The organism is Pseudomonas sp. LBUM1645 (genome assembly GCF_059716185.1).
On the sequence record NZ_CP166811.1, the window covers coordinates 4,545,763 to 4,773,739 of the forward strand.

Below are 227,977 nucleotides of genomic sequence, written 5' to 3' on the forward strand. Positions count from 1 at the left end.
ACCTGGAACTGCAGCAAGGACGACTTCATCACGCGTCACCTGAGCAAGCCGTATCGACAGGCGTATGAACAACTGCTCCCGCAGTTGCTGGTCAGCGAACGTCGCATTGAGTTTCTGGATGTGATCAAGAGCTATCCGGTGCGACGTGGGGTCTGAGAGGACCTTCCAGCGTGACCACGAGCCGCGTGAATGCTGCTAAACAGCGAGGGCGCAAGCGCCCTCGCTACCCGCCTGGCTACTACCCAGGCTTGTGGTTATCCAGTACGCGATTGACCGCTAACTCCCCCAACATGATCACCCGTTGCAGCACCAGCATCGTTTGCCGTCGTGGGCCGTCCGTTAAGTCGGTGAGATCGTTGACTATGGCGCTGGCTGCTGCCAACGATTCGCAGGCCTCGACAAGCAACGTTTCGTCATCCACCGCTGCGTCGATGGTGAAAATGGTGCTGGGCTTGCGGGGCGGTATCTGCGTTTTCGACGCCCCGGGGTTGAGGTAGAAGCTGAGTGCGCGGTCGGCCGCCTCTTTCATTTTCTTGGGGTCAAGATCAAGAAAGGCGTCGTAGGGTAACGGAACGGTATTCGGGGGGTTGGGCGTTACCTTGAACATAGTTAGAACTCCTTATGCCGTGAATAAAGAGCCAACCAACCTCGCTACCAAACGAAGGGTGGTGGCCATACGCAGGTTGGTAGACCGGGACATAAGGAAACCGGCGCACCCGAAGGTGCCCTGCGCATGACCACCATAATGCCGAGACGAAAAAAACGCCGCGAATGGTGATGCTGTGCACTCCTTACATCCGGGCTACCAAACCCGATCGCTGTTTTTCAGCGACGGGGAAACGATAAGGCCCAGTACCAAGGCGCACAAGCCGGCGGATTCTGGCGCACGCGTAGGTAACGACGCAAGGCGTTGTAGCCGTTAGGACGTAACAGCGGGTGTCTTTAAACGCGTACGTTAAACGCATGAAAGCGTTCAGAAAATTGAGGAAACGTCTGACGTTTTTTTGGGGTTGGTTGTCGGAAGCGAGAGGTTTAGTGTGGTTGCTCCCATCAGGTAGAGATATGGGGCCACGTGGTGCTTGGCAGGGTGCACTTCATCTTGACACCCACGACAGCGAGCCACATACCGATGAGATTGCTAGGTATTGATCCCGGAGGTCACTATGAGCGCCGAACTTTCCCCCATCGTTTCAGAGTTTGAAACCGAAGAGCAGGCCGCCAGCTACGACCGTTGGTTCCGTGCCAAAGTGCAGGCGTCGCTCGATGATCCACGCCCGAATGTCCCGCACGATCAGGTAATAGCTGATATGCGATCCCTTATCGAAACCAAGCGCAATAAGCGCAATGCTGGTTGAGTGACGGCGCCGAAGCGCGGGCTGAACTGTGGCAAATCATTGATTATATTGGCGACCGCCACCTTGTAGCGGCGAGCGAGCTGTACCAAGCCATCGAGGCTGCTACCTCAGCCCTTCTGCAACATCCCTACCTTTATCGATTTGGTCGTGTACCCGGTACGCGGGAAATTGTTGTGCACCCCAATTACTTGGTGGTCTACCGGGTGACGGATCGAATCAAGATCGTGACCGTTTTGCATGCCAGGCAGGAATACCCCTGACTCCCAATCAGGGCTGGTTGCTATGGTCTGTGCAAAAATTTTCCAAGAATCGAGGTCGCGTCCGACATTTTTTTTGGGAGTGTTGCGGTGTGGCCGCACCTTAAGCAAACAGTGAACCCATCTTTCCATCCCCGCTAAGCTGGCCAAAGGAACGTGACCGTCCGTTAGACTGCGCTGGAATGCGCCGCAACCTCCATGGGATGATCGCCCCCCACCGCGAGACCGACCATCCCCTGGAGTTTTTGAATGTCATTGTTGAGTAAAAAAACCGTTGTCCTGTTGCTGACGGCGGTTGCCAGTCTGGGAGCGCTGAATGCGCAGGCCGCCAAGGCCACTGCCGGCGATACCGCGCCCGCACAGAAAGTCTCGATGCTCGGCGGCAAGTTCACGTTCACCCTGCCCAAAGGTTTCATCGCCAACCCGCTGCCTGCCGGCGACGCGGCCGCCGGTACCGCCGGGGCAACGGGCACCATGTATACCAATCAGGCGACTAAAACCGTAGTGATCGCCGCTGAAAACACTATCCCCGGCGGCCTCAACGTCAAAGACAACGACGGTCAGTTCCTCGACTCCGCGGCGTCCGACTTCGCCACCGAACAAGCCACGGCGCTGCCGGACTTCACCAAGCTCAGCGAAAAAAGCCTGACTCAGAAAGGCACCGGCCTGGGGCTGCGGCAGATTGACAGCACCGCCACCCAGGGCGGCGGCAAAACCCTCGACACCACAGTGATGGCCGCGTCCAACACGCGCATGGCGATCGTTCAGGTAATTTCCCGCCTCAGTGACAATGCTGGCCACGAGACGCTGGTCAAGCAGATCGTCACCGGCAAGTGAGCATCAGGGATTGAGGCGCTGCAACCAGGCGCTCAAGTCCTGCATCTCGGTGGCAGTGATGCTGTGACCGACGCCAGGGTAGGCATGAAATTCAGGCTTGAGTGACAGGCTTTGCAACAGGCTGTCGGCGTCCGTGCCGTCAATGTACGGAAGGCGTTTGTCCGCAGTGCCATGACCGATGAAAATCGCCAGCTTCTGGCGCTTTTCATCCGGTTTCAGTTCGGACTGGAGCACCGGCAAAATCCGCCCGCTCAACGCCGCGATCCCGCCCACCGCCTCGGGATGACGCAGGGCCACCTCGTAGGACATGATCGCGCCCTGGCTGAAACCCACCAGGAACACCTTTTTCGGTTCGGTGTGATATTTCTTCGCCGCTTGTGCGACGAAATCCTGCAGCACCTGACCGCTGGTCTTCAGATCATCGGTCTCACCGTCGTAGGCCGCGTTGCCCTTCTCGCGAAACCACTTGTAACTACCCTCCTCCATCACTATCGGTGCGCGTACCGACAGGTAGTTGTATGACGCGGGCAATTCATCCTTGATGTCGAACAGGTCCTCCTCGTTACTGCCAAAACCGTGGATGAAAATCACCAGGGGCTGATTGCGCGATTCGGGGTTGGCCTGCTCCAGGTACTTGAGCGGCAGATCGGTTTGCAGCGGGGTTTGAGCGTGGACGGCGGCGGACGCCAGGAGTGTCAGCAGAGCGAAAAACTTCAACATAAACCTTCCTTCACAGAGCGCAGGATTCGGGGCAGAGCCTAACACTGTGAAGCTTGCCGGGGGATTATGGGTGTTGCTGATGCCGCCATCGCGAGCAAGCTCGCTCCCACAGGGGAATGCATTTCAAATGTGGGAGCGAGCTTGCTCGCGATGAGGCCCTATGACGCTACGAAGATTCCTCGGTTAATCGTTGATGAGTTTCCCGACCCGAATCGGCTCGCGCCCCGCGACTTTCGCCTGCCATGTACCGGGCTGGGTGTAGCGCCCGCGATCAATCGCAAACAACACGCCACTGGTCCCGGCGCGAACCGTGGTAACTCGATCATTCAGCGGATCGACCACCTCAAACAGCGCATCCCCCTTCTCCACCCACTCACCCGAATCGCGCAGAAAACTGACGACCCCGTGATGCGGCGCGAACAAGTATTGGGTGCCTTCGAACGGCATGCCTTCACAGCATTCGCTCGGGGCCGCAGGCCAAGTGCCTTTGATGAAACCCTGCTCGGCGAGGAACCCGAGAATCGCCTCGCAATTGGCCTGAGCCTGATCGACTCGCGTATCACCCATGCTGCCCAGTTCCAGCGTCGTCGCAAGATTGGCCGGCGGAATCGCGGCCTCAGGGAAAGCCCTTGCCAGACGCAACCACGGCGTTGAACACGACTCATCGAATGAGCTGCCGCCGGAATCTTCACAGAGCAACGCCACCCCAGCCTTCAAACGCGCCGCCAGGGATTGCCACTGCGGCCAGTGTTGCGGCAAGGCATACAGATGAATCGCCGCGTCGAAATCACAATGCAGATCGAGGGTGATATCGGCATCACAGGCGTGGCGCAGCAGCAAGCGGTGCATGGCTTCAAGCTGCGAGGCCGGTGCCGCCAAATCGTCGAGTACCTGGCCCATGGTCTGGCGAATCAGCGCAATGTTGGCAGCCGCATCACTGCCCAAGCGATCACCGATCAACTCGGCCACCGGTGCGCTGAGTTCGACGAAGGAGCGGTTGAAGTTCTTGCCGCTACCCAGCTCGAAGCGGCCCATGTGGCTGCCTTGCAGGTGTTGATCGAGGCCGATGGGATTGGCCACCGGAACCAGTTCGATCACGCCCTGCAACTGGCCCTGGGTTTCGAGTTCGGCCAGGCGCTTTTTCAGTTCCCACGCCGTGCGCATGCCCGGCAGTTCATCCGCGTGCAGGCTGGCCTGGATGTAGACCTTGCGAGTGCCCGCGCCAAAACGAAACACGCTGAGGGTGCGCTCGGTGCCCAGGTGACTCCAGGGCAGTGAATGATCGATGCGTTGCATGGAAACTCCTGTTGGCTCTGATCGCCGTTCTTCTGTAGGAGCTGCCGCAGGCTGCGATCTTTTGATTCTGCTTTTAAGACAAGATCAAAAGATCGCAGCCTGCGGCAGCTCCTACATGGGATGTATGTCGCAGGATAAATCACATAAAAAAAGTGGCAACCGCGTCAACGGTTGCCACTTTTTTGAACGGCGTGATTACTGGCCGTAAACGTCAAAGTCGAAGTACTTGTCTTGCACTTGCTTGTACTTGCCGTTGGCGCGAATTTCGGTGATGGCTTTGTTGAATTTGTCCGCCAGCTCGGTATCGCCCTTGCGCACAGCAATACCGGCGCCGCCGCCGAAGTACTTGGCGTCTTCGTAGGTCGGGCCGACGAAAGCGAAGCCTTTACCGGCGTCGGTTTTCAGGAAACCGTCGTCCAGGTTGACCGAGTCGGCCAGCATCGCGTCGAGACGACCGGCGACCATGTCCAGGTTGGCTTCCTGCTGCGAGCCGTAGCGAACCAGGTTGATCCCGGCCGGCACCAGCACTTCAGTAGCGAAGCGGTCGTGAGTACTGGCGCGCAGCACACCGACTTTCTTGCCTTTGAGTTCGGTCAGCGGGTCCTTGATGTCGGTGCCTTCCTTCATCACGAAGCGTGCCGGGGTGTGGTAGTACTTGATGGTGAAGTCGACGTTCTTTTTGCGATCGTCGGTGATGGTCATGGACGACAGGATCGCGTCGATTTTCTTGACCTTCAGGGCCGGGATCAGGCCGTCGAACTCTTGCTCGACCCAGGTGCACTTCACTTTCATCTGCTCGCACAGCGCGTCGCCGATGTCCACGTCGAAGCCGGTGAGTTTGCCGTCAGAGGTTTTCATCGAGAATGGCGGGTAACCGGCTTCGATACCGAGGCGGATCGGCTTGGCGTCTTCGGCCACAGCCGTCAGGGACAACATCGACAGTGCCAGGGCACCGAACATCACTAGCTTCTTCATTTATAACTCCTGTGTGCGGAGGCTTTTATTGGCAGCTTTCGGTAGGTGAAGACCGAAGTGGCCGGCAGTCTAGAGCGGCTCAAGGAGGGTCAATTGTGTTTAAGCGACAAATACTTATATAAAAGTGGCCGGCGGATTCAAGTCCCTTGAAGCGTGCGCCAAGCCGGTGCAAAGACTGTAGGACAAGCCTTTTTTTCAGACAAAACCTACAAGCAAAAACTACAAGAGAGCCCTTATGCCTGCGTTGAACCTGATCCAGCATCACCCCGCCGAAGGTCCCGGTGCCATTGCCGCGTGGGCGGCATCCCGAGGTTTGACCCTGAACGTGTTTCGCGCCGACCTCGGCCAGTTGCCGCCAGTCAGTGCAGCCCCCGTGATCCTGTTGGGCGGGCCTTATGAATCCAACGGCGGGCCGGCCTGGCTGGAAGCTGAACGCCAGTGGTTGGCGGGCAGTCTGGATCAAAGCGCGGCGGTGTTTGCGATTTGCCTGGGGGCGCAGTTACTGGCGCTGAGTCTGGGCGGGAAGGTGCGGCGGATGGATCGGACCGAAACCGGTTGGACGCCCGTGACCTTTGTCGATGGCCAGACGTTGCAGGTGCTGGAATGGCACGAAGACGCCATCGACCTGCCGCCAAACGCACAGCTGCTGGCCAGCAGTGATCAGTGCGAACAGCAGATGTATTGCGTCGGGCCGACGCGGGTGGGTTTACAGTTTCATCCGGAGTGGACGGCTGAATCGGTGGCAACGCTCAATGAACACTTTGCCGACGAGTCACCGCTGCCCCGGGGTCAACAGGAGAGCGCCGCCTATGCAGCCGTGTTCGAGTGGTTGCAGGCGACGCTGGATGGGTGGTGGGCATCCGTTTAACAGATCGCAGCCTCGTTTCACTCGACAGCTCCTACAGGGGATCGCGTAGAACTGTAGGAGCTGTCGAGTGAAACGAGGCTGCGATCTTTTCGAATACATCAACATTCGCAACCGATCACGGTGCTGGCAGGCCGTTGCACCGCAACACTCAACTCAAACCCTTCATCCAGCCACCCGGTCACCCCGCCGATCATTTCCTTGACCGGGTAACCCAGCGCCGCCAGTTTCACAGCAGCCTTGTTGGCACCGTTGCAGTGGGGCCCGGCGCAATACACCACGAACACGCTGGTTTTCGGGTAGGCCGCCAGACTTTCAGCGCTCAGCAGTCGCCCCGGAATATTGATCGCTTCCGGCACATGGCCACGTTCGAACGCGAGCGGGCCGCGCACGTCCACCAGGACAAAATCCACCTCGCCGGCCTGTTGGCTGCCGTGGACGTCGGAACAATCGGTTTCGAAGGTCAGACGGTTGCTGAAATGCATCAGGGCGATGGCCGATGGGGCGGCGGGAATCTCGCGGACCAGGCTGGTCATGGGCTGTACTCCAAAGTCTCGGTGGGTGTGAGAAGACTTTATCCGCCCGACGCTTGCGGCTACAGTGGCGCACAAGACACTCACCGGGAACTTTCCGCCAAATGCAGCCCACCCCTGGATTGGTCGCGATTCTGGCCTACGACGGCCTCTGTACATTCGAATTCGGCATCGCCGTGGAGATCTTCGGCCTGGCACGTCCGGAGTTCGACTTCCCTTGGTACGAGCACCGGATCGCCGCCGTGGATCAAGGCCCGATGCGCGCCATGGGTGGCATTCAGGTACTGGCCGATGGCGGCATGGAACTGCTCGAGGACGCCCGGACCATCATCATTCCCGGCTGGCGTGATCGCAACGCCCCGGTGCCTGAGGCATTGATCGCAGCCTTGCGTCAGGCCCATGCACGGGGTGCGCGGTTGTTATCGATCTGCTCGGGGGTGTTCGTGCTAGCGGCCACCGGTTTGCTCGACGGTCGCGGCGCCACCACGCACTGGCGCTACACCGCTGAGTTGGCCGAGCGTTTTCCAAACATTCTGGTGGACCCGGACGTGCTCTATGTCGATTCAGGTCAGCTGATCACCTCGGCCGGCAGCGCTGCCGGCATCGATGCCTGCCTGCATTTGGTGGCGCGGGACTTCGGTACGCAAGTGGCCAACTCGGTGGCGCGACGGCTGGTGATGTCGCCGCAACGCACCGGCGGTCAGGCGCAGTTCATTCCGACACCGGTCAGTCCTACGCCGCGTAGCGATTTGTCGCGCGTCATGCAGTGGGCACGCGAGCGTTTGCATGAACCGCTGGAGGTGCGCGAGCTGGCGAGTGAGGCGGCGATGAGTGAACGGACGTTTCTGCGCCGCTTCACTGAAGCCACCGGCATGCCGCCCAAGGCGTGGTTGCAGCATGAACGCCTGGGCCGGGCCCGGGAGCTGCTTGAGAGCACCCACCAGAACACTGACCAGATTGCCCAACGCTGTGGGTATCGCTCGGTGGAGAGTTTTCGGGTGGCGTTTCGCAGCGTGGTAGGGGTGCCGCCGTCGGTGTATCGGGAGCGGTTTGGGCGGGAGGTTAAAGCAATAATCTGAGGTGTGTTTGAGGGCCTCATCGCGAGCAAGCTCGCTCCCACAGTTGACCGAGTTGTCTGGACGGCCGCGGTCTATGTGGGAGCGGGCTTGCTCGCGAAGGCGTCAGCCCAGACACCAGTGCACTTAAGGCTTACGCAGCAGATACGTATCCATAATCCACCCATTCTCCAACCGGGCCGCCTTGCGCACCCGCTCGATCTCATCCGCCACATCCTTGAGCTTGCCGCTGATCAGGATTTCATCCGGCGTCCCCAAGTAGGCCCCCCAGTAAATCTCCGTCTCCTGGTCTGCCACCCGATGGTAGGAATCTTCTGCATCCAGCATCACCACCAGGCTGTCGGCATCGCTCACCTGCCCCGCCGCCAGCCGTCGACCCGTGGTGATTTCAATCGAGCGGCCAATGCGGTTCAGCGGCACCTTATGCTGCGCCGCCAGCGCCTGGACACTGGTGATGCCGGGGATCACTTCAAATTCGAAGACGCAGCGACCCGAAGCCAGAATCGCCTGCAATATCCGAATGGTGCTGTCGTACAACGCCGGATCGCCCCACACCAGAAAACCGGCGCACTGGTCGTCAGTCATTTCCTCGCTGATCAACCGTTCGAACGTCTGCTGTTTGGCCAGGTTCAGGTCTTCCACGCTGGCCTTGTAATCCACATCACCGCGTTCGCGCTCCGGGCTGTGGGCTTCAACGAAACGGTAGTCGCGATCGGTGATGTAGCGTTCGCAGATCTCGCGGCGCAGGTCGATCAGTTTGTCTTTGCTCTGGCCCTTGTCCATGAGGAAAAACACGTCGACGAGGTTCAGCGCTTTCACGGCTTGCATCGTGATGTAGTCGGGGTTGCCGGCGCCGATGCCGATGACCAGAAGTTTTTTCATCAACGTGTTCCCTCAGGGTCAGTGCCCAGCAAGCGTAAACGCCAGCGGCCGTTGAACCGCAACTCGATGGCCGACAGCGGTTCAACGTCGATCAGGTTGAACGCTGCGCCTTGCAGCACCTGCGTCAGCGCGGCGCGAATGACAAACGGATGGGTGATGGCAACGATGTGCCCCGGTGTGGCCTCTAGCGTTTTCAGCCAAGCGGCCACCCGCTCACCGAGTTGCGCCACCGACTCACCACCGTGGGGCGCAGCATGCGGGTCATCGAGCCAGATCTGCAGCGTTTCGGCTGCGGTTTTTTGCAGATCGTCGATCCGTACGCCTTTCCAGAGCCCGAAATCGCAATCCCTCAATGCCTCGACAATCTCTACGTCGCTGCCGAACAACTCGGCGGTTTGCCGGGTTCGCAGTTCAGGTCCACACACCAGTCGCGGCGTCCCTTTGAACTGAGCACGACGCGATCCCTTTGCCGATTGCCAATCCATTTCTATTGGCTCATTCGTAGGAAAACACGCCAATTTTTGTGCGACGGTTCGAGCGTGGCACATCAGGGTCAAACGGGTCGCCTGCACGAAGGATCACTCTGTTGATGGAAACTGAAACGGCGTGACGCCGAAAATAATTGCCCAATTGTGCCGCAAGAAGCGCGATCCAGGGCGTTTCGTTTGATCCGGCCATCCAGGTTCGAAAACTCAATACACCTGAAAAAATCAGCGATATCCGACACCTCTATGGGCGATGACCTACAAGCTCAGTCGACTTCCATGTAGCCCAATGCCCACGGGGTTTTCGCCCTGTTTTGGGGCTTTAAAAAACCATCGAAAAATTCACTAGACATGTTGAGTCCGCTACATAAATACTGTTTTAGCAATTTATGAAATGAAACCGACATATCCATCCAGCAGGAGCCCGGATGCCTTCTCTCAGAGACCTGATCACCGATCCCGGCCTGGACCTTACGCCGTCGGAACGCAAAGTCATCCGTGCCTTGCTGGACCAGTACCCGCGTAACGGACTGGGCCCGATGTCACGTTTGGCCGAACATGCCGGTGTCAGCGATCCCACCATCGTGCGACTGGTGAAAAAACTGGGTTTCAGCGGTTATGCCGATTTCCAGGATGCCCTGCTCAGCGACATGGACCACCGCCTCCGCTCCCCCAGCGCCCTGTTGCAACCTCGTGCTCATCTGCAGAAAGGCGACGCCTGGAGCCAATATCTGGCGCACAGCCATCGAGCGCTGGTGGACACCCATGCGCTGACCCAACCCGAAGATGTGCGGATTCTGGTGGAGTGGCTGCTCGACACCCGCCATCAGGTGCATTGCTTCGGCGGGCGCTTCAGCAGTTTTCTCGCCAGTTATTTACTCAATCACCTGCGCTTGCTGCGTCCGGGCTGTTTCGCCCTGGAAGACAACGCGCAACTGCCCGACCGATTGTTTGACGTGCAGCGTCAGGACGTGGTGCTGGTGTTCGACTATCGCCGCTACCAGTCACAGGCCCTGCGCGTGGCCAATGCGGCGAAAAGTCGCTATGCACGCGTGGTGTTGTTCACCGACATCTATGCTTCACCGTTGCGGGAAATGGCCGACCTGATTATCAGTGCCCCGGTGGAGTCGGTGTCGGCCTTCGACTCCCTCGTCCCGGCGCTGGCCCAGGTCGAGGCGCTGATAGCCTGCCTGTCCCTGCGCAGTCCGGGTCTGGCCGATCGCCTGGAAGGCATCGACGCCCTGCGGACCGACTTCGATACCCACCTGCTGGAGGATAAATAAGGATGTTTACGCTCCCCCACCGCTCGCCTCGGGATTTGCCATTCGTCACCGATCACACCGCGCTGTTGCTGGTAGATATGCAACGCGCCTGGCTTGAGCCGCAGTTCGACCCGCACCTCAACGGACCGGACGCCGAGTACTTCCTGACCCGCACCCACATGCAGGTGGTGCCCAATCAACGCCGGTTGCTCAGCGCCTTTCGCAGCGCCCGGCAAAACGTGCTGCACACGATCATCGAAAGCCTCACCGCCGATGGCCGCGACCGCTCGCTGGACCACAAACTCTCGGACATGCACTTGCCCAAGGGCAGCCCGCAAGCGCGGATCATCGACGACCTGACCCCGGCAGAAAACGAAATCGTGCTGCCCAAGACCTCGTCCGGGGTCTTCAACTCCACCAACATCGACTACGTGCTGCGCAACCTCGGGACGCGGCACCTGATCATCGCCGGCATCGTCACCGACCAGTGCGTGGACATGGCCGTGCGTGACGCCGCCGACCGCGGTTATCTGGTGACGCTGGTGGAAGATGCCTGCGCGACTTACACCCCCGAGCGGCATCAGGCCTGCCTGAATGCAATCAAGGGTTACTGCTGGATCACCGACACCCAGACTGTGCTCGGCCGGTTGCAGGAGATGCAGCCATGAGCGAGCGCCTGTTGCCACTGCCCATGACCACCCTCGTCACCACTGACCTGATCGGCGTGACGCGCGGGCGCTCCTTTCCCACGGACGAACTCGAGCACTATCAAAGGACCGGTTGTGGCTGGGTGCCGGCCAACAGTGCGCTGACCCCGCAAGACATCATCGCCTACGCCAACCCGTGGGGCGCTTATGGAGATTTGCGGCTGATGCCCGATCCGGCCAGCCGAGTGACGGTCAGTAACGGACCGGATGCTAACGCGCCGGCGCTGGATTTTATTCACAGTGATATCCGCGAAACCGATGGCCGCCCGTGGGGTGCCTGCCCGCGTACGGTGTTGCGCAATGAGGTAGAGCGTTATCGCGCCGAGTTGGGCATGCAGGTCAATGCGGCGTTCGAGCATGAATTCAACTTGAACACCGGCGACGTTGAACACCTGGCGTTTTCGCTGCAAGCCCAGCGTCAGGGTGCCGAGTTTGGCGGTTGGCTGCTCAGCGCCCTACGTGCCGGTGGCGTCGAGCCGGAAATGTTCCTGCCCGAGTACGGTAAGCATCAATACGAAATCACCTGTCGCCCTACCCTTGGGGTGGCCGCTGCCGACCGCGCGGTGAACGTGCGTGAAATCACCCGCGAGATCGCCCGGCAAATGGGCCTGGCGTTGAGCTTCGCGCCCAAGACCTCGGAGCACGCGGTGTGCAACGGCGTGCACCTGCACGTCAGCCTGCTGGACCTGGCCGGCCAACCGGTGATGTACGACGCCGGCACCACCAATGGCTTGTCGACCCTCGGCCAGCACTGGGCCGCCGGCATCCTGCATCACCTGCCCGCACTCTGTGCGTTTACCGCGCCGACGCCGGTGTCCTACGAGCGTTTGCAGCCTCATCACTGGAGCGCGTCCTATGCGTGCCTCGGGCAACGCAACCGCGAAGCGGCGCTGCGAATCTGTCCGACGACAAGCCTGGGCGGCAAATCGGTGGCATCGCAATACAACCTGGAATTTCGTGCCATGGACGCCACGTCCTCACCACACCTGGCCATGGCCGCGGTGCTGATTGCCGGTCGGCTGGGCATCGAGCAACGCCTGGCCTTGAACGCAATCACCGATGAAGTCCCCGACTCCCTGAACGAAGAGCAACGCCAGGCGCGCGGCATCGTCGCCCTGCCCGCGTCCCTTGCCCAGGCCCTGGACTGCCTGCGCAACAGCGAGGCACTGATTGAAGCCCTGCCGAGCGCGTTGCTGGACACCTACTTCGCCCTTAAAACCGAGGAACTGACGCTGACGGAACAGCTGTCGTCCGCCGAACGCTGTGAACACTATGCGCGCCTGTACTGAATCTGCTGAGCTCGGTCTATACACCGAGCCCGCGTACACCCTGAGCCGGGAAGACTCCGGCCACCCGTTGATTCTGGTGTGCGAGCACGCCAGCCGTTTTATGCCGGCCGGGTTAAATGACCTGGGCCTGAGTCACGAAGCGGCCCGCGAGCACATCGCCTGGGACATCGGCGCCCTGGCGCTGGCCGAGGGTTTGTCCCGAGCATTGGGCGCAACCCTGTTGGCGGCCAATTATTCGCGGCTGTTGGTCGACCTCAACCGACCGCGCCAAGCCCCGGACAGCATTCCGGCGCAGAGCGAAATTTATCAGGTACCAGGAAATCGGGATCTGGACGAAGCCACCCGCGAGTACCGTCGGCAATCTTTGTTCGAGCCGTTTCACTCGCGTCTGACAGACTTGATCGACGAACGTGTCGCTCAAGGACGACCGGTGCGGGTGGTGGGGATTCACAGCTTCACGCCGGTCTATCACGGCCAGCCCCGCGTGCTTGAAGTTGGCGTGTTGTATAGAAAGGCCAAGGAATATGCCCAGCGCTTGATCGATGGCTTGAGTCAGCATCCATTGAAGGTTGCCGGTAATGAGCCGTACAAAATCAACCCGCTGGGCGACATGACCGTGCCGGTCCACGGCGATGCACGAGGGCTGGAATCGGTGTTGATCGAGGTGCGCAACGACCTGCTGCGTACGCCTGAAGACATCAATCGCTTTACCGAATACCTGGCGCCGTTGTTGTAAAGGAATCGCTTCAAACTCGCAGCTTGTAGCTGCGTTCATATCAAGGAGAACGGCTTCATGGAAATAGAAGAATTCGGCTACAAGCAAGAGTTGAAACGCAGCCTGTCGCTGACCGACCTGGTGGTGTACGGGATGATCTTCATGATCCCCATCGCACCGTTTGGTGTTTATGGCTACGTCAACGCAGAGGCACCGGGGCTGGTACCGCTGGCCTACATCATCGGCATGGTGGCGATGCTCTTCACTGCCCTGAGTTACGGCAGCATGGCTCGGGCCTTTCCGATTGCCGGTTCGGTTTATTCCTACGCGCAACGCGGCCTGAACCAGCACGTAGGGTTTATCGCCGGTTGGTTGATGCTCCTCGATTACCTGCTGATTCCGCCGCTGCTGTATGTGTACGCGGCCATGGCCCTGAATCATTTGTACCCGGACATTCCGAAGGTCGGTTTCATCCTGGCCTTCCTGGTCAGCGCGACCTTCGTCAACTTGCGGGGCATCACCTTCACCGCGCGGATGAACATCATCTTTCTGCTGGCGCAACTGGTGGTGCTGGGGATCTTCCTGTTCTACGCCTGGAACGCGCTCCACAGCGGCGGCGGTAACGGTCAGCTGACCCTGGCGCCGTTGTACAACCCCGAGACATTCAACTTCGCCCTGCTGATGCAAGCGGTGTCGATTGCGGTGCTGTCTTTCCTCGGTTTCGATGCGATTTCCACCCTCGCCGAAGAGATCAAGGGTGACCCGGGCCGCAGCGTCGGCAAGGCCGCGCTGATCACGCTGGTGGTCATGGGCGTGATCTTCGTCGTGCAGACCTGGATTGCGACAGATCTGGCGGCCGGCATGGGGTTCAAATCGGCTGACACGGCTTTTTATGAAATCGCTGAACTCGCGGCCGGCAGCTGGCTGGCAACCCTGACCGCCGTGGCGACAGCGCTGGCCTGGGGCGTTGCGGTGGCAATCACCTCTCAAGCAGCGGTGTCTCGTCTGCTGTTCGGCATGGCCCGAGACGGCAAGCTGCCAAAGGTACTGGCCAAGGTTCATCCCAAACACAACACACCGTACGTGAGCATTTATCTGGTGGCCGTGCTGTCGCTGGTGATCTGCTACCTGTTCATCAACTCGGTGGACACCCTCACCTCACTGGTGAATTTCGGCGCACTGAGCGGTTTCATGTTGCTGCACCTGACGGTCATCAACTATTACTGGCGTCGGCAAAAATCCGGACAGGTGATCCGTCACCTGATCTGCCCGGTGATTGGCTTCATCATCGTCGCGGCGATCATGTACAACATGGGCGTCGATGCACAGAAACTCGGCCTGATCTGGATTGCCCTGGGCCTGGTCTACCTGTTTGTACTCAACAAACTGGGCACCCGTGCGGTACTGCCCGACCCAAGCAACGTCTGACAAGAAAAAGAGCGGCGTCTGACAAAAATTCAGGCGACCGCCGATTGAACGCGTGGAAACCGACAGTGATAGTCAGGTTCGGTGCCAACCGCCGAGCCCTTTGATACAGGAGTGCATCCATGCTGGTCTTACGCCCAGTCGAGTTAACCGACCTGCCCCAGTTGCAGCAACTGGCGCGCGACAGTCTGGTAGGCGTCACGTCTTTGCCGGACGACACCGAATGCCTGCGCGAGAAGATTCTCGACTCCTGCGCCTCATTCGAAAAAGACGTCGAGGGTCATGGCCCGGAGAACTACTTCTTCGTGCTGGAAGATCTGACCCGAGAGCGTTTGGTGGGCTGCTCGGAGATCCTTGCCACCGCCGGTTTCAGCGAGCCGTTTTACAGTCTGCGCAACCGGCACTTCACCAGCGCCTCGCGGGAGCTGAACATCGAGCACGGCGTGCCCGCGCTGTCGTTGTGTCACGACCTCAGTGGCCATACCTTGCTGCGAGGTTTTCATATTGACGCAGCGCTGGTGCGAACACGGTTCTCTGAACTGCTGTCCCGGGCGCGGCTTTTGTTCATCGCCACCCACTCGCAACGATTTTCCGAAGCCGTCATCACCGAGATCGTCGGCTTCAGCAGCGATGAAGGGCAATCGCCGTTCTGGGATGCGGTGGGCAAGCATTTCTTCGACCTGCCCTACGCCGAGGCCGAGCGGCTTTGCGGCCTGGAAAGCCGAACCTTCCTCGCTGAACTGATGCCGCAATACCCGATCTACGTACCGATGCTACCCAAGGCGGCGCAGGACTGCATCGGCCGCATCCACCCCGATGGCCAGGAGGCTTTCGATATCCTCGAGCGCGAAGGCTTCGAAACCAACAGCTACATCGACCTGTTCGACGGCGGTCCGACGTTGTATGCGCGCACTCCCGGCATCCGCTCCATCGCCCAGAGCCAGACCGGCACGGCGAAACCGGGTGCGGCCATTGATGCCCTTGGCAGTTATCTGGTGTGCAACGATTCGCTGAAGGACTATCGCGCCATCGTCGCCGATCTGGATTACCAGGCCGGACAACCTGTGAAGTTGAGCGCCGAGATGTGCGCCGCCCTGAACGTGACCGAAGGCAGCCCGATCCGGCTGATCGCCCTGTGAGCATCACCCGGCCTCGCGCCCAACGACAGCGCCCGAGCGGGCGTGCAGAAGGAGTTGCATCATGATTGTCCGCCCGGTTCACGTCACCGACCTGCCCGCCTTGCTCAATCTGGTGCACCAGGCTGGCCCCGGCTTCACCACCCTGCCGGCCAACGAGGAACGCCTGAGTCACCGGGTGCGCTGGGCCCAACGAACCTTCGCCGAACAGGTCGAACGCGCCGATGCCGATTACCTCTTCGTACTCGAAGACGACGATCAGCAACTGGTGGGCGTCAGTGCCCTGGTGGGCGCCGTGGGGCTGCGCGAGCCCTGGTACAACTACCGGGTCGGGCTCACGGTCAGTTCATCACCGGACCTGGGTATTCAACGGCAGATCCCGACGTTGTTCCTTAACAATGAAATGACCGGCCAATCGGAGATTTGCTCACTGTTTCTGCGACCCGATCAACGCCAGGGCAGTAACGGTCGATTGCTGTCGTTGGGGCGTTTGTTGTTTGTGGCCGAGTTTCCGCACCTGTTCGGTGACAAACTCATCGCCGAACTGCGTGGCAGCGCCGACGAACATGGCTGTTCACCGTTTTGGGACAGCCTGGGCCGGCACTTCTTCAAGATGGATTTCAGCCACGCCGATCACTTGTCGGGGCTGGGCAGCAAGTCGTTCATCGCTGAACTGATGCCACGCCAACCGCTCTACACCTGCCTGCTCACCGAACAGGCCCAGGCCGTGATCGGCAAGGCGCACCCGAACACGGAACCGGCGCTGAAAATCCTCACCGCCGAAGGGTTTGCCCATAAGGGTTACATCGACATCTTCGACGCCGGCCCGGTGATCGAAGCCCCGGTCTCGAATATTCGTGCCGTGCGCGACAGCCAACCGCTGCTGCTGGCCATCGGCACGCCCGACGAGCAGGCCCCGGTGTGGCTGATCCATAACCGTCGCCTGGAAAACTGCCGCATCACCGCCGCCCAGGCCAGACAGGTGGGCAACAGCCTGATCGTCGACCGCCTCACCGCCAAACGCCTGCAACTGCAACCCGGCAACTCGGTACGCGCCGTGCCGCTGCTCAATCAACAACAGCAGTTGGTGGCGGCCTGATCTACCCGCCATTGTGGCGAGGGAGCTTGCTCCCGCTGGGCTGCGAAGCGGCCCCCCAAGCCGATACCACTTTTCTTCAGACAGTTCGCGTTCGTTGATTTTACGACTACTGCGTAGTCGAACGGGAGCAAGCTCCCTCGCCACAGGAAAGGCGCCATCTTCCCAGTGCAAAATCGTCATCATCCTTCCCCCGCTCGCGTGATAGCCTTTTGTTCCTTCGGCGTTGACACTTTTGCTCAAGCCCTTCCATTCCCATTGCAGTGGTGGAACTCATATGTCCAGGCTTTCTCATCAAGATTTGCGCCGTAACTTTCGCGAGCTGTTCGCCTCCAACGCCTGCTATCACACGGCGTCGGTCTTCGACCCGATGTCGGCCCGCATTGCCGCTGACCTGGGTTTTGAAGTGGGGATCCTGGGCGGTTCGGTCGCATCGTTGCAGGTACTGGGCGCCCCCGACTTTGCCTTGATCACCCTCAGCGAGTTTGCCGAACAGGCCACTCGCATTGGCCGTGTTGCCCAATTGCCGGTCATCGCCGACGCCGACCACGGCTACGGCAACGCGCTCAACGTCATGCGCACCATCGTCGAACTCGAACGTGCCGGTGTGGCCGCCCTGACCATCGAAGACACGCTGCTGCCCGCCCAGTTCGGCCGCAAATCCACCGACCTGATCGGGGTGGCGGAAGGCGTCGGCAAGATTCGTGCGGCACTGGAAGCCCGGGTCGATTCGGAAATGGCGATCATCGCCCGCACCAACGCGGGGATCCTGCCGGTGCAGGAAGTCATCAGCCGTACCTGTCATTACCAGCAGGCCGGTGCGGATGGGATTTGCATGGTGGGCGTGCGGGACTTCGACCACCTCGAACAAATCTCCGAGCACCTGAGCGTACCGCTGATGCTGGTCACCTACGGCAACCCGTTGCTGCGCGACGACAAACGCCTGGCCGAACTGGGCGTGCGGGTCACGATTGATGGTCACGGCGCCTATTTCGCGGCGATCAAGGCGACTTACGACAGCCTGCGGGAACAACGGCAGATCTTTACCCAGGCGTCGGACTTGAGCGCTACCGAGCTGACTCATACCTATACGCAGCCTGAGGAATACATCCGTTGGGCGGAAGAGTTTATGAGCGTGAAGGAATAACCGTTCAGTGCGTTTGACGGTGTGAACCGGTCCGACGCCATCGCGAGCAAGCTCGCTCCCACAGGTGATTGCAGGTGTACACAAATCATGCATCCACAAAAAATCCCCTGTGGGAGCGAGCTTGCTCGCGATGGCGTCAGTTCAAACACCGCTAAATCGCGGTTTTGAATCCCTCCTCCCCCTGCAACGTCCGCGCCTGAACCACATCCAGCCTTCGCGCATCAGCAGATGAGCCGAACATATTGGTAGCTCCTTATTAACGAGTTCCCACGTGTTCGACCGGCCAAGATCGTCGCGGAGCGTTGTGGGGTGGTTTTGACGGCGGTATCCGGCTTGAGAAACACCCCTCACCCTAACCCTCTCCCCAGAGGGTAGAGGGGACTGACCGTGGGTTTCTTGAGGAATCCGGCGACGTGAACGACCGAGTTGAATGCGATTTTTAAGGGATTTGCTGTTGGCCGAATCCAAGTTCGACTCAATCTCTCAGGTCGCAGTAAATAGCCAAAACAACTCGGTCAGTCCCCTCTACCCCCTGGGGAGAGGGTTAGGGTGAGGGGTCGATCCAACTGACCCACCACCCCCCTCAAAACCGCACTCAATTCAATGAGCCTTAGCCAACTCCATAATCATCCGCGACAACAGATAAATCCGCGGCGCCACGCTCTCAACCTCCGCGTATTCCTCCGGCGTATGAATATTGCCGCCCACAATCCCGAACCCATCCAGCGTCGGTGTACCCACGCCCGCTGACAGGCTGGCATCCGCCGCCCCACCACTTCCCTCTTCCGTCAACTTACGGCCAATCTCCCCATAAATCCCCTGAGCCATGGCCATCAACCGATCCGATTCCGGCGTTTGCGGCATCGGCGGCAATCCGCGCTGAAGTGTGGTGGTGACTTCGGTGTCAGCAATCAGCTTGTCTTTCGATACCCGCGCCAGATCCTTCTCGATCCGGTCAAACTCCTCCGGCACCGCCGCCCGCACGTCTGCCTTGGCGGTGGCTTGATCCGGAATGACGTTGGTGCGGTCGCCGGCCTTGAGTACGGTGAAGTTGATGGTGGTTTTCTTCTCCGCGTCGCCCAGTTTGCCGAGCTGCAAAATCTGGTGCGCCGCTTCCATGGCGGCGTTGCGTCCCAGCTCTGGCGCGACACCGGCATGAGCCGCCTTGCCCTTGACCTCGACCACGGCGGTGGCACTGCCTTTGCGCCACACCACCAGGCCATCCGCCGGGCGGCCCGGTTCGAGATTGAGAGTGACGTCGTGGGCCTTGGCGGTTTTCTTGATCAGGTCGGTGGCGATGTCCGAGCCGGTTTCTTCGCTGGCGTCGAGCAGGAAGGTGATTTGCGCGTAGTCCTTGAAGTCGAGATTTTTCAGGACTTTCAACGCGTAGATCCCGGCAACAATGCCGCCCTTGTCATCCATCACGCCCGGTCCATAGGCGCGGCCGTCCTTGATGTGGAACGGACGCTCGGCGGCCGAACCTTCCTTGAAGACAGTATCCATGTGCGCCATCAGCAGGATTTTTGCCTTGCCGGTGCCTTTCAGGGTCGCGATCACATGGCTGCTTTTGTCCGGGGTATTGGGCACAAGCTCGATGGTCGCGCCGAGTTTTTTCAGTTCGTCGATGGCGATGTCGCTGACTTTCGTCAGGCCCGGTTCATAGCCGGAACCGGAGTCGATGTTCACCAAACGTTCCAGTAACTTCAGGGCTTCGCCCTTGTACTGTTCGGAATCGGCGAGGACTTGTTTGTGTGGTTCGGCGAAAACGGCGGGAGCGAAAGCGCCAAGGGCGAGGGTCAGGCCAAGGCTGGTGGCCAGCAGGGAGCGAGGGAGTTTGAACGTCATGAATCGATCCTTGTTTCGTGTCGGGGGGTGAAAAACACCCTACCTGACTACGGCGCAAGGCTCTAGACCGAATGCGACACTTGCAACGCGAAGAGCGGACGCGGAGCGTCCATGGCTGCATTCCCACGCAGGAGCGTGGGAACGATCAGGTTTCACACCGAATCGAGTAATTCGTGATGCGGTTCGCCATCGCCGCAACAGATGACGCGGTTGCGACCGGTGGCTTTGGCTTCGTAGAGCGCCTGGTCGGCGTCGTTGAGCCACCGGGTTGCGTCGGTGTGGGCCGGGTTGAAGGCGGCCAGGCCGATGCTCAGGCTGACTGTCAGCGCCGGGCTCTGCTCATAACCCAAAGTGGCGAAACGATCACGCAGGGCATCCATCGCGGCCGCGGCACTCGTAAGCGGAAGGTCCGGGAGGATCACGCAGAACTCGTCGCCACCGTAGCGCCCGGCAACATCCGCCGCGCGCAGGTTCTGCTTGAGCATTTTGCTCAACTGGCGCAGGACGATGTCCCCGGCAACGTGGCCGTAAGTGTCGTTGATGGTTTTGAAATGATCGATGTCGATCAGCGCAATCGCCCCGCCCTGCTGCTGCCGTTTGCAACGCTGGAATTCGATCTCCAGTTGATCCTTCCAGGCGCCGTGGTTCAGCAGGCCGGTGAGGCTGTCGGTGCGGCTCAGGGCCAGCAATTCACGCTTTTGTCGGCCGAGGGTGTAGGCCTGGCGGAAGCAGATCCAGCCCAATGCCAGCGGATACAAACACATCAAGGGCAAACAGGCATACATCTGCAGTTGGCTGGTTTGCGGGATGAAGGCGGGGGAGAAAATCAGCAGTCCGACACCCATCCCGAGAATCTGCGCCACGGTTCCCGCCAACAGGAAACGTAAACCGCCAATGGCCACATTGTTCATCGCCATCATGGCCAGGGTCGTCGCGCCGGGCAGCGGATTGAAGTGCATGGCTGCGACCCAGAAGCCGCCGAGAAAGGCGTCCACCAGCAGGTTGCGGTGTTCGGCGTGATAAGGCACTTGCGCGCGGCGTGCCCATTGATAAGCCAGGTGCGGCCAGAGTACGCCGTTGAGCAGCATCGCCACCCACACCCACGGTGCAGGGTTGAGTGGATACATCGCCGCGCTCACGAGCAACAACCCCAAAGCCAAACCCAGGATTCGCGATGTATAGAGCCTCCTGGCCAGTGAAAGTCCTTTTCCTCCCGTTTTTTCCATAGAGGCCTCTGCGCCACTGAACGGAACTTGAAAACACAAGGGTTTCAAGTGTGGTGAGAGTCTATCAGGGCAACGGCAAATAGCCATCACCGGCTGGCGGTCTGAATACCAAGGCATAGGCATGAGGCGAGTGCCCAATGTTTGGCTATACATGAAAGGAGGGTTCGATCAATAACGATAAAAAAGGAGGCCCATGCAAACCTTTCAAGTGTTGATCATCGGCAGCGGATTTGGCGGCCAGTGCGCGGCGATCAATTTGCTCAAGGCAGGCATCAGCGATTTTCGCCTGCTGGAACGACGTGACTTTTTCGGCGGCACCTGGTGCCAAAACACCTACCCCGGTGCCGCGGTCGACGTGCCCTCGCCGCTCTACTCGCTGTCCTTCGCGCCCTATCGCTGGACGCAAATGTTCGCCGAGCAGGCCGAACTGCATCACTACACCCAGTACGTGGTGGAGCACTTCGGCCTGCGAGACAAGGTGGAACTGCAGGCCAATGTCGAGCGCATCGAGTGGGACGACGACGGTAAACGCTGGACGGTGCATACCGCCAGCAAAGGCATGTTCCATGCGCAGTTCCTGATCAACGCCACCGGGCCGTTGAGCCAGCCCGTGATTCCACACTTCGAGGGCCAGGAGCGGTTTCAGGGTAAGACCTTTCACACCAACAACTGGGATCACACCTACGATTACCGGCGAAAACGCGTGGCCATCGTTGGCAGCGGCGCCAGCGCGGCCCAGGTGATTCCGACGATTGCCCCGGACGTCGAGCATCTGCATGTGTTCCAGCGCACACCCCACTGGGTATTGCCTCGGGGCGACCGCGCCTTTGGACCTTTCCAGCGTTGGTTGCTGGGGCTCAAACCGGCCTACAAACTGTTGCGCTGGATGATCTACTGGCTGTTCGAAACCCGAGTGATTGCCTTCAAGTATTCGAAACCAGCGATCCGCTTGGTCCAGCAACACGCCCTGCGCTTCCTCAAACGGCAAGTGCCAGATCCGGAACTAAGGCGGAAACTGACGCCCGACTACGTCATCGGCTGCAAACGGGTGATCATCTCAAGCACCCTGTACCCGGCGCTGGGTCGCAGTAACGTGAGCCTGCACAGCCGCGAGCAAGGCATCGCCGCCATCGATGAAACCGGCATCGTCACCGAGGACGGCCAACACATCGACCTGGACCTGATCGTCTGGTCCACCGGTTACGACGCCACCGACGGGGTGATTTCCTACCCGGTCACCGGCAAAAACGGCACACAACTCAAAGATTTCTGGGCCCAGTATCCGCGGGCCTACCTCGGCACCAGCCTGCCGGACTTCCCCAACCTGTTTATCGTCACCGGCCCCAACACGGGCATTGGCCACACCTCGGCGCTGTTCATCATCGAGTCTCAGATGAACTACATTCTCGATTGCATCCGCACGTTAAAAGAACACGGTTTGCGCAGCATCGAAGTACGCCCCGAAGCAGAACGTACCTACACTGAAATGATCCACCGGGAGATGGAACGCACGGTATGGAAGTCCGGGGGCTGCCACAGTTGGTATCAAAGCAAGAGCGGTCATGTGATTGCGATGTTTCCGGGGTTCAGTTTCAGCTATCACCGGTTGACCAGGGCGCTGAAACCCGCCGATCACATTCTGTCCTGATCACGTAGAAGGAAGATGCCTGATGCTTTTGTTGGTTGTCGCACTCGCAGTTTTCGTGGCCTGGAGCTGGTTGAGTTACCCGGCCATCGGTCATTGGCTCTATGACTTGAACATGTCGATAGAGGCCAAGCTGTATGGACTGCACAAAATTGTCGTGCCGATCGCCGAAATGACCGTCTCGACCTGGCAAGGCGGGCCGTACGAAGCGTCCAGCAGCGTGCTGATGCTCCACGGCTTCAGCGCCGACAAAAATATCTGGCTGCGCTTTGCCCGGCACTTTGTTGGCAACTATCGGGTGATCATCCCCGACATCGCCGGCCATGGCGAAACCGGCTTCAAGGCGGGCGGCGGCTATGACATTCCCTTGCAGGCCAAGCGGATGATCCAGTTGCTCGATGTCTGCGGCGTCGAGAAAGTCCATGTGATCGGCAACTCGATGGGCGGCTACATGGCAGCGTGGCTCGCGGCCACGTACCCGGATCGTATTGTTTCGGTGGCCCTGATCGACCCGGCAGGTGTCACCGCCCCCGAAGCCAGCGACCTGGAGCGGCATTTGGCCAAGGGCCACAACCCGTTCCTGATTCATTCACGGGAAGAATTCCAGCGCTTCTACGCCATGACCATGGCCGAACCGCCGTGGGTACCCAAAGTGGTGCTGGACGCCATCGCGCAACGCTATGAACAGCAATGCGAGGAGCTGGAAGAAATCTTCAGGGACTTGCGCGCCAGCCCGCCGATGGAGCCGAAACTGCCCGACATCAAGTGCCAGGCGCTGTTGCTGTGGGGACACAAGGACCGCTTGATCGATGTCAGCAGCGTGGCGATCTGGAGCAAAGGCATCGCCGATCTGCGAGTGGAAGTCTGGGACCACACCGGCCATATGCCGATGGTGGAACAACCGACGAACACGGCGCGGTTGTATCGGGAATTTTTGGCATCGCTGCGCTCGGAACTTCCTGTGTAGCAGCCAAACACCGCGACCCTGTAGCAGCTGCCGAGCCTGCGAGGCTGCGTTCGGCTGCGCAGCAGTCGTGAAATCAGCCACTGCGGTGTGTCAGAAGGAACGTGCATACAGGGTTTGCGACTGCTGCGCAGCCGAACGCAGCCTCGCAGGCTCGGCAGCTGCTACAAGCTGCTACAACCAGCAGTCCTTTGCAGAATGAAGTCCGTAAGATTCTTCGTTTGTCGGCGCCGCGCAAGGCTGCGATCTTTTCTCGCATCCTTTACGTCACCGCATCAGGAATTCTTTCATGAGTCACCCGAACTTCGTCAGCCCTGACCTGATCCGCCAACGCTTTTCCAAAGCGATGTCCGACATGTACCGCGAAGAAGTGCCGCTGTACGGCGCGCTGATGGAACTGGTGGAACAGACCAACCGTCACGTGCTGGACAGCGATCCACAGATCGCCCGACAGTTGAACAGCACCGGTGAAATCCAGCGCCTGGACCTGGAGCGGCATGGCGCGATCCGTGTCGGCACCGCCGATGAACTGGCCACCCTCGCCCGGCTGTTTGCAGTGATGGGCATGCAGCCGGTGGGTTATTACGACCTGACTCCGGCCGGCGTACCGGTGCACTCCACGGCTTTTCGCGCGGTGCATGAAGCGGCGTTGCAGGTCAGCCCGTTCCGGGTATTCACCTCCCTGCTGCGCCTGGAACTGATCGAAGACCTGGAACTGCGAGCGTTCGCCCAATCGGTGCTGGATAAGCGTTCGATCTTCACGCCCACTGCGCTGATGCTCATCGAACGCGCCGAAACCCAGGGCGGCCTCACCGAACAGGAGGCCCAGGACTTCGTCGAGCAGGCGCTGGAAACGTTCCGCTGGCACCACACCGCCACCGTGACCGCCGAGCAGTACCGCAAACTCAGCGCCCAGCATCGCCTGATCGCCGACGTGGTGGCGTTCACCGGCCCGCATATCAACCACCTGACGCCGCGCACCCTGGACATCGACATCGTCCAGGCGCAAATGCCTGCCCACGGCATCACCCCCAAAGCGGTGATCGAAGGCCCGCCCCGCCGTCAGTGCCCGATCCTGCTGCGCCAGACCAGTTTCAAGGCCCTGGACGAGCCTGTCTCATTCACCGATCAAGCCGAGAATCGTGGCAGCCACAGCGCCCGTTTCGGCGAGATAGAGCAACGCGGCGCCGCGCTCACCCCCAAAGGCCGGGCGCTTTACGACCGTTTGCTCAACGCTGCCCGTGATGAATTGAAAGACTTCCCCAATGAGGCCAATGCCGCACGTTACAACGCGCTGATGGCGCAGCACTTTGCAGAATTCCCTGACACCGTTGAGGGCATGCGCCAACAGGAACTGGCGTACTTTCGCTACTTCGTCACGGAAAAAGGCTTGGGAGCCGATGAGCTGAAATCGTGGTCGCTGGAGGATCTGCTCAGCGGCGGGTATTTGCGGGTTGAACCGTTGGTGTACGAAGATTTCCTGCCGGTTAGCGCTGCGGGGATTTTTCAGTCGAACCTGGGGGATGCAGCACAAACCCACTATGGCGTGCAGTCGAACCGGCAGGTGTTCGAGAAGGCGCTGGGACGATCGACGATTGATGAGTTGGCGTTGTATGCCGAGACGCAGCGGCGCTCGATCGAGGAATGTTTCGCCGCTATTACGCGATGACACGTTGAAAAGATCGCAGCCTGCGGCAGCTCCTACATGGGAACGCGAACTCCTGTAGGAGCTGCCGCAGGCTGCGATCTTTTGATCCTATTTCAGCTTCGCCAACAACGCCTCAGCGGCAGCCTCGGACGACGCCGGATTCTGACCGGTAATCAGCAAACCATCGGTGAGCACATAACTCGCCCAGTCAGCACCTTTGGAATAGACACCCCCCTTCTCCTTAAGCATGTCCTCCACCAAAAACGGCACAACCTTCGTCAGTTGCACCGCCTCTTCCTCGGAATTGGTGAAGCCCGTCACGCGCTTGCCTTTGACCAGCGGCTGGCCGTCCGCGCCCTTGACGTGACGCAACACACCCGGGGCGTGGCAGACGGCCGCGACCGGTTTGCCCGCCTGGTAAAACGCCTCGATCAGAGCGATCGAAATTTTGTCTTCGGCCAAATCCCACAGCGGGCCATGGCCGCCCGGGTAGAAAATCGCGTCGTAATCTTCAGCCCTCGCGCTGCTCAGCAGAGCGGTAGACGCCAATGCGGACTGGGCGGCGGAGTCTTTGCGAAAGCGCTCGGTGGCCGCGGTTTGCGCGTCCGGCTCGTCGCTTTTTGGGTCCAGCGGTGGTTGACCACCCTTGGGTGAGGCCAGGGTCAACTGAGCGCCCGCGTCTTTAAAGGCAAAGTACGGTGCGGCGAATTCTTCCAGCCAGAAGCCGGTTTTCTTACCCGTGTTACCCAATTGATCGTGTGACGTTAGAACCATCAGGATTTTCATGTCGTTCTCCTTGAGTTCGCAGATGTTCATTCATCTCGGCGCTGAGTTTGACCTCCAGGCTGAAGCATTCGTTGCACCTGTCACCCTAGCGGTTCTGCTACCGGTTCTCGGCAAATCAGACGATGGGTCACCGAATGATGGCTAACCGCCTTGATGCGCAAGAAGTTGCGCACTCAACGCTGCGAAAGCCCTTCCCGGATCGCTGATCGCCCGGCCTGTCAGGCGCCCCAGCCAAGTGCGCAAGAAGTTGCGCAGTACTGCGCAACTTCTTGCGCACATTCACAGGCGATCGCCGCCGAACATTCTCCGCGAGCTCTGAAAATTCTCTCAACCATCTGATTTATATAGGCTTAATCGTTTCTGGCACGGACCTTGATAACAGTCAGGCACCCACCGGGCGATACCGCCTCCCGGGCACCCTAACTTTTAGCAAGGAGCACATCCATGGCTACACCAGCGTACATGTCCGTCACTGGCGAGAAACAAGGTCTGATCACTGCCGGCGCATTTACCGCCGACTCGGTTGGCAACACCTATCAGGAAGGTCACGAAGACCAAGTCATGGTTCAGGCTTTCAGCCACGACGTGATCATCCCGCGTGACCCGCAGTCCGGCCAACCAACCGGTCAGCGCGTCCACAAGCCAGTTGTGATCACCAAGGTGTACGACAAGGCTTCGCCACTGCTGCAGGCGGCTCTGACCTCCGGCGAGCGCATGAGCGAAATCGTTATCCAGTGGTACCGCACCTCGGCTCAAGGTACCCAAGAGCACTACTACACCACCAAACTGGAAGACGCGATCATCGTCGCCATCAACAACAAAATGCACAACTGCCAGGATCCGTCGAACTCGCACTTCACTCACCTGGAAGAAGTGCAATTCACCTACCGCAAAATCACCTGGACCCACGAAGTATCCGGTACTTCGGGTTCCGATGACTGGCGTCAGCCGGTCGCCTAACTCAGGCCGACCGTCTCAAGCATCGGCCAGCTCTGCTGGTCGATGTTGTTTTCGCCCTTCCAGAATTTTCGCGTCCGCAAGCTCCCTGCACGGGTGCCGGCGAGCGCCGCTGCACTGCACGAGGAACAAGGGATGTTCGCGCCGGCCAATCAGACTCACTTTGCCCTGACCATCGAAGGTCTTTCCAGCGACTTCCAGGTTTTCTCCCTGCAAGGTCGGGAAGCCATCAGCCAGCCTTTTGTGTTTGAGGTGGAGCTGGTCAGTGAACAGCCGTCCCTGGACCTCGAGACCCTGCTGCACAAACCGGCCTTCTTGCAGCTCTCGCCTGACGGCAGCGGCATCCATGGCCAGATCTACCGCGCCGCCCAAGGTGATTCCGGCAAACGCCTGACCCGGTACGCGGTGACCCTGCGCCCGCAACTGTCTTACCTGGCGCACCGCATCAACCAACGCATCTTCCAGAACCTCACCGTGCCGAAAATCATCGGCAGCGTCCTCGAAGAGCACGGCATCCAAAGCAACGCCTATGAATTCAAAGTCGGGGCGATTTATCCGGAGCGCATCTACTGCGTTCAGTACGATGAATCGGACCTGCAGTTCATCCAGCGCCTGTGCGAGGAAGAAGGTATCCACTACCACTTTCAGCACAGCGCCACCGCCCACAAACTGGTGTTCGGCGATGACCAGACGGTGTTCCCGAAACTCGCGCCCGTGGCCTACCAGCAAGACTCCGGCATGGTCGCCAACGACCCGGTGATCAAGCGCTTCGACCTGCGCCTGGAAACCCGCACCAGCCGCACCACCCGCCGCGATTACGACTTCGAAAAACCACACTTGACGCTGGAAAGCGAAAACCGTGGCGACGCCCTGCCCGACCTCGAAGACTACGACTACCCCGGCCGCTTCATCGACCGCGAACGTGGCAAGCACCTGGCCAAACGCGCCCTCGAACGTCACCGCAGTGACTTCCAGCTCGCCGAAGGCAAAAGCGATCAGCCGTTGCTGGTCAGCGGCCACTTCCTGGCCCTGACCCAACACCCGAAAGCCAAATGGAACGATCTGTGGCTGCTGACCGAAATCCTCCACGAAGGCAAACAGCCGCAAGTGCTGGAAGAGTCAGTCACCAGCGACACCACCAAACTGAAAAACGATTTCCACCAGGGCTACCGCAACCGTTTCCAGGCCACCCCGTGGGACGTGCCGAACCGCCCGCCGCTAACACAAAAGAAACCGCGCATCCTCGGCAGCCAAAGCGCCGTGGTCACCGGGCCAAAAGGTGAAGAGATCCACTGCGACCAATACGGCCGCGTCAAAGTGCAATTCCACTGGGACCGCGAAGGCCAAGCCGACGACAAGACCAGCTGCTGGCTGCGCGTCTCCTCCGCCTGGGCCGGCGCCCACTACGGCGGCATCGCCATCCCACGCATCGGCATGGAGGTGCTCGTCACCTTCCTCGAAGGCGACCCCGACCAACCGCTGATCAGCGGCTGCCTGTACCACAAGGAAAACGTCGTCCCGTATGCCCTGCCGGCGAACAAAACCCGTAGCACCTTCAAAACCCTGAGCTCCCCCGGTGGCGGCGGTTACAACGAACTGCGCATCGAAGACAAAAAGGGCCAGGAACAAATCTTCCTGCACGCCCAACGCGACTGGGACGAAAACGTCGAGCACGACCAGAAAATCCGCGTCGGCAACGAACGCCACGACACCGTCGAGCAAAACAGCTACAGCGAATTCAAGGCCGAAGAACACCACACCGTCTACGCCGACCGCAAAGTCGAAACCCGCGCCAACGACCACCTCACCGTGGGCGTCAACCAACATATCAAGGTTGGCACTGGGCAATTCATTGAAGCGGGCCAGGAAATCCACCTGAGCAGCGGCATGAAAGTGGTGCTCGAAGCCGGCAGCGAACTGACCCTCATCGGCGGTGGTAGCTTCATCAAGATTGATGCCGGTGGTGTGACCTTGAGCGGGCCGGTGATCAACATGAACTCCGGCGGTAGTCCGGGGAATGGCACCGGCGCAGCACCTTTGCTGCCGGGGCCGTTGAAGCAGGCGGACACCGACAAGGCGGGTGAATTGCTCGTTCCTGCCCTGCGTCAGACCCTGCAACGAGCCGCCACAACGGCTCAGCCAGTCTGCGAGATCTGCCAAAAACTGGAAGCGATGAAATGATCACTGGCATCTCGCGTTATCTGCTGCTGGATGGAGCACAGATCGAAAACCTGCCGGCCCGTTTGTACAGTCTGGATGACAACCCGATTGCAGAATGGCTCTATCACGCTACGTCCTATCAAGCGGTGTTTGATGTCGGTCCAGCGCTGGTCGTCTTACGCACTCAAAGTGCACTTGAACAAGCGTTCATGGATCACTGGCAACACGATGCCGGCCTCGTCATCGAAAGCGATGCACCCATGCAGTTATTGGCGGAGCATCTGCGCAGCCTGATCCACGCACGGGTGCCCGGTGATGCGTCAATGCTGTTTCGTTACTACGACCCACGCGTCATGCGTCACTGGCTGCCAGCCCTGAGCACAGCCGAAAAAGATCACCTGATGGGGCCGGTTAGCCGCGTGCGCCTACCCGCGCGCGAAGGTCAGGAAGAACAATGGATCGTGCGCGACCACGATCAACAAAGCGCTCAGCAATATGCCGAGCGTCCCTGGCTGTATCTGGATGAGCAGCAGCTGCAACAGCTCAATCAAGGCAAACTGGACATGTTCGACCAGCAACTGCTGGAGCACGTGCGCCTCTACTTCCCTGATTGCCTGAACCAACGCACGACACAAGAACAGCAGGAATGGGCGGTGCAGTGCCGCGAAAGCGCCGCCGGTTACGGATACTCGGCGCCCAACGAAGTGGTGCGTTGGTCAGCCTTGGTAGCCGAACACGGCACGACGTTTCCACAAGCGCCCGACCATCAGATTTACCGCGAGATTATTCAACAGCCAACGCTTAACGCCACACAACGCCTGGATGCCTTGTTGGTGGAACTGCATCGACACTGCCTGTTGACTGACAAGGAGTCCTTTTCATGACCGCTCAACCACTCGATAAAAATCGCAACCTGGCCGCCGCCGATCAGGCCGCACAATGCCAGTTCGGCGACGAAGACTTGTCGAGTCCGGCAACCACCTGCCCCGCCCGTCAACCGGAAGTGTTCGTCGTTCCAACTCGCTACGCCATGGCCGAACAGGCTGCCGAACACGCTAACTTCATGCCTTCCAGTCCAACCCAAAGCCACCCGATGGCGTTGCGTCGCTTGCGTGCGGGTTACGTTTATCTGTGGCATGCCGAAGGCCCGCTAAAACGCTATGGTGTAGGAGCGGACGGCCTGCTGGTGGAGCAATCGTTGACACTACCCCACGCCGAAATCGCGACAGGCGAAAAAGCCGGCATACCTTTGAATAAGAGTACCGATGCCTGGATGCTCTATAGCGAAGTGCCATTAAGCGAAGACGCCTGCGAACGCCTGAAAAAGAATGGCGAACGGCGCAAGCGCATGCGCCAGATCGGGCTCACCGAAATAGCTAAAAGCCTTTCGGCCAAACACTGCCCGCCGCTCGCCAAAGCCCTGGAGTTGGTGGCCGAACTCATGCCTAAAGTGCGTGACCAGGCCTTGGCGCATGATTATCAGAAGAACGGTGCGACTTACCGTGAAGGCGTGAAAGAACAAGGCAAAGCCATGCACGCCGCGCCAACACAGGACAACATCAAGGCCTACTCCGCCAGCTCACAGGATTTGCGCGAGCGTGAAGATGCGGCCGGCGCACAACCGCCTGGCAAGCCGGTCGAGGAGCCGGGAACCTGGAGCGCCAGCCCTTGGGAGCTGGAACCCACCCAAGCCTGGCTCGATGCAGCCAAACAACAGTCGGCACCGCTTTATGGGGTGTTTGCTGCGCTGGATGATGATCTGGGTGTGCTGCGGGATATTAACCATGAGCAAGAATCGGTCGAAGCGCGTCATGAACAGTGGGTCGGCGATAACAACCTGCGTCTTAGCATCGGGGGGTTTGTTCGCAGCCTGATCACCGAGGACGGGGCCGAACTGGCCGGCACACTCAGCTACCGCTATAAGGATCGCGACATCACCCTTACACCCGATCAGGGTCGGGTCATGCTCGATGCACAGCATCAGCTGGATGATGAACTCAAGGCCGAAACCAAGGCCCGCCAGTACGGTGGTCAGCCTGGCAAAGCTGAAGCCACCGCGCGTGATGCGCGTATTGCCACGATCGTTGCGCCTGTGCGGGCCTTTATTCCGGCAGATTTGTACAACGAAGCCGAATACGTGGTGCGTGAATACCGTGCCGAAAAACAGGCCAACCTCGACAATAAGTTCCTCAGTGCCAAGGTGGGCCAATACATCGATCTGGAAGCGATGAACTCCTGGCTCGATACGACCGCCCCCATGCATTTTCAACAGATTGAACAACGTCATCAAACGCTGTTTACCGACAGGGAGGTGTACCTCAAGCGTTCAGGCAACGGCACCTGGTTTGTCGATTACTACGATCTGGACACTCGGCACTGGTTGACCGAACTGGCGACCGGTTGCCTGACCGCCCAATGCATTCGTGCCCAGGGCGCCGAGCAATACGCCGACTATGTGCGGGCGGCTGATGGCGGCGCACTGACGCAACTGTTCCGCGCCTGGACACCCTCGATCGATGCGGGCATTAACGACACCACCCGCCTGGGCGAGCTGATGGCGGCACTGGCGTCCGAGAATATCGCCGCGACCCATCAGGCACTTGCGCCACTGACCGCCCCGATTCTGGACGACCTCGCGACCATGGCCCGAGATGCCAATAGCCCATGGAGCATCCTGGTCAACCGTCTGGCGGCAGCCTTGTTGTTGCTCAAAGGTGACAAAACCTTCAGCAGTTCCTGGTTCGGCGTTTTCGTCACCGCTCGCCTGGGCAGCGACACGCGCTTACAAGCCGTGATAGAAGGTGGCCGACAGATCTGGAAGTTGCTGGGACAAAAAGCCGAAGGGATAAGCCAATGGGCTAGCACTACGGGAAAAGCCATTGGCAACGGCCGCGTGGCAGGCATCATAAACTCCTCTGCTGTTACCAATAGCGGAGGCGTCGTACCACTCGCGGCGTTGCTGCTGAATACGTTCAACGCGAGTAACTACTTGAACCAGGCTGGGGCCGTGGAGGGGATGGACAATCAGCGTGTGAACGATACCGCTTCCGCTTCGTTGTATGCCGCTGCTGCGTTGGTGGCGGTGATTGATAGTCAGGTGCGGAAGGGGTTGGGGAAGGAGCGATTCCTAATTCGTTCAGCTGCGGCTCCAACCCTCACCTTGTTTGGTGGGGTGATTGGTGGGTTGTCATTTGGTGCGGCCGTTAACGAATACAGGTCTTTGCAAATACAGCTGGAGAGCGCACAAACGCATATTGATCCGTGGCTGACGATGCGCCAGACCGTGGTGGCGGGACAGATCACCGCTTATGGCGCCCAGGCCCTACTGGGTGTATCTCAGACAGGCAGAGCTCTGGCCGGCCTGATCGAAGTCGAAGCCGCCATCATGCGTTATTCGTTGTGTATGGGCCCACTGAACTGGGTCATTGCGATATTGGGTGTGCTGTACCTGATCACCTGGTTTTTTCAGCAGACGCCGATGCAAAACTTCCTCAACTTCTGTTGCTGGTCAAAAGTGCGAGCGGGCAATCTTGACCCTATCGCGGCCAAGGCCCAGCAAGACGAACTCAACCTGCTTTATAGCATCCTATACACCCCCCGAGTCAGCATGGAAAGCCGCTCGGTGATGGCCAGTTCCAGTGGTCCTTCCGGGCTGACTTCCCAGAGCGCCATCAATGCCCTGACCATCGACTTGCCGGGCGCCGAACCTGGCAGTGCTTACCTTGAGCTGAGCATGGCCGGCGATCCGGTTGACACTCAAGCGTCTCGTGACCTGATCAAAAACAGCCCTTACTCCGCCTACAAAACACCGCGCCCATGGCGCGACCTGACACCTTACTGGCTCGAAACCAGCACCTGCATCTGGATACCGTTCCAGGAGGGTCAGGGCTTGCGCCTGAGTGGCGCCTTCACGCCCCTTTCGAACGTCTTCAGTACACCGCCGGGCACGCTTTCCCTTCGGTTGCGGTATCGCACGCCATTGATCGCGATGCTGGGCGGCGATCGTTTTGTCGGTGGTGCACGGGGGGTGGCCTTTACCCTGAGCGATAACGCCGGAGTGATTGCCCTGCGGGATGATCCGACACCTGAACTGGATCGTGTGCCAAGCTACCCGCTCGGCGATCAGCAACCCGAGTCGATTTACCTGCAACTCAAGGACAAGACATGAGCACGCCACCGGCAGGCACCACAAAAAAGCGGTTGTTTTCGCGCAACGATTATTTGGCGCCATTGCCCATCCCCACCGGGGAAAAGCCCTGCGATGTGCTTAACACCATCTGGCGCAAGAACGAGGTTTTTCTCGACATTGGTAATTACAGTATTGGCTCGGCGGTGATGGTGATCTGGCCGATGGTAATGCTTTTTGCGCTTCTGAATTACATCACGCCTGACCCTCTGATATGGGGGGGAGGATTAATTATCGTGGGCATCCCTATCTGGTTTGTGATCCAGGGCCTGTTCCGCGATGTCCCCTTGCCCGTGCGCTTCAATCGGCAACGCCGAGAAGTATGTGTGCCGCGAGAGAATGGCGAATATTGGCTGGTGCCCTGGGAAAGCGTCACGGCAGCAGCCACGCAACAATCCTCGGTGAGCCAAGCCGGTAAAGCCACCATGGGCTTGTTGATCATCGGCTTCGAAAACCCAGACCCGCTGGCCAAAGAAGACAACAAACATTTCTCGTTTGGTTTTAACTGTGGCGGCGGCACCACGGCCATGGCGTTGTGGGAGTGCATGCGCAGCTATATGGAGATTGGGCCGGACGCTGTGGAGGATCAGACGGCACGCTTCGATAGATCTAAAGGAATATGGGCGACCTACCTGGACGACCTTATCAAGGCTGCGAAGTTGAGAGGCTGGCTTATTACCGTTTTGTGGGAAGGCTTCTGTGGGATTTTCATTTTTAATACGCTATTGATCGACGTGCTTGAGCGCTGGAAATTGAATCCACCACCAGACCTGCTCTACCCCGACATCATCGAATGGTCCAAACCACTGCCACCCGAGCAATGGGCCAAGAGATCCCCAGAACTGGAAGAAGCCATCGCCAAGCGTGAGGCCGAATTAGCCGCGCAGACGGTTCAAGAATTAGCTTGATGGAGAGTAGCCGGACTTATAACCCAAGGACAACGCATGAGCACGCCAACGGCAGGCACCACAAAAAAACGGTTGTTTTCGCGCAATGATTATTTGGCGCCATTGCCCATCCCCACCGGGGAAAAGCCCTGCGATGTGCTTAACACCATCTGGCGCAAGAACGAGGTTTTTCTCGACATTGGTAATTACAGTATTGGCTCGGCGGTGATGGTGATCTGGCCGATGGTAATGCTTTTTGCGCTTCTGAATTACATCACGCCTGACCCTCTGATATGGGGGGGAGGATTAATTATCGTGGGCATCCCTATCTGGTTTGTGATCCAGGGCCTATTCCGCGATGTCCCCTTGCCCGTGCGCTTCAATCGGCAACGCCGAGAAGTGTGTGTGCCGCGAGAGAATGGCGAATATTGGCTGGTGCCCTGGGAAAGCGTCACGGCGGCAGCGACGCAACAGTCCTCGGTGAGCCAGGCCGGTAAAGCCACCATGGGCTTGTTGATCATCGGCTTCGAAAACCCAGACCCGCTGGCCAAAGAAGACAACAAACATTTCTCGTTTGGTTTTAACTGTGGCGGCGGCACCACGGCCATGGCGTTGTGGGAGTGCACACGTAGTTACATGGAAGTAGGACCTGACGCCGTCCCTGAGAGCCGAGTGGGTATTGCGCCGTACGAAAAAACGCAAATCGGATCGCTCATCATCGATCTGCGTAAGGGTGACCTGATAGGTGTTGTATGGGGGATATTCTGCATTACGATTTTGGGGACATATTTCGCGGAAAAGTTGCAGAACTTGAAATTGTCTTACCCGCCTGACCTGCTCTACCCCGACATCATCGAATGGTCAAAACCACTGCCCCCCGAGCAATGGGCCAAGAGATCCCCAGAACTGGAAGAAGCCATCGCCAAGCGTGAAGCCGAATTAGCCGCGCAGACGGTTCAAGAATTAGCTTGATGGAGAGTAGCCGGACTTATAACCCAAGGACAACGCATGAGCATGCCAGCGGCAGGCACCACAAAAAAACGGTTGTTTTCGCGCAATGATTATTTGGCGCCATTGCCCATCCCCACCGGGGAAAAGCCCTGCGATGTGCTTAACACCATCTGGCGCAAGAACGAGGTTTTTCTCGACATTGGTAATTACAGTATTGGCTCGGCGGTGATGGTGCTGTGGCCAATGGTGATGCTGTTTTTGGGACTGGCCTTTGCTTTTAGAAATATTTCCCCCGATCTCAGTGTGTTTACTCTTGTAGGAGGTGGAATCATTACAGGTATACCTGCGCTCTTTATTGTTCAAGGCCTATTCCGCGACGTCCCCTTGCCCGTGCGTTTCAATCGGCAACGCCGTGAGGTCTGCGTACCGCGGACGGACGGCGAGTACTGGATTGTGCCCTGGGAAAGCGTCACGGCAGCAGCCACGCAACAATCCTCGGTGAGCCAGGCCGGTAAAGCCACCATGGGCTTGTTGATCATCGGCTTCGAAAACCCAGATCCGCAGGCCAAAGAAGACAACAAACATTTCTCGTTTGGTTTTAACTGTGGCGGCGGCACCACGGCCAGGGCGTTATGGGAGTGCACACGTAGTTACATGGAAGTAGGACCTGACGCCGTCCCTGAGAGCCGAGTGGGTATTGCGCCGTACGAAAAAACGCAAATCGGATCGCTCATCATCGACCTGCGTAAGGGTGACCTGATAGGTGTTGTATGGGGGATATTCTGCATTACGATTTTGGGGACATATTTCGCGGAAAAGTTGCAGAACTTGAAATTGTCTTACCCGCCTGACCTGCTCTACCCCGACATCATCGAATGGTCAAAACCACTGCCCCCCGAGCAATGGGCCAAGAGATCCCCAGAACTGGAAGAAGCCATCGCCAAGCGTGAAGCCGAACTGGCTGTGCAGACGGCGCATTGAGTAAAAATTAAGAAGCGTAGAATTCCAGCGCTTAGAAGCCCAAGGATAAGGCATGACTTCAGCCATACCCGGCAGCCGCAAGGGACTGCTCTCACGAGAGGACTATCTGGCACCACCAGCCGTTCCGACGGGGAAAACGCCCAAGGATGCGCTTAACACCATTGGGCGCAAGAACGACGTTTGTCTTGATATTGGCGCTTACAACATCGGTTCTGCCGTCATGGTTATTTGGCCAGTACTGCTTATGAGTATTTGGTTCGTGCATCATGAGAGCACTTCCGAAGGATATTTTGGGGGGGCATTAGCGCTTTCGTTATTTATTGTTGGCATCCCCATTCTTCTAGTCTTTAAAGGCTGTGACCGACGCAGCTTACTGTCTCAGAGGTGGCTGCGCGATTGGGCGTGTCCGAAACAAAGGCGAAACAAATCGGACAGATTTATTTTCTACGCAATCACGAAAATAAATCCGCCCCCTTTTAGCGTCGTCTTAGTGTCAGATCTGATCGAACCACTTTAAATTGGACCTATATTAAGGCGGAGACTCTAAATGCATGACAACAAGTACGATCGGTTACCCCATGCGGGTGACTTTGAGAGAAAGTCAGGCACCGAGATAGTGTACTTATCTCCAAAACCAGTACCTACGGGCATGCCTCCAATTAGCGCACGCCAACTGCATCGTAACGCTAATAAAACTTTTTTGGATTTTGCTATAGGGCAAGGTAACTTTGAGTTTATGGCGAGAACCGGCATCGGCTCGATAATGCTAATCGTGATATTATTATTCTTTTTTTCAGGTTTCGCCTCTTGGATTAGAAGATCTCAAGAACCTTTTCTTAGTGCTTGGTTGAGTTTTTTCTTCAACCCCGTGCTGTGGTCAATTATTGGAGCGATCTCTTTAACGTATATTTATTTTTTCTTTCAGGCAGCTCACCAAGTATCTATTCACCCACCCATCCGTTTCAATCGAGAGCGTCGCGAAGTTGTATTTACCCCAAAAAAAGGCGACAAACCGCGCTTTGTACCTTGGGAGGATGTCATTGTTTGCGTATCGGTGGGAAAGCTCATTACTCAATATTCAGTAATGCCTGAATTTAAATTACTGATTGGCTTAAGAGATGCCAACACAGATGATGTGCTGTGGTCTGTGATCCCCAGTAGCAACTTGAGTCTTGCCGTTTCTGAGTGGGAGGCAATTCGTGTCTATATGGAGGAAGGAATGGTTTCCTTACCACCAGATCAATCAGATGAGCTTGAGGAAGGTACTGTCGATTTTTTCCATTTGTGCCGTCGCAGCTACCGTGCGGATCACTCCTTAGTACGTTACGCGTGGAGCTTTTTGACGATCCAGTTTTTCAGCGGTTGGACGTTGCCCTGCCACATCTCTGGCTGGGCCAACAACCGCCCCAAAGCCGCCTTCCCTAAAGAAGTCCTAGAGTGGTCAAAACCTCTCCCCGTCGAGCAACACGTTATGCCAAGCGAAGCGTTGCTCGAGGAGAGTTCTGAAATCCGGAAGGCCTTTGCCAAAGGACAAAACCTGCTGGATTACTTCAAGGTGAAATTTACAGAACCAACTCAAGAACCCGAGCCCACCACCTGACGAGATCTGTCCCTTGGAAAATAAATACGATCGTTTGCCTCACGCAGGCGATATCGAGAGAGAACTGGGTACTGAGACAGTCTATTTATCACCAAAACCGTTACCCACTGGAGTGCCGCCTTTCAGTGCGCGCCAACTGCACCGCTATGCCAATGAAGTTTTCTTAGACTTTGCCATTTCTCGAGGAAGTTTTGAGTTTATCGCCCGAGCAGGAATTGGGGCGGTGATGTTCCTGTTGATTTTTCTTTTTTTTACAACGGGGTTTGGCTCTTGGCTAAGAAAAGATGTAGAGCCGTTTTGGAGCAGTTGGCTGGATTTCTTTACAAGCATTGCGGTTTGGGGCTTTGTGGGAGCGCTTGCCACTCTTTACCTTTGCGTATTCTTCTTTGCAATTCGCCAAGCCAGCAATCAACCTCCCATACGCTTCAATCGCCAACGTCGGAAAGTTGTTTTTGTTCCCAAGAAGGGAATGTCCCCTCGTTATGTGCCGTGGGAAGAAGTTATCGCGAGCGTTTCAGTTAGCAAGCTGATCACTCAATATGCTGTAATCCCCGAGTTTAAACTAATGATCGGACTTCGCGACAAAAATGGCGACGTACTGTGGGTCAGTGTTCCTAGTGGAAACTTGAACCAAGCCATAGCTGAGTGGGAGGCTATACGCGTCTATATGGAAGAAGGGCCTCAAGCATTACCCATGGGGCAATCAGATGAATTCGAAGCAGGCTCAGTCGCGTATTTCCATATGTGTAGAAAAGGATACCGTTCTCATCATTCATTCCTTCGGTATGTCTGGGGATTTTTGATAATTCAGTTTTTTAGTGGCTGGACGATACCTTGTTACATCGCAGCCTGGATCAATAACCGCCCCAAAGCCGCGTTCACTAAAGAAGTACTGGAATGGTCAAGACCTCTCCCCCTCGAGCAACACGTTATGCCGAGCGAAGCGTTGCTCAAGGAGAGCGCCGAAATCCGGAAAGCCTTCGCCAAAGGGATGTTGTTCCGCGGAAAATATCAAGACTACAAGCCTGAATGAGCTGGCTCAAGAATTAAAAACTCTGGGAGTTCCTGAAGGTTATTACTCCATCGGGGTTAACAGGGATGAGCGAACCTGTATTATTTTTGATGTTGTGAAATGGATCGTTTATTATTCTGAGCGAGGACGAGTGGAAGACCTCAAAGAATTTTCGAGCTTTGCAGATGCAAAAATTGAGTTCCTAAAAAAGATCACTTAGAGTTCGCAACTACATTAAGCCCAAAATCAGCCCCCCCCATTGCCTCAACAGGGGACAACAGGGACAGATTTGGTTCCACGCAATTTTGAAAAAATAAATCTATCCCCTTTTGGTTCAAGCCAACTTGAGGACTGGGAAAAACCTCAATGAAAACCAAATTTCAGATCGCACTAGAAAACAATGAGCCCTCGGAGTTCTTTAAAGGCCAAGGACAATATTTTTCCCGAGCCCCTGACTGGGGAGATCATCTCTATATCAACAACTGGCAAGGTCTCTGCGGACACCTAAAATCTAAAGAAAGCCCAAATAAAATACTACTTGACGTATTCAGTAAATATTTAACATCGCTGCAGAACCGCTACGAAGATGCGGATTCCTTGCTGTTAAATATAAGCTGTTATTATCTAACGCGAAATGACACACCGTTCATGTCCGAATACAGCTTTGACTTAATAGCGAACCTTAGCGAAAGAAACAAAAAAACAATCGGCGAACTGTTCAGGCTTCTACGTAGAGAGTACGCCAACCAAAATGCTGGCAAGCCTGTGATTAGCCTTGACCAATTTCTGTCTGAAATAAAGACAAATGGTTGCAGTTTTGATCTAGAAAAACTTTAGCTAACATCAAGAAAAAAAGGCGAAGAAAAACCAGGATAGATTTTTTCTAAACAGAAAAATCGGGAAATAGGAGACTAGTTTATTTTCTATGTAATCACAAAAATAATCTGTCCCCTTTTTGATTGGAGAGGCGTCCGTTTGGTAATTGATTCTATCCATACTACCGATGCACCCGGTGTATCTACCATGACAGAGGTCCTAGTTAAATGACAGTTCAAGCCTACGTGAAAAAATCCGACAGCGATTTTGTTAGAGTAAAGATTCTTGATGCAAAAATAAAAGAAAAGCTTATTGGCATTGGTTTCACAAATGACATCGATCTTAATGAGTACAAAATCATCACACCAACCGATGAAAAAAAAGCCGGAGTGTTTAACCAACTAAGGAATCTTGAAGTTTATTTTTCCGATGGTAGAGAGTGGTGCCCTGCCGAGATATTTGAGTACCTAAGAGACAAGGGACTATTAATCGGAAATTTTACAATGATCAGCTGGACGGCCCCTGACAAGTATTTTATTACCACTGACAAATGACACATCAAAAAGCAAACAAAAGAAAACAAAAGAAAACAAAAGAAAACGGGGCGGATTTATTTTATATACTGATAATGCAGGCAGTCTAATCACCGTGACTCCTGGGACAATCAAATGAAACAACCGGAAAGCTTGATGGACCATACAAAACAAAGTGGACAGATTTATTTTCTACGCAATCACGAAAATAAATCTGTCCACTTTTGTAGGCTTTTCAAAAAAGAGCTTGATAACTAAGGAGCACCGCCAGTGTTTATAATCAAAACAAACCTAAAAACAAATTCATACATTGGTGGCAACCCTATACTTCCACCAGGAATAGACGCACCTAAAAGCAAAAACGGCGCCCCTTTAACTTTTTCTTTACAATTGAGTTCCCTACTACCCACAAACTCAGCGGATACACATTAAGCTTTTTCAGCGCAACAGCAGACACGGATGAAGACCTTACGATTCCACAAATGCTTAGCACCGGCCTAAAAAATGCGACCATTCCAAATGGCTTCCTAATAACATACCGAAAGCTACTCAAAGTCTACCTATTTAAAACTGAAATAACTCTAAAAACAGAGAACAATAATTCCGATATAAAACAGCAGTATCTGGAGTTTTCACCAAAAGAGGATGGAGATATATTTGGGTGGACAGGATTGCCTCCAAAATGGATACTTGAAGACGAAGCTCTATCTACTTACGAAGTGAAAACTTCGACTTTCTGCTTCAAGTAAAACGTGATCAAACTTTTGTGATCACGGATACTGCTCCTCCACAAAAAGAATTCGATATATTTTGTGGATTAAAAGATAGAAAAAAAATAAACTACTTCTTTTTCAATCAAAGTTAAGTATTTTTTTCGGTCAAACTTCAGATGCACATGAAAATAACGTCTACATTATCACTCAATGAAAAAGGAACAGGTTTATCATGTGCGCTCACAAAAGTACCCCCGTTCCCTTTTTTGCTGCTGAATGGGGCATGATTTATTCACTGCAAGGGAGCCGTATATGAAATTCGACTGGAATTCTTTTGGGATTGATCCAGGATCTTCAGTTGATTGCGATACGATTTTCCAAGTACAAAAACTACTTGGTGTAGTTTTCCCAGAATCATTTTTGAATCTAGTCACATACTCCAATGAAGCTTCTCCAGAAATATCTTCATTTTCATATGGAGATGAAGAAACCTGCATAAGCGAGTTCTTTTCTTTCTCGCCTGTTGTCACCCCGTATACCATCACATGGTATTTAGGGGCAGGAAGACCCCTTGGCCTTCCCAAAGGAATGGTCCCTATCGCAAGGGATGCAGGTGGTTACCTGGTTTGCCTGAATTTCAAAACGTTCTCAATCACTGTTGAGATTTTTGATACAAACTCGCGCAACGTTTACTTTATTGCTAATAGCTTCGATGATTTTGTTAACTTGTGGAGCGAATAGAGGGCTTTATAGTTGAGGAAACAAAGGGGGACGAAATAACGGGGGCAGATTTATTTTCCACGCAACCACGAAAATAAATCGGTCCCCTTTTATTCGCTGCGCCGATGCTCTGCCTTCAGGACTAAAACATTGAGGAAGCAAAAAATGGGCTCGAAAAAAATCGTTTCTATTTGGACGGCGAACACCGATTGGGAACCGTCTACGCTTCGAGATGTGATGAGCCCAGAGTATTCTGACGACGGAGACTTTCTTGGCTCTGAGTTCAGCAAGGCTTTCTCACTTGGTTTTGTTGACGATGACACTGTCGAAGCAGATAAAATCGAGCCAACAAACTCTCTAATAGATGCAATTTACGGGTGCTCATACGACCTTGACATCGCGTCTGACATGAAAAATAAAAATGCCCCTCTGACCGAAGCGCCTATAGACACCATAGTTGCAATCTACGACTGCTCCTTCTCGGACACCCCCAAAAACACTAAAATCAGAAATAATCTCTTTACATACCGCGGATGTTTTGAATACCAAGACTAAACTCTCAGAGGATAGAAACAAAGGGGACAGATTTATTTTTCACGCAAACACGAAAACAAATCTGTCCCCTTTTCTGTCCAGCCAATATGAAGCGCATCACGACGTAGAATATAAACGCCAGGAGAATTTACAAATGAATTTACAAGACCAAAAGCTACCAGCAACAGACGCAGACATAAAAAACTCAGAGCAACAGCTAAATATAAAATTCCCAAAAGAATTCAAAGAGTTCTACAAAATAAACAACGGAGGCCACTCGGAAGTGAATTTGTTTGAGCTTAATGGTAACGGCTATAAGATAAACGAATTCCTACCTTTGAAATATGGGGGCGACACTATCGAGTCAACCTACAAAGAGACATTCGTTGACAACTCATTAATGCCGAAAAACCTTGTTCCTTTCGCTGCTGATGCGGGAGGGGACTATTTTTGTTTCTCTATCAAAGAAAATGAATATGGCAATATTTACTTCTATGAATCCGAATACTACGGCAACCCTGTCAGATCACATGTTTTTTTAGCTAACTCGTTCTCGGAGTTCCTAGAAAAGCTTGTAGTTGATATTTAATTTAGAAAAATAGGGGACAGATTTATTTTCCACGCAATCACGAAAATAAATCTGTCCCCTTTTGGTTAGAGATGAGCATCTATATAGATGGCACGGTGGCAGCTTCCAAAACGAGACCAAAGGAAAGCCACTTAACCCACTGGTTCCTGAGGATTTTTTGAGCCATGACTAAGATAAGTATTGCTTCTGCTGCCCCCACTAGCGACCTTGAAGTTGCAAAATTCCTGCACCAACGATTTAAGATGTCGCTGATTGGCTCACAAAAAAACTCGCCATGGGCGATAAAGGTTTTTTTTACACATGTGATCTCTACGGAAATGACCATGTTCAGCGCGACAAGGATATTCGCGACTTAATTGCCTTCTTCAGTCAAAAGAATCTTCCTCTCCTGCTCTTAGAAATAGAAGATGAACAAGAGTGGGGGGATTTAGATACAGACAATCTTAGTCAGTATTCAATATCTGAAGAGGAACTGCTGAACGCTCTGGACTCATCTAAAGGGCTTTACGAGTAACTGACCCTTTCTTAGTACGTATAAGAACATCCCCTTTGGCTCTTCTACGCCAGGGATGACAAGGGCAGCGTCACGGTTACTAACGCCGACGGCAGCGAAGAGGCCTACACCCATGACGATCAGGCTCGACTGGTCGCCAAGGTCGATCCCGACGGTGCGGAACACCTCAAGGCCTACGACGACAAGGGCCGCCTGATCGCAGAGAAGGATCCACTCGGCGCCGTCACCGAATACCAGTACAACGACGCCGGCCGACTCGTCGCTGTCATTCCACCGGAAGATGCACCGACTACCTACGAGTACTACCGCGGCTTCGTCCGCGTTGTGAACCGTGGTCCGGCGACCTGGAAATACTGGCGCAACGACCAAGGCGATATCACCGAACAAATCGACCCAGACGGCAATTCGACCCATTACAGCTACGACCGTCAGGGCCGTCTGCTGGAAATCCGCCACCCCGACGGCAGCCGTCATCAGCTGGGTTGGAACAATCTCGGCCAACTGCTCGAAGAACAGCTGCCGGACGGCGGTCAGCGCAAGTACCGTTACGACGCGTTGGGGCGGCAAATCACTCGCCAGGACGAAAGCGGCGCGATCACCCAATACCAATGGGACGCGGCCAACCGCCTCGCGCAAATCACCCTGCCCGGTGGCGCAACCCGTGCATTCACCTACAACGCCTACGGCAAAGTCACCGCCGAACGTGATGAACTGGGTCGCGTCACCCGCTTCGAATACGCCGATAACCTGCACCTGGTCAGCCGCCGCATCAACCCGGATGGCAGCCAGCTGCGCTATCGCTACGACAACTCGCGCCTGCTGCTCAGCGAGATCGAAAACCAACGTGGCGAACACTACCACCTCGACTATTACCCCAATGGTCTCATCCAGCAGGAAACCGGTTTCGACGGTCGACGTACCGCTTACGAATACGACCTCAACGGCCAGTTGCTGAAGAAAACCGAGTTCGGCGACGACGGCAGTGAGCTGCTCACTGAGTACCAACGCGACACCGCTGGCCGCTTGCTGGTGAAAACCTTGGCCGATGGCGAGAAGATTCACTACAGCTATGACGCCCTCGGTCGCCTCGTGAACGTCGACGACGGCCACTGGCCCCTCGCCTACGAATACGACCTGCAAGACCGGCTGATCACCGAGCACCAGGGCTGGGGCACCCTGCGTTACGAGTACGACCAACTCGGTCAACTCAGCCACTGTCGCCTACCCGACGGCAGCAAACTCGACTACCGCCACCAATCCGACGGTCGCCTGAGCAGCATCGACCTCAATGGCTCGCGCCTGACCACGCACCAGTTCAGCGCCGGTCGCGAACAGCAGCGTCAGCAAGGCCTGCTGCTCAGCCAATACCAGTACGACGAACAAGGCCGACTGCAAGCCCACAGTGTCAGTCAACAAGACCGCAATCTGTTCCAGCGCCGCTACGCCTACGACGCCAACGGCAATCTCACCGGCATCGATGACAGCCGCAAAGGCAATCACAGCTACCACTACGACCCGCTCGACCGCCTGATCAACGTCCGTGGCACCACCCCGGAAAGCTTTGCCCACGACCCAGCGGGTAACCTCCTGGGTCAAGACGACCAGCCAACTACTAACCTGGCCAACGTAAAAGGCAACCGCCTGCTGATGCAAGGCGACCGCCATTACGACTACGACGCCTACGGCAACCAGATCCGCGAACGCCGGGGCACGGGGCAAAGGCTTGTCACCGAGTACCGTTACGATTGCCAACACCGCCTCATCGGGGTCAGCCTTCCCGGCGGTAGCGTCGCAAGCTATAAGTACGACGCCTTCGGCCGTCGAATCGCCAAAACCGTCGATGGTCAAACCACGGAATTCCTGTGGCAAGGCGAGCGCCTCATCGCCGAAAGCGCGGACAACCGCTATCGCAGCTACATCTACGAGCCGGGCACCTTCCGCCCCTTGGCGATGCACGATGGTGAAGGCCCGCTCAAAGCCGAGCCGTTCTACTACCAACTTGACCACCTCGGCACCCCGCAGGAACTCACCGACTACAGCGGCGAGATCATGTGGTCGGCGAAATACCGCGCCTACGGCAACCTCGCCACCCTCGACGTTGCTGAAATCGACAACCCTCTTCGCTTCCAGGGTCAGTACTTCGATGCGGAAACGGGCTTACATTACAACCGGCATCGCTACTACAATCCGGGCACTGGGCGGTATTTGACGCCGGATCCGATCAAGCTTGCGGGTGGGTTGAACAACTACCAGTACGTGCCTAACCCTACGGGGTGGGTGGATCCGTTGGGGTTGGACAACTGCCCAGGAGGCCCCAACTGTAAGCCTACAAGTTCGGCGGAGGATCCGGCGTCTACAGCCAAAGTAGATGAAGGGACGCCAGAGACACCAGGTAAATATACTGTAGGTCCTTATAATGAAATTAAGGGTACCGTACCGGGTCTGGATGCTCATCACGTCGGGCAAAAAGCGCTAATGAAAGAGATGATTTCTGGGTATGATCCGGCTACAGCACCGTCAATTCTCGTTCCTAAGGTAGGTCATACAATCAAAGGTCCAAATGGTATTGTCTCTCGGAGCACTGCAGGACTGGCAAATCCACGACAGGTTCTTGCACGTGATATTTTTGAACTTCGACGAGTATATAAAGATGTACCGAACAAACAACTACAAACGCTGATAAAAATGAACAAAGACTCCTACCCTGACGCGTCTTCCAAATGAGCAGCTATCAAATGAATCCGAAAGACTTTGTAATTGGGCTCAAAACGACTGTCGTAGAAGAGAATCTTTCTATTTACAAAGATCTATTTTCCAGCACCTCAATCAAAGATGTGACTGATGAGTACTGGAAGCGTGCATTAACCCTATTCAACTCATTGCCTGCCGAACAGCAAGAAGTTTTCTTTGAGGTGATTAGACAGGCAATGGTGGACACAACTTCTAATATTCTAGGGGTCATCGACGGAGTCAGCGTAATAAATGGTGAAAGTGATGAATTCTCGCTCACGTATGGTGACGATAAAAAATCACTAACAGGTGATTTGCAGAGTTTGTTTTTGGCAGAAGAAGAGAAGGCATAACATAGCTCCAGAATCATATTAGCAATGTGTTGGACCCAGCTTTAGATTGAATAGAAAGTTAATAACTCGTTCAAACAAATCTACGGCTTCACAGGGACCTGCCGCTCACTTATCGTCGCCCAGTCGGGGCTATACGGTTTAAAAAGGGGACTACAAAATTGGACAAAGGAGGCAAAGTAAATCACCCATCTGGAAGAAATAAAAACCCTGACGCACCTGTAGACAGCGAGCTATTTGACAAAGAGGTTCCTCAATGTTGGAGGGGTCGTGCAGCCAAGGTAAACAAATGATACCCAAAGGTTTAGTTAGCCTGATAGAAAGGCAGCCTGGAAACATACATAGAACCGACAAGGACTTGGCTATAAGTGCCCTTGAAACACTTGGGGTCTCTCCAGACAGCGAGTTCGGTAGTATTTATATAAATTACCTACCTGCTAATTTTCAGAGCTCTGTATCTGACGAATACATTTGTGACGTATCCGAGCCCACAGAGCAGATTCTGATGGGGACTGAGTTCATTCACGACATGTGGGAGCCACCAGAAAATTACATAGGCTTTACCTCCTTGCAAGGTGAAGGAGGTTATTTGCTCGACAAGAATAGTGGTGGCGTTTGGGACTTCGACTTAGCTCAACGAGAAGACTTCGTATCTGGTCTGACTCCTCCAAAATGGAGTGGTTTTTTTGAATTTGTCAGGTGGTATCTTTCGATAACAAAATAAAAAATGAGACTAAAAAATGGAACAGATTTATTTTCCACGCAATCACGAAAATAAATTTGTCCCCTTTTGGTTCCTTTTGGTTCTCTACTGCCACTGCCCCAGATAAACGTTGGTACCCCCTATTGGTCCTTCAACCAGTGCTTTCACCCCGGACAGGAGTCCACCGCATGCCTTACCCCGATCTGCAAAACGCTGTTCAACGTGCCGGGTTCACCATCACTGATTACTCGGATCAACGAGCCTACTTCGGCTGTTGGTCGCTAACCGTCGAAGGTCATGGGTACACCTATTTAATCGTCAACGAAGGTCGAGACGGTTGGCTGATGTTTCATCGCTCAGACGCGGCGGGGACAATGACTGAGTTAGACAAGAAAGAATCGGCCTGGATGGATGACGCCGACAAAGCAACCCAATGCCTGATCTGGCTTTCTGACAACAGCCCTGCCCCACAGCCCCACAAAGTCCGCAGTTACTACGTGATCGCCGAAAAGGATCTTGTACCGCAGCAGCCCCATAGTTCTGATTGGCCCAAGTTGATTGGCTACTGCTACGACGATGCTTACTTCTTGTTTTTTGAAGGCAAGGGTCATGGACTGGCTGGGACAGCAATGCCGGCTTGCAAAGCGAAAAGACCTGAGTGGCTGGCGATATTCGCGGCGCTGGACGTGGAGTGGTTTCTGGACTTTCTGGAAACCTCGCGGTTCACGTCAGAGGAGGCATTTGTCCTGACGTTGAATGCCAAAGTTGGCTCACTCAGCGTCTGTCGATATTAAGTGAGAACTGTCAGTAAAAAACATTCAGTCAAAGCCTCTATAACTCCGGCAGATAGCGGCTTTTTGCCGACGCTGCGTTCATAATTGCGCCGGCATCAGTCATTGCCACCCGCATCAAATTAACCGGATACACACCCCCCAAAGGAATGAACCCTTGTTTACCATCGCACAACCATTCGCCCTGCTTTTGGCATTGCCCCTTTCCCTTGAAGCCGCCGCGCTGTCACTTCGATCAGAACAGCGCGCTGACGGTACAACCGTTGCGCCTCTGCCACTGCCTACCGGCGGCATTCCCCTGGAGCATTTGGGGCGATGGCTTTCAAAAGATGGCGAGCGCTTTCAAATATGGCATTGGGGACGAAGTTAAATGCCAGCTGTCCGCCAATCTTTTACCCAACCCTGCCTTACGAATCACGGCCTATGAACCGAATTCGAAGACCCGTGAAAACGCGTTCGTGACGCTACTGACCACCACCGAACGCCCCGCCAAGGTGAGCGCTCACTGGCGCTTTCAAGATCCAGCGCTAATGAACGCGATTCACAGCGGCTTGGTCAACGTTTCACCCTCGACGTCTATTACCACTCGCGATAATCGCAGAACGTGGATGGTGGTCGACCAGATAGCACTTGAATTTGGCTCTATCGGACAACAGACGATACATCCGGGCCAACTTGGTCGCACAGACCAAAGCGGGATGGAGGCATTATGTGCCAAGAAAGGCGAAGCGCTTGGACGACCGTTTTCATTCTATTTAGGGGACAGCCTGGATCGTTTGAGCCATGTCGAATACTTATGATCTGCGCAGATCTCAAGCCGATGCCTCTATGACAATGGCGCGCTTCTGCACGGCTTTGCGCTAAATAAAAAAACGGGCGATCTAATGATCGCCCGTTTTATGCATTTCAAGTCAGCAAACCTTCCTCAACCTCATACTTAACCACCACCCGATTCTTATAAAGCCGCTCACTCTTCAACACCTGACTCTCCTGCCCCTTGCTCCTGACCTCCCGCCATATCTCGTTCTCGCGAAAAACCCGGCCACCGTCTCGCACAAACCGATGCCCAAGTTGATAAACGTGATACCGAAACTCTCTCACCTGATCGCACAACAACTCCCCTTCCAACTGTTGCTCGGCGACATTGAGCTTTAACTGAAAATAACGATCGGTCGGGTTATGCAACACCAGGTCAATGTAGTTGTAAAAGATCGCAGCCCCGGAGCCGAACGGCAGTACTCGCCCTTCGTCAGGAAAGGGATCGAAGCTGTGGTTCGACCGCTCAACCACGACCAACGGTGAGTGAATCGCCATCCAGTGAATCAAGTTGCTCAGTTGGCAGATCCCGCCACCGATGCCGCTGCGTGCTTCACCAAATGACAGCTCCATGCCTTCGACATAACCGCGTTTGCGGGTGGGCCGACCCACGAGGCGGCAGAATGAAAAATATTCGCCAGGACCGATGATGACGCCGTCCATCGAATCGACGGCCAGTTTCAGGTTGATGACTTTGTTGTGTTGCAGTGCAAGATCGGAGTTGCCGAGTTTGCGGATCAGTTTGGAGGTGTGCTTGAGGTAGCGAAATGGCAAGCGGGAGACGGTGTTCAGCGAAACAGCGTATTGCTTGCGGGAGAAGCGCCAGGCCAATTGTCGGAACAGTCTTTTTTGCCACACGCGGAGCCAGTAAAGCACCGGGTGGTAGAGGGAGAGTGGTTTCATCCGTGTCAGAACGGCGGCAGCCGTTTTCTTCCTTGATCTGCAAAATGCCGCGCATTTTAACGTATTGCTGCAGGTGTGTATCGCACGTCGATAAGGTGTTCGCCCAGTGTAATGGCCTGGCAATCCATGCACCGGTAAAGAGCCCTGACACTGGGCGAACGGGAAGTATTTTAATTGAAGTTTTCGAATATGTCCGCGTATATGAACATGAAATTTATCGAAACAACTTTCGATTAAATGTCGGCCCAAATACTATTTACAGACCTCCATAACTCACCAGTTAGACCATTAAAACTGATTGTTCTTATACAAAAAAACTGCACAAGAACAATCAACCTATAGAGCTAATACTCAACTTCAGTGCTTGCTGGTCACTGTCAATATGTCGGTATAGGTGACAACGACACTCTGTCCAACTTTCAGATCTTTCAATTTCGCTTGAACTTCGGGTCTTACGACGTCAACGGTCTTGGACTGGCCGGCGGGGTTTTCGAAGGTTACCTGGTTTTTCTTCACGTCAATTTTGGTGATTTTCAGTTGGACCTGCACCTGACGGTAGGCTTCGCCGCCCGGGTTGTCGCTGCCGGGGGCTGCGCGGACTTCGCCAGCGCGTTCGACGGTGCCTGGCAGGCCTTTGTCGACATCGGTGTCTAGGTAGGCGGCGACAGAGCTAGTAACCGTGACTTCGACTTGGTCGCCGACTTTCAAGTTGCCGAGGTTTTTGGCCTTGTCGGTCAATTGCACATGGACCTGACGACCTTCCGGCCCCTCCAGGACGACCTGGTGATTGGCAGCATCGACCGAGACAACTTTGGTGGTGACCTGATCCGCCTCCACAACGGCAGACAGCGGAATGTCCGCAGCCATGGCGCCAAGGCTGGCGGCAGACAGCAAGGTAGCGAGGGTGATGGCTTTAGTCAGTGCGTGAAGTTTCATAAGCGGTACATTCCCTGTGAATTGGAGGCAGCAACGAGCGCTGAACCACCGTCCAGCGCCCTCTGCGCAGATGAGCATAGACGCTGATCAGGGAGTGTTCGCAGTTTCTTGTGCGGTGGATTCACCGCTTTCTGTGCCCTTGCCGCTTTCCTTGCGCCGGGTCGGATCGGTCGGGCGCAGAGCGTCGTTGTCGCGCTCGACTTCTCCCGGTGGCCGCGGTTCGTCAGGGTGTTCAGTGGGGGTCGTCGGTTTCATGTGGGTTCTCCTCAAGCCTCGGGATCGTCAACCTCTTGGGCGACGTTCACGGCAGGCGAATCTTTATGGGATTGATCGGCCTTGGCCTTCAAGGCTTGCCACTGTTCCAGGTCAATGGCGCCCTGCCCCAGCAAGTCGTCGGCCACCCGCAGCAGTTCGGCGTAATGGGCGTCGGGGGATTGTTGCCAGTAGGCCTTGTCTTCGAACAGGCGCTGCCACGAATCAAGGTCAGGCGGTTTCAGGTCTTCACTCATGGCGGGCTCCTGTGAATGGGCTTCTAAAATTAGGAGGCCATCGCTCTGCCGAGAGTTCCGACTCAATACCCGGTCATTTCCAGATATCCCTGCCCACCATGGCTGCCGCTCAATTGCACCGGCCCTTCCCAATAGGGAATGCGCAAAGCCATCCACGCATTGGGGTTGAGCGCGCTGATCGAGATGTCGAGGTGTTTGTCGGGGATTTTGATCGACCAGCGTACCGGCATCGAACGCCCGGCGACTTTGGCGGTGTCTTGCGGGGTGAGGCTTATGTCTGCGGCGTGCAGCAACTGCGTCTGGCCTTGAGTGTCGATCCAGGTGCCGGTGAGGTAAGGCGCGCCGTCCTTCTGCCGCATGCGGTAGAGCATCACCTGCTCGCCGCTGTCCAGGTGCAGGGAAAGCCAGTCCCAGCCGGTCTGGTTGGCGGTCAGCGGTTGGCTGCTCCACTCGCGGTCGAGCCAGGCCGGGCCGCTGACTTGGTATGTTTTGCCGTCGATATCCAGCGAGCCGCTGGCCTGAAAAAACGGCTGACTGTAGTAGTACGACGCCTGCCCTTGTTCGGATTTCTGACTGAAGCCTTTGTCGCCCTGAAGCACCAAGGGACGTGCGGAGGTCAGCCGCAGTTGATAGCCAAAATCCTTGTCCCGGGCGCTGAGTTGAAGATCCGCCATAGGGTCGGAACCCTGACTGCTGAAACGCCAATCATCGATCCACGCGTTGAACGGCGTGAGGCTCACGCCAGCCTGGCCAACGCCACCACGGGCGTAACGTTCGGCGGCGTGATGCACTGTCGCCGACGTCACGGCCGCGTGGCCAAGCCAGATAATTTGATTACCCCAGCCAGCCACTTCGGGCGTCGCTTTCAAGGCGCTGCGAAACAACGTCCACTGCGCGCCGAACTCGCGTCCCTGATCGTCCTTTAGGTTGGCGGTGACGTACCACCATTCAATGCGAAAACCGTCATGAGGACCGTGATCCGCCGGAAAACTGAACACCCGACAGGGCACCACTGGCGTAAACGCGGCGGCCTGATGACCCAGCCCCGCGAAGCCTTTCTCAACAGGCGCCGAGTTATCGCAGCCGCTCAATAACGCCAATAGCAACACGCCGACCTTAATCTTCATGAGCAAACGTCCTCAGCAGATCCGCCGGTTGCGTGCGATACAGCGAATACAGTGGCCACGCCGACGCCAGCAAAGTCGCCAGCAGCGCCAGCCCCATCAACTGCAACAGCTGCAGCGGAAACACCCGCAGCGGCAAGCGCCAGCCGAAGGCCTGGACGTTGATCACCGTGTCCAGGCACCACGCCAGTGCGATCCCCAACGGCAACGCCAGCACCAGGGTCAGCACCGCCAACAACCAGGTCTGCCCGAGATTGAGCAGCATCAGTTGCCGGCGAGTCACGCCGAGCGCCCACAGAGGGGCGAGTTGCCCGAGGCGGCTCTGACTTTGGGTCAACAGGCTGATGAACAGCGCCACGCCCGCCACACAGAGGGTCAGGCTGTTAAGCGCAGCGGTCGCAGCAAAGGTGCGTTCAAACACTTGCGTGGACCAACCCTTGAGCCGCGCCTGATCAACGATGCGGCTGTCCTCCAGCGTGAAGCGCGTTTGCAGCGCAGTCAGGAAATCAGGGATCAACGTCGGGTCGATGCGCAGGTTGAAACGGCTCGGTGTCAGCTGCGGCCAACCGCGCAGCAGATGGTTGACGTTGACCAGCATGTGCCCCTTGGGATTGCCGTAATCGGCGTAGATGCCGACGATCCGTGGCGACCAGGCGCCGTTCGGTGTAAGAATCGTCAGGTGATCGCCAAGGCGCACCTTCAGCCGACGCGCCAGTTGTTCGCTGAGCATCAGTGCATCGTCCTTGGCCAGTCGGTCCCACGGGTTGTCGCCCAAGGCTTCCAGCAGCGGCCAATGCTGGCGATACGTCGGGTGATCGATCACGCCGAAGACGTCCGCCGGCCAGCCTTGCAACTGGATCGACACTTGCCAGCTGGGCAGCACCGCCGTAAGTCCGGGTTGCTGCTTGAGCCAGGTTTGCAGCTCTCTGGCCTGGGCCGGATTTCGCGGATTGACGTACAGTTCGGCGGTCAGGCGTTGTTCGAGCCAATCGCTGAAGGTCTGACGGAAACCGGCCGTCATGCTGCCCGCACCAATGTTCGCCGCCAGTGCCAACAACAGCGCCATCAGCGCCAGGCTCAGGGCCGGCAGTTGCTGACGGCAGTCGGCGAGAAACCATTGGCCGAGCACCGAGCGACTGCGATGCAGCACGAGGTTCAACACCCAGTTGAGCACCACCGGCAACGCCAGCGCAGCGCCGATCAACAGTGCCGCCATCAGCACGAAGCCACTGCTGAGGCTGTCGCCAAAGATCAACGCCAGCAGTGCGATCACCGCGGCAACAGCGGCAACCCAACCCTGACGCCGCAACCAGCGCGCGTGAGCCTGATGCCAGGCTTGCGGGTCGGCCAGCGCCAGCAACGGCAAGCGTGCGGCCCGCAACAAACTGTTTGCCCCCGCCAACAACGCGCCCAACAGACTCAGGCCGACACCGCTGAGCCACCACCACGGACTGAGGCTCAACTGCCCCGCCACTTCGGCGCCGTACAACCCGCGCAGGCTGGCGGCGACATCCGGCAACAGCACGCTGGCCAGCAGGTAGCCGCTGGCGACCCCGACCAGTCCGCCGATCAACGCCAGACCACCCAGTTCAACCGCCAGACAGGTAATCAGCATTCGCGCACTGACGCCGCAGGCGCGCAGGGTTCTGAGTAAGCCACGGCGTTGTTCCAGCGCCAGGCCGATCGCGGCGTGGACGATGAACAGGCCGACCACGAATGACAGAAAACCCAGCGCATCGAGGTTCAGGTGAAAGCTTTCGGTCAGGCGCGACAAATTGTTCTCTTCGCCGCTGGTCTTGAGCTGCAGCTGCCCCTTGAATTGATCAGGCAGCGGCGCGGTGAAATCCTTCGGCAGCAGCAGGCGTGACAGCTGATCCGGCAGGCCGAGAATCTGCTGGGCGAAGCCGATGTCCACCAACAACACACCGGGAGCCATATCGGGTTGAGCATGCAGCGGCGGCAAAGTCTGGCCACTCAAACTCACCGGGCGTTCGCCCTCGTGCAGCCCCAGTGCCTGCAACGTCTGCGGCGAAATCCAGGTACTGCCCGGAGGGCTGAAAAACTCGACGATATGTTCAATCGCCAACGCCTGCCCGGCCACTGCGGAACCGACGGGCAGCGACACCGGCTCGATCCCCATCAGCTGCAAGCGCTGGTCTTCATGGCCCTTGAGCGTCACCCGACCTTGCAGGACCGGCGACACCGGCCAACCCAAACGGCGCAGGTCAACAAACACGTGTTGGGAAAAGGTTGCGCCACTGGGTGAACTGAGGCTGGCCTGGGGTTCGCCGCCGATCAACTGACTGGCCCGGGCATAGCTTTCACGCGCCTGGCTGTTCAGCGCCTGCACGCCGGTCAGCAGGCTGGTGGCGAGCCAGAGCCCGGTCAGCACACTGAAAAACTGCACCGGATGCTGCCACCAATGACTGAGCAGCGCCCGCAGCGTCTCGCGAAAGACCCGCACCTCAGCGCTCGTCCGCGCCAGCCAGTCGGCCACCGTGGAGCACCACTTTTTCGGCCAGCCGCGCGGCAACCCGTGGGCTGTGGGTGACCATCAACAAGGTGGTGGGACTGTCGTCGAGCAACTCCAGCAACAACTTCAAGACCTCATCGCTGGTGGCTTCATCGAGGCTGCCGGTCGGTTCGTCGGCCAGCAGCAGTTTTGGCTGCGACGCCAGGGCACGGCCCAGCGCGACCCGTTGCTGCTGGCCGCCGGACAGCTGTTCCGGATAACGCTGCAACAAATCACCCAAGCCCAGACGTTGCACCAGATGCGCCTGCCAGCGCGGATCATGGCGCCCCGCCAATCGCGCCTGAAAGGCCAGATTGTCCTCCACGCGCAGACTGCCGATCAAGTTGAACTGCTGAAACACCAAGCCGATTTCGGTCCGCCGCCAGTTCGCCAGTTGCCCTTCGTTCATCTGCTCCAGCCGATGTTCGCCGCTGCGGATGCTGCCGCGATCAACCTTGTCCAATCCGGCAATCAGGTGCAGCAAGGTGCTCTTGCCACTGCCCGACTCCCCCATCAACGCCAGGCTGCTGCCGGGTTTCAAGGTGAGGTCGACACCTTGCAGAACCGCTAATGGACCCTGGGGAGTGGCGTAGCTTTTGAAGACGCCTTGGACCGAAAGCATGGGGGAAACCGTTCGATGTGCGTGGAGCAAGGATAGCGGACGGTAGCAGCACCGCGAATAGGCATCATCAAGGGCTGCGTCGTTCGGGCAGCAACGTCCTGAGACCGAGTTGCGGCTATCGCGGGCAAGCCATGCTCCTACAGGTCTTCATTGCGCACAGCATGTGTGTTCGATCACGATCATCTGTAGGAGCAAGGCTTGCCCGCGATGGCGTCTGCCGATTCAGTACATAGCTTTATGCCCGGAACCTATCGCTTCACCGCCACCCACGTAAAACACAACGGCAACTGCGCCGTTTGCTGCTCATACCGATCATAGAGTTCCTCGCGGTTGGAATGCGGGTACTCCTTGAAGTGGCTGATCTGCAATCCGGCGTCGATGGCGCCGGTGAAGATGGCGCCCAGGGTGTGGACGAACCAGTAGGACGGAGCCGCCTGCTGGTCGACTTTGCCTTCGTAGACGATCGGTTGGTCCTGCACGAAAGGTTCGCTGCGAAAGTACGAGCTGTCCGGCCGATACGGATCGGCGGACTCGGGGTCGAACATTTCGAGGAAGGGATGGGTTTCGTACACCACCAGGCTGCCACGGGGCTTGAGGGTTTGCGCGACGTGGCGGAAGAATTCGCCGATGTCCGGCATCCAGTTCAACACGCCGATGGTGATCAGGGCCACGTCGAAGCGGCCATGAAGTTCAGGCGGCAAGTGATGGATGTCTGCCTCGATGAACTCAGGCGCATGGGGTGAGCGTGACGCCAATTCCCGCGCCTGATCGAGAAAGGCCTCGGACTGGTCGACACCCACGACGTGGCGGGCACCCAACGCAAACAACGACAAGCTTTCGCGGCCGTTGTTGCAGCCCAGTTGCACCACGTCCTTGCCGTCGACACCCACTTGTTCCAGCAAACCTCGGAGGGTGTCGTCCATGCAGCAAAAATCCCTGTCACCCACAGCCGTCAAACGGGCCTGCCATTCGGGGGTGTCCTTGTGGTGTCGGGCGGAGTCATTCCAGGCATCGCGGTTGCTGGCGATGGCTTTTTCTTTTGTCGGCATTTCCATTGCGCGCTCCAGACTGGGTCTTGATTGACCGGCACGAGTCTAGATCAGGGTTTCGAAAATCCCCATTGAGTCTTTGTTCAAATCTTGTAATCCGGGCATCGCGAACGCGCGCTCGTACGGGAGCTATAGTTAATGACCTTGGGGAATTGCGGGAAAAACCGATTTCGCAGGTGCTGCCATGAAAACAACCGATCTGAGGCTACTGCTCGCCCTCTGCCTGATCACCACAACCGGTGCTCACGCGGACGACAGCCTGACACCCACTACCGATTACAGCAGTGAGTTCAACTATTACGGGGCCGACCAACCCTTCGCTCACCCCGTGCCACCGTCACTGAGCACGGTGCCGCCCGGCTCGTACATCCCGACAGCGCCTCAGGACTTCATCCCCGTTTCGAGTCAGCATGAGTTCTCCGACTCACGATTGCCGACGGTAGCGGATGCCACGGTTCGAGTGTTCATCCGCTCCTACGATCAGCAACGCGGTGTCTACGTGAACGAAGAAGTCCTCGACCCCACATGCCTGCTCGCGTGCCTCAGCCGTCAGGGGCCATTGATGCAATAAGGCCTACCACTGGCGTTTCTCCGGGCGCGCGAGGCCGAGCTTCTCGATTCGGTAGCGCAGCATGTCGCGGCTCAGGCCCAGCAGCCGTGCGGACTTGGTGACGTTCCAGTCGGTCTTGTCGAGCATCTTGCGCACCATGTCGCGCTCCACTTCCGGCAGGTTCATGGACTCGGTGCCGTTGTAAGCCGGACGCGGCTCGTAGTGTTGCGGCTCTTGCTGGAACACCAGCGGCTCATCCACCAGGCTCAGGCACACGTTCAATTGATGGGCGGCGATGGTGTCGCTCTGGGCCAGCAACACGGTTTGCTCAAGCATGTTGCGCAACTCGCGCACGTTGCCCGGCCAGCTGTAGCTGAGCAGCAATTCTTCAGCCTGATCGCTGAAATACAGGTTCGGTTTGCCATAGCGTTTGCCGTGGATCGCCAGGAAGTGCCGGGCCAGCAGCAGGATGTCTGCGCCACGGGCATACAGGCGCGGCACCTTGATCGAGATGATCCGTAAACGGAAGAACAGATCGCGGCGGAACTTGCCCTGCTGGACCATTTGTTCAAGGTTGCAGTTGGTGGCGCTGATCACCCGCAAATCGACCTTGCGCTCCTTCACCGAGCCGACCCGACGGATGGTCCGGTCCTCCAGCAGCTTCAGCAGTTTGGCTTGCAGCAACAGGTCCATCTCGCCGACTTCATCGAGAAACAGCGTCCCGCCATCGGCCGCTTCCACCAGCCCGACGCGGCGGTCCTTGGCGTCGGTGAAGGCGCCCTTCTCGTGACCGAACAGTTCCGACTCCACCAGGTTGGAAGGAATCGAGGCGCAGTTGAACTCAATGAACGGACCTTTGCTGCGCGGGCCGTCAAAGTGCAACGCACGGGCCACCAGTTCCTTGCCGGTGCCGGTCTCGCCTTCCACCAACACCGGAGGCAGATCGGTATTGGCCATGCGCCGCTCGGCGTCGAGTAACTGGCCAATGGTGCTTTTCAGGTACTGCATCGGTGCCGATTCACCGATCAATGCCTGCACCCCTGACTTCTGTGCTTCGCGTTCCTGATAGAACGACAGTGTGCGTTCCATTCGATCGGTCGCCAGGGCCTTGTCCAGCAGCAGCTTGAGCTCCGGCAGCGCCACCGGTTTGGTGACGTAATGGAAAGCGCCCTCTTTCATCGCCACCACGGCGTCTTCGACGTTGCCGTAGCCGGTCATCATGATCACTTTCAGATCCGGCGCGCTGATGCGCAGCTTCTGGATCAGGTCGTGACCGCTCATGCCCGGCAGCGAGTTATCGGTCAGCACCACGTCCGGGACGAAAGTGCCCAATTGGTCCAGCGCGTCCTCAGCCGAGTGGCAGACCGTCACCTCGAAGTCCTTGCGCTCCAAGTAGGTCTGAATATTCTCGGCGAGGAGTTCATCATCCTCGACCAGCAGAATGCTGTGCTCCATATACCCCTCCCGTTGCCACTTTAAAATTGAGACAAACGCGGGTTCCTTCCTGCTCTCGGCTGGTCAGTTCGACCGAGCCTTCGAAACGCTCCATTATTCTTTTGACCAGGGCCAGGCCCACGCCCAACCCTCCTTGTTTGGTGGTGAAAAACGGCTTGAAGGCCATTTGTTGTTGCTGTGTGCTCATGCCCTTGCCGGTATCGCTCAGGGTCATGCGCACGAGTCCGGGGTGCGGCGTTTCGATATCGATACTCAGCACGCCGCCCTTGGGCATGGCTTCCAGGGCATTGGCAAACAGGCTATTAAGAATTTGCGTGAGCAACACCTGTTGGCTGATGACCGGCGGACAACTCTGAGGGGTGAAACGCACGTCGATGCCGGAGCGTTTAATCAGCGCGTCAAACGCACTCAACGTGTCGTCGATGACCAGTACCAGGTCTACCGTTTCGTAGTCGTCGTTCACGGGTCGCAATGACACCAGCAACTCCCGAACCCAGCGCGACATGCGGTCGACCTGACTGATGATGTCGCCGATGTTCTTCTGTGCGTTCTGGCTGGCGATTTCCTGAGCCAGTTCGGCGCTGGAACGAATGTTGGCCAACGGATTGCGCAAGCTGTGGGCCACCGCCGAGGACATTTCCCCCAGCGCGACGAAGGTCTCGTTGCTGATCAGTTGTTTCTGCTGGCTCTGCAGCAGCCTGGCCGCATGCCGCACAATCCAGAACAGTCCGAGGTAGATGGCCAGGCCGCCGAGCAGGGTTGCCAGCCAGATCGACTTGAAGCCACGCTGGATGCGCTCCACCAGGTCCGCGGGTTCCTTGTAGATCTCGACCATGGCGATCACTTTGCTTTTGTCGGCATTGAACATCGGGATGTAGTTCTCGATGAACAGGTATTCAGGCTCGCGCAGCAGTTGCTGCTCGGGACGTTCCTCATCGATTTCGTGGTAGCTGGTGGACACGGGTTCCTTCATTTCGAAAGACTCGTCCAGTTCCTCATCACCTTCGACGCGCATGCCAATCATTTGCGCATTGGTCGACCAGACCACGGTGCGATCCAGGGCGTACACCACCGCCAACAGCGTGTCCGGCAGGTGTTCGACATGATCGAGAAACTCTACGCGGGCAGCGGCACGGGCCGCCGGATCTACGTCGGGATAGGCAATGTCATCGCGCGGATCAAGCATTTCACCCATGGTTCTTTGCAGGGAGATGCCGGCATGGCGAATTTCTGCATCACCAATGGCCTGAATGAACTGCGCAGTCAGCATGGAATCGCGCTCAATACTCTCATCGAGGACGAAACGCGTGGACACGTAGCCCAACCCCAACGCCACGGCGGCGATGATGAAAAAGCTGCCCAGGGAAAACCAGCGCAGCAAATTGAACTGTCCTCGCCAGCCCTTGCTTTCTGCTGCCGGCATTGCCGACGCAGGTATTTTTTGTTGTTCTGGTATCTGCATAGGACCTTCCCCGGATGCCTTGCATCAAGCCTTTTCAGCCGTGTTTCGGATCAGTGTAGGTGGCATTGATCGAGACTGACGGCCCCACTGATAGTATTTAGCCGCTATTGTGTTTGCGCCGCCTGTAGCGGTTGCTGACGATCGGTTTCTTCCTGCAAAAAACCCACGATGGACTGCGCCGCGTTCTCATCCAGGCGCAGGTTGGGCATGGGGATTTTGTCGAAACGTTCAAACAGCTCCAGCGCGATCGGGTCTTTTTCCGCCAGCATGCGGTCCGGCTCGCGAATCCAGCGACTCAGCCAGGCCGGATCACGCAGGCGAGTGACGCCGATCAGGTCCGGGCCGATGCTGCGCATGCCGATACCCTGCCCGTCCATCGGACCCAGGCTGTGGCACGACGCGCAGCGGGTGCGAAACAGCTCTTCGCCATTGCTCGGCGGACGAATCTCGGGCGCATTCGCATAGTTTTCTTCAATGCTTGGCTGTTTCCAGTTCTGCAGCGTATTGGCCAACTGATCGGCCAGAATCCACGGGTTTTCGAAAGGTGAAGCTTTCATCCAGCGGCCTGTCGTCTGGTTGCCGACGATCAGGCTCAGGTTGTGGTCCTTGTTGCGCCCGTTGTCGACGCCTTCGATGAACAGCCCGAGTTTTTTTCGCAGATCGGTGACGTCGGCAAATTCCCCGGTGAGAAACTTCCAGCCCGGCCCGACCTTGAAGCGTTGTGCATAGGCCTTGAGCACTTCAGGTGTATCGCTTAAGGGATCAATGCTGATGGAGTAGAAAAAAATGTCCTGGCCGACCCGGTCCCCCAGCAAATTCTGCACCTGACGCAGGCGCGCGGTTTCCAGCGGGCAGGAGTCGCTGCACGTAGTGAAGATGAAATTGATCACCACCACCTTGTCCTTGATCAAATCATCGAAGAAACGCACCTGCCGACCGTCCTGATCGGTCAGCAAGGTGTTGGGGAAGTAATCGCCGCCCCAGGGTGTCGCCGACTCCGTCGGTGACGCTGAACCCGACGGAGCAGCGTCATGTGCCACCAGCACCCAACTGGCCAGCAGGCAGGTGATCAATACCAAAATCAGGTGCATGCCCAGGGCGCGGGAGCGCGGCGTGTGCATTTTCATGTCGGCTCCCTCGCGGTTCATGGTTTGGCCACCGCTTTAGGGCCGGAGCCGTCGCCAATGCGGAAGGTTGGCAGCGCGGCGGAGTTCACGTAGCGCACACCATCCCAACTTGGCAGCGGTGTCGGCATCAGCTGGAATTGCCCGGGTTTCTCAATGTCCCAGCGCAGCAGCATGGAGTTGTCCTCATGCTGAGTGTTGTGACAGTGCTCCATGTACGTCCCGGCGAATTCGCGAAAGCTGATCGCCATCTCGACGTTGTCCAGGCCATCCTTTTCCGGGCCGATGCGGTACACGTCCTTGCGTGCCCATTTTTCCCATTCCGGTGGTGCCTTGCCGCCGCGACTGAGGATGATCCCCTCCTCGAAGTGCACATGCACCGGGTGGCTCCAGCCCTCGCCGCCGAGCTTGATGTTCCACACTTCCAGGGTGCCGAAACCGGTGACACCGGCATCGGTGGGGCCACTGGCCAGTTGGGGAGAGGCGTTCAAACGCCGTGGGTCCATGGAGAAACCGAAACCGCCATCCGTCTTGACCGTCCACGGTGCTTCATCGGTGCCATCGGAACGGCCGAAGGTGAAGGTGCGGTGACGGGCTTTGGCCAGCAGCGCCTTGTCGGCGGTGTTGTCGCGGTGAAGCTTCAGCGGGATCATCACCAGGCCTTCAGCCTTGCCCGGTTTGGCTGGTTCATAAGCAGCCGGGTCCATGGCCAGGTCCTGGCCGGTGTACGCCTTGACGTTGAATTGCAACACCTTGCCTACCGCCGGGTCACCGTCTTCCCACTTCGGCCCCTTGCTGGTTTGCTTGATGATCGCCTTGTATTTCTCGGACAGCACGTCAGCCAGGGAGACGGGTTCTTCCGGGCCCTTGCCATCTTCGTGCACCAGCACGTTGACGAAGAACAGCTTGTCGCCCGGCTTGATCCCGTTTTTCGCGAAGTTGACGATGATGTCGAAACGCTCGGCGATGCCCATGGTTGGCAGTATCGCGTTGTGGTTCTGTTTATCGCCGTCGGCATCCAGGTCCATGCTGCCGTCGAACGGCACGCTGTGTTCCATGATGTTGCCGTCGTTGGCAATCATGTGGAACGGCACGCGGGCATACGACACTCCCGACCCGGCAGGCCCTTTGAACTCCCCGCTGGTGCCCTTGATCTCGCGCACCAGCGCCAGTTTGAAGTAGCGCGACACTGAGCCATTGAGCATGCGGAACCGATAGCTGCGGGCGCGCACATCCAGGGACGGTTTCCACTGCCAGTTGACCAGCACCTGATCACCGAGGAAGCCGTTGGTGTTGAACGGGTTGAACCACAGTTGACCGTTCTTATCCCACGCCTTGTCGGCAAACAGCAGGTTGACGTCGTAGTCGCGGTTACCCCAGGGCAAGGCGCTGCCACTGGGAAGACGCAGGTTGACGCCGTCATTCACCGATTCATTGCCGCGGTCCAGGGCGCTGTAGTAGTTCATCATCGCCGCGTTGCCCTTGTAGACGTTCTGCGCGGTGAAATCGAGCATGTGGTCGTGGAACCAGTGGGTGCTCATGGTTTCGCGCCAGTCGCCACGGATCTTGATCGTGCCGTTGTTGCAGGTCTTGCGGCTGGGGGTGAGGTCATTGGTCCACAGGGTTTCGCCCGGCGCGCACGGAAAAGCTGCACGCGGGTCTTCAGCCTTGGTGTTGATGCTGTCGTAGCCGGCCAACTGGATCGGCCAGCGATAGTCGTAAAACTGCCCAGGGAAGAAAAACGCATTGGCATAACCGTCACTTTCCGCCGGTGCGTGACCGTTGTGTTCGTGGGTGGTGATGGTGTGCAGACCAAACCCCATGTTCGCCGACGGGTCGATCGGCAAGCCGTTGTAATGGCGCATCAACACGGGTTGCCCATAACGCACCATGAGCAATTTGGGCGGCAAGGTGCCGTCGAAGGTCCACACCGAGTTGTGATTCTGCACCGGCATTTTCGGGTGGAAACGCGGATCGACGCCTTTGGCGGTGCCATCGGTTGCCGGTACACCAGCCACGTTGTGATAGAGGCCGCCGGGGCCAAACTCGCCCAAGGCATAGCCGTGCATCTGACGACTATCACGCGAACCGGTATTCAACCGTGCGCCGGTTTGCACGGTTTTATAGGCCATTTGCGGGTAAAACTCGTTCCAGCGCTGGTGCGACCAGCCTTTTCCTGGCGGACGGCCTTCAGCCGACGAGCCGATACGGCGGTTGAGGAAAAATTCGATCTGCTTCTGCCAAGGGTTGCGGTCGACCACGTTGGAATACTGGCTCGGGAACGGGGTCAATCCCGGTTGACGCATGAAAGCGTCGAGCGCTGCACTCGGCGGGGCGCTACGAGCGGCGCTGGTGGGATCTTGTTGCGGCAGCGGGCCAATGGCGGCCGGTGGAAACGGCAATGGCGCCGCCGGCGTGGTGGGGTCGAGTTTTTCCGGGCCGAATTCTTCGAACAGCACCAACTGCTGAGTAAACGGCAGAGCGCCATACAGTGGACTCGGCTTGCCGTTGGTGGGGTAGTTGAAACTGGTTTGCAGCGCTGGCGGCAGGATATTTTCCACCCGCGTGGTGCCTTTGTTGCCTTTGACGCCAGCCGGCAAATCGAAGGAATCCAGGTTAGCCGGGGGCATGGTCAAAATGGCGTTCAACGCCGCTGCTTTGTCAGCCGGTTCATCGTGGTAAGCCGAGGGGTCGGAAGGTTCTGGCTGTCGCTCGTCGTCGATGGGGCTGGCACGCAGAGTCGCTGTGCCCAGCGTCATTGTCAGAAGAACGCTCAGAGGCGTCAGGAGGCCGAGCAATTTGAAGGGGTATCGCGATTTTCTGTCCATCACCAGCCGCCTCGAAGTCATGATTCATGAAGGGGGTAATGGGGGTGGTGCAAGGAACTCGCCAGATGTAACCGTTTTTTACGAAAGTATTAATACTCATCAAAACAATGGCTTATCAATATCAATGCGCCATTACTGGGGAAACGACTGGGGAATGACACCCGCTAACGGGGAAAGTTCACACCCGTTTTCAGGGGACCAATTTGAACGACAGACGGACACTCGTGCCCTCGCCTTCACGGCTTTCCAGGGTCACCGCACCGCCAAACCGCTCCATGATCCGCTTGACCAGCACCAGCCCGACACCCAGCCCACCTTGTTTGGTGGTGAAAAACGGCCGGAAGGCCATGCTGCGCTGTTCTTCGTTCATGCCTTTGCCGGTGTCGCTCACCACCACGCTGAGGCCACGGGAATCGGTTGGCTCCAAGGTGATGGTTAATGTGCCGCTCTTGTCCATGGCTTCCAGTGCATTGGCCAGCAAACTGTTGAGGATCTGCGTCAACTGCACCTGCTGGCTCAGGACCATGGGTGTCAGCTTCGGGTCAAACACCACGTAGATCGAGGCTTTGGCGATTTGATGCTCGAAGGCCATCAGGCTGTCATGCAGCGCCGCCACCAGATTGACAGGCTCGGCTTCATCGTTGAGCGGACGCAAGGATTGCAGCAGCTCCCTCACCCACTTCGACATGCGATCCACTTGGCCGATGATGTCGTTGATGTTCTTGTGGGCCGGGCCGCTGTCGAATTCCAGCGCCAGTTCGGCACTTGAACGGATGGTCGCCAGCGGATTACGCAAACTGTGGGCGACCGCCGACGACATCTCGCCCAGGACGACAAAGGTTTCGTTGGTGATCAGTTGCTTTTGTTGCGCCGCCAGCAAAATGGCCGCCCGGCGCACGATCCAGTACAGCCCCAGGTAAATCAGCCCGCCGCCCAGTGCAGTGGCCAGCCAGATCAACACCAGGCCGCGCTCCATGCGGCTGATCAGGTCCTTGGGTTCCTTGTAGATCTCGACCATCGCCGTGACTTTGTCGCCGTCGGCATCGAACAACGGAATGTAGTTCTCGATGAAGATGTATTCCGGAGGCGTCACGAACTTCTGTTCCAGGCGGCTCTTGTCCACATCGTGATAACTGGCCGACACAGGAGTTTTGGAAGCAAAGGCTTGCTCCAGGTCTTCGTCGGCGTGGATCGTGGTGCCCATTAACGCCGGGTTGGTCGACCAGATCACCATGCGGTCGGGGGCATAGATGTTGGCCAGAATCACGTCCGGCAAGTGCTCGATATGGTCGAGGAATTCGCCCCGGGCAATGGCGCGGGCCAGCGGGTCGACGTCGGAAAAGTTTTTGTCGTTGCGCGGATCGAGCAGTTCGCCCATGGTCCGCACGTTGGGAATCGATACGTGGCGCACCTCGACCAAGGCAATCGCCTGAATGAACTGGGACGTCAACAACGCATCACGTTGCACGCTTTCGGTAATCACGAACCGGGTGGACACCGCCCCCAACGCCACCGCCACCGTGCCAATCACCGCCATGCTGATGAGCGAAAACCAGCGCAGTAGATTGAACGGCTGCTTGCGCGAGCTCAGGCGAATATCACCCCCCTCGGCCTGGAGTGTTTGAGTAGGCATGTCCATGGACGTGTTCCCGACGATTCCCCTATAGGGTTATAGCCCACTCATGGCCGATTGCCCGACGTTGGGTCTCGTCCCCCCACTTCTTCCTTATCCCCATCTACCCCCAATTCTGGGGACAGTGGCCCGCGCCCAAAAACCGCGCCCCGATGCCGCTTGTGAGTGACACGCCCGTGACTCGGGCCTCTGCCGACCGTTTTCGCCGGTTGGTATGGAAGTTGCCGAACCCCTCTCAACTGACCCGTCTCCATCGGGCAGGCATTCCGATATAGAGGGCTTAACTCATGCACCCTTTACTGTCCAAAACCGCGGCCGCCCTGGTCGTTAGCGCACTGGCCCAAGGCGTCGCCCAGGCGGCGCTGTTTGCCGTCGATCCCGGCCCCTATGTGCCAGCCAATGGCTCGTTCGCCGGCTGGTATCAGGACACTCATGGTCGAACCCTCGAGCTTTGCCTGTCCAAGGCCGTCAGCTCCAGGGTTGCCAGCGCCCCCGGTGCACCGGCCTACATGTGCCTGTTGAATCCGACCCCCGGCGTTTTCGACGACACGCAGCCCGTCGTTTTCCCGAGCAACTTTCCCGATGAGGCGTTCTGGTTCACTGGCGACGGCTCGATCGTCGATGCCGCGCGGGGCATCGACCTGACCTATGTCAGCGCCGTGGAAGCCGCCTTCTCCGCTGAAGAACCGGTAGACGGCGACCAGGTCAGTTTTGGCCGCATCCGCATTCGGGTAGATGTGCCGACCGCCGGCGTCTACACCATCACCCACCCCTACGGCGTCGACATATTCGACGTTCCTGCCGGTGGGCGCCGCGCCATCAACATGACCCGCGACATCGGCATCGGCACTCCGAAAACCTATGACGGCGCACTCAAGAGTGACATCGGCCCGTTCCTGCGCAGCATCAACGGCCCCTATACCGAAACCAACCCGGTGACCGGGTCGGCCGAGCGGTTCGTTGGCGATCCGAATCTGGAAGAAGCCTTCACCGGCAGCCCTTTCAATACCAACTACATCCGCATCGAAGGGCCTAACGGTCTGGACTTGCGCACGACGGTAATGGCCATTTCCGGCAAGTTGGCGACCGTGGTCCGGCCCACCCCGATGATCACCAACCGCAGCACTTACTCGCGTAAGGCCGGTGAAAGCGCACCGGTGGCGCAGCAGGATGTGTTTGTCATGGCCCCACCGCCACCGGCCACCGTGACCCTGGACAGCAACAGCCCGGTGCTGAACCTGACCGAGGCTGATACCTCCGGCCACTGGTACGCCCAGTCCTCAACCAACCCGACGTTGCCAAGCAACCTGGTGGTGACCGCCGACAACCACCTGGCCATTCCCAGCAGCACGCCGACCACGCTGTCGACGCCACTGACGGACCTGGTGGTGATCCAGACCGCCCAGTACAGCTTGAGCACCGCGCAAATCACGGTAGTGGCTTCGACCAGCGATGAAACCTCGCCGCCGGTACTCACCGCCACCACCGGCACCGGTGTCGCCATAGGAGCCCTGAGTGGCGATGGTGCAGTGAAATCCCTGGCGACCGGCATCTCGCCGATTCCACCGGCCAAAGTTCGAGTGACGTCATCCAATGGCGGCAGCGACACCGAAGAAGTGGTCATCGTGCAATGAACGCACACATGCCCAGATCCTCATCAGGAGGCATCATGAACAAATTGCCACGCCTGGCGCTCAACGCCCTGGGACTGACTCTATCGCTGTCCGGCAGTGCTTTCGCGCAACTCGCTGCCGTCGACCCCGGCCCCTACACCTTTGCCACCGGGAAATTCCCGATGTGGTATCAGGACAGCACTCTGCTGTCGCTGGAACTGTGCCAGTCGCGGGCTACCAGCACGCGGGTACCGAGCGCTCCTGGCGCGCCAACCTACATGTGCATCCTGAATCCGGAACCGGGGTTTTTCGACGACACCCAGCCGATGGTGTTTCCGGATAACTGGCCACCGGAAGCGTTCTGGTACCTCGCCGAGACCAGCATCAATGATGTCGGCGGCTATGGCGTGGATGCCTACGTGGCCGGGGTCGAAGCGGCATTCACTGCGGAAGACCCTATCGACGGCGACCAGGCAAGCTTTGCGCGGATTCGTCTGCGGGTGAACGTGCCTGTGGCCGGGACCTACACCATCACCCACCCGTACGGCGTGGAAACGGTCAACGTCACCACACCGGGCCGCCGGGCGATCAACATCACCCGCGACATCGGCATCGGCGCACCGGGCAACTTCTCCGGCGCTCTCAATGGTCAGGTCGGGCCATTCCTGCGCAGCGTCAACGGCCCCTACACCGAAGTGAACCCGGACACCGGTTCCATCGAGACATTCGTAGGCGATCCGAACCTCACCGAAGCGGTCACCGGTAGCCCGTTCAATAACAACTTCCTGCGTGTGCAGGGGCCTGCCGGGACCATCCAGACCACCCTCTTTACCGTGTCCGGCAAAGTCCTCGACAACCGTGCGCAAACCCCGGTGGAAATTGGCCGCGCCACTTACCGCCGCACCTCTACAGGCCCGGGCACCAGCAGTACCCGGGTAGAAGTGTTTGGCAAGTCGGCCAACGGTTCGAGCGTGTGTTTCCGCGAAACCGTGGCCCTGGTGCCCGGACCACCGAAGACGCCATGCCTGACCAACATGCTCGGCGACAACACTGGCCTGTTCTTCGGCCAGCGCCTGACGGGTGCCACCGTGCCTGCGGTGGTGGTGGTCACCGCCACCAACCCGGCCGGCACCACCCGGCCTACGGCAGTGTCGAGCAAGGTCGCTGACCTGGTGAAAATCCAGACCGCTCGCTACAGCTGGAGCAATCACAGCCTGCTGATCGAGGCCACGTCCACTGATGAAGTGGCGGTGCCAGACATGGTCGCGCAGGGTTACGGACGTCTGTCGAAAACCGGCACCCTGCAAAAAATCACCGTCGCCGATCTGTCCCAGCCCCCCGCAACTGTCACGGTCAAATCCGCCGCAGGCGGCAGTGACACCGAGCCTGTCGTTGTAGTTGGTTCCGCACCGAATACCGGTGAGAACCAGGCGCCACTGTCCGTGGCCGACACCGGCAGCACCAGCTTCGGCGTACCGGTCACCCTCAACCTGCTGGCCAACGACAGAGACCCGGATGGCAACACGCCGCTGAGCATCACCGCGCTGACCCAACCGGCCGCAGGCCAAGGCACCGTGGCGTTGAGTGGCACAACTGCGGTGGTCTACACCCCGCCCGCCGTGGTCACTGTGCCGTTAACCACGACCTTCACCTACAAGGCTCAAGACATCAAAGGCCTGGCTTCGGCTACCCCAGCGACCGTGACCATCACCGTGGCGCCTAACCGGCCACCGGTGGCGGTTGCCGACAGCATCGCAACCCTGGGTGTGGCGGTTCCGATCAACGTGTTGGCCAACGACACCGATCCGGAAGGCAACGTGCCTTTGGCGGTCGCCAGCCTGACCCAACCTGCAGCCGGCCGTGGCACGGTCAGCAGCAACGGCACGGTGATCACTTACACCCCACCGGCCACGGTCACGACGGCCTTCACCACGACCTTCACCTACATCGCCCGGGACAGCTTCGGCGCCCTGTCGACACCGGCCACGGTCACCGTGCAAGTCTCGCCAAGGCCTGCTGCGGAAACCTTCACGGTGACCACGGCGACGGTGTCGGCTCGCTCCAACAACCGCTTCACCTGGGACTTTGCAGGGACTTCATCGGTGATCACCGGCAACACCATCACCATCAGGGTCTCCACCCCGACCGGGCTGGCAACCCTGGGCACCACCACGGTACCGGCGACCGGTCGCTGGAGGCTGACGGTGAACAACACCACGACGGTGATTCCATCGGCGAACCCGACAGCCACCATCACCTCGTCCCAAGGCACCGTGCGCACGGTGTCGCTGATCTCGAACTGAGCCCTCGCCCCACCCACCGATTCGGTGGGTGGGGCCGGCCTCTTCCCAAAGGACGCAGCCATGAAAACCTCGACCGCCGCCCTGCTCTGCCTGCTTCTGCTTTGCAGCAGTGCGGGTGTGCGCGCCGATGACTTGATGGAAAACGATGACCTGGGTCCCGGTGGCGACCTCGGCGAGTTACCACCACCGATTGGCCAGCAAGCACTGATCGATCAGAACGGCCAGGCCAACGTTGCGTTGCTGCAACAGAACGGCCAGTCGCTGCTCGGTCGCATCGTCCAGTCGGGCAGTAATCAGGAAGCCTACATCCTGCAACAAGGCAGCGACCTGATGGCAATGATCACTCAGCAAGGTTCCGGCAACGCCGCCTCGATCACCCAGACCGGCAGCCACAACCGCGCGCAGATTTCCCAGAACGGCAACAACAACGACGCCAGCATCGATCAGGCCGGCACGGGGCTTTCAAGCGCCGTGACCCAGTCCGGAAACGGCATGAGCGTTTCGGTCAAACAATACCGCTAAAGCACTGCACCATTTGGAGGTTTCATCATGTTCAAACTGACGCCCCTCACCGCTGCCATCCTGGTCCTTGTCAGTGCCCAGGCGATGGCCGACGACAGCGTTTCCACCCAGGACCAGGTCGGTACCGCCAACATCGCCGACGTGAAACAAACCGCGGCCCCGTTCAGTACCGCCACCCAACAACAACTCGGCGAGGGCAACGACGCCGCAGCGGTGCAAGACAACGCCACCGGCACTATCACCCAGGATCAACTTGGCGACTTCAACGCCGGTTACGCCGAGCAACTGTTCGAAAACGGCGACACCATCACCCAGCAACAGGTCGGCAGCACCAACACCAGCCATGCCAGCCAGTCGATAGGCGTAGGCGGTAACGAAGTGCTGCAACAACAGCAAGGCAGCGGCAACTTCTCGTTCATTTATCAGGACACTCAGGAAGGCACCCAAGCTCAAACCTTCCAGTTTGGTGACAGCAACGAGGCCAATGTCGAACAGATCCAACTGGGCACTGCCAACAACGCAGTGATCATCCAGTACGGCACCGCCAACTACGCCACCGCCGAACAGATCGCCCACATGGGCGGCCAGATCAATCTCAACCAGGCGGGCGAAGGCAACTACGCCTATGGCGACCAGCGCGACGGCAACGGCGGCACCGTAACCATCAACCAGTTCGGCGACTTCAACGGCGCCGAAGTCTGGCAAGGCGGGCAAACCGCCAGCGAGGCCACCGTCAACCAGTACGGGCAAACCAACGAGACCGTGATCGACCAGAGCTTCGGCGAAAACAACGTCGCCCAGGTGCTGCAAGTCGGCGACCTCAACGCGATTTATGCTGACCAGTTCGAATCCGTCGGCTCGACCCTGGCGCTGTACCAGCAAGGCACCGGCAACGTGCACTTCACCTACCAGAAGGGCGACAGCCATGTGCTGAACGCTACCTCCGTGGGTAGCGATAACAAGGTCTACGCCAGCGACTGGAAAGGCCCGGAAAAGGGTGGCCAGTTCGGCAGCAACCAACGTGCAACCGTCAACCAGAACGGCACCAACAACACCGCCAGCTTCAAACAGGACGGTATCGGCCACGTGATGACCACCAACCAGACCGGCTACGGCAACAAAACCACCATCAAACAGGCCGAAAACTACAACGAGCTGTACTTCGACCAGAACGGCAGCGACAACATCCTCATCGCCGACCAGCGCGGCACCTCAAACCTGGCCCAGGGCAGCAGCAACGGCATCGGCAACACCACCAACTTCGACCAGTCCGGCACCATGAACGTGGCCTACGTCACTCAGGGCGGCACCGGCAACATTGCCACTGTCACTCAGAGTGGCATGACCCAGACTGCAACCGTGCAGCAGCTGGGTACTGACAACAAGGCGACTGTGCTGCAGCAATAATCACAAGGCGTAAAAAAACCGCGACCCTGGGTGGGGGGGCGCGGTTTTTTTTGGGCTGTGAACACGATCCCTGCAGGAGCATGGCTTGCCCGCGAAGAACGATGACACGGTCAAACTGCCGAACGCCTAACTGTGGCGAGGGAGCTTGCTCCCGCTCGGCGGCGAAGCCGTCGTAACACCAGTGAATGCGGTGTGTCAGTAGAAATGTGTTTGCCGGGTTTGGGGCCGCTTCGCAGCCCAGCGGGAGCAAGCTCCCTCGCCACAATGGTTCAGCGGTTAGCCCTGCGGATCGATGTTATCCAACGCCCGATTTACCGCCAGGTCGGCCAGCATGATGACCTGCTGAATGCCCAACAACATGCTGCGCTGTGGCCCCTCGACAAACACCGCGAAATCACTGGCCATGACTCTCGCCGAAGCCAGCGATTCACAGGCGTGGGCCAACAGGCTTTCGGTGTCCATGTCCGCGACGATAGCGAACATTCTGCTGGGATTGTGGGGGGCGGAGTTTTTGAGAATGGCAGGGTTGAGGTGGAGGTCGGCGGTAGTGCTTTCGGTTTCTGATTCGGGGGGATTGGGTGTGGGTTTGAGCATGGTGAAGCTCCTTTGGAAAATAGCGCCACCAGTACCTGTCGCTAAACAAGTAAGGGTGGCGACTGTATGCAGGTTAGCGAACCGGTCAAAGGCACCCGGTAGACCCGAAGATCTCCCGCATACAGCCACCATAACGTAATTGCAGACGTCAAAAGTCTGCAAGAAAGTCTGGAGCACTGATGCACTTTGAATAGTCCGGGTCGCTAAACCCGGCCGCTGAATTCAGCGGCCCGGAAACGATAAAGACCAGGTACAAAGCACACAAGCCGGCGGATTCTGGCGTAGTCGTAGGCAACGGCGCAAGGATCTGTAGCTTTCAGGAAGTAACGCTAAACGCCATTAAACACGACCCTCGAATCAGCACATATTCCCCCTGTGGGAGCGTGGCTTGCCCGCGATTGGTCCTTCAATCCAACCAATAACCCGCTGACAAACCACCCTCCCCCAAACACCGAGAAAAATTCGGACTTCCCCTACAAACCAAAACGAATCCCCCGGCATCCACCCTCAAGCCCCATCGCCAAAGTGCCCTATTTCCAAGGATCGGGCACAACGCGTGACCAAACTCATCCCCCAACACCAACTCGCCGGCCAGAGCGGCCAGGTGCTCGACAGCCATCAAGCTGCCGATGCTCTTCGTCAGGCCCTGAACTACCCATACGACTTACAAGGCTTCGACGACCTGCTGAATGCCGTAGGTGCCAACCACTCCAACTACATGCAGGCCGCCCACCAGCAAAAACTGATCAACGCCGTGAGCAACGGTGATTGGGTAATGGTCACGCCTCGCGTCAATCTGGATAACAGTGGCGGTTCATGGAATGGTTTCAAACCCAAACCCGAACCACCACCGGCGCAACATCTGGTCGAAGATCACGCCTTCACGCAGCCCAAACCGGCGGAGTCCGGATTTCACATAATTGAAAAGCCCATGAGCCTTGAGTCGCTGGAACGCTCGCTATACGAGAGTTCGCCAAGTGATGCGCTACGTCGCGAATTTCGTTCGCTCAATCGCCATCTGGGTGAACACGTGAAACCGGGGCAAATGGTGATCTTCAGCGATTCACGGCACTACATGTGCCGGCGTGAAGAGGCGCAGATGATGATCGCTGCCGAGAAGGTCAATGACGCGCTCAAGGATCTGAGTGATGAAGAGGCGTCGTTCATGGTTGAGCACCATGAAGTGATTGAGCCGTTTTTGGAGGTGTCTGCGGGGTCGCTAGGGGTGGCGTCATTCATGATTGGGCAGCATCTGGAGAGTCTTAAAAACAATCTGAAAAATCTGGAAGAGCTACATCAGCAGCAATACCGACAGTACGGTCACCTGAACTCCACGGAATTTTTTGCCAAGCGTAAACGCATCATGGCGAATCTGGATGCCGGGCTGGGACCGCTGGTGCGTAAAGGCACCGGAATGGCTGATCATCCAAAGCTCAAACGAGCGCTGGGGTTGTCCACTCGACGAACAATTCACCGCTGGGATAAGGCCGGGGCACCGATGCAGCTTCCGGGCTATGCCACAAATATTGATGGAGTGGCCCGAGCGGCAAAATATATGCAAGCCGGTGGTTATGTCGGCATTGGCTTGGCGACTGCAGCCGCCAGCATGCGGATCAATGAAGTTTGTCGGGCAGGAGCTGATGAGCCCTGTAGGAAGGTGAAATATATCGAAGGAGCAAAGCTGGCGGGCAACGTTGGTGGGGCTGCCATTGCAACGACCTACACAGCACCGATAACGATGGAGTATTGCGCAGGTGTGGCGTTGAAAACGCGCGGTATCGGTGGAGTGATTTGCGTCTTGGTCATAAGCGGTGCGGCAGCATCGGCAGGTGGAAATGCAGGTTCGAAAGCCGTCGAATCAGCAGCTGAAGTCTTATATGAAGCTACTGTCCATGATTGAAATAAAATTGCTTTACGCCGCGATCGTGGTTGCGTTGTTCTTCTTCATTGCTCTCAACCTGGCGGTGGTGGTTTATGTAAGCTTTTTCAAACTCAGCGAAATGGAGTCTCACCTCACTCACTGCTACCTCATTCAGGCTAACAACAAGGGGGGTAATGGCTTGTACAGTCGCAGGCATCGGCTCAACTTGATCACCGCCATAATCCGCAAACGCCCCTCTAGGCTCTTGCTGGATGATCCCCTTGCACTGGAAGACATACAGCGTTTTCCTTTGCACCTACGGCGCTGGATAGAAATTCCGTATCGAATCAATGCATGTTCTGTCTTCGGCATATTTGTTCTCTGGGGATGGACTGAATACCTCGGATTGGTGAAGTAAATGAGGCAATGTTGATTTACGGTGATTCGGTAGTTTTAGTCACCGTCTTCGCTTGCTAGCTCTGCTCCCACATTTGATCTGGGAACATCTGTCAGAGCTTAGTCGGCTGTCAGGCCGCAATCGCAGGCAAGCCAATAACCTACTGACAAACCACCCTCCCCCAAACACTTAGAAAAATTCGGACTTCCCCTACAAGCCAAACCGAATCCCCCGGCATCCACCATTGAGCCCTATCGCCAAAGTGCCCCGTTTCCAAGGACCGGGCACAAAGCTTGTGACCGACGGCGGCGAACTGATTGGGCAAGAACTCTATGAGCATTCTGAATAATGGAACTCACTAGATCAACACTCGCCTGGGTCTGGGGAGCGCTTATCCTGCTGAGCCTTTTCGACGTAGCTCTCATTTTTTATGCTGCTCACACAAAACTCGAAGCGCTGGAAAAGCATTTCAAACAACTGGATTCCATATGCGTCAACCGCCTCACGTGGGGCACGGGGCATCATGGAAGAATTTTTCGTCTGGCCGCAATCAGCGCTTTAATCTCGTCTAAAAAAATTCAGCGCCAGGAACCCTTATCAGTTGAAGAAGTGAAACGGTTGCCTAAAAGGCTTAAGCGCTGGGCAGCGTATCCATTTCATATTGCCTATTTCGTTACAGGGGCGGTGGTGGTTCTTTGGCTATATGGGAAATACACCGGCCTACTCAAATGAAGAACCAGCAGCTAACTCTACGACCCAATACGAGTCCCTGAGATTTACTGCCTGTTCATTCTTCGGTTTGGTAGCGCTTTGGCCGCTGGGGAAGGCCACTGGGCTACTGGGCGTACACCCTGTGTGAGATAGGTCGGCTATCAGGCCGCCATCGCGAGCAAGCTCGCTCCCACAATGGATCGGGTACACCTTTCGCTTCTCACCACTCAACAGGCCGAGCGTTAGCTCGCCTGCAGCTCTTGATCTTGATCCACCCGCCCCTTCGGGAGGCTGAGTGGAGGTGTTCATCTGGGGGGTAGGCGCGCAGCGCCGTTCGACGCAGTCGAACACATCGAGAGGAGGTTGAAGCGAAGCCAACCGGAGGCGATGCCCCCAGATGAATGCCGGAGCGAAGGAACGCCGAGCCTAGGCGAGGGGCCGGACGCTCGGGGCGAAGACCTTTGCTTCCTTTGGGGCGTTTGCCAAAGGGAGTCGCCGTAAGGGCGAAACCATTAGCGGCCGTTACCGCAGAAATGGATATGTACACCTGAAAGAAATAGGTCGGCTATCAGGCCGCCTTCGCGAGCAAGCTCGCTCCCACAGTTGGACTGGGTACATCTGGGGGAGACTGGTCGGCTATCAGGCCGCCATCGCAGCGATGCGGCGACCCGACAAGCCAGCTTCCACAGTTGGACTGGGTACATCTGGGGGAGACTGGTCGGCTGTCAGGCCGCCATCGCGAGCAAGCTCAGCTCCTACAGTTGATCTGGGGACATTTGAAAAAGCCAGGTCGGCCCGAAGGCCGCCTCGGCTCACTCCTCCTCACCCTCAGGTACAACCTTGTTCTGAGTCAAATACCGGTCAAGCGTCGCATTGTTATCAGGCGAAGAATTATCCCCCGCCACCTGCCACAACCGCCGCTCAATCCCCTGGGCCAAAAGGTGCCCAACAGCCGCCTCGATCGCCGACAACACACACAACTGCGCCGGCTCGTTCGTGGTGTACCCGACCTCAGCCTCCAGCAACTTCTTGAACTCGATAAACTTGAACACCCCCGCACTGCGCCCAACAGAATAAATCGTCTTGCTGGTCATCACATTCGCCAACACCTGCCCACTGCGCACATCCACCGCACGAAGATTCACCGACACCTGATCCACCCGATACTCCCGGGAAATATCGATCCCCAAATACCGCGCCCCTTCCCCACCGCTACGCACGTTGGTGTCATAGGCAATGATCCCGCCCTCAAGCATCAAATTGGCCGCCTGCAACGGTGGCAACTCACCCTGGATATTCACCGGCGTATTCGGTTTCTTCTGCGAGGCGCGAATGATCTTGCGCTCGGTCAGCAAGTTCTGCAGCCCCTCACGTTCCAGCACCACAAACCAGCCACTGGCCTGCAACGCATCCATCAACATGCTCGCCGCGCCCTGGGTCACGCTGGTGGAAAAAGAACTGGCCGGGGTCGGTTTGTACTGCCCGGTCTGATCCCGGAAGCCATACACCACCGCCATCAACCGCCCCTTGGGTCGTGGCATGTTCAGCAAGTCGTAATAGGTCGACGCCCGGGGTGTCAGGGTCGGTGATTCGGTGTCCTGCTCGGCCCCCATCGGCTCGCGCAAACTGCACCCTTGCAATGCCGCCAACATCAGCCCCAGCGCTATTATTTTTTTCATGTCCTTAACTCCCCATCGATCCAAGTCCCCGTCAAGGGGCCAGGCCATTCACCTGGATTTCGGAAACTTCACCGGTCGCTCGGTCGGTCACTTCAATAGTCAGTGCACCGGAGTCGTCGATGACGTTCACAACAAAAGCGTCAGTGGTCAGGCTCCCGGCATTGCCCGCGGAGATGTTGTCCATCAACTGCCCCAGCAACCGTGATTGCAGCTGACTGGTGAAGCGCTCCAGGGCCGACGTGCCGGCCGCGCTGGTACGGTTCTTCAAGTCAGGGTCGTCGTAATCGTTCTGCGCCTGGGCGTTGTTGAGCAACCAGGTCCCGTTCAGCGGGTTGCCGCCAAACGACGGGTTGATCGGCGTGTAGACCAGCTCCGTGGCCTGGACCAGCCCACAGCTGCCTGCCCCTGCAAACCAGAAACCCAACAACCACATGCCTCTGCGTTTCGAGAAAGTTCCAGTGTTCATAGTTCGTCCCTCTCAAGGTCGGTGGTGTCCTGCAACAAGGCTTCCAGCTTGCGCTGGACGATCTGCACGCGGACCAGATCGGCAGCCTCATAAGCCTCGTCCTTCAACTCCACGGTGTTCGGCGGCAGGAAGCGCCGATAAACCAATCGTTGCTGAAATTCCACGGTCACCAGGCTGCCCCAGCGTGCCGAAGGTCGTTCACGCACCACCAGGTTGAAGTCCATCGGACTGGTGGCGCGCAGGCGTTCACTGAACGAGTAGTAAAAGTCGTGGCCGATGTGCGAGATCGTGTCGTCGACGATAAAACCCAGCATTTCGTCTTCTTCGGCGGCCGAGACGAAGGACGTCATCAGCATCAGCATCAGGACCAGGGCCGGCAGCCAGTGTCTGTTCATGGCAGCACCGCCCCAACGCCTGAGGCGTTTTTGGATTGGCCTTTGGGCGCGGACGAGCCATCGAGGAAGGCTTTTTCGGCCACGAACTGCCAGTCCTTGTAACTCGCCATGCCGGTGAAGTCCGACCATTGACTGGGGAAATCCGCCTGCTTGAGCGGCGTGTCCGTGGAGGGGCTGCTGAGGCCGGTGATGCGTCCGTCAAAACCGCGCATCAACGTCCATTCGCCACCACCAATCGGGTCCGGGTAGAGGTTGCGCAAGTGGTGTTTGGGCGACGGAAAACGCTCGTCCTGCAACAGGTCCGCCAGCTCTTTGGGGTACTGGGCCAGGCCAGGTGAACTGCGGTAATAACTGCGCAATGCCTGAGCGTATTGAGTACCGACCCAGAGCAACTGGCGTTCACGATCACGGCGCGATGCCGTGGACCACAACTCACCGGCGCTTGCCAGGCCCAGGCCCATCAGCATGATCAGAAACAGCACGCCCAGGTAAGTGAAACCCGCCTCATTCGAGGGCTTACCACTCGGAATAAAGGCTGCCATCACGCGCCCTCCCTGTGGCCCCGCTTTTGATATCAGCAACCCCGCCCGGGACGCCGTCAGGCGGCGCCACCAGCACCCAGAGGTCTTTGCGTTCGGCAATCGGGTCCATCGGCGGGTTGCGCAGGTAACGCTGCTCGACCAACTGTTCGATGGAGTCGGGATAACGCCCGGTGTCGCCGTAGTAGTGGTCCAGTGCTTCGCGCATGGCCGACAGGCTCTGGCGCAGCGTGGTCTCTTTCGAGGCCTCGAGGCTGTTGAAATAGCGTGGCATGGCGATGGTCATCAAGGTGGCGATGATTGCCATGACCACCATCAGTTCCAGCAGGGTAAAACCCTTTTCCCGACGCATAATCTCACCACTCCCGGTAGGCGATGCCGTTGAGACCCTTGCCGCGCGCCTTGGAGTAGACGTCAAAAACGTCTTCGCCTTCGCGCGGGTTCTGAGCCGTGCTGTCGTAGGAGCGCACGCCCCAGCCGCCTTCGTCGTTACGCTTGACCGGCGCCAGCGGGTCATGGGGCACGCGCCGTAAAAAGAAGAACTTGGCACCCTTGGCGCTGCGCACATCGCGCACACCGTCCACCAGCACTTGCAGGTTCGGTGGGTAGCCGCTGCTGTCCAGGGATTTCTCGATGTAGCCGGCGTCGAACGCCCGTTTGTAGGCGTCGATGGCATCGCGAATCTGATACAGCGCCGTGCGCAGTTCCTGCTCCTTGCCCCGGCGCACCACGGTCTCGGTCAGCGGCGCGGCCATGCCGGCCAGCAGGCCGATCAGGGCCAGCGTCACAACGACTTCGATCAGGGTAAAACCGCGTTGCGAGGCGTTCATGATCAGGGCTTCTCGACGACAACGCGGGTGGATGCAACCGGAGCACCGAGGGTCTCTGTGGGGCTCGTCGAGTCCATCCCACGGTCCGGTGCCTGAATGTGCATGCTGGTTTCAGTGCCGGTGGTGAACTCCATGTCCGACGGGCTCTGGTACGGCAGGTTGCGCACGATCCGCGGCGTGATCGACAGCACCAGCTCCGACTTGCCGACGGTGTCCTTGTTGCTGCCGAACAAGCGGCCAAGACCTGGAATGTCGCCAAGGCCGGGGATTTTGTTGCCGGTGGCGCCATGGTCGTTGCGCATCAGGCCGGCGAGGATCTGGGTTTCGCCGTCATGCAGACGCAGGGTGGTCTGGGCGTTGCGGGTGTCGACCTGAACCGGAATCGTGCCCTGGCGGGTCGGTTCCAGCGGCGTGGCGTTACTCACTTCCAGGGCGATTTTGATCGCCACTTCGTTGTTCAGGTGCACGGTCGGCTGTACTTCAAGTTTAAGACCGACATCGAGGTAGGTGACGCTTTCGGTGATCACCGGCCCTTGAGTCGAAGGCACCGAGGTGGCACTGATGATCGGTACGCGCTGACCAATGTGGATGCGCGCCTGTTCGCGGTTGCTGACCCGAATCACCGGGCTGGCCAGGGTGTTGATGTCGTTGTCCTGGGCGTTGATCTTGGCCTGCGGCGACGGCGAGATGGAGATCCGGCTGGAGTTGATGCCTTTGAGTTGATCGAGCAGAGTCACGGCCGAGCCGTCGCTGTTGACCACGCCGAAGGTGTTCGGCCATTGCAGGCCAAGGTCGAGAATCCGCTGGGTGGCGACTTCCATCACCTCCACTTCCAGCACCACTTCAGGGTTGGACTGGTCCTGCGATTGCAGGAGTTTTTCGGCCATGCGGACAGCGTCTTCAGAGTCGCGCATGGTCAGGGTATTGAGGCGTTCGTCGACGAACACATCGCGGGTCTTGAGCATGGTTTTGATCATGTTCAGCGCGGTGTTGGCATCGATGCTGGTCAGGTAGAAGGTGCGCATCACCAGCTCTTGGTAATCCTTGAGCTTCTGTGGTGAGTCCGGGTAGATCAGCAAGGTGTTTTCGTTCACCACTTTCTGGTGCAGCTGGTTCTGTTGCAGCAGCAGTTCCACGGCGTCTTCGATACGCACGTCACGCACGAAAATGGTGGCTTTCATGTCCGGGCGCAGATCCTTGTCGAAGATGAAATTCAAACCGGCGACCTGCGACAGCACTTCGAAGATGGTTTTCAGGTTGGCTTCGCGAAATTCCAGGGTCACCGGCCGATCGAGACGGGTCCGCAGTTGTGGATACGGAACCACGTTGCGGCTTTGCACCAGGCGGACGTCGCTTTGCAGCTCCAGCGCCCCTTCATTCTTCGGGTCCAGCTCGAGGATCTGTTTCACCTGGCGGTCGGCGCCGTAGATGTCACCGCGACGCAGGTCACCACGGGCCAGTTCGAGTTTTTCATCCAGGCTGCGCATGTGATCGAGCTGACGCAGCGAGTCCTGGGCACGGCGGTTGTTCGGTTCGATGGTCAACACCCGGCTGTAAGCCTGGCGGGCAGACGCGAAATCACGCAGGGCGCGATCCATGTCGCCCTGGGTCAACAGCGCCGTCACTGCACGAGCACGGCCGCTGTTCAGGGCCAGGTGCAGCTCGGTGTCGCGAGGGTTTTCCTTCAGCCCTTCCTCGATGCGGGCCAGGCCGGCTTCGTATTGTCCGGACTCCATCAGGTCGGTCGCCTCTTGCTTGGCAACCTGCGCCGAACTGCACGCGGCCAGTCCTGCACAAAGGCAAAGGTTCATCAGCAAACGGGATCTGTTCATTGCGTGCTCCCCACAGACAAAGTCTGAGACAAATGCAAAGGCAGGTAGACAAAGCTGAGTTCCACGTCGGAAATCCCCTCGATCCGCCAGGTGTCGTCGATCACATCCCCCTTGCGCACGACGTATATTTTTTCGCCGTTCTGCAAAAACACTTGCAGGTCGGAACGGTCATTCAGCTTGCCAATGAACTGGAATGGCATCGGTGGTGCCGTGGGGACTTGCACCACCGGGGTCAGGTTGACGGGTTGTTCGGTGACGGTGGCGAGCTGCGGCGCAGCCTTCCAGCTCCGGGCGGCGAACAGGTCGCCAGCCGGGCTCAGGTCCTTGATCGCTGCCGATGTTTTGCCGGCGGATGTTGCGGGCAGCACACCACGGGTTTTGCTGTTGGTCGGGGTGGCCACGGCGGCCACCGAAGCATCGCCCTCCTCGGACGACGAGGTGAAGTATTCAGGCAACCAGGTCAGCGCCGCTGCCACGCCGAAGAACGCCACCCAACCCACTACGCGTTTGGTATTCATCATGACCTCGACAGGTAAAGGGTCATGCGGATCCGCCCGGTCAGGTCGGTGTCGGCGATTTTTTTACGCTGAAACTCCACGTCCTCCACCACCACCGCCGGTAGCTGGCCGAGCAAGGCGTGCAGGAAGCGCCGCAGTTGCGGGTAGCTGCCGCGCACCGGCAGCAGAATCTGATAACGGGCCAAGTGTGTCTTGGGGTCGATGCCCAGGGAATATTCGCCACGGGCCAGGGTGATGTGCTCCTGAGCGGCCAGTGCGTAAATCTTGTCGATGGCCACGGTGGCCTGCGGCTGGGACGGCAACTTGCTGCGGAAATCGTCGAGCTGACGTTGCGGCACCACCGGCGCGGCGATACTGCCGTCTTCGACTTTGGCCAGGTATTCACCGGCTTCGCGCGTCTGCTGGCTGAGGGTTTGTAGCGACTGCCAGTCCGGCATCAAGCCGACCAGGCCATACACCAGCGCCAGCAGCAACATCGCCAGCCCTGCCAGGCCGGGAATGCCCAAGCCTTGCAGGTATTCGTGGACGATCAATCTAGGGATTTGCATCGCCGATCTCCCAGCTAGCCGACAGGTTGAATTGCACCGGGTGTTCCGGCACGTTCGCGACGATTTCGTGGCTGAGCAGCGACACATCGGACAGCTCGTCGCTGGCTTCGAGGCTGCGGTGGAAGTCGAGCATGGCTTCCAGATCCCGCGCTTCGGCACTGATTCGCACTTGGCCTTTGCGGGCATCCGGGGTCAGGGTCAGCAAGGCAATGTCGTCTCGGGGCATGGCTTCGAGCATGGCGAACAGACGCTCCCAAGGCCGGCGCAATTGCTGGGACACCTTGCGCATCTCGGCCAGGTTGTGCGCCTGTTCGCGGGTTTCGGCCGGGGTCAGGCTGACCTTGCCGCCCATGTCGCCGGTGAGTACGCGCTGAGTGGTTTGCAAGTGGCCTTGCTGTTGCGCGGCCTGTTCGCTGAGGTGCTGCTGAACCAGCACGCAGGTCAGCGTCAACACCACGCCACCGACCAGCAAGCTCCAGCCCAAAGGGCCCGAGCGACGGCGCGGCTGGAAGTCGAGCATCAGGGCGCGCATGTCAGGCCACCGCCCGGGACATGACGTACAAGCCATCGCGTACGGATGTCCGGTGTTCTTCGAGGGTGCGCAGGTGCACACCGGGTACGTCAGGGTGCGAGTCAATGCGTGCCGGCGCGTGCAGGTAAACGTTCAACGGCCGCTCGCTGGTGGACGCCTGCAATTGGCTTTCACGACCGATCAACGCAGTCAGTGCGGCGTCGCTGTCGCTGCTGCCCACCGAACGCACCGCCGCCCAGCGCCCTTCCCGCGCCAGCAACAACACACTGCGCACTGGCTCGGCGACGACGAACAGGAAGTCGCCGGCGTCGAAGCTTTTATCGAAGTGATTGAACGCCGCCATCAGGTACGGCTGCACCGAACGCAGGCGCAGGCCACGCCCCGTGACCAGCGTGCGCAGATGCGTCAGCAAGTCCTGCGGCAGCGCGGTGGCGACCCGGTCGTAACCCGCCGGCTCAGCCGACAGCACCATGTTCCAGGGTTGCGTCGGTACGCCGTAAAGGTCTTCGAAACACAGTTGGGCAAACCCGAGCAATTCGGCAGGGCTGTTGATCTGTTCGCTCCAGGGCACCAGACAGAAGCGGCTGAAGTGCCCGGAGATCACCACACTCAATTCGGCACCGGGACGGGTGTATTCGCCTAGCAGACGGTCGAGGGTTTCCAGCGCCACGGCCCAGGCATGGAAGCCTTCGTCGATAAAACCGACGCTGCCCAGCCACAGGGTTTCACTGCCACGGCGCTGGCCCAGACCGACACCACTGGCGCCGAGCACGGCAACAAAACGATCACGAGATAAAAGTGACACGATTGATCTCCTCGAGCGTGGTCCGCCCCTCTGCAACCAGTTCCAGTGCCGACTCGCGCAACAGGCGCAAGCCACGGCTGCACGCCAGGGCCTTGATTTTCGAAATGGGTTGGCGCTCGACGATCATTTGCCGCAGTTCGTCGTCGAGGTGCAGCAGTTCGGCAATCGCCGTACGCCCGCGGTAACCGGTGCCCCGGCAATGACCGCAGCCCTTGCCGTGGACAAAGTGGTAGTGATCGACCTGTTGCGGATCGAGACCGGAGAGGCGCAACTCTTCATCGGTCGGGTAAGCCGGCGCGCTGCAACTGGAGCAGACCAGGCGGATCAGCCGCTGGGCCAGGACCGCATTGAGTGCCGACACGAGGCTGTAAGGGTCGATTTCCATCTGGGTGAACCGGCCGATCACGTCGAACACGTTGTTGGCGTGAATGGTGGTGAACACCAGGTGCCCGGTGAGCGCCGATTGCACGGCGATCTGCGCGGTGTCGGGGTCGCGGATTTCACCGACCATGATCTTGTCCGGGTCATGACGCAGGATCGAGCGCAAACCCCGGGCGAAGGTCAGGCCTTTCTTTTCGTTGACCGGGATTTGCAGCACGCCCGGCAGTTGGTATTCCACCGGGTCTTCAATGGTGATGATCTTTTCCACGCCGTGGTTGATCTCGGTGATCATCGCGTACAGCGTGGTGGTTTTGCCGCTACCGGTGGGGCCGGTCACTAGCACCATGCCGTAAGGTTCGGCCGCCAGCCGACGCAGATGGCGCAGGGTTTCTTCTTCGAAGCCCAAGGCTTGCAACTGCACGCCGCAGACCTTGTCGGCCAGGTCCTGTTTGTCGAGGACCCGCAGCACCGCGTCTTCGCCGAAAATGCTCGGCATGATCGACACCCGAAAGTCGATCTGCCGGCCGCTGATGCCGATCTTGAAGCGCCCGTCCTGGGGCACGCGTTTTTCGCCGATGTCCAGTTCGGCCATGACCTTGACCCGGGAAATCACTTGCTCGGCGAATTCGCTGCCCTGGATTTTGCTGATGTTGTTCAGCACGCCATCGATCCGGTACTTGATCACCAGGCCGCTGCCGGTGGTGCCCAGATGGATATCACTGGCGTGCATTTTCAGCGCGTCGTAGAGGGTCGAGTTGACCAGTTTGACGACGACGCTGGCGTCCTCGCTGATGCTGGTCAGGGACAGGCTTTGCAGGGTATCGATTTCGACATTGGCGTCGGCCTGGGCGTTGAGCGATTCCACCGCGTGGAAGCTCTCTTCGTGGCGGGCCAGGTAGGCCTTCAGGTCGTCGGCATGCACCAGGTACAGCGGCGCACCGTGCAGGCAGTCGTCGATCCAGGCCAGGCGTGAGGTATCGAAGGGGTCGGCAAAGACGCCAATGACCGCATCGTCGTGACGCAGCAGGATGAATTCGCGTTTGAGGCATTGGGCCAGGGTGACCCGGTCGAACACCGGGGTGGCTTTGAACAGGCTGTCGGTGTCGAGCACCGGATAATGCAGGGTCGCGCCGAGGCACTGGATGAAGGGCATGGGGGCCAGTTCGCACAACCCCCCGAGGGCTTCCAGTACCCGTTCACCGGAACTGGCGGCCAGGGAGCGTGCCTGGGCCAGTTGCTCACTGGAAAAGCGAGACGGTACACAGTCCAACAGCGCCGGTTCGACGGCAAGGAATAGACGGTCCATGGCATGCTCTCCAACGCCGGGGGCTTTGAGCCCTGTCGACGCGGCAGGCCATTGCGGCGGATGCCGGAACGTCTTGTCGCGCCACTACTCCCCGGTGAGCAATTGTTCGTCGTCTGGTGCCATGGAGGTCGATAGACTTTGTCGACGTTCTGCCAGCACCCAACTGCCGTCGTACAACTGCAGCGGGAAACTCTCGGTCCTGCTCTGGCGTCGTTCGACAAAACCTTTTGAATTGCTCATGCCTGCTTTGGCTTCGCGCTCAATCCCCAGAAGGTCGCAGACTGCTCGGGCCAATTCCGCCAATGGAAACGGTTTGAACAGGATATGGCTGACTCCCAGTTGCCGGGCCCGCTCACAGACTTCAGCGGTTGGGTGCCCGGTAATCAGCACAAAATGACACTTCCTGTTCTGGCGGACAGCATCGAGCACCTCAAAGCCTTCCATGTCGGGCAAGCGGTAATCGAACACCATCACATCGGGTGCAAACTGTTCGGCTTCACCGATACCCGTCACACCGTCACGTGCAATCCGGACGTCGAGCTCTTGCGCCTGAAGGTAATCCTTGAGGTTTTCGGCAAGGAGCTGTTCGTCTTCGACAACCAGTACTTTGTTTAACAAGGTCGACTCCTTGAAACCGCAGGTCCGATGTTCCAGCCCTGGGAGTACGCGCCTTCACTGAGGCTAACGCACACTTCATGCCAGGCTGAGCGCCGGTTTTTTACCGTTGCACGTCTTTGATTTTCATGAAAAAACCATTTCGTCCAGAAACTCCATCCCCCAAAGGCGGGGAAGCACTCGGATACGCCTTGAAGCTTTTCCCCACTATTGGGGGGGAACCTTCAATCATCGTCAATCCGTTCGATTCGATTGCTTGATCGCAGCTGCGCGAGAACCTGAAGACGAGCTTGAGCCTGTTGCTGTCGGGCAAGGTAAGCCCGGACCATTTCAAGCCCTTGCACCTCTGAGACATCGGTCGCCTCCAAGTGGTTCTGTAGGTAGATTAAATGCCATCCCAACGGCGTACGCACCGGTGCACTGACCGTCTCCGGTGCCAGGGCAAAGGCCGCGGCTTCGAACTCAGGCATCATCCGCCCACGAGGAAAATAGCCCAGATCTCCGCCCTCGCTAGCGGAAGCGTCTTCGGAACCGGCCCGGGCCACGCTGGCAAAGTCTTCACCCTGACTGATTTTCACACGCATCTCCTCTAAGCGTAGCCGGGCTGCTTCAACTGTGGCGGCATTAGCGCCTTGAGGCACTTTGATCAGGATGTGCCGTGCCTGGATTTGTTCCGGCCGGCTCATCTCGGCGCGATGCTCTTCATAGAACGCACGGACCTGTTTTTCGTCAGGCCCGGCGACCTGGGTAAGGTCGGCAAATACTTGCTGGGCCGCGAGCTCACGGCGGGTGTACTCGGTGTAACCGACTTCGTCGAAACCGGCCTCTTCCAGGCGCCGGGCGAACATGTCGCCACCGCCCATGGCCTGCCGGGTCTGATCGACCTGGCGTTGGACCACCGCGTCACTGACCACCACCCCGCGCTTGACGGCTTCTTGCCAGAGCAATTCTTTGTCAATCAAGGCTGTCAGTGCCGCCTGACGTAATTGCTTGTAAGCCTTGGGGTTGCGGATGCTGCCCACCGCCCGGCCCTGGTCCTCCAGGTATTCGGCGAAATAGCGCTCCAGGCGAAATTCGGAAATTTCCTCGCCATTGACCCGCGCGGCGGCCGGGCCATTGCTGCAGAACGCCACGGGAACCCACAGCGTGAGCAGGAGCAACAGAGTCTTGAGCGTCATGATCGAGACCTCCAGTCAGGGTGTAGCGGCAATGGGTTTATAGGGCGCGACCAGATAGAAGCGCTGGTCGGGCAAGTCCACGGTGACGATATGCGCGCCACGCAAGCCGAGGCGGCGGCCCGGACCGAAGCTGATCAGCGGGGTCAGCCCGGTATCGAAGTCATGCAGGCCTTCCAGCGCACTGATGAGTTTCTCGCGGCTGGCGTCGCGCCCGGCCTGTTTCATGCCTTCGCTGAGCAGCAACATCGAACTGAACGCGCCGACTTGCAGCATCGCATGCTGACCGCCGAGCCCCTGGCGTTCGCGCAGTTGGGTCAGGGCCAGGCGTCCGGCCAGCGTCCAGTCACTGGGCACGAACGGATAAGCCAGAAACACCCGCCGGGAAAAATCACTGGGCACCTGCAACAGATCACCCGCCACCTGGTTCGACGCAGCGAACAGATAAGGCACCTGCCCCGCCGCCTGCAAGCGCTCGGCGAGGTGACTGAAACCGCCCCCGCTGCCCAGGTAAAACACCGAACGCGAGCCCAGTGGCAATTCGTCCTGCGCCGAGTCGTAGACTTTCAGACTGACCTTTTGCCAGTCGTGATCCTGCAAGTACTGGCCGAGGCTCTGCGCCGCCAACCGTTGACTGGGTTCGTCCGGGTAGGTGATCAGCGTCGGTCCCTGGAGCACCCGTAAATTAACGGTGGCGTACTCGGCCAGGGCGATCAGTTGCTCGCGCAACCCCGGCAGCGGTTCGAAAATCTGCCGACTGGCCTGCGCCGTGCCCAGCAATGACAGCGGTCCGATCAGCGGAACGCCGGCCCGTTCCAGGCGCGCGGCCAGGTCCGAGTCCAGTGCCGGCGCCAGCGGCGCGATCAAGGCGAACACCTGTTCCTGCTCGATCAATTGATCCAGCGCCTGCTCGGCACTGGCGCGGTCCGGGCCCGGATCGATGATGGTCAGGCGCAACTTCCGGCCATGAATCCCGCCCGCTTCGTTGATTCGCGCCACGCTGCCCTGGAGCACCGCCGCCACCGTGGCGCCCTCCTCGCTCAACGGTCCCTGATGTGGCAACAACGTGCCCAGGTGCAGACTGTCGGGGGTCAGGCCGGGGTCGCGGTCCTCGGCCACGCGCTTGAGGTAGGCCGTGAGGTTGCGCTGATCATTCATCGACAGGACGAAGCGCGGCATCGCCGGGTCGAGCCGATTGTTGCCCGGATCACGTCCTTCCTGAATGGCACGCGCCAACGTGCCTTCGGTATACGCCGGGTACGCACGGCCATTGATTTGCTGCTGGCCGTAGGTGCTGGTGAGCCGCGACCAGCTGAGGTCCGGCGGTCGCACCCCGCCTTCGGGTCGCCCGAGGCCATCGGCGCCGTGGCAGTTGGCGCACGGCAGGCTGGTGGCCGACAACAGTATGTCCGCCGCCCCGACCCGCGCCATGATCGGCTCGCCACTCGCGGACACACCCTCGCGATACAGCCGTTTGCCGGAGCTTTCGCTGGGGCTCAGCGGCAACGCATCAGCGGCGAAATGCAGGCCGCCGAGCAGTAGCAGGCCGAGAGCGAGTGAAGTTCTCATGGCGCGGGCTCAACGACCGGCCACGGGCATTGTCAGCAACTGCAAGCGCTGAGCAATGGCGGCGGCCGGGGCATCGGGACGGATTTTGCTCCAGCGTTTGTTGGCCACGTCACCCACAATCAATTGTGTTGAATGCTGCTCGGGGGTCGGCACGATCTGGCCGATGCGCCCCAATACAAGGTCCATCTGTGCCTTGTCGCCGGTAAGAAAAAGCCAGTGGGGGCCATCGACGCCCTGCTTCAAGGTGTAAGCCTTGAGTACCGCCGGGGTGTCCCGCAGCGGATCACTGGTAAGGGAGATAAAAGTGATGCCGTCGGCCTTGTCGCCCAGCAACTCACGCACTTCCTTGAGCTTGCGGGTGATCAGCGGGCAGGCATCGTTGCAACTGGTGAAAATCACATTGAGCAGCACCACGCGGTTCTGCAGTGCGTCGCTGTAGAAACGCAGGGTCTCGCCGTTCTGGTCCTGCAACGGCGTGTCGGTGAACCAGGTTTTCGCATCGCGGGTGCCAGTGCCCGTAACCAAGCCGGGCGATGCGGCAACGGCGGCCACTGCGGGTGCCGGCTCTTCGTGCCCTTCGTGGGCGGATGCCAGCGAACTGAACAGGCAAAAGCAAACCGTCAGGGAGATCCAGTCGAGGGCTCTCATGGCTGCTGCTCCATAGCGATGGCGGTGTGCTTGGCGTGGGCGTTGCGCTGACCGCTGAGTTTCTCCACTTCACGGGCCAGCACCGTCGGGTCGGTGAAGCCGTAATAGCGGGTCCAGTGACGGCTGTTGCCATCCCCCACGAGAATCAATGGCTGATGGCTTTTGAAGTCCCCGCTGAAGGTGCCCAGCCCCTTGAGGGTTTCGTTGATCGACTGCGAGCTGCCGGTCAGCCAGCTCCAGCCCGGGCCTTTCTGGAAGTTGCGGGCGTAGTCGTTGAGGCGTTTGGCGTCATCGCGCTGCGGGTCGATGCTGATCGACACCAGTTGCACCTCGCCGCCGACCCGGGCACCCAGCTGTTTTTGCACCTTGCCCATGATCGACGACACCACCGGGCACACCGTGGTGCAACTGGTGTAGATGAAGCTCATGACCACGATCTTGTTGGTCACCAGGTCTTTTTCCAGGCGCACCGCTTTGCCGTTCTGGTCCACCAGCATCACGTCGGCGAACTTGACTTGGGCGCTTTCCGAACGGGCGCTTTTGGCCGGCATTTCGTGACCGGCGTGTTCATCCGCCGAGTGGGCCAGGGCCTGGCCGATACCGGCAGCCAACAGGCAGAACGTCAGCAGTCCACGGTGTGCGAATCGGTTCATGTTGAAACTCCTTTTTAGTGGGCATCGCCGGGCAGGACCCGAACGCTGGCAAAAGTCTTGTCATCGAAACTCGCGCCCAGCGACGCCGCGCGCACGTGCAGGTACCAGGCACCGTTCTGGTCGAGGGTCACCGGGGCTTCATAAACGCCGTCGCCCACTTCCAGCGCGGCGACTTGCTGGACCCGGGACGTCGGGGCCCGGAAGTAGCGCACCTGAACGTCCTTGACCCCGCTGCGCTGTGCCTTCTGCTTGCCCTGAACGATGCGAAAACGCACCACGTAAGGACTGCCGAGGGCGGCCGTGGACGTGTCGAGCATGAATTCCACCTTCGGCACACCCGGGTGCCGGGCGAGGCTTTTATCCGGCTCAACCAAGGCCGTGAAGCAATGGATGATGTTCGGCTGGTTCAGCAGGAAGGCCACGTCGAAACGTCCGGCGGCGGGCAGTTTGATCCTGGCGCTGTACAACCCCGGCTCGACTTCGCGCAGGCTGCGGTCGATGACCATCGCCGCCCGCGCCACCTGCCCGCGATTGGGGTAGCCGGACATCGGCGCGTTCATGCCTTCGGCGTAGAAGTAGGTGGTGTTGTCTACCGGGTTGACCACAAACACCGCGTTGTCGTCCCGCGACACCGCCAGGCTCGATGCCAGCGGCAGGTCACCGGCCAGCCGTGGCGCCTGAGGTCCGGCTTCGAAACCCTGGCTGATCGGCGTGCGGCCTTCGCCCAAGGACGACAGATTGATCATCGTGACCTTGGCCGAGGCCAGTCCGCGAATGTAGGCGTAGGCCTTGGTGAACACCACTTGATAAGGTTCGGCGGACACGTCCAATTCATGGATCAACGAGTCGGTGGCCGCGTCGATCACCGAGGCCTGGTTCTCCAGGGTGTTGAGCACGATGCCGAAACGACCGTCAGCGCTGAACCCCATCGGGCCCAGGCCCTGTTTCACCTTGATCACCCGCCGTACCGCGAGGCTGGTTGTGTCGACCACGGTCACCGTGCCGTCCTTGCCATCGGCGACATACACCGCCTGGGACAGCGGCGAGTACGCCACGGACAACGGGTGCGAGCCGCTCTTGAGTTGCTTGCTGATGGTCAGGCTGGCGATGTCGATAATGCTCAGCGTCCCGTCATCGCGGTTGGTGACGAAGGCAAAACGACTGTCCTTGCTGAAGGCGATTTCGTGATGCCCGGCACCGGTGGCCAGGTGTTTGAGCGTCTTGAGGCTGTGCGTGTCGATCACCGTCACTCCGGACGCCTCGGGCGATTTCGCGTTGTTGCCGACCCACAGCAAACGCTCATCCGGTTGTAATGCCAGCCGTACCGGGTTGCTGCCGGCGGCGACCGAGTCGATCAACTTGAATTGCTCGCTGTCGATCACCGCAATTTCATCGGCGGTTGGCATCGAGACGAACGCCCGCTTGTTGTCTCTGGGCGTGACCCAATCCATCGGCGGTTGCTTGATATCGATCCGCGCCATCGTGCTGGTGATGCCGCCCACCAACACCGACGGGTCGACCACCGAGACGCTGGCATCGCGGTTCATCACCAGCAGGAAGTAGCTGTTCAGATCGAGCAACGGCCGCGCGCCGATGCTCGATTTCAGAAACACCCCGACCCGGGATTTGCAGCTTTGATCGCGGCCCTGGGCCTGGTCGGCGGCGACGGTTTCCGGATCGAGCCAGGCACCGGGTGAGACACCCGACAGTGGCTGGCCCGAAGCGCTGTCAGTGACCCGAAAGCGCACGTCGGCGAATCCACCCTCGCGCAGCACGCCGTCCTGCGCCAGCGGCCGCACCTCGAGCGCCACCGACACCCCGTCACGCTCAAGCGTCTGGCCACTCCAGGTGTCCGGCAACGCGATCTCGCTCAGCTTGGCCGGGGGCGTCGTGCGCCATACCCCCAGCCAGATCAGCGCCACCCCCACAACGAGCGCACATCCGGCCACTTTGATGGTCCTGTTCATAACACTTCTCCCCTTTCTAATCTGAGCCTGCCGTAACGCGCCCCTGTGGGAGCGAGCTTGCTCGCGATCGCGGTCTGACAGTCGACATCAATGTTGAATGTGCTGGCCTCATCGCGAGCAAGCTCGCTCCCACAGGTATTGCGTTATTTCCCTGCCCTACGGGGCCGGAGCCGGTTCAGGTTCGTTGGTCACCCGCAGCAATCCCCAAAGCCCGGCGGTGTTGCCGTAGGCGCCGTAGTCGCGGAACAGGTAGTCGCCCGGTATCGCGTTACTGCCCCCGGCGCTCGGGTGCATGAAGCTGAAGTGCGCCGCCGGCAAGATGCTTTCGTGGGCGCCGATGTACATCGACATCGGGTTGTAGCCGAACCGCACCGAGCCCACTCCTGGCGTACTCATCGGATAACCACCGGTATCGCTCTTCTCTGACTGGAACGGGTTGACCGACCAGACGTGACCATCCAGTTGGAAGGTCGTGCCACGGCTGCCACCGGTGGGCATCATGATGTGCGTGCGGAACGGTTGCCCCGGTTTCACATAGAGCACCGGCGTCTGCGGATCGCCTCCCACCAGCGCATTGCTGTACGCCATGTGCGCGTTGGGCACGTCGCCGTAGCCATGGCCATCGGCGTGACCGAACGGCGCATCCGGCGCCAGCCCGAAGCGGAACCACAGCGGCTCGGCCCGGTAGTTGATGGCCATGCTGGAGTTGTCCTGTGGATCGGTCGGCACACCCAGGCCTTCCGCCGCAATGCCTTCCACCGGCCGGCCGTTGGCCCAGCGAATGTTCAGGGCTTTCTGCCAGACCATCGCAAAATCGCGGTAGGTGGTCTGCCCCGGTGCGGTGACCGTCGCTGAGACTTTGCGTGCATCGTCAACCCAGGTCGCGCCGACCGGCAGGATGCTCATCGCACCACCCAGGCCTTTCTGCGGCTGCTTGATGACGTCCGCCGGGGTGAAATTCAACCCGCCGAACTCCACCGCCGTGGCGTTGATGTTGTCGACACTGCGGCCCAGTTGCGTAATCGGTTTGCCTTCACGCTCCAGGTGCCCGGCGTAGTACTGATAGGTCCGCGTCGGGTATGCGCCGACAGTGCCAACACGCGGCGGCACGGTCTGGATCGGGTTGGCGCCGACGTTGGTGCCGTCGGATTTGGTGATGTCGTACGACAGCAGTTGCGCGTGCAGACCCACATGGCTGGACGGCCGCATCAGGTTGTTGCTGAAGGTGGTCGCGCCCAGGCCGTTGTTGCGATCACGTTTGACCATGCCTTGCATCACCGCCGTCTGAGTCAGGTCCGGCATGACGATGGGCAGACGGTTTTCCAGGGTGATGTTGATGCAATCGCCGGCCGCCGCACGCAGCACCAGCGGTTCGACTGGCACACCGGGTTTGAGCTTGCCGGTGATCGGATCGAGGTCGCCCTTGCGCACATAAAGGATCGCCGTCGGGTCATGCAGTGGCCCGCTTTGCCCGCCGATGGTGAAGGTCTCTCCGTCTTCAGGATCGGTCACGGTGACCTGCGGAATGCTCACCGTCCGCGAGTTGAACACCAGGGTGCCACCCGCCGGATTCAATGGCCCGCCGACATGCTGACCCATCCCTGCCGGATCACCGATGGACAGGTTCAACGGATTGCGCAGGATGTCGTTGGCCAGTGCCGCGACCACTTCATAGTTGCGTTGTGGTGTCGGCCGGGTGCCGATGCCATTGGGGTTGGCGCCGATCCGTGGGCAGATGCCATCGAACGCCACGGTGTTGCGCATACCGGCCGGTTTCGCGTTGTTCGGCAGCGCGAACAGGTCGCTGCGTTGGGCCGTGTAGTTGCGCATCACGCCCCAGATCCCGCTCCAGTAACCTTCCAGGGAGGCGTCCATCGAGTACAGGTAATCCCCGGTGGTCGCGGCCGCGCTGGAGATCATCGACACCGGCGCATTGAAGCCCATCTGCTCGGAGATCCCGATCATTTGCGACGAGCGCCAGCCGGAGTTGGAGCTGTTGCCGAAACCGGAACCGCTTTGCAGCCACTTCACGCCGTGCAGGGTTACGTTGTGCTCTTCTTCGTGACCACCGGCATGCACCCGCAGCCGCACGTTGTCCCCGGTGTAGGTGCGCAGCATCGGGGTGAACGGATCACCCGGTTCGGCGCCGCCACGGTTGATGTGTGGCGGGAACAGCGTGGTGCCGCCGGTTGGACCGGTGGCCGCGGTCACCAGGTTCGGCGCCAGGTTCATCGCCGGGATGGCGCGGTCGGTACGGCTTTGCATGGCGTACGCGAGGTCGCCGCCGAGGCCGTCGGCCTGCATGCCGCGCTTGCCGTCCGGGCCGACCTTGTTCGGGTCGTACACCCGCAGGGCGAGCGGTTCGTTGCGGTAATTGACCACGAACATGCCGGGGTCATCGACCGAGATCGCTTGTGGGCATGGCCGGGTTGGGCAACCGGGCACTTGCCCGCCTTGCACTTCGACAACCCCTTCCAGCAGGGTGCTGGCGTTATTGCGCACCGGCGGGTTGATCGCGTAGCGGAAGCTGTCAGCGGTGGCCGGGAAGGCTTGTGGATTGGGCACGCCATTCGGGCCAGCGCCGACGTACACACCGGCTTCATAGGCGTGCTGGAAGTCGCTGTATTCGAGGAAGAACTCACGGAAGCTGTCGTTCTTGCCGTCGCCGTCCAGGTCACCGGTGGACACCACCGCTTGCCACGAGGTTGGCCCGCCGTCCTGCCGCGCGCCGCTGTACAACGGCTCGCCGGTTTCGGCGTGGAACCAGGTCGAACCGGCCGGTTCGGCCAGCACCGTGGCGTACAGACCGATCTGTTGGTGAGTCGATGGACCGAGGTGGTCGTGGGTGAAAATGGTTCCCAGGCCACGGTCGACGCCTTTGGCGTTCACCACCGGATCGACAAACCAGCGCTGCATCGCCGTTCGCGCGCCAACCCAGTCGGCCCGGCCGTATTGGCCAAAGAACGGGTGAGCCTTGGCTTTCGGGCAGGCCGGCGTGCCATCACGAGGATCGGTGCCTGCGCACTGGTTGAACTCGCGAATGGCGTGGATGCGCTCTTGCACTGCACCCGGGGAAAGCACGCCGTCTTCGTAGTTCCAGCCGTTGGCCGAACCGTCGGCCGCCGTCAGGTCCCATTTCGGCAGGTGAATGTGCTGGCCGATCACGTCGGTCGGCGTGCGCACCTGATAGTCGTCCATTTCATAGGTGGCCGGCACCAGGTTGGTTTGCTGGTACTGCACGCAGTCGAAGGTGTTCATGCGCATCACCAAAGGCTCTGGCGGACGCTGCTTGTTGATCACCGGCCAGGCGTCTTCCCACAGCGCGAGAATGCGCGCTTGCGGGAAGTGGTAACCGACCTTGTTGTAGACCGCATCGAACTGGATGTTCGCGGCTTTGTAGACCCGTGGACGGTCGGCGGTGAACGTCGAGGAACCGCTGAAGGACATCCCGTCAATCCGCTCACCGCTGTTGAACTCGCCGGTGCCGGCGCTGCTGGTCAGGCGTTTTTGCCGATCATCCATGCACGGTTCGTAATACGGTGCGCCCGCAATCGGCAAGGCGCCGTTGGTGCGGAAGTTGCGCGCCACGACTTGATTACCGGGCAGCACGGCGAAGCTCGGATGGTCTTTTTTGGCGTGGAAGGCCATGGCCGCCTGTTCGACTTCGGTGCCCTCTTCCGGCATGTAAATCGGCTTGGCACGCGTCACTTCCTTGGAGAAATCCAGGGACGTGGTAATGGTGCGCGCCTGGCCACCGGAGGAGAAACCGTCCAGAGAATGGCGCCCCAGGCCACCGTCCCAGCCACCGGACTGAGCCGGGTCGAGATTGGCCCACAAGGCGTTGCCGCTGGTTTTCAAGGACTGCGCCTTGGCAGCGTCGAGCATGTCCAACGGTGGGGTCGGTGGGCGCTGGCCGACCGAGCTTTCCATGCCGCCGATCCAGAACGGATAGCCAGGGTTTTTCAGGCTACCGTCGGCATTGCGGTTGGCTGCACTGCGATCCACCAGGGCCAGGGAACCGATGGCCTGAGCGCCGCCGTTACCGCTGAGTTGTTCGTCGTCATCCTCCTCGTCATCGTCATCGTCGTCATCGCCACCGGCTACCAGGGTTGCGCCGATTTTCGGCACGACCGCGACTTTGCCCGGCATCGGCGCCATGGCTTTGCCTGGCAGCGGCACGACGGCTGGAATCGGCGTACCGGCAACGATCTCGCCATCGGGCAAGGCCCGAGCGCCAGCGGCCGGTTTACCGCTGCGCAGTGCATAAGGTTCGCTGTGATAACCGTCGGCGCCCTGTTGGGAAACCTCGAGTTTGGTGCCTTCTTCGAACACGTCATGCACCCGCCACATGCTCCACATGCCTTGGGCAAAATGCGGGTAGAAGTGGCAGTGATAGATCGCATCGCCCGCGACCCGGTTGCGGTTGCCCGAACCCCCGTTGGCGATTTCGTAGGTGTAACCGGCGCCCGGACCGATGCCTTGGGCGTCCACATAGTCGGAGTTGTCGTCGTTGGGGTTGAACAACCACTGGTGCCCGTGCAGGTGGAAAATGTGCTGCTCGTGGCCGTTGTGGGTGTTGCGGAATTTGATGAAGTCGCCGATGTAGCTGTGGTTGACGTTGGACGGCTCGGACGGGTACAGCGCCATGGTCGCCTTGACCCCGATCTGATCAGCGCGGGGTACTTGACCGGGGAGAATGCCTTCCAGACCGGCGTTGGCCGGCACGTCCACCAGCATCGCCACATCGCCGACGGTGTGCGAGCTGAGGAAGAATTCTTCATAGGCGCAGGACAGGCAATCGTGCATCGGCCCGACACCCAAACGGTTGGCGACCACTTCGGCGCCCATGCCGCCGGAGCCATAGTTGATCATGAACGAATCGCGAGTCGGTTCCAGCACGTGGGCCATCACCGGGTCCGCCCAGTAAGCGGGGAACGCCTGGGTCGCGGCGGTTTCATCCTGGAATTGCGAGGCGAAATCGCGGAATGGTTCCAGGCGATTCGGGATCGCCGGGTTGCGTTTGCCGATGGCTTCCAGCGGATAGGTCGACGGCGGGAAGCTGCCGTCGGCGTTGCTGCCCATCACGATCGCGTCGCTCTCGCTGGAAATGATTTCATTGCCGTCGACCATGTTGATGATCGGTGTGCCGGCCTTGCCTTCACGGATCCACGGCTCACGCTGCGGGTAGCGCGCCTGGTAATCGACAATCGGTTGACCGGCCGGGGTGCGGCCGACGCTGGCCAGGCGCATCTCCTCTTCGGTCACGGTGTTGCGATAGGTGCGGCCGCCCTTGGGCACCACTACCACTTGGCCGAATAGCCCGTTGGCCACGTTGCCTGCATCCCCTTCACCGCCGAAGGTCGCGCCGCGGCTGCTGGCAGCAAACGCCCCTTCGCGCTCGGCGTACAAGGTGTAGGAACGGGTGGCACCGGGGGCAATCAAGGTATTGGCGTTGCGCCCGGTATAGGACGCAATGTCGTCGATGCTGTTGACCGCTTGCATGCCATTGACCTGGAAGCCGACGTGGCGGTCGGCGACCTGTTCATCGACCTTGAATTCGTCTTCGTTGCCGATGGCGACTTCGCCCTCAATCTCACCCTCTTCCTCCTCCCCGTCTTCGTGGCTGCCGGGGTTGGCCTGGTAGGCGAGCAGGTTCTGCAGGTTGATGGTCAGGCAGTCACCGGCAGCGACGCGCAGTACCAGTGGACGCGGACGCTTGTCGGGCCGCAGCGAGACTTTGCCCGGCACCGCCGCCCCGCCCCGGGCCAGGGACATCTCGTGGTCATCGACCACATCGCGCCGCAGGGCGAACATCATGCCGTTGACGTTCTGTGCACCGAGGCGGTTGAACATCAGCGGTTGATCCAGCGCCACGACGTTGGCCACCAGATTGCGCTCGCAGCGCACGGCCGCGTCGGCCAGCTCGATGCCCAGTATCGACGTCACCAACAGCAGCAATTTGAACAGGGACGGAGCGTAGGGTATGCCGGTCATGATCACGGGCCTCGCTGTGGTACTCATTAGGAATAAGTCTCGACAAATCCCCTTGAGCAATCCGCATGCCATAAATAATTTAGTTATTTTTCAATCGGTTATATGAACGACTTAATAACTCGGGGGATATACCCCACCCATTTCCCCCACTATTCGGGCTGAAGATAACTTCCCCCAAACGCACATCCCGTAACAACCGTCGAAGTCGGCGTTCGGCTCTGTAGCAGCTGTCGAGCTTGCGAGGCTGCGTTCGGCTGCGCAGCAGTCGTAAAACCTGAGCGCGAGGTATTGCTGAAACACCGTGTCGTCTGAACTCACGACTGCTGCGCAGCCGAACGCAGCCTCGCAAGCTCGGCAGCTGCTACGGGACGATTGCGGTCTTCGGTCGGCGGTACGGATCGGGTTGCCCCACATATGGGGGAAACCCCCAATCACAACGGCGCATCCGCGGCCAGGCCCTGCAAGCGTCGGTATTGGCGCAAGACACTGGGCACGTAACGCTGGGTTTCGGCGAACGGCGGGATCACCCCGCCACGGCTGAGCACCGCTTGCGGCCCGGCGTTGTAGGCCGCCACGGCGAGGCTGATGTCGTTATCGAACAGGGTCATCAGGTGCTTGAGGTATTTGGCGCCACCCTGAATGTTGGCTTTCGGGTCGTAGACATTCTTCACCCCCAACTCCCGGGCGGTGTCAGGCATCAATTGCATCAACCCGCCCGCGCCCTTGGCTGACCGCGCACGGGAGTCATACGCGGACTCGGCCTGGATCACCGCATGCAACAGCGCTGCCGGTAATTCATTGGCCATGGCAGCCGCCGAAACCAGCTCGGCATAGGGCTGCCGGGCAATCATCTGCGGTTGCTGATCCATGCTGACCCGGGCGGTTTCAGTCTCGTGAATCACCCGTTCATAGGTGCGGCCGGGACGGTGGACATTGGACAGAACATAGCTGCCCTTGGCGTCCACGGAAACGAACACATCGGCCTGTACGACGCCGGTCAGCACCAGCAGACCAAGCAGTCCTGTGGTGAGTGTTTTCATTTTTTCGCCTCCCCTTCCCGGCCCCGAAAAATGGGGCTAATGCCCCAATGGCCGGTAGTAAACCAGCCGCATGCAAGCACTGCGCCGGATGCGCAAAGGCCCGTAACTCAGGGGTTGCAGAAGAATGCCCGGGCCTGTGCATGGCAATTGCATAAGCCTTCACGGCGACCCTTCTGCCGACTGTGTGAGGTCATCATGAATCAGCGTTTGCGTTCCGCCCCGCGTACTCAACGCGGGTTCACCCTGCTCGAACTGTTGGTGGTGTTGGTGGTGCTGGGGTTGTTGGCTGGCATCGTCGCGCCCAAGTATTTCGCCCAACTGGGCCGCTCCGAAGTGAAGGTGGCCAAGGCGCAAATAGAAGGCCTGGGCAAAGCACTGGACCTGTACCGCCTGGAGGTCGGTCATTACCCGTCGACCGAACAGGGTTTGCAGGCGCTGGTCACCGCACCCAGCGATGAAACCAAATGGACCGGGCCTTACCTTCAGAAAAAACTGCCGCAGGATCCATGGGGCCGTAACTACACCTATCGCTACCCCGGCGAAAACGGCGAATACGACTTGTTGTCCATGGGCAAGGACGGACAACCCGGCGGCGAAGGCGAAAACGCCGAAGTCACCAGCTGGCAATGACGGGAGGCGATCATGCGTTTTCATCTCAAGGCCGTTGGCAAGGCCGGCGTCGTCTCGATGACCGTCGAGGCGCTCGGCCACAGCGAAGCCCGGCGCATCGTTGAAGACCAGGGCTACCGGGTGATCAGCCTGTACGCCGAGCGTCACTGGCGTGCGCTGCGGGTTCGACAGCGCGAGACCTTCAACCTGGTGCTGTTCAGCCAGGAACTGACGACGCTGCTCAATGCGGGCCTGCCGTTGATCGATGCGCTGGAAAGCCTGGCGGAAAAAGAGAACGCGCCCCAGGCCCGCAAGACCTTGAGCGAACTGGTGCGCCTGCTTTATGAAGGCAAATCGTTCTCCCAGGCATTGGCCCAGTTGTCGGCAGTGTTCCCTCCTCTTTACGTTGCGTTGGTTCAGTCCAGCGAGAAGACCGGCGCCGTGGGCGATGCCTTGGGCCGCTATGTCAGCTATCGCCAGCGCATGGACGAGGTTCGGCAAAAAATCGTCAGCGCTTCGATCTACCCCCTGCTGTTGCTGGTGGTGGGCGGTGGCGTGGTGTTGTTTTTGATGGGCTACGTGGTGCCGCGCTTCAGCCTGGTGTTCGAAGGGCTGGGCTCGAACCTGCCGTGGCTGTCGCAGATCCTGATGAGCAGCGGGATGTTCTTGCACGCCCATCAGGGCGAATTCTTCGGCACATTGCTGGCGATCATCGTCGCCCTCACCTTCCTCCAGCGCCAACCGGCCTTTCGTCGGGGCCTGGACCGTGTGATTGAAAAACTCCCGGCGGTCCATCAACGCATCTTCATGTACGAACTGGCGCGCTTCTACCGTTCGCTGGGGATTCTGCTGCAAGGCGGGATTCCCCTCGTCACCGCCATGGGCATGGTGCGCGGCCTGCTCACCGTCGCCTCCCGCGCGCGCCTGGACCAGGCCTGCGAACGGGTGCGCGAGGGTCAGTCGCTGTCGACCGCCCTGGAACTCAATCATCTGGTGACACCGGTGTCCTTGCGCTTGCTGCGCGCTGGCGAACAGTCCGGCAACCTGGGGCAAATGATGGAGCGCAGCGCCGACTTCTACGACGAAGAAATCAGTCGCTGGATCGAATGGTTCGTGCGGCTGTTCGAACCCTTGCTGATGACCTTCATCGGCCTGCTGATCGGGGTGATCGTGATCCTGATGTACATCCCTATTTTCGAGCTGGCCTCGAGTATTCACTGACCCTCTGGAACGGGGTCGAGTTGTACCGTTCATCGTTCATCCACGTTGCAAATGAATTAATCAGCGCGCTGCGGTGTTCACCCATTGAATCGAGCAGCACGTTGCATTGTTCATCAACGTTCCAACCCGAATTAAGAAGACGGAGAACGACATGCACATCAACAAGCTTTTACTGGCAGTAGCGATTGGCGCAGTTCTGTCGGCGTCTACCGTATTGATTCCGGACAGCCTGTCCGGTGTATCGAGCGCACAGGCCAAGGACGGCGGGAGTGGCGGAGGTGGCGGCTCTGGTGGCGGGGGCGGTGGTGGCTCTGGCGGAGGGGGTGGTGGCTCTGGCGGCGGGGGCGGTGGTGGAAGCGGTGGCGGCGGCAATGGCGGTGGTCACGGTGGCAGTGGCAGTGGCGGCAATAGCGGCGGTCACGGTGGAAGCGGCAGCGGTGGCAACAGTGGCAGTGGCGGCAACAGCGGCAGCGGCCACAGTGGCAGCGACCATGGCTCGGGCCATTCCGGCAACTCAGCCTCATCCTCTTCAGGGCGTAGCGGCACTCACGCCGAACCGGGGGATGATCACGGCGTTCATCACGCGGGCGAAGTCGGCCACAATCGCGGGGTTCATCACGCCGGTGAAATCGGCGACGATCACGGCGTGCATCGCGCGGGTGAAGTCGGCGATGACCACGGCGTACATGTCGGCGGTGAACCAGGCGACGACCATGGTGTGCATGTTGGTGGCGAGCCAGGCGATGACAAAAGGTCCTGACAACCGCTGATGCCCAACCAACACAAATCCCTGTGGGAGCGAGCCTGCTCGCGAAAGCGGAGTGTCAGTCGACATCAATATTGACTGATACACCGCCTTCGCGAGCAGGCTCGCTCCCACAGGGGCATGTGCTCATGCTCTACAACACACCCTCAGTCTGATCCAGCCGCTCACGCAAAAACTCGATCAACGCCTGCACCGGCCGCGAACTCTGGCGGTGCTGTGGATAGACCGCCGACAACGTCAGCGGCTCGGAACGAAACGCGTCCAACACCGGCACCAGCCTGCCGTCCTTCAACGCCGAACCGACAATGAAGGTCGGCAAGTAAGTAATCCCCATGCCGGCAATCGCCGCGTCCCTGAGCAATTCACCATTGTTGACCCGCATCCGCCCGGTGACATTGACCACCAACGGCTTGCCCTGCCCTTCGAAACGCCATTGCACCTGGCGCCCGTGGCCATAAGGCAGGCAGTCATGGCTGTGCAAGTCTTCGGGTTTGAGCGGCGTGCCGCGCTCGGCCAGGTAAGCCGGGCTGGCGCAGTACACCCGCTGTATGGAGGCGATGCGTCGGGCGATCAGCGTCGAATCCTCCAGAATGCCGATGCGCAGCGCCAGGTCATAACCCTCACTGAGCAAATCCACCGGCCGATCACTGAGGTCGACCTCCACCGTGACGTCGCGATAACGTTTCAAAAACACCGGCAGCAAACAGCCCAAATGCGCCACCGCAAACGACAACGGCGCGCTGATACGAATAGTGCCGCGGGGCTCGGTGGTCTGGCCGGCGATGCCCTGCTCCACTTGCTCGACTTCGCCCAGCAGGCGCAAGGCTGACTCGTAATAACTCTGCCCCAGTGGCGTCACGTCCAGTCGCCGCGTGGAGCGATTGAGCAGCCGCACCCCCAGACGCTCTTCGAGTTGCATCAAGCGCCGGCTGACAAACTGCTTGGACAGGCCCAATTGATCGGCCGCCGCGGTGAAGCTGCCGGAATCCATGACCTGGCAAAAAATACGCATATCTTCGAACGGGTTCATTGTCACGCCTTGGTTGACAGTCAAACATTTTATAGCCGCTTTTTCCTTTTTAGACACCTTATTAATCTGTGTCCACGGTGCAGCGATAGCCGCTGCTTCTACACCAAACACACAATTAAAAAGGAATTAACCATGAACATCGTCAAAAAATCCCTGACCGCTTCCCTCCTCGCCCTGGCCGTAGGCAACGCCTTTGCCGCTGGCAGCCCGGGTGTCGAACACAACACGCAAGCCTTCCTCGAAGCCCTCGCTGCCGGCGGTGGCAAGCCGCTTGAGCAACTGAGCCCTGCAGATGCCCGTGCAGTACTGACCGGCGCGCAAAACTCGGTGAAGGTTGATCTGGCGGGTGTGGACGTCAGCGACCGTACGATCAAGGTCGATGGGCAAACCATCAACCTGAAAATCGTGCGGCCGGCCAAGGTCAAAGGTGAATTGCCGGTGTTCATGTTCTTCCACGGTGGTGGCTGGGTGTTGGGCGATTACCCGACTCACCAGCGTCTGATCCACGACCTGGTGGTCGGCTCCGGTGCTGTCGCAGTCTATGTCGATTACACGCCGTCGCCGGAAGCTCACTACCCGACCGCGATCAACCAGGCTTACGTCGCGACCCGTTGGGTGGCCGAGCATGGCGAGGACATCGGCGTCGATGGCAAACGCCTGGCCGTGGCCGGCAACAGCGTCGGCGGCAATATGGCGGCGGTCGTGGCCTTGATGGCCAAGGAACAGAAAACTCCAGCGCTGCGCTTCCAGCTGTTGATGTGGCCAGTGACCAACGCACAGTTCGACACCGGGTCTTACCGGCAATTTGCTGAAGGCCACTTCCTGACCAAGGGCATGATGAACTGGTTCTGGGACAGCTACACCACCGACACAGCCGAGCGTGCGCAGATCCATGCCTCGCCGTTGCAAGCCAGCGCCGAACAGCTCAAAGATTTGCCAGCGGCTCTGGTGCAAACCGCCGAGTTCGACGTGTTGCGTGACGAAGGCGAAGCCTATGCGCGCCACCTCGACGCGGCCGGGGTGCCGGTCACGGCCGTGCGCTACAACGGCATGATTCACGACTTCGGCCTGCTCAACCCACTGAGCCAGATTCCGCAAGTGAAAGCAGCGGTTCGCCAGGCGGCACTGGAACTCAAGACTCACTTGAACTGAGTCCACCTCGCCACACAGCAATGTGTGGCGAAGCTGCTTGCCCTTGTAGTAGCTATGTGGCGAGGGGATTTATCCCCGTTCGGCTGCGCAGCAGTCGTGAAACCTGAATACAAGGTCGTTCTGACACACCGAATTGCCTGATTTTACGACTGCTTCGCAGCCGAGCGGGGATAAATCCCCTCGCCACAGTTCGACAGCTGCTACATAAATCGAAAGCGTTATTTTAGCCGGAGTTTCCCCATGTCCTTTTTCCTCGCCCATCTGCTGTCGTGGAGTGCCCTGCTGCTGGTGATCGACGCCGTGCTCTGGCACCTCGCGCCGTTCAAGCATCGCGTCACGCGGGTTGGCGTGCGGCTTGCGCTGTTCGTGATGTTCAGCGCACTCGCGATCAATGCCGGCGTGAGCCCGTTGCAGGCGCCGCTGTTCGCCGAGGATCGCGTGGCGCAATCAGGCGCCACGGCGCTGGGGATTCTCTGGTGGCTGTACGCCGCACGGGTGCTCACCGAAGTCATCGGTCTGGTACTGATGCGCCGCATCGGTCACAGCGGTCGGTTGCTGCAGGATGTCATCGGCGCGCTGGTGTTTCTGATCGCCATCGTCGCAGCGGCCGGTTATGTGCTGGAGCTGCCGGTGAAAGGTTTGCTGGCAACTTCCGGCGTCGTGGCCATCGTCGTGGGCCTGGCGTTGCAAAGTACCTTGAGCGACGTGTTTTCCGGGATCGTGCTCAACACCACCAAGCCGTATCAGGTGGATGACTGGATCATGATCGACGGCGTCGAGGGCAAAGTGCTCGACATCGACTGGCGCGCCACCCACCTCCTGACCAGTGCCGGCAGTACCGCGGTGGTGCCGAACTCGGTGGCGGCCAAGGCAAAAATCGTCAACCTCAGTCGGCCGAACAACATGCATGGCGTGTCGATCAGCATTCAGGTGCCTAACCACATTCGCCCGCGTCGGGTGCTGGATGCACTGGACCGCACGCTTCAGGGCAGCAGCAGCTTGCTGCTCAACCCGGCACCGAAAGCAGTGCTGAAAGAGTCTGGCGAAACCATGTCCGAATACGTAGCCAGCGGGTTTATCGCCGAGCTGGGTAAAAAAAGCGAAGTGCGCAATCAACTGTTCGACCTGGTGCATCGGCACCTTGAAGCGGCGGGGATTTCCCGGCAGCTCGATGGCGTGATTGAACCGACGACCCGCGCACGGGCGTTGCTCGATGAAGTGAAAATCTTCCGTTCCTTGAGCGAGGATGAGCGTGATCAGATCGCCGAGTCGATGGTCCCGCAGCAGTACGCGGCAGGTCAGGTGGTACTGGAATTGGGCGAAGTGCCAGACAGCCTGATGGTGATCGCCACCGGCGTGGTCAGCGCCACCGTGCCCAATGGCACTGGGCAAACCGAAGCCGGGCGTATGGGGCCGAGCGAAGTCATGGGCGAGCAAAGCATTCTCGCCGATACGCCCTCGCAGGCGACCTTCACCACATTGACCTCGTGCATCATTTACCGGATCGACAAATCCCTGACCCGTAACTGCATGGAACAACGTGTCGAAGTGGGTCGGGCGTTGAACAAGCTGCAGGCGGTCAGACAGCAGAGCAGTCGGTTGGCGTTGATGACCACACCGGTGCCTATCAGGAAAAGCGGATTCCTGAGTTGGCTGCAGAAACGTCAACACGCTTAGTTTTTGTGGTGAAGAGCTTTATGTCAGACAAAAAAATGCCCGCGCATTCGCGGGCATTTTTCTGAGCGATCGCAAACTTACTTCGACGTCAGCACCGAGTAGCTGTTCATCAAATTGCGGTAGTTCGGAATGCGCGGCGACAGCAGGTTCGCCAGGCCTTCCATGTCGTTGCGCCAGTCGCCCTGCAGCTCGCAGGCCACCGAGAACCAATTCACCAGTTGAGCACCGGCCGCCGCCATGCGCGCCCAGGCTGCTTGTTGCACGGTTTCGTTGAAAGTACCCGAGGCATCGGTCACCACGAACACTTCAAACCCTTCAGCCAGCGCCGACAGCGTCGGGAACGTCACGCAAACGTCGGTGACTACACCGGCGATGATCAGTTGCTTACGGCCAGTGGCTTTAACGGCTTTGACGAAATCTTCGTTATCCCAGGCGTTGATCTGGCCTGGACGCGGGATATACGGCGCGTCTGGGAATTGCTCTTTCAACTCGGGAACCATCGGGCCGTTCGGGCCGTTTTCGAAGCTGGTGGTCAGGATGGTCGGCAGCTTGAAGAACTTGGCCACATCGCCCAGGGCCAGTACGTTGTTCTTGAATTCGTTTGGCGAGAAATCCTGAACCAGCGAGATCAGGCCCGTCTGGTGGTCGACCAACAGCACAACGGCGTCATCTTTGTTCAGGCGTTTGTATGGAACGTTGCTCATGTGAAACTCCTCGATGGGTGGGTGTTACATGCGACGCCGACGTGAAGGGTCGGCGCTTTTTTTGATCGTCAGAACGCGAAACACGAGCAGCCAAACGCGCCCCAGAAACCCGCGAAATCGCTGACCGGTGCATTCGACAACCGCGCCTTTTCATGGCTATGGGAATGCACGCCGCACGGCCCGCTGCAATGGTGAACCTGCGCCTGCATCGGTGAGGTCGGACGCCAGTGCCCCGGTACTTTCACCACCGGCGACCAGTCCGGCAGCACCGGTACGCTGGCCGGCCCGAGTTTTTCGAAGTCACCGGCGGCGTACACCACCTTGCCGCCGACCACGGTCAACACCGACTCGATCCACTTGATCGCTTCTTCGTCGACGCTGAAAAAATCCGCGCTCAAGGCTGCGACGTCAGCCAGTTGGCCGACCTTGATCATGCCTTTCTTGCCCTGCTCGGAAGAGAACCAGGCGCTACCGTGGGTGAACAGCTCCAGTGCGGTTTGACGAGACAAGCCCTCGGCATGCAGTTCCAGGCCACCGACCGTGCGACCGCTGACCATCCAGTACAGCGAAGTCCAGGGGTTGTAGCTGGACACTCGCGTGGCATCGGTGCCGGCGCCGACGGGTACACCTTCGGCCAGCATGCGTTTGATCGGCGGCGTCGCTTCGGCGGCTTTGGCGCCGTAACGCTCAACGAAATATTCGCCCTGGAATGCCATGCGATCCTGAATCGCGATACCGCCACCCAGCGCCCTCACCCGCTCAATGTTCTGCGGTGTAATGGTTTCGGCGTGGTCGAAAAACCACGGCAAACCGTTGAACGGAATGTCGCGATTGACCTTCTCGAACACGTCGAGCATGCGGCTGATGGATTCGTTGTACGTGGCGTGCAAACGGAACGGCCAGCGCTGCTCGACCAAGTGGCGCACCACCGGCTCCAGCTCGTCTTCCATGGTTTGCGGCAAGTCCGGACGCGGCTCAAGGAAATCCTCGAAATCCGCCGCTGAAAACACCAGCATTTCCCCGGCGCCGTTGTGCCGCAGGTAATCGTCGCCCTGATGCAGGGTCACGCTGCTGGTCCAGTTTTTGAAATCGGTCAGCTCTTCCTTGGGCTTCTGGGTGAACAGGTTGTAGGCGATACGAATGGTCAGTTGCTGGTCTTTGGCCAACTGCTCGATCACCTGATAATCGTCCGGATAATTCTGGAAACCGCCGCCGGCATCGATGGCGCTGGTCAGGCCGAGACGGTTGAGCTCGCGCATGAATTGGCGGGTGGAGTTGACCTGATACTCCAACGGCAACTTCGGCCCCTTCGCCAGGGTCGAGTAGAGGATCATCGCGTTGGGCCGGGCGACCAGCATGCCGGTCGGCTCACCGTTGGCATCGCGCACAATCTCGCCACCCGGCGGGTTCGGCGTGTTGCGGGTGTAACCGGCCACGCGCAACGCGGCACGGTTAAGCAAGGCGCGGTCGTACAAATGCAGGACAAATACCGGGGTATCCGGCGCGGCCTGATTGAGTTCTTCGAGGGTCGGCATGCGCTTTTCAGCGAACTGGAATTCGTTCCAGCCACCGACCACACGCACCCATTGCGGCGTCGGCGTGCGGTCGGCCTGATCCTTGAGCATGCGCAGCGCGTCGACCAGTGAGGGGACACCTTCCCAGCGCAATTCGAGGTTGTAGTTGAGGCCACCACGGATCAGGTGCAAGTGCGAGTCGTTGAGGCCGGGAATGACGCAGCGCCCCTTGAGATCGATGACCTGTGTGCCCGAACCGCGCAGGGCCATGGCGTCGGCGTCGGTGCCGACTGCGACAAAGCGACCATCGCTGATCGCTACAGCGCTGGCGCGTGGGTTTTCACGGTCAACGGTATGAAATTGGCCATTGAATAAAATCAGATCGGCGTTCATCGCGTTTCCTTGGGCTGAGTGGAAGAGGACAGCCAGGGCGCGAATAACCGCGTCGCCATCGGCATGAACAGGTACACCACCGAAACGACGATGGTCAGCGTGATCAGGAACGTGGCAACCACGTAATTGGACAGGAAGGCGTTGAGCTGCAGCAGCGGCCCCCAGATCAGCGGCACCAGCAAGGTGTGCGGCAAAATCACCAACAACGTCACCACGGCCTGCTTCCAGCGCGGTGGTGGCGGCGAAGCGGCGTCGGCTTGCGGCGCGAACCAGAATTCATTGACCGGATTGACCTCGGTCTGGTCGCCGTCAGCGAGCATCGGCGTGGCTTCGTTGACCAGTGCCAGCCGTTGCGGCGAATCGAGCCAGCGCTGCATCGACTCGGTGGAGCAAAAGCGCAGCACGCAGGTGTACAGGTCAAGGCCGGCGTTCTTTCCGCGAATCACATCGACGCCCAAGTGCCCTTCCTGCTGCCCGGCAATGCTGACAATGTTGCGCAACCAGGCTTCGTAGGGCACTTCAAACCCCGCCTTGATCCTGTGCTTGATGACCAGTGTCACGACTTCCTCGAAACGATTGGATTCAGGCATAACGCAAAGCTCCAGGGAAACGGACATTGAGCGCCAGCCGTCCCGGCCCGGCGATAAGAAGGCTGGTGAAAAGAATCAACAGCAGCCAACCGAACTGCCCTTCATCGAGGCTCCATTGCGCATGCACCACCAGCAGCGCAATCAGCAACACCGCCAAAATCGGCAGACACGCCAAACGCACAAACACCCCGGCGGCGATCAGTAACGGACACAGCACCTCGGCGAAAATCGCCAGCATCAGCGTGACGTTCGCACCCAGGTGAAACGGGTCTTCGATGGTTTGCAGTTGAGTGCTGTAGTTAAGCAGTTTCGGCAAACCATGCACCCACAGCAGAAACAAACCACCGCTGACCCGCAAAAAAAACAGCCCGAGATCCTGGGCTCGTTCATCCCATCGCGAAGCGTTCATGGGCCACCTGCTCTAATGAAAAATCACCGGCAGCGATGTGCCGGAACGTCATTCGATAGTGCCGGTGTGGGGGCGGGGAAAATTGGATGTGTGTGCTCTTTTTGTGTATGAGCCTGGATCTGAAAACTGACGAAGATCCCCCGTGGGAGCGGGCTTGAACTGGCCTACGATGGCGGAGGGTCAGCCAACATCACTGTCGACTGGAAAGACCGCCTTCGCGGGCAAGTCGGATCGCCGCACCACCACTCCCACAGGGGATTGGTGTCATCTGCCAGAGATTGGTCGGCTGTCAGGCCGCCAAGGTCAAGATCAAAAGATCGCAGCCTCGTTGCACTCGACAGCTCCAGGAGGATCGGCGTACACGTTTTGCTTCTCACCACTCAACAGGCCGAGCGTTAGCTCGCCTGCAGCTTTTGATCTTGATCCACCCGCCCCTTCGGGAGGCTGAGTGGAGGTGTTCATCTGGGGGGCAGGCGCGAAGCGCCGTGCGGCGAAGCCGCACACATCGAGAGGAGGTCGAAGCGAAGCCGACCGGAGGCGATGCCCCCAGATGGACACCGGAGCGAAGGAACGCCGAGCCTAGGCGAGGGGCCGGACGCTCGGGGCGAGCGTTTTTTTGCTTACTTTTTTTAGGCGCTTGTAAAAAAAGTGAGTCGCCGTAAGGGCGAAACCGCCAGCCGCCGTTACCGCAGGAATGGATATGCACTCGGCCAAAAAGAACCTGGTCGGCCCGAAGGCCGCCACGTTCAAGCCGAAATAGGCAAAGGCCTCGACATGAACTCACTGATCCGCAACCGCAACCATCGCTCCGCCGGATCGTTGTCATGCACCCCGCTCCAGGCCATCGAAAGCTGCGCCGCTTCAATCGGAAACGGCGGGTCTTCGGCCCGCAACGCACAACCCTCGACCAACGCGCACGCTGCGTAATCCGGCACGGTAGCGATCATCTCGGTCCCGGCCAGCAACGCCCGCAACCCACTGAATTGCGGAACGCCCAACACCACCCGCCGACTTCGTCCGATCTTCGCGAGATCAAGGTCAATGTTGCCGCTCAAATCCCCCGAAAACGACACCATCGCATGCGGTCGTTCGCAGTATTCATCCAGCGAAAGCGTCCCCGGCCGTTTGTCACCGCGCAGCACCTTGCACGGAATATCCCGCAACGTCTTGCGCTTGGCGTTAGCCGGCAGATCCGTGGTGTAACTCACCCCCACCGAAATCTCCCCGGACGCCAGCAATGCCGGCATCAGCAAATAATTCGCCCGCCGCACGACCACGATGATCCCTGGTGCCTCTTCCCGAAGCTGGCTCAACAATGGCGGAAACAAGCCGAACTCGGCGTCGTCCGAAAGGCCAATGCGAAACACATCGCAGCTTGTCGTCGGGTCGAATTCCTTGGCCCGGCTCACCGCCCCGGAAATCACATCCATCGCCGGTTGCAGCTCCTTGAGGATCGCCAGTGCCCGCCCCGTCGGCTCCATCCCGCGGCCATTGCGCAACAGCAGCGGATCATCGAACAGATCCCGCAACCGCCCCAGCGCCGCACTCACCGCCGGCTGCCCCATGAACAGTTTTTCAGCAACACGGGTGAGGTTCTTTTCGAACATCAACGCTTCGAAAATCACTAACAGGTTCATGTCGACGCGGCGCAAATCGTTACGGTTCACAGGCAGATTCCCTCGTGTGTTCAGCCAGGCACCAAGCGGTGGACTTTATTCGATCAGCGGTACGTTGGCCGCACGTTTGTAAGGACCGTACTCCACCGGTATCCATTGGAAATGCTTACCCTCTGCCGCGATATGGCCGATGCCCGGAAACGGCAAATGCGCCGCCGTTACCCAGACTTTGCTCGCCGCTGCATCGCTGAACACCTTGGCGCGACTCCTGATCGCTTGCTGACTGTTGACGTCAAAGCCGATCGACACTTCAGGGTGCTCGAACTGCACCGCGAGGTTATGCACCAGGTCGCCCATGAACAAAATGCTCTGTCCCTGCGAGGTGAAACGGTACGTGGTGCTGCCCGGTGTGTGACCGGCTTCGAGAACTGCCTCCACACCCGGCAAGGGCGACTGACCGGCATCGAACGTCTTGAAGCGACCTGCCGCGACGTAGGGCGCGGTCGAGTCCTGGGCGATTTTGAAGTACGGCTTGGCACCCTCGGGCGCCTTGGCGAGGGCCTGGGGATCAAGCCAGTAGTCGGCTTCTGCCTTCGCAGCAAAGACCGTGGCGTTGGCGAAAATCGGTTTCTGTTGGCCGTCGACCAGTCCGCAGACATGGTCCAGATGCAGGTGGGTCAACAAAATCGTATCGACCTGCGCAGGCTCATAACCGGCGGCTTTCATATTGTCTGACAGCATCCCGGCTGTAGCACCAATGCACTGGCCGGCGCCGGTATCGACGAGGATCAACTGCTTGCCAGTGTTGATCAGAAAGGCGTTGAACGCGGTTTGTACGCCCGGCGTTTCAATCGAACGGCGAGCCAGCAGCGCGCGGATCTGACTTTGGGTCAGGCCCTTGAGCAGTTTGGGCGACAGATCGTTGTAGCCGTCAAACAACGCCGTCACCTCGTAATCGCCCACCGCCAACCGGTAGTAACCCGGCACTTGTGTGCCGACTTGCGCCGGTGCCTGAGCCGAGGAAATACCGGACGCCAGCGCCACCGCGAGCCCCAGCGCGCAAACCAGAGAATGTTTCATGCCACCACCTTGGTCGAGTCAGAAGAGCGGCCACGCACAACACCGCCAGATGACGTCGATTTTGCACGGCTCGCCCCCGAAAAAATTGCAGCAATGTGCTGAGTTAGTGCCGTTGGTTGCCACCTGCACGGACGGAATTAACAACGTTTAACTCGCCTGCCAGAGCCCTGCGACCAAAAATGAAGCTCACCGACACGGACATTTGTCATGGCCAATTCTCAGCAAAACGTCGCCCGCGCGACGGCCACTGAATCGCGAAAGAAAAACACCGGCGGCCTGACCCCGTGGCGCGAAAGCCTGGCCAAGCAACTGATCCTCGAGCACCTTGGTGAAACCGTTGAAGTGACCGAACTGGCCCGCGCTTGTTCCCTTTCGCGCAGTCATTTCTCCCGCGCGTTCAAGTGCAGCACCGGGCTCTCACCTCAAGACTGGATTCGCAACCAGCGCATCGCCCGCGCCAAGCAATTGATCCAGAGCACCGACCTGACGCTGACGCAAATCAGTCTCGAATGCGGCTTCTGCGATCAGGCGCATTTCTGCCACATCTTCACTCGCAATGAAGGCATTACTCCGTTTGCGTGGCGTTGCCGCACCCTGCGTTCCCTGCCCCACCACCCTGCCTACACCGATCAACGTCGCGCGCAACAAAGCTCGACACCGCACGCTTCGTAGCAGCTGTCGAGCCTGCGAGGCTGCGTCCGGCTGCGAAGCAGTCGTGAAACCTGATGACGCGGTTTACCTGAAACACTGCGTTGGCTGATATTACGACTGCTGCGCAGCCGGACGCAGCCTCGCCGGGGCTCGACAGCTGCTACAGAGTTTCCATGGCATAGGATCGGGGGCCAGGGATTAACGCTTAGTCCTTCAAAAACGCCAACAGATCAGCGTTGAGCTGATCCTTGTGGGTATCCGTCAAGCCATGGGGAGCGCCGGGGTAGATCTTCAACGTAGAGCCTTTCACCAGTTTTGCAGACGCAATGCCCGCCGCTTCGATCGGCACCACCTGGTCAGCATCGCCATGCACCACCAGCGTCGGTATGTCGAACTTCTTCAGGTCTTCGGTGAAGTCGGTTTCGGAGAACGCCTTGATACAGTCATAAGCGTTCTTGTGGCCGGAGGTCATGCCTTGCATCCAGAACCAGTCGATCATGCCCTGAGATGACTTGGCGTCCGGTTTATTGAAGCCAAAGAACGGGCCGCTTGCGAGGTCGATGTAAAGCTGCGAACGGTCGGCCAGGGATGCCTCGCGAATGCCGTCAAACACTTCGATCGGCAGGCCGCCGGGGTTGGCTTCAGTCTTGAGCATCAGCGGCGGCACCGAAGAAATCAGCCCGGCCTTGGCCACGCGCCCGGTGCCGTGACGACCAATGTAACGCGCCACTTCGCCGCCGCCGGTGGAGAAGCCGAACAGCACAACGTTTTGCAGATCCAATAACTCGATCAACTGCGCCAGGTCATCGGCGTAGGTGTCCATGTCGTTGCCGGTCCATGGCTGGCTGGAGCGGCCATGACCGCGGCGATCATGGGCGATCACCCGGTAGCCTTTGGAGGCCAGGAAGATCATTTGCGATTCCCAGCTGTCGGCGTTCAATGGCCAGCCGTGACTGAAGACGATGGGCTGACCGGTGCCCCAGTCCTTGTAGTAAATCTCGGTGCCGTCGCGGGTCGTGAATGTACTCATGCAATTTCTCCTTAGCGAGTGTTGGGGTGTTTCAAACCGGTGAGTGGCCCATGCGTTCGGCGAGTCGCGCCACCCGCTCGCCGAGGTGGGCGGCGGTGCAGCGGTCTTCGGGCGGTGGGGCAAAGTCCGGGGACTGTTCGACATTCGACTGGGCCATGGCGCCGAGCGAGCTGCCCAGGCGATTCAATTGCCCATCGAACATGCCCGTACCCGAACGCGCCGGCAGCAGGTCGAGGCCGACCCAGATCATCGAATGCTGCGCGGCGAACACCGCCATCTGCAGCAATGTGTTGAGTTTGTCGCCGCACAGGCAGCCGGAGTTGGTGAATCCGGCCGCGAGCTTGTCGCGCCACGGCTGGGCGAGGTAGAACGCCGCCGTGGCTTCCATGAATCCCTTGAAGGACGCCGACGCGCTGCCCATGTAAGTCGGGGCACCGAAGATGATGGCGTCAGCGTTGTGCAAACGGTCCCAGTGCTGGTCCACGTCCTCAACCGGAATCAGCAGGCAGGTGCTGCCCAGGTGCCGTTCCACCCCTTGGGCCACGGCTTCGGCCATGACCCGGGTGTGCCCGTAGCCGCTGTGATAAACCACCACCACGTTGCTCATTCCAGCGTCCTATTGAGGTGTTAATCCCTTTGCAACACCACCGCTCCCACAGACCGGCGGAAGTTGAAGCAGCAGAGTTTTGGGCGTAGACCAGATGCAGCACGAGTTAAACGTTGTTAATTTTCATTGGCGCGCCAAAAGCCGCAACACGTGCTTTGCTACGGTGGCGCCCAGTAAACGCGGCACCTGCCATTGGCGCCGGGCACAGGCAGTCGCAGCGAACACCCGACAGTCAGGCGAACCCGCGTTGCGTTAAAGGAAAAACCTGAGGAATATGCTCGAAAACCGCGTACCAGACGGCTGCAAGCAGGAGTGACCCGTTGACCCTTTCCCCCGTAAAGGCCATCCATTTCGGCCCCTACCGCATCTATCCCGGACAACGTCTGGTGATGGAGGCCGACCAGCCTTTGCGCCTGGGTCGGCGGGCGATGGACATCCTGTTGATCCTGCTGGAACACGCGGGGAACGTGGTCAGCAAGCAAGAACTAATGGCCAGGGTCTGGCCCAGAAGCGTGGTGGAAGACATCAACTTGCGCGTGCACATGGCGGCCCTGCGCAAAGCCCTCGGCGACGGTCAGGCCGGTCAGCGCTACATCATCACCGTGGCCCAGCGTGGCTACAGCTTTGTGGCGCCGTACTCGCTGGAACAGATCGAACAACCGCCCGAGGGCGAACGGCCCATGCCAAGCGGCCACAACCTACCGATCCGCCACACGCGCATGATCGGACGCCAGGCCTTGGTCGACAGCCTGATGACGCAGCTGCCACGCCAGCGCTTCATCACCCTCGTCGGCCCGGGCGGGATCGGCAAGACCACCGTGGCCCTGCGCGTCGCAGAACAACTGATCGGTCGCTACCGGGACGGCATTCGCCTGCTGGACCTGGCGCCGATCAATGACCCGATGATGATCACCGCGCATCTGGCCACGCTGCTGGATTTGTCCTTGCACGACGCCGAACCGATGAGCGGTCTGGCGGCGTTTCTGCGCGAGCGCCAGATGTTGCTGGTGATCGACAACTGCGAACACCTGCTCGACGCGATTGCCTTGCTTTGCGAAAGCCTTCTTCGCGCAGCGCCGCAGGTGCACATTCTGGCCACCAGCCGCGAGAGCCTGCGCGCCGAAGGCGAATTCGTTCAGCGTCTGGAGTCACTGGATTTTCCGCCGCCCATCGCCGTGCTCGATCGCGCCCAGGCGCTTACGTTTTCGGCGCTGCATTTGTTCGTTGAACGGGCCATGGCCAGCCATGACAGCTTTGAATTGACTGACGACGAACTGCCGCTGGCGATTGAAATCTGCCGGCGCCTGGACGGTATTCCGTTGGCGATCGAACTGGCCGCTGCACAAGTCGGCAGCTTGGGTGTGAGCGGGTTGCTCGCGCAACTGCAAGGCAGTTTTCGCCTGCTCACCCAGGGCTGTCAGTCGGCGCTGGGTCGCCACCAAACGCTGCGCGCGACCCTCGACTGGAGTTTCGAACTGCTGAACGCCTGCGAGCAAACCTGCCTGCGTCGACTGGGCGTGTTCCGGGGAGGGTTCACGCTGGAGTCGGCAGCAGCGGTGATCGTCGGCGAACACATCGAGCCCGACGTGGTGTTCGGTTCGATCACGCAACTGGTGGCCAAGTCGCTGCTGAACGTCGAGGTGGGCGACGAAGAGGTGTTCTATCGATTGCTCGACACGACCCGCAGCTACGCCCTGGAAAAACTCGACCAGGCCGCTGAAATTGCAGACACCCGAGGACGCCACGCGGAACGCTGCCTGGCCTTGATGCATCAAGCGCACACTGACTGGGAGCTGATCTCCACGGGACTGTGGATCGAGCGTTACGCGCGCAGCCTGGAAGACATTCGTTCGGCCCTCGACTGGGGCTTGAATGGACAAGGGTCGCAGACGCTGGCGATACGCTTGGCCGCGACGTCGACGCCACTCTGGCAGGAGTTTTCGCTGCTCAAGGAACATGGCGTTTACGTACGCAAAGCGCTAGCGTTGCTTGAGGCGGCGCCCGAGCCCTGCCCTCGTCTGCACATGACGCTCAAGCTCGCCCTCGGTAGCTCCTGCTATCACACTCAGGTCGGCACGACGGAAACCGTCGAGGCGTTCGTCAGCGCCAGAATCCTGGCCAGACATTGCAACGATTTGGCCGGTCAGTTGCGGGCGGTGTCCGGGCACATGGCGGTCAATCTCTGTTGCGCCAATTATCAAATGGCCCTGGAACAGAGCCGGCAATTCGATCGGTTGGGGCTGCACGGCGATGCGGTGTTGTCCCTCAGCACACATCGCTTGCGGGTGCTGGCGTTGCACTTTGCCGGGGACCAGCAGCAGGCGCGGATGAATGCCGAACAGGTCCTCCAGCGCATGGCCCAGAGCGGCCACCTCAACCGTTTCACCTACGGTTTTGGCGTGCACTACGATCAGAGCGTCGCCGCCTTGACGATTCTGGCGCGCATCCTCTGGTTGCAGGGGCAACCGGAACAAGCCTGGCGCACCGCCCGGCAAGCGCTGGACATTGCGATCCAGATCAACCACGGCACGTCCATCTGCTACACCCTGGCGCTGGCCGGTTGCCTGATCGCTCACTACAACGGCGATACCCGTACCGCTCGTGAACTCTTGCGCCTGCTGCTGGAACAAGCACAGAAACACTCGGTGCTGCTGTTCTACACCTGGGCCCGGCACTATGCGCAGGTGATCGACCGCGCCGAGGTGCACTTGCCTCTTCAGCTAGGCGTGGGGCTGATCAAGGACATCATGGTCACCCTGGATTGCGGTTTCGTCGATGACGCCCTGTTGCAACGGGCCGACACCGGTACGGCCGGCTGGAGCACGGCGGAAGTTCTGCGGGCCCGGGCTGATGCGCTGCTGGCCGAGAATTGCCCACTGAAAACCGAAGCGGCCGAAGCCGTGTTGAACAGGGCTTTAAACGTGGCGAAACATCAGGGTGCCCTGGCCTGGGAACTGCGCAGCGCCACCTCACTGGCTCAACTTTGGCAGCGTCAGGGCTTGTATCAGCAAGCTCATGAGCTGCTGGCACCGATCTACCATCGGTTCACCGAGGGATTTTCTACACCGGACCTGAGTAAAGTCCGTCAATTACTCGACGAGCTCCATGGGCAACTGCACGCCTGAGACCCAGCGCGCCCGGCTGATGTGGTGCCAATAGCGCCGCTCAAACGCCCGCAGATGGCCGCTGTGCTCGAGCTTCTCAAGGGCATACGTGCGCGTGGTGTTGAGTAAGCGATAACGGGCTGTGCCGTTGACCTGATCCATCGAGAGCAACGATTTGGCGACCAATCGCTTCACCAGTTCCGCCAGTTGATTGGGTTTCAGCTCCACGCAACTGCACACGCCAATCGCGGCATCGAGGGTGAAGGACATTTTGAACACCGACAGGCGCTGCAATACGGTTTGTTCCAGCAGGCTCAGCCGCTCATAGCTCCAGTCCAACGCAGCTTTGAGCGTCTGATGTCGGGGCACCGCCGTGCGCCGGCCTTGGGTCAGCAGCTGAAGACAGTTATCCAGCTGAGCTTGCAAGCCGACCAACGCCAGCGCGTGGATCTGCGCCGCTGCCAGTTCAATGGCCAGTGGCAACCCATCGAGCCGCCGACAGATTTCACGGACCGCTTGGAGGTCTTGTTCGCGCAAGGTAAACCCTTGTTGGCGGGTTCGGGCACGACTGACGAACAGCTGCACCGCCGAATACCCCATGGCTTCGGCGACACTGTGCAACGCCGACACCGGCGGCACCACCAGAGACGGCAGACGCTGGACCGTTTCTTCTGCCGCCTGCAAAGGCTCGCGGCTGGTCACCAGAATGGACAGTCGAGGCGCCGACACCAGCAAATCCTCGACTAGTGTTCGGCAGTGTTCCAGCAGGTGATCGCAGTTGTCGAGCACCAGCAACGTGTGCCGGTTTGCCAGCCCGTCCAGCGTCGTGCCGATCTCCCGTTCAAGGGTCTGGGTCAGATGATCGACCACTCGCGTGGGGTCATCGATCGCCGCGAAATCAATCAGCCACACACCATCTTCATAGTGCTGCAACAGCAGTTCGGCGACACGCAACGCCACCGTGGTCTTGCCGACGCCGCCGGGGCCAACCAGCGTCATGAGACGCCGAACCGGTAACTGCCGGACGAGACTGCCGACCATCGAATCTCGGCCGGTCACCGGCGTGAGTCGTGCAGGCAGGTTGTGCTGATGTTTTTGAACGGTCTCGATCAAGACCTGCGTGCCCGCAGACGAAGGCTGCACCGGGGCGATAAAGCTATAACCGCGTTGGGGAATGTTGACGATGTAGCGCTGGCCATTCTGCCCGTCGCCAAGCGCCCGGCGCAGGGCCGCAATGTGCACGCGCAGGTTGATGTCCTCGACCACGGACGTCGGCCAGACGTGAGCAATCAGTTCGTCCTTGCTGACCACATTGCCGGCGCGCTCGACCAGCACCTGGAGGATATCCAGTGCCCGACCGCCCATGCGCAACGGCCGGTCACCTTCCAGGATCAGCCGTTGCCGCTGGTGGAATGCGTAGGGGCCGAATCGCAACACCGCATCGCTGTTTAAATCTCTGAGGCTGTTCATGCACATTCTCGTGCTGAAACCTGGCCCGGCTCACCGTGCAGCACATCCATCGCACGCGCCCTCCAGACTCCCGCATCTCCATTGCAAAGCGTTCACCCGTATCTTGGCAGGCCTCAGTGACGGTACAACTGCCACGGTGGGAGTGTCACCGCCATCTGGGTGCGCAGAACGGACAAGAACGCTCTAACTGAACTGTTCACGGTATTGGGACGGGGTCAGACCGAGCTTTTCACTGAACAGAAAACGCATGTGCCGTACGCTGCCGAAGCCACTTTTGAAGGCCACGGTCTTGAGGGGCAATTCGCTGGTTTCCAGCAGGCTCCTGGCGCAGTCGATACGCGCACTTTGCAGAAATTCCATGGGCGTCATGTTCACTTCCCGGGCAAACATCCGGGCGAAGTGCCGTGTGCTCATGTTCGCGAGGCTGGCCATGCGTTCGATGCTGAAGGCTTCATCGAGGTGTTCGAGCACATTCCTCTGCACACGGGTGATCGGCGTTTCCTGCGGTGCGACAGCGGCCATCAACGGGCTGAACTGCGCCTGCCCACCCTGGCGTTTCATGACTACCAGCAACACCTTGGCCACGTCCAGGGCGACTTTCTTGCCATGGTCTTCGGCAACCACCGCCAGCGCCAGGTCAATACCGGCGGTGACGCCGCCGGAGGTGATGAGGTTGCGGTCCTGCACGTAAATCTGATCGGTTTCGACGGTGGCCTTCGGGAAGCCCTTGATCAATCGTTCGGTGTAATGCCAGTGGGTGGTGACACGATAACCGTCCAGCAAACCGGCATGGCCCAGCACGAACACGCCGGTGCAGATCGAGCCGAAACGCTCGGCGCGACCGACAGCGGCTTTGAGCCAACACAACAGCGGTGGATGTTTTTCGTTGTAGGCGCCCGGACCGCCCGGCACCAGTAATAGGTCATACGCGCGATCTGCCTGATCGATGTGCAAATCGGTCTGAACGCTGACGCCGTTGGAGGCGCGCAGTACGCCATGTTCGGTGCCGATGGTCGACAGTTCGTAACGGTCATCCGCTGCCAGATATCGATTGGCGATGGAAAACACTTCCATCGGGCCTGCCATGTCCAGCAGGAGAAAGTCCGGGAACAACACCATAGCCACGGTTTTCATGGGTTCAAATCACTGAAGTCATAAGAAGGTCAGTCTGCGGGGCACCCAACTTTTGATGGGAGTGCCTGGCATCCAAAGAATGCTGTGCATTATGGCCAAATGTGGCATCAGCGTCGGAGAAGAATACGTGATCGCTTGCCGATTATTGTCAACCTGAACAGGACAGTATTTCAATTTTCATCTACTTATTGCATCAGCCAGTAACCATTAACCTTCTCCTCACTCGGACGAATCAACGTCCCCACAGGAGATTTCATCATGCTGACCCTTCGCAAAGCTTCCGATCGCGGCGCGGCCAATCACGGTTGGTTGAAGTCGTTCCATACCTTTTCCTTCGCCAATTATCGCAACCCGAAAGAGCAGGGTTTTTCCGACCTGCTGGTGATCAACGATGACCGGGTTGCCGCCGGTAAAGGTTTCGGCCAGCACCCGCACCGCGACATGGAGATTTTCTCTTATGTGCTCGAAGGTGCTCTGGAACACAAAGACACCCTGGGTACTGGCTCGGTGATCCGCCCGGGTGACGTGCAGTTGATGAGCGCCGGCAGCGGCGTGGCACACAGTGAGTACAACCACTCGGCCACCCGGCCGGTGCACTTCCTGCAAATCTGGATCGTGCCGGACGTCAGCGGCGCCAAACCGCGTTATCAGCAAGAGCACTTCAGCACGCAGAAGAAACGCGGGCGTCTGCAACTGATCATCTCCCCCGACGGGGCGAAGGGTTCGCTGAAGGTGCGTCAGGATGCACGGGTGTATGCCGCGCTCATCGACGGTAAGGAAAGCTCTACTCTGGAATTGGCCGCAAACCGCTATGCCTATGTGCATGTGGCCCGCGGCAGTGTTGAACTCAACGGCGTGCCATTGCAGGAAGGCGATGGCGTGCGGGTTCGCGATGAACAGGTGCTGACGTTGAGCAACGGTGTCGATGCTGAAGTGCTGGTGTTCGATCTGCGCCCTCAAGAACTGCCGGAAATGCCATGACTGTGAATCGCCTGGGGGCATCGAAGCCCCCAGGCCTCACTCGCCCGTCCCTGAAAACACCGCGACAATTTCATCAATCACTACACGGACTCTGGCGGTATGCCGCAGGTCTGCGTGGGTTACCAGCCACACGTCATATGGCACCGGTCGCGTGCGCTCCGGCCACAACCTGACCAGCCCGTCCCTATCCCCCATGTACACCGGAATTTCCCCGAGCCCGATCCCTGCAACAATGGATCGGCGCACCAGCAGACTGGAACTCAGGCTCGAGACAATGCGCCCGCGACCCAGCGGTTCCGAGACCAGCGTCATGTCTTTGTTGCCTTGCAGATACGGCTGATACACCACCAGATCATGCCCCTCAAACGCCGAGCCCGGCTCCGGCGCACCATGGGCATCGACATACGCTTGAGACGCGAAAAGACCCACCGGCCAGCGGGCGATGCGCCGGGCGATCAGGTCCGGGTTGTCCGGCCGGGTATTGCGCACGGCGATATCGGCTTCGCGTTTGGACAGGCTGAGAATCTGCGTCGAGGCGTCCAGTTGCACGCGCACGTCGGGGTGCTGTTGATGCAGGCGAGCAATCGCCGGGATCAGGAAGTCGATGGCCAGGGAGTCCGTGGTGCTGACCCTTACGAGCCCGGTCAGTCGATCGTCGAGGCCTTGAATCCGGCGCTCCAGTTCGAGTGCCGAATGCTCCATTTTTTCCACCGCCCGCAACGCGGCTTCGCCGACAGCCGTCAACGCATAACCCTCGGAGGTGCGCAGGAATAGCGTGGCACTCAAGGACTTTTCCAGGGCCGTGATCCGCCGGCCGACCGTGGCCTGATCGACACCCAGCACCCGCGCCGCGCCCCTTAGCGTCGACTCTCGGCACACCGCCAGAAACACCCGCGCGTCATCCCAATTCATACGGCTCTCCAACTGATGCATAGATGCATCACTCTAGCGCGAAATCGCTGCATTATTGCATTCGTAAACCACGATAGGCTGGAGGCCAGCAAAACTTACAGGACCGTTATCATGCACAGCACCTCGCCCACCCTGCGCAACGCGATCTGGCTGCCGATCTTTGCCGGCCTCTGCGCCAGCCTGGTCAGCATTGGCCTGGCGCGATTTGCTTACACGCCGTTGATTCCATCATTGATCCAGGCGCGCTGGTTTTCCTCCAGCGACGTGGTCTACCTCGGTGCCGCCAACCTAGTCGGTTATCTGATCGGCGCACTGATCGGCCGCCCTTTGGCCCAACGCACCTCCAATACAACGGCACTGCGTCTGATGATGCTTGCCGTGACCTTGTCGTTTTTCGCCTGTGGTTTTCCGTTGTCGGTGAGCTGGTTCTTTGGCTGGCGCCTGCTGTCGGGCATTGCCGGTGGCGCAATCATGGTGCTGGTGGCTGCCACGGTGCTGCCCCATGTGCCGGCATCCCGCAGAGGCTTGGCAAGCGGTGCGATTTTTCTGGGCATCGGTCTTGGCATTGCCGGGTCGGGAACGATTGTTCCGCCGTTGCTAAGCCTTGGCTTGCAGCAAACCTGGTTTGGCCTCGGTCTTCTTTCGCTGCTGCTGACCGCTGCGAGCTGGTTCGGCTGGCCATCAGACTCGCACCACGCGACCACCACGGCGCTGGACAACACTTCGTCGACACCGACCGACTCGCGCGTGTACCTGTTATTCGCCCAATACGCGTTCATGGCCGCCGGACTCGTGCCAGCGATGGTGTTCCTGGTGGATTACGTGGCCCGCGGGCTCGGTGCCGGCTCGCACATCGGTGCACTAATCTGGGTGATGTATGGCGTTGGCGCGATTATCGGGCCGGTGAGTTATGGCTTTCTGGCCGATCAACTAGGCGCGAAACAAAGCATTCGGCTGGTGCTGGTGGTGCAGGCGATTGCCGTCGGCCTGCTTTCGATATCGAGTTCTTTCGCAGCGCTGGCCCTGCTGGCGGTGATCCTCGGCTCATTCCCGCCGGGCATCGTCCCACTGGCGCTGGCACGGGTTCACGAACTGATCCCACAGCATCATCAGCAGCAAATTGCCTGGAGCCGCGCGACGGTTTCCTTCGCCACGTTTCAGGCCATCGCCGGGTTTGCGTATTCGGCGTTGTTCAACGCCAGCGGCGGCGATCACGCGTTGTTGTTTGTCATTGCCGCCGGCGCCCTTGTGGTTGCACTGTTACTGGAACTGGGGATGCGTTTGTTGAATCGTCGCGATCAGCCGATTCCGTTGTGTTGCCCATAAAGCCTGCGATCTTTTGATTTTCCCCGCCAAGACGCGGTCCCACTTTCTGAACACCTTCACAACAGGACGCCGACATGACTCTGCCCCAAACCATGACCCTGATTGAAATCACCGAACCCGGTGGCCCGGAGGTTTTAAAGGCACGTCAGGAACCGGTTCCAACCGCCGGTGCAGGCGAAGTGCTGATTCGCGTACACGCTGCCGGGGTCAACCGCCCCGATGTGATTCAACGCGCCGGCAAGTACCCGATGAAACCCGGCATGAGCCCGATTCCCGGCCTGGAAGTGGCCGGTGAAGTGGTAGCCATCGGCGCAGGCGTCAACGAATTCATTGTCGGCGATAACGTCTGCGCACTGACCAATGGCGGCGGTTACGCGCAATATTGCGTCGCACCGGTCAGCCAGACGTTGCCGATTCCTGAAGGGATGGATTGGGTGCACGCCGCGGCGGTGCCAGAAACTTTCTTCACGGTGTGGGCCAATCTGTTCGACATGGGCGGCGCCAGCAAAGGCCAGCGCGCATTGATTCACGGCGGCACCAGTGGCATCGGCACGACCGCACTGATGTTGTGTCGCGAGTTTGGCATCAAGGCATTCGCCACGGCGGGCAGTGAGGAGAAGTGTGCGGCGATCCGCACGTTGGGGGCCGAGGCGATCAACTATCGCGATCAGGACTTCGTCCAGGTCATCCAGGAAAAAACCGCCGGCAAGGGCGTCAATGTCATCCTCGACATCATGGGCGGTTCGTACCTGAATCAGAATATCGCGGCGTTGGGCATGGACGGTCGGCTGGTGATGCTGGGCTTTCTCGGTGGTGCTCATGCCAAAGACGTTGACCTGCTGGCGATCCTGGGCAAACGCGCGACGATCACTGGCTCACTGATGCGCGCGCGCACCCGTGAAGAAAAAGCCTCGATCGCCGAACAGTTGCGCGAGTACGTCTGGCCCGTACTCGCCGCTGGGCGTTGCCTGCCGATGATCGACAAGGTCTATCCCTATACCGACGCGGCACAGGCTCATGCACGGATGGAAGCGGGTGATCACATCGGCAAGATCGTCTTGCGCGTGGACTGATCAGTACCCCTCACCTGCCGCCTGGGCGCCGCTGATGATCGCGATGCCCGAGCTGGTGCCCAGTCGGGTGGCACCGGCTTCGATCATCGCCAGCGCGGTCGGGTAATCGCGCACACCACCGGAAGCCTTGACCCCGATGATCGCGCCGACGGTGCGGCGCATCAGCGCAACGTCTTCCACCGTGGCGCCGCTGCGGCTGAAGCCAGTCGATGTTTTGACGAAAGCGACATTCAGATCACGGCAAATCTCGCAGGCCTTCACTTTTTCGGCGTCGGTGAGCAGGCAGTTTTCCAGGATGACTTTCAGCGGCACACTGCCGCACGCCTGTTTGACCTGGGCGATGTCGTCCCGCACTTGATCGAACAAACCGTCTTTCAACCCGCCGATGTTCAACACCATGTCGACCTCCCCGGCACCGGCGGCGATCGCCCGCTCGGCTTCGAAGGCTTTGGTCTCGCTCAGACCGGCACCCAGCGGGAAGCCGACCACCGCGCAGATGTTGACGCGTTGCCCTGCAAGGCACTGAGCCGCATGAGGGACTTGCCCCGAGTTCACGCACACCGAATAGAAGCCGTGTTCTACGGCTTCGCGGCACAATGTTGCGATTTGCTCGCGGGAAGCATCGGGCGCCAGCAAGGTATGATCGATGTACTGCGCCAACGCTTGGGGTTCGAGGTGTGCCATCGCAAAAACTCCTGTTTGTATATTCAAATGCCCCTGCGCCACAATCGAAGGTGATTTGCGCAAAAACGTTACAAATCTCACAAATAATGTTACTTAAATAACACCAACAATCAACCCCGGAATGCCTGTGGACAGTAAAAAAGCCGAGCGTCTCAAGCTGATTCAACAAGCCCTGCAAGACCAGAGCGCCATTCATCTGCGCGAGATGGCGGCGTTGCTGGACGTGTCCGAGATGACCCTGCGCCGCGACCTGAGCAAGTACACCGACCACCTGCGGCTGCTCGGTGGCTACATCACGAAAATTCACGACGGCAGCGAGCCCGGCGATTACCGCGTGGCCGAACAGGACACCCGGCACGTTGAAGAAAAGCGTCGCATCGGCAAACTCGCCGCCGGGTTTATTCAACCGGGCGACACGGTGTTCTTCGACTGCGGTACCACCACGCCTTTCGTGGTCGATTTCATCCCCGACGAGCTCGAATTCACCGCGGTGTGCAACTCCCTGAACGTGCTGCTCAAACTCTCGCAAAAACCCAACTGCCACATCGTGGTGTGCGGCGGCACGTTCCACCGCAAGAACCAGGTGTTCGAGAATCAGACCGAAACCGGCATCCTCGACAGCGTGCGCCTGACCTGGGCCTTCGTTTCCGCTGCCGGCATCAGCCAGGACTTCGGCGTGACCTGCTTCAACTTCAATGAAGTGGAGGTCAAGCAGAAGGTCCTGCGTCAGGCGCAACAGCGGCTGTTGCTGGCCGACCACAGCAAGTTCGACACGGTGCGCACCGCGCACTTCGCCAACCTTGAGGACTTTCAGTTCGTGGTCAGCGACAAGAAAATCCCCAAGGCCTACCGCGACGCCATTACCGCCAGCGGCGCGCAGTTGATCATCTGATCAGGGCCTGTTGTTCCGCTGCACTGAGGTAACCGGTGGTGACGCTGAAATCAGCCGTCGCCCCCGCTGCCAGTGAACGCACGTGGCCCTTGGCAGACTCTGCCTTGTACCCTTCCGGCTCGCAGGTGGCCGGTAGCACGAACGCCGCTACTTGCTGATCGGGGTTGTGCAGGATCCAGCGCGCGGCATGGTCGAATTGGTCCGGACGGTAGCGGGTGTAGAACGCCGCACCGTTCGGATGGCTCAGCAGAAAATGCGCATGACCGCGGTCATCCGTCCGGACGCCGTCGAAGAAAAACACGATCTCGGGATCGTAGAGTTGCGGCTGATCCAGGCATGTGAACTGCTCCGGGTCTTCCGCCAGCACCTGCATGTACTCAGTCCAGGCCGGCGTCGGTTTCACGTGCGCCGGCACGCTGCTGCGCAAGCGCACACGCTCGAAGCCCAAGGGCTCAATGAAACGAGCGCCTTCGACATAGGCGTAATTCATGTGCGCCATGTACATCAGGTCCATCGGTTTGCCCGCGAGATTGGTCACCTGCATGGCGATGTCGAACAGCCCTGAATCAGCACGCAAAGTCACACTCGGGCTGGCCAGATAGCGGTCACCAAAACCCTGCGCGTATTCGTACTCGCCGCCCAGTCGCAGGTATTGACCAGCGCTGTCTTCACCGACCTCCAGCCACGCGCGATCCATCGCCGCGCAAGGCATCTCGCCGTGTAAAGGATGATCGTCCTCGGGACTCGGGCAACCGTTGCGCAGCAGGCCGCTGTGAAACATGAAACAACCGTAGGTGCCGATCACCGTTGGGCTGGGTTTGGGCTGGTTGAACAGGTTGCGCATGGTCAGGTCACAACCGTCGAACACGGCGGACCAAATCATCTGGCCCTGATACGGCAGTACTACAAGACTGCCGCGACGGTTGGCCAACTCCACCGCCAGCACACCGCTGGGGTAGACCCAGGCGCTGACCGTGAACGCCTCGGATTCCAGCAACGCCTTGCGCGCCTCGCCAAACTGCGACGGATGAAGATTGATCCGCGTATTCATGACGCGGCCACCGCACCTACCGGTGCCCGTTCGCTGTCGGAATGACGCAAGCAGCGTATCGCGTACATCACGATCACGATGAAGCACAGCAACGGCACGCTGTAGGCCAGTTGCATGTTGCCGCCGCTGTAATCGGACAGCAGACCCTGGAAGATCGGAATCACCCCGCCACCGACAATGCTCATCACCAGCAGCGAACCGCCGACGCCGGTGTCTTCACCCAAGCCGTCAATGGTCAGGCCGTAGATGGTCGGCCAGCACGGACCGAGGAACACGCTCACGCCAACCGCTGCGTATACCGCGGTGATGCTCGGCACCAGAATCGTGTACGCCAGCAACGCGATGCACAGCACGCCGTACACTGCCAATACCTTGGCCGGGTGCAGTTTGCGCATCAGCACGTTGGCAATCAGCTTACCGACAAAGTACGCGGCGAACGTCGTCAGCAGGAACCACGACGCGCTGCGTTCGTTCATGCCGCCCAACTGCATCGCCAAACGGATGGTGAAACTCCACACACCGACCTGGGCCCCGACGTATAGAAACTGCGCCAACACACCAAAGGTAAACCGCTTGTTACGCCACAGCCGCGACAGGCTCTGGCCGAGGCTGGCGGTTTTCTTGCTGCTCGGTTGATTGCCTTTGCACGCGGGAAACCGGGTGATGGCGATCAGGATGAACATTAGCACCAGCACTGCGATCATCCATTTGTACGGCAGCAACGTGGACTGGATCATTTGCAGTTGCTGGACCGCCGCGTCCGAGGTGCTCATTTGCGTGAGTTGCTCGCGGGTGGCGTCGGTGTCCTTGAACATCACAAAGCTGCCGACATAGACCCCGGCCATCGCACCGAACGGATGGAAAGTCTGGGAAATATTCAGGCGACGGGTACCGGTTTCACGCGGGCCCATCAACGTCGAGTAGGTGTTGCAGGCGGTCTCGAGGAACGACAGCCCCGCCGCAATCACAAACAGTGCCAGCAGGAACATGCCGTACTTGGCGGTCGATGCTGCCGGGAAGAACAACAGGCAACCGAACATGTACAGCATCAGGCCGATGAGGATGGTGGTCTTGTAGCTGAAACGGCGGACCACCAGTGCGGCCGGTATCGCCACGAAGAAATAACCCAGATAAAACGCCGACTGGACAAACGCGGTCTGGAAATCGCTGAGCAGAAACGCCTTCTTGAAATGCGCGATGAGCACGTCGTTCATGCTCGCGGCCGCCGCCCATAACGCGAAGATGCTGCATAGCAAAATGAAGGCGAACCAGGGCGTGCGGTTCAGGTAGAAACCATCGGGCGTCTGTTGGAGCGGAGGTTTTGTCATTGTTGTTCTCCGTGGTGAGCTTCGGGATGTTGGAGCGGTTGAATCACCTCAACGTCAGGCGTCGAGGCTGCGCTGGAATTCAGCGAATGCGTGGGCGTCCGGGTAGGACGTCTGAGTGCCCAGGCCCGTGACCGAGCAGGCGGAATACGCCACGGCCTGGGTCATGGCGGCGCGGATATCGCGGTCGCGGCTCCAGTGATGAATGAAGCAACCGATGAAGGCGTCTCCTGCCCCGGTGGTGTCACGCGCGGCGACAGACAGGCCGGGAATCTGAAACTCGCCCTCCTCGCCGACATACAGCGCGCCTTGCTGGCCGAGGGTCACGATGACGTGGCGAATGCCGCTGGCAACCAATGTCTGGACGGCGTTATGGGCTGACTCCGGCGAGTCCACAACCTGGCCGGTAATCAGCGCCAGCTCGGACTCGTTGGGCACCAGGAAATCCAGTTGCGCCAGGTGTTCACGGCTCAAGCCCGACAAGGCCGGCGCCGGGTTGAGCAGCACCGGAATGTTGTGCGCGCGGCCGAACTCGATGGCGTAGTAAACGGTATCGACGTTGATTTCGAGCTGCAGAACGATCAGCGAACACTCACGCAATGCCTGAGCGGCCGCGTCGATATCTGCCGGGGCAAGGTGCGCGTTGGCGCCTTTGACGATGAGGATGCTGTTGTGCGAGTCAGCCTGAACGAAGATCGGCGCCACCCCGCTGGATTCGCCGGGCACGCGCTGCACGTAACGGGTGTCGATGCCAAAGCGCTGGAAGTTGGCCAGGGTGTTGTCGGCAAACAGGTCATCGCCGACCTTGGTCAGCATCAACACCTCCGCCCCAAGCTTGGCGGCGGCAACCGCCTGATTGGCGCCCTTGCCACCACACCCGAGGGCAAACCCCGGCGCTTCGAGCGTCTCGCCCTGGGCCGGCATGCGATCGATGTAGGTGATCAAATCCACCATGTTACTGCCGATGACTGCGATCTTGCTCATTGCTATCCCACCTTGATACGGCTTGCCAGACTGACGCTGGCGTTGTTGTTTTGTTATTTAAATAACATTTTGTGTGATTGTTCAATCTTTTTGTTGGGTAGGCTCATAGGCAAAGACGAGCGGCTTTGCGAGCAGGCTTTAAAGCTTCGCGGGCAGGAACGGCCTCATCGCGAGCAAGCTCGCTCCCACATTGGAATGCGTTTCCCTGTGGGAGCGAGCTTGCTCCGGGCGGCGTTCCGACGATGAGGCCCTGAGCATCACCGACTGATCTGGACCATTCATACGACTGTCGAATTTATCCCCACCTTTCCCCACGCTTCTGTTAAAACCCGAGCTTTCCTTTTCATCCTCCGGACCCCTGCATGTTTTCGAATTTGATGAGCCGTCTGCGCCGACGCTGGCTGCCGCTGCTGTGCATGGCCGTGCTAGTCGTCGGCTTGCCGGTGAGCTGCGGCGTGCTCAAGTACACCGAGCGTGAGTTGCTGTTTCGTATTGAACCGGGCAACGCTGGTTGGTATCGCGGCCTGCCACAGGACGTTCAGGAATTCGACATCAAACCCGCCAGTTTCAAGTCCGGGCAAAACCTGCATGCCTGGTGGTGGCCGGCCGCGCGTCGCGATGCGCCGTCGATCCTCTACCTGCATGGCGTGCGCTGGAACCTGACGGGCCAGGCGTTCCGCATCGAGCAATTGCGCGCAATGGGCTATTCGGTACTGGCCATCGACTACCGCGGGTTTGGCCAGAGCAAGGGGGATCTGCCGTCGGAAGCCAGTGTTTACGAAGACGCTCGAGCCGCCTGGGAGCGTTTCACCAAGATGCAACCGGACGCCAGCAAGCGCCTGATCTACGGCCACTCACTCGGTGGCGCGGTGGCTATCGACCTGGCGGCAGACTTGGCCGCACAGGCGAAAAAGGACCATGGCGTGGTGCCGGTGCGCGGTCTGGTGATCGAATCCACTTTCACCTCGCTGGGCGATGCCGTGGCGCAAGTGGCCGACAGCAACCTGCCAGTAAAATGGTTGCCGGTGCGCTGGCTGCTGTCGCAGAAATTCGATTCCATCGACAAGATCGTCGACATCAACATGCCGCTGCTGGTGGTCCATGGCCTGGCCGACCCGTTCATGCCATCGCGATTCAGCCAGCAGTTGTTCAATGCCGCCAACGAACCCAAGCACCTGTTATTGGTGCCCGGTGGTACGCACAACAACAGCATGAGCCGGGGCGGCACCCAGTATCGCCAGGCACTCGAAGGTTTGATGAAAACAAAACCAACACAAATGGCCGGGCCGGCAGTGACGCGGGTTTCTCGGGAGTCTTGAGATCTATCGGTAACCGCGGGCCTGCAAATCAAACAACTGCGCATAGCGCCCGCCCGCGGCCACCAGACTGTCGTGATCGCCCCGCTCAAGGATCGCGCCCTGGTCCAGCACGATGATGTGGTCCGCATTGCGCACGCTGGAAAACCGGTGAGAAATCAGCAACGTCATCCGGCCTTCGGTGTGCTCACTGAAATGCTCAAACACCGCCGCTTCCGCTGCTGGGTCGAGTGCCGAGGTCGGCTCATCCAGAATCAGGATATCGGCGTTGCGCCGCATGTAGGCGCGCGACAACGCGATCTTCTGCCATTGCCCGCCGGACAGCTCCTGGCCGCCGGCAAACCACCGCCCCAATTGCGTGGCATACCCTCGATCCAGCCCCTCGATGAAGGGTGCGGCCATGCCCTCGGCGGCGGCCTCCTGCCAGCGCTGTTCATCGTTGAACGCCAGCGTGTCACCCACACCAATGTTCTCGCCGACGGAGAATTGGTAGCGGATGTAATCCTGAAAAATCACCCCGATGCGCCGCCTCAGCGCGTCTTCTTCCCACGCTTGCAGATCGCTGCCGTCCAGCAGGATACGGCCCTGATCAGGACGGTACAGCCGCGTCAGTAATTTGATCAGCGTGGTCTTGCCCGAACCGTTCTCCCCCACCAGCGCCACACTGTGGCCGGGCACAAGGTGAAGATCGATGCCTTCCAGCGCGGCGCGACTGGATCCCGGATAACGGAAGCCGACGTTTTCGAAACGCAGGCCATCGCCGGGGACCGCGCCCTCGGTGAGGTTGCCGGTATCCGCCACAACAGGCTCGGCCAGGTATTCATAAAGACTGGAGAGGTAAAGGCCATCCTCGTAGAGACCGCTGATGGCACTCAAGCTGCTGCTCACCGCCGTCTGCCCCTGCTTGAACAACACCAGGTACATGGTCATCTGCCCGAGGCTGATGTTGCCATGAACGGTATCGACCACCACCCAGGCGTACGCCAGATAAAACGCGCCGGTGCCCAGTAGACCGAGGACAAATCCCCAGCCGTCCCGACGTAACGTCAAGCGCCGGTCTTCGGCATAGAGCCGCGCGAACGTCTCGCGATAACGCTTCAACAGCAGCGGCGCGAAACCGAACAGTTTGACCTCTTTGATGTAGCCCTCGTGAGAGAGCAGCGTTTCGATGTAATTCTGTTGTCGACTCTCCGGTGCGCGGCGGGTGAACAATCGAAAAGCATCGCCGGAGAAATGCGCTTCGGCGAAGAACACCGGCAACGCACCGACCACCAGCAGCACCAGCGCCCAGGGCGAAAAATGCACCAGCAACACACCGAAGCTGATCAACACGATCAGGTTCTGGATCAGCCCCAACGACTTCATCACCAGCGCCAACGGCCGGGTCGAAGCCTCGCGGCGCACCCGAACCAGCTTGTCGTAGAACTCCGAATTCTCGAACTGCACCAGCGATAGCGTCTGGGCCTTCTCCAGAATCATCGTGTTGACCTTCTGCCCCAACTGCACCCGCAACAGCGATTGCTGGACCGACAGCGCCCGCTGAGCCCCGGACAGCAACGCGAGCACGCCCGCTTCAAACAGCACATAGCGCACAACCGGCCACAACGGCGCACTGCCCTGCTGCGCGTGCAACTGCATGGCAGTGACGACCGCATCGACAATGCGTTGGCCCAACCAGGCCGCCAATGCTGGAAGTACGCCGGCGATCAGGGTAGCCAGCACCAATCCCAGAAACAGTCCGCGAGACGTTGCCCAGACCAGCAGCAAGGCGCGTCTCGCCTGGTCGAGTAATGAGGTGAAACGATCAAGAACAGGGTTCACTCTGTGAGCTCCCCCTGATACCTCGCCCGATACCGTCCCGGACTTTCTCCCGTCCACTTCTTGAACGCCCGATGGAACGCACTCGGTTCCTGAAAGCCAAGTTGCTCGGCAATGTCGCTGATGCTCGCTCGACTCTGTCGCAGCTGTTCGAAGGCAACGCCACGCCGCACCTCGTCCTTGATCTCCTGATACGAACACCCTTCACGCTCCAGCTTTCGGCGGAAGGTGCTGGGGCTCAGGTGCTGTTCCAGGGCGAAGGCCTGCAAGGTCGGCCATTGGCTGTAATGGCTGTTACGCAGGCGCTGATGAACCTGCGACGCCAGGCCGTGTTGATTGCGAAAACGGATCACCAGCCATTGCGGCGCGGTGCGCAAAAACACTTTCAGGGATGCCAGATCCTGAACCACCGGCAGGCGCAGATAGTGGCTGGCGAACTCGATTTCGGTGCGCTCCGCGCCAAAGGTCAGGTTAGGCCCCCAGAGCAAACGGTCATCGCTGAGCGACACACGTTCATGGCGAAAATCTGCGCGATCGATGGGGATGCGCCGGCCACCCAGCCAGCAGAGCAGACTGATCATCAACACCAGAAACGTCTCCTCGCCCAAACGCCTGACGTCGCTGTTTGGCGAGTGGTTCTGCAGGCTGATCACCGCACGTTTGCCGCGCACTGTCAGCGTGCCGCGAAAGTCCTGGAGGAACAGCGCGAAATTGGCCAGGCACTGGCGCATGGCTTTGTGCAGGTCAGGTTCCTGAATCAATGCCCGGCAGATCAGGGCGAAACTGCCCGGCGGCATGCCATGGGAGTCGAGCCCGAAGAACTCATCGTTGAGCTCGCGGATCTGAATCAACCACAACGCGGCAAACGCACTCGCCGGCACACGCGCAGTAGGCTGCTCCATCAACGCCGGGTCGATGCCAGCCTGTTCAAGCGCAGCCCTCTGACGTTGCGGATTGTTGCCCAGCCCATGGATCATTGCCTGCACGAAGTAGGCGGAAACCGAGTCCTTTTCCCGCATGTGAACGCTTCTCTCCCCATCACCCGAATGGCAAAAAACACCAGTGCCGTTGAACAGTTTCGGCATAGGACAACCGCCCTGCCGGCTCTAGACTCGCGGCCAATAGTACGCCTTCGGCCACTACGGCGGCCAAGGTATCGCGGGATTTGATCGGAAGGACAGAACATGAATCTGCAAAACATCGGCGTGATCGGCGCAGGCACCATGGGCAATGGCATTGCGCAAGTCTGCGCCTTGGCCGGTTTTAACGTGACCTTGCTCGACATCTCCGAGAGCGCCCTGCAAAAGGCCGTCGCAACCGTCAGTAAAAACCTCGATCGACAGATCGCCAAGGAAACGCTGACGCAAGAGCAAAAGCTCGCCGCCCTCGACAAGATCCGCACCAGCACCGACTACAGCAACCTGCAGAACGTACAACTGGTGATTGAAGCCGCCACCGAAAACCTCGACCTGAAACTGCGTGTGCTGCAACAGATCGCCGCGCAGGTCAGCGCCGACTGTGTGATCGCTTCCAACACGTCTTCGCTGTCCATCACCCAGCTCGCTGCCAGCGTGAGCCAGCCTGAGCGCTTCATCGGTCTGCACTTCTTCAACCCGGTGCCGGTGATGGGCCTGATCGAGGTGATTCGCGGTTTGCAAACCAGCGACGCCACCCACGCCCTGGCGCTGGACATGGCGACCACTCTCGGAAAAACCGCGATCACCGCGGGCAACCGTCCGGGCTTCGTGGTCAACCGGATTCTGGTGCCAATGATCAACGAAGCGATCCTGGTGTTTCAGGAAGGCCTGGCCAGCGCCGAAGACATCGACGCCGGTATGCGCCTGGGCTGCAATCAGCCGATCGGGCCGTTGGCGTTGGCGGACCTGATCGGTCTGGACACCGTGCTGGCGATCCTCGAAGCCTTCTACGACGGCTTCAACGACAGCAAGTACCGCCCTGCTCCACTGCTCAAGGAAATGGTTGCCGCCGGTTACCTGGGGCGCAAAACGGGGCGTGGCTTCCATGCCTATGCCTGAGCGTTGCTCGCGCTTTGCCGAGTACCGGGACAAAGTGCTGGAGCTGTTCGCCTGCAAGGGTTTCGGACAGGTCGGCATGCGTGAGCTCGCGACCTGCCTGGGGCTCGCTCCCGGCTCGTTGTATCACCATTACCCCAGCAAGCAGCACTTGTTGCTCGACTTGATCGAGGAGTTTTACGAAGAGCTGCTGGCCACCTTGGGGCGGATCGAGCAAAAGGCGCCGGCAAAACGTGACAAACTCCATGCGCTTATCCGAGCGCATTTGAACCTGCATCAGGAGATGCCTTGGCATTTTCGTCTGGCAGAGCGTGACAGCGGCTGCCTGAATGAAGAGCAACAGGAACGGGTTCGGCAGCTGCGCGAGCAATACGAGCGCAAATTGTTGCTGATGCTCGGGGCCCGGTCCCACTTCAGTGAACAGGGTCTGCTGGCCGCCGGACATGCCATCGCAAACTTACTCAACAGCGCGCCCGGCTGGTTGGCGCAACATTCGCTGGATGAGCGAGAGCGCGTTGAGCTGTTGGAGAGTCTGGTGAGTGGAGCCATCGAACGTTTGCTCCGCCCCGCGGCTCCACGGGCAGTGGCTTGAGGCGTAGGCACCGGAAGCCATAAGCCACGTCATCTCAATAGAAAAAACATCTAAACGATTCCTGCCAATCACGACATCTAACGCTTTGCTAATGGGAGCCCAATCACTGCGGAGCCGGAGGTGAATTCGGCCTCTCTTCGCCTCTTCGTAACCGGGAGCAAAGCATGAAAATCAATCCCTACCTGATCTTCAACGGCGACTGCAAAGCCGCCTTCACCTTCTATGCCCAAAGCCTGCCAGGCCAGATCGAAGTCATGATGTCCTTCGGCGAAAGCCCCGCGCGCGAGCACTTTCCGGCGGACTACCACAACCTGATCATCCACACCCGCCTGCTGGTGGGCGATCAGGCGATCATGGGCTCGGACACAACCCCTGATCGCCCTACTGACGAAATGAGCGGCTGTTCGGTTTCACTGAATGTCGACAGCATTGCGGAGGCTGAACGGGTGTTTTCTGCGTTGTCGGACGGCGGCAAGGTTGAAATGCCACTGGAAACCACGTTCTGGGCGGCTCGCTTTGGCATGTTGGTTGATCGGTTTGGTGTGTCGTGGATGGTGAATTGCGAAAAGGATCAGTGAAACTCACTTTCTCAAGGCATGAAAAAGCCCAACCTGAAAAGGTTGGGCTTCTGGCAACTGCCGGACCGTCTGCTACCGTCAACACGCTACCTCTTACAGCAGCGGATTGTTCGGAGGAACCCCACTATGCCTGCCCATGACATGCCTTGGTCCACTCGTTTCAAACTGTCACTGCTGACTGGAGGGCTCACCGCCACTCTGCTCGCGCTGAGTGGGTGCGCCACCGTCGACGCCCAGACCACTGCCTATGTGGGCGTGGAGCATCCCGCGCCGACGCTCGCGAGCGAGGTCGTGGTGCTGCGCACCGAGCCTCTTCGCCCTCACGTCCGATTGGGTGAGGTGGTCATCGACGCGAGCGTCGAGCCTGCTCCTCCCATCACTCAGGTAGAAGAAAAACTACGCGAAGAGTCCGCCAAGCTCGGCGGCGATGCCGTGGTGGTGGTCTACGACCATATCCAACCGGTGGGTGCCTATGTCAACGGTCCACTGTGGGCTCGCGACGTAAAAACCATCGAAGGTCGGAAACTCAAAGGGATTGTGATCAAGTACCGGTAATGTCCGTTCGCACTTTCCTGCGGACAAAACAAAACCCCTACCTGCATACGCAGATAGGGGTTTCGGAATTTAATCTTGACGATGACCTACTCTCACATGGGGAAACCCCACACTACCATCGGCGATGCATCGTTTCACTGCTGAGTTCGGGATGGGATCAGGTGGTTCCAATGCTCTATGGTCGTCAAGAAATTCGGTAGCCAGGTCGTGGGCCTTTGCAGGTTCACGCTCCAGCGAATGGGTATGTGACAGCTTGGTGTTTGGTGAGTATCTCGAACTTTCGGTTCGTTTCGTCTTCACACACCGCAATCTGGCCTCTTTCGAGTTCACAAATTGCTTGGGTGTTATATGGTCAAGCCTCACGGGCAATTAGTATTGGTTAGCTCAACGCCTCACAGCGCTTACACACCCAACCTATCAACGTCGTAGTCTTCGACGGCCCTTCAGGGGACTCAAGGTCCCAGTGAGATCTCATCTTGAGGCTAGTTTCCCGCTTAGATGCTTTCAGCGGTTATCTATTCCGAACATAGCTACCCGGCAATGCCACTGGCGTGACAACCGGAACACCAGAGGTTCGTCCACTCCGGTCCTCTCGTACTAGGAGCAGCCCCTCTCAAATCTCAAACGTCCACGGCAGATAGGGACCGAACTGTCTCACGACGTTCTAAACCCAGCTCGCGTACCACTTTAAATGGCGAACAGCCATACCCTTGGGACCGGCTTCAGCCCCAGGATGTGATGAGCCGACATCGAGGTGCCAAACACCGCCGTCGATATGAACTCTTGGGCGGTATCAGCCTGTTATCCCCGGAGTACCTTTTATCCGTTGAGCGATGGCCCTTCCATACAGAACCACCGGATCACTAAGACCTACTTTCGTACCTGCTCGACGTGTCTGTCTCGCAGTCAAGCGCGCTTTTGCCTTTATACTCTACGACCGATTTCCGACCGGTCTGAGCGCACCTTCGTACTCCTCCGTTACTCTTTAGGAGGAGACCGCCCCAGTCAAACTACCCACCATACACTGTCCTCGATCCGGATAACGGACCTGAGTTAGAACCTCAAAGTTGCCAGGGTGGTATTTCAAGGTTGGCTCCACGCGAACTGGCGTCCACGCTTCAAAGCCTCCCACCTATCCTACACAAGCAAATTCAAAGTCCAGTGCAAAGCTATAGTAAAGGTTCACGGGGTCTTTCCGTCTAGCCGCGGATACACTGCATCTTCACAGCGATTTCAATTTCACTGAGTCTCGGGTGGAGACAGCGCCGCCATCGTTACGCCATTCGTGCAGGTCGGAACTTACCCGACAAGGAATTTCGCTACCTTAGGACCGTTATAGTTACGGCCGCCGTTTACCGGGGCTTCGATCAAGAGCTTCGCGTTAGCTAACCCCATCAATTAACCTTCCGGCACCGGGCAGGCGTCACACCCTATACGTCCACTTTCGTGTTTGCAGAGTGCTGTGTTTTTAATAAACAGTCGCAGCGGCCTGGTATCTTCGACCGGCATGGGCTTACGCAGTAAATGCTTCACCCTCACCGGCGCACCTTCTCCCGAAGTTACGGTGCCATTTTGCCTAGTTCCTTCACCCGAGTTCTCTCAAGCGCCTTGGTATTCTCTACCCAACCACCTGTGTCGGTTTGGGGTACGGTTCCTGGTTACCTGAAGCTTAGAAGCTTTTCTTGGAAGCATGGCATCAACCACTTCGTCACCCAAAGGGTAACTCGTCATCAGCTCTCGGCCTTAGAATCCCGGATTTACCTAAGATTCCAGCCTACCACCTTAAACTTGGACAACCAACGCCAAGCTGGCCTAGCCTTCTCCGTCCCTCCATCGCAATAACCAGAAGTACAGGAATATTAACCTGTTTTCCATCGACTACGCTTTTCAGCCTCGCCTTAGGGACCGACTAACCCTGCGTCGATTAACGTTGCGCAGGAAACCTTGGTCTTTCGGCGTGGGTGTTTTTCACACCCATTGTCGTTACTCATGTCAGCATTCGCACTTCTGATACCTCCAGCAAGCTTCTCAACTCACCTTCACAGGCTTACAGAACGCTCCTCTACCGCATCACCTAAGTGATACCCGTAGCTTCGGTGTATGGTTTGAGCCCCGTTACATCTTCCGCGCAGGCCGACTCGACTAGTGAGCTATTACGCTTTCTTTAAAGGGTGGCTGCTTCTAAGCCAACCTCCTAGCTGTCTAAGCCTTCCCACATCGTTTCCCACTTAACCATAACTTTGGGACCTTAGCTGACGGTCTGGGTTGTTTCCCTTTTCACGACGGACGTTAGCACCCGCCGTGTGTCTCCCATGCTCGGCACTTGTAGGTATTCGGAGTTTGCATCGGTTTGGTAAGTCGGGATGACCCCCTAGCCGAAACAGTGCTCTACCCCCTACAGTGATACATGAGGCGCTACCTAAATAGCTTTCGAGGAGAACCAGCTATCTCCGAGCTTGATTAGCCTTTCACTCCGATCCACAGGTCATCCGCTAACTTTTCAACGGTAGTCGGTTCGGTCCTCCAGTTAGTGTTACCCAACCTTCAACCTGCCCATGGATAGATCGCCCGGTTTCGGGTCTATTCCCAGCGACTAGACGCCCTATTAAGACTCGCTTTCGCTACGCCTCCCCTATTCGGTTAAGCTCGCCACTGAAAATAAGTCGCTGACCCATTATACAAAAGGTACGCAGTCACCCAACAAAGTGGGCTCCCACTGCTTGTACGCATACGGTTTCAGGATCTATTTCACTCCCCTCTCCGGGGTTCTTTTCGCCTTTCCCTCACGGTACTAGTTCACTATCGGTCAGTCAGTAGTATTTAGCCTTGGAGGATGGTCCCCCCATATTCAGACAAAGTTTCTCGTGCTCCGTCCTACTCGATTTCATGACTAAGAGATTTTCGCGTACAGGGCTATCACCCACTATGGCCGTACTTTCCAGAACGTTCCGCTAATCTCAAAGCCACTTAAGGGCTAGTCCCCGTTCGCTCGCCACTACTAAGGGAATCTCGGTTGATTTCTTTTCCTCAGGGTACTTAGATGTTTCAGTTCCCCTGGTTCGCCTCTTAAGCCTATGTATTCAGCTTAAGATAACCATCTTATGATGGCTGGGTTCCCCCATTCAGACATCTCCGGATCAAAGTCTGTTTGCCGACTCCCCGAAGCTTTTCGCAGGCTACCACGTCTTTCATCGCCTCTGACTGCCAAGGCATCCACCGTATGCGCTTCTTCACTTGACCATATAACCCCAAGCAATCTGGTTATACTGTGAAGACGACATTCGCCGAAAATTCGATAATACTCAATTAAGAGCAACTCACAAATTTTACCTTAGCCTGATCCGTTACCAGTGAAAGTAACGTTCAGTCTATCTTTCTATCACATACCCAAATTTTTAAAGAACGATCTAATCCAAAGACTAGAAATCAACATTCACCATCCTACGATGGAATGCTCATTTCTAAGCTTTCAACAAACAGAAGCAGTAGTGGTGGAGCCAAACGGGATCGAACCGTTGACCTCCTGCGTGCAAGGCAGGCGCTCTCCCAGCTGAGCTATGGCCCCGTATTTCTACAGGTTCCCACACAAAATTGGTGGGTCTGGGCAGATTCGAACTGCCGACCTCACCCTTATCAGGGGTGCGCTCTAACCAACTGAGCTACAGACCCAATTTCGGGCTGCTTCTTTATCGTCTTCTTCAATGAATCAAGCAATTCGTGTGGGAGCTTATGGAGCAGCTGATGTCGTCGATTAAGGAGGTGATCCAGCCGCAGGTTCCCCTACGGCTACCTTGTTACGACTTCACCCCAGTCATGAATCACACCGTGGTAACCGTCCTCCCGAAGGTTAGACTAGCTACTTCTGGTGCAACCCACTCCCATGGTGTGACGGGCGGTGTGTACAAGGCCCGGGAACGTATTCACCGCGACATTCTGATTCGCGATTACTAGCGATTCCGACTTCACGCAGTCGAGTTGCAGACTGCGATCCGGACTACGATCGGTTTTCTGGGATTAGCTCCACCTCGCGGCTTGGCAACCCTCTGTACCGACCATTGTAGCACGTGTGTAGCCCAGGCCGTAAGGGCCATGATGACTTGACGTCATCCCCACCTTCCTCCGGTTTGTCACCGGCAGTCTCCTTAGAGTGCCCACCATTACGTGCTGGTAACTAAGGACAAGGGTTGCGCTCGTTACGGGACTTAACCCAACATCTCACGACACGAGCTGACGACAGCCATGCAGCACCTGTCTCAATGTTCCCGAAGGCACCAATCCATCTCTGGAAAGTTCATTGGATGTCAAGGCCTGGTAAGGTTCTTCGCGTTGCTTCGAATTAAACCACATGCTCCACCGCTTGTGCGGGCCCCCGTCAATTCATTTGAGTTTTAACCTTGCGGCCGTACTCCCCAGGCGGTCAACTTAATGCGTTAGCTGCGCCACTAAGAGCTCAAGGCTCCCAACGGCTAGTTGACATCGTTTACGGCGTGGACTACCAGGGTATCTAATCCTGTTTGCTCCCCACGCTTTCGCACCTCAGTGTCAGTATCAGTCCAGGTGGTCGCCTTCGCCACTGGTGTTCCTTCCTATATCTACGCATTTCACCGCTACACAGGAAATTCCACCACCCTCTACCATACTCTAGCTTGTCAGTTTTGAATGCAGTTCCCAGGTTGAGCCCGGGGATTTCACATCCAACTTAACAAACCACCTACGCGCGCTTTACGCCCAGTAATTCCGATTAACGCTTGCACCCTCTGTATTACCGCGGCTGCTGGCACAGAGTTAGCCGGTGCTTATTCTGTCGGTAACGTCAAGACACCAACGTATTAGGTTAATGCCCTTCCTCCCAACTTAAAGTGCTTTACAATCCGAAGACCTTCTTCACACACGCGGCATGGCTGGATCAGGCTTTCGCCCATTGTCCAATATTCCCCACTGCTGCCTCCCGTAGGAGTCTGGACCGTGTCTCAGTTCCAGTGTGACTGATCATCCTCTCAGACCAGTTACGGATCGTCGCCTTGGTGAGCCATTACCTCACCAACTAGCTAATCCGACCTAGGCTCATCTGATAGCGCAAGGCCCGAAGGTCCCCTGCTTTCTCCCGTAGGACGTATGCGGTATTAGCGTCCGTTTCCGAGCGTTATCCCCCACTACCAGGCAGATTCCTAGGCATTACTCACCCGTCCGCCGCTCGCCACCAGGTACAAGTACCCGTGCTGCCGCTCGACTTGCATGTGTTAGGCCTGCCGCCAGCGTTCAATCTGAGCCATGATCAAACTCTTCAGTTCAAACATCTTTGGGTTTTTAAGAAACCCTAAACTTGGCTCAGCAATCGTTGGTTACATCTTTGATTTCTCGCGGAGTAACTTGTGATGCTGATAATCTTGTTGACTATCAGTCTGACTCCACAAGCACCCACACGAATTGCTTGATTCAGTTGTTAAAGAGCGGTTGGTTAAGATCTTTCGTCTCAACCGAGGCGCGCATTCTACAGCAGCCTCTGTTGCTGTCAAGCGGTTATTTTCCGAAGTTTTCAAAGTTTCCTTTGCAACTTCAACCACTTGCGCTTTCGATCTCTCGTTAGCGGGAGGCGAATTCTACAGCGTTACTCGCTGCTGTCAACACCTCTTTTACACCGCTTTCGACCGAGAAGATCGAATCGTCAATCGAGCCAAACAACCCCGCTCAATCAACTCCTTTTGGGCTTCGATGACCTGAAGCAACTCGCTGTCAAAAACTGCGTAACTCATTGTTTACCAAGGAGTTTTCCGTTTCGACTGCGCCGGAAGTGGGCGAATTATAGACTTCCAGCATCTGCCGTCAACTCTTAATTGCGTTTTTCTATCAATCACTTGCAGAACACCGGAAAACAGCCCGTTTCCCCTCTATATAGAAGAGCAAAACGAATCCTTCTATATAGAGGGCGGCCCAATCAGCTGCCGTACACTTTCGCCGCGGGCACCGCCCTGGCCATCAATTGCTCTACCGCCTGCCCCACCTCTCCCACCGCCCAACGCCCTTGCCTGTCCAGTTCCGGACCTCTACGCCAGCCGTCAGCAATCGACAACTTGCCGCCCTCGACTTCGAACATCTGCCCGTTGACCGCACTGGACGCTTGCGAGCCAAGCCAGACCACCAACGGCGCAACGTTTTCCGGAGCGAAGTAGTCGAAGCCCTCTTCAGGTTTTTTCATGGTATCGGCGAACACCTGCTCGGTCATTCCGGTGCGCGCGGCCGGGGCCAGGGCGTTGACGGTTATGCCATAGCGCCCCAGTTCGGCCGCCTGCACCAGCGTCAACGCAGCGATACCGGCCTTGGCAGCGGCATAGTTGGATTGACCGATGGAGCCCTGCAAACCGGCCCCGGAACTGGTGTTGATGATCCGCGCACTCAGCTGCGCACCACCCTTGGCCTGCTCGCGCCAGTAACGCGCGGCGTGGCTGGCAATACAGAAGTGGCCTTTGAGGTGCACGGCCACCACCGCATCCCAGTCGGCTTCGGTGAGGCTGGCGAACATGCGGTCGCGGCAGATGCCGGCGTTGTTGACCACCACGTCCAGGCTACCGAAGGTTTCGATGGCCTGGCGCACGATCAATGCCGCATCGTCGTAGCGGGTGATGTCGTTGCTGTTGGCCACGGCGCTTCCACCCTGCCCGAGAATTTCGCCGACCACGGCCAGCGCCGCTTCACGATTGATATCGTTGACCACCACTTTAGCGCCCTCGGCGGCGAAGGCCAGCGCGTAGGCCCGGCCCAGACCACCGCCGGCACCGGTAATGATCACCACGCGGTTCTCACAGATTTTCATGTTCCTGCTCCCTTCAAATACATCGCTTACAAGCGTTCGATAATCGTCACATTGGCCTGGCCGCCGCCTTCGCACATGGTCTGCAAGCCGAAGCGTCCCCCGCTGCGCTCCAGTTCATGCAACAGCGTGCACATCAACCGGGTGCCGGTGGCGCCCAGCGGATGGCCGAGGGCAATCGCCCCGCCGTTGACGTTGGTCTGTTCATGGGGATAGCCCGTCTCCTTGAGCCAGGCCATCGCGACTGAGGCGAAGGCTTCGTTGATCTCCACCCGATCGATGTCTTCCAGCTTCATCCCGGCTCGCTTGAGTGCATAAGCGGTGGCCGGGATTGGAGCGGTGAGCATCCAGATCGGATCTGCGGCGCGCACGCTGAGGTGGTGGATACGCGCGCGCGGTGTCAGTCCGTAGCGTTTGAGTGCTGTTTCAGAAACGATCAGCATCGCGCTGGCCGCGTCGCAGGTCTGGCTGGACACTGCTGCGGTCACCCGGTCGCAGCCAAACAGCACGTCCAGTTCGGCCATTTTCGCCAAACTGGTCAGGCGCGGTGTTTCGTCGTGCACGACTCCGGCCAGTGGCACGATCTCCCGGTTGAACCGCCCTTGCTCGATGGCCCGCAACGCCCGCTGATGGGACTCCAGTGAATAGGCTTCCAGTTGTTCGCGGGACAGCCCCCACTTCTCGGCAATCATCTGCGCCGAACGGAATTGAGTCGGCGGTTGTGCGCCATAGCGCCGGACCCAACCTTCGGAGCCGCTGAACGGATCTCTGAAGCCCAGCGGTTCAGCGGCGATCATCGCCGAGGAAATAGGAATCTGGGTCATGGTTTGCACGCCGCCGGCGGCGACCACATCCTGGGTGCCGCTCATCACCGCTTGGGCGGCAAAGTGCACCGCTTGCTGGGACGAACCGCACTGGCGATCGATGGTGGTGCCGGGTACCGCCTCCGACAGGCCGGCGGCCAGCCAACAGGTGCGGGCAATGTCCCCGGCCAGCGGGCCAATGGTGTCGACACAGCCGAAGATCACGTCGTCGTAATCGTCATCGGGGATGTCGTTGCGTTGGACCAGTGCGCGCAATACATGGGCGCCCAGATCGGCCGCGTGAATCTGGCTCAAACCACCCTTGCGCCGTCCGGTGGGCGTGCGCAGGGCGTCGACAATATAGGCTTCAGGCATGTTGTCTCTCGAAAAAAAGGTGGAACTCGTCAGAAAGTCTGGCCGGCACCTAACGGCGGATTGCCGTCGAACAAAGCCGCGCGGATCCGCCCTTTGTGAAGGCCGCGATCACCCCAGATCTTGTCCAGCGCCCAGGCGCGTTTCATGAACAAGTGCAGGTCGACTTCCCAGGTGTAACCCATGGCGCCATGGGCCTGAATGGTGTTTTTCGCAGCGAGCATGGCGGCTTCCGAAGTTGCCAACTTGGCATGGGACACCAGCACTTCCTGTCCCGGTTGCTTCTCGGCCAGTGCATAGGCGGCGCGATACAGCGGCCCTTTGGCGAACTCGATCTGCACCGCGACGTTGGCCATCAAATGCTTGACCGCCTGGAACGAACCCACCGGTTTGCCGAACTGTTTGCGTTCAAAGGTGTAATCCACCGCGAGGTCGACCATGCGTTTGGCCAGCCCCAGCATTTGCGCGGCACAGCCCAGCGCGCCACGATTAAACGCGGCGGCCCACAAGCGTTGGCCCTGTTCACCAGCGGCCACGCAGGTGGCGGACGTTGGCGTCCAGTCGACCTGAAACAGCTGACGACTGGGATCGACCGACACATTGCGGGTCAGGCGCACCGCGCCAGGTTCGACCGCATGCACCTCATCGCCATGAGCCAGCAACAACAAATCGGCGACATGAGCATCGCTGACCAGCGGGTTACCCGGTTCGGCAATCGCCAATCGTGCGCGGCCTTCGGCGACACGTGCCAGCCAATGTTGTTTGAGTGCCACGTGGCGCTCATCAAGGGCGGCGAGCAACGGCACGCCGATCAGCATCGTGTCCACTAGCGGCTCAGGCAGACCGGCATAACCACATTCCTGAGCAAGCAGAATGAAGTCCAATTCATTCATGCCCATCCCGTCATGCGCCTCGGGCACGGTCAGTGCGGTCAGGCCCAACTCCACCAATTGGGCCCAGAGCTGATCGCTGCGCCCGCTGTCGCTGAGCCACAGTTCACGAATGCGCTCCGGGGTGACCTCGTTGATCAGAAAACTTCTGACGTTGTCCTGGAACAGCAACTGGTCGCGGCTGAAACTAAAGTCCATGGTCTATTCCTCAGGCACGCGGCATGCCGAGCATGCGTTCGGCAATGATGTTGCGCTGGATCTCGTTGGTGCCGGCATAGATCGGTCCGGCCTGGGCAAACAGAAAACCTTCCAGCCAATGGCCGACGTCGCCCGCAGCAGGTGCTTCGGGCAGCAGCTCGCCACGCAAGCCGAGAATGCTCATGGCGGTGTCGTGCATGCGCTGATCGAGTTCCGACCAGAAGATTTTGTTGGTCGAAGACTCCGGTCCGATCTTGCCGCCCTGCACCAGTTGCGAGGCGGTCATGTAGGTGCTCAGGGTGTAAGCCTCGGCGTCCAGCCAGGCGCGCATCACCGACTCGCCAATGGCCGGGTCACGGTCAGCCTGCTCGCGGTTGGCCTGGTACAGCTGCACCAGTCGCCGAGCGGTTTCCTGAAAACGTGCGGGTGAACGCAGCAGCAAACCGCGCTCGAACCCGGCGGTGGACATCGCCACATGCCAACCCATACCCTCTCCGCCCAGCGCGTTTTCCACCGGAACCTTGACGTCGTCGAAGAAAATCTCGGCGAACCCGGGCAAGCCATTGAGCTGAGGAATCGGCCGTACCGTGATCCCCGGACTGTCGAGCGGCAGCAGAATAAACGTCAGGCCCTGATGGCGCTGCGAATGAGGGTCGGTGCGGAAGATACCGAACACCCAGTCAGCCCACACGGCGCGAGTCGACCAGGTTTTCTGGCCGTTGATCACGTAATGGTCGCCCACCCGTTCGGCCTTCGAGCGGATTGCCGCCATGTCGGAACCCGCGCCTGGCTCGGACCAGGCCTGGGCCCAGATATCTTCACCGGTGGCCATGCGTGGCAAAAAGCGCGCTTTCTGTTCCTCGCTGCCATATTCCATCAGCGTCGGGCCGAGCAGGAAGATGCCGTTCTGGTTAACCCGTGCAGGCGCGCCAGAGCGGTAGTACTCCTCCTCGAAGATCAACCACTCGATCAAGTCGCAACCGCGCCCGCCGAGATCGATCGGCCAGGTGACCATGCCCCAGCGACCATCGTTAAGCCGGTTTTCCCAGGCACGGTGCTCGGCAAAGCCTTGCTCGGTGTCGAACGATTGCAGCGGTTCGCGGGGTACATTGGCCGTCAGCCAGGCTCGCGCTTCGGCGCGAAAGGCCTGCTGGGCCGGGGTGTATGTCAGGTCCATGAGAGTGCCTTCAGCCGTTGAAGTGGGCATCGCGCTTCTCGACGAACGAGTCGCGTGCTTCCTGTGAGTCCAGTGAGCGATAGGCCTCGAGCGTGAAGCCCTGCTCCCAGCGATATTTGTCTTCCAGATTGCCGTCTTCGATACCGCTCAGCGCTTCTTTGGCGAGGCTGATCATGGCCGGGCTCTTGGCGGCGATGGTGCGGGCGATCTGCAACGCGGCCTCACGCAAGTCCTCGCGCTTGACCACACGTTCTACCGCACCCAGGCGCCAGGCCTCGGCGGCGTCGATCATCTCGCCGGTGAAGTACATGTGACGGACCTTCTGCACCGGGAACAACCGCTGCAAATGCGCGCCGCCGCCCATGGCGCCGCGATCGACCTCAGGCACGCCGAAGCTGGCGCACTCGGAGGCCACCAGAATGTCGGCTGCTCCGCAGATGCCGATGCCGCCGCCGAGGACGAAGCCGTGTACGGCGACGATCACCGGTTTCGGATTGCGGTGGATCGCCTTGAAGCTGTCGTAGTTGCCTTTGTTCACCGCCACGATCAGGTTGCCGTCGGCGGCCAGTTCCTTGATGTCGACCCCGGCGCAGAAGCCGCGCCCTTCGGCCCGAATCACGATAACCCGCACGCTGGCGTCGCGACCGAGGCCTTCGATCTCGCTGGCGATATCGGCCCAGCCCTGGCAGTTGAAGGCGTTGACCGGTGGCTGGTTGAACACCAGTTCGGCAATGCCGTTATCGATACTGACGCTAAATGGTTTCATGCCTTTCCCCTTCACGACACACGGCGGCACAGCTCGCCCAGACGCGCTTCGGCGTCTCGGACGATCTGTTCAATCAATTGGGCGCAGCTGGGCAAGCTGTCGATAGACGCGGCGATCTGGCCGGCGGGCAGTACACCTTCGGCGGGTAACCCATCGACCATGGCTTTCTGAATCACCATCGGCGCGTTGGCGGCCATGATGCTTTGGGCGGCCGTCAGCTCACCGCTGCCGCGCATTTTCAAAACACTGCCGAGCAGTTGCGTCAGGCTCATGCCACTGTGGCGGCGGTACGCCAGACCACTCTGGAATGCCAACAACAAGCGTTTGAGAGCACCACTCGCTTCAAGCTGGTTGAGCAATTCGTTGCGAATCATCCGTTGCGGCATACCGTCGATGGCGCGACTGATGATGATCGCCGCCGGGTCCTTGACCGCGAGGTAACGCGACAGGGTCGCCTGCGGCACCGGACTGTCGGCGCACATCAGAAAGCGCGTGCCCATGGCGATGCCTTCGGCGCCGTAGGCCAGGGCCGAGACCAGGCCTTTACCATCCTTGAAACCACCGGCGGCCACCACCGGCACCGAGACTGCGTTGACGACTTGATCGAGCAGCAACGAAGTAGGCACTGACCCGGTATGCCCGCCGCCCTCACCGCCTTGTACGGTGACCGCATCGGCGCCCATTTCCACGGCTTTCTGCGCGTGCTTGAGCGCTCCAACGGTGGGGATGCACACCACGCCGGCGTCCTTCAGACGGCTGATCATTTGCTTGCCGGGCGAGCGGCTGTAGCTGACTGCCCTGACGTTGTGGCGCAACACCAGCTCGACGATCTCTGCGGCGTTGGCCTGGTACATATGAAAATTGACGCCGAAAGGTTGATCGGTCAGGCGCCGGGTTTCGAGGATCGCTGCCTCCATCCGCTGAGGCTCGATGGTCGCCCCGGCGAGAAAACCGAAGCCGCCGGCATTGCCCGTGGCCGCCACCAGTTTCGGGTCGGCGACCCAGCCCATCGCGGTCTGGATGATCGGGTAGCGGCAACCGAGCAATTCGGTTAGGCGGGTATTCAAAGAGATCGCCATGCTCACGCCCCGCCCGAGGTGCGTTGCGAACTGGCCATGGCCTTGGCGTCATATCCGCCGAGTCGGTCACCCGACACCAGTTGATTGTGGGCGTGGGCGAAGTGGTGCAGGCCGAAGACCATGTCCATGGTCGCGCGCTTGCCCATCAGGTCTTCGGCGTTGTTGACCGCCTGCTTGCTCAATTGCAGACCGAGGCGCGGCATCTGCGCGATGCGTCCGGCGATGTCGAGGGTTTGCTGTTCCAGTTCATCGCGGGCCACTACCCGATTGAGCATGCCCATCTGGTAGGCGCGCGCCGCCGGCATGCGCTCGCCGAGGAACAGAAATTCCTTGGCAATGCGCGGGTTCAGCTCATGCACATGGGCGAAATACTCCACCCCGGGAATGCCCATTCGCACCACCGGATCCGCGAAGTAAGAATCCTCACTGGCGACGATCAGGTCGCACACCCAGGCCAGCATCAGCCCGCCCGCGATACACGCCCCCTGGACCATGGCGATGGTCGGCTTGGGCATTTCGCGCCAGCGGCGGCACATGCCCAGATAGACTTCCTGCTCTCGGGCGTAGAGAAACTCGCCGCCCGGCTTGTTGGTGTGGTCGTACCAAAGGCTCGCGCGGTCGAAGGTTTGATCGACGTCGCGACCCGGCGTGCCGATGTCATGCCCGGCGGAGAAATGCTTGCCGGCACCCCGCAGCACGATGACTTTCACCTCATCGTCATCGCAGGCCCGGCGAAACGCCGCGTCCAGCGCGTAGGTCATCTGCGAGTTCTGCGCGTTGTGGTACTCGGGGCGGTTCATGGTGACCAGGGCCACCGCGCCGCGCACCTCGTAAAGCACCACGTCGGCCTCGTTCTTGTCGTTATGTTCAGCCATCACTTTTCTCCGAAACGGGGGCGCTCAGCGTTGGCCTGGCGGATTGTCTTTGAGCTGGCTGGCACGCAGGTTGTGCGGGTCCAGGCGCTGGATCAGCTGCAATTGCTCGATGGTCGGGGAAGCCGTGGTTGGGCAGTCTTGCGGCACATGCAGGGCAAACCCTGTGTTGTCCTGAACCTCGGCCACTGTCACGCCGGGGTGCAGCGAGCGGATGCGCATTTGCCGGTGCGGGCCCAGGAAATCCAGCACGCAGAGGTCAGTGATGATCAGGCGGATATCGATCTCGTCCAGCGACCAGCCGCGCGCCAGACGCGCCGGGTTGTAGCCGACCGAGGCGACCATATCGACCTCGCCTTCGACGAACACCCGACGGTTGTGGCTGGGCACGCAAAAGGAGTTGGCGTGGCTGATCGAGTTGCCGGGGAAACCGCGCACACCGAGCATTTGCGCCTTGGGTTTGGCGTAATCGCCAATGCACGAAATGTTCGCCTGGCCGAAGCGGTCGATCTGGGTCGGGCCGACCAGCGCATGGCGCTTGCCGCCCCACACGTTGTCGAAAATCCGCGAGAACCCCATCCAGCTGTCACGCTTGGGCTGGTAGCCGTTTCGCGCGCCGAGCGGCACCGGCTCGGCGACCATGTAGGCTTCGGAGTCGGTCATCAGCAGCTGCGGATTGCTGCTGAGCATGGCCAGTGACGCGGCGAGGCGCGGGATCACACCGATGCCGCTGGCCAGAACCTCACCATCGTCGCGCCAGGCTTCGGAAGCGGCGCAGATCATCAATTCGGCGAGGCTGTAAGTGGTAGTGCTCATCGCAAGGCTCCCTTAAAAAATCGGCAACGGCAGTTGGCGGATCACAGCCAGGCCGCCGACCTTGTCCAGGTACTGTTCGTGAGTGCAGTCGACGTAGTCGCGGACGTAGCCCTGCCAGCCATCGACCGCCTGGGCCGAAGCGTTGTAGGCCTTGAAGTGCGCCACGTCGAAACCGTACAGCGGCGCGCAGGAAGACGGATGCGCGCCGCCCGGCACGTGGGCCACCGCGGTGGTCAGGTTGCGTTCCCAGAACACTTGATGTGCTTGCCCGGCATCGGCGTGGAAATACTCGCTGTCCACCAGTTCGTCGCAGGTCACGTAGCTGCGGGTCGCGGCACGTACGAACAAGTCATCCATGTAGTGATCGGGGCCGCTGATCTGGCACACACCGCGCGCATCGGCACGGTCGACGTGGATCAGCGCCGCATCGAGTTTGAGCGCTGGCATCGCGACCCAGTCCTTGCCATCGGCATAGGGCGAGGCAATCAGCTTGATCTGCCGGTTGTAGCGCAGCACGTCCGTGCCCAGACCAACTGCCGTCGGAATAAACGGCACATTCATCGCTGCGGCCCGCAGACCGAGCAGGAGCATGCCTTCGTCGATTTCCATCACCTCCAGCGCCGCCTCTTGGCGTGCCTTGCGGAAGTACGGTTCCAGTGGAATGAAATCCAGGGAAACAAAGGCGAACACCAGCTTCTTGATCTTCCCGGCCGCGCAGAGCATGCCGACATCCGCACCACCGTAGGCGACCACGGTGAGGTCCTTGAGGTCGGAGCGCAGAATCTCCCGCACCAACGCCATGGGTTTACGCCGCGGCCCCCAGCCACCGATGCCGATGGTCATGCCGTCACGCAGTTGGCCGACCATCTCGGCCGTGGTCATTCGCTTGTCCATCGTCATCGTCCTCATTGGCGACCGACACTGAAGTCGTGGCCCCAGTGGCTGACCACTGTGCTTTCAAAAGGTGTGTGGCGATCCCAATCCACCACCAGGCCATCGCAGCCGTATTCCAGGTCAAACCCGGATGGCGTCTTGATGTAGAAGGAGATCATCTGATCGTTGGTGTGCTGGCCCAGGGTGGCCGACAGCTTCACACCGTTGGCGTGCACGCGATCGAGAGCGCGACCGACTTCGTCCAGCGCGTTGACCTCGACCATCATGTGCACGCAGCCGTGGGGCATCGGGCACTCGAAGATCGCCAGCGAGTGGTGCCGACCGTTATTGCAGTGCAGGAAGTGGATGCGTTTTTGCGGTTCGGCCGGGTCCGGGGTGAAGCGGACTTTCATCAGGTCGGACAGACCGAAACCGAGGACTTGCTCGTAGAAATCCCGGCAACGCTCGAAGCTCGGCGCCGGCAGTACCACGTGGCCCATGCCCAATTCGTTGGTGACAAAACCCTTGACCCCGACCGGCGAAACGAAGCGCGCGAAGTCTTGCAATGGTCCCCAGAACAGTTCGTGGCGATTGCCATCCGGGTCGCTGAAGTGCACCAGCTCCTGGACCTTGCGAACCTCGGCCTGGGCCACGGTGCCACGGGTGACTTGTACATCGGCTTGTTCCAGAACGCTGACAGCGTGTTCGAGCGCCGCTTTGCCAGGCACTTCCCAGCCGCACGCACCGAAGCCGTTCTCAGCGCTTTTCTCCACCAGAATGCGGTAATGGCGCTCGTCCATTTTCAGGTACAGCCGCTCATCGTCATCGCTGCCGGCCACCATCATGCCCAGCACCTGGCTTGCGTACTGACGCCATTGCGCCAGGTCGCTGGATAACAGGGTGACGTAACCCAGACCACGGATATCCATGGATGCACTCCTCGTTCTTTTTCTAAGGCCCCGCCGCACTCGGCGGCTGCCGGGGGAGACTTTATGCAGGGCTATTCAAGCGGGTTTGCGTGGGAGGAACATCGTCCAATGGGACTAGCGGAAATGACGGGGTGAGCACATAAAAAACTGTGGGAGCGAGCTTGCTCGCGATGGGGCCATAACATTCAACATTGATGTTGGATGTAAGACCGCTATCGCGAGCAAGCTCGCTCCCACAGGGGTGATGTGGTGTTCAGATGCTTAAGTGGCGGGTTTTAAGCCTTACGGAAATGCGGAATCACTTTCTCGCCAATGTTGCGCAGGGTTTCCAGTTGCGCCCATTGCGGCACAGTGCCCATCTGGCAGATGAACAGGATTTCGTCGGCACCCGCATCGATCAACCGTTGCACGTAACCGATGCAATCCTCGACGGTGCCGTAGGCGTGGTTGGGGTTCATCATCGCCATGGTCGGGTCGGAGAAATCGACGCTGACTTCTTCCGAGGCGAAGCGCGACTTGATCACGCTCTGGCCGTTGCCATCGACGAAGGTGTCGTCCTTCCACTTCTCCGGGTCCGGACGCTCGCCACCGCCGTACCAGTAGCCCAACGACTCCATGAAGTAACGCTGGCCACGAATGCCGATGCGGCGCGCCTCTTCGTTGTTTTCCAGCACGATGGCCGGGCACAGGGCAGCGATGTGACGGTTGGGACGGAAACCCACTTGTTTCTTCTCGTCGCGCTTGTCCCAAGCCTCGTGGTACACCTCGACTTTCTTGGCGATTTCTTCCGGGCCACCGAAGCCCAGCACCAGGGCGCCCATGCCGCGACCGCCGGCGTTTTTCAGCGACTCGGTGTTGGTGCAGGCCAGGTACATCGGCGGGTGCGGGTCTTGATAAGGCTTGGGATGGATCGGCCGTTTCGGGATTTGCACGAAGTCGCCGTTGTGTTCGATTTCGTCCTGCACGAACATTTTCGGGATCAGATACATCATCTCGTCGATCTGCGGCTGCAACGTGGCCAGGTCATAACCGAAGGTGCCGGCCTCCTGCTGGGTGCCGCCCTTACCGACGCCAAAATGCACCCGGCCCTTGGACAACAGGTCGAGGGTCGCGATGCGTTCAGCGACTTTTACCGGGTGGTTCATCGCTGGTGGCAGGCAGACCACGCCGTGGCCGATGCCGATGCGTTCGGTCTTGCCGGCAACGAAGGCCAACATGGTTTCCGGCGCGGACATGTGCGAGTAGTTACTCAGCGCCGTGTGCTCCACGCACCAGAAGGTGTCGAAGCCGAGCTTGTCGGCCAGCACGGCCTGCTCAACGGTGTCTTCGAAAATCTTGCGGTCGCCTTCGCGGCTGGAGTCCACCGTCTGGGCTTCGTAAATCAGTGAAAATTTCATGGTTGATCCTTGTCTTGATTGGGTGCGCAGTCGGCGCCAGAGACCTGTGCCTTGCCCCCATGCTCGGGCATCGGCGGGGCGCTCGAATCACGCAAACGGACTAGCCGAGTCATAGGAAAAAGTCAGAGAAAAAAGTCGTTGCTGTCCTGGCCCATGCTGACCCCGCCGAGATTCCAGGCGTACTTGGCCGGGTTGTTCGCGACGTGGGCGCGGCCGGTGTGAATGTCGCGGAATGCCCGGTTAATTGCGTGGCTGCGGAAGATGGTCGAGGCGCCGCTGTTGAACATCAGGTCGGCAACCGCTTTGGCGCACTTGTCGGCCACCAGCGCCGAGTCGTAACGCATCTTCACCCGCTCGGGCATGCTCAATGGCTCCGCGCCTTGTGCCCGTTGCAACATCAGAGCGAAGTTGCGCAGCAGGACGGTTTTGCACTCGTCGACGCAGACCATGGCGTTGGCCAACGCGGATTGCGCGGCGGGGTCCTGGACCATTTTGCGACCGTCGTTGACCCCGACCCGCGCGCGGTTGTGCTCGACAAACTGATCCACCGCGCCCTGCAGGGCACCAATGGCCGAGGACGACACCGCCCGCACAAAAATCTGCCCGAATGGCAGACGGAACAGCGGCGCGGTGTTCACTGCGTTACCCGGACTGTCCTGCATGAAACCGTCGAACGCCCGATGAGTGCGGTACTCCGGAACGAAGGCGTTCTCCACCAGGATGTCGTGGGAGCCGGTGGCTTCCAGGCCCATGACATTCCAGTTGTCGAGCACCTGGTAGTCGCTGCGCGGCACCAGGAAAGTCCGATAATCCGGCGCCCCGCCCGCCTCCTCCGGTGGCACCAACGCCCCGAGGAACACCCAGTCGCAATGCTTGCTACCGGAAGAAAACCCCCAGCGCCCGCTCAGCTTGAAACCACCCTCGACCCGCTCGACCTTGCCCACCGGCATATAGGAAGAAGAGATCAGCACACTGGAGTCGGCGCCCCAGACATCCTGTGCCGCACGGTCATCAAACAGCGCCAGTTGCCAGTTATGGATCGCCACCACCCCCAGCACCCAGGCCGAAGACATGCAGCCTTCGGCGAGGGTCATCTGCACCTCGAAGAAGTCCTTGGGTTCCAGTTCATAACCTTCCCAGCGCGATGGCTGAAGAATGCGAAAGAACCCGGCGTCGTGGAAATCCTTCAGCGTTTCTTCAGGCAACTGGCCGGCTTGCGCGGCGTTCAGGGCGCGTTCACGCAAGATCGGCACCAACTCGCGGGCACGTTGGCTCAGACGCTGGCGAATCAGGTCTTGGTTGAGCATTTTTATTGTTCTCCTCGGTTCACCCCATCCGCCGGGGCGCGCGTGCAGCGGGGCGGATGCAGCACCGGTGGTGCTCGCCTCCACAGCGGCATTCAAGCAATGCGCGCGGCGGTGGGCATCCCTCAAACGGACCATGTGCCTAGGAGAAGAGCGAAAGAATGCAGCCTCCGGTAATTCCTGAAGCCGTTGAGTCAACCTTGAGCGGTTCGCTGGCAGATAGACCGCCATCGCGAGCAAGCTCGCTCCCACAGGGGAACGGTGTACATCTGCGAGACATTGGTCGGCTGTCAGGCCGCCATCGCGAGCAAGCTTTGCTCCTACAGAATCAAAAGCAGACCAGACGCACGCCTTCCGCTTCCCACCACTCAACAGGCCGAGCGTTAGCTCGCCTGCAAGCTTTTGATCTTGATCCACCCGCCCCTTCGGGAGGCTGAGTGGAGGTGTTCATCCGGGGGGTGGGCGCGCAGCGCCGTTCGACGAAGTCGAACACATCGAGAGCAGGTCGAAGCGAAGCCGACCGGAGGCGATGCCCCCGGATGGATACCGGAACGAAGGAACGCCGAGCCTAAGCGAGGGGCCGGACGCTCGGGGCGAGCCTTTTTTTGCTTACTTATTTTTGGCGTTTGAAAAAAAAGTGAGTCGCCGTAAGGGCGAAACCGCCAGCCGCCGTTACCGCAGCAACGGATATATACCCGGACAACCAACAACCTGGTCGGCCCAAAGGCCGCCAAGGCCTAGTCCCCTCGGACGATGTTACAGCGGGGCGTCAGAGCAAGAATCCATCGCACTCCATGCACAAACGAAAGGGCTAGTGCGATGAACGACATCAATTTGAAAGCCGACATGCTCCAGGCCATGCGCCGCCTGGCCAAGTCAGTCACCATAATCAGCACCAATAACGGCTCCGAGCGCTTCGCCATGGCCGCCACGGCAGTCGACTCCCTCAGCACCGAACCACCATCGCTACTCATCTGCATCAACAAAACCGCCTCCCCCCATGCCGCACTGGCGACCGGCGCAGACTTCTGCGTCAACATCCTCGGCATCGAACAACAAGACCTCGCCCACCTGTGCAGCGGCGCAATCAAAGGCGAAGCACGATTCGACCGAGGCAACTGGCTGACCAGTGCCGGCGGCATTCCCTATCTGGGAGACGCCCAATCGGCAATCCTCTGCCGGCAAGACGGCCACTTCAGCTACGGCACCCACACCGTCTTCATCGGGCGCATCCTGCAAATCCACACCAGCGAAGCGATCACCCCGCTGGTCTACCTCGACGGCACCTACACCACCACCGCCAAACCCGCACCCTCCTTCGCTGTCGCCGGCTGAGGCCTGAAAAATGGACAGCCTGAACGGGTTGACGGCGTTGCGAGTGAGCAGCGCCGACCAGCTGAACTGGGATGACCGCTGCGATCTACTGGTCGTCGGTTTTGGCGGCGCCGGCGCCTGTGCCGCCATCGAAGCGGCCAGTCGCGGATTGGCAGTGCTGGCGCTGGACCGCTTTGAAGGTGGCGGCGCCACCGCGCTCAGTGGCGGCGTGGTGTATGCCGGTGGCGGCACGCCGTATCAACGCCAGGCCGGCTATGACGACAGCAGCGAAGCGATGTTCAACTACCTGCGTCGCGAAGTCGGCGAGGCTGTCAGCAACCAGACCTTGCGCGAGTTCTGCGAAGGCAGTGCCGAGCAACTGGCGTGGCTTGAACGTCAGGGTGTCGCGTTCGAATCCAGCGTGCCGCCGCATAAAACTTCGTACCCGAGCGATCAGTACTACCTTTATTACTCCGGCAACGAAGCCGTGCCGGCCTATGCCGCCATTGCCAAACCGGCACCTCGCGGTCACCGCACCAAAGGCCCCGGCATGTCCGGCGCCAGCCTGTTCGCCCCGCTCAAGGCCAGCGCTTTGCGTCACGGTGCGCGCCTGCGCAGCCAGTGCGAAGTGCGGCGGCTGGTGCTCGACACCAGCGATCACGTGTTGGGGGTCGAAGCCTGGCACCTGCCGCCCGGTAGCCCCGCCGCCCGTCAACATGCGCGGCTTTCGCGCTGGGCCAGCGCCATCCACATGTACGCCCCGGCATTGGCCGACCGTTTGCGCGCTCGCTTGCGACGCATCGAACAAACCAGTGCCGAACGCCAGCTGATTCGCGCCGAACAGGGTGTGTTGCTGAGCAGCGGCGGTTTTATCTTCAATCGCGGGTGGGTCCGCCAGCATGCGCCGCAGTATCTGGCCGGTTTGCCGCTGGGGACCACAGGCTGTAACGGCAGCGGAATCGCCCTGGGCCAGAGTGCCGGTGGCAGCGTGGCGCGGATGAATAAAGTCAGCGCCTGGCGTTTTATCAATCCACCACTGGCCTGGGCCCGAGGATTGATCGTCAATGCTCGGGGTCAGCGTTACGCCAACGAAGAAATCTACGGTGCGACCCTCGGCCACGCGATGGTCGAAGAGCAGGACGGCCGCGCGATTCTGATTCTCAACCGGGCGCTGGTGCGCGAGGCGTTGCGTCAGGTCGGACCGGGAAAAGTCTGGCAATTCCAGCGCCTACCGGTGCTGCTCAATTTGCTGTTTAACGCCCGGCGCAGCAACAGTTTAACGAAGCTGGCCAAGCGTTGCGGATTGCCCGTCGAGGCCCTGCGACAGAGCGTGGAAACCTATAGCCGCGCTGCGCGGGGCGAAGTCGTTGATACGTTCGGCAAGTCGCAAGCCATGCTCGCCGACATGGACCAGGGGCCGTGGTACGCCCTCGATCTGTCCTTCGCCAGTCGCCTGTTTCCCTGCCCGGTCATCACTCTTGGCGGGCTGAAAGTCTGCGAGCTCAGCGGTCAGGTGCTGGACCACGCCGGTCAGCCGATCCGGGGTCTTTACAGCGCCGGCCGCAATGCCGTCGGGGTCGCTTCCAACCTTTATGTCTCCGGCCTGTCGCTGGCCGATTGCATCTATTCCGGTCGCCGGGCCGCTGCCCATCTGGTCGATCAAGTCGCACTTCGAACCACACGCTCAGGAGAACAACAATGCAACGTGTAGAAGGCAAAGTCTGCATCATCACCGGCGCCGCCAGCGGCATCGGTCGCGAAGACGCCCTGCTGCTGGCCCGCGAAGGTGCCAAAGTCGTGCTGACCGATCTCAACGAAGAAGCCGGACGCCAGGTCGCCGCAGAAATCGGCAGCAATGCGCTGTTCATTCGCCATGACATCGCCAGCGAAAGCGATTGGCAACAAGTGATCAAAACCACCCTGGAACACTTCGGGCGCCTCGATGTACTGGTGAACAACGCTGCGATTCTGGCCTTGGGCAGCATCGAAGACACCACGCTGGAACTGTGGCAGAAGGTGCAGAAAATCAATGGCGACGGTTACTTTCTCGGCTGCAAGTACGCGATCCAGGCCATGAAGGAAACCGGCGGCGGCTCGATCATCAATATGTCGTCGGTGGCGGCGCTGGGCGCGATGCCAATGTTCTGCGCCTACTCGGCCTCCAAAGGCGCGGTGGCGGCAATGACTCGCTCGATTGCCTTGCACTGCAAGCAACAGGGCTACCGCATTCGCTGCAACAGCGTGCACCCGGATGGCGTCAACACGCCGATGACCCAGGCCTTGACCGGCGGCCAGCCGATCCCTCAGGAAGCCCTCGACCAAGACCCGATGAATCGCATGTGCGCGCCCCGGGACATTGCCAATGTGGTGCTGTTCCTCGCCACTGACGAGTCACGTTTCGTCAACGGTGCCGAGATCCGCGTCGACAACGCCCAATTGATCAGCGGGCTCTGAGGCCGAGGTGAACATGGGCACGCAACAGCAGAACCTGACACCGGCCGAATCAACAACGGGGAGCTATTCATTGCAAGTGTGCGCGGTGATCGACGAGACCTTTGATGCGCGCTCGCTGGTGCTGGATATACCGCCGTCACTGCGTGAGCGCTTTCGTTACAAACCGGGCCAGTTCCTGAGTTTTCGCGTGCCTTGCGCCGGCAAGCTGTTGACCCGCTGTTACTCCATGGCCAGCTCACCGCTGTCGGATGCACTGCCTAAGGTCACGGTCAAACGGGTCGAAGGCGGCCGGGTGTCGAACTGGATGAACGAAGTACAGGTCGGTGACTGGCTGGAGGTGTTGCCGCCAGCCGGGCATTTCTGTTTGGACGAGGAGCAATCGGTTGATAGACCGCTGGTGCTGTTCGGTGGAGGATCGGGCATTACCCCGGTGTTTTCGATCCTGAAATCAGTGCTGCGCAGCAGCCAGCGGCCGATCAAGTTGATCTACGCCAACCGTGATGAAGCCTCGGTGATTTTCAAGGATGAGCTGCGTCAGTTGATCAAGGCGCATCCTGATCAACTGCACGTGGTGCACGTCCTCGACTCGGTTCAGGGTTTCCTGACCGACGCCCAGGTGCGTCATCTGCTGCGCGGTTCGGCCGGCGGTGACTACTTCATCTGCGGACCGGGACCGTTCATGGACACCGTGGAGCGCACGCTATTGGGACTGGGCGAAGCCGCCGAACGCATCCATGTCGAACGTTTTGTCTCGCCTCCGGATCCCGACGAACTACTCGCTGAAGCAACCCTGGCTCGGGCCGCGGCCCTCGGATCGCAGTGCGAGGCGTTGATTGTCGAGCTCGATGGTCAGCAACACGAAATTGCTTGTCATCCTGGCGACACCCTGCTGCAAAGTTGCAAAGCGGCAGGCCTGGACGTGCCCTCTTCTTGCGAAGAAGGTTTTTGCGGGGCCTGCATGTGCGTCGTCGAGGAAGGTGAGATCCAGCTGGCACGCAACGATGTACTCAGCCCCAAAGAGTTGGCCGAAGGCTGGACGCTGGCCTGCCAGAGCCGTCCAACCGGCGCCCGGGTACGGTTGAAATTCCCTGACTGAGTACGCGCTCCCCTGTAGGAGCTGTCGAGTGCAACGAGGCTGCGATCTTTTGATTTTTCAAAGGCAAGATCAAAAGATCGCAGCCTCGTTGCACTCGACAGCTCCTACAGGGGGGGTCGAGAGCCACAGCATTCCCCAATTGAGACGCTCTGTCGCCATAGTCTCAACGGACGATCACCTTGGCCGGGGCTGCGGTTAGACTCGGCCACAGCATTAGCCCACAACAATAAAAGAGGTGCAGTTATGGCTCGTTTGCAGAACAAGGTCGCGGTGGTTACCGGCGGCGCTTCAGGGATCGGTCTGGCCTGTGTGCGCCGCTTCGCCGCTGAAGGCGCGCAAGTGGTCGGGCTGGACATCGGCACCGCACCGACGGATTTCCCTGGCCTGTTCATGACCCTCGATGTGCGCGACGAAGCGCAGGTCCAGCAAGTCATGCAAGAAGTCATCGGCCACTTCGGGCGCATCGACGTGCTGGTCAACGCAGCCGGCGTCGCCGATCAGGGCAGCGTGACCCAGACCACCACCGCCAACTGGCAACGGGTGATGGACATCAACCTGACGGGCAGCATGCTCACCAGCAAATACGCGCTGGAATCGATGGTGTCCCAACGCAGCGGTTCGATCATCAACGTCGGCTCGATCTTCGGCCTGCAAGGTTGCGATGGTAACGTCGCCTATAACGTCTCCAAGGGCGGCATCAACCAGCTGACCCGCTCGATGGCCATTGATTACGGCTACGCCAATATCCGCGTCAACGGCTTGTGCCCTGGCCTGATCGAAACGCCGATGACCAGCATGGTCCGCGAGCAGGAAGCCTTCCACGCTTTCTTCGCCTCGCAACACATGCTCAACCGCTCCGGGCAACCGGAAGAAGTAGCCAACGTCGCGCTGTTCCTGGCTTCAGACGAAGCGTCCTTTGTCAGCGGCCAGATGATCGCCGTGGACGGTGGTTTCTCCGCCGGTCGCCGCTTCGCCCCGCCCGCCCAGTAATTCGCTATCCGGCCGGGCGCCCTGCCCGGCCCACTCCCTTTTTCGCCACTGTCTTCTAACCGGGGAGGCCCCATGCCGCCTGTCGCAACCGCACTGACCATCGCCCAACTGTTCGCCAACGCTGCCCAGGCCTACGGCGACCGCCCGGCCATCGAGGATGACGGGCGTTCGATCAGCTACCGAGAACTCGACCAACTGCGCCGCCAAGCCGCCCGTGCGTTACTGGCGCTGGACGTTCAAGCCGGGGATCGGGTGGCGATCTGGGCGCCAAATATTTGGGAATGGATCGTGGCCGCCGGCGCGTTACAAAGTGTCGGCGCAGCACTGGTGCCACTCAACACCCGCATGAAGGGCAGCGAGGCTGGTTACATCCTTCGCGAAAGCGGTGCCTGCGTGCTGTTTGCCATCGGTGAATTTCTGGGTGCCGATTACCCGCGCATGCTGGCGTCTGAAGCACTGCCGGCGCTGCGCCAGATCGTCACCTTGCGCGACGGTGGATCGGGCACCCTGAACTGGGATGACTTCCTCGACCTGGGCGCAGACGTGTCGCAATTGGCGCTGCAAACCCGCGAACGCAGCATTGGCCCACAAGCGCTGTCCGACCTGCTGTTCACTTCGGGCACCACCGGCAAACCCAAAGGCGTGATGACCAACCATGGACAAAACCTGCGGGTGGTGCGCGACTGGAGCGAGGTGGTCGGTTTGCGTGAGGGCGATCGCTACCTGATCGTCAATCCGTTCTTCCATTCCTTCGGTTACAAGGCCGGTTGGCTGGCGGCGCTGATGCGCGGCTGCACCATCGTGCCGCAGCAGGTGTTCGATGTGCAGGCGGTGCTTGAATGCGTCGAGCGCGAACGGATCACCGTGCTGCCCGGCCCGCCGACGCTCTATCAGTCATTGCTTGCCCATCCGCAACGCAGCGAATTTGACCTGACGTCATTGCGGGTAGCGGTGACCGGTGCTGCGGCGATTCCGGTGGAGATGATCCGGCGCATGCGTGACGAACTGGGGTTTGCCACCATCGTCACCGCCTACGGTCTTACCGAAGTTTGCGGTTTTGCGACGATCTGCCGTCCTGGGGATTCGCCGGAATTGGTCGCCAACACTAGCGGCCGGGCCATGCCTGGTGTGGAAATCCGCTGCGCTGGCAGCACGGGCCACAGCCAACCGGCCAACGTTCCCGGCGAGGTTCAGGTGCGCGGCTACAACCTGATGCAGGGTTATTTCAATGATCCGCAGGCCAGCCGGGAAGTCCTCGATGCCGACGGCTGGCTGCACACCGGGGACATCGGCGTGCTCGACGAACAGGGTTACCTGCGTATCACCGACCGCCTCAAGGACATGTTCATCACTGGCGGTTTCAACGTGTACCCGGCGGAGATCGAACACTGTTTGCTGACCTACCCCGGCGTGGCCCAGGTTGCGGTGATCGGCATCCCCGATGAACGTCTTGGTGAAGTGGCAATGGCCTTCCTGCTGCCAGCTCCGGGCATTGAGATCGAGCAGGCCCGATTCCTCGCCTGGTGCCGCGAGCAGATGGCCAACTACAAAGTCCCGCGCCGGGTGCGGGTGCTTGAGAGCATGCCGCTGAATGCGGCAGGCAAAGTGACCAAGAATGTGTTGCGTGAGTGGGCCTTGCAGCCAGTCAATTAAACGCAACCCCTGTGGGAGCGAGCTTGCTCGCGATAGCGGTGTGTCAGCCGACATCAATGTTGGCTGTGCTGACCTCATCGCGAGCAAGCTCGCTCCCACAGGGTTTTGTGTTGGACCTGCCGGATGTGGGCTAGACCACTCGTGCCGGATGCTGCTGGCGCGGGTCGCCGAGCATGGCGCGGTGGGAAGGTGGCTGGCGGCCGCCGGCTTCGCTGATGCCGTAACCGGCGGCTATTTCGGCGGTGATTAATGTCTGCCCGGAGAACGTCATTTCTCCAGTCGAACACAACCCCTGTGGGAGCGAGCTTGCTCGCGATAGCGTCAGGTCAGTCAACATTGATGCTGAATGTACCGCCGTCATCGCGAGCAAGCTCGCTCCCACAGGGTTTTGTGTGCGCCTTACCGACTGTGAATTCAGATCACCCGCGCCGGATGTTGCTGGCGCGGGTCGCCGAGCATGGCTCTGTGGGAAGGTGGCTGGCGGCCGCCGGCTTCGCTGATGCCGTAACCGGCGGCTATTTCGGCAGTGATTAATGTCTGCCCGGAGAACGTCATCAACTGCGGGTCATTGAGCAATGCGTGAATCACCCGGCCATTGAATTGCGGGGTTTCGGCATCCGCCAGAAAGGCCTTGTATTGCTCTCCATGCTGCTCGCCGGCAATCCGGGTGCGTTCGGTCAGTTGCGGGCCGAGCCATAGCGATAACGCCGCCACGCCCCGCCCCTCGAAGTCGATCGCCATGTCGGCCGCCAGTTTGTCGCAACCAGCCTTTTGCGCACCATACGCGGGGCCATGCATGTAACACCCGGCACCGAATGACGAGGTGAAACAGATCAGCCCTCGACTGCTGCGCAGCAACAATGGCGCGGCGTGATAACTGGCGACATAGGCCGAACGCAGACCAACGTCGAGGATCCGCACCAGGTCCAGCGGCTTCTCCCAGAAAGGTCCCGGTTCAATCAACTGGTCATGAATGAACGCGGCATTGTTCACCAGCAAATCCAGTTGCCCACATTCCTTTTCAACCCGGGCGAACAGTGCCTGGACCTGCGCATCATCGGCATGATCGCAGACCACCGCGATACCCCGCCCACCCGCCGCAGTAATTGCCGCTGCCGTGTCCTCCAGCGAGCCGCGCAATGCATGCCCGTACAAATTCGATCCACCGTGCTCCGGCGCACGTCCGGTGACGAACACCGTCATGCCCGCAGCGCCAAGGGCCAGTGCGATGCCCTGACCGACCCCGCGACTGGCGCCCGTCACGACCGCAACTTGATTGCGTTGCTGATTCATTCGACGCTCCTGAACAGGCTTTTGGCCGAGCTGGTCTCGCTCTGACACTTGATGTGATTGGCCGCCACGTAACCGAAGGTCATTGCCGGGCCGATGGTCGAGCCGGCGCCCGGGTACGTGCGCCCCATCATCGAAGCGGCGCTGTTGCCGATGGCATACAAACCGTTGATGGGTTGCCCGTCCTCATGCAACACGCGGGCGTGAACATCGGTCAGCAAACCACCCTTGGTGCCGATATCCCCGGCATCAATGCGCACGGCGTAGAACGGACCTTTGAGCAACGGCGCCAGGCAAGGATTGGGCTGCACATTCGGATCACCGTAGTAGCGATCGAACAGCGATTCACCTTTATGGAAATCTGCGTCGACACCCTGCACAGCCATGCCGTTGAAACGCTGCACCGTACGGACCAGACCGGCACCGTCGACGCCGATTTTTTCTGCCAGCGCCTGCAAACTCGCAGCCTTGTAAAAGTACTCACGCAGATGCTCGGGCAGCTGCCAATCGGGCTGTGCGTAGCCTGGCAGTAACGCGCCACAGGGGTACTTGCGGCGGAATTCGGCGTCGAACACCATCCAGCACGGCACACTCACCGCGCCTTCGCGATTGTTGGCGTACATCGCGTAAACGATATCGGTGTAGGGCGCGGCTTCGTTGACGAAACGCTCGCCGGCAGAGTTGACCAGCACGCAGCCCGGCAAGGTCCGTTCGACGAACAGTGCACGCTGCTTTTCTTCGCCCTGGACATGGGTGGTCGGCGCCCACCAGCTATGGTCCATCAGCGCGGTGCGAGCACCGATTGCCTGACCGGCGCGAATGCCGTCACCAGTATTGTGCGGCGGTGTGGCACTCCAGTTGGCCTGGGTCGGTTGTGGCAGATACTGCGTACGCATCGCCTGATTTCGCTCGAAACCACCGGCCGCAATGATCACGCCGTAGCGTGCCTTGACGTTGAGTAACTGCCCGTCGCGACAGACGCGAGCGCCGCCAACCCGATCACCAACGAGCAGCAGTTCTTCCAGTGCACAGTTCAGCCAAAGGGACTTGCCGCGATCCTGCAACGAACAGCGCAAGGCGCCGATCAAGGCATTGCCAAGGGTCAGGAAACGGTCGCGACGTGACAACCGCCGGCCTTCGCGGTCACGCCAGTAACGCCACATCACCCGCAGCGTCAGTCGCAACCAGCCAGGGCCACGGCACAACAGAACCTGCGCCTCTTTCATGGTCATCGCCATGCGTCCCATCATCAGTGTTCCGGGGGATGGCGCACGCATGCGCAGAAATTCCTCACCCAGTTCGGCGGCGTCAAACGGTTGCGGGTCCATGGAGCGGTAGCCCGGTTTTCCGCCTTCGACTTCCGGGTAGTAATCGGCATAGCGAGGCTGCGCCTCGAAACGCACGCGGGTCTGTTGTTCGAGGTATTCGACCATCTCGCGACCGTGTTCGACATAGGCTTCGATACGCCCGTCATCGATCTCGCCATGGGTCACCGCACGGATGTAGGCAATCGCTTCGGCTGCAGAATCGCTGCCGCCCAGGGCTTTGATCCGGTGGTTGTCCGGTATCCAGATGCCGCCGCCAGACACCGCCGAGGTGCCGCCGTATTCGGCGCTCTTCTCGATCAATAGCGCATTGAGCCCCAGATCGTGGGCACGCAGCGCCGCAGTCATTCCCCCCGCTCCGGAGCCAATCACCAGTACATCGCAGCACTCATCCCATTTGATCCCGGCAGCTTTCATGCGATCACCCTTGCTCAGCGCCCATCAGGCAAAAACCGCCGCCGCCAGATCTTCGCCCGGTGCAGTCGGTCTCGGGATTGTTCGCCGCGTGCCCTGAACGGTCATCGTCCGATGGGACTAAGGCGATGGGCGCCCCAGCCCCGTGCAAATCGCTTAGTCCGCTTGGACGATGTTGCGCCCCAAAGCTGACTCCATAGTCGCCCACAGCACCAATCACCCCCCTGAAATGCAGGTCGGGCAGGTCTGACCTGGGCATGAGGACGACATGATAAAAACAATAATCGCCCCACAATCGCTGCACCCTCGCGTACAGCTGGCCATGCTCTTGCTGGCTGGTGGACTGGGCAGTCAAGCCAGCGCCATGAGCTTCCAGCCGAACGAGGATTTGAGCGTCGACTGGGATACCACACTGACGTACAGCCTGGCCTGGCGGACCGACTCTCGCGATCACAAGCTGACGGCCAATGCCAACGGCAACGATGGCGACAACGCGTTCGACAAAGGCAGCCTGATCAACAACCGCAGCGGTTTTCTCACCGAGGCCAACATCAAATGGCGTGAGGACTACGGCGTGTTCCTGCGTGGGACGGGCTTTTACGACAACGTTTACGATCAGGGCAACGACAACGACACAGGCACCTCGAACTGCTTCGCCGGCGGTCATTGCAACCGTCCCGACCGTTTCTCCCAGGACACCATCGATCAACACCGCAATGAACTGCGCATGCTCGATTACTACGCGTATGGCACCTGGGACATCGGCGGCCACAACTTCAACGCGCGGCTCGGCAATCAGGTTGTGAGCTGGGGTGAAAGCCTGTTCTACCCCGGCATTTCCGCTGCCCAGAGCCCGGTGGATGCAACCAAGTCGACCACTCCGGGGGTTGAGGTCAAGGAGATCCTGCTGCCCGTCGGCCAACTGTTTACCCAGTTCAGCCTGACCGACAGCCTCGATCTGCAGGCCTACTACCAATACAAATGGGAAAAGACCCAGTTGTTCGGCGTGGGTAGCTACTTTTCCACCACCGACTTCATTGACGAGGGTGGCTTCAACGACGCCAGCGGTTTCCTGACGCGCCTGGGTGACGACAAGCCGAGCGACAGCGGCCAATACGGTGTGGCCCTGACCTATGCGGCAGAGTCGCTGAACAACACCGAGTTCGGCCTCTACTACTCGCGCTACCACGACAAGACCCCGTCGCTGGATTTCCAGACCGACCTGGGGCACTACCGGGTGCGCTACTTCGACAACATCGACCTGTACGGTGCGAGTTTCTCCACGGTGCTGGGCAGCGTGAGCTGGGCCGGTGAAGTCAGCTACCGCGACGGTCAGCCAGTGATGGTCGACAACGGTTTCTCAAGCCCGGTGCGCGGCAAAACCATGCAGGCGCAGACGTCGATGATCTACGTGCTCGGCCCGACTTCATGGGCCGACAACACCACTCTGACTGGTGAGCTGGTCTACAACACCGTGCTCAGCAACGACAAGTCGGAACCTGTGACATTCGCCCCCGGCTTCTCGCAGCCGGGCACCGACAGTCTGGTCTATGACCGCGACGCCTTCGGTTACACGGTTCAGGCGAACTTCGATTACAACAACGTGTTCAGCGGCTGGGACATGTCGGTGCCCGTCACCTACAGCACCGCCGCCCAGCATGACAGCGCACTGGTGGGCTCGATCAACTCAGGCCAGGGCGACGACCGCGCGAGCATCGGCAGCTCGTGGCGCTATCTGGGCAACTTCACCGTCGAAGCCCGTTACAACGCCTACCTGGGCAACGCCAACAACGCCCCGTTGGCCGACCGCGACAACGTCGCCCTCAACTTCAAATACCGGTTCTGAATCCCCTGATGGAGGAGCACAGCATGTCTAGATTTACCCACACATTGTTGGGCACGGCGTTGGCCGTCAGCCTGCTCGGCAGTGGCCTGGTTCAGGCCAAAATCAGCAATGAAGAAGCCGCACGCCTGGGTCAGGACCTGACCCCGATGGGTGCCGAGAAGGCGGGCAACGCCGACGGCAGCATCCCGGCCTGGACCGGAAAATGGCGCGGATTGCCGCCGCAGCTCAAATACGCTGGCCCCGGCACGCCGTACCCGGACCCGTACGCGGCAGAAAAGCCGCTGTTCGTGATCAACGCGCAGAACATGGACAAGTACGCCGACAACCTCACCGATGGCCAAAAAGCGTTGCTAAAACGCTACCCCGCGACCTTCAACATTCCGGTGTACCCGAGCCATCGCGACTTCCGTTTCGATCAGCGCCTGGAAGACCTGGTGAAGAAAAACGCGGTCAGCGCCGAACTGGCCAACGACAACAACGACACGCAAAACGCCTGGGGCGCCTCGCCGTTCCCGATTCCAAAGAACGGTAGCGAGTTGATGTTCAACCATACGCTGGCCGGACGCGCCAATACCGAAGAGGCCAACTACGGTCAGGCGGTGGTGTACTCCAACAAGGAACGTGTGCTCGAAGAGGTCAATTACAAAATCTTCTCGATCTGGTCCAGCCCGGATAAAACCCTGGAGAGCGCCAACGGCATTCTCACCAACTTCCTGATCACCACCCTGGAGCCGGTGCGCAAGAAAGGCGAGATTGTCGTCGGTCACGAGTTCATCAACCCGACCGCCTCCCCTCGCCAGGCCTGGCAGTACAGCCCGGGGCAACGTCGAGTACGTCGTGCACCAACCGTAGGCTATGACTCACCGAGCGGCGCCGGCGGTTTTCGGGTGTATGACGAAGACCGTTTGTTCAACGGTGCACCGGATCGCTACAACTGGACCATCGTCGGCAAGAAAGAAATCTACATTCCGTACCACAACTACAAGATCGACGAACCAGGTGTGACCACCGATCAGATCCTGGCCACCACCGGCCACATCGATCCGCAGTACATGCGCTATGAAAAGCACCGCGTCTGGGTCTTGCAGGCAACACTTAAAGAAGGCGCCCGGCATGTTTACGCCAAGCGTGTGTTGTACCTCGACGAAGACTCCTGGGCCGCAACCCTGGCCGACAACTACGACAGCCGCGGCGAGCTTTGGCGCACCAACATGCAAACTTCGATCTACGCCTACGAGCTGCAGCGCTACCACGCTCGCCTCGGGATCTACCATGATCTGATCGCTGGTTCGTATCTGGTTGACCGTATGTTGATCGATCAAAAACCCGCCAAGCTCAACGCCACTGCCTTCACTGAAGACGAATTCACCCCCGGCAACCTGCGCAAACTCGGCACCCGCTAAACCCTCTGCGCCCTGACCGATTTACTCGGTCGGGGCGTTGTGCTTTTTTGAACTCGCTCATTTCACGGAAAACTCCCCATGAATAAATTGCTCACAGGCGTCATCGCCGTGGCCAGCGTCAGCCTGTCGATGCAGGCCAATGCCCTGAACATCCTGCTGACCAACGACGACGGTTGTCGGGCACCCGGCATCGATGCGATGTACCGCGCGCTGACCGCCGCCGGGCATCAGGTGACCCTCGTTGGTCCGTTGAACGACAGCAGTGGCATCAGTGCAGCCAGCGTGGTCGTGCCCGGGCAGGCGTTGGCAGTGACCGAGTTGGCGCCAGGCAAATTTTGCGTCGGCCCACCCGAGGGCTACACCCCGCCCCCGGGCAAGACTTCCGCCATCGGCACCCCGGTGGATGCAGTCAATGTTGGCCTGGACGTGCTGCTCAAAGGCAGTCCACCAGACCTGGTGGTGTCGGGCAGTAATTTTGGTGAAAACGTCGGCCCGCTGACGCAAATGTCCGGCACCTTGAACGCAGCGGTCCGCGCAATGTTCAAGGGCATTCCGGCGGTGGCGGTGTCGACGGCCATCGACATGGACTTGATCATCCGCGACCAACAGGCCGGCTACCGCAAGACCCTCGGCGCCATGGACGACACCGCCCGGTTTGCGGTGAAGGTTATCGAGCAGGCAAGTCACGCGGGTGCTCAAGCCAAACAGGCCTGCGAAAAAAACAACCTCGGCTGCGAATTGAATGTGCTCGGTTTGCCGGGTGTCAGCGGGTTGAATATCAATTACCCGGCACTGGCGGCCAGCGACGTCAAAGGCGTGAGTTTTGCCTCGATCGGCAATTGGGACCGGGTGAACTTCACCTCCCAGCGCGGCGCCGACGGCGTGGTTCACGTCAACCTGGTCGCCCCGCCGACACCGACGGCCGCCCAACAACAGGCCGATGCGTATCAGCTGTGGCAGGGGCATGCGGTGATCACCGTGATCGACGGCAACATGAGTGCACCGGGTGCGGTGCAGGATCAGGCGAAGGAAATGTTGCGAGACGTTAACCCTTGAGACAGCGCAAAACCTGTGGGAGCGAGCTTGCTCGCGATTGCGGTTTGACATTCAGTATTGATGTCTCTGACACGCCGCCATCGCGAGCAAGCTCGCTCCCACAGGGTTACTGGGTGTACACAAAATCTGCGAACACCCCGAACTATTGTGGGAGCGAGCTTGCTCGCGATGAAGGCGACACGGTTTCTGATCAAACCCAAATCGCATCCCACAGCGGATACTCGCCCAGCTTCTCTACCAACCCTGCCCGCAATGGGTTGGCAACGACATAACGAGCAAGTTTTACCAAGTCCTCATCTCGCCGCAGCGCCCGATCGTGATAACCCTGCTGCCAAAGGCCGCCTCGACGACCGGTAGACATGTTCACCGCCCGCGTACTCAATGATTTGGTTTTTTGCATCAGTTCACTCAGTGAACACTGCTGCAATTCGATCAACCAATGAAAATGATCGGGCATGACAACCCAGGCTAAAGAGTTCGCCCAGCCTTGCTCCTGGGCACTTCGAAATTGGTCGACGACCATCCTGCCCAAGCCGAAATCCTTGAAAACGGGTTCTCGGCCAAGTGTGTTGGTGGTCAGCAGATAAATCCTGTTGGGTTCGGGGTAGCGGCCGACGCGTAGGCGATGCGAAGCGGGTAAGTCAGGCATTCCTTTGCCTCTCTCATGCTGATGTCATGAGAAGGCTAGACCTGTAAATGCCAGCGGGTGAGGCAGACTTTGCGCTAAATGTTTCTGATAGATAGCTATCGCGAGCAAGCTCGCTCCCACAGGGGTAGTGGGTGTACACAAAATCTGAGAGCAACCAAAATTACTGTGGGAGCGAGCTTGCTCGCGATGAGGTCAGCACATTCAACATTGATGGTGCCTGACACTGCGTCATCGCGAGCAAGCTCGCAGGTTATGTGTTCGCTTGAGATAGCGCCCTGCGCAGGTCTACCGCGGCATCGGACAACGCGTGCGCAGCGCGCTCGACAAACGGCGCCATGCTGATAAATCCGTGAATCATGCCCTCGCAGCGCTGCACGCGCACCGACACGCCGGCTTCCCGCAGACGCAAGGCAAACGCCTCGCCCTCGTCGCGCAGCGGATCAAACTCGGCGCTGATCAGGGTGGTCGGCGGCAAGTCCGACAACCGGTCGGCGCGTAACGGCGAGGCCAAGGGATCATCCCCCTGATCGGCATCCCGCAGGTACTGCTGCCAAAACCAGTACATCATCGCACCGGTGAGGAAATAGCCCTCGGCAAAATCCTCATAAGACTGACTGTCGCAGCGTGCATCGGTGACCGGGTAAAACAGGCATTGATAGCTGATTTTCGGCCCCTGGCGTTGCGCCGCCAGCCGACTCACGGCGAGCGCCAGGTTGCCCCCGGCACTGTCCCCGGCCAAGCCCAGCCGGTTGCCATCAACGCCCAGTTCAGACGCATGCTCGACCAGCCAGCATGTGGCCGCATAACAATCGAGCGGTGCCGCCGGGAACTTGTTTTCCGGCGCCAGTCGGTAGGCGACCGACACCACCACCGCCTCCGTCAGACTGGCGAGTGAACGGCAGAGGTTGTCATGGGTGTCGAGGTTGCCCATGACAAAACCGCCTCCGTGGAAGAACACCAGCAGCGGCAGGTTGTCCTGCTCCAGTGGCCGATACAGCTGCGCATCCAGCTCGCCCGTCGCGCCGGCGACCCGCAGGTGACGCACTTCGATCATCGGGTCGCCGGGGATGGCGGGTAGCAGGTTGTCGGAAAACTGCCGATATTGCTTGGCATCGAGCTGGCTGAAGTCGGGCTCCGGCAGATCGCGAAACTGCTGGAGCACGGCGGCGATCTGCTTATCGAGCGGCATCGGCATTTCCCTCTACATCGGTCATCTGAAACTGCGGATTGGTTTCTTCCAGGATGCTTTGCACACGTCGCTCCAGCGCCGGTTTGAAACCTTTGTGAGGGAAGACCCAGAAGCGTTTTTCAGCGATGGCGGCGAACACCTGCTCCGCCAGTTCGCTCGGCGTCATGCCTTGGCGGATGCTGCTATCGAGCAATTGACTGAATGACGAGCCGGCCGCGTCCACCACTTGATTCGACGCCATGATTTCACTGGCCACCGGCCCTGGGCACACCACCGAGACCGATACCGGCACACCGAGCATGCTCAATTCGTAGTGCAGGGTTTCCGAGAGTGCGACCACTGCCTGCTTGGTCACGTTGTAAGGCGCCATCAACGGGCTGCTGAGCAAGCCCGCGAGGGACGCCGTGTTGATCACATGGGCCGCCCGCCCCTGGCGCAAAAACAGCGGCACGAAACTGCGAATGCCATTGATCACACCGTTTAGGTTGACGTTGAGCATCCGTTGCCATTGCTGCGCAGTGATTTCCCAGCTGTAGCCGGTCTGCATCACTCCGGCGTTGTTGAACAGCAGATCAACCCCGCCAAAGTGCTCGAGGGCGATATCGCGCAAGCGCTCGACTTGCGCCAGATCGCCAACATCCGTGACGCAAGCAATCGCCTGCGCACCACCCGTCTGTAGTTCATCGCACAGCGCTTGCAACCCCGGCCCATCGAGATCGGCCAGCACCAGGCGCATCCCCAGCCTTGCCGCATGCTCGGCCAAACCCCGGCCAATACCACTGGCGGCCCCGGTAATCACCGCAACCGGCCCTTGTTCATTGCTCATCGCCAACTCCTGCACTGGGTCCAATGGCGTCAGTAGAGCGGGCGGGCGTAAACCGGCCATCGTCCATTCAGACGATGCCCGCTTCTACAGGGGCGGCAGAATCCGTAACAGGCGCCAAGCCCGTGAACCCTGGGAGAATAATAAGATGAGTACCTTGCACCGCATCGAAGCCAAACTGCTGGAAGACCGCTACGCCCGTGGCTGGCACTGTCTTGGTCTGGCCGCCCAATACCGCGACGGCAAAGCCCATCGTCTGGAGGTGTTCGGCACCCGGTTGGTGGTCTTTCAGGGCGAAGACGGCGAGCTGCATATTCTGGATGGCTATTGCCCGCACATGGGCGCCGACCTCAGTACCGGTTGTGTTGAAGGCAACTCGATTCGCTGCCCGTTCCACGCCTGGCGCTGGGGTGCCGATGGTGTCTGCGATGACATTCCTTACGCCAAACGCATTCCGCCACGGGCCCGGCTCAAGAGCTGGCCACTCATGGAAGAAAACCAGTTGCTGTTCGTCTGGAATGACCCGGAAGGCAACCCGCCGCTCCCTGAGCAACGCATCCCGCGCATCGACGCCTGCTTCAGTGAAGAGTGGGCCGCGTGGGAAGTCGCCGAATTGCAGATCGGCACCAATTGCCGCGAATTGATCGACAACATCGCCGATATGGCGCACTTCGGCACGGTGCATGGCGCGCCCGTCGAGGAATTCAGCAACGTCTTCGAAGGTCACCTGGCCACCCAGATCATGAGCGCCCGCAGTGAGCGCTTGTCCGGCGACAGCGCGTTGAGCACCGTGGCTACCTACTTCGGCCCGGCCTATCAGATCACCGAAATGACCGGCGCGATGAACGGCCAGCCGATCCATTCGATCCTGCTCAACTGCCATGTGCCGATCGACCTCGACAGCTTCACCCTGCGCTATGGCGTGCTGGTGAAAAAGATTCCCGGTCTCAGCGAAGAACAGAATCAGGCGATGGCCAAGGCCTACGTGCAACAGGCCCAGGAAGCCTTCTACGAAGACGTGACGATCTGGCACAGCAAGACCCGCGTCGACAACCCGCTGCTGTGTGACGGCGATGGCCCGGTCTATCAGTTGCGCCGCTGGTACGAGCAGTTCTACACCGACGTCGCGGCGCTCTCGGCCGACGTGCTGGAGCAAAAACGGTTCGTCGTGCGCGCCAGCGAACGGGCCTGAACACAGCGGCCTTTCGCGCTCCCTGCGCCTGACCGGCAGCCGCCCGTCAGGCCTTGAGCCCGAGCGTTGCAAGGAGTCGATATCGGCGCTTATTCTCGGCCACCGCCAACGCTAATAATAAAAACGGTTTTCCCTATGCAACAGAGCCTCAGCCTCGATACGTTCAGTGATTTGATCGGCAACCTCTATCAGGGACCGCTGGAAACCATTCCCTGGGCGACCTTTCTCAACCAGCTCAACGTGTACTTGGAAAGCAAGTACGTGACCTTCATCCTGCGTCCGCCCAGCGCGCATGTGGATGGCTTGATGGTCAACACCACCGGTACGTCGACCGAGGCGACCGCGTCGTACAACAAACACTTTTTCACCCTCGACCCGTTCGTCGACCTGCCCAACCGCCAGGTGGTGACCCTCGCCGAGTTCGTGTCCAACGACGATTGGCAGCACTCGGAGTTCTACAAGAATTTCCTCGAACCGGTGGATGTGTTCCACATTCTCGGCGCCGACATCAACACCTGCGACGGCGCCCAGTGCCGTATCCGCATCAGTCGCGGACGCGATGACAAGGCCTTCGGCAACGAAGAGAAAGCCTTGCTGACGCACTTCATCCCGCACCTGGAACGCTCGATCAAGATCCACATGCAGCTCAATCGCATCGAAGCCGAGCGCAACCTCTACGCCGGCGCGGTGAATCAGTTGGCGGTCGGTACGATCATCCTCGACGAGGCTGGCAAAGTGCTCCAAACCAACCAGGTCGCCGATCGGCTGATCCAGGAAAAGGACGGCATCAAACTGGTCAACGACGGCCTGCAAGTCGGTACGGCACGTGACACTCAAGAGTTCCGGCGCCTGGTGAAACAATCGCTGCTCTCGCAAAAAAGCAGCAACCCGTCGGTGGTCGAAGCCCTGCGCGTGCAACGGCCGTCCGGGCGGGCGGACCTGGGGATCATCGTGCGCTCGGTGCCGTTGTCGGACTGGAGCGAAGGCAAACAATGCCCCACCGTGGTGATTTTCATCAGCGACCCGGAGCAACAGTCCACCGCGCCACAGGAGATCGTCCGCGCGCTGTTCGACTTCACCCCGGCCGAAACTCAACTGGCCATGTTGTTGGCCAACGGATTAACCCTCGACGAAGCCTCCGAAGAGCTGGGCATCAGCCGCAACACCTCGCGGGCACACCTGCGGTCAACCTTCTCCAAGACCGGCGTGACCCGCCAGACCATGCTCGTGCGGCTGATCCTGCGCAGCGTGGCGACCCTCGGTTAGCGTTCCACCTCCGCCCTCGTCCGCTCGGACGATGGCGGCCACCCCGGCATGGCGCACAGTGGTTTTATCCCAACCAGGGGCCTGACCATGCGCAACTGTCCAACCATCCTCAAGACTGAATTGCTGGCTGAAAGCGGCTATTTTCAGATCGAAGCCTTGCACCTGCAATTCAGCAACGGCCAGCAGCGGGTTTATGAACGGCTGCGCGGCACCGGCTATCGCTCGGTGATGCTGGTGGCGATGCCCGATCCGCTGCATGTGTTGCTGGTCCGTGAATATGCGGTCGGCGTGGAAAAAACCGTGCTTGGCCTGCCCAAGGGCGGCGCGGAGCCTGATGAAGACTATCTGCAAGCGGCGCAACGCGAACTCTGCGAAGAAGTCGGGATGCGCGCTGCACGCCTCAGCGAACTGGGCGAACTGACCCTGGCGCCAGGTCACCTGTGCCATCGCTACCGGGTGGTGCTGGCCGAACAGTTGAGCCCCTGCCAATTGATCGGCGACGAGCCCGAACCGCTGGAATGCCTGCGCGTGCCGCTGGCGCAGATCCCCGACCTGGTGGCCCGCGGCGAACTCAATGAAGCACGGGCCATTGCTGCACTGTTCATGGCCATGGGGGCATTGGCCCGACGTGGCTGAAGCTAATACCAGACAATTCGCAAACCTGTGGGAGCTTGCTCCGGGCGGCGTTCCGACGATTAGGCCGGCACATTCAACATCGATGTCGCCTGACACACCGCCTTCGCGGGCAAGCCTCGCTCCTACGATGAATCGCGTACATCCGCAGCTAACCGGTCGGCTTTCAGGCCGCCTCGGCTGCTTTTGATGTTGATCTACCCGCCCCTTCGGGAGGCTGAGTGGAGGTGTTCATCCGGGGATTGGCGCGTAGCGCCGTTCGACGCAGTCGAACTCATCGCATGTAGGTTGAAGCGAAGCCAACCGGAGGGCGATGCCCCCGGATGGATACCGGAACGAAGGAACGCCGAGCCTAAGCGAGGGGCCGGACGCTCGGGGCGAAGCCTTTTGGTTCCTTTTTGGCGTTTGAAAAAGGGACTCGCTGTAAGAGCGAAACCATTAGCGGCCGTTACCGCAGGAATGGATATGTACACCTGTAAGAAAATGGCCGGCTGTCAGGCCGCCTTCGCGAGCAAGCTCAGCTCCTACAGGTAATCGCCGATCAGGACGAATGTCATCAACTAGTCCATTCGGACGAAGCCACGTTCCGCCAACCGCAATACCTTGCCTCTACAACAATAAAATCCGTGTCGAGACTCGCTATGCGAAAAGCCACCTGTGCCCTGTTCATCATCGTCTGCGCCAGCAGCACCGCCAGCCTGTGTCAGCGCTTCAAGAATGAAGCCTACCGACCGACCACGGCGTTCATCAGTTGCTCGGCCAGTGCCATCAATTGCTATCCCCCGCTGGTGCACAATCTGCTCCCATAAAAAAACCACCGGGCCTGCAAGCAAGGCCGGTGGCTTTTTGTGATGTCGCCAGATCAGGTTGGCAAGACACCCCGCGAACGTGACAGGGTCAGCGCCAGGTCTTCGATCATGTCTTCCTGACCGCCGACGGTGCCGCGTCGACCCAATTCCACCAGCAGCTCACGTGCGGCAATGCCGTACTTTTGCTCGGCACGTTTGGCGAACAACAGGAACGAACTGTAGACCCCGGCGTAACCCAGGGTCAGCGCATCGCGGTCGAGGCGTATCGGCTGGTCCATCATCGGCACCACCAGGTCCTCGGCAACGTCCATGATCCGGTACAAGTCGATGCCACTGTTGACGCCCATCCGCTCAAGCACCGCGACAAACACTTCGAGCGGCGTATTGCCTGCCCCCGCGCCCAGCCCCGCCACCGAACCGTCGATACGTGCGGCGCCCGCTTCGATCGCGGCAAGGGAATTGGCAATCGCCATGCCCATGTTGTGGTGACCGTGAAAACCGACTTCGGTCCCGGCACTCAGCCCTGCTCGCAATGCAGCGATTTTCTCAGTGACTTCATCAGGCAGCATGTAGCCAGCAGAGTCAGTGCAGTAAATGCAGTTGGCCCCATAACTCTCCATCAACCGCGCCTGCTCCAGCAGTTTTTCCGCGCTGACCATGTGCGCCATCATCAGAAAGCCGACGGTATCCAGGCCCATCTTCGCGGACATGCCGATGTGCTGGCCGGAGACGTCCGCCTCGGTGCAGTGGGTGGCCACACGAATGGTCGACACCCCGTGTTCATGGGCCATTCTCAAATGATCGAGGGTGCCGATACCCGGCAACAACAGCGCCGAGACCTTGGCCTGTTTCATACGCGGGATCACCGCCGCGAAGTATTCCTCGTCACTGTGGGCGGGGAAACCGTAGTTCAGCGACGCACCGCCCAGGCCATCGCCGTGGGTGATTTCGATCAGCGGCACGCCGGCCGCATCGAGACCGGTCGCTACCGAGATCATCTGTTCCAGACTAATTTGATGCTGTTTGGCATGCATGCCGTCGCGCAGGCTCATGTCGTGCAGACGGACGCTCTTACCTTGCAAATTCATGGCAATTCTCCACTCAACGGACGGGCAGTTGCAGGGTGCCCTTGTGGGCTTCTTCGGCGAACATCTCGGCGGTACGCAGCCCCGCAGCAGTCATGATGTCGAGGTTGCCGGCGGACTTGGGCAGGAAGTCGCCGAGGCCTTCGACTTCGATGAAAATCGACACCTTGTGCCCATCGAATACCGGGCCATTGATCAGCTTGTAGCCGGGAACATAGCGCTGCACTTCCTTGACCATCTGCAACACCGAGGTGCGAATGGCGTCCTGATTCGGTTCGTCATCCGTCAGGCAGTGGATGGTGTCGCGCATCATTAGCGGTGGCTCGGCCGGGTTGATGACGATGATTGCCTTGCCGCGTCGGGCGCCGCCGATCTTCTCCACCGCACCGGCCGTGGTGCGGGTGAATTCATCGATGTTCTGGCGAGTGCCCGGGCCGACCGAACCGGAGGACACGGTGGCGACGATCTCGCCGTAACTCACCGACTGGACCCGCGACACTGCCGCGACCATCGGAATGGTCGCCTGGCCACCGCAAGTCACCATGTTGACGTTCATCGCCAACGTCGCCGCATGCTCCTTGAGATTGACCGGCGGCACGCAGAACGGGCCGATGGCCGCTGGCGTGAGATCAATCATGATCACCCCAAGTTCGTTGAGCTTGCGGCTGTTTTCCGCGTGTACATAAGCCGACGTGGCATCGAAGGCGATGCGAATATCATCGTCGAGCACATGGGGCAGCAGTCCGTCGACGCCCTCGGCCGTGGTTTTCACGCCCAATTCACGGGCGCGTTTAAGGCCTTCGGATTGGGGGTCGACGCCGACCATCCAGACCGGCTCGATCCATTCCGATCGATACATTTTCATCAGCAGGTCAGTGCCGATATTGCCCGGGCCGATAATGGCCGCTCTGAGTTTCTTGCTCATCCGGTTAAACCCCACAGGTCAGGCGCAGAAAGACACCTGGGCACTGCCCAGGCCATCGATGGTCAGAGAAAAAACGTCGCCCGCACGCGCTGGCTCCAGCGGCACCAAAGAGCCTGAGAGAATGATTTCCCCGGCCTTGAATGGAATACCGAAAGCACCCAGGGTGTTGGCCAGCCAGGCCACGGCCGTCAGCGGATTACCCTGCACCGCCGAGCCCAAACCTTCGCTGAGAGGCTCGCCATTCTTGAACACACGCATGCGCAAGTTGGGCAAATCCAGCGTCCGAGGATCGACCTGAACATCGCCCAGCACGAACACGCCGCAAGAGGCGTTGTCGGCGACAGTGTCTTGAATACGGATCCGCCAGTCATGAATCCGTGAGTCGACTATCTCGAAGCACGGCATTACGTATTCGGTCGCATCCAGCACGTCGGCTTCGGTGACACCGGGGCCGATCAGATCGTGCTTGAGTTTGAAGGCAATCTCGCCCTCGGCGCGCGGCTGGATCAGTTTGTTCGCGGCGAGGGAGATTTGCGCGTCATTGGCGAATGACATCTGCCGGGTGATGAAGCCGAAATCCGGCTGATGCACGTTGAGCATCTGCTGGACCGCCGCCGACGTTACGCCGATTTTCTTGCCGACAATCCGGTCACCGGCGGCCACCCGGCGTTCGATGCTGTAGAGGGAAATATGATAGGCGTCTTCGATGCTGATCGATGGCCAGCGCTCGGTCAGCGGCGCCAGGGTGGTGCCGCTCAGCAACGCCTGATACAGCTCTTCGCCGAATTGACGGCGCAGTTGCACGCTCATCGCTGTGCCTCCTGAAAAAATGCCAGGCACTCACGGTTGAACAGTTCACGGTGCTCGACCATCACCCAATGCCCGCATTCGCTGAGCAGTACAAAGCGAATGTTCTGGCAGTGCTGCATCATCGTTTGCGCGCCAGACACCGGGCAGAATTTGTCATTCATGCCCCAGAAACCGAGGATCGGACACTGCAACTCGCCGAGGCGCGAGGTCATGTTGGGCACTTGCATGGTCGACAACACGCAGACCGGTTGCTGTCGCACCACTGCGACCCGCTCATTGACCGTTTCTTCGCTGATCAAGGACTCATCGAACAGTTGCAGCGCCAGCAGCCGGCGCATTCCGCCCGCATCGTGCAGTTCACCTTTGGCGAAAGCCGCACCCATTTTCTGGATGCCTTCCATCTGCAAGTAATACTGTTCTTTTTCCATCAGGCCGCCGGGCGCCATCAGTACCAGCCGGCTGACCCGCTGCGGCTGGTCGAGGGCCAGTTTGATCGCGATCGCACCGCCCAGAGAATTGCCGACCAGCACGCATCGCTGGATATCCAGGGCATCGAGCAAACTGCTCAAGGCGTCGACAAAGAAGTCCAGGGTGTAGAGGGTGTCTGGCTTATCTGAAGTGCCATAGCCCGGCAGGTCCGGGACGATGACCCGATAACCGGCCTCGGCAAACACCGGGTAGTTCTGCTTGAAGTTGCTGTGGCCGCTGGCGCCCGGCCCGCTGCCGTGAATGAAAATCACCGGCTCGCCGCTGCCGATGTCCTGCCCGCCGATATCCAAGTAGTGCAGCTGCAAACCCTGCGGCAGCGTAACGAAGTGCCCTTGCGCTGATGCGCTCATAAGGTGTCCTCCCGGCCTGTTGTTGTCGCCGGATTATTCCGAGCGCCCGGGCAAACAACATCGTCCGACAGGACTACGCCGCCCTAGTCTTTTCGGACGTTGGCTGCCGGGTGCTACGCACCTAGCATCGGCAGCATTCCCGAGCGACAGAACGAGGCACCTCATGCTTGATCCGATGGACTTTCGCGGCAAAGTGGTACTGGTCACCGGCGGTGGCAAAGGAGTCGGTCGCGGCATCACTCAGCGTTTTCTCGACTGTGGTGCCGACGTGGTGATCTGCGGTCGCGAAGCACCGGACACTCTGCCTGCCAGCGCTGGGCGCGAGGCGCTGTTTCTGTCCTGCGACCTGCGGGATGTCGAGCAGTCCGGGCGGTTGATCGACAGTATTGTCGAGCGCTTCGGTCGCCTCGATGTATTGGTCAACAACGCCGGAGGCTCACCGAATGCCGACGCGGCCAGTGCCTCACCGCGCTTTAGCGAAGCGATCATCCGCCTCAACCTGTTGGCGCCGCTGAATCTCTGTCAGCAGGCCAATCAGGTGATGCAGGCGCAAGCCGACGGTGGCGCAATCATCAATATTTGCAGCGTCAGCGCGACCCGTCCCTCCCCCGGCACTGCTGCCTATGGCGCGGCCAAGGCCGGGCTGCTGAACCTGACCGGTTCGCTGGCCGTGGAATGGGCACCCAAGGTGCGGGTCAACGCTGTGACGGCCGGGTTGATTCTCACCGAGCAGGCGGCCATGCATTATGGCGATCAGGCGGGCATTGCCCGGGTGGCAGCGACCATCCCGCTGCAACGGCTGGCGGCTCCGGAAGACATCGGCGATACCTGTCTGTACCTGGCATCAACGCTGGCACGTTATGTCAGCGGCGCGGACATCACCGTGCACGGCGGTGGCGAACGCCCGGCGTTTCTCGACGCGGCACAATCCTGAAAAGATCGCAGCCTGCGGCAGCTCCTACATTTATTGTGTACACCTGTAGGAGCTGCCGCAGGCTGCGATCTTTTGGCCATTTCATTAAAACAAGAGGAATCCCGACATGCCTGCGATAGCCAGCCACAGTGTTTTGCTGGATCTCAGCCCATCCGCCGCATGGGCCAAACTGCGCGACCTGAGCCTCGCCCCACACTACGTGCCGGGCCTGACCGGCTGCCAGTTTCATCCCGGCGCACGAGAAGGGGTTGGCGCCAGTCGCCGAGTGTTCCGCAAAGGGGGGCAGTGGCTGGATGAGAGTGTGGTGCAATGGCAGGAAGGTGTCGGTTTTGTGCTGATTTTGCACAAGGCCAGTAGCGGCGCGCCCTTCCCGTTCCGCGAGGCCAGCTTCAGTTATGCCTTGCAGGCCGAGGGTGAGGCGACACGCATCACCACCCAAATGAACTACAGCCTGCGCGGTGGCCGACTGGTGGAATGGTTTCTGGCTAAGGCGTTCAACAACGTCGTGCGCGAGATCGCCGAGAACCTCGAGGCCTATTACGAAACCGGGCAGACGCAGAATCGCGACTTGCTCACCGCCACGCCTCAGGAACGCACCCTGTAGCGTAGGAGCGCGCTTGCTCCGGGCGGCGTTCCGACGATTAAGCCGGCACATTCAACATCGATTCCACCTGACACTCCGCTATCGCGAGCAAGCTCGCTCCCACAGGGGATTACTGTCGAACACCAATCCAGTGTTTCTGAAGATCGAATGTGGGAGCGAGCTTGCTCGCGATGAAGCCGGCACATTCAATATCGATTCCACCTGACACTCCGCTATCGCGAGCAAGCTCGCTCCCACAGGGGATAATTGTCGAACACCAATCCAGTGTTTCTGAAGATCGAATGTGGGAGCGAGCTTGCTCGCGATGAAGCCGGCACATTCAATATCGATACCGCCTGACACTCCGCTATCGCGAGCAAGCTCGCTCCCACAGGGGATTACTGTCGAACACCAATCCAGTGTTTCTGAAGATCGAATGTGGGAGCGAGCTTGCTCGCGATGAAGCCGGCACATTCAACATCGATTCCACCTGACACTCCGCTATCGCGAGCAAGCTCGCTCCCACAGGGGATTACTGTCGAACACCAATCCAGTGTTTCTGGGGATCGAATGTGGGAGCGAGCTTGCTCGCGATGAAGCCGGCACATTCAATATCGATACCGCCTGACACTCCGCTATCGCGAGCAAGCTCGCTCCCACAGGGGATTACTGTCGAACACCAATCCAGTGTCTTCTGAAGATCGAATGTGGGAGCGAGCTTGCTCGCGATGAAGCCGGCACATTCAATATCGATTCCACCTGACACTCCGCTATCGCGAGCAAGCTCGCTCCCACAGGGGATAATTGTCGAACACCAATCCAGTGTCTTCTGAAGATCGAATGTGGGAGCGAGCTTGCTCGCGATGAAGCCGGCACATTCAATATCGATGCCGCCTGATACTCCGCTATCGCGAGCAAGCTCGCTCCCACAGGGGATAACTGTCGAACACCAATCCAGTGTCTTCTGAGGATCGAATGTGGGAGCGAGCTTGCTCGCGATGAAGCCGGCACATTCAACATCGATGCCGCCTGATACTCCGCTATCGCGAGCAAGCTCGCTCCCACAGGGGATAACTGTCGAACACCAATCCAGTGTCTTCTGAAGATCGAATGTGGGAGCGAGCTTGCTCGCGATGAAGCCGGCACATTCAATATCGATACCGCCTGACACTCCGCTATCGCGAGCAAGCTCGCTCCCACAGGGGATAATTGTCGAACACCAATCCAGTGTTTCTGGGGATCGAATGTGGGAGCGAGCTTGCTCGCGATAGCGGTGAGTCAGGCGACCATTTCGTCGACTGATACGCCCTCATCGCCGGAACGCCGCCCGGAGCAAGCTCACTCCCACAGGCCTCGCAGGCTGGGCAGCGGCTACAGGGATTTATGCGTGGCTTTGGGCGGTCAGGTTGACTTCGCTCCAATAGGCTTTCATCGAGCCAATCTTGCCGTCCGCATCGAACTCCATCACGTCGATCACATGAAGCGAGCACGGTTGCCCGGCCCATTCCATATCGACCCGAAACGGCATCGCCCCACAACCGTTCAACGTCGCCCGAACCGGACCGGTCAGGGTCGCCGAGACCTTGCTCGCGCCCAGCCCTTCGCGGTAGAAACGTTCGATGGCAACAAGCCCCTGAATCGGCGCCTTGCCGACCGGGTCTTCGACCACTGCATCCTCGCTGTAAAGCGCAATGATCCCGTCGATATCACCGGCGGCCACCAATTCCACATAACGCGCCATGGTCGCTTGAATCTGTTGTGCACTGATCATTCAGACCACCTCGAACAGTGCGGCGGCACCCATGCCACCGCCGATGCACATGCTCACTACCACGTAACGCAAACCGCGGCGCTGCCCCTCGACCAACGCGTGACCGACCATCCGCGCACCGGACATGCCGAAAGGATGGCCCACCGAAATCGCACCACCGTTGACGTTCATGCGTTCAGCGGGAATGCCCAGGGTGTCGCGGCAATACAGCACCTGACAGGCGAACGCCTCGTTCAACTCCCAGAGGCCAATGTGGTCCACGGTCAGTCCATGGCGCTTGAGCAGTTTCGGGATGGCGTAGACCGGGCCGATGCCCATCTCGTCGGAGTTGCAGCCAGCGACCGCCATCCCGCGATAAATCCCCAGCGGCTCCAGGCCACGTTTCTCGGCCAATTTGGCACTCATCAACACCGAGGCCGAAGCACCGTCGGACAGTTGCGAGGCGTTGCCGGCCGTGATGAAGCGGCTCTTTTCACTCCACTGACCGCCCGGCCACACCGGTTCCAGCGCACTCAGGCTTTCGCGGGTGGTGTCGATGCGGTTGCACTCGTCGCGCAGCAGGGTGACGGTCTCAAAGCTCGTTTCGCCACTGGCCTTGTCGAAGATCGCCTTGCGGCTGGTCAGCGGCGCGAGTTCACGGTCGAACAATCCATTACTCTGGGCCAGCGCGGTACGCACCTGGCTCTGATAGCTGTATTCGTCCTGTTCCTCGCGGGAAATGCCGTAGCGCGCGGAGACGATCTCGCCGGTTTCGATCATTGGGATATAAGCGTGCGGATCCAGCTCAATCACCGAGCCTGACTGATTGCGGTACAGGTTCTTGTGCTTGTTCTGCACCAGCGAAATCGACTCCAGGCCACCGGCCACGGCAATGTCGATTTCGTCGCACATGATGCCTTTGGCTGCCATGGCAATGCTCATCAGCCCCGATGAACACTGGCGCTCGACCGACATCCCCGCGACCGTGGTCGGCAAGCCGCCGGCAATCGCGCACAGACGCCCCAAGTTATAAGACTGCGTGCCCTGCTGCGCCGCCGCGCCGATGATCACATCGTCCACTTCGCCCGGCTCGATGCCGGCGCGACGCACGGCTTCGCGCACCACATGGCCGCCGAGCTGCGGGGCGTCGGTATCATTGAATGCACCGCGAAAGGCTTTGCCGATCGGGGTACGGGCGGTCGAAACGATGACGGCTTCTTTCATGCTGGATTCCTCGAATGTTCTGCTAAAGGGTTCACGCGGGGTAGTAACGGCTGATGGTGTCGACCACACAGCCGGGACGTTCCTCGCCGTCGATTTCGACGCTGACGCGAATGGTCGCCTGAACGCCGCCCTTGACCTCCTCGACCGCCATCAATTGCGCACTGCCGCGCACCCGCGAGCCAACACGCACCACCGTGGGAAAGCGCACCCGCTCGCAGCCATAATTGACACCCATGGCAATGCCGCGCACCTCGACGATCTGCGGTAAAAACAGATTCACCAACGCCAAGCTTAGATAACCATGGGCGATGCAGGCGCCAAAGGGACCGCTGGCTGCTTTGAGCGGATCGACGTGAATCCACTGGTGATCACCGGTCGCCTCGGCGAACCGGTCGATGCGGTCCTGTGCAAGAACCAGCCAGTCGCTGACGCCCAGCACCTCTCCCACGGCATCGTGCAAGGCGAGGGGCGTGTCGAAAATACGTGGCATGTTCAAGCCCTCTGACTGGACACCGACAACACTTCGCCGGTCATGTAGGAGCTGTAGTCGCTGGCCAGAAACATCATCACGTTGGCCACTTCCCAAACCTCGGCGGCACGACCAAACGCTTCGTTGGCGGCGAGTTGATCAAGCACCGCCTGAGGGGCGGACTTACGCAGGAAATCGTGCAACGCAATGCTCGGGCTCACCGCGTTGATGCGGATCCCATGGTCGGCGGCCTCGACCGCGGCGCAACGGGTCAACGCCATGACCCCGGCCTTGGCCGCGGCGTAGTGCGACTGCTCTTTCTGCGCCCGCCAGCCCAGCACCGAAGCGTTGTTGACGATGACCCCGGCGCGCCGCTCGATCATCTTCGGCAACATCGCACGGGTCATGCGCATGGTGCCGGTGAGCGTCACATCGAGGACCCGGCTCCACTCCTCATCCGTCATGTCCACCAGCAGCCGTGAACCACCAAGACCGGCGTTGTTGATCAGCACATCGACGCCCTGCAGATCGCGCTCGGCGCAGGCAATCAGCTGTTGAACCTGAGCTTCGTCAGCGACATTGCAGACCTGACCGAAGACCTGTTGCAGACCGGTCGTTTCGCGGATTTTCGACACCGCGTCGCTCAGCCGGCCTTCATGGATATCGCTGATCATCAAGGCGCGGCAACCCTCCTCGGCGGCACGCACCGCGGCGGAAAAACCGATACCGGCCCCGGCCGCGGCCGTGATCAGCACCGACTTGTCACGCAGCAGGCCGTGACCTGCAACATAGTGAGGAACAGACATGGAAAACTCCTTGGTCAGGTGCGCAGGCGCGGTTCTTTGGGCATTCCCAGGGCGCGCTCGGCGATGATGTTGCGCTGGATCTCGTTGCTGCCGCCGTAGAGGGTGTCGGCGCGACTGAACAGGTACAGCGATTGCAAACGGGTGAGTTGGTAAGGCGCGGCCTCAAGCACCTCGGCCTCGGCGCCGAGGACGTCCATCGCCAGCTTGCCGAGGCTGGCGTGCCAAGTGGACCAGAACAGTTTGTAGATGGTCGCTTCCTTGCGTAGCGACCCGTCCTGCGCCCCGGACAGCATGCGCAGCGAGTTGTAGCGCATGATCCGCAGTCCGCTCCAGGCTTCGGCCAGGCGCTGGCGCAGGATCGGGTCACGCGCGGCGCCATTGACCCGGGCGATGGCGATGATTTCATTCAGTTCATTGTGAAATTGCATCTGCTGGCCGAGGGTCGATACCCCGCGCTCGAAACCGAGCAACGCCATCGCGATCTTCCAGCCCTCGCCCGGCAAGCCGACGATGTTCGCGGCATCGGTTCGGGCGTTGTCGAAGAACACTTCATTGAACTCCGAGGTGCCGGTCAGTTGCTCGATCGGGCGCACGCTAATCTCTGCCTGAGCCATGGGCACTAGCAGGAACGACAAACCGCGATGACCGACGCTGCCGGGCTCGGTGCGGGCGATCACAAAACACCAGTCCGACTCATGGGCCAGGGAGGTCCAGACTTTTTGTCCGTTGATCACCCAAGTGCCGCGGGCTTCATCAAGCACCGCGCGGGTCTTGACGTTGGCCAGGTCGGACCCGGCCCCCGGTTCGGAATAGCCCTGGCACCAGAAGGACGTGCCGTTGACGATGCCCGGCAGAAAGCGCTGTTGCTGCTCGGCAGTGCCGAACGCGGCAATGGTCGGTCCGGCCAGCCCTTCGCCGATATGCCCCATGCGTCCCGGGCCGCCAGCGCGGGCGTACTCTTCGTGGAAAATCACTTGCTGGCTGATCGACAGACCACGCCCACCGTGCTCCGGCGCCCAGCCCACACATGTCCAGCCGCCCTCTGCCAGTTTGCGTTCCCAGGCTTTGCGTTCCTCGGGAAACATATGTTCGTCACCCGGGCCACCGCGAAAACGCAGGGGCTCGAATTCACCGCACAGGTTCACGCTCAACCAGTCGGCCACTTCCTGACGGAAGCATTCGTCCTGTTCGCTGAAACTGATTTTCATGGTTGCTCCCCAAGAATCGCCACGGCAATGCGCTCGCGATGCCAGGCAGGTGCGCCGAGAAAGCTTTCGCTGGCGCGGGCACGTTTGAAGTAGAGGTGCGGATCGTATTCCCAGGTGAAACCAACGCCGCCGTGCAACTGGATCGACTCGGAAGCGCAGTGGAAATAGGTTTCGGAGCACTGCGCCTTGGCCAGCGCCGCTGCCAGCGGCAGCTCGGCGGCCACCTGTGGGTCGCCTTCGGGATCGAGGACTTCCTGGGCCACGCAGGCCGCGTAATAACTGGCCGAACGTGCGCATTCGACCTGCAGCATCATGTCGGCGGCACGGTGTTTGAGCGCCTGGAAACTGGCGATGGGTCGACCGAACTGCTGGCGTTCCTGCATGTAGGCCACGCTCAGGTCGAGCACCTGCTGCGCGCCACCGGTCTGTTCGGCAGCCAAGCCGATGCAAGCCAGTTGCAGCACCCGTTCCAGGTGCGGCCAGCCCGCGCCGAACTCACCGAGCAGGCAGTCAGCGCTGAGGTACAGCCCCTTGAGCTGAATCCGTGCCTGACGACGGGTCTGGTCCATGGTCGGCAACATTTGACGCTCGATCCCTGCCTGGTCCGCGTCCACGGCGAACAGACTGATGCCCGCCTCGCCGGTCGATCCGGGAACCCGTGCGGCGATGATCAAGAGGTCAGCGCTGTGCCCGTCGAGCACATGATTGAGAGTTCCATCAAGCACAAAACCCTCGCCCTCGGTCACCACCGTGGCCTGAACATCCTTGGCCGCCCAGCCGTTGGCGCTGCTGAAGGCCAGCGTAGCGGTGAGGCTGCCGTCGGCGATCAACGGCAGCCAGCGTTGTTTTTGTTGTTCGTTGGCGGCCAGCAACAGCGCCGGTGTGGCCATGCAGGCGGTGGCGAAGAACGGCGAACACAGCAAGCGCCGGCCCATCTGTTCCAGCAAAATCGACAGCTCGACAAAGCCCAGTCCCAGACCACCGTACGCTTCGGGAATATGAATCGCCGGCCAGTACATTTCGCGGCACAGGCGCTGCCAGAGCGCCTCGTCAAAACCTCGCTCACTGACCATCGCCGCTCGCACGGCGGCAGAATCCGAGACATCGGCGAGGAAGCCCTCGGCCGATGCGCGGATCATTTCCTGTTCGTCGCTGAATGCAAACTCCATCGCGGCGCCTTCTGCTCGTTAGGCGGGGCACGCATGAAGCGACACCCCTCTGGCCTTCGAGTTTGGTGCCAGGGGAACACGAGAGAATCGTCAGGCTTGCCTAGTCCGAATGGGCGATGTCGAGCCGGTTACGAGCAAGCCTTCGCTCTGACCTGTTATCGGTTCAGCCGATTAAAGCCTGCGAATTATCGATTTGAGCTGTCGTCGGCGTCCCCCGAGTATGGAGCCACCTCCAACAACAAAAACAAAGGACCCGCCATGACTGCCCGATTCCACAATCCAGTTGATACACGTTTCGGCTGGGGCAGCCTTCTCGAGCTTGCCTCTATCACCGAAAACCAAAAAGTCGCCCTTGTCACCTTTCCCGAAGCTCGCGGGCTGGGATTGGTCGATCGTATTGAGGACCTGCTGGGCGACCGATTGGTGTACGTCATCGAGGATGTCCAGCCCAATCCGGACGTGGCTCAACTGCGCGATACTTATGAGCGCTTTTGGCAGGAGGCCGGCGAATGCCACGCCGTCATCGCTGTGGGCGGAGGCAGCGCCATCGACACCGCCAAGGCGTTGATCGTGGGCACCGAGTCGGGTCGTTTTGATGAATTGCTCGCGTTGCTGGCAACGGGTAAACCCTTCGTCCCGGCGCGTAGCAAGTTACTGATTGCGGCCCCGACCACGGCGGGTACCGGCAGTGAAGTTACCCCTTGGGCCACCATCTGGGACTCGGCCAGCCACAGGAAATACTCTCTGCACCTGGACAGCACCTGGCCGAAAGTAGCCATTGTCGATCCGCAGTTAATGCTGACGGTTCCGGCGGGGGTCACTGTTTCAACGGGCCTGGATGCCCTGTCTCATGCGCTGGAGTCGATCTGGAACATCAATGCCAACCCGATCTCGGACACCTTCGCCATCTCCGCCATCGAGGACATCCTGGAATGCCTGCCGCTGTTGCGTCATGACTTGTCCAGCAGGGAGCTACGATCGCGCATGGCATTGGCTGCACTCAAGGCAGGGTTGGCATTCTCCAATACCAAAACTGCACTGGCCCATTCGATCTCTTACGAAATGACCCTGCGCTACGGCCTGCCGCATGGTATCGCCTGCTCCTTCACTCTGCCGCTGGTGTTGGGCCTCGCCTGGGGTCACGACGAAGCGCGCGACCGAACCCTTCAGCGAATATTCGGCAACGACCTGCAGAGCGCTCAAGACCAATTGCGCGAGTTCCTGCATAGCCTGGGAGTGAAGACGGAGTTTGCCGACTACGGTGTAACGCCATCGGAAGCCGAGGAAATGATCAATTTCGCCATGCAGGGCGCCAGAGGCAAAAACTTCATCGGCTCACAGGCGGCCTAGCGCCTGCCAACCCCAACCAAGCACTGTCAGCGGCGTGACGAGCCGCGACGATTTCCTGCCGCACCCACAAAAGAGTGCACCCTCCGACGCCATTCGGGGGGACCGAACAATAATAAGGAAAAGATCATGAATCGTGCCCATACCATGCCTGGACTCGCAGTGCGCACCTCATCGTTCCGAGTAGCCCAGTGGCGCATGCTGCTGGCGGCGATGTTCTGCTATCTGTTTTTCTACACCGGTCGACAGACATTCGGTTTCGCCATTCCGGGTATCCAGGCCGAGTTCGGATTTACCAAGGAGCACCTCGGGTGGGCTTCGGCCGCCATGCTCTGGGCCTATGCCATTGGCCAGGCAATCAACGGCAACCTTGCCGACAAATTCGGCGGCAGACGCATCATGACCTTGGGTGCCGTACTGTCCTGTGGCGCCAACTGGGTGACCAGCTTTGCCGGTGGTTTTGCCGCTCTGATCTTGCCTTGGGGTATCAACGGTTATTTCCAGGCATTGGGCTGGGCGCCCGGGAGTCGACTCATCTCCAATTGGTGGAGTGCCGGCGAGCGCGGCAAGGTGTATGGCTTTTACGTGTTTGCCGCCGGTTGCGCCTCTGTCCTTTCTTACGTGACCTCAATCGTTGTGCTTGAGGTGATGCATCTGGAGTGGCGCTGGATCTTCCGGTTGCCCGTGCTGCTGATGCTGGCTGGCGGCATCATCTTCTATCTGGTGGCCCGTGAGCGTCCGCAGGACATGGGTTTCGAACCGCTCGCCGATACCGGCGTAGCCAATGCCGATGACAAAGACCACGAAGTGGCACACGGTGAAGTCGAATCGTCCGCGCAACGCTACAAAGCCGTTCTAAAGAACTTTCGTTTGATCATCGCCGCGGTATCCCTGGGATTCCAGAACGCTGCTCGCTATGGCTTGATCGTCTGGGTGCCGGTGCACTTTCTGGGTGCCAACTGGAAGAGCGGCGACAGCATGATCGATCCGAAATGGATTACGGTTGCCCTGCCGGTGGGCATGGCCATCGGCGCCCTCAGTAATGGCTGGGTTTCGGACAAGCTGTTCGGCTCCAAACGCTACCTGGCGATCATGCTCTACATGTTCCTCGGTGCAGCGACCAGCCTGTGGATGTGGAGCCTCCCGCCTCATAGCGCAATTGGCCTGGTGGCGCTGTTCCTCTGTGGTTTCTTCGTTTACGGCCCGGCGTCGAGTTTCTGGGCGCTCTGCCCAGACCTGGTCGGCGCAAAGCGAGCTGGCACGGCAACCGGCGTTATGAACTTCTCTTCCTATCTGTTCGCCGGCCTGGCGGAACCGCTGATCGGCAGTATGCTCGACAGTACCGGCAATACTTCATTGATCTTCATCGTGGTCACCGCTGCATGCCTGTGCAGTGCGGCGGTCGCGTTGTTCATCAGACGCTGATTGCGCAGCGGGGATGCTTGTAGACAGACAACGACTCAGGAACAGGATCTTCTATGTACCAGTACCACAAGTGGTTACGTTCCTTTCATGCGGTGGCGAAGACTGGCAGCTTCACCCTCGCCGCCGAGTACCTGAGCGTTGGTCAGCCGACTGTAAGTGAACAGGTCAACGCGCTGGAGAAGAAGTTCTCCGTGGAACTCTTTCATCGTCGAGGCCGTTTTATCGAAATGAGTTCGGCGGGACACAAGCTCTATGCGATCACCCAGGGGCTATTCGGCCAAGAGGATGAAGCGGTGCAACTTCTGCAAAGTTTCAAGCAACGCAAGACAGGCATGCTGCGCTTGGGTGCAGTCTCTCCTCCCATTGCGATGAACCTGACTTACGAATTGATGCAGCAGCATCCGGACATCGAGCTGGAAACGTCGTTTTCTCCCGAAAAAGAAACGCTGGACCGTCTCTTCAACTTCGATATCGATGTGGCGATTCTTGCGCTCTCCGAATTCGACCAGCGCTTTGATACTCAGCTTTATCGACGCTATCCGATTATTGCCGTCGTCCGCGACGACCATCCCTGGGCCAGTCAGAAAGAGGTGCATGTCGAGCAGATCAGCAGCGAGAAGTGGGTCCTTCGCGAAAAAAGCTCTCGCACACGCCAACTGGTGGAAGAGAGCTGCAAGCGCCTGGACGTCGCCCTGAACTGCGTCATGCAGTTGAACAGTCGTGAAGCCATTGTCCATGCCATCGCCAAGGGCATCGGCATCGGTTTCGTTTCGGCCGTCGAGTACGCCGAAACGCCGGGCACCAAGCCGATCACCTTCGTCAATCATCCGTTTTCGATCGACTACCACCTGTGCTGCCTGGGTATTCGAAGAAACCGGCCAATGATCGCGGAGTTGTTCGACTCCAGTCCAATACCGACAACCTGATTCCGTAACGCGTTTCAACAATCAATAGGCTTACCTCCTGGTGACGAGAGGGACGGCCTACCCATACCCAAAAATGGAGATTCGTCATGCACTACAAACAACCCACTCACCTGCAAGCCGTTGTTCTGGACTGGGCGGGCACCGTCGTTGATTTCGGTTCCTTCGCACCGACCCAAATTTTCGTCGAAGCGTTCGCCGAGTTTGGCGTAGCCGTTTCGCTGGAGGAAGCACGTGGCCCCATGGGCATGGGAAAGTGGGACCACATCCGCACGTTATGCAACCAGCCACAGATCGCCGAACGCTACCGTGCGGTCTTCGGTCGCCTGCCGACCGATGATGATGTCACGGCGCTTTATGAGCGTTTCATGCCGCTGCAAATCGAGAAGATCGCCCTGCACTCAGCCTTGATTCCCGGAGCACTGGATGCCATCGATGCCTTGCGCGACAAGGGCCTGAAAATCGGTTCGTGTTCCGGTTACCCGGCAGTCGTCATGGCAAAAGTGGTGGAGCTGGCGCGACAGAACGGCTACGTCGCCGACCATGTGGTAGCGACCGACGAAGTGCCCAATGGTCGCCCGCACCCGGCGCAGGCATTGGCCAACGTTATCGCCTTGGGGATCAGTGACGTCGCGGCTTGCGTGAAGGTCGACGACACTTGGCCCGGCATTCTCGAAGGTCGTAGCGCAGGCATGTGGACAGTCGCATTGACCTGCTCCGGCAACGCGCTGGGCTTGACCTACGAACAGTACAAGGCGTTGCCCTCCGACAAGCTGGCCGAAGAACGTGCCCGCATCATCAAGATGTTCGAAGGCTCTCGCCCGCACTATCTGATCGACACCATCGTCGAGTTGCCGGCAGTCATCGAAGACATCAATGCCCGTCTGGCGCGCGGTGAAACCCCTCAGGGTTCCTGACGCCATACGGCGGCTGACGCTGACAGTGGCCGTCCACGGACGGCCGCAACGGATAACAACAAGAGAGTCTCATCATGATCTACGCCCAACCTGGCACTCCCGGTGCCATCGTTTCGTTCAAGAGTAAATACGGTAACTACATCGGCGGCGAGTTCGTCGCGCCTGTTAAAGGTCAGTACTTCACCAATACCTCGCCAGTGAATGGCCAACCGATTGCCGAATTCCCGCGCTCCACGGCCGAAGACATCGAAAAAGCCCTGGACGCTGCCCACGCGGCCGCCGATGCCTGGGGCGCCACGTCCGCCCAGGCGCGCTCGCTGGTGCTGCTGAAAATCGCCGACCGCATCGAACAGAACCTCGAAATCCTGGCAATCACCGAATCCTGGGACAACGGCAAAGCCGTGCGTGAAACCCTCAACGCCGACATCCCGCTGGCGGCCGACCATTTCCGCTACTTCGCCGGTTGCATCCGCGCCCAGGAAGGCAGCGCCGCCGAGATTGATGGCAACACCGTGGCGTATCACATCCATGAACCGCTGGGCGTGGTCGGGCAGATCATTCCGTGGAACTTCCCGATCCTGATGGCCGCCTGGAAACTCGCCCCGGCCCTGGCGGCCGGCAACTGCGTGGTACTCAAGCCTGCCGAACAAACGCCACTGGGCATTACCGTGCTCATGGAGCTGATCGGCGACCTGCTGCCGCCGGGCGTGCTGAACGTGGTGCAAGGCTTCGGCAGAGAAGCCGGCGAAGCGCTGGCCACCAGCAAACGCATCGCCAAGATCGCCTTCACCGGCTCGACCCCGGTCGGCTCGCACATCATGAAATGCGCCGCCGAAAACATCATTCCGTCCACCGTGGAGCTGGGTGGCAAGTCGCCAAACATCTTCTTCGAAGACATCATGAAGGCCGAGCCGTCCTTCATCGAAAAAGCTGCTGAAGGCCTGGTGCTGGCGTTCTTCAACCAAGGCGAAGTCTGCACCTGCCCTTCCCGTGCATTGGTGCAAGAGTCGATCTACGACGACTTCATGAAAGTCGTGATGAAAAAAGTGCTGTCGATCAAACGTGGCGACCCGCTGGACACCGACACCATGGTCGGCGCCCAGGCGTCCGAGCAGCAATTCGACAAAATCCTTTCGTACCTGGAAATCGCCAAGGGCGAAGGCGCCGAGCTGCTGACCGGCGGCAAGGTGGAAAAACTCGAGGGCAGCCTGGCGACCGGGTATTACATCCAGCCGACCCTGCTCAAGGGCACCAACAAAATGCGCGTGTTCCAGGAAGAAATCTTTGGCCCGGTGGTGAGCATCACCACCTTCAAGGACGAAGCCGAAGCCCTGGCCATCGCCAACGACACCGAGTTCGGCCTGGGTGCCGGCCTCTGGACCCGCGACATCAACCGCGCCTATCGCATGGGCCGCGCCATCAAGGCCGGTCGCGTGTGGACCAACTGCTACCACCTGTACCCGGCGCACGCCGCGTTCGGCGGTTACAAAAAATCCGGCGTCGGTCGTGAAACCCACAAAATGATGCTCGATCATTATCAGCAGACCAAAAACCTGCTGGTGAGCTACGACATCAATCCGTTGGGCTTCTTTTAGGCCTCATGTCGCGGGTTGCCTAGTCAATGATAAAAACGTGCTCTGTCGTGAGGGGGCCAGGGTTGGGCAAAGGGAGTCAACTCAAATACCAGCCCCAGGCCCCGCCGTTGTATCGGGTGATCTGCTTGGTTTCGAGGTAGTTGCTGTAACCCCACTCACCCAGCTCGCGGCCAATACCGCTCTGCTTGTAGCCGCCCCAAGGTGCTTCCACGAAGGTCGGTTGCGAGCAGTTGACCCAGACGATCCCGGCGCGAAAGCGTCGGGCGACCCGTTCGCAGCGTGGAATATCACGCGACATGACTGCCGCTGCCAGGCCGAAGGGCGAATCATTGGCCAGGCGAATCGCTTCGGCTTCCGTGTCGAATGCGCGCAGGCACACCACCGGGCCGAAAATCTCCTCGCGCCACACCGAACTCTGTTCCGGCACATCGGCGAAAATCGCCGGGGTCAGGTAGTAGCCCTTTTGTAGATGGGCCGGACGAGTGCCGCCCGAGACCAGCCGCGCGCCCTCTTCCTGACCGGCCGCAATCGCTTCAAGGACTTTGTCCAATTGCCCTTGGCTGACCAGCGGCCCGAGTTTCACGCCGTCGGTAAAGCCTTGGCCGATCTGGATCTGCTCGGTGGCAGCGATCAAACGCTCCAGCAACGCCGGGTATAACGCGCGCTCCACCAAGACGCGCGAAGTGGCCGAACAGACCTGGCCCTGATTCCAGAATATCCCGAATAGAATCCATTCCACCGCAGCGTCGAGGTCACTGTCGGCGAAGATCACGAAGGGCGATTTACCGCCTAGCTCCAGACTGATGTTTTTGATCTCGGCCGCTGCCGCTTGCATGATCTTGCGCCCGGTCGGCACGCTGCCGGTGAAGGCGATCTTGTCCACGTCCGGGTGTTCGGCCAGCGGTGCGCCAGCCTCACGCCCCAGACCAGTGACGACATTCAATACACCCGCCGGCAAGCCTGCCTGATCGGCAATGCCCGCCAGTTCAAGGGCGGTCAGCGGTGTGAGTTCCGACGGCTTGAGCACCACGGTGCAGCCAGCCGCCAGTGCTGGAGCGACTTTCCACGACGCCATCAGCATCGGGAAATTCCACGGAATGATCGCTGCGACCACGCCCACCGGTTCCTTGATCGCCGAGGAACTGAAGCGTTCATCCGTCAAACCGATCGACTGCTCGCTGTGTTGATCCGAACCTTCGGCGAGGCCTGCATAGAAGTCGAAACAACCGGCCGTGTCGGCGATGTCCCACAGCGCTTCCGGCAGCGGTTTGCCGTTGTCGCGTACTTCGATGGCGGCCAATTCGTCCTGACGCGCACGGATGCCTTCGGCGATTCGCCGCAGTACGTGTGCCCGCTGCGCGCCTGTCCAGCGCGGCCAGTCACCTTCGTCGAATGCCTTGCGCGCGGCGCTGACAGCCAGGTCGATATCTTCCGACGTGGCGGCAGCGACCTGCGCCAGAACCGATTCATCGTTCGGGTCAACGGTCTCGAAAACGCCCCGCTGTACCGGCGCGATCCATTCGCCGCCGATGTACAGCCGTTGATAATCACGCATGGCAAACTCCTTCATTCTGCGGCTGCTCCAGCCGAATATTTTCCAGACGACTGAACGCGTCGACCCGCACCCCGCTGCCCACGCTCACCCCCGGTCCAAACACCACGCAAGGTTCGATACATACGTCCCTCGCCAGCTGCGTATCAGCACTGAAGAACACCGTATCCGCCGCCATCAGGCTGACGCCCGACTGCATGACCGCCTGGCGTCGACGCTGCTGGAAAAGCTGTTCGGCAGCATGCAATTGCTCGCGATCATTAACCCCGAGCACGTCGTCTTCATCGACCTCCACCGCCGTCACTTGCAGTCCCGCGCTGTTGGCCACGGCCACCGCGTCGGTGAGGTAGTACTCGCCTTGCGCGTTTTGGTTGCCGATGCGTTCCAGCAACCAGAGACAGGTGTCGGCACGCAAACCCATGACACCGCCATTGCAGAAGCCGACGTCCAATTCTTGCGGGCTGGCGTCCTTGGCTTCGCGGATCGCCAGCAAACGCCCCTCTTCCACCAGCAGTCGCCCGTAAGGCCCGGGACGTTCAGTGTGAAACCCGGCAACCGCAACCGCTGCACCGTCGATCAGCGTCTGACGTAACTGCAACAACGTCTGCGGGCTGATCAACGGTGAGTCGCCAAACAGCACCAGCACGCAGCCCTGCTCTTGGGCCTGCAACGCGGCGCGGGCGGCGAGCAACGCGTGCGCCGTGCCCAATTGTTCGTGCTGGGTAAACAGCTGCGCCGTGGGCGCGGCCACTTGCAAGTAATCGGTAACCGGCCGACTGCCAGCCCCCAGCACCACCGCTACTTGCTCAATGCCCGCCGCCTCGACCGCCGCCAGCACATGGCCAAGCAGCGGTCGATTACCCACCGGGTGCATGACTTTCGGCAGCTGCGAACGCATGCGAGTGCCCTGCCCGGCCGCGAGAATCACCGCCAGGGTTGACCAGGAAATGTTGTCGCTCATTGCGATCCTCCCAAGTACCGCGGCGTTAAACCTGATCGCGATAGAACACGTCGTCGGCATACGGATACCACCAGTCCTGAATCTTCGGCTGGTGATCGATGATGACCATTTTCGAGCGACGGAACGCTTCAAGGCCCTGACGCCCGAGTTCGCGTCCCAGACCCGACATCTTCCAGCCACCAAACGGCAGCGCGTCGTTGTCAATCAGTGGGTTGTTGACCCAGACCATCCCGGCTTCGAGACGCTCGGCAGCTTCCATGGCTTCGGCAAGATCGGTTGTGAACAGCGATGCGCCGAGACCGAACGGCGAGTCATTGGCCAGACGCACCGCTTCGTCGAAATCGCTGACACGGCAAATCGCCGCGACGGGGCCGAAACACTCTTCCTGGAGAATCTCCATGTCGCGGGTCACACCGGTGAGAATGGTCGGTTCATAGAACCAGCCCACCGTGTGCTGTGGCGGAATCCGCCCGCCGCACACCAGCGTTGCACCTTTGGCCACGGCGTCGTCGACCAGGCGCATGACCTTGTTGCGTGCGGCCTCACTGACCATCGGCCCGATTTCCGTACGCTCCAGACCATGGCCAATGCGCAAGGCGCGCGTACGATCGGCGAACTTCGCGACGAACTCATCGTGGATCTCATCGACCACGTAGAAGCGCTCTGCCGAGGTGCAAATCTGCCCGCTCAGGTGGAACGCAGCGGTCACCGCTCCCGCCGCCGCGACGTCCAGTGGCGCGTGTCTGGAGATGATCAGCGGGTCGCTGCCACCGGCCTCGATCACGCACGGTTTCATCTGTTCTGCACAGGCCACAGCCACCGCTTTGCCCGCCGCGACGCTGCCGGTAAAGGCGACCGCGTGAGTGCCGGTCGACTTCACCAGCAACTGTGCAGTCACCGCATCGCCCGGAACGCAAGACACCAGCCCCGGCAACAACGAGGTGAAATGCTCCATGAACTTGAGCGTGCAAAGGGTTGTGGCTTCGGCCGGTTTGACGATGCAGGCGTTACCCGCCGCCAGCGATGCAGCGACCGTCCAGCACATCAACAGGATCGGAAAGTTGAACGGCATGATGTGCACGCTGACGCCGTACGGCTCGTAACGCACATGCTGGAACGAGCCGATCTGCGTGGTGCCGGCGACCTTGCCCGCATCGTCCCGGGCCATTTCCGCGTAGTAGCGAAAGATCGGCGCGCAGTTCGCCAATTCGCCCATGGCTTCTGGAAACGGCTTGCCCATTTCCAGGGTCATCAACCGCGCGACTTCACGATTACAGGCGACGTTCTGTTCGATGGCATTGGCCAACTGATGCAAACGCGCGGCACGGCTTTTGGCGTCGATCAACCGCCATTGTTTTTGCGCAGCGGTGGCGGCATCGACGGCGGCTTGCACGTCGGCTTCGCCGCACAGGCCGACCTGCCCGACCGGTTGCAGCGTCGCCGGGTCAAGCACTTCGCGCGCGCGGGTATTCGTCAGGGGCAGGTACTCGGAATTGATGAAACGCAGGGCAGTGTCAGTGTTAAACGTGGCCATGGGATGATCCTTGAACCAATCGATAAGGGGTTTCGCGCAACGTCGCCAAGGTCGCGGGCGATAGATCCTCGCGCCAACCCGGTACGTGCCGGTTGAGCCAATCGCGCAGCGGAGCAAAGGCCTCAGCGTCCAGCGCTCGAACAAACAAACCGAGGGTGCGCGGCAGATGCGCCAGGTAACCGTGCTTGCCGTCGCGGCCCGCCAGGCGCACAAAAATACCCAGCACCTTGGCGTGACGCTGGGCGGCCAGCCGCCGGTAATCCTCGAGAAAACGCGGCGCATTGAGCTCCGGACGTTGCATCAGGTAGTGCGTCAGCAGCGCCACGCGCAATGCTTCGGGCATGTCGCGGCGAGCGTCTTCAAGCAACGACATCAAGTCGTACGCTGCCGCACCGATCAGTGCGTCCTGAAAATCCAGCAGCCCGCAGGCGGCGACGCCTTCGCGGCCTTCCAGCAGCATCAGGTTGTCGACGTGAAAGTCGCGCAACACCAGTGCTTCGCGACGCTGGGCGACATCGCTGCAAGCCTCGGCGAACAGTTTCAGAAACGACTCGCGCAGGTCGAGTGCAGCGTCCTTGCCAATCAGCAGCGGGATGTACCAGTCGATCAGCAGCGCACACTCGTCACTCAGTTGCCGGGCATCGTAGGGCGCCATTTCTGCCGCCGGTGGTGCGCGATGCAACGCCACCAACGCATCGACGGCCAAGCGATACAGCGCCGCTTCGGGATGCCCCGCCGCCAACAATCGGGTGTAGGTGTCGTGACCGAAATCTTCGATCAGCGCCAAACCCGCCTCTTCGTCAACCTGCACCAGGGCCGGAGCGGAAAGCCCCAGCCCGTGCAAGTGACGGGCGACCTGCACAAACGGACCGATCGGCTCGCTGTGCGGTGGCGAGTCCATCAGCAACAGACCCTCGCCGCTCAAGCGAAAATAGCGCCGGGTCGAGGCATCCGCCGGCAACGCAACCAGCTGCGCCTCGGCGAAGCCGGCACGCGCCAGAAAGGCTGCACGCTGGTCCTCGCGAGTTGGCGATAACGCACGTGTTTCAGTCATGGCAATCACCGGATCATGTAGACCTTTTTCACCGTCTCATGGACGGTGCATACGCCTTTCCAGTCCTTGCGGAAAAAGGCCGCCGTGTCGGGTTTGATCTCGATCACTTCGCCGGACTCATGGACATAAGTGCAGCGGCCTTCGAGAAAATGGCAGAACTCGTCGCTGGTGACATGGCAAAACCATTTACCCGGCGTGCAGATCCACACACCGCACTCAGACTGGCCTTCGGGGCCTTTGTGCAGCACCACGCCAGAGACATGGGATTGACCTTCGAGCATGGTCGGGATCACACCCCAATCCTTGACGTCGGTGATGCTCAGCGGGTCGTACAGAAACGGGGTAGTCATTGTTGCTCTCCAAAAAATAAAGGCTCAGGCGAAACACGCTTTTTGTAGCAGCTGGCGAAGCCTGCGTTCGGCTGCGAAGCAGTCGTAAAACCTGAGCGCGAGGTCTTCCTGAAACACCGCGCCGCCTGATTTGACGACTGCTTCGCAGCCGAACGCAGGCTTCGCCAGCTGCTACAAGTTGCGTTACGGATCAAGCCAGCATGTAAACGTTGCGCAGGGTTTCCCGGACGTGGCATTCGCCGGTCCAGCCAGCCGGGAACAACACCAGTGTGTTGGGACGAACTTCGATCACTTCACCGTCGTCATTGCGGTAAGTGGCATGGCCTGCGATGAAATGGCACAGCTCGTCGCGGGGAATCGACAGCCGCCAGCGACCGGGCGTGCAGACCCAAAGCCCGGTTTCCGGACTGTTATTCGGGCCTTTGAACAACAGTCGGCCGCTGGAGTGCGAAACGCCTTCGATGGCGTCGCTCTGCACGCCCCAGTCCACCAGGTCGGTGCGACTACTGACGGCTTCGAGGTACGGCGTGATGCCCGCCGTGGTGTTTTGCTCAGGCATTGTTAAGCACCTTGTCGAGAATGGCGGCCGCGTCCGCGGGCCCTTTGCGTGATTGCATGTGCACGCTGGTGTGCTGCAAACGTTGGCGCATCGCTTCGTCGTTGAGGCAGGCGGCGAGTTTTTCCGCCAACTGCGCTTCGCTCCAGTCGTAGCGATCGAGCTTGAAACCGTGACCGCTTTCTTCGGCGCGCATGGCGTTGTCGTGACCGTCCCAGACGTACGACATGACAATCGCCGGTTTGCCGAAGAACAGGCACTCGGTAAAGCTGTTGTTGCCGCCGTGGTGGATCACCGCATCGACCTGGGCAATCACCGACGGCTGCGGGAACCAGTTGGAGATCAGCACGTTGTCCGGCAGGTCCGGGTATTCATCGAGGTGCTCGCCGACATTGAACAGCGCGCGGTAAGGCAACTTGCCGACGGCGGTGATCAGACGCTGGAGCAGATCGACGTCGCCGGAACCGAGGCTGCCAAAACTGACGTAGAGCAATGGTTTGTCGTTGTTGGCGCGGAACTCGGGAATCTCGTACGTCGTATCGTGACGCACGCACCCTTGCAGGTAGTGGAAGCGCTCGGCCGGCAACGGATGACGGCGCTCGAACTTGACCGCGTCCGGGTACAGCAACAGGTTCATGTAAGGCGAGGCTTCGAAGAACGTGCCTAGCGGATACGGCTGCTCGCCATGGGCTTGCAGGAACTGGTTGAAGTCTTCGTGAATCGGCCCGATCACGTCTTCAAAGCGCTGCCGAAACTGTGCGTGACCGGCCTTGTCGTCGATGCTCATGCCCGACAGGTGCGGCGGGATATCCGGGTCTTCGATTTCGTTTTCCGAGCAGGAAATAATCCGTACCCAAGGCTTGCCGTATTGCTTGATTGCAGGGAACAGGATCACGTTGTCGACGCAGATCAAGTCGGGTTTGACCTTGTCCAGCACCGCCAGTAGATCCTTTTGCGCCCACTTCGCGGTGTCGACGATGGCGGCCCAGCATTCCTTTACGTAGTTGTCGATTTGATCAAGTGGCGATTTGCGGAAGTTGGGAATGTGGCCGTTGATGAAATCGACCCAGTAACGGGCCATTTCTTCGGCGGGCATTGGCGCCGACATGTTGACCATATGCTCTTCAAAACCATAACCGGCATACACGCCACTCATGCCGGGGTCGGTGAGGAATACAGCTTTGTGGCCGAGGGCTTCGCACGCCTGGGCGATGCCGACTGAGTTCAGCGCCGGGCCATAAGCGGCTTCCGGAAAGAAGGCGATCACTTTCTGTTTCATCGAGCGGTACTCCTGCCTGGTCTTTTTTTATTGTTCAGCGCGTCAGAACACGGGCGTGGCGAGCCTGCCAGCCGAGCCGGACGCTCATACCGATAGCAAAATGAGCAAATTCGAATTGCGAGGACGGCACCCGGACGATCAGCGCCTTGTCGCTGAGCGCCGTTTGCACATGCACGTTGGTGTCGAGGCCGTGATAGGCGATTTCGACGATGTTGCCGGTCACCCGATTGGCACAGTCGTCGCCCTCCTCCGCCAGCACCTGTAAACGTTCCGGGCGAACGACGACGGCAACCTTTTGCCCCGGAATCAACGGTGCGTCGGTCTCGACTGCCAGCTCCTGACCGTTGACACGCACCGTGCGCTCGCCCGAGCGCACGCCTTCAAACAGGTTGCTGACGCCGATAAAGTTGGCGACAAATCGACTGTTGGGATTTTCATAGAGTTCGGTCGGGCTGCCGCACTGGCAGACCTTGCCGCCATCGAGCACGGCCATGCGATCCGACATCACCAACGCTTCTTCCTGATCGTGGGTGACGATGATGAAAGTGATGCCGCTCTCGAGTTGCAGGCGTTTGAGTTCGAGCTGCATTTTTTCCCGCAGCTTTTTGTCGAGTGCGCCCAACGGCTCATCGAGCAGCAACACCCGCGGTCGTTTAACCAGCGCCCGTGCCAGTGCGACACGCTGACGTTGACCACCGGAGAGCTGATCCGGTTTGCGGTCCGCCAGCTCACCGAGCTGCGCGGTGCTCAGCACTTCATCGACCCGGCGACGGATCTCCGACTCAGGCAGACGCTCCATCTCCAACCCGTAGGCGATGTTCTTGCGCACGGTCATGTTGGGAAACAGTGCATAGGACTGGAACATCAGGTTCAACGGACGCTTGTTGGCCGGCAGCGGCGAGATGTCTTTGCCATCCAGATAGATGCAGCCGGCGCTGGGGGTTTCGAAGCCGGCGAGCATGCGCAACAGCGTGGTCTTGCCGCAGCCGGACGGGCCCAGCAGCGCAAAGAACTCGTTCTCGCGGATGTTCAGCGACACCTCGTCAACCGCCAGACCATTGCCATAAGACTTGCTGACCTTGTCCAGGATCAGTACCGCAGATGAATTATTCATGGGTGCGAGGAGCCTTGTTGAGACGCTGCGAAGCCAGCAGCGCGGTGATGCTGACCAGCATCACCAGCGTCGCCAGAGCGTTGATTTCCGGGGTGACGCCAAATCGGATCATGGCGTAGATCTGCATCGGCAACGTGGTGGAAGCCTGGCCGGAACCGGAGTTGAAAAAGGCGATGATGAATTCGTCCACCGACAAGGTGAACGAGAGCAATCCACCCGCCAGCACGCCGGGGAAAATCGCTGGCAGCAGCACCCGGCGAAAGGTGGTGAACCAGCTCGCGCCTAGGTCGATAGAGGCTTCGAGAATCGAATAGTCGAAGTGCTTGAGCCGCGTGCGCACCACTGCGCAAACGAAAGCGATGTTGAACACGGCGTGGCTGATGATGATCGAGTGCAGGCCCAACCCGACCTTGAGCAGGTTGAAAAAGCTCAGCAACGCAATCGCCAGGACGATGTCGGGAATGATCATCGGCGCCATCAACAAGGTGTCGACGACTTGCCCCTTGTCATTGCCCTTGCGGCGCAACTCGATGCCCAGCGCCAGGAACGTCCCGAGTACGCAGGCAATGAATGTCGCTGACAGCGCGACGATCAAGGTGTTGAGGGCCGCCGATAAAATGGCCGAGTTATGCGCCAGCGACACGTACCACTTCAGCGAGACGCCGCCCCAGGCCGTGGGCAAACCGGACTTGTTGAACGACAGCAGGATCAACACCAGGATTGGTACATAAAGGAAGGCATACACCAATCCCAAGTGCGTGCCGAGCACCGTGCCGCCAACCGAACGTGACTGACTCATGCGCGGCCTCCTTCAGCACGGCGGGCAACCAGTGCCTGAACGAACAACAGAATTAGCATGATCGCGATCAGGAAGAAGCTCAGCGCTGCACCGAACGGCCAGTCCCGCGCCGTGAGGAATTGCGAGTAAATAAGGTTGCCAACCATCTGCACCTGCTTGCCGCCCAACAGGTCGGCGGTAATGAAGTTACCGATGCTCAGGACGAAGACAAACACGGCTCCAGCGGCGACACCGGGAACGCTCAGCGGCAGGATGATCCGGCGAAAAGTCATCCAGCCCGAAGCACCAAGGTCTTTCGACGCATCCCAGAGTTCGTTGTTGATGCGTGACAGCGAAGAGAAAATCGCCAGGATCACAAACGGGATGTAGTTGTAGACCAGTCCCAGCACCACCGACGCTTCGGTGTACAGCAAACTGATCGGTTCGCCGCTGTAGCCGAACATTTGCAGCATCCGGTTGATCAAGCCTTCGCGATTAAGCAGGACGATCCAGGCATAGGTGCGGATCAGGTAGTTGCTCCAGAACGGCAGCATCACCAGAAACAGGAACACCGCTTGCCGGCGCCGTGGTGCGCGGGCAATGGCGTAGGCGGCCGGGTAGCCGATCAGCACCGCAAACACCGTCGCCAGACCGGCGATCTTTGCCGATTTGAGCAAGATGCCCAGGTACAGCGGATCGAACGCGCGCTGGTAGTTTTCCCAGGTGAACAGCCAGTCGATGCCACCGTAAGCACCGCGTTCGACGAAGCTGTAGACCAGCACCAGCAGGCACGGAATCACCAAAAAGGTCAGCAGCCAGCCAAAGCCGGGCGCAAGAAGCCAGGCCGACAGACGCCTGTCAGCATGCAAAGCACTCATTACCCATATCCTCCCGCCCCGGAACGGAGGCGGCTTGCGAGCGTGGCGAGGCATGCAGGGCATGCCTCGGATCGATGCGGCTTACGTTTTGTGAGGCTTAGTTCTGTGCCGCCATGATTTCGGTGACGGCCCGGGTGTAGGCCTTTTGCGTAGTGCCACCCAGATCGCGCAACTGTTCCATCTTCAACAGCTCGCTCGGGGCGATCGTCAAGTTGGGGTATTGCTTTAGCAGGTCAGCGGACAAACCGGCCATTGCGGCCTGGTTGGGGATTTTGTAGAGGATGTTTTCAGCCACCCAAACGTGGTTTTCCCTGGCGAGCATGAAGTTGACGAATTTGAACGCCTCCTCCTGATGCTTCGAGCTTTTCAGCACGACCATGGTGTCCACCCAAAGGTCGGAACCTTCCTTGGGCACGACAAACTTGATGGCCGCATTGGCTTGGGTGCCGTAGTTGCACCAGCCATCCCACGCGTGCGCCATCAGCGATTCGCCGGAAGCGAGCTTGGAGTAGAAGGTGGTGTCGTCGAACGCGAGGATGCGTTTCTTGGTAGCGATCAACTGATCGCGGACGGCGGCGATCTGTTTGGGATCGTTGTCATTGACCGACCAGCCCTTGGCCAGGAACCCGGCGCCGAGCATCCAGCGGTCGGTGGCGAGCATCGTCACTTTGCCTTTGAGCGCATCGCTCGGGTTGAGCAGTTCGTTCCAGCTCACCGGCGCCGGCGTGACCTTGTCGGAGCGGTAGCAGATCCCGGTGGTGCCCCAAGTGTATGGCACCGAGAAATGGTTGCCCGGGTCATATTCCAGCTGGGTCGCTTCGGGGTAGAGGTTTTTCAGGTTGGGGACTTTGACCGGATCGATATCGGCCAGCAGACCTTGCTTGTGCAGGACTTCGGCGAAGGGAGAGGAGACAAACACAACGTCATAGCCTTCACCGCCAGACGCCATCAGCTTGCCCATGATTTCTTCGTTGGTCGCGTGCAACGCCTTGTCGACGTCAACGCCGCTGGCCGCTTTGAACGTGTCCAGCGCATCCGGGGCCATGTAGCCGTCCCAGATCGAAATCACCATGTCTTTTGCACTTGCAGCCTGTGAAGCGATCGCCAGGGAGACGCTCAATCCCAGACACATAAGGCCTTTCAGCTTTCTCATAATACTCACCCGACGATTGATTATTTTTGTGTTCGAAGGCAGTACGGTGTAAAGAGAAACGATTGCTTGTGTTTTTTTTTAGAAATTAGGACCAGCACGATTCGATGTCAACGGTTTTTTTTGCGCCTGACGGTTTTGCGATGCATGGCATAAGATGAGCACCGGAGTCGATGCGACCAAAAGAGATCAGACGCTTGAGCACAACACCCGAGAAGAAACCCCGCACCAACCACCTGGAACTCGCCCGCCGGATTCTGGAGCACACCCAGGAAACCGGGCTGGCGGCCGGCGATCCGGTCGCCGAACAAGCGCTGGCGCGGACATTCCAGGTGTCACGCACACTGATTCGTGGCGCACTTAAAGTGCTGCTGGAAGAAAACCTGCTGAGTCATGAAGCCGGCAAAGGCTATCGACTGATCGCTCCACCGACCGGCCAGGCGTTCAATGCTGCATTGCCACAAGCCGAGGAAGAAGAGCTCGCGACCTCGGTGCTGCGCGACCGCATGGCCGGACGCCTCGGGGACAGCATCAGCATCAGCGAATTGATGCGTCGTTACGACATCGGCCGGCCGGCCGCTCAAAAAGCCCTGCAACAACTGAGTGAAAGCCAGGCCATCGAGCGCGGTCCCGGCCAGTCCTGGCTGTTTCGCCCTTCACTGAACAGCCTTGCCGCCCTCGAAGAAAGTCTCAAATTCCGACTGATTCTGGAGCCGGAAGCCCTGCTCAGCCCGCACTTCAACGCCGACCCACAACGCTTGGCGTTACTGCGAAGCGCTATGCAAACCTTGCTCTCGAGCCCCGTAGAGCATTTCGATATCCAGCAATTTCGCGAACTGGACATCAGTTTCCATGAACTGATTGGCCAGAGCTGCGGCAACCGTTTTATCGGTGACGCCCTGCTCCAGCATCAGAGCCTTCGGCGCCTGCCGAACCTGCTTCCGACCGTCAGCGTGCACCGCCTCCAGGAAGCCCTGCGCGAACATCTTCAAATCATCGCGCACATAGAGCGCGGACAGCTGGAGATCGCCGCCGACCTGCTGCGACTGCACCTGCGCCTGAGCGCCGCCCAGCGCCCGCAAACTGCCAACCGCGGCATCCCACAAGGCCAGTTGTTCGGGCGTCGCTGAACAGCTCAAAAAACATGATGATTTTTTTCATAAAATAAGACAGCATCCAGTCATCTTCAGGCACGGCGGGCTGTACCCGCCTCGGACGTCCTCGCCATGCACACACAAAAACTTATCGCCCTGTTTCCGGAAGCCAGTTTCGGCGCGGCCTTGAACTGCATTGGTATCGCCCAATCGCTGCGTGAGCTGGGAGCAAAACCGGTCTTCATCTGCCACGAACATTTTCAAGGGCTTTTCGCCGAATACGGCTTCGACGAGTACCCGATTCCACAAGCCAGTCCATTGTCGGCCGCGGAACACCAGCATTACTGGGAACGTTTTATCGAGCGCAACATTCCCTACTTCGACCAGACTCCGCTGGCACAGATCGACAGCTATGTGGCACCGGCCTGGGAAGCCATTATCGACACCGCGATTGAAGCGGAAAAACCGCTGCAACAGTTGCTCGGGCGCCTTAAACCGGACGTCATCGTCCTCGACAACGTGGTCATGTTCCCCGCCATCGCCAACGCGGGATGCCCGTGGGTGCGGATGGTTTCCTGCGCTGAAACCGAACTGCCGGATGCCGCCGTGCCGCCGTATTTGTCGGGTTGCCTGGCGGACGACGCGGATGCCCGCGAACGTTTTGCCGAGCATTACCGCAAAGCCGTCGCGCCGGCCCATGAACGTTTTTCGCAGTTTCTCGCGAGCAACGGCACGGCGCCCTGCCCACCCGGCCAGTTCCTCAACGATTCACCGTGGCTGAACCTGTTGCTGTCGCCGACGCCGGTGCGTTATGAACGCCAATCGCCGCTGGACCCGCAGCGCTATGTGTACCTCGACGGTTGCGTACGCCGCGAGGCGCCTTACATCGTTCCCGACTTCCCACGGCACAACGACGCGCCCCTGATCTACATCAGCTTCGGCAGCCTCGGTGCCGCCGACACCGACATGATGAAGCGCCTGATCGGGACCATCGAAACCCTGCCCTATCGCTTTCTCATCAACGTTGGCGCTTATCGGGACATGTACACCACCGTCCCGGACAACGTGTATCTGGACAGCTGGTTTCCGCAGCCGGCCGTGCTCAAGGAGTGCCAGTTGTTCGTCCACCACGGTGGCAACAACAGTTTCTGCGAAGCGCTGTACTTCGGCTTGCCGTCACTGATCATTCCTTACTGCTGGGACGGTCACGACAACGCCGCACGCGCCGAGGAAGTCGGCGTCGGCCGTTACTTGCCACGTTTTGCCGATCCACTGTCCGCGCTTCCCGCCACCCTCGAACAACTGCTGGCTGACCAGGCGATGAAACAGCGCCTCGAAGCGTTCAGCGAAAGTATGCAGGCGACTCGCGGCACGGACATTGCGGCGCGAGCGATCATGGCGCTGCCTGACGCCCGTCCCTGAGGATCATGAACACCTTGCGCACCGGCGTCAGGTTTTCCCACGTGCCTTTGAAGCCCGCGGCGACCACAAACGTGGCGCCGGTCTTGAACTCCTGGCTGACGCCATTGCTGTCGGTCAGACGAACATGTCCTTCGAGCAAATGACAGAGTTCGTCGTAGTCGCACTCACATCGTTCGAGGTGCTCCGGCGCTTCCCAAATGCCTGCGACCGCTTTTTTCTCCGGCGCCACAAAGTGCCGCCAGCTACGACTGCGATACGGGGTGTCGACCAGTTCGGGATCGCTGGTTTCCAACTCGACGATGGGCAAATCAGGGTTGGCAAAATCGATGATGTGATCAGGTTTACTCATGGTCATTCTCACTCCAGTTCAAGAATCAAAACCGATACCCAGCGCATCAAATCCTTTGAGCAGCCAGTCGCGGTGTCCGGTAAGGTCTTCACGGGCCAGTGAGCGCTGCGCCAGCGACACGCCCACATAACGCAGGGGCTCGGGTGGAAACGGAAAAGGTGCTGTCGAGGTCATTGCCAGTTTCGTGCGCTCGGTAGATTTGCCCTCGAGCAAATCGAGCATGGTCAACGCCGCGAAACGACTGGCCGACACGCCCTGCCCGGTGAAGCCTTGGGCGTAGGCAATGCGCCCGTTGGACGAGGTGCCGCAGAACATGGTGGTGCGTGCGGAGGTATCGATGATGCCGCCCCAGGCATGGCTGAACGTGACGTCCGCCAACGCCGGGAAAGCCGATTGAAATTGCCGAGCCAATGTCGCGAAGCTGTCGGGGCGTTGCGTCAACGCCTCATCACGCCGGCTCCCGAAGTGATAGATGGCGTCGTAACCGCCCCAGAGGATGCGGTTGTCTTCGGTTTTGCGCAGGTAATGAAACTGATTGCCACTGTCGGCAATCCCGTAGCGGCCGACCCAACCGATGGCGCGCAGCTGAGCATCGTTGAGCGGCTGAGTCGCTAATGCGTAGTCATAAATGGGAATGACCTTGGACTTCAGCTCACCTAGCAACGGCGGTGCGATGTTGGTGCCGAGTGCGACCTTGACCGCTTTGACAGAGCCCAGTCCGGTTTCCAGTACCTGATGATTGCCGTCTTGATGCAGTGCGGTCACCGGCGAATGCTCGAACAGCTGCACACCATGCGCAAGACACACGCGCCGCAGTTCCGCGACCATTTTCACCGGGTTCAGCAGCGCATAATTGGGCTCGAAAACGCCCGCAACATAGGCCGGTGAGTCGAGGTGTGACTTGAGCCTCTCGCCATCCAGGAATTCGCAGGCGATGCCAAAGCGCTCGTAGTTGCGCTGCATCGACCTTAGCCCTTCAACCTGCCAGGGCTGACTCGCGACATTCAGTTTTCCGGAGCGCTCAAACGCTACGTCCATGCCATAGCGCTGCAGATCTTCCTCAAATGCCACCAGGTTTTCCCTGCCCAGTCGCACCAGTTGCTCTGCTTCCCTGGGCCAACGTTTCAGCGCATTGGAAACACCGTGGGAAATACTCGGCGCACAGAACCCGCCATTGCGCCCACTCGCCTCGCCACCGCACTGCCCGGCTTCAAGCACAACGATGGTTGCTTCAGGCCAGCGCTGACGCGCCATCAACGCAGTCCATAGCCCGACAAATCCGCCGCCCACAATCGCAATATCACACGTCACTTCACCTGTGAGCCTCGGCGCGGCGATCGCAGGCGTTCGTGTTTCCTGCCAAACGGGATAAGGCCGAGCGTCCGCCAGGGACTGGTTCGCGATGTGAAGTGTCATGCGCTCATGCTCCGTAAAATTCCTGGGCTGACGCTAAAGTAATCACCGACGCTTTCACAGGCACAACGGGCAGGCAAACATCGCAGCGGACACGGGCGGAAAAGTACGGCTTCTGGAATACTCTGGGCTTCGCCCTGATCTGCACCCTGGAGTTCGTCGTGGAAGTACCTGATTTACCCACCACCCCAACCTTCCTGGCGGATCCTTCGAGCACACAGACTCATGAAGTTGCGGTGCGTTATCACGAGGCATGGAAGCGGCGCGACCTGGACGCCGTGATGGCGCTCTATCACCCGGCCATCGAGTACAACGATTTTTTCCAGAACCGGACCATCGACTACTCGCAATTGCGCGACTATCTCGCGGCAAGCATGCCGGTGGGATCAGAAGAGTTTCAGATTTACACCGATCGCTTGCGCATCGATGGCGACACCGCGTTCTTGCAGTACCGGGTGACGCTCAATGGCAGCGAGGGTCTTGTTTCATTCCGCACGGTTGAAGCGCTGTCGGTACGGGACGGGCTGATCATCAAAGTCAACGAACACGCGATGCTGGTCGGCCATGCCCCAACGTTAACCCGCCCGACCTATAGCGCTGAGGCGGTCAGTCGCTTGGGGTTATCAGCCCGTCAGGTCGGGGCGCTGGCCAATGATTTGCAGCAGTACTTCGAACAGACCAAGCCCTACCTCGATCCACGGCTGGACCTGTCGCATGTCGCGGCATCGACTGGCTACACACGCAACCAGATCTCGTTCTTTCTCAATCAGGTTCGGGGGCAAACGTTTTATACGCTGCTCAACCAGCTGCGCCTGGATGAAGCCCTTTCACGCTTGAGTGCGCAACGCCACGCCTCGCGCATTGATGAGATTGCCAGCGCCTCTGGCTTTAACTCGCTGTCCACGTTCTACCGTTGCTTCAAGCAAAAAACAGGGTGTTCGCCGAAGGCCTATTTGCAGCAACTGTCTCGTCCTGAATAAGGTTTACACCCATCCATAAGCCTTTAACTGGCCCTCCAAAACCTGCACAATCGCCGGCTTTTTTCGCGACAGGAAGTCCTCATGCAACGGATTGTAATTCTAGGCAATGCCGGTAGCGGCAAATCCACCCTCGCCCGCGCCCTCGGCAAGCGCCTGAGCCTGCCCGTGGTTCACCTGGACACGCTGTTCTGGGAGCCCGACTGGGTCGAACCCGACGCTGAGCAGTTCCGCACAAAGGTCCGCCAAGCACTCGCACCGGATGCCTGGATTTGTGAAGGCAACTATGCGCGGCGAACCTTCGACCTTCGGCTGCCCCGTACCGACCTGATCATCTGGCTCGATACGTCGCGGCTCACCTGTTTCACCCGGGTGATCATGCGCAGCGTAATGAACCGCCCTCGCCCTGACCTTGCAGCAGGCTGTACAGAGAAACTCGACCGGGAGTTCCTGACTTTCTGAACTTCGTGTGGACTTTCGATCGAGGCTATCGCCCTGGTATCGAGGCAGTGCGCCTGGCCATAGGCCCACAAATTTCTACGGTGCACTTGCGCGGTACCCGGCAGATTGCCGCATTTCTCGATAGCTTGCCCCAGGCCCGGCAAGGGTTTTGAGAGAAAACCCTCGGGTTCGCGAAGAAGTCCGTATGTCGCATAAAGAAGAGTCAGGTTTCGATGTGGCTTTTTTCGACTACCGTTATCCGTCAGCACTACCTCTGCATCCATAGACAAGCAGATAGCGGCACGAGTGCTTACGAATACATGCTCCCCACTTCGAGGATCAGACATGCATCCATCCTTTCTGCAGCGCATCGATGAGCTCGGCGCTCTGCTCGTCCACGACAATGCAGCACGCATCGATTTCTTCCGGCGCACTAATCGACTGAAGTCGCGCCGCGGTGTTCGCTTCCAGGTGGTGACCCTGCAGCTCGGCATCTTCCAGGTCATCGAGCGATACACTGGCAAGACCTGGGCCTACCGTTTCAACTACCGCGAGGCCATGGATTTCGCCATCCAACTCGAGGAAAAGTCCAACCGTCGCAAGGGAGTTGCGCGGCCTTCGGCGAGCTGATGCCGCATCCGCGAAGCGCGGTCGACGCACTGCGGGTTGACCGCCACCGCAGTCGATAGCTGACACAAGTTAGATCCGAGCGATTGGTGATGCTGGATGGCATAATCGCGAACGGTTCATAACAGGGGCGGATCAATGACCGCTGAAAGCTACGACCAACTCGCAATCTTTTCGGCCGTGGCACAGGAGCGCAGTTTCACCCGCGCGGCTGCCAAACTGGGCATGTCACAGCCTGCCCTGAGCCGGGCCATGCGTCAGTTGGAGGAACGACTGGGCGTCAGGTTACTTGCTCGCACCACTCGTAGCGTATCCCCCACGGAAGCGGGCGAACATCTGCTGCGAGTGATCGCCCCCAGATTCGAAGAGATCGACAACGAGCTGGCATTGCTCAGCGAATTCCGTGACAAGCCTTCAGGCAAACTGCGTATCACGGCCGGCGAGCATTCTGCGATCACGATCCTGCATCCCGTACTCGCGAAGCTGCTACCCGACAATCCCGATCTCAAGATCGAGATCATCGTCGACTACGGCCTGACCGACATCGTAGCTGAAGGCTTCGACGCCGGCGTCCGGTTAGGTGAGCAGGTCGCCAAGGACATGATCGCGATGCGTATCGGCCCCGACATGCGCATGGCAGTGGTCAGCTCCCCAGAGTATTTCGCTCGGTATCCGAAGCCAAAAATCCCGAGCGATCTCATGCAGCACAACTGCATCACACTGCGCATGCCGACTTATGGCGGCCTCTTCCTCTGGGAGTTCGAGAAGAACGGGCAAGAATTGAAAGTACGCGTGGAAGGCCAATTGGTGTTCAACAACATTGCCATGCGCCTGGAGGCCGCCCTCCAGGGATTGGGGCTGGCTTATATGCCAGAAGACCTGGTGCAGGAGCATGTCGCACAGGGTCGGTTGATTCGCGTACTCGCGGATTGGTGCGAGCCATTCTCGGGATACCACCTCTACTATCCAAGCCGACGCCAGAGTTCACCCGCCTTTACGTTGCTGCGTGAAGCCCTGCGCTATTCCAGCTGACAAGCCTGCGCGCTTGACGGGTGGCCGATCCCTGACTCACGGCCGCCCGGCCGTTTCAGCCAGATGTTTGTCCAGCGCCTCGCCGGCACGCTTGGCTGCATCAGCGTCACCTTGGTCGGCCAGTACCTGAGCGAGTTGACGCAATTGCGCAGCGCTCAGACCTACTCTCATGCTGGCAGCAATGTGCGAACGCAGTTGCGGCTCCACGCCGAGCGTGGCGGCCAGCGCTGCGACCGTAGCCAGTTCACGACTTTGCCAATCCAGGTTGTCTCGCTCGAAAATGTCGCCGAACAAATGCGCCTGCAAATATTGATTGATGACAGGTGCGAAGTCGAACAGCGGGCCCTGGACGGGTGCACCGGAAATGCGGGTCTGATTGGCCTTGCCCACGACCAGCAATTCAGCGCCGGTTGGAATCACACGACCGGGCTCGCGCCCCGGATCATCCTGAATGCCGCGTTGTTTGCGTGCGTCCACCACTTTCATCAGCTCGCCGAGTGCGTTGAGACTGCGCGGAAAGCCGGTGTAAGCGTAGAGCTGCACCAGGATTTCCTTCGCCTCGCTGACGGTCAGTCCCGCATCCAGCCCTTTGTTCAAGGCAGCATTGAGCATGGGCATGTTGCTTGTGGCCATGGAGGCTGCGATCAACAGGATAGCCTGCTGCTTGGCTGACAGCACCTCGGAAACGGCATGTTCGGCAGACGTTGCTTGCGGCGTCGCCGGACCTTGTGCGGTGTTTGGGTAATCGGTGACTTTCTCCAGCCATTGCACACTTTTGCCATCCACCACGCCGGTCACTGCCAGGTGAGTCATGGCGCTTGTCGGTGCGGCACCGTGCCAGTGCTTGACGCCCGGTGGGCAGACGATCACGTCTCCCGGACGGATTTCCTGCACGGGCTTGCCCCATTCCTGAGTCAGGCCCACACCTGCGATCACCACCAATCGCTGGCCTGCTGGATGGGTATGCCAAGCCGAACGCGCGCCCGGCTCGAAGGTAACGTAGGCTCCGGATGCATTGATTTTGCCAGTGGCGGGAAACAAAGGATCGACGCGCACCCGCCCGGAGAAATAATCCGCCGGCCCCGCTGCCGAAGCCTGTGTACCTGCACGTCGGATCTGCTGGGCAGTCAGGGATTCACTGGCATTGTCTGGTCCGGCGGCGCTGGCGAAGGGCGTCGCGGCGCACATTGCGATTCCCAAAAGGGTCTTGTTCATGATGACGGCTCCTTGAATTTAGAGCGTTCTGGCGTAAAACGCGGTCAGCTGGTCCATTGCGACGTCCACATAGGCAGGCACCCAATAGGTTTCGATATGGGTCGCGCCATCGATCAAGAACAGTTTTTTATCCTTCGTACCTGTGGCCTTGGCAAACGCCTGCTCCGACATGTACAGGCTGTCGGCCTTGCTGCCCGCGATCATCAGCAATGGCTTGTCGATCAGTTCGATCTGGTCCGTTGCATCGAAGCTCATCAAGTCCAGCAAGCTGCTCAAGGTGTACCTGAAAGTCGAGTTAGGATGGGCATGGGTTTTGCCGTAATACTCAAAACCCTGCCGATACAGATCAAACGGCAATTTGGCGATCTGCTCGTCCGTCAGCTTGGCATCCCCGGTGTAGAGAATTTCCCCGCCGGCCGCTTCCTGGGCGCGAGCAGCGGAAGCTTGCTGCAAGCGCTCCTGAACCGTGGACAGTTGCGAATCCCGGTAGCCATTACGGCGAACCAGCCCTGAATTGAACATGCTCAAGGTTGCGATCGACTGGAATCGCTTGTCGGTCTGTGCCGCCTTCAATGAATAGCCGCCACCGCCGCAGATGCCGAGCAAGCCCAAACGCGTACTGTCGACGCCGGGGTAGCGGGCGATGAAATCCGCCATGCCGTGGATGTCCTCGATGCGATACGCGGGTTTATCGACGTTACGCGGCTGACCGCCGCTGGCGCCCTGATACGCCGCATCCGCAGTGATCGTAATGTAGCCCTGATCTGCCAAACGCTGGGCATACAGACCTGCAACCTGCTCCTTCACCCCGCCATTGGGATGCGCCACCACGACAACCGGATATTTCTTCGCCGAGTCATAGTTCGCGGGGGTGTAAACGTTGGCGGAAATGTCCAGGCCATTGAGTTTGTAGGTGACCGGATGGAGGTTGACCTTGCCCGGTTCGTTCTTCGTCAGCGCGCCACCGTAGGTCAATGTGAAGGGATTCTGCTTGTAGTCCGCGGCCTCAACTTCGGCTGCCGATATACCGATCATGGCGGCCAGAACGGTGGCCTTTATCGTGGTTCGCGTCATATGAATAATCCTGCTTTTTGCGACTTCTGAGGGGCTCGGCGGCCATAGCCGGCTCGTTTTCAATCCAGGTCTTTCTCGGCGAGAAACTTCGAAACCAGATCCGCGATCTCGACGTTGTTGAGGTCCGAGAAGGGAAAGTGGGAATTGCCCTTGATCCCGATCTCAGGCAAATGGATCAGCCTTACATCACCGCCATACCGGTTCACGGTATCTCGCCACAGGCGCGCCATCTCAAGCCGGGCGCGCCAGCTGTCTTGCGCAGGCAGACGCACCGGTTTTTCGGGGATGTTGTCGCCATAGAAGATGACGATGGGGATGCGGGTCAGCGCTTCGAACTGCGCCTTGGAGACGACCTGCGCCGAGAGTGTGTCGAACGCACTGGGGATCGGCGCGGGAATCTCACCTTCTGGAAACACGAAACTGCTGCCCGGCTCGAACGCCACGATGGCTCGCACATTGTGGCTCTTGATCGATGTCAGCCAACCGGGTCCGCCACCCTGCGAGTGGGTAAACAAGATGGCAGGCCCTGTCTTTTCCAGCAGCGCGGACACGCCATCGGAAACCACATCAATGTCGTAAGGACCGGTGTTGGGCGTCATCGAGCGGAAGAATTGCTCCAGCGCCTCCTGCCCGCGTGGAAACTGACTGCCCTCAAAGCTGTTTGGCCACACACCAATGCGGAACTGGTTAAACCACAGCTGCTCGTCCGCCACCGGTTTGATTGTGGTTTCAACCAGACTGCGTCCCGCATCGCCACGGCGCGGCTGGTCGATCAGGTAGGTGGAAAAGCCGCGACGCAGAAAGATGTTCTGGAACCCTTCTCGACCGTCGGCCGTCGTTTCCCAGGACTTCGCGGACTGCCCTGCACCATGCAACATGACAATCGGGAGCGGGCGAGCGTCGACCGGAACCTGGTAGAACGCATACACGTGATCGCCATGATAGGTCTGGCCATCAGGCTTCATCGGTGTGTACGGATCAAAGACACCCGGTTGGGTCATCAGCCCGCCGCCGGCCATCAGGCTTCCCTGTTTCTCGATGATCAGCGGACTGCGATCGCCCGCCTCCACGACCGCAGCGGTGCACAGAGCGAAACAAAGGGTGCCCGCCTTCGCTACGGCGGGCATGCACTTGCGGATGATGTGCTGGGTCATGGATTGCTCTCGGCTTGAATTCGCAGAGAAGCAACTTACCCTTCGACTATTGATTGATAAACAGCACTAATCGGATAGCACTAATATCAGAATCACATAAATGTGATTTATGTGCCCCCTTCGGTCAGGCTGGAAACGGCCCCCCATGACGCGTTAAGCCCGTTATGTCGGAAGGAGTCCCGCCTCTTGATAGCTCTGAACAAGTTCGTCGAATAAACCGACATCGAAGCGCGTTCGGGCAATCATTTGAGCGCCAGCAACGGCGGTGTAAATGGCGCGGGCACGTCGCTCGCACACTTCAATGTTTCCCGAGCCCATATCAGAGAGTACTTTCGTCAGCCACGCCACATTGATGTCTGCAAAGGCCAGCACTTCACTCTTCACCTCCTCAGGCAGGTCCTGGTATTCCGCAGCCATGAAGCTGAACAAACACAGCCTGTTGCCGTTTTCCAGGGATGTTCGGAAGATGCTCGGGTACGCCTGCAGGCAGCGAATCGGATCGGGGTTTTCACCGCGCAGGGCTTCCAGAACACTGGCCGTGTCCTCCCGGTATCGTCTGGCTACTGCGGCGCCGAGGTCGGCCTTGCTTGAGAAATGGTAATAGATACTTGCGTTCTTGATTCCCACCGCATCAGCAATGCTTCGGAAATTGATCCCACTGTAGCCGTGGGTTTGAGCGGCCCCTTTGGCGGCTTCCAATATGGCTTCCCGGGCATTTTCGCTCACGTTTTCATTCCTCGATTCTTTGATTGGCGTGGTCATTTGGCGCGATCTTACTCGCATATTTCACAACCTGCCAACTGGTAGGTAGTTGTTGACAACACAGAAACAAGCGCCCAATCTCCACCTACCACTTGACAGGCAGGTAAAGAAATCATGACCTTTCAGCAGCAACACTCCGACGCGTCGAAACTCCCAATGATGAAAATTTACGACTGGTACAACGGGCCCTACCCGGCGCGGGTCCGTATCGCGTTAGCAGAGAAAGGCCTGTTGTCCCGGATCGAGTTTGTACCGGTCAATCTTTGGACAGGCGAGCACAAGCAACCAGCGTTTCTAGCCATCAACTACTCCGGAACACTTCCCGTCCTGGAGTTGGCCGACGGTACGCTCATCGCGGAGTGCACCGCTATCACTCAGTACCTGGATGTTCTGGATAACAACCCTGTGCTCACCGGTAAAACACCCACTGAGAAAGGCATCATCCATATGATGACCAAGCGTGCGGAAATTGAATTTCTGGATGCTGTCAGCGCGTACTTCCATCACGCAACGCCTGGGCTTGGGCCGGACGTCGAGCTTTCCCAGAACCCTGAATGGGGTGAGCGGATGCGGGACAAGGCCGTAAGGGGGATGCACTATTTCAACAGCATCTTGAAAAATCACCCTTTTGTGGCGGGCAATGCTTTTTCGATGGCCGACATTGCGGTACTGGGCGGCATGATTTTCGCCTCGCTGGTGAAACTGCCTGTACCTGATGAATGTGAAGCATTGCATGCGTGGCATGCCAGAATGAACGGGCGATCAAGCGTCCAGGAATGGCGCGCTATGGTGAAACAAGGCGAGCCAAAAAACTGAGAAAGAATGCATCTGGGGATGCCTCATACGCATTCTGGCCGCTTTAGGCCTCTCAATGAGTCCATGGCGGCCTTCAATGAAGAGTCACAACCCTGCGGCTTTCGCCAATCCTGATCCGGTCCAGTGCCCTGTTTAGAGAATCCAGGGCGTCAAGGAGAGCTTTCGCCTCGATCTCTCGACCATCTCCCCAAAGGCGTTCAGCCATTTTGTTCAGGGCTTGGATGGCGTGCTCAATTTCATGAGCAGTAGCCGTCGCTGCTACTTTACTTTCCGTCTTTTTCTTCGGCATTCAGTAACCCTTCTGCAGGGCATTTGCTCTGTCTTTCAATTGTTAGCGCTACAAAGGATGGAAGGAGGAAGAGATGCCGGGCTTTCATGAAGTGTGGGCGCTGTCACTGCACCTGTACAAGAAGCTCAGGTCAATTTGGCGAGGCGCCACTCAAATTTTCAATCAATGACGGGGTCACCACTGCGCGATATCCATCAGCATTTGGGTGCAATCCATCCGCAACATACTGATTAAACAGGTCGGGATTTGATTTCAAGACCGCCTCCCATCTTGGATAATTGTCGATCAGACGAAGTCCCCTGGCTTTTGCGACATCCCGGTACATCTGGAAGTAATCCCTTAACGTCGGTCTCTGCACTCCAGAGCGTCCAATCACTGGATTCGTCACCATTAAAATGATCTCCGTCGATGACTTGGCAGCCTTGATCCGGTCAATCATTAGCTCGAGGTTTTTCCGCGCTTGTTCGACGGTGGTTTTGTTGGGAAGGAAAGCGTCGTTGATCGCGAATTCGATAAACACCGTATCCGGGCTTTTGGAGATAACTCGACTTTCGAGATTTTCAACACCCCATCCCGACCACATCGAACCCTTGCCACTATTTATAACCGTGGCACGTCCAGGGTAACGCTGATTCAGATCATCCCCAAGCTGCTGCACCCAGGCGCCAAAAGCCGTCAAGCTCGTACCATAAGCTACGACGGTCTGCGCCTTGCCAGCATCAAGGTTTGAATAGAGATCGCTTTCCTGACCAGCAAAGCTGGCCGCGCTTAACGAAAGTAACATTCCAGCAAACAGAGCCTTGGCCCACAAACCATTCATTCAACTGCCCCGATCTTTTCACAGCTGGCAAGGATGAACCTGTGAGCTTGAGGCGTCCACAGGTGGCATTGAGCCTCACCCCGTAAGGTGTGGGCGAGAATGTCTCGGACATTTGTCCGGAAAGGATGGGCAGAAAATTGCAGGGCATGCGAGCGAGGGCATGGCCAAAAACTACCAGCGGTACCACGAGAAAATCGTCTGGTCCGAGGCGATTCCGGACCTGAATATCAGCGAAATCACCGGGTAGTTTTGCGCGGGTTTTGCGCGGGTCTGAAACGAGAAAGGGGATCAAGCCGCTAAGTGCTTGATCCCCCTACGAAATATGGTCGGGACGGAGTGATTCGAACACTCGACCCCTAGCACCCCATGCTAGTGCGCTACCGGACTGCGCTACGCCCCGACTAGGCGTGAAACCCGTTCCTCTTCTCGAAGAACGCTCAAGAATATATCGCAAGCTTTTGAAAACTGGAAGTATTTAAAAGCAGGAAATTATTTCTTGAGCACAACCAGTACATCTTCCAATTCAGCGATCATCTGCCGAATCATTTGCTTGTATTGAGTGGTGTCATCTTTGGCTTCATCGCCGGACAAACGCAGACGTGCGCCGCCGATGGTGAACCCCTGATCGTAAAGAAGCGCGCGGATCTGCCGGATCATCAGCACGTCTTGTCGCTGATAATACCGGCGGTTTCCGCGGCGTTTGACGGGGTTGAGTTGAGGAAACTCCTGCTCCCAGTAACGCAGCACGTGTGGTTTTACCGCACACAGCTCGCTGACTTCACCAATGGTGAAGTAGCGTTTGCCTGGGATGACGGGTAGCTCGTCGTTATGACTTGGTTCCAGCATAAGCCTCAACTCGGGCCTTCAACTTCTGCCCTGGACGAAAGGTGACCACACGGCGAGCCGTGATCGGGATTTCTTCACCCGTTTTCGGATTGCGGCCAGGCCGCTGGCGTTTGTCCCGAAGGTCGAAATTGCCGAAACCGGACAATTTGACTTGTTCGTTGTCTTCAAGAGCGTGCCTGATTTCCTCAAAAAACAGTTCGACCAATTCCTTGGCCTCCCGTTTATTCAGGCCCAGCTCCTCATACAGACGTTCCGCCATCTCAGCTTTCGTCAGAGCCCCCATACGTCACTTCCTTAACGTGGCGTTCAACCTTTGTTCGAGCGAGGTGAGGATGTTTTGCGTCGTGGTATTCACCTCATCGTCATTAAGAGTGCGCGATGGATGCTGCCAGGTCAAGCCGACGGCAAGGCTTTTTCTATCAGGATCAATGCCTTTACCCTGATACACGTCAAATAGCCTTAGGTCTGTCAGCCATTCGCCTGCATTTTCACGGATTACGTCCAGTACAGCACTGGCCGAGACGTCCTTGGCCGCAATCAGTGCCAGGTCACGACGCACTTCAGGAAAGCGCGATAACTCCTGGAATTTAGGCATTTTGCCCAACGCTACTTCGGCCAAAACCAGCTCGAATACGAAGACTGGACGATCGAGACCGAGGGCTTTCGACAATTCCGGGTGGATAGCACCGACGAAACCGACCAAGCGACCTTCACGTTCGATGCGCGCGGTTTGACCCGGGTGCAACGCAGGGTGTTTGCCCGGTACGAAAGTGAATGAATCCAGTGCACCGGCGAAGCCCAGCACCGCTTCCACGTCAGCTTTGACGTCGAAGAAGTCCACCACATCGCGACCTTGTGCCCAGCCTTCCGGCAGACGACTACCGCAAACAACACCCGCCAGCATCGGCTCTTGCTTCAGGCCTTCCAGCTGACCGACGAAACGCAGGCCGCTTTCGAACAGACGGACGCGATCCTGCTGACGGTTCAGGTTGTGCTGAAGTGCCTTGACCAGGCCTGGCCACAAGGACGAGCGCATCGCGGCCATGTCGTTCGAAATCGGGTTGGCCAACAACAGCGGTTCGACACCTGGATTAAACAGCTCGAACTGTTTCGGATCGATGAAGCTGTAGGTAATCGCTTCCTGATAGCCACGGGCTACTAGCAGACGGCGCAGCTCAGGCAGATCGCTACGCGCTTCAGCCTTGGCCTGCGGCGCCAGACGAGCTTGCGGGTAACGAACCGGCAGACGGTTGTAACCATACAGACGAGCCAGTTCTTCGATCAGATCGACTTCCAGGCTGATGTCGAAGCGGTGGCTTGGCACTTCTACGCGCCACTGCCCTGCCCCATCGGCAGAAATCTTCAGACCCAAGCCGCTGAGCAGTTGCTCGACTTCGGCCGAATCCATTTCCATACCCAGCATCTGAGTGATGCGTTGCGCACGTAGCGTGACCGGAGCAATCTTCGGCAGGTGTTGTTCGCTGACGGTTTCGATGATCGGGCCAGCTTCGCCGCCAGTGATTTCCAGCAGCAGGCCAGTGGCGCGCTCCATGGCTTCACGGGCCAGTTGCCAGTCCACGCCACGCTCGTAGCGGTGCGAGGCATCGGTGTGCAGGCCATAGGAACGGGCCTTGCCGGCTACCGCAATCTGATCGAAAAACGCGCTTTCGAGGAAGACATCGCGAGTGGTCGCGGTGTTGACGCCACTGTGCTCGCCCCCCATGACGCCGGCGATTGCCAAGGCGCGGGTGTGGTCGGCAATCACCAGCGTATCGCTACGCAGGCTGACTTCCTGACCGTCGAGCAGTACCAGCTTCTCGCCTTCTTCAGCCATGCGCACACGGATGCCGCCATTGATTTCGGCGAGATCGAAGGCATGCAGCGGTTGACCCAGTTCCAGCATCACGTAGTTGGTGATGTCGACGGCAGCGTCGATGCTGCGCACGTCACCACGACGCAGACGCTCGACCATCCACAGCGGCGTTGGCTTGGACAAGTCAACGTTACGGATCACACGACCCAGGTAACGCGGGCAAGCGGCTGGCGCCAGCACTTCGATCGAACGCACTTCGTCGTGCACGGCTGGCACGACAGCAACCACCGGACGGGTGACTTCAGCAGCATATAGCGCGCCGACTTCACGGGCCAGACCCGCCAGGGACAGGCAGTCGCCGCGGTTCGGGGTCAGGTCGACCTCGATGCTGGCGTCGTCCAGACTCAGGTATTCACGAATGTCCTGACCGACCGGCGCATCGGCCGGCAATTCCATCAGGCCATCGTTGCCTTCGCCGACTTGCAGCTCGGCCTGGGAGCACAGCATGCCGTTGGACTCAACGCCACGCAGTTTGGCTTTCTTGATCTTGAAGTCGCCTGGCAGTTCGGCACCGATCATGGCGAACGGGATCTTCAGGCCCGGGCGCACGTTGGGCGCACCGCAAACAACCTGGAAGGTCTCCGAGCCATTGCTGACCTGGCAAACGCGCAACTTGTCGGCGTCCGGGTGCTGTTCGGTGCTCAGCACCTCGCCCACCACCACACCGGTGAATTCGCCAGCGGCCAGCGTAACGCTATCGACCTCAAGACCGGCCATCGACAGACGAGCAACCAGCTCGTCACGACTTACCTGCGGGCTTACCCAGCCACGCAGCCATTGTTCACTGAATTTCATCCTGCTCTCCTAAGAATTCGTTACGACTAGCGAAATTGCGCGAGGAACCGCAAGTCGTTGTCGAAGAACAGACGCAAGTCGTTCACGCCGTAACGCAGCATGGCCAGACGCTCAACACCCATGCCGAAGGCAAAGCCCGAAAACTCTTCCGGGTCGATCCCGGACATGCGCAGCACATTCGGGTGAACCATGCCGCAGCCCATGACTTCCAGCCAGCCAGTCTGTTTGCAGACACGGCAGCCTTTACCGCTGCACATCACGCATTCCATGTCGACTTCGGCGGATGGCTCTGTGAACGGGAAGTACGAAGGGCGGAAACGCACGGCCAGTTCTTTTTCGAAGAACACGCGCAAGAACTCTTCGATGGTCCCTTTCAGGTCGGCGAAGTTGATATCGCGGTCGACCAGCAGGCCTTCGACCTGGTGGAACATCGGGGAGTGGGTGATATCGGAGTCGCTACGGTACACACGGCCTGGGCAGACGATGCGGATCGGCGGCTGTTTCGATTCCATGGTGCGGACCTGTACCGGCGAGGTATGGGTGCGCAGCAACATGTTGGCATTGAAATAGAAGGTGTCATGCATCGACCGGGCCGGGTGATGGCCTGGGATGTTGAGCGCTTCGAAGTTGTGGTAGTCGTCTTCGACCTCAGGGCCTTCGGCAATGCCGTAGCCGATGTGAGTGAAGAACTGTTCGATACGTTCCAGAGTGCGAGTAACCGGATGCAGACCACCCGAGGTCTGGCCACGGCCAGGCAGGGTCACGTCAATGGACTCGGCGGACAGTTTGGCGGCCAGATCGGCCTCTTCAAACAGTGCCTTGCGCGCATTGAGAACCTCTGTGACACGCTCCTTGGCAACGTTGATCAGGGCGCCGACTTGCGGACGCTCTTCTGCCGGCAAATTCCCCAGGGTCTTCATCACCTGAGTCAATTCGCCCTTTTTGCCAAGGTAGTGAACCCGGATTTGCTCCAGGGCATTGATATCTTCAGCGCTTTGCACAGCCTCTAGAGCTTGAGAGACGAGCGCGTCCAGGTTTTCCATGTACAGACTCCAGATACAAAATAGGGGAAGAGCTTGAAGGCTCTTCCCCTATTTATGACGTTTAACACCTGACCCCACAGAGGTGAGGCCGGGTGACTGTCGGGGGTACTTAAGCCAAGGTGGCTTTAGCTTTCTCGACAATCGCAGCAAACGCCGCTTTTTCGTTCACTGCCAGATCAGCCAGAACCTTACGGTCGATCTCGATGGACGCTTTTTTCAGGCCGGCGATGAAACGGCTGTAGGACAGACCGTTGATACGTGCACCAGCGTTGATACGAGCGATCCACAGAGCGCGGAACTGACGTTTTTTCTGACGACGGTCACGGTAGGCGTATTGGCCTGCCTTGATTACCGCTTGCTTGGCAACACGGAATACGCGCGAGCGAGCGCCGTAGTAGCCTTTAGCAAGTTTCAGAATTTTTTTGTGACGTTTACGGGCAATGACGCCACGCTTTACACGAGCCATGAGTTACTTCCTCTATTCTTGACTAAATTAACGAAGGCGCAGCATGCGCTCGACTTTTGCCACGTCACACGGTGCCAGCAAGCTGCTACCGCGCAGTTGACGCTTACGCTTGGTCGACATTTTAGTCAGGATGTGGCTCTTGAAAGCGTGCTTGTGCTTGATACCGTTAGCAGTTTTCAGAAACCGCTTAGCAGCACCACTTTTAGTTTTCATTTTTGGCATGTTCGGATACTCCGCATTCAGTTGATAAACATAATCAGAAGGCCTGCCGTGCCCTATTGATTACTTCTTCTTTTTCGGGGCGATGACCATGATCAGTTGGCGTCCTTCCATCTTAGGATGCTGTTCGACCGAACCGTACTCGAGCAAGTCACCTTCAACTCGCTTGAGGAGTTCCATCCCCAGCTCCTGGTGGGCCATCTCACGGCCGCGGAATCGCAAGGATACCTTGGCCCTGTCCCCATCACTCAGGAAACGTACCAGGTTGCGCAGTTTTACCTGGTAATCCCCTTCCTCCGTCCCTGGACGAAACTTGATTTCTTTAACCTGAATCTGCTTCTGGTTTTTCTTGGCCGCGGCAATCTGCTTCTTCTTTTCGAAGATCGATTTGCCGTAGTCCATCAGTTTGCAAACAGGGGGTACTGCATCGGCGGAAATTTCCACCAGATCCAGTTTGGCCTCTTCAGCCTTAAGAAGCGCGTCTTCAATTGACACAATCCCAAGCTGTTCACCTTCAGCCCCAATTAACCGAACCTCGCGTGCCGAGATATTCTCGTTGATCGGGGCCTTCGGTGCAGCTCGTTTATCTTGTCTCATTTCACGCTTAATAGTAATTACTCCGAATCTGGGCGACCACGCCGGGAAACCGCTTGAGCGAGGAACTCGGCGAACTGGGCGACGGGCATCGAGCCCAGGTCAGCACCTTCACGAGTACGCACAGCGACAGTCTGCATCTCGACTTCCCGATCTCCGATAACCAAGAGATAAGGAACCTTGAGCAAAGTATGCTCGCGGATTTTAAAGCCGATCTTTTCATTTCTCAAGTCAGACTTGGCACGAAATCCGCTTTCGTTGAGAGTTTTTTCAACCTCAGCGGCGAAATCAGCCTGTTTATCAGTGATGTTCATGATCACTGCCTGGGTCGGAGCCAGCCACGCAGGGAATGCACCCTCGTAGTGCTCGATCAGGATTCCGACGAAACGTTCGAAGGAGCCGAGGATCGCCCGGTGCAACATAACCGGGTGCTTGCGACTGTTGTCTTCAGAGACGTATTCGGCTCCCAGACGGACAGGCAGGTTAAAATCGAGCTGAAGGGTACCACACTGCCAGACGCGGCCAAGGCAATCTTTCAGCGAAAACTCGATCTTCGGACCGTAGAACGCACCCTCACCCGGCTGCAGATCATACGGCAGGCCAGCACTATCAAGGGCTGCAGCCAGGGCCGCTTCGGCGCGATCCCACAGCTCGTCGGAACCGACGCGTTTTTCCGGACGAGTGGACAGCTTCATCTCGACGTCTTTGAAGCCGAAGTCGGCATAAACGTCCATGGTCAGCTTGATGAAGGCAGCGGATTCGGCCTGCATCTGCTCTTCAGTGCAGAAGATGTGGGCGTCATCCTGAGTGAACGCACGCACACGCATGATGCCGTGCAGCGCACCCGATGGTTCGTTACGGTGGCAAGCACCGAATTCAGCCAAACGCATTGGCAACTCACGGTAGCTTTTCAGGCCTTGATTGAACACCTGCACGTGGCAAGGGCAGTTCATCGGCTTGATGGCGTAATCGCGGTTTTCCGACTGCGTGGTGAACATGTTGTCGGCGTAGTTGGCCCAGTGCCCGGATTTCTCCCACAGGCTGCGGTCAACGACCTGCGGAGTTTTGATCTCCAGGTAGCCGTTGTCGCGCTGAACCTTGCGCATGTACTGCTCGAGCACCTGGTACAGAGTCCAGCCGTTCGGGTGCCAGAACACCATGCCCGGCGACTCTTCCTGGGTGTGGAACAGGCCCAGACGCTTGCCGATCTTGCGGTGATCGCGTTTCTCAGCTTCTTCGATGCGCTGGATGTAAGCCGCGAGCTGCTTCTTGTCTGCCCACGCCGTGCCGTAAACGCGCTGCAATTGCTCGTTCTTGGCATCGCCACGCCAGTAGGCGCCGGACAACTTGGTCAACTTGAAGGATTTCAGGAAGCGTGTGTTCGGCACGTGCGGACCACGGCACATGTCGACGTATTCTTCGTGATAGTACAGGCCCATGGCCTGTTCGTTCGGCATGTCCTCGACCAGGCGCAGCTTGTAGTCTTCGCCGCGGGCCTTGAACACTTCGATCACTTCGGCGCGCGGAGTGACTTTCTTGATCACGTCGTAATCTTTTTCGATCAGCTGCTGCATGCGCTGTTCGATGGCGGCCAGGTCGTCCGGAGTGAAAGGACGTTCGAAGGCGATATCGTAATAGAAGCCTTCGTCGATGACCGGACCGATGACCATCTTGGCCGTCGGGTACAGCTGCTTGACCGCATGGCCAACCAGGTGGGCGCAAGAGTGGCGAATGATCTCCAGCCCCTCTTCATCCTTTGGCGTAATGATTTGCAGCGTAGCGTCGCTGCTGATGATGTCGCTGGCGTCGACCAGCTTGCCATCGACCTTTCCGGCCACGGTGGCTTTGGCCAGACCTGCACCAATGGATGCGGCGACCTCGGCTACGGATACCGGGTGATCGAATGAACGTTGACTGCCGTCGGGAAGAGTAATAGTTGGCATGGCGCCTCCTCTCCTAGTGGTGACCCCTACCAAAGGTCACGTGGGTTGGGATGAGCCAGTACAAGATCCGATCCAGGCCATTCAATGACGAACGCCTGCCTTACAGCGGCAGGAGCCTTGCGGCCAACCGGAAAACCGAACCAGAGTGACTGGGATTCAAATCAGGGTTATTCGCACATTCGCCGCTACCGGGACTGAAGGTCATCCGGAGCCTGCAAACGCCCGAGCCAGGCATGCTAGCACAGATGAACGGTCGTCGATGCACCGAGGCTTTGTCTTGGGGCAAATCGGGTAATTTTATGCCAGAGTGCTGAACTAGAACCCTGCTTTACCCCTCAGATAACAAGACATTGACCCACAAGGAGCATCCCAGCATGCATCTGAAACGTTTATTCGCAGTAGTCGCCCCCATCGTATTGCTGCTGCCACTGGCCGCCCATGCCGATTGGCCGAAGGGCGAACGCGAGAAATACATGGCTCAGTGCACAGAAGCGGCCACTCCGCAGATCGGTGCTGCAGCAGCGAAGGCTCACTGCGCTTGCGGCGCCGACGCCATCAAATCTTACCCTGCCCAAGACATCCAGTCCCTGATGGACAACACGGCCAATGACGCGCTGAAACAAAAAGCACTGACCCAAATCTCGTCGTGCAAAGCCGATAACAAAGCGAAAAAATAAGCCCGACAGAGCGCTTTTTGCGCCTGCAACGACAGTAAAAAGCCTCTGAAAAGCGCTTTTTCGTACAATTTATTCAGGTTTTACAGGTTTTTTTATTGTCTTTACTTTTGGCTGAAAGCCTTTTAAAACGGGGCTTGCAGCCAAACAAAGCAGCAAACGGAACGCGACTGCAGGGCAAACAGCACGTCCGGGGGGCTCCCAAAGCGAACATTTCGACTATGATACCCCGGTGTGCCCAGTTGGCCTGAGCAGCACAGCACTACTGAAAATATATGTTTCTTGGAGATACACCATGTCTAATCGCCAAACCGGCACCGTTAAATGGTTCAACGATGAAAAAGGCTTCGGCTTCATCACTCCTCAAGGTGGCGGTGACGACCTGTTCGTACACTTCAAAGCTATCGAAAGCGACGGTTTCAAAAGCCTGAAAGAAGGCCAGACCGTTTCCTTCGTGGCTGAGAAAGGCCAAAAGGGTATGCAAGCTGCACAAGTCCGCGCTGAGTAATTTTCAGCCGCACTAAAAAAACCCCGTCCATGTGACGGGGTTTTTTATGGGCGAAACAAAAGCCTGAAGCGATCAGCCGCAGTTGACGCGGGTGACGACCCGATTGGCATCGGTATTCAGGTTCAGGCGATCGGAGCGGTACTCCAGGGTCACCATGTCGGTGGGCAAGAGGAACCGTGCATTCTGCGCGCCTGCGCGAGTACGCGCCTGCTCCAGCAGTTCAGGCGAAGCCTTTTTGCCAATGGTGAATTCGGCAGCCTTTGCCTCACAACGGCTGTGACCCGTGTCAGTCGACGTGACAGGATCTGTTGTCGACTCGGTGGAGGTAGTGCTGCAACCGGCCAGCATGGCAACGGCCAACAAAGTACCCAATGACGCGAGCTTCCAAGGCATGAAGCCTCCTTTTTTCAATAGTTAAGCTGAGATCGTGCGACCGCCAATCTGGCGTTTTGTTTCACAGGGAGTACTAGCACCCCGCCCTCTCTTCGGACACGCGGCGAGTTTGCCTGAGCATCGTCCTGCCGTTTACCACTCAATCGTGACTGAATATGAACAGCGTTCAATAGACATCAATGTAGTCGAACGGCGGATTCGGCCAGTTCTCTTTCAGCGCATTGAAAATCTGCATAACCCAGACCTCATCACTGGCCGCGACCAACCCGACATAACCGGAACCCTTGGCCCACGTCTCCAGACGAAACAACAACCCGCTGATATCAGTGCCGCCCACAACGCCTGACGAAATGTAGGCGATGCCGCCCTTGGTGACTCGCAATTGAGTGTGCTCATCGTCGCTGGCAGAGGCCAGCAGCTGACGCACCGCCTCAAGGGTCAAGCCGTCAGGAGTGTTCAAATCGATCTGCACAGCACAGTCCTTGAAAATTCGTCAAAGACCAAGTGTCGCATAGCCCTCCCCTCATGCCTAAGTCGGAGTGCCAAAAGCCGCGCAAAATGGTTAACTCGACACACAGACTTTCCCGACTTCACGAGCGCCATCATGACCACCGTAAGTATCGACGCCGACATCAAAGCCAAGTGGCCACAGGGTCACAGCTCTTACAGCCCGGGCAGCCCGGAAGAGTTGGCAATCATTGGTATCGATCTATTGGTCAAGGAGCTGGGGACTGAAGCGGCGCAATCCTTCATCGCGCAGGTATTCGAGAAATACCCGGCCAACTACAAGGGCGCTGAATATAACGAAAGGGAGTGAAACCCGCAGGCTGGTGCCTGCGGGTGTGAAGCTTACTTCAGACGAGCCAGACGCTCGGTCAGCAGGTCAAAGAAGCCCTGGGCGTCGCCGCTTTCTACCCAGAACGCGTTCTTCGGCGCTTTCAGGCCGTCATACCAGTCGACGATGGTTTGGCCGAACGTCGGGCCTTCGCGGCTATCAACCACCACATTGACCGAACGACCGGTGAACAACTCAGGCTT

The 227,977-nt window shown here is 59.1% G+C and carries 211 protein-coding genes, 3 tRNA genes, 3 rRNA genes and 3 pseudogenes (2 of these 220 running past the window's edge); 93 read left to right on the plus strand and 127 right to left on the minus strand.

The window, feature by feature from the left end:
* Positions 1-156, plus strand: partial view of a putative quinol monooxygenase gene (locus ACA079_RS20445; RefSeq protein WP_095131236.1) — the 3' portion only. Its footprint begins 171 nt before the window's first position; 156 of the gene's 327 nt are visible here — the last part of the coding sequence; its start codon lies beyond the left edge, outside the window; the stop codon is at positions 154-156.
* An 82-nt stretch (positions 157-238) separates the two neighbouring features.
* On the opposite strand, the gene ACA079_RS20450 is transcribed toward ACA079_RS20445, so the two are convergent.
* Positions 239-607, minus strand: a complete 369-nt coding sequence (locus tag ACA079_RS20450; protein WP_497700703.1) for a DUF6124 family protein — start codon at positions 605-607, stop codon at positions 239-241.
* Positions 608-1,163: 556 nt separating this feature from the next.
* Here ACA079_RS20450 and relB point away from each other — a divergent pair.
* The 3 genes from relB (at position 1,164) to ACA079_RS20465 (ending at position 2,449) form a co-directional block, all read left to right on the plus strand.
* Complete coding sequence (gene relB / locus ACA079_RS20455) at positions 1,164-1,355, plus strand: type II toxin-antitoxin system RelB family antitoxin (protein WP_497700704.1); 192 nt, start codon at positions 1,164-1,166, stop codon at positions 1,353-1,355.
* Positions 1,352-1,615, plus strand: coding sequence for a type II toxin-antitoxin system RelE/ParE family toxin (locus ACA079_RS20460; RefSeq protein WP_497700705.1), 264 nt, complete (start codon positions 1,352-1,354; stop codon positions 1,613-1,615). Before relB ends, ACA079_RS20460 begins: the two co-directional genes overlap by 4 nt.
* Before the next feature lie 246 nt (positions 1,616-1,861).
* On the plus strand, positions 1,862-2,449 hold the full coding sequence (locus ACA079_RS20465; protein ID WP_497700706.1) for a DcrB/PsbP domain-containing protein: 588 nt from the start codon (positions 1,862-1,864) through the stop codon (positions 2,447-2,449).
* Positions 2,450-2,452: 3 nt separating this feature from the next.
* Here the strand turns inward: ACA079_RS20465 and ACA079_RS20470 are convergent, their stop codons facing one another.
* Both ACA079_RS20470 and ACA079_RS20475 read right to left on the minus strand, forming a co-directional pair.
* A complete protein-coding gene (locus ACA079_RS20470) occupies positions 2,453-3,169 on the minus strand; it encodes an alpha/beta hydrolase (RefSeq protein ID WP_497700707.1) in 717 nt (238 codons plus the stop codon).
* A gap of 183 nt (positions 3,170-3,352) precedes the next feature.
* Positions 3,353-4,465 carry a succinylglutamate desuccinylase/aspartoacylase family protein gene (locus ACA079_RS20475; RefSeq protein ID WP_497700708.1) on the minus strand — a complete coding sequence of 371 codons (1,113 nt, stop codon included), beginning with the start codon at positions 4,463-4,465 and terminating at the stop codon, positions 3,353-3,355.
* Here ACA079_RS20475 and ACA079_RS20480 point away from each other — a divergent pair.
* Positions 4,464-4,673: a hypothetical protein gene (locus tag ACA079_RS20480; protein ID WP_497700709.1), complete on the plus strand. Its 210-nt coding sequence runs from the start codon at positions 4,464-4,466 to the stop codon at positions 4,671-4,673. The two genes, ACA079_RS20475 and ACA079_RS20480, sit on opposite strands and share 2 nt — an antisense overlap.
* Here ACA079_RS20480 and ACA079_RS20485 read toward each other — a convergent pair.
* Positions 4,661-5,440: an ABC transporter substrate-binding protein gene (locus tag ACA079_RS20485; RefSeq protein WP_497700710.1), complete on the minus strand. Its 780-nt coding sequence runs from the start codon at positions 5,438-5,440 to the stop codon at positions 4,661-4,663. The two genes, ACA079_RS20480 and ACA079_RS20485, sit on opposite strands and share 13 nt — an antisense overlap.
* A gap of 235 nt (positions 5,441-5,675) precedes the next feature.
* Between ACA079_RS20485 and ACA079_RS20490 the strand changes: the two genes are divergently transcribed.
* Positions 5,676-6,308 carry a type 1 glutamine amidotransferase gene (locus tag ACA079_RS20490; RefSeq protein WP_497700711.1) on the plus strand — a complete coding sequence of 211 codons (633 nt, stop codon included), beginning with the start codon at positions 5,676-5,678 and terminating at the stop codon, positions 6,306-6,308.
* 98 nt (positions 6,309-6,406) lie between these two features.
* On the opposite strand, the gene ACA079_RS20495 is transcribed toward ACA079_RS20490, so the two are convergent.
* Complete coding sequence (locus ACA079_RS20495) at positions 6,407-6,841, minus strand: rhodanese-like domain-containing protein (protein ID WP_497700712.1); 435 nt, start codon at positions 6,839-6,841, stop codon at positions 6,407-6,409.
* Between the two features lie 101 nt (positions 6,842-6,942).
* Here ACA079_RS20495 and ftrA point away from each other — a divergent pair, with 101 nt between their 5' ends.
* Positions 6,943-7,917: a transcriptional regulator FtrA gene (gene ftrA / locus ACA079_RS20500; protein ID WP_497700713.1), complete on the plus strand. Its 975-nt coding sequence runs from the start codon at positions 6,943-6,945 to the stop codon at positions 7,915-7,917.
* Positions 7,918-8,040: 123 nt separating this feature from the next.
* Here ftrA and cobF read toward each other — a convergent pair whose 3' ends face one another.
* Entirely contained in the window at positions 8,041-8,796 is a 756-nt protein-coding gene (cobF, locus tag ACA079_RS20505; RefSeq protein ID WP_429533705.1) for a precorrin-6A synthase (deacetylating), read from the minus strand.
* Entirely contained in the window at positions 8,796-9,368 is a 573-nt protein-coding gene (locus tag ACA079_RS20510) for a histidine phosphatase family protein (RefSeq protein WP_497700714.1), read from the minus strand. The genes cobF and ACA079_RS20510 overlap by 1 nt, the downstream gene beginning before the upstream one ends.
* Positions 9,369-9,709: 341 nt before the next feature.
* Between ACA079_RS20510 and ACA079_RS20515 the strand changes: the two genes are divergently transcribed.
* From ACA079_RS20515 to ACA079_RS20550, 8 genes are all read left to right on the plus strand, one after another.
* Positions 9,710-10,564, plus strand: coding sequence for a MurR/RpiR family transcriptional regulator (locus tag ACA079_RS20515; protein ID WP_497700715.1), 855 nt, complete (start codon positions 9,710-9,712; stop codon positions 10,562-10,564).
* A gap of 2 nt (positions 10,565-10,566) precedes the next feature.
* Entirely contained in the window at positions 10,567-11,211 is a 645-nt protein-coding gene (locus ACA079_RS20520; RefSeq protein ID WP_497700716.1) for a cysteine hydrolase family protein, read from the plus strand.
* Positions 11,208-12,539, plus strand: coding sequence for a glutamine synthetase family protein (locus ACA079_RS20525; protein ID WP_497700717.1), 1,332 nt, complete (start codon positions 11,208-11,210; stop codon positions 12,537-12,539). The genes ACA079_RS20520 and ACA079_RS20525 overlap by 4 nt, the downstream gene beginning before the upstream one ends.
* Complete coding sequence (locus tag ACA079_RS20530; protein ID WP_497700718.1) at positions 12,523-13,275, plus strand: N-formylglutamate amidohydrolase; 753 nt, start codon at positions 12,523-12,525, stop codon at positions 13,273-13,275. The genes ACA079_RS20525 and ACA079_RS20530 overlap by 17 nt, the downstream gene beginning before the upstream one ends.
* Before the next feature lie 57 nt (positions 13,276-13,332).
* The gene (locus ACA079_RS20535) at positions 13,333-14,682 is read left to right on the plus strand and encodes an APC family permease (protein ID WP_497700719.1); all 1,350 of its coding nucleotides are present in this window, start codon (positions 13,333-13,335) and stop codon (positions 14,680-14,682) included.
* 119 nt (positions 14,683-14,801) lie between these two features.
* Complete coding sequence (locus ACA079_RS20540; RefSeq protein ID WP_497700720.1) at positions 14,802-15,818, plus strand: arginine N-succinyltransferase; 1,017 nt, start codon at positions 14,802-14,804, stop codon at positions 15,816-15,818.
* Positions 15,819-15,879: 61 nt separating this feature from the next.
* Positions 15,880-16,914: an arginine N-succinyltransferase gene (gene astA / locus ACA079_RS20545; protein WP_497700721.1), complete on the plus strand. Its 1,035-nt coding sequence runs from the start codon at positions 15,880-15,882 to the stop codon at positions 16,912-16,914.
* 274 nt (positions 16,915-17,188) lie between these two features.
* Positions 17,189-18,058, plus strand: a complete 870-nt coding sequence (locus ACA079_RS20550) for an isocitrate lyase/PEP mutase family protein (protein WP_046055400.1) — start codon at positions 17,189-17,191, stop codon at positions 18,056-18,058.
* Between the two features lie 600 nt (positions 18,059-18,658).
* Here ACA079_RS20550 and ACA079_RS20555 read toward each other — a convergent pair.
* Both ACA079_RS20555 and ACA079_RS20560 read right to left on the minus strand, forming a co-directional pair.
* Entirely contained in the window at positions 18,659-19,903 is a 1,245-nt protein-coding gene (locus ACA079_RS20555) for a M20/M25/M40 family metallo-hydrolase (RefSeq protein WP_497700722.1), read from the minus strand.
* A gap of 152 nt (positions 19,904-20,055) precedes the next feature.
* Entirely contained in the window at positions 20,056-21,129 is a 1,074-nt protein-coding gene (locus ACA079_RS20560; RefSeq protein WP_497700723.1) for a diguanylate cyclase, read from the minus strand.
* Positions 21,130-21,322: 193 nt separating this feature from the next.
* On the opposite strand from ACA079_RS20560, the gene ACA079_RS20565 reads away from it, so the two are divergent.
* The 3 genes from ACA079_RS20565 to hglS all read left to right on the plus strand — a co-directional run bounded on the left by ACA079_RS20565 (position 21,323) and on the right by hglS (position 25,407).
* Positions 21,323-22,777: a flavin-containing monooxygenase gene (locus tag ACA079_RS20565; RefSeq protein ID WP_497700724.1), complete on the plus strand. Its 1,455-nt coding sequence runs from the start codon at positions 21,323-21,325 to the stop codon at positions 22,775-22,777.
* Positions 22,778-22,799: 22 nt separating this feature from the next.
* Positions 22,800-23,741: an alpha/beta fold hydrolase gene (locus ACA079_RS20570; RefSeq protein WP_497700725.1), complete on the plus strand. Its 942-nt coding sequence runs from the start codon at positions 22,800-22,802 to the stop codon at positions 23,739-23,741.
* Positions 23,742-24,027: 286 nt separating this feature from the next.
* Positions 24,028-25,407, plus strand: a complete 1,380-nt coding sequence (gene hglS / locus ACA079_RS20575) for a 2-oxoadipate dioxygenase/decarboxylase HglS (protein WP_497700726.1) — start codon at positions 24,028-24,030, stop codon at positions 25,405-25,407.
* 87 nt (positions 25,408-25,494) lie between these two features.
* On the opposite strand, the gene ACA079_RS20580 is transcribed toward hglS, so the two are convergent.
* Entirely contained in the window at positions 25,495-26,172 is a 678-nt protein-coding gene (locus tag ACA079_RS20580) for a type 1 glutamine amidotransferase domain-containing protein (protein WP_497700727.1), read from the minus strand.
* Between the two features lie 444 nt (positions 26,173-26,616).
* Between ACA079_RS20580 and ACA079_RS20585 the strand changes: the two genes are divergently transcribed.
* The 21 genes and pseudogenes from ACA079_RS20585 to ACA079_RS20685 all read left to right on the plus strand — a co-directional run bounded on the left by ACA079_RS20585 (position 26,617) and on the right by ACA079_RS20685 (position 48,699).
* On the plus strand, positions 26,617-27,132 hold the full coding sequence (locus tag ACA079_RS20585) for an Hcp family type VI secretion system effector (RefSeq protein ID WP_054051032.1): 516 nt from the start codon (positions 26,617-26,619) through the stop codon (positions 27,130-27,132).
* 132 nt (positions 27,133-27,264) lie between these two features.
* Complete coding sequence (locus ACA079_RS20590; RefSeq protein WP_497700728.1) at positions 27,265-29,310, plus strand: type VI secretion system Vgr family protein; 2,046 nt, start codon at positions 27,265-27,267, stop codon at positions 29,308-29,310.
* Positions 29,307-30,173 (plus strand): DUF4123 domain-containing protein, encoded by an 867-nt coding sequence (locus ACA079_RS20595; RefSeq protein WP_497700729.1) that lies wholly within the window; start codon positions 29,307-29,309, stop codon positions 30,171-30,173. The genes ACA079_RS20590 and ACA079_RS20595 overlap by 4 nt, the downstream gene beginning before the upstream one ends.
* Positions 30,170-33,457, plus strand: coding sequence for a toxin VasX (locus ACA079_RS20600; RefSeq protein ID WP_497700730.1), 3,288 nt, complete (start codon positions 30,170-30,172; stop codon positions 33,455-33,457). The genes ACA079_RS20595 and ACA079_RS20600 overlap by 4 nt, the downstream gene beginning before the upstream one ends.
* The gene (locus tag ACA079_RS20605) at positions 33,454-34,383 is read left to right on the plus strand and encodes a hypothetical protein (RefSeq protein ID WP_497700731.1); all 930 of its coding nucleotides are present in this window, start codon (positions 33,454-33,456) and stop codon (positions 34,381-34,383) included. The genes ACA079_RS20600 and ACA079_RS20605 overlap by 4 nt, the downstream gene beginning before the upstream one ends.
* 36 nt (positions 34,384-34,419) lie before the next feature.
* On the plus strand, positions 34,420-35,334 hold the full coding sequence (locus ACA079_RS20610; protein ID WP_497700732.1) for a hypothetical protein: 915 nt from the start codon (positions 34,420-34,422) through the stop codon (positions 35,332-35,334).
* A 36-nt stretch (positions 35,335-35,370) separates the two neighbouring features.
* Positions 35,371-36,294: a hypothetical protein gene (locus ACA079_RS20615; protein ID WP_497700733.1), complete on the plus strand. Its 924-nt coding sequence runs from the start codon at positions 35,371-35,373 to the stop codon at positions 36,292-36,294.
* A gap of 52 nt (positions 36,295-36,346) precedes the next feature.
* Entirely contained in the window at positions 36,347-36,811 is a 465-nt protein-coding gene (locus tag ACA079_RS20620) for a hypothetical protein (RefSeq protein WP_497700734.1), read from the plus strand.
* 30 nt (positions 36,812-36,841) lie between these two features.
* Entirely contained in the window at positions 36,842-37,894 is a 1,053-nt protein-coding gene (locus tag ACA079_RS20625; protein ID WP_497700735.1) for a DUF6708 domain-containing protein, read from the plus strand.
* Between the two features lie 13 nt (positions 37,895-37,907).
* A complete protein-coding gene (locus tag ACA079_RS20630) occupies positions 37,908-38,927 on the plus strand; it encodes a DUF6708 domain-containing protein (RefSeq protein ID WP_497700736.1) in 1,020 nt (339 codons plus the stop codon).
* Between the two features lie 345 nt (positions 38,928-39,272).
* Positions 39,273-39,743, plus strand: coding sequence for a hypothetical protein (locus ACA079_RS20635; RefSeq protein ID WP_497700737.1), 471 nt, complete (start codon positions 39,273-39,275; stop codon positions 39,741-39,743).
* A gap of 206 nt (positions 39,744-39,949) precedes the next feature.
* Positions 39,950-40,276, plus strand: coding sequence for a hypothetical protein (locus ACA079_RS20640; protein ID WP_497700738.1), 327 nt, complete (start codon positions 39,950-39,952; stop codon positions 40,274-40,276).
* A 1,004-nt stretch (positions 40,277-41,280) separates the two neighbouring features.
* The gene (locus ACA079_RS20645) at positions 41,281-41,709 is read left to right on the plus strand and encodes an SMI1/KNR4 family protein (RefSeq protein WP_497700739.1); all 429 of its coding nucleotides are present in this window, start codon (positions 41,281-41,283) and stop codon (positions 41,707-41,709) included.
* A 144-nt stretch (positions 41,710-41,853) separates the two neighbouring features.
* Positions 41,854-42,243: an immunity 22 family protein gene (locus tag ACA079_RS20650; protein ID WP_497700740.1), complete on the plus strand. Its 390-nt coding sequence runs from the start codon at positions 41,854-41,856 to the stop codon at positions 42,241-42,243.
* Between the two features lie 133 nt (positions 42,244-42,376).
* Entirely contained in the window at positions 42,377-42,811 is a 435-nt protein-coding gene (locus ACA079_RS20655; RefSeq protein WP_497700741.1) for an SMI1/KNR4 family protein, read from the plus strand.
* A gap of 274 nt (positions 42,812-43,085) precedes the next feature.
* A complete protein-coding gene (locus tag ACA079_RS20660) occupies positions 43,086-43,325 on the plus strand; it encodes a hypothetical protein (RefSeq protein ID WP_497700742.1) in 240 nt (79 codons plus the stop codon).
* 45 nt (positions 43,326-43,370) lie between these two features.
* Positions 43,371-46,049, plus strand: a pseudogene (locus ACA079_RS20665) (RHS repeat-associated core domain-containing protein); the annotation flags it as partial.
* 11 nt (positions 46,050-46,060) lie between these two features.
* On the plus strand, positions 46,061-46,408 hold the full coding sequence (locus ACA079_RS20670) for a hypothetical protein (protein ID WP_497700743.1): 348 nt from the start codon (positions 46,061-46,063) through the stop codon (positions 46,406-46,408).
* Positions 46,409-46,694: 286 nt separating this feature from the next.
* Positions 46,695-47,129, plus strand: coding sequence for an SMI1/KNR4 family protein (locus ACA079_RS20675; RefSeq protein ID WP_497700744.1), 435 nt, complete (start codon positions 46,695-46,697; stop codon positions 47,127-47,129).
* Between the two features lie 167 nt (positions 47,130-47,296).
* Positions 47,297-47,902, plus strand: a complete 606-nt coding sequence (locus tag ACA079_RS20680) for a hypothetical protein (RefSeq protein WP_497700745.1) — start codon at positions 47,297-47,299, stop codon at positions 47,900-47,902.
* 206 nt (positions 47,903-48,108) lie between these two features.
* Complete coding sequence (locus tag ACA079_RS20685) at positions 48,109-48,699, plus strand: hypothetical protein (protein ID WP_497700746.1); 591 nt, start codon at positions 48,109-48,111, stop codon at positions 48,697-48,699.
* 106 nt (positions 48,700-48,805) lie between these two features.
* On the opposite strand, the gene ACA079_RS20690 is transcribed toward ACA079_RS20685, so the two are convergent.
* From ACA079_RS20690 to ACA079_RS20725, 8 genes are all read right to left on the minus strand, one after another.
* Entirely contained in the window at positions 48,806-49,618 is an 813-nt protein-coding gene (locus ACA079_RS20690; protein ID WP_497704353.1) for a VanW family protein, read from the minus strand.
* A gap of 357 nt (positions 49,619-49,975) precedes the next feature.
* A complete protein-coding gene (locus ACA079_RS20695) occupies positions 49,976-50,554 on the minus strand; it encodes a hypothetical protein (RefSeq protein ID WP_497700747.1) in 579 nt (192 codons plus the stop codon).
* A gap of 87 nt (positions 50,555-50,641) precedes the next feature.
* The gene (locus ACA079_RS20700) at positions 50,642-50,809 is read right to left on the minus strand and encodes a hypothetical protein (protein WP_162842855.1); all 168 of its coding nucleotides are present in this window, start codon (positions 50,807-50,809) and stop codon (positions 50,642-50,644) included.
* Positions 50,810-50,820: 11 nt separating this feature from the next.
* Positions 50,821-51,063: a hypothetical protein gene (locus ACA079_RS20705; RefSeq protein WP_201182154.1), complete on the minus strand. Its 243-nt coding sequence runs from the start codon at positions 51,061-51,063 to the stop codon at positions 50,821-50,823.
* A 62-nt stretch (positions 51,064-51,125) separates the two neighbouring features.
* A complete protein-coding gene (locus ACA079_RS20710; protein ID WP_497700748.1) occupies positions 51,126-52,190 on the minus strand; it encodes a lipocalin-like domain-containing protein in 1,065 nt (354 codons plus the stop codon).
* On the minus strand, positions 52,180-54,651 hold the full coding sequence (locus ACA079_RS20715; RefSeq protein WP_497704354.1) for an ABC transporter permease: 2,472 nt from the start codon (positions 54,649-54,651) through the stop codon (positions 52,180-52,182). Before ACA079_RS20715 ends, ACA079_RS20710 begins: the two co-directional genes overlap by 11 nt.
* 1 nt (position 54,652) lies before the next feature.
* Complete coding sequence (locus tag ACA079_RS20720) at positions 54,653-55,321, minus strand: ABC transporter ATP-binding protein (RefSeq protein ID WP_140684222.1); 669 nt, start codon at positions 55,319-55,321, stop codon at positions 54,653-54,655.
* Between the two features lie 248 nt (positions 55,322-55,569).
* Positions 55,570-56,376 (minus strand): class I SAM-dependent methyltransferase, encoded by an 807-nt coding sequence (locus ACA079_RS20725; protein WP_497700749.1) that lies wholly within the window; start codon positions 56,374-56,376, stop codon positions 55,570-55,572.
* A gap of 178 nt (positions 56,377-56,554) precedes the next feature.
* Here ACA079_RS20725 and ACA079_RS20730 point away from each other — a divergent pair, with 178 nt between their 5' ends.
* The gene (locus tag ACA079_RS20730) at positions 56,555-56,941 is read left to right on the plus strand and encodes a hypothetical protein (RefSeq protein WP_497700750.1); all 387 of its coding nucleotides are present in this window, start codon (positions 56,555-56,557) and stop codon (positions 56,939-56,941) included.
* A gap of 3 nt (positions 56,942-56,944) precedes the next feature.
* Here the strand turns inward: ACA079_RS20730 and ACA079_RS20735 are convergent, their stop codons facing one another.
* The 5 genes from ACA079_RS20735 to ACA079_RS20755 all read right to left on the minus strand — a co-directional run bounded on the left by ACA079_RS20735 (position 56,945) and on the right by ACA079_RS20755 (position 65,428).
* Positions 56,945-58,375 (minus strand): sigma-54-dependent transcriptional regulator, encoded by a 1,431-nt coding sequence (locus tag ACA079_RS20735; protein ID WP_497700751.1) that lies wholly within the window; start codon positions 58,373-58,375, stop codon positions 56,945-56,947.
* Positions 58,344-59,837, minus strand: coding sequence for an ATP-binding protein (locus ACA079_RS20740; RefSeq protein ID WP_497700752.1), 1,494 nt, complete (start codon positions 59,835-59,837; stop codon positions 58,344-58,346). The genes ACA079_RS20735 and ACA079_RS20740 overlap by 32 nt, the downstream gene beginning before the upstream one ends.
* Before the next feature lie 104 nt (positions 59,838-59,941).
* Complete coding sequence (locus tag ACA079_RS20745; protein WP_497700753.1) at positions 59,942-60,964, minus strand: SCO family protein; 1,023 nt, start codon at positions 60,962-60,964, stop codon at positions 59,942-59,944.
* Positions 60,965-60,981: 17 nt separating this feature from the next.
* Positions 60,982-63,789 carry a multicopper oxidase domain-containing protein gene (locus tag ACA079_RS20750; RefSeq protein ID WP_497700754.1) on the minus strand — a complete coding sequence of 936 codons (2,808 nt, stop codon included), beginning with the start codon at positions 63,787-63,789 and terminating at the stop codon, positions 60,982-60,984.
* A gap of 190 nt (positions 63,790-63,979) precedes the next feature.
* Positions 63,980-65,428, minus strand: a complete 1,449-nt coding sequence (locus ACA079_RS20755) for a sensor histidine kinase (protein ID WP_497700755.1) — start codon at positions 65,426-65,428, stop codon at positions 63,980-63,982.
* A gap of 281 nt (positions 65,429-65,709) precedes the next feature.
* Between ACA079_RS20755 and ACA079_RS20760 the strand changes: the two genes are divergently transcribed.
* The 4 genes from ACA079_RS20760 to ACA079_RS20775 are packed head-to-tail and all read left to right on the plus strand — an operon-like array spanning position 65,710 to position 71,267.
* Positions 65,710-67,056 carry a hypothetical protein gene (locus tag ACA079_RS20760; protein WP_497700756.1) on the plus strand — a complete coding sequence of 449 codons (1,347 nt, stop codon included), beginning with the start codon at positions 65,710-65,712 and terminating at the stop codon, positions 67,054-67,056.
* A gap of 35 nt (positions 67,057-67,091) precedes the next feature.
* On the plus strand, positions 67,092-69,338 hold the full coding sequence (locus ACA079_RS20765) for a cadherin-like domain-containing protein (RefSeq protein WP_497700757.1): 2,247 nt from the start codon (positions 67,092-67,094) through the stop codon (positions 69,336-69,338).
* Positions 69,339-69,398: 60 nt separating this feature from the next.
* On the plus strand, positions 69,399-69,860 hold the full coding sequence (locus ACA079_RS20770; RefSeq protein ID WP_497700758.1) for a curlin: 462 nt from the start codon (positions 69,399-69,401) through the stop codon (positions 69,858-69,860).
* Positions 69,861-69,887: 27 nt separating this feature from the next.
* Complete coding sequence (locus ACA079_RS20775; protein WP_497700759.1) at positions 69,888-71,267, plus strand: curlin; 1,380 nt, start codon at positions 69,888-69,890, stop codon at positions 71,265-71,267.
* A 276-nt stretch (positions 71,268-71,543) separates the two neighbouring features.
* Here ACA079_RS20775 and ACA079_RS20780 read toward each other — a convergent pair whose 3' ends face one another.
* Entirely contained in the window at positions 71,544-71,861 is a 318-nt protein-coding gene (locus tag ACA079_RS20780; RefSeq protein WP_497700760.1) for a DUF6124 family protein, read from the minus strand.
* 556 nt (positions 71,862-72,417) lie between these two features.
* Here ACA079_RS20780 and ACA079_RS20785 point away from each other — a divergent pair.
* From ACA079_RS20785 to ACA079_RS20795, 3 genes are all read left to right on the plus strand, one after another.
* On the plus strand, positions 72,418-73,761 hold the full coding sequence (locus ACA079_RS20785) for a hypothetical protein (RefSeq protein WP_497700761.1): 1,344 nt from the start codon (positions 72,418-72,420) through the stop codon (positions 73,759-73,761).
* Positions 73,754-74,140 (plus strand): hypothetical protein, encoded by a 387-nt coding sequence (locus ACA079_RS20790; RefSeq protein ID WP_497700762.1) that lies wholly within the window; start codon positions 73,754-73,756, stop codon positions 74,138-74,140. Before ACA079_RS20785 ends, ACA079_RS20790 begins: the two co-directional genes overlap by 8 nt.
* A 327-nt stretch (positions 74,141-74,467) precedes the next feature.
* Entirely contained in the window at positions 74,468-74,851 is a 384-nt protein-coding gene (locus ACA079_RS20795; protein ID WP_497700763.1) for a hypothetical protein, read from the plus strand.
* Between the two features lie 791 nt (positions 74,852-75,642).
* Here ACA079_RS20795 and ACA079_RS20800 read toward each other — a convergent pair.
* From ACA079_RS20800 to ACA079_RS20895, 20 genes are all read right to left on the minus strand, one after another.
* The gene (locus ACA079_RS20800) at positions 75,643-76,509 is read right to left on the minus strand and encodes a CsgG/HfaB family protein (protein ID WP_056746588.1); all 867 of its coding nucleotides are present in this window, start codon (positions 76,507-76,509) and stop codon (positions 75,643-75,645) included.
* A 31-nt stretch (positions 76,510-76,540) separates the two neighbouring features.
* The gene (locus ACA079_RS20805) at positions 76,541-76,975 is read right to left on the minus strand and encodes a curli assembly protein CsgF (RefSeq protein ID WP_497700764.1); all 435 of its coding nucleotides are present in this window, start codon (positions 76,973-76,975) and stop codon (positions 76,541-76,543) included.
* Positions 76,972-77,370, minus strand: coding sequence for a curli production assembly/transport protein CsgE (gene csgE / locus ACA079_RS20810; RefSeq protein ID WP_497700765.1), 399 nt, complete (start codon positions 77,368-77,370; stop codon positions 76,972-76,974). The genes ACA079_RS20805 and csgE overlap by 4 nt, the downstream gene beginning before the upstream one ends.
* The gene (locus ACA079_RS20815; protein WP_497700766.1) at positions 77,367-77,912 is read right to left on the minus strand and encodes a type II secretion system protein; all 546 of its coding nucleotides are present in this window, start codon (positions 77,910-77,912) and stop codon (positions 77,367-77,369) included. Before ACA079_RS20815 ends, csgE begins: the two co-directional genes overlap by 4 nt.
* The gene (locus tag ACA079_RS20820) at positions 77,887-78,261 is read right to left on the minus strand and encodes a type II secretion system protein (RefSeq protein WP_497700767.1); all 375 of its coding nucleotides are present in this window, start codon (positions 78,259-78,261) and stop codon (positions 77,887-77,889) included. The genes ACA079_RS20815 and ACA079_RS20820 overlap by 26 nt, the downstream gene beginning before the upstream one ends.
* A 4-nt stretch (positions 78,262-78,265) precedes the next feature.
* Positions 78,266-78,739, minus strand: coding sequence for a type II secretion system protein (locus ACA079_RS20825; protein ID WP_462001742.1), 474 nt, complete (start codon positions 78,737-78,739; stop codon positions 78,266-78,268).
* Between the two features lie 2 nt (positions 78,740-78,741).
* A complete protein-coding gene (locus ACA079_RS20830; protein ID WP_497700768.1) occupies positions 78,742-80,571 on the minus strand; it encodes a secretin GspD/PilQ domain-containing protein in 1,830 nt (609 codons plus the stop codon).
* Positions 80,568-81,089 (minus strand): hypothetical protein, encoded by a 522-nt coding sequence (locus ACA079_RS20835; protein WP_497700769.1) that lies wholly within the window; start codon positions 81,087-81,089, stop codon positions 80,568-80,570. The genes ACA079_RS20830 and ACA079_RS20835 overlap by 4 nt, the downstream gene beginning before the upstream one ends.
* The gene (locus ACA079_RS20840) at positions 81,089-81,637 is read right to left on the minus strand and encodes a GspMb/PilO family protein (RefSeq protein ID WP_415769850.1); all 549 of its coding nucleotides are present in this window, start codon (positions 81,635-81,637) and stop codon (positions 81,089-81,091) included. Before ACA079_RS20840 ends, ACA079_RS20835 begins: the two co-directional genes overlap by 1 nt.
* Positions 81,624-82,169, minus strand: coding sequence for a PilN domain-containing protein (locus ACA079_RS20845; protein WP_497700770.1), 546 nt, complete (start codon positions 82,167-82,169; stop codon positions 81,624-81,626). Before ACA079_RS20845 ends, ACA079_RS20840 begins: the two co-directional genes overlap by 14 nt.
* A gap of 1 nt (position 82,170) precedes the next feature.
* Entirely contained in the window at positions 82,171-82,974 is an 804-nt protein-coding gene (locus tag ACA079_RS20850; protein ID WP_497700771.1) for a hypothetical protein, read from the minus strand.
* Positions 82,955-84,661, minus strand: a complete 1,707-nt coding sequence (locus tag ACA079_RS20855) for a GspE/PulE family protein (RefSeq protein WP_497700772.1) — start codon at positions 84,659-84,661, stop codon at positions 82,955-82,957. Before ACA079_RS20855 ends, ACA079_RS20850 begins: the two co-directional genes overlap by 20 nt.
* An 84-nt stretch (positions 84,662-84,745) precedes the next feature.
* Positions 84,746-85,279, minus strand: a complete 534-nt coding sequence (locus ACA079_RS20860) for a response regulator (RefSeq protein WP_497700773.1) — start codon at positions 85,277-85,279, stop codon at positions 84,746-84,748.
* 221 nt (positions 85,280-85,500) lie between these two features.
* On the minus strand, positions 85,501-86,454 hold the full coding sequence (locus ACA079_RS20865; RefSeq protein WP_497700774.1) for a peptidylprolyl isomerase: 954 nt from the start codon (positions 86,452-86,454) through the stop codon (positions 85,501-85,503).
* A gap of 15 nt (positions 86,455-86,469) precedes the next feature.
* The gene (locus ACA079_RS20870) at positions 86,470-88,020 is read right to left on the minus strand and encodes a cytochrome c/ABC transporter substrate-binding protein (protein WP_497700775.1); all 1,551 of its coding nucleotides are present in this window, start codon (positions 88,018-88,020) and stop codon (positions 86,470-86,472) included.
* Between the two features lie 9 nt (positions 88,021-88,029).
* Positions 88,030-88,668: an SCO family protein gene (locus ACA079_RS20875; protein ID WP_497700776.1), complete on the minus strand. Its 639-nt coding sequence runs from the start codon at positions 88,666-88,668 to the stop codon at positions 88,030-88,032.
* On the minus strand, positions 88,665-89,321 hold the full coding sequence (locus tag ACA079_RS20880) for an SCO family protein (RefSeq protein WP_497700777.1): 657 nt from the start codon (positions 89,319-89,321) through the stop codon (positions 88,665-88,667). Before ACA079_RS20880 ends, ACA079_RS20875 begins: the two co-directional genes overlap by 4 nt.
* 14 nt (positions 89,322-89,335) lie before the next feature.
* Positions 89,336-91,288, minus strand: coding sequence for a cytochrome D1 domain-containing protein (locus ACA079_RS20885; RefSeq protein ID WP_497700778.1), 1,953 nt, complete (start codon positions 91,286-91,288; stop codon positions 89,336-89,338).
* A gap of 156 nt (positions 91,289-91,444) precedes the next feature.
* Positions 91,445-97,282 (minus strand): manganese-oxidizing multicopper oxidase MnxG, encoded by a 5,838-nt coding sequence (mnxG, locus tag ACA079_RS20890; protein ID WP_497700779.1) that lies wholly within the window; start codon positions 97,280-97,282, stop codon positions 91,445-91,447.
* Positions 97,283-97,713: 431 nt separating this feature from the next.
* Positions 97,714-98,322, minus strand: coding sequence for a lytic transglycosylase domain-containing protein (locus tag ACA079_RS20895; RefSeq protein ID WP_497700780.1), 609 nt, complete (start codon positions 98,320-98,322; stop codon positions 97,714-97,716).
* A gap of 195 nt (positions 98,323-98,517) precedes the next feature.
* Between ACA079_RS20895 and gspG the strand changes: the two genes are divergently transcribed.
* The 3 genes from gspG to ACA079_RS20910 all read left to right on the plus strand — a co-directional run bounded on the left by gspG (position 98,518) and on the right by ACA079_RS20910 (position 100,912).
* On the plus strand, positions 98,518-98,952 hold the full coding sequence (gspG, locus tag ACA079_RS20900; protein ID WP_415769871.1) for a type II secretion system major pseudopilin GspG: 435 nt from the start codon (positions 98,518-98,520) through the stop codon (positions 98,950-98,952).
* Between the two features lie 12 nt (positions 98,953-98,964).
* On the plus strand, positions 98,965-100,152 hold the full coding sequence (locus tag ACA079_RS20905) for a type II secretion system F family protein (protein ID WP_497700781.1): 1,188 nt from the start codon (positions 98,965-98,967) through the stop codon (positions 100,150-100,152).
* A 151-nt stretch (positions 100,153-100,303) separates the two neighbouring features.
* Positions 100,304-100,912, plus strand: a complete 609-nt coding sequence (locus ACA079_RS20910; protein ID WP_497700782.1) for a hypothetical protein — start codon at positions 100,304-100,306, stop codon at positions 100,910-100,912.
* Positions 100,913-101,051: 139 nt separating this feature from the next.
* Here the strand turns inward: ACA079_RS20910 and ACA079_RS20915 are convergent, their stop codons facing one another.
* Positions 101,052-101,948 (minus strand): LysR family transcriptional regulator, encoded by an 897-nt coding sequence (locus tag ACA079_RS20915; protein WP_497700783.1) that lies wholly within the window; start codon positions 101,946-101,948, stop codon positions 101,052-101,054.
* A 132-nt stretch (positions 101,949-102,080) separates the two neighbouring features.
* Here ACA079_RS20915 and ACA079_RS20920 point away from each other — a divergent pair, with 132 nt between their 5' ends.
* Both ACA079_RS20920 and ACA079_RS20925 read left to right on the plus strand, forming a co-directional pair.
* On the plus strand, positions 102,081-103,100 hold the full coding sequence (locus tag ACA079_RS20920; protein WP_497700784.1) for an alpha/beta hydrolase: 1,020 nt from the start codon (positions 102,081-102,083) through the stop codon (positions 103,098-103,100).
* 240 nt (positions 103,101-103,340) lie between these two features.
* Positions 103,341-104,777 (plus strand): mechanosensitive ion channel domain-containing protein, encoded by a 1,437-nt coding sequence (locus ACA079_RS20925; RefSeq protein ID WP_497700785.1) that lies wholly within the window; start codon positions 103,341-103,343, stop codon positions 104,775-104,777.
* Positions 104,778-104,854: 77 nt separating this feature from the next.
* Here ACA079_RS20925 and ycaC read toward each other — a convergent pair whose 3' ends face one another.
* From ycaC to ACA079_RS20955, 6 genes are all read right to left on the minus strand, one after another.
* Complete coding sequence (gene ycaC, locus ACA079_RS20930; RefSeq protein WP_008032694.1) at positions 104,855-105,481, minus strand: isochorismate family cysteine hydrolase YcaC; 627 nt, start codon at positions 105,479-105,481, stop codon at positions 104,855-104,857.
* Between the two features lie 68 nt (positions 105,482-105,549).
* The gene (locus ACA079_RS20935; protein WP_497700786.1) at positions 105,550-107,388 is read right to left on the minus strand and encodes an amidohydrolase; all 1,839 of its coding nucleotides are present in this window, start codon (positions 107,386-107,388) and stop codon (positions 105,550-105,552) included.
* On the minus strand, positions 107,385-107,978 hold the full coding sequence (locus tag ACA079_RS20940; RefSeq protein ID WP_497700787.1) for an antibiotic biosynthesis monooxygenase: 594 nt from the start codon (positions 107,976-107,978) through the stop codon (positions 107,385-107,387). Before ACA079_RS20940 ends, ACA079_RS20935 begins: the two co-directional genes overlap by 4 nt.
* On the minus strand, positions 107,971-108,387 hold the full coding sequence (locus ACA079_RS20945) for a DoxX family protein (RefSeq protein ID WP_497700788.1): 417 nt from the start codon (positions 108,385-108,387) through the stop codon (positions 107,971-107,973). Before ACA079_RS20945 ends, ACA079_RS20940 begins: the two co-directional genes overlap by 8 nt.
* Before the next feature lie 746 nt (positions 108,388-109,133).
* On the minus strand, positions 109,134-110,054 hold the full coding sequence (locus ACA079_RS20950; RefSeq protein WP_497700789.1) for a LysR family transcriptional regulator: 921 nt from the start codon (positions 110,052-110,054) through the stop codon (positions 109,134-109,136).
* Between the two features lie 45 nt (positions 110,055-110,099).
* Positions 110,100-111,083, minus strand: a complete 984-nt coding sequence (locus tag ACA079_RS20955; RefSeq protein WP_497700790.1) for an MBL fold metallo-hydrolase — start codon at positions 111,081-111,083, stop codon at positions 110,100-110,102.
* Positions 111,084-111,290: 207 nt separating this feature from the next.
* On the opposite strand from ACA079_RS20955, the gene ACA079_RS20960 reads away from it, so the two are divergent.
* Positions 111,291-111,755 (plus strand): helix-turn-helix domain-containing protein, encoded by a 465-nt coding sequence (locus tag ACA079_RS20960; RefSeq protein ID WP_497700791.1) that lies wholly within the window; start codon positions 111,291-111,293, stop codon positions 111,753-111,755.
* A 184-nt stretch (positions 111,756-111,939) separates the two neighbouring features.
* On the opposite strand, the gene ACA079_RS20965 is transcribed toward ACA079_RS20960, so the two are convergent.
* Together ACA079_RS20965 and ACA079_RS20970 are read right to left on the minus strand one after the other, a co-directional pair.
* Positions 111,940-112,764 carry an alpha/beta fold hydrolase gene (locus ACA079_RS20965; RefSeq protein ID WP_461997801.1) on the minus strand — a complete coding sequence of 275 codons (825 nt, stop codon included), beginning with the start codon at positions 112,762-112,764 and terminating at the stop codon, positions 111,940-111,942.
* Between the two features lie 31 nt (positions 112,765-112,795).
* Positions 112,796-113,371 carry a flavodoxin family protein gene (locus ACA079_RS20970; protein WP_497700792.1) on the minus strand — a complete coding sequence of 192 codons (576 nt, stop codon included), beginning with the start codon at positions 113,369-113,371 and terminating at the stop codon, positions 112,796-112,798.
* A 320-nt stretch (positions 113,372-113,691) separates the two neighbouring features.
* Between ACA079_RS20970 and ACA079_RS20975 the strand changes: the two genes are divergently transcribed.
* Positions 113,692-116,496: an ATP-binding protein gene (locus tag ACA079_RS20975; RefSeq protein WP_497700793.1), complete on the plus strand. Its 2,805-nt coding sequence runs from the start codon at positions 113,692-113,694 to the stop codon at positions 116,494-116,496.
* Here the strand turns inward: ACA079_RS20975 and ACA079_RS20980 are convergent.
* Both ACA079_RS20980 and ACA079_RS20985 read right to left on the minus strand, forming a co-directional pair.
* On the minus strand, positions 116,461-117,945 hold the full coding sequence (locus ACA079_RS20980) for an ATP-binding protein (protein WP_497700794.1): 1,485 nt from the start codon (positions 117,943-117,945) through the stop codon (positions 116,461-116,463). The two genes, ACA079_RS20975 and ACA079_RS20980, sit on opposite strands and share 36 nt — an antisense overlap.
* Before the next feature lie 183 nt (positions 117,946-118,128).
* A complete protein-coding gene (locus tag ACA079_RS20985; protein ID WP_497700795.1) occupies positions 118,129-119,079 on the minus strand; it encodes a GlxA family transcriptional regulator in 951 nt (316 codons plus the stop codon).
* 258 nt (positions 119,080-119,337) lie between these two features.
* Here ACA079_RS20985 and ACA079_RS20990 point away from each other — a divergent pair, with 258 nt between their 5' ends.
* Complete coding sequence (locus ACA079_RS20990) at positions 119,338-120,060, plus strand: pirin family protein (protein WP_497700796.1); 723 nt, start codon at positions 119,338-119,340, stop codon at positions 120,058-120,060.
* Between the two features lie 36 nt (positions 120,061-120,096).
* Here the strand turns inward: ACA079_RS20990 and ACA079_RS20995 are convergent, their stop codons facing one another.
* Positions 120,097-120,972 (minus strand): LysR family transcriptional regulator, encoded by an 876-nt coding sequence (locus tag ACA079_RS20995; protein ID WP_497700797.1) that lies wholly within the window; start codon positions 120,970-120,972, stop codon positions 120,097-120,099.
* Between the two features lie 111 nt (positions 120,973-121,083).
* Between ACA079_RS20995 and ACA079_RS21000 the strand changes: the two genes are divergently transcribed.
* Both ACA079_RS21000 and ACA079_RS21005 read left to right on the plus strand, forming a co-directional pair.
* Positions 121,084-122,298, plus strand: a complete 1,215-nt coding sequence (locus ACA079_RS21000) for a YbfB/YjiJ family MFS transporter (protein ID WP_497700798.1) — start codon at positions 121,084-121,086, stop codon at positions 122,296-122,298.
* A 74-nt stretch (positions 122,299-122,372) separates the two neighbouring features.
* Positions 122,373-123,371, plus strand: coding sequence for an NAD(P)H-quinone oxidoreductase (locus ACA079_RS21005; RefSeq protein WP_497700799.1), 999 nt, complete (start codon positions 122,373-122,375; stop codon positions 123,369-123,371).
* On the opposite strand, the gene deoC is transcribed toward ACA079_RS21005, so the two are convergent.
* A complete protein-coding gene (gene deoC / locus ACA079_RS21010; protein WP_497700800.1) occupies positions 123,372-124,055 on the minus strand; it encodes a deoxyribose-phosphate aldolase in 684 nt (227 codons plus the stop codon).
* Positions 124,056-124,176: 121 nt separating this feature from the next.
* Between deoC and deoR the strand changes: the two genes are divergently transcribed.
* Entirely contained in the window at positions 124,177-124,947 is a 771-nt protein-coding gene (deoR, locus tag ACA079_RS21015; RefSeq protein ID WP_497700801.1) for a DNA-binding transcriptional repressor DeoR, read from the plus strand.
* On the opposite strand, the gene ACA079_RS21020 is transcribed toward deoR, so the two are convergent.
* From ACA079_RS21020 to rbsK, 3 genes are read right to left on the minus strand one after another with little or no spacing between them, the layout of a single operon-like run.
* A complete protein-coding gene (locus tag ACA079_RS21020) occupies positions 124,940-125,998 on the minus strand; it encodes an aldose 1-epimerase family protein (RefSeq protein WP_497700802.1) in 1,059 nt (352 codons plus the stop codon). The genes deoR and ACA079_RS21020 overlap by 8 nt on opposite strands.
* Positions 125,995-127,326, minus strand: coding sequence for an L-fucose:H+ symporter permease (fucP, locus tag ACA079_RS21025; protein WP_497700803.1), 1,332 nt, complete (start codon positions 127,324-127,326; stop codon positions 125,995-125,997). The genes ACA079_RS21020 and fucP overlap by 4 nt, the downstream gene beginning before the upstream one ends.
* A gap of 54 nt (positions 127,327-127,380) precedes the next feature.
* On the minus strand, positions 127,381-128,307 hold the full coding sequence (rbsK, locus tag ACA079_RS21030) for a ribokinase (protein WP_497700804.1): 927 nt from the start codon (positions 128,305-128,307) through the stop codon (positions 127,381-127,383).
* Positions 128,308-128,669: 362 nt separating this feature from the next.
* Between rbsK and ACA079_RS21035 the strand changes: the two genes are divergently transcribed.
* On the plus strand, positions 128,670-129,626 hold the full coding sequence (locus tag ACA079_RS21035; RefSeq protein ID WP_497700805.1) for an alpha/beta hydrolase: 957 nt from the start codon (positions 128,670-128,672) through the stop codon (positions 129,624-129,626).
* A gap of 3 nt (positions 129,627-129,629) precedes the next feature.
* On the opposite strand, the gene ACA079_RS21040 is transcribed toward ACA079_RS21035, so the two are convergent.
* Both ACA079_RS21040 and ACA079_RS21045 read right to left on the minus strand, forming a co-directional pair.
* Positions 129,630-131,444, minus strand: a complete 1,815-nt coding sequence (locus ACA079_RS21040; RefSeq protein ID WP_497700806.1) for an ABC transporter ATP-binding protein — start codon at positions 131,442-131,444, stop codon at positions 129,630-129,632.
* Positions 131,441-132,460 (minus strand): AraC family transcriptional regulator, encoded by a 1,020-nt coding sequence (locus tag ACA079_RS21045; protein WP_497700807.1) that lies wholly within the window; start codon positions 132,458-132,460, stop codon positions 131,441-131,443. Before ACA079_RS21045 ends, ACA079_RS21040 begins: the two co-directional genes overlap by 4 nt.
* Positions 132,461-132,625: 165 nt before the next feature.
* Here ACA079_RS21045 and ACA079_RS21050 point away from each other — a divergent pair, with 165 nt between their 5' ends.
* From ACA079_RS21050 to ACA079_RS21065, 4 genes are all read left to right on the plus strand, one after another.
* Complete coding sequence (locus tag ACA079_RS21050) at positions 132,626-133,477, plus strand: 3-hydroxybutyryl-CoA dehydrogenase (protein WP_497700808.1); 852 nt, start codon at positions 132,626-132,628, stop codon at positions 133,475-133,477.
* Positions 133,464-134,066 (plus strand): TetR/AcrR family transcriptional regulator, encoded by a 603-nt coding sequence (locus tag ACA079_RS21055; protein WP_497700809.1) that lies wholly within the window; start codon positions 133,464-133,466, stop codon positions 134,064-134,066. The genes ACA079_RS21050 and ACA079_RS21055 overlap by 14 nt, the downstream gene beginning before the upstream one ends.
* Positions 134,067-134,230: 164 nt before the next feature.
* The gene (locus tag ACA079_RS21060; protein ID WP_497700810.1) at positions 134,231-134,644 is read left to right on the plus strand and encodes a VOC family protein; all 414 of its coding nucleotides are present in this window, start codon (positions 134,231-134,233) and stop codon (positions 134,642-134,644) included.
* Positions 134,645-134,770: 126 nt separating this feature from the next.
* On the plus strand, positions 134,771-135,199 hold the full coding sequence (locus tag ACA079_RS21065) for a YajG family lipoprotein (RefSeq protein WP_497700811.1): 429 nt from the start codon (positions 134,771-134,773) through the stop codon (positions 135,197-135,199).
* A 73-nt stretch (positions 135,200-135,272) separates the two neighbouring features.
* Here ACA079_RS21065 and rrf read toward each other — a convergent pair.
* The 17 genes from rrf to ACA079_RS21150 form a co-directional block, all read right to left on the minus strand.
* A 5S ribosomal RNA gene (gene rrf, locus ACA079_RS21070) occupies positions 135,273-135,388 on the minus strand.
* A gap of 159 nt (positions 135,389-135,547) precedes the next feature.
* A 23S ribosomal RNA gene (locus tag ACA079_RS21075) occupies positions 135,548-138,439 on the minus strand.
* A 249-nt stretch (positions 138,440-138,688) separates the two neighbouring features.
* A tRNA-Ala gene (locus ACA079_RS21080) sits at positions 138,689-138,764 on the minus strand.
* A gap of 27 nt (positions 138,765-138,791) precedes the next feature.
* A tRNA-Ile gene (locus ACA079_RS21085) sits at positions 138,792-138,868 on the minus strand.
* Between the two features lie 83 nt (positions 138,869-138,951).
* A 16S ribosomal RNA gene (locus tag ACA079_RS21090) occupies positions 138,952-140,490 on the minus strand.
* The 16S, 23S and 5S rRNA genes sit together here with 2 tRNA genes alongside, the layout of an rRNA operon.
* A gap of 644 nt (positions 140,491-141,134) precedes the next feature.
* Complete coding sequence (locus tag ACA079_RS21095) at positions 141,135-142,010, minus strand: SDR family oxidoreductase (protein WP_497700812.1); 876 nt, start codon at positions 142,008-142,010, stop codon at positions 141,135-141,137.
* 26 nt (positions 142,011-142,036) lie between these two features.
* Positions 142,037-143,185 carry an acetyl-CoA C-acetyltransferase gene (locus ACA079_RS21100; RefSeq protein WP_497700813.1) on the minus strand — a complete coding sequence of 383 codons (1,149 nt, stop codon included), beginning with the start codon at positions 143,183-143,185 and terminating at the stop codon, positions 142,037-142,039.
* A gap of 29 nt (positions 143,186-143,214) precedes the next feature.
* On the minus strand, positions 143,215-144,270 hold the full coding sequence (locus ACA079_RS21105; protein ID WP_497700814.1) for an acyl-CoA dehydrogenase family protein: 1,056 nt from the start codon (positions 144,268-144,270) through the stop codon (positions 143,215-143,217).
* Positions 144,271-144,280: 10 nt separating this feature from the next.
* Complete coding sequence (locus ACA079_RS21110) at positions 144,281-145,447, minus strand: acyl-CoA dehydrogenase family protein (RefSeq protein ID WP_497704355.1); 1,167 nt, start codon at positions 145,445-145,447, stop codon at positions 144,281-144,283.
* Between the two features lie 10 nt (positions 145,448-145,457).
* On the minus strand, positions 145,458-146,213 hold the full coding sequence (locus tag ACA079_RS21115; protein WP_046049769.1) for an enoyl-CoA hydratase family protein: 756 nt from the start codon (positions 146,211-146,213) through the stop codon (positions 145,458-145,460).
* 11 nt (positions 146,214-146,224) lie between these two features.
* On the minus strand, positions 146,225-147,292 hold the full coding sequence (locus ACA079_RS21120; RefSeq protein WP_497700815.1) for an NAD(P)H-dependent flavin oxidoreductase: 1,068 nt from the start codon (positions 147,290-147,292) through the stop codon (positions 146,225-146,227).
* 2 nt (positions 147,293-147,294) lie between these two features.
* On the minus strand, positions 147,295-148,167 hold the full coding sequence (locus ACA079_RS21125; protein ID WP_497700816.1) for an enoyl-CoA hydratase: 873 nt from the start codon (positions 148,165-148,167) through the stop codon (positions 147,295-147,297).
* Between the two features lie 24 nt (positions 148,168-148,191).
* The gene (locus ACA079_RS21130; protein ID WP_497700817.1) at positions 148,192-148,980 is read right to left on the minus strand and encodes a CoA-transferase subunit beta; all 789 of its coding nucleotides are present in this window, start codon (positions 148,978-148,980) and stop codon (positions 148,192-148,194) included.
* 12 nt (positions 148,981-148,992) lie between these two features.
* A complete protein-coding gene (locus tag ACA079_RS21135; RefSeq protein WP_497700818.1) occupies positions 148,993-149,874 on the minus strand; it encodes a CoA transferase subunit A in 882 nt (293 codons plus the stop codon).
* Positions 149,875-149,885: 11 nt separating this feature from the next.
* Positions 149,886-150,782, minus strand: coding sequence for a VOC family protein (locus ACA079_RS21140; RefSeq protein WP_497700819.1), 897 nt, complete (start codon positions 150,780-150,782; stop codon positions 149,886-149,888).
* 275 nt (positions 150,783-151,057) lie between these two features.
* Positions 151,058-152,179 carry an LLM class flavin-dependent oxidoreductase gene (locus ACA079_RS21145; RefSeq protein WP_347804334.1) on the minus strand — a complete coding sequence of 374 codons (1,122 nt, stop codon included), beginning with the start codon at positions 152,177-152,179 and terminating at the stop codon, positions 151,058-151,060.
* A gap of 122 nt (positions 152,180-152,301) precedes the next feature.
* Positions 152,302-153,486 (minus strand): acyl-CoA dehydrogenase family protein, encoded by a 1,185-nt coding sequence (locus tag ACA079_RS21150; protein ID WP_497700820.1) that lies wholly within the window; start codon positions 153,484-153,486, stop codon positions 152,302-152,304.
* Between the two features lie 816 nt (positions 153,487-154,302).
* Between ACA079_RS21150 and ACA079_RS21155 the strand changes: the two genes are divergently transcribed.
* The 6 genes from ACA079_RS21155 (at position 154,303) to ACA079_RS21180 (ending at position 160,990) form a co-directional block, all read left to right on the plus strand.
* Positions 154,303-154,818, plus strand: coding sequence for a flavin reductase family protein (locus ACA079_RS21155; protein ID WP_497700821.1), 516 nt, complete (start codon positions 154,303-154,305; stop codon positions 154,816-154,818).
* A gap of 10 nt (positions 154,819-154,828) precedes the next feature.
* Complete coding sequence (locus tag ACA079_RS21160) at positions 154,829-156,508, plus strand: FAD-binding protein (RefSeq protein WP_497700822.1); 1,680 nt, start codon at positions 154,829-154,831, stop codon at positions 156,506-156,508.
* The gene (locus tag ACA079_RS21165) at positions 156,496-157,251 is read left to right on the plus strand and encodes a glucose 1-dehydrogenase (protein WP_046049827.1); all 756 of its coding nucleotides are present in this window, start codon (positions 156,496-156,498) and stop codon (positions 157,249-157,251) included. The genes ACA079_RS21160 and ACA079_RS21165 overlap by 13 nt, the downstream gene beginning before the upstream one ends.
* A 13-nt stretch (positions 157,252-157,264) precedes the next feature.
* The gene (locus ACA079_RS21170) at positions 157,265-158,347 is read left to right on the plus strand and encodes a 2Fe-2S iron-sulfur cluster-binding protein (protein ID WP_497700823.1); all 1,083 of its coding nucleotides are present in this window, start codon (positions 157,265-157,267) and stop codon (positions 158,345-158,347) included.
* Between the two features lie 243 nt (positions 158,348-158,590).
* The gene (locus ACA079_RS21175) at positions 158,591-159,337 is read left to right on the plus strand and encodes an SDR family NAD(P)-dependent oxidoreductase (protein WP_497700824.1); all 747 of its coding nucleotides are present in this window, start codon (positions 158,591-158,593) and stop codon (positions 159,335-159,337) included.
* 72 nt (positions 159,338-159,409) lie between these two features.
* Entirely contained in the window at positions 159,410-160,990 is a 1,581-nt protein-coding gene (locus tag ACA079_RS21180) for a FadD3 family acyl-CoA ligase (protein ID WP_497700825.1), read from the plus strand.
* Between the two features lie 130 nt (positions 160,991-161,120).
* On the opposite strand, the pseudogene ACA079_RS21185 reads toward ACA079_RS21180, so the two are convergent.
* From ACA079_RS21185 to ACA079_RS21195, 3 genes and pseudogenes are all read right to left on the minus strand, one after another.
* Positions 161,121-161,261, minus strand: a pseudogene (locus ACA079_RS21185) (SDR family NAD(P)-dependent oxidoreductase); the annotation flags it as partial.
* A gap of 143 nt (positions 161,262-161,404) precedes the next feature.
* The gene (locus ACA079_RS21190; protein WP_497700826.1) at positions 161,405-162,283 is read right to left on the minus strand and encodes an SDR family NAD(P)-dependent oxidoreductase; all 879 of its coding nucleotides are present in this window, start codon (positions 162,281-162,283) and stop codon (positions 161,405-161,407) included.
* Complete coding sequence (locus ACA079_RS21195) at positions 162,280-164,022, minus strand: FAD-binding protein (protein WP_497700827.1); 1,743 nt, start codon at positions 164,020-164,022, stop codon at positions 162,280-162,282. The genes ACA079_RS21190 and ACA079_RS21195 overlap by 4 nt, the downstream gene beginning before the upstream one ends.
* Positions 164,023-164,287: 265 nt before the next feature.
* On the opposite strand from ACA079_RS21195, the gene ACA079_RS21200 reads away from it, so the two are divergent.
* The 3 genes from ACA079_RS21200 (at position 164,288) to ACA079_RS21210 (ending at position 168,324) form a co-directional block, all read left to right on the plus strand.
* Positions 164,288-165,865, plus strand: coding sequence for a DUF1302 domain-containing protein (locus ACA079_RS21200; RefSeq protein WP_497700828.1), 1,578 nt, complete (start codon positions 164,288-164,290; stop codon positions 165,863-165,865).
* 23 nt (positions 165,866-165,888) lie between these two features.
* Positions 165,889-167,268, plus strand: coding sequence for a DUF1329 domain-containing protein (locus ACA079_RS21205; RefSeq protein WP_497700829.1), 1,380 nt, complete (start codon positions 165,889-165,891; stop codon positions 167,266-167,268).
* Between the two features lie 78 nt (positions 167,269-167,346).
* Positions 167,347-168,324: a 5'/3'-nucleotidase SurE gene (locus ACA079_RS21210; protein WP_497700830.1), complete on the plus strand. Its 978-nt coding sequence runs from the start codon at positions 167,347-167,349 to the stop codon at positions 168,322-168,324.
* 190 nt (positions 168,325-168,514) lie between these two features.
* Here the strand turns inward: ACA079_RS21210 and ACA079_RS21215 are convergent, their stop codons facing one another.
* The 3 genes from ACA079_RS21215 to ACA079_RS21225 all read right to left on the minus strand — a co-directional run bounded on the left by ACA079_RS21215 (position 168,515) and on the right by ACA079_RS21225 (position 170,988).
* Positions 168,515-168,973, minus strand: coding sequence for an REP-associated tyrosine transposase (locus ACA079_RS21215; RefSeq protein ID WP_497700831.1), 459 nt, complete (start codon positions 168,971-168,973; stop codon positions 168,515-168,517).
* A gap of 250 nt (positions 168,974-169,223) precedes the next feature.
* Positions 169,224-170,162 (minus strand): LipP1 family hormone-sensitive lipase, encoded by a 939-nt coding sequence (gene lipP1, locus ACA079_RS21220; RefSeq protein WP_497700832.1) that lies wholly within the window; start codon positions 170,160-170,162, stop codon positions 169,224-169,226.
* Positions 170,149-170,988 (minus strand): SDR family NAD(P)-dependent oxidoreductase, encoded by an 840-nt coding sequence (locus ACA079_RS21225; protein WP_497700833.1) that lies wholly within the window; start codon positions 170,986-170,988, stop codon positions 170,149-170,151. The genes lipP1 and ACA079_RS21225 overlap by 14 nt, the downstream gene beginning before the upstream one ends.
* A gap of 145 nt (positions 170,989-171,133) precedes the next feature.
* Here ACA079_RS21225 and ACA079_RS21230 point away from each other — a divergent pair, with 145 nt between their 5' ends.
* The 4 genes from ACA079_RS21230 (at position 171,134) to ACA079_RS21245 (ending at position 174,885) form a co-directional block, all read left to right on the plus strand.
* A complete protein-coding gene (locus ACA079_RS21230; RefSeq protein WP_497700834.1) occupies positions 171,134-172,177 on the plus strand; it encodes a 3-ketosteroid-9-alpha-monooxygenase, oxygenase component in 1,044 nt (347 codons plus the stop codon).
* Positions 172,178-172,312: 135 nt separating this feature from the next.
* A complete protein-coding gene (locus ACA079_RS21235) occupies positions 172,313-173,443 on the plus strand; it encodes a helix-turn-helix transcriptional regulator (RefSeq protein ID WP_046054842.1) in 1,131 nt (376 codons plus the stop codon).
* An 87-nt stretch (positions 173,444-173,530) separates the two neighbouring features.
* Entirely contained in the window at positions 173,531-174,079 is a 549-nt protein-coding gene (gene nudE / locus ACA079_RS21240) for an ADP compounds hydrolase NudE (protein WP_497700835.1), read from the plus strand.
* A 638-nt stretch (positions 174,080-174,717) separates the two neighbouring features.
* Positions 174,718-174,885 carry a hypothetical protein gene (locus ACA079_RS21245; RefSeq protein ID WP_497700836.1) on the plus strand — a complete coding sequence of 56 codons (168 nt, stop codon included), beginning with the start codon at positions 174,718-174,720 and terminating at the stop codon, positions 174,883-174,885.
* 53 nt (positions 174,886-174,938) lie between these two features.
* Here ACA079_RS21245 and dmpG read toward each other — a convergent pair whose 3' ends face one another.
* The 4 genes from dmpG to ACA079_RS21265 are packed head-to-tail and all read right to left on the minus strand — an operon-like array spanning position 174,939 to position 178,544.
* Positions 174,939-175,973, minus strand: a complete 1,035-nt coding sequence (gene dmpG, locus ACA079_RS21250) for a 4-hydroxy-2-oxovalerate aldolase (RefSeq protein WP_046054844.1) — start codon at positions 175,971-175,973, stop codon at positions 174,939-174,941.
* 13 nt (positions 175,974-175,986) lie between these two features.
* Positions 175,987-176,895, minus strand: a complete 909-nt coding sequence (locus ACA079_RS21255; protein WP_095128530.1) for an acetaldehyde dehydrogenase (acetylating) — start codon at positions 176,893-176,895, stop codon at positions 175,987-175,989.
* 18 nt (positions 176,896-176,913) lie between these two features.
* Entirely contained in the window at positions 176,914-177,705 is a 792-nt protein-coding gene (locus tag ACA079_RS21260; RefSeq protein ID WP_497700837.1) for a fumarylacetoacetate hydrolase family protein, read from the minus strand.
* Positions 177,702-178,544, minus strand: coding sequence for an alpha/beta fold hydrolase (locus ACA079_RS21265; protein ID WP_497700838.1), 843 nt, complete (start codon positions 178,542-178,544; stop codon positions 177,702-177,704). The genes ACA079_RS21260 and ACA079_RS21265 overlap by 4 nt, the downstream gene beginning before the upstream one ends.
* A gap of 163 nt (positions 178,545-178,707) precedes the next feature.
* On the opposite strand from ACA079_RS21265, the gene ACA079_RS21270 reads away from it, so the two are divergent.
* Entirely contained in the window at positions 178,708-179,478 is a 771-nt protein-coding gene (locus tag ACA079_RS21270) for an SDR family oxidoreductase (RefSeq protein WP_497700839.1), read from the plus strand.
* Positions 179,479-179,584: 106 nt separating this feature from the next.
* Entirely contained in the window at positions 179,585-180,082 is a 498-nt protein-coding gene (locus ACA079_RS21275) for an SRPBCC family protein (RefSeq protein WP_497700840.1), read from the plus strand.
* Positions 180,083-180,593: 511 nt separating this feature from the next.
* Here the strand turns inward: ACA079_RS21275 and ACA079_RS21280 are convergent.
* From ACA079_RS21280 to ACA079_RS21310, 7 genes are all read right to left on the minus strand, one after another.
* Positions 180,594-181,232, minus strand: a complete 639-nt coding sequence (locus tag ACA079_RS21280; protein ID WP_497700841.1) for a hypothetical protein — start codon at positions 181,230-181,232, stop codon at positions 180,594-180,596.
* 210 nt (positions 181,233-181,442) lie between these two features.
* Positions 181,443-181,832, minus strand: a complete 390-nt coding sequence (locus tag ACA079_RS21285) for a steroid Delta-isomerase (RefSeq protein WP_497700842.1) — start codon at positions 181,830-181,832, stop codon at positions 181,443-181,445.
* Positions 181,833-183,035, minus strand: a complete 1,203-nt coding sequence (locus tag ACA079_RS21290; protein WP_497700843.1) for an acetyl-CoA C-acyltransferase — start codon at positions 183,033-183,035, stop codon at positions 181,833-181,835.
* A 31-nt stretch (positions 183,036-183,066) separates the two neighbouring features.
* Complete coding sequence (locus tag ACA079_RS21295; protein WP_095128537.1) at positions 183,067-183,525, minus strand: MaoC family dehydratase; 459 nt, start codon at positions 183,523-183,525, stop codon at positions 183,067-183,069.
* A gap of 2 nt (positions 183,526-183,527) precedes the next feature.
* Positions 183,528-184,310 carry an SDR family oxidoreductase gene (locus tag ACA079_RS21300; protein WP_497700844.1) on the minus strand — a complete coding sequence of 261 codons (783 nt, stop codon included), beginning with the start codon at positions 184,308-184,310 and terminating at the stop codon, positions 183,528-183,530.
* A 14-nt stretch (positions 184,311-184,324) separates the two neighbouring features.
* Positions 184,325-185,518, minus strand: coding sequence for an acyl-CoA dehydrogenase family protein (locus tag ACA079_RS21305; RefSeq protein ID WP_497700845.1), 1,194 nt, complete (start codon positions 185,516-185,518; stop codon positions 184,325-184,327).
* Positions 185,515-186,687, minus strand: a complete 1,173-nt coding sequence (locus ACA079_RS21310) for an acyl-CoA dehydrogenase family protein (protein WP_497700846.1) — start codon at positions 186,685-186,687, stop codon at positions 185,515-185,517. The genes ACA079_RS21305 and ACA079_RS21310 overlap by 4 nt, the downstream gene beginning before the upstream one ends.
* Positions 186,688-186,945: 258 nt before the next feature.
* Between ACA079_RS21310 and psrA the strand changes: the two genes are divergently transcribed.
* From psrA to exaC, 5 genes are all read left to right on the plus strand, one after another.
* The gene (psrA, locus tag ACA079_RS21315) at positions 186,946-188,037 is read left to right on the plus strand and encodes an iron-containing alcohol dehydrogenase PsrA (RefSeq protein WP_497700847.1); all 1,092 of its coding nucleotides are present in this window, start codon (positions 186,946-186,948) and stop codon (positions 188,035-188,037) included.
* A gap of 126 nt (positions 188,038-188,163) precedes the next feature.
* Positions 188,164-189,459 carry an MFS transporter gene (locus tag ACA079_RS21320; RefSeq protein ID WP_497700848.1) on the plus strand — a complete coding sequence of 432 codons (1,296 nt, stop codon included), beginning with the start codon at positions 188,164-188,166 and terminating at the stop codon, positions 189,457-189,459.
* Between the two features lie 53 nt (positions 189,460-189,512).
* A complete protein-coding gene (locus ACA079_RS21325; protein WP_497700849.1) occupies positions 189,513-190,385 on the plus strand; it encodes a LysR substrate-binding domain-containing protein in 873 nt (290 codons plus the stop codon).
* Between the two features lie 86 nt (positions 190,386-190,471).
* A complete protein-coding gene (gene phnX, locus ACA079_RS21330; protein WP_497700850.1) occupies positions 190,472-191,299 on the plus strand; it encodes a phosphonoacetaldehyde hydrolase in 828 nt (275 codons plus the stop codon).
* 74 nt (positions 191,300-191,373) lie between these two features.
* The gene (gene exaC, locus ACA079_RS21335) at positions 191,374-192,894 is read left to right on the plus strand and encodes an acetaldehyde dehydrogenase ExaC (RefSeq protein WP_497700851.1); all 1,521 of its coding nucleotides are present in this window, start codon (positions 191,374-191,376) and stop codon (positions 192,892-192,894) included.
* Positions 192,895-192,970: 76 nt separating this feature from the next.
* On the opposite strand, the gene ACA079_RS21340 is transcribed toward exaC, so the two are convergent.
* The 11 genes from ACA079_RS21340 to ACA079_RS21390 form a co-directional block, all read right to left on the minus strand.
* Positions 192,971-194,449: an aldehyde dehydrogenase family protein gene (locus ACA079_RS21340; protein ID WP_497700852.1), complete on the minus strand. Its 1,479-nt coding sequence runs from the start codon at positions 194,447-194,449 to the stop codon at positions 192,971-192,973.
* On the minus strand, positions 194,442-195,407 hold the full coding sequence (locus tag ACA079_RS21345) for an NTP transferase domain-containing protein (protein ID WP_497700853.1): 966 nt from the start codon (positions 195,405-195,407) through the stop codon (positions 194,442-194,444). The genes ACA079_RS21340 and ACA079_RS21345 overlap by 8 nt, the downstream gene beginning before the upstream one ends.
* Before the next feature lie 25 nt (positions 195,408-195,432).
* Positions 195,433-196,941, minus strand: coding sequence for an aldehyde dehydrogenase family protein (locus tag ACA079_RS21350; protein WP_497700854.1), 1,509 nt, complete (start codon positions 196,939-196,941; stop codon positions 195,433-195,435).
* Positions 196,928-197,995, minus strand: a complete 1,068-nt coding sequence (locus ACA079_RS21355) for an aminoglycoside phosphotransferase family protein (RefSeq protein ID WP_497700855.1) — start codon at positions 197,993-197,995, stop codon at positions 196,928-196,930. The genes ACA079_RS21350 and ACA079_RS21355 overlap by 14 nt, the downstream gene beginning before the upstream one ends.
* A gap of 5 nt (positions 197,996-198,000) precedes the next feature.
* Positions 198,001-198,345: a cupin domain-containing protein gene (locus tag ACA079_RS21360; RefSeq protein WP_008145703.1), complete on the minus strand. Its 345-nt coding sequence runs from the start codon at positions 198,343-198,345 to the stop codon at positions 198,001-198,003.
* A gap of 190 nt (positions 198,346-198,535) precedes the next feature.
* Positions 198,536-198,904 (minus strand): cupin domain-containing protein, encoded by a 369-nt coding sequence (locus ACA079_RS21365; protein ID WP_497700856.1) that lies wholly within the window; start codon positions 198,902-198,904, stop codon positions 198,536-198,538.
* Positions 198,897-200,180 (minus strand): nucleotide disphospho-sugar-binding domain-containing protein, encoded by a 1,284-nt coding sequence (locus ACA079_RS21370; protein WP_497700857.1) that lies wholly within the window; start codon positions 200,178-200,180, stop codon positions 198,897-198,899. Before ACA079_RS21370 ends, ACA079_RS21365 begins: the two co-directional genes overlap by 8 nt.
* A gap of 34 nt (positions 200,181-200,214) precedes the next feature.
* Positions 200,215-201,294, minus strand: coding sequence for an ABC transporter ATP-binding protein (locus ACA079_RS21375; protein WP_497700858.1), 1,080 nt, complete (start codon positions 201,292-201,294; stop codon positions 200,215-200,217).
* Complete coding sequence (locus ACA079_RS21380) at positions 201,287-202,093, minus strand: ABC transporter permease (protein ID WP_497700859.1); 807 nt, start codon at positions 202,091-202,093, stop codon at positions 201,287-201,289. The genes ACA079_RS21375 and ACA079_RS21380 overlap by 8 nt, the downstream gene beginning before the upstream one ends.
* Entirely contained in the window at positions 202,090-202,950 is an 861-nt protein-coding gene (locus tag ACA079_RS21385) for an ABC transporter permease (RefSeq protein WP_008145697.1), read from the minus strand. Before ACA079_RS21385 ends, ACA079_RS21380 begins: the two co-directional genes overlap by 4 nt.
* A 97-nt stretch (positions 202,951-203,047) precedes the next feature.
* Positions 203,048-204,022, minus strand: a complete 975-nt coding sequence (locus ACA079_RS21390; RefSeq protein ID WP_497700860.1) for a polyamine ABC transporter substrate-binding protein — start codon at positions 204,020-204,022, stop codon at positions 203,048-203,050.
* Between the two features lie 275 nt (positions 204,023-204,297).
* On the opposite strand from ACA079_RS21390, the gene ACA079_RS21395 reads away from it, so the two are divergent.
* Together ACA079_RS21395 and ACA079_RS21400 are read left to right on the plus strand one after the other, a co-directional pair.
* Positions 204,298-205,230, plus strand: a complete 933-nt coding sequence (locus ACA079_RS21395) for a GntR family transcriptional regulator (RefSeq protein ID WP_497700861.1) — start codon at positions 204,298-204,300, stop codon at positions 205,228-205,230.
* Positions 205,231-205,326: 96 nt separating this feature from the next.
* Positions 205,327-206,616 carry a nucleotide disphospho-sugar-binding domain-containing protein gene (locus tag ACA079_RS21400; RefSeq protein ID WP_497700862.1) on the plus strand — a complete coding sequence of 430 codons (1,290 nt, stop codon included), beginning with the start codon at positions 205,327-205,329 and terminating at the stop codon, positions 206,614-206,616.
* Here ACA079_RS21400 and ACA079_RS21405 read toward each other — a convergent pair.
* Complete coding sequence (locus ACA079_RS21405) at positions 206,588-206,965, minus strand: cupin domain-containing protein (protein ID WP_497700863.1); 378 nt, start codon at positions 206,963-206,965, stop codon at positions 206,588-206,590. The two genes, ACA079_RS21400 and ACA079_RS21405, sit on opposite strands and share 29 nt — an antisense overlap.
* A gap of 18 nt (positions 206,966-206,983) precedes the next feature.
* The gene (locus tag ACA079_RS21410) at positions 206,984-208,381 is read right to left on the minus strand and encodes an NAD(P)/FAD-dependent oxidoreductase (RefSeq protein ID WP_497700864.1); all 1,398 of its coding nucleotides are present in this window, start codon (positions 208,379-208,381) and stop codon (positions 206,984-206,986) included.
* Between the two features lie 158 nt (positions 208,382-208,539).
* Between ACA079_RS21410 and ACA079_RS21415 the strand changes: the two genes are divergently transcribed.
* The 4 genes and pseudogenes from ACA079_RS21415 (at position 208,540) to ACA079_RS21430 (ending at position 211,455) form a co-directional block, all read left to right on the plus strand.
* Entirely contained in the window at positions 208,540-209,358 is an 819-nt protein-coding gene (locus ACA079_RS21415; protein WP_497700865.1) for a helix-turn-helix domain-containing protein, read from the plus strand.
* Positions 209,359-209,439: 81 nt separating this feature from the next.
* Positions 209,440-209,969, plus strand: a pseudogene (locus tag ACA079_RS21420) (P-loop NTPase family protein).
* A 172-nt stretch (positions 209,970-210,141) separates the two neighbouring features.
* Positions 210,142-210,426 (plus strand): hypothetical protein, encoded by a 285-nt coding sequence (locus ACA079_RS21425; protein WP_497700866.1) that lies wholly within the window; start codon positions 210,142-210,144, stop codon positions 210,424-210,426.
* A gap of 135 nt (positions 210,427-210,561) precedes the next feature.
* Positions 210,562-211,455, plus strand: a complete 894-nt coding sequence (locus ACA079_RS21430) for a LysR family transcriptional regulator (protein ID WP_497700867.1) — start codon at positions 210,562-210,564, stop codon at positions 211,453-211,455.
* Positions 211,456-211,491: 36 nt separating this feature from the next.
* Here ACA079_RS21430 and ACA079_RS21435 read toward each other — a convergent pair whose 3' ends face one another.
* The 4 genes from ACA079_RS21435 to ACA079_RS21450 all read right to left on the minus strand — a co-directional run bounded on the left by ACA079_RS21435 (position 211,492) and on the right by ACA079_RS21450 (position 215,624).
* A complete protein-coding gene (locus tag ACA079_RS21435) occupies positions 211,492-212,670 on the minus strand; it encodes a (R)-mandelonitrile lyase (protein WP_497700868.1) in 1,179 nt (392 codons plus the stop codon).
* Positions 212,671-212,688: 18 nt separating this feature from the next.
* Complete coding sequence (locus ACA079_RS21440) at positions 212,689-213,744, minus strand: alpha/beta hydrolase (RefSeq protein WP_497700869.1); 1,056 nt, start codon at positions 213,742-213,744, stop codon at positions 212,689-212,691.
* A 59-nt stretch (positions 213,745-213,803) separates the two neighbouring features.
* Complete coding sequence (locus tag ACA079_RS21445) at positions 213,804-214,898, minus strand: alpha/beta hydrolase (RefSeq protein WP_497700870.1); 1,095 nt, start codon at positions 214,896-214,898, stop codon at positions 213,804-213,806.
* A 162-nt stretch (positions 214,899-215,060) separates the two neighbouring features.
* Complete coding sequence (locus ACA079_RS21450; RefSeq protein ID WP_497704356.1) at positions 215,061-215,624, minus strand: TetR/AcrR family transcriptional regulator; 564 nt, start codon at positions 215,622-215,624, stop codon at positions 215,061-215,063.
* A gap of 150 nt (positions 215,625-215,774) precedes the next feature.
* Between ACA079_RS21450 and ACA079_RS21455 the strand changes: the two genes are divergently transcribed.
* Positions 215,775-216,476 carry a glutathione S-transferase gene (locus ACA079_RS21455; protein WP_497700871.1) on the plus strand — a complete coding sequence of 234 codons (702 nt, stop codon included), beginning with the start codon at positions 215,775-215,777 and terminating at the stop codon, positions 216,474-216,476.
* 73 nt (positions 216,477-216,549) lie between these two features.
* Here the strand turns inward: ACA079_RS21455 and ACA079_RS21460 are convergent, their stop codons facing one another.
* The 11 genes from ACA079_RS21460 to thrS form a co-directional block, all read right to left on the minus strand.
* Positions 216,550-216,765 (minus strand): hypothetical protein, encoded by a 216-nt coding sequence (locus ACA079_RS21460; protein WP_497700872.1) that lies wholly within the window; start codon positions 216,763-216,765, stop codon positions 216,550-216,552.
* A gap of 130 nt (positions 216,766-216,895) precedes the next feature.
* Complete coding sequence (locus tag ACA079_RS21465; protein ID WP_497700873.1) at positions 216,896-217,585, minus strand: SGNH/GDSL hydrolase family protein; 690 nt, start codon at positions 217,583-217,585, stop codon at positions 216,896-216,898.
* Between the two features lie 323 nt (positions 217,586-217,908).
* Positions 217,909-217,985: transfer RNA gene (locus tag ACA079_RS21470), tRNA-Pro, on the minus strand.
* 89 nt (positions 217,986-218,074) lie between these two features.
* Positions 218,075-218,431: a MerR family transcriptional regulator gene (locus ACA079_RS21475; RefSeq protein ID WP_003179985.1), complete on the minus strand. Its 357-nt coding sequence runs from the start codon at positions 218,429-218,431 to the stop codon at positions 218,075-218,077.
* Positions 218,412-218,714: an integration host factor subunit alpha gene (gene ihfA, locus ACA079_RS21480; RefSeq protein ID WP_002553164.1), complete on the minus strand. Its 303-nt coding sequence runs from the start codon at positions 218,712-218,714 to the stop codon at positions 218,412-218,414. The genes ACA079_RS21475 and ihfA overlap by 20 nt, the downstream gene beginning before the upstream one ends.
* 3 nt (positions 218,715-218,717) lie before the next feature.
* Positions 218,718-221,099, minus strand: coding sequence for a phenylalanine--tRNA ligase subunit beta (gene pheT / locus ACA079_RS21485; protein WP_497700874.1), 2,382 nt, complete (start codon positions 221,097-221,099; stop codon positions 218,718-218,720).
* Positions 221,100-221,125: 26 nt separating this feature from the next.
* Positions 221,126-222,142, minus strand: coding sequence for a phenylalanine--tRNA ligase subunit alpha (gene pheS / locus ACA079_RS21490; RefSeq protein WP_007905876.1), 1,017 nt, complete (start codon positions 222,140-222,142; stop codon positions 221,126-221,128).
* Between the two features lie 109 nt (positions 222,143-222,251).
* The gene (gene rplT / locus ACA079_RS21495) at positions 222,252-222,608 is read right to left on the minus strand and encodes a 50S ribosomal protein L20 (RefSeq protein WP_007905879.1); all 357 of its coding nucleotides are present in this window, start codon (positions 222,606-222,608) and stop codon (positions 222,252-222,254) included.
* A gap of 27 nt (positions 222,609-222,635) precedes the next feature.
* Positions 222,636-222,830: a 50S ribosomal protein L35 gene (rpmI, locus tag ACA079_RS21500; protein WP_008145659.1), complete on the minus strand. Its 195-nt coding sequence runs from the start codon at positions 222,828-222,830 to the stop codon at positions 222,636-222,638.
* A 60-nt stretch (positions 222,831-222,890) separates the two neighbouring features.
* The gene (gene infC, locus ACA079_RS21505; RefSeq protein ID WP_169857083.1) at positions 222,891-223,442 is read right to left on the minus strand and encodes a translation initiation factor IF-3; all 552 of its coding nucleotides are present in this window, start codon (positions 223,440-223,442) and stop codon (positions 222,891-222,893) included.
* Positions 223,442-225,364, minus strand: coding sequence for a threonine--tRNA ligase (thrS, locus tag ACA079_RS21510; protein ID WP_095128562.1), 1,923 nt, complete (start codon positions 225,362-225,364; stop codon positions 223,442-223,444). The genes infC and thrS overlap by 1 nt, the downstream gene beginning before the upstream one ends.
* Positions 225,365-225,738: 374 nt before the next feature.
* Here thrS and ACA079_RS21515 point away from each other — a divergent pair, with 374 nt between their 5' ends.
* Together ACA079_RS21515 and ACA079_RS21520 are read left to right on the plus strand one after the other, a co-directional pair.
* Positions 225,739-226,041: a hypothetical protein gene (locus tag ACA079_RS21515; RefSeq protein WP_497700875.1), complete on the plus strand. Its 303-nt coding sequence runs from the start codon at positions 225,739-225,741 to the stop codon at positions 226,039-226,041.
* 292 nt (positions 226,042-226,333) lie between these two features.
* Entirely contained in the window at positions 226,334-226,546 is a 213-nt protein-coding gene (locus ACA079_RS21520) for a cold-shock protein (protein ID WP_007905882.1), read from the plus strand.
* Positions 226,547-226,618: 72 nt separating this feature from the next.
* Here the strand turns inward: ACA079_RS21520 and ACA079_RS21525 are convergent, their stop codons facing one another.
* Together ACA079_RS21525 and ACA079_RS21530 are read right to left on the minus strand one after the other, a co-directional pair.
* Positions 226,619-226,939: an I78 family peptidase inhibitor gene (locus ACA079_RS21525; RefSeq protein WP_415770060.1), complete on the minus strand. Its 321-nt coding sequence runs from the start codon at positions 226,937-226,939 to the stop codon at positions 226,619-226,621.
* 166 nt (positions 226,940-227,105) lie between these two features.
* Positions 227,106-227,411, minus strand: a complete 306-nt coding sequence (locus ACA079_RS21530; protein ID WP_008145652.1) for a hypothetical protein — start codon at positions 227,409-227,411, stop codon at positions 227,106-227,108.
* A gap of 132 nt (positions 227,412-227,543) precedes the next feature.
* Here ACA079_RS21530 and ACA079_RS21535 point away from each other — a divergent pair, with 132 nt between their 5' ends.
* Positions 227,544-227,756 carry a hypothetical protein gene (locus tag ACA079_RS21535; RefSeq protein ID WP_497700876.1) on the plus strand — a complete coding sequence of 71 codons (213 nt, stop codon included), beginning with the start codon at positions 227,544-227,546 and terminating at the stop codon, positions 227,754-227,756.
* Positions 227,757-227,788: 32 nt separating this feature from the next.
* Here ACA079_RS21535 and ACA079_RS21540 read toward each other — a convergent pair whose 3' ends face one another.
* Positions 227,789-227,977, minus strand: the 3' portion of a protein-coding gene (locus ACA079_RS21540) for a nucleoside hydrolase (RefSeq protein WP_095128565.1). Its footprint extends 840 nt past the window's final position; only the last 189 of its 1,029 coding nucleotides appear in the window; its start codon lies beyond the right edge, outside the window; the stop codon is at positions 227,789-227,791.

What these genes read in the sequence shown, in the direction of transcription:
- ACA079_RS20820 (WP_497700767.1), bottom strand. Translation starts at nt 78,261, where the DNA reads ATGCGTCGGGAAAAGGGTTTTACCCTGCTGGAACTGATGGTGGTCATG.
- ACA079_RS20895 (WP_497700780.1), bottom strand. Translation starts at nt 98,322, where the DNA reads ATGAAAACACTCACCACAGGACTGCTTGGTCTGCTGGTGCTGACCGGC.
- ACA079_RS21110 (WP_497704355.1), bottom strand. Translation starts at nt 145,447, where the DNA reads ATGGACCTGACATACACCCCGGCCCAGCAGGCCTTTCGCGCCGAAGCG.
- ACA079_RS21475 (WP_003179985.1), bottom strand. Translation starts at nt 218,431, where the DNA reads ATGCTGGAACCAAGTCATAACGACGAGCTACCCGTCATCCCAGGCAAA.
- ACA079_RS21525 (WP_415770060.1), bottom strand. Translation starts at nt 226,939, where the DNA reads ATGCCTTGGAAGCTCGCGTCATTGGGTACTTTGTTGGCCGTTGCCATG.
- ACA079_RS20645 (WP_497700739.1), top strand. Translation starts at nt 41,281, where the DNA reads ATGAAATTCGACTGGAATTCTTTTGGGATTGATCCAGGATCTTCAGTT.
- thrS (WP_095128562.1), bottom strand. Translation starts at nt 225,364, where the DNA reads ATGCCAACTATTACTCTTCCCGACGGCAGTCAACGTTCATTCGATCAC.
- ACA079_RS21150 (WP_497700820.1), bottom strand. Translation starts at nt 153,486, where the DNA reads ATGCTCAACCAAGACCTGATTCGCCAGCGTCTGAGCCAACGTGCCCGC.
- ACA079_RS20480 (WP_497700709.1), top strand. Translation starts at nt 4,464, where the DNA reads ATGGAAACTCCTGTTGGCTCTGATCGCCGTTCTTCTGTAGGAGCTGCC.
- ACA079_RS20680 (WP_497700745.1), top strand. Translation starts at nt 47,297, where the DNA reads ATGCCTTACCCCGATCTGCAAAACGCTGTTCAACGTGCCGGGTTCACC.
- ACA079_RS20865 (WP_497700774.1), bottom strand. Translation starts at nt 86,454, where the DNA reads ATGACGCTCAAGACTCTGTTGCTCCTGCTCACGCTGTGGGTTCCCGTG.
- ACA079_RS20580 (WP_497700727.1), bottom strand. Translation starts at nt 26,172, where the DNA reads ATGAAAATCCTGATGGTTCTAACGTCACACGATCAATTGGGTAACACG.
- ACA079_RS20730 (WP_497700750.1), top strand. Translation starts at nt 56,555, where the DNA reads ATGAAAACAACCGATCTGAGGCTACTGCTCGCCCTCTGCCTGATCACC.
- ACA079_RS21390 (WP_497700860.1), bottom strand. Translation starts at nt 204,022, where the DNA reads ATGGTGATTTCGATCTGGGACGGCTACATGGCCCCGGATGCGCTGGAC.
- astA (WP_497700721.1), top strand. Translation starts at nt 15,880, where the DNA reads ATGATTGTCCGCCCGGTTCACGTCACCGACCTGCCCGCCTTGCTCAAT.
- ACA079_RS20650 (WP_497700740.1), top strand. Translation starts at nt 41,854, where the DNA reads ATGGGCTCGAAAAAAATCGTTTCTATTTGGACGGCGAACACCGATTGG.
- ACA079_RS21000 (WP_497700798.1), top strand. Translation starts at nt 121,084, where the DNA reads ATGCACAGCACCTCGCCCACCCTGCGCAACGCGATCTGGCTGCCGATC.
- ACA079_RS21270 (WP_497700839.1), top strand. Translation starts at nt 178,708, where the DNA reads ATGCTTGATCCGATGGACTTTCGCGGCAAAGTGGTACTGGTCACCGGC.
- ACA079_RS20555 (WP_497700722.1), bottom strand. Translation starts at nt 19,903, where the DNA reads ATGACGTTCAAACTCCCTCGCTCCCTGCTGGCCACCAGCCTTGGCCTG.
- ACA079_RS20490 (WP_497700711.1), top strand. Translation starts at nt 5,676, where the DNA reads ATGCCTGCGTTGAACCTGATCCAGCATCACCCCGCCGAAGGTCCCGGT.
- ACA079_RS20700 (WP_162842855.1), bottom strand. Translation starts at nt 50,809, where the DNA reads ATGAAACCGACGACCCCCACTGAACACCCTGACGAACCGCGGCCACCG.
- ACA079_RS21275 (WP_497700840.1), top strand. Translation starts at nt 179,585, where the DNA reads ATGCCTGCGATAGCCAGCCACAGTGTTTTGCTGGATCTCAGCCCATCC.
- ACA079_RS20745 (WP_497700753.1), bottom strand. Translation starts at nt 60,964, where the DNA reads ATGAAAATGCACACGCCGCGCTCCCGCGCCCTGGGCATGCACCTGATT.
- psrA (WP_497700847.1), top strand. Translation starts at nt 186,946, where the DNA reads ATGACTGCCCGATTCCACAATCCAGTTGATACACGTTTCGGCTGGGGC.
- ACA079_RS20705 (WP_201182154.1), bottom strand. Translation starts at nt 51,063, where the DNA reads ATGAGTGAAGACCTGAAACCGCCTGACCTTGATTCGTGGCAGCGCCTG.
- ACA079_RS20710 (WP_497700748.1), bottom strand. Translation starts at nt 52,190, where the DNA reads ATGAAGATTAAGGTCGGCGTGTTGCTATTGGCGTTATTGAGCGGCTGC.
- pheT (WP_497700874.1), bottom strand. Translation starts at nt 221,099, where the DNA reads ATGAAATTCAGTGAACAATGGCTGCGTGGCTGGGTAAGCCCGCAGGTA.
- ACA079_RS21320 (WP_497700848.1), top strand. Translation starts at nt 188,164, where the DNA reads ATGAATCGTGCCCATACCATGCCTGGACTCGCAGTGCGCACCTCATCG.
- ACA079_RS21255 (WP_095128530.1), bottom strand. Translation starts at nt 176,895, where the DNA reads ATGAGCAAGAAACTCAGAGCGGCCATTATCGGCCCGGGCAATATCGGC.
- ACA079_RS20790 (WP_497700762.1), top strand. Translation starts at nt 73,754, where the DNA reads ATGATTGAAATAAAATTGCTTTACGCCGCGATCGTGGTTGCGTTGTTC.
- ACA079_RS20625 (WP_497700735.1), top strand. Translation starts at nt 36,842, where the DNA reads ATGCATGACAACAAGTACGATCGGTTACCCCATGCGGGTGACTTTGAG.
- ACA079_RS21225 (WP_497700833.1), bottom strand. Translation starts at nt 170,988, where the DNA reads ATGAGCAATGAACAAGGGCCGGTTGCGGTGATTACCGGGGCCGCCAGT.
- ACA079_RS21060 (WP_497700810.1), top strand. Translation starts at nt 134,231, where the DNA reads ATGAAAATCAATCCCTACCTGATCTTCAACGGCGACTGCAAAGCCGCC.
- gspG (WP_415769871.1), top strand. Translation starts at nt 98,518, where the DNA reads ATGAATCAGCGTTTGCGTTCCGCCCCGCGTACTCAACGCGGGTTCACC.
- ACA079_RS21405 (WP_497700863.1), bottom strand. Translation starts at nt 206,965, where the DNA reads ATGAGTAAACCTGATCACATCATCGATTTTGCCAACCCTGATTTGCCC.
- mnxG (WP_497700779.1), bottom strand. Translation starts at nt 97,282, where the DNA reads ATGACCGGCATACCCTACGCTCCGTCCCTGTTCAAATTGCTGCTGTTG.
- ACA079_RS21295 (WP_095128537.1), bottom strand. Translation starts at nt 183,525, where the DNA reads ATGCCACGTATTTTCGACACGCCCCTCGCCTTGCACGATGCCGTGGGA.
- ACA079_RS20770 (WP_497700758.1), top strand. Translation starts at nt 69,399, where the DNA reads ATGAAAACCTCGACCGCCGCCCTGCTCTGCCTGCTTCTGCTTTGCAGC.
- ACA079_RS20595 (WP_497700729.1), top strand. Translation starts at nt 29,307, where the DNA reads ATGATCACTGGCATCTCGCGTTATCTGCTGCTGGATGGAGCACAGATC.
- ACA079_RS21130 (WP_497700817.1), bottom strand. Translation starts at nt 148,980, where the DNA reads ATGAGCACTACCACTTACAGCCTCGCCGAATTGATGATCTGCGCCGCT.
- ACA079_RS20565 (WP_497700724.1), top strand. Translation starts at nt 21,323, where the DNA reads ATGCAAACCTTTCAAGTGTTGATCATCGGCAGCGGATTTGGCGGCCAG.
- ACA079_RS21410 (WP_497700864.1), bottom strand. Translation starts at nt 208,381, where the DNA reads ATGACACTTCACATCGCGAACCAGTCCCTGGCGGACGCTCGGCCTTAT.
- ACA079_RS20985 (WP_497700795.1), bottom strand. Translation starts at nt 119,079, where the DNA reads ATGAAAACCGTGGCTATGGTGTTGTTCCCGGACTTTCTCCTGCTGGAC.
- ACA079_RS20960 (WP_497700791.1), top strand. Translation starts at nt 111,291, where the DNA reads ATGGCCAATTCTCAGCAAAACGTCGCCCGCGCGACGGCCACTGAATCG.
- ACA079_RS20920 (WP_497700784.1), top strand. Translation starts at nt 102,081, where the DNA reads ATGAACATCGTCAAAAAATCCCTGACCGCTTCCCTCCTCGCCCTGGCC.
- ACA079_RS20795 (WP_497700763.1), top strand. Translation starts at nt 74,468, where the DNA reads ATGGAACTCACTAGATCAACACTCGCCTGGGTCTGGGGAGCGCTTATC.
- ACA079_RS21265 (WP_497700838.1), bottom strand. Translation starts at nt 178,544, where the DNA reads ATGAGCGCATCAGCGCAAGGGCACTTCGTTACGCTGCCGCAGGGTTTG.
- phnX (WP_497700850.1), top strand. Translation starts at nt 190,472, where the DNA reads ATGCACTACAAACAACCCACTCACCTGCAAGCCGTTGTTCTGGACTGG.
- ACA079_RS21160 (WP_497700822.1), top strand. Translation starts at nt 154,829, where the DNA reads ATGGACAGCCTGAACGGGTTGACGGCGTTGCGAGTGAGCAGCGCCGAC.
- ACA079_RS20995 (WP_497700797.1), bottom strand. Translation starts at nt 120,972, where the DNA reads ATGAATTGGGATGACGCGCGGGTGTTTCTGGCGGTGTGCCGAGAGTCG.
- ACA079_RS21345 (WP_497700853.1), bottom strand. Translation starts at nt 195,407, where the DNA reads ATGAGCGACAACATTTCCTGGTCAACCCTGGCGGTGATTCTCGCGGCC.
- ACA079_RS20980 (WP_497700794.1), bottom strand. Translation starts at nt 117,945, where the DNA reads ATGAACAGCCTCAGAGATTTAAACAGCGATGCGGTGTTGCGATTCGGC.
- ACA079_RS20885 (WP_497700778.1), bottom strand. Translation starts at nt 91,288, where the DNA reads ATGAACAGGACCATCAAAGTGGCCGGATGTGCGCTCGTTGTGGGGGTG.
- ACA079_RS21445 (WP_497700870.1), bottom strand. Translation starts at nt 214,898, where the DNA reads ATGACCCAGCACATCATCCGCAAGTGCATGCCCGCCGTAGCGAAGGCG.
- ACA079_RS20990 (WP_497700796.1), top strand. Translation starts at nt 119,338, where the DNA reads ATGCTGACCCTTCGCAAAGCTTCCGATCGCGGCGCGGCCAATCACGGT.
- ACA079_RS20835 (WP_497700769.1), bottom strand. Translation starts at nt 81,089, where the DNA reads ATGAATACCAAACGCGTAGTGGGTTGGGTGGCGTTCTTCGGCGTGGCA.
- ACA079_RS20470 (WP_497700707.1), bottom strand. Translation starts at nt 3,169, where the DNA reads ATGTTGAAGTTTTTCGCTCTGCTGACACTCCTGGCGTCCGCCGCCGTC.
- ACA079_RS20520 (WP_497700716.1), top strand. Translation starts at nt 10,567, where the DNA reads ATGTTTACGCTCCCCCACCGCTCGCCTCGGGATTTGCCATTCGTCACC.
- hglS (WP_497700726.1), top strand. Translation starts at nt 24,028, where the DNA reads ATGAGTCACCCGAACTTCGTCAGCCCTGACCTGATCCGCCAACGCTTT.
- ACA079_RS21020 (WP_497700802.1), bottom strand. Translation starts at nt 125,998, where the DNA reads ATGAATACGCGGATCAATCTTCATCCGTCGCAGTTTGGCGAGGCGCGC.
- ACA079_RS21235 (WP_046054842.1), top strand. Translation starts at nt 172,313, where the DNA reads ATGCAACAGAGCCTCAGCCTCGATACGTTCAGTGATTTGATCGGCAAC.
- ACA079_RS21100 (WP_497700813.1), bottom strand. Translation starts at nt 143,185, where the DNA reads ATGCCTGAAGCCTATATTGTCGACGCCCTGCGCACGCCCACCGGACGG.
- ACA079_RS20695 (WP_497700747.1), bottom strand. Translation starts at nt 50,554, where the DNA reads ATGAAACTTCACGCACTGACTAAAGCCATCACCCTCGCTACCTTGCTG.
- dmpG (WP_046054844.1), bottom strand. Translation starts at nt 175,973, where the DNA reads ATGAATTTGCAAGGTAAGAGCGTCCGTCTGCACGACATGAGCCTGCGC.
- deoC (WP_497700800.1), bottom strand. Translation starts at nt 124,055, where the DNA reads ATGGCACACCTCGAACCCCAAGCGTTGGCGCAGTACATCGATCATACC.
- ACA079_RS20525 (WP_497700717.1), top strand. Translation starts at nt 11,208, where the DNA reads ATGAGCGAGCGCCTGTTGCCACTGCCCATGACCACCCTCGTCACCACT.
- ACA079_RS20655 (WP_497700741.1), top strand. Translation starts at nt 42,377, where the DNA reads ATGAATTTACAAGACCAAAAGCTACCAGCAACAGACGCAGACATAAAA.
- ACA079_RS21175 (WP_497700824.1), top strand. Translation starts at nt 158,591, where the DNA reads ATGGCTCGTTTGCAGAACAAGGTCGCGGTGGTTACCGGCGGCGCTTCA.
- ACA079_RS20740 (WP_497700752.1), bottom strand. Translation starts at nt 59,837, where the DNA reads ATGCAGATACCAGAACAACAAAAAATACCTGCGTCGGCAATGCCGGCA.
- ACA079_RS20910 (WP_497700782.1), top strand. Translation starts at nt 100,304, where the DNA reads ATGCACATCAACAAGCTTTTACTGGCAGTAGCGATTGGCGCAGTTCTG.
- ACA079_RS21005 (WP_497700799.1), top strand. Translation starts at nt 122,373, where the DNA reads ATGACTCTGCCCCAAACCATGACCCTGATTGAAATCACCGAACCCGGT.
- ACA079_RS21210 (WP_497700830.1), top strand. Translation starts at nt 167,347, where the DNA reads ATGAATAAATTGCTCACAGGCGTCATCGCCGTGGCCAGCGTCAGCCTG.
- ycaC (WP_008032694.1), bottom strand. Translation starts at nt 105,481, where the DNA reads ATGAGCAACGTTCCATACAAACGCCTGAACAAAGATGACGCCGTTGTG.
- ACA079_RS21190 (WP_497700826.1), bottom strand. Translation starts at nt 162,283, where the DNA reads ATGAATCAGCAACGCAATCAAGTTGCGGTCGTGACGGGCGCCAGTCGC.
- ACA079_RS20660 (WP_497700742.1), top strand. Translation starts at nt 43,086, where the DNA reads ATGGGCGATAAAGGTTTTTTTTACACATGTGATCTCTACGGAAATGAC.
- ACA079_RS20870 (WP_497700775.1), bottom strand. Translation starts at nt 88,020, where the DNA reads ATGAGAACTTCACTCGCTCTCGGCCTGCTACTGCTCGGCGGCCTGCAT.
- ACA079_RS20880 (WP_497700777.1), bottom strand. Translation starts at nt 89,321, where the DNA reads ATGAACCGATTCGCACACCGTGGACTGCTGACGTTCTGCCTGTTGGCT.
- ACA079_RS20635 (WP_497700737.1), top strand. Translation starts at nt 39,273, where the DNA reads ATGAAAACCAAATTTCAGATCGCACTAGAAAACAATGAGCCCTCGGAG.
- ACA079_RS20720 (WP_140684222.1), bottom strand. Translation starts at nt 55,321, where the DNA reads ATGCTTTCGGTCCAAGGCGTCTTCAAAAGCTACGCCACTCCCCAGGGT.
- ACA079_RS21460 (WP_497700872.1), bottom strand. Translation starts at nt 216,765, where the DNA reads ATGCCGAAGAAAAAGACGGAAAGTAAAGTAGCAGCGACGGCTACTGCT.
- ACA079_RS20610 (WP_497700732.1), top strand. Translation starts at nt 34,420, where the DNA reads ATGAGCACGCCAACGGCAGGCACCACAAAAAAACGGTTGTTTTCGCGC.
- ACA079_RS20530 (WP_497700718.1), top strand. Translation starts at nt 12,523, where the DNA reads ATGCGCGCCTGTACTGAATCTGCTGAGCTCGGTCTATACACCGAGCCC.
- ACA079_RS21140 (WP_497700819.1), bottom strand. Translation starts at nt 150,782, where the DNA reads ATGGATATCCGTGGTCTGGGTTACGTCACCCTGTTATCCAGCGACCTG.
- ACA079_RS21245 (WP_497700836.1), top strand. Translation starts at nt 174,718, where the DNA reads ATGCGAAAAGCCACCTGTGCCCTGTTCATCATCGTCTGCGCCAGCAGC.
- ACA079_RS21260 (WP_497700837.1), bottom strand. Translation starts at nt 177,705, where the DNA reads ATGAGCGTGCAACTGCGCCGTCAATTCGGCGAAGAGCTGTATCAGGCG.
- ACA079_RS21215 (WP_497700831.1), bottom strand. Translation starts at nt 168,973, where the DNA reads ATGCCTGACTTACCCGCTTCGCATCGCCTACGCGTCGGCCGCTACCCC.
- ACA079_RS21375 (WP_497700858.1), bottom strand. Translation starts at nt 201,294, where the DNA reads ATGAATAATTCATCTGCGGTACTGATCCTGGACAAGGTCAGCAAGTCT.
- ihfA (WP_002553164.1), bottom strand. Translation starts at nt 218,714, where the DNA reads ATGGGGGCTCTGACGAAAGCTGAGATGGCGGAACGTCTGTATGAGGAG.
- ACA079_RS20765 (WP_497700757.1), top strand. Translation starts at nt 67,092, where the DNA reads ATGAACAAATTGCCACGCCTGGCGCTCAACGCCCTGGGACTGACTCTA.
- ACA079_RS20560 (WP_497700723.1), bottom strand. Translation starts at nt 21,129, where the DNA reads ATGGAAAAAACGGGAGGAAAAGGACTTTCACTGGCCAGGAGGCTCTAT.
- cobF (WP_429533705.1), bottom strand. Translation starts at nt 8,796, where the DNA reads ATGAAAAAACTTCTGGTCATCGGCATCGGCGCCGGCAACCCCGACTAC.
- ACA079_RS21115 (WP_046049769.1), bottom strand. Translation starts at nt 146,213, where the DNA reads ATGAAACCATTTAGCGTCAGTATCGATAACGGCATTGCCGAACTGGTG.
- fucP (WP_497700803.1), bottom strand. Translation starts at nt 127,326, where the DNA reads ATGACAAAACCTCCGCTCCAACAGACGCCCGATGGTTTCTACCTGAAC.
- ACA079_RS21425 (WP_497700866.1), top strand. Translation starts at nt 210,142, where the DNA reads ATGCATCCATCCTTTCTGCAGCGCATCGATGAGCTCGGCGCTCTGCTC.
- ACA079_RS20775 (WP_497700759.1), top strand. Translation starts at nt 69,888, where the DNA reads ATGTTCAAACTGACGCCCCTCACCGCTGCCATCCTGGTCCTTGTCAGT.
- ACA079_RS21205 (WP_497700829.1), top strand. Translation starts at nt 165,889, where the DNA reads ATGTCTAGATTTACCCACACATTGTTGGGCACGGCGTTGGCCGTCAGC.
- ACA079_RS21165 (WP_046049827.1), top strand. Translation starts at nt 156,496, where the DNA reads ATGCAACGTGTAGAAGGCAAAGTCTGCATCATCACCGGCGCCGCCAGC.
- ACA079_RS21170 (WP_497700823.1), top strand. Translation starts at nt 157,265, where the DNA reads ATGGGCACGCAACAGCAGAACCTGACACCGGCCGAATCAACAACGGGG.
- ACA079_RS21465 (WP_497700873.1), bottom strand. Translation starts at nt 217,585, where the DNA reads ATGAATGGTTTGTGGGCCAAGGCTCTGTTTGCTGGAATGTTACTTTCG.
- ACA079_RS20845 (WP_497700770.1), bottom strand. Translation starts at nt 82,169, where the DNA reads ATGCGCGCCCTGATGCTCGACTTCCAGCCGCGCCGTCGCTCGGGCCCT.
- ACA079_RS21310 (WP_497700846.1), bottom strand. Translation starts at nt 186,687, where the DNA reads ATGGAGTTTGCATTCAGCGACGAACAGGAAATGATCCGCGCATCGGCC.
- exaC (WP_497700851.1), top strand. Translation starts at nt 191,374, where the DNA reads ATGATCTACGCCCAACCTGGCACTCCCGGTGCCATCGTTTCGTTCAAG.
- deoR (WP_497700801.1), top strand. Translation starts at nt 124,177, where the DNA reads ATGCCTGTGGACAGTAAAAAAGCCGAGCGTCTCAAGCTGATTCAACAA.
- ACA079_RS20825 (WP_462001742.1), bottom strand. Translation starts at nt 78,739, where the DNA reads ATGAACGCCTCGCAACGCGGTTTTACCCTGATCGAAGTCGTTGTGACG.
- ACA079_RS21385 (WP_008145697.1), bottom strand. Translation starts at nt 202,950, where the DNA reads ATGAGTGCTTTGCATGCTGACAGGCGTCTGTCGGCCTGGCTTCTTGCG.
- ACA079_RS21350 (WP_497700854.1), bottom strand. Translation starts at nt 196,941, where the DNA reads ATGGCCACGTTTAACACTGACACTGCCCTGCGTTTCATCAATTCCGAG.
- ACA079_RS21050 (WP_497700808.1), top strand. Translation starts at nt 132,626, where the DNA reads ATGAATCTGCAAAACATCGGCGTGATCGGCGCAGGCACCATGGGCAAT.
- ACA079_RS20690 (WP_497704353.1), bottom strand. Translation starts at nt 49,618, where the DNA reads ATGAAACCACTCTCCCTCTACCACCCGGTGCTTTACTGGCTCCGCGTG.
- ACA079_RS21515 (WP_497700875.1), top strand. Translation starts at nt 225,739, where the DNA reads ATGCATCTGAAACGTTTATTCGCAGTAGTCGCCCCCATCGTATTGCTG.
- ACA079_RS20815 (WP_497700766.1), bottom strand. Translation starts at nt 77,912, where the DNA reads ATGGCAGCCTTTATTCCGAGTGGTAAGCCCTCGAATGAGGCGGGTTTC.
- ACA079_RS21180 (WP_497700825.1), top strand. Translation starts at nt 159,410, where the DNA reads ATGCCGCCTGTCGCAACCGCACTGACCATCGCCCAACTGTTCGCCAAC.
- ACA079_RS21155 (WP_497700821.1), top strand. Translation starts at nt 154,303, where the DNA reads ATGAACGACATCAATTTGAAAGCCGACATGCTCCAGGCCATGCGCCGC.
- ACA079_RS21125 (WP_497700816.1), bottom strand. Translation starts at nt 148,167, where the DNA reads ATGGCTGAACATAACGACAAGAACGAGGCCGACGTGGTGCTTTACGAG.
- ACA079_RS21035 (WP_497700805.1), top strand. Translation starts at nt 128,670, where the DNA reads ATGTTTTCGAATTTGATGAGCCGTCTGCGCCGACGCTGGCTGCCGCTG.
- ACA079_RS20605 (WP_497700731.1), top strand. Translation starts at nt 33,454, where the DNA reads ATGAGCACGCCACCGGCAGGCACCACAAAAAAGCGGTTGTTTTCGCGC.
- ACA079_RS20830 (WP_497700768.1), bottom strand. Translation starts at nt 80,571, where the DNA reads ATGAACAGATCCCGTTTGCTGATGAACCTTTGCCTTTGTGCAGGACTG.
- ACA079_RS20675 (WP_497700744.1), top strand. Translation starts at nt 46,695, where the DNA reads ATGATACCCAAAGGTTTAGTTAGCCTGATAGAAAGGCAGCCTGGAAAC.
- ACA079_RS21145 (WP_347804334.1), bottom strand. Translation starts at nt 152,179, where the DNA reads ATGAAATTTTCACTGATTTACGAAGCCCAGACGGTGGACTCCAGCCGC.
- ACA079_RS21065 (WP_497700811.1), top strand. Translation starts at nt 134,771, where the DNA reads ATGCCTGCCCATGACATGCCTTGGTCCACTCGTTTCAAACTGTCACTG.
- ACA079_RS20945 (WP_497700788.1), bottom strand. Translation starts at nt 108,387, where the DNA reads ATGAACGCTTCGCGATGGGATGAACGAGCCCAGGATCTCGGGCTGTTT.
- ACA079_RS20755 (WP_497700755.1), bottom strand. Translation starts at nt 65,428, where the DNA reads ATGGACATGCCTACTCAAACACTCCAGGCCGAGGGGGGTGATATTCGC.
- ACA079_RS21120 (WP_497700815.1), bottom strand. Translation starts at nt 147,292, where the DNA reads ATGGCGATCTCTTTGAATACCCGCCTAACCGAATTGCTCGGTTGCCGC.
- lipP1 (WP_497700832.1), bottom strand. Translation starts at nt 170,162, where the DNA reads ATGCCGCTCGATAAGCAGATCGCCGCCGTGCTCCAGCAGTTTCGCGAT.
- ACA079_RS20840 (WP_415769850.1), bottom strand. Translation starts at nt 81,637, where the DNA reads ATGCAAATCCCTAGATTGATCGTCCACGAATACCTGCAAGGCTTGGGC.
- ACA079_RS21365 (WP_497700856.1), bottom strand. Translation starts at nt 198,904, where the DNA reads ATGCCTGAGCAAAACACCACGGCGGGCATCACGCCGTACCTCGAAGCC.
- ACA079_RS20925 (WP_497700785.1), top strand. Translation starts at nt 103,341, where the DNA reads ATGTCCTTTTTCCTCGCCCATCTGCTGTCGTGGAGTGCCCTGCTGCTG.
- ACA079_RS20875 (WP_497700776.1), bottom strand. Translation starts at nt 88,668, where the DNA reads ATGAGAGCCCTCGACTGGATCTCCCTGACGGTTTGCTTTTGCCTGTTC.
- ACA079_RS20670 (WP_497700743.1), top strand. Translation starts at nt 46,061, where the DNA reads ATGAATCCGAAAGACTTTGTAATTGGGCTCAAAACGACTGTCGTAGAA.
- ACA079_RS20805 (WP_497700764.1), bottom strand. Translation starts at nt 76,975, where the DNA reads ATGAACACTGGAACTTTCTCGAAACGCAGAGGCATGTGGTTGTTGGGT.
- ACA079_RS21430 (WP_497700867.1), top strand. Translation starts at nt 210,562, where the DNA reads ATGACCGCTGAAAGCTACGACCAACTCGCAATCTTTTCGGCCGTGGCA.
- ACA079_RS20640 (WP_497700738.1), top strand. Translation starts at nt 39,950, where the DNA reads ATGACAGTTCAAGCCTACGTGAAAAAATCCGACAGCGATTTTGTTAGA.
- ACA079_RS21355 (WP_497700855.1), bottom strand. Translation starts at nt 197,995, where the DNA reads ATGACTGAAACACGTGCGTTATCGCCAACTCGCGAGGACCAGCGTGCA.
- ACA079_RS21520 (WP_007905882.1), top strand. Translation starts at nt 226,334, where the DNA reads ATGTCTAATCGCCAAACCGGCACCGTTAAATGGTTCAACGATGAAAAA.
- ACA079_RS21380 (WP_497700859.1), bottom strand. Translation starts at nt 202,093, where the DNA reads ATGAGTCAGTCACGTTCGGTTGGCGGCACGGTGCTCGGCACGCACTTG.
- ACA079_RS20600 (WP_497700730.1), top strand. Translation starts at nt 30,170, where the DNA reads ATGACCGCTCAACCACTCGATAAAAATCGCAACCTGGCCGCCGCCGAT.
- ACA079_RS20935 (WP_497700786.1), bottom strand. Translation starts at nt 107,388, where the DNA reads ATGAACGCCGATCTGATTTTATTCAATGGCCAATTTCATACCGTTGAC.
- ACA079_RS21325 (WP_497700849.1), top strand. Translation starts at nt 189,513, where the DNA reads ATGTACCAGTACCACAAGTGGTTACGTTCCTTTCATGCGGTGGCGAAG.
- ACA079_RS20970 (WP_497700792.1), bottom strand. Translation starts at nt 113,371, where the DNA reads ATGAGCAACGTGGTGGTGGTTTATCACAGCGGCTACGGGCACACCCGG.
- relB (WP_497700704.1), top strand. Translation starts at nt 1,164, where the DNA reads ATGAGCGCCGAACTTTCCCCCATCGTTTCAGAGTTTGAAACCGAAGAG.
- ACA079_RS20800 (WP_056746588.1), bottom strand. Translation starts at nt 76,509, where the DNA reads ATGAAAAAAATAATAGCGCTGGGGCTGATGTTGGCGGCATTGCAAGGG.
- ACA079_RS20855 (WP_497700772.1), bottom strand. Translation starts at nt 84,661, where the DNA reads ATGGACCGTCTATTCCTTGCCGTCGAACCGGCGCTGTTGGACTGTGTA.
- ACA079_RS20955 (WP_497700790.1), bottom strand. Translation starts at nt 111,083, where the DNA reads ATGAAACATTCTCTGGTTTGCGCGCTGGGGCTCGCGGTGGCGCTGGCG.
- ACA079_RS20540 (WP_497700720.1), top strand. Translation starts at nt 14,802, where the DNA reads ATGCTGGTCTTACGCCCAGTCGAGTTAACCGACCTGCCCCAGTTGCAG.
- ACA079_RS20780 (WP_497700760.1), bottom strand. Translation starts at nt 71,861, where the DNA reads ATGCTCAAACCCACACCCAATCCCCCCGAATCAGAAACCGAAAGCACT.
- ACA079_RS20620 (WP_497700734.1), top strand. Translation starts at nt 36,347, where the DNA reads ATGACTTCAGCCATACCCGGCAGCCGCAAGGGACTGCTCTCACGAGAG.
- ACA079_RS21045 (WP_497700807.1), bottom strand. Translation starts at nt 132,460, where the DNA reads ATGCGGGAAAAGGACTCGGTTTCCGCCTACTTCGTGCAGGCAATGATC.
- ACA079_RS20585 (WP_054051032.1), top strand. Translation starts at nt 26,617, where the DNA reads ATGGCTACACCAGCGTACATGTCCGTCACTGGCGAGAAACAAGGTCTG.
- ACA079_RS20940 (WP_497700787.1), bottom strand. Translation starts at nt 107,978, where the DNA reads ATGCCTGAATCCAATCGTTTCGAGGAAGTCGTGACACTGGTCATCAAG.
- ACA079_RS21340 (WP_497700852.1), bottom strand. Translation starts at nt 194,449, where the DNA reads ATGCGTGATTATCAACGGCTGTACATCGGCGGCGAATGGATCGCGCCG.
- ACA079_RS20590 (WP_497700728.1), top strand. Translation starts at nt 27,265, where the DNA reads ATGTTCGCGCCGGCCAATCAGACTCACTTTGCCCTGACCATCGAAGGT.
- ACA079_RS20475 (WP_497700708.1), bottom strand. Translation starts at nt 4,465, where the DNA reads ATGCAACGCATCGATCATTCACTGCCCTGGAGTCACCTGGGCACCGAG.
- rbsK (WP_497700804.1), bottom strand. Translation starts at nt 128,307, where the DNA reads ATGAGCAAGATCGCAGTCATCGGCAGTAACATGGTGGATTTGATCACC.
- ACA079_RS21360 (WP_008145703.1), bottom strand. Translation starts at nt 198,345, where the DNA reads ATGACTACCCCGTTTCTGTACGACCCGCTGAGCATCACCGACGTCAAG.
- ACA079_RS21455 (WP_497700871.1), top strand. Translation starts at nt 215,775, where the DNA reads ATGACCTTTCAGCAGCAACACTCCGACGCGTCGAAACTCCCAATGATG.
- nudE (WP_497700835.1), top strand. Translation starts at nt 173,531, where the DNA reads ATGCGCAACTGTCCAACCATCCTCAAGACTGAATTGCTGGCTGAAAGC.
- ACA079_RS21200 (WP_497700828.1), top strand. Translation starts at nt 164,288, where the DNA reads ATGATAAAAACAATAATCGCCCCACAATCGCTGCACCCTCGCGTACAG.
- ACA079_RS21440 (WP_497700869.1), bottom strand. Translation starts at nt 213,744, where the DNA reads ATGACGCGAACCACGATAAAGGCCACCGTTCTGGCCGCCATGATCGGT.
- ACA079_RS20725 (WP_497700749.1), bottom strand. Translation starts at nt 56,376, where the DNA reads ATGGAAATGCCGACAAAAGAAAAAGCCATCGCCAGCAACCGCGATGCC.
- ACA079_RS21105 (WP_497700814.1), bottom strand. Translation starts at nt 144,270, where the DNA reads ATGGACTTTAGTTTCAGCCGCGACCAGTTGCTGTTCCAGGACAACGTC.
- ACA079_RS20760 (WP_497700756.1), top strand. Translation starts at nt 65,710, where the DNA reads ATGCACCCTTTACTGTCCAAAACCGCGGCCGCCCTGGTCGTTAGCGCA.
- csgE (WP_497700765.1), bottom strand. Translation starts at nt 77,370, where the DNA reads ATGAACAGACACTGGCTGCCGGCCCTGGTCCTGATGCTGATGCTGATG.
- ACA079_RS21285 (WP_497700842.1), bottom strand. Translation starts at nt 181,832, where the DNA reads ATGATCAGTGCACAACAGATTCAAGCGACCATGGCGCGTTATGTGGAA.
- ACA079_RS21230 (WP_497700834.1), top strand. Translation starts at nt 171,134, where the DNA reads ATGAGTACCTTGCACCGCATCGAAGCCAAACTGCTGGAAGACCGCTAC.
- ACA079_RS20495 (WP_497700712.1), bottom strand. Translation starts at nt 6,841, where the DNA reads ATGACCAGCCTGGTCCGCGAGATTCCCGCCGCCCCATCGGCCATCGCC.
- ACA079_RS21400 (WP_497700862.1), top strand. Translation starts at nt 205,327, where the DNA reads ATGCACACACAAAAACTTATCGCCCTGTTTCCGGAAGCCAGTTTCGGC.
- ACA079_RS20535 (WP_497700719.1), top strand. Translation starts at nt 13,333, where the DNA reads ATGGAAATAGAAGAATTCGGCTACAAGCAAGAGTTGAAACGCAGCCTG.
- ACA079_RS20515 (WP_497700715.1), top strand. Translation starts at nt 9,710, where the DNA reads ATGCCTTCTCTCAGAGACCTGATCACCGATCCCGGCCTGGACCTTACG.
- ACA079_RS20965 (WP_461997801.1), bottom strand. Translation starts at nt 112,764, where the DNA reads ATGAGTACATTCACGACCCGCGACGGCACCGAGATTTACTACAAGGAC.
- ACA079_RS21435 (WP_497700868.1), bottom strand. Translation starts at nt 212,670, where the DNA reads ATGAACAAGACCCTTTTGGGAATCGCAATGTGCGCCGCGACGCCCTTC.
- ACA079_RS21305 (WP_497700845.1), bottom strand. Translation starts at nt 185,518, where the DNA reads ATGAAAATCAGTTTCAGCGAACAGGACGAATGCTTCCGTCAGGAAGTG.
- pheS (WP_007905876.1), bottom strand. Translation starts at nt 222,142, where the DNA reads ATGGAAAACCTGGACGCGCTCGTCTCTCAAGCTCTAGAGGCTGTGCAA.
- ACA079_RS20485 (WP_497700710.1), bottom strand. Translation starts at nt 5,440, where the DNA reads ATGAAGAAGCTAGTGATGTTCGGTGCCCTGGCACTGTCGATGTTGTCC.
- ACA079_RS21195 (WP_497700827.1), bottom strand. Translation starts at nt 164,022, where the DNA reads ATGAAAGCTGCCGGGATCAAATGGGATGAGTGCTGCGATGTACTGGTG.
- ACA079_RS20570 (WP_497700725.1), top strand. Translation starts at nt 22,800, where the DNA reads ATGCTTTTGTTGGTTGTCGCACTCGCAGTTTTCGTGGCCTGGAGCTGG.
- ACA079_RS21300 (WP_497700844.1), bottom strand. Translation starts at nt 184,310, where the DNA reads ATGTCTGTTCCTCACTATGTTGCAGGTCACGGCCTGCTGCGTGACAAG.
- ACA079_RS20915 (WP_497700783.1), bottom strand. Translation starts at nt 101,948, where the DNA reads ATGAACCCGTTCGAAGATATGCGTATTTTTTGCCAGGTCATGGATTCC.
- ACA079_RS20735 (WP_497700751.1), bottom strand. Translation starts at nt 58,375, where the DNA reads ATGGAGCACAGCATTCTGCTGGTCGAGGATGATGAACTCCTCGCCGAG.
- ACA079_RS21370 (WP_497700857.1), bottom strand. Translation starts at nt 200,180, where the DNA reads ATGAAACAGAAAGTGATCGCCTTCTTTCCGGAAGCCGCTTATGGCCCG.
- ACA079_RS21095 (WP_497700812.1), bottom strand. Translation starts at nt 142,010, where the DNA reads ATGAAAATCTGTGAGAACCGCGTGGTGATCATTACCGGTGCCGGCGGT.
- rpmI (WP_008145659.1), bottom strand. Translation starts at nt 222,830, where the DNA reads ATGCCAAAAATGAAAACTAAAAGTGGTGCTGCTAAGCGGTTTCTGAAA.
- ACA079_RS20550 (WP_046055400.1), top strand. Translation starts at nt 17,189, where the DNA reads ATGTCCAGGCTTTCTCATCAAGATTTGCGCCGTAACTTTCGCGAGCTG.
- ACA079_RS21135 (WP_497700818.1), bottom strand. Translation starts at nt 149,874, where the DNA reads ATGGACAAGCGAATGACCACGGCCGAGATGGTCGGCCAACTGCGTGAC.
- ACA079_RS21535 (WP_497700876.1), top strand. Translation starts at nt 227,544, where the DNA reads ATGACCACCGTAAGTATCGACGCCGACATCAAAGCCAAGTGGCCACAG.
- ACA079_RS21055 (WP_497700809.1), top strand. Translation starts at nt 133,464, where the DNA reads ATGCCTATGCCTGAGCGTTGCTCGCGCTTTGCCGAGTACCGGGACAAA.
- ACA079_RS21290 (WP_497700843.1), bottom strand. Translation starts at nt 183,035, where the DNA reads ATGAAAGAAGCCGTCATCGTTTCGACCGCCCGTACCCCGATCGGCAAA.
- ACA079_RS20465 (WP_497700706.1), top strand. Translation starts at nt 1,862, where the DNA reads ATGTCATTGTTGAGTAAAAAAACCGTTGTCCTGTTGCTGACGGCGGTT.
- ftrA (WP_497700713.1), top strand. Translation starts at nt 6,943, where the DNA reads ATGCAGCCCACCCCTGGATTGGTCGCGATTCTGGCCTACGACGGCCTC.
- rplT (WP_007905879.1), bottom strand. Translation starts at nt 222,608, where the DNA reads ATGGCTCGTGTAAAGCGTGGCGTCATTGCCCGTAAACGTCACAAAAAA.
- ACA079_RS20750 (WP_497700754.1), bottom strand. Translation starts at nt 63,789, where the DNA reads ATGGACAGAAAATCGCGATACCCCTTCAAATTGCTCGGCCTCCTGACG.
- ACA079_RS20905 (WP_497700781.1), top strand. Translation starts at nt 98,965, where the DNA reads ATGCGTTTTCATCTCAAGGCCGTTGGCAAGGCCGGCGTCGTCTCGATG.
- ACA079_RS20450 (WP_497700703.1), bottom strand. Translation starts at nt 607, where the DNA reads ATGTTCAAGGTAACGCCCAACCCCCCGAATACCGTTCCGTTACCCTAC.
- ACA079_RS20615 (WP_497700733.1), top strand. Translation starts at nt 35,371, where the DNA reads ATGAGCATGCCAGCGGCAGGCACCACAAAAAAACGGTTGTTTTCGCGC.